At 71.0% G+C, this 227903-nt stretch carries 208 protein-coding genes and 6 pseudogenes (1 of these 214 only partly in view); 138 read left to right on the top strand and 76 right to left on the bottom strand.

Annotation, left to right across the window (positions count from 1 at the left end; translation table 11 throughout):
* From PV734_RS07945 to PV734_RS07910, 8 genes are all read left to right on the top strand, one after another.
* Positions 1-618 carry the 3' portion of a permease gene (locus PV734_RS07945; protein WP_415924169.1) on the top strand. Its footprint begins 420 nt before the window's first position, so 618 of the gene's 1038 nt are visible here — the last part of the coding sequence; its start codon lies off the left edge, out of view; it ends in the stop codon at positions 616-618.
* Positions 615-1367, top strand: coding sequence for a TIGR03943 family putative permease subunit (locus PV734_RS07940; RefSeq protein ID WP_319289077.1), 753 nt, complete (start codon positions 615-617; stop codon positions 1365-1367). The genes PV734_RS07945 and PV734_RS07940 overlap by 4 nt, the downstream gene beginning before the upstream one ends.
* A gap of 146 nt (positions 1368-1513) precedes the next feature.
* The gene (locus tag PV734_RS07935) at positions 1514-2158 is read left to right on the top strand and encodes a choice-of-anchor M domain-containing protein (RefSeq protein ID WP_319289076.1); all 645 of its coding nucleotides are present in this window, start codon (positions 1514-1516) and stop codon (positions 2156-2158) included.
* Complete coding sequence (locus tag PV734_RS07930) at positions 2158-3840, top strand: choice-of-anchor M domain-containing protein (protein ID WP_319289075.1); 1683 nt, start codon at positions 2158-2160, stop codon at positions 3838-3840. Before PV734_RS07935 ends, PV734_RS07930 begins: the two co-directional genes overlap by 1 nt.
* 106 nt (positions 3841-3946) lie before the next feature.
* Positions 3947-5482 carry an anchored repeat ABC transporter, substrate-binding protein gene (locus tag PV734_RS07925; protein WP_319289074.1) on the top strand — a complete coding sequence of 512 codons (1536 nt, stop codon included), beginning with the start codon at positions 3947-3949 and terminating at the stop codon, positions 5480-5482.
* Between the two features lie 8 nt (positions 5483-5490).
* On the top strand, positions 5491-7017 hold the full coding sequence (locus PV734_RS07920; RefSeq protein WP_319289073.1) for a TIGR03773 family transporter-associated surface protein: 1527 nt from the start codon (positions 5491-5493) through the stop codon (positions 7015-7017).
* Positions 7010-7765: an anchored repeat-type ABC transporter ATP-binding subunit gene (locus PV734_RS07915; protein WP_319289072.1), complete on the top strand. Its 756-nt coding sequence runs from the start codon at positions 7010-7012 to the stop codon at positions 7763-7765. Before PV734_RS07920 ends, PV734_RS07915 begins: the two co-directional genes overlap by 8 nt.
* Positions 7762-8634, top strand: coding sequence for an anchored repeat-type ABC transporter permease subunit (locus PV734_RS07910; RefSeq protein ID WP_319289071.1), 873 nt, complete (start codon positions 7762-7764; stop codon positions 8632-8634). The genes PV734_RS07915 and PV734_RS07910 overlap by 4 nt, the downstream gene beginning before the upstream one ends.
* A 63-nt stretch (positions 8635-8697) precedes the next feature.
* Here the strand turns inward: PV734_RS07910 and PV734_RS07905 are convergent, their stop codons facing one another.
* Complete coding sequence (locus PV734_RS07905) at positions 8698-9087, bottom strand: metalloregulator ArsR/SmtB family transcription factor (RefSeq protein ID WP_319289069.1); 390 nt, start codon at positions 9085-9087, stop codon at positions 8698-8700.
* Positions 9088-9181: 94 nt separating this feature from the next.
* Here PV734_RS07905 and PV734_RS07900 point away from each other — a divergent pair, with 94 nt between their 5' ends.
* The 3 genes from PV734_RS07900 to PV734_RS07890 all read left to right on the top strand — a co-directional run bounded on the left by PV734_RS07900 (position 9182) and on the right by PV734_RS07890 (position 12682).
* Positions 9182-11200 carry a heavy metal translocating P-type ATPase gene (locus tag PV734_RS07900; RefSeq protein WP_319289068.1) on the top strand — a complete coding sequence of 673 codons (2019 nt, stop codon included), beginning with the start codon at positions 9182-9184 and terminating at the stop codon, positions 11198-11200.
* Positions 11197-11604 carry a (2Fe-2S) ferredoxin domain-containing protein gene (locus PV734_RS07895; RefSeq protein WP_319289067.1) on the top strand — a complete coding sequence of 136 codons (408 nt, stop codon included), beginning with the start codon at positions 11197-11199 and terminating at the stop codon, positions 11602-11604. Before PV734_RS07900 ends, PV734_RS07895 begins: the two co-directional genes overlap by 4 nt.
* 901 nt (positions 11605-12505) lie before the next feature.
* A complete protein-coding gene (locus tag PV734_RS07890) occupies positions 12506-12682 on the top strand; it encodes a hypothetical protein (RefSeq protein ID WP_319289066.1) in 177 nt (58 codons plus the stop codon).
* Positions 12683-12719: 37 nt separating this feature from the next.
* On the opposite strand, the gene PV734_RS07885 is transcribed toward PV734_RS07890, so the two are convergent.
* Both PV734_RS07885 and PV734_RS07880 read right to left on the bottom strand, forming a co-directional pair.
* Positions 12720-15374 (bottom strand): glycosyl hydrolase, encoded by a 2655-nt coding sequence (locus PV734_RS07885; protein WP_319289065.1) that lies wholly within the window; start codon positions 15372-15374, stop codon positions 12720-12722.
* A 165-nt stretch (positions 15375-15539) separates the two neighbouring features.
* Positions 15540-15668: a hypothetical protein gene (locus tag PV734_RS07880; protein ID WP_319289064.1), complete on the bottom strand. Its 129-nt coding sequence runs from the start codon at positions 15666-15668 to the stop codon at positions 15540-15542.
* 354 nt (positions 15669-16022) lie between these two features.
* Here PV734_RS07880 and PV734_RS07875 point away from each other — a divergent pair, with 354 nt between their 5' ends.
* Positions 16023-16814, top strand: coding sequence for a hypothetical protein (locus PV734_RS07875; protein WP_319289063.1), 792 nt, complete (start codon positions 16023-16025; stop codon positions 16812-16814).
* A gap of 49 nt (positions 16815-16863) precedes the next feature.
* Here the strand turns inward: PV734_RS07875 and PV734_RS07870 are convergent, their stop codons facing one another.
* Genes PV734_RS07870 through PV734_RS07850 form a run of 5 tightly spaced genes read right to left on the bottom strand, consistent with a single transcriptional unit; the run spans position 16864 to position 20863 of the window.
* On the bottom strand, positions 16864-18243 hold the full coding sequence (locus PV734_RS07870; protein WP_319289062.1) for a HAMP domain-containing sensor histidine kinase: 1380 nt from the start codon (positions 18241-18243) through the stop codon (positions 16864-16866).
* The gene (locus tag PV734_RS07865) at positions 18240-18899 is read right to left on the bottom strand and encodes a response regulator transcription factor (RefSeq protein WP_319289061.1); all 660 of its coding nucleotides are present in this window, start codon (positions 18897-18899) and stop codon (positions 18240-18242) included. The genes PV734_RS07870 and PV734_RS07865 overlap by 4 nt, the downstream gene beginning before the upstream one ends.
* Positions 18853-19584, bottom strand: coding sequence for a phosphatase PAP2 family protein (locus PV734_RS07860; RefSeq protein ID WP_319289060.1), 732 nt, complete (start codon positions 19582-19584; stop codon positions 18853-18855). The genes PV734_RS07865 and PV734_RS07860 overlap by 47 nt, the downstream gene beginning before the upstream one ends.
* On the bottom strand, positions 19581-20186 hold the full coding sequence (locus tag PV734_RS07855; RefSeq protein ID WP_319289058.1) for a phosphatase PAP2 family protein: 606 nt from the start codon (positions 20184-20186) through the stop codon (positions 19581-19583). The genes PV734_RS07860 and PV734_RS07855 overlap by 4 nt, the downstream gene beginning before the upstream one ends.
* A complete protein-coding gene (locus PV734_RS07850; protein ID WP_319289180.1) occupies positions 20183-20863 on the bottom strand; it encodes a DedA family protein in 681 nt (226 codons plus the stop codon). The genes PV734_RS07855 and PV734_RS07850 overlap by 4 nt, the downstream gene beginning before the upstream one ends.
* Positions 20864-20989: 126 nt before the next feature.
* On the opposite strand from PV734_RS07850, the gene PV734_RS07845 reads away from it, so the two are divergent.
* Positions 20990-21358 (top strand): BlaI/MecI/CopY family transcriptional regulator, encoded by a 369-nt coding sequence (locus PV734_RS07845; protein ID WP_319289057.1) that lies wholly within the window; start codon positions 20990-20992, stop codon positions 21356-21358.
* On the top strand, positions 21358-22287 hold the full coding sequence (locus tag PV734_RS07840) for a M56 family metallopeptidase (RefSeq protein WP_319289056.1): 930 nt from the start codon (positions 21358-21360) through the stop codon (positions 22285-22287). Before PV734_RS07845 ends, PV734_RS07840 begins: the two co-directional genes overlap by 1 nt.
* 58 nt (positions 22288-22345) lie before the next feature.
* On the opposite strand, the gene PV734_RS07835 is transcribed toward PV734_RS07840, so the two are convergent.
* Positions 22346-23248 carry a M48 family metalloprotease gene (locus tag PV734_RS07835; RefSeq protein ID WP_319289055.1) on the bottom strand — a complete coding sequence of 301 codons (903 nt, stop codon included), beginning with the start codon at positions 23246-23248 and terminating at the stop codon, positions 22346-22348.
* Positions 23245-23628, bottom strand: a complete 384-nt coding sequence (locus PV734_RS07830; RefSeq protein ID WP_319289053.1) for a BlaI/MecI/CopY family transcriptional regulator — start codon at positions 23626-23628, stop codon at positions 23245-23247. The genes PV734_RS07835 and PV734_RS07830 overlap by 4 nt, the downstream gene beginning before the upstream one ends.
* Before the next feature lie 183 nt (positions 23629-23811).
* On the opposite strand from PV734_RS07830, the pseudogene PV734_RS07825 reads away from it, so the two are divergent.
* A pseudogene (locus tag PV734_RS07825) lies at positions 23812-24453 on the top strand (hypothetical protein); the annotation flags it as partial.
* Between the two features lie 65 nt (positions 24454-24518).
* The gene (locus tag PV734_RS07820) at positions 24519-25472 is read left to right on the top strand and encodes a lysylphosphatidylglycerol synthase domain-containing protein (RefSeq protein ID WP_415924168.1); all 954 of its coding nucleotides are present in this window, start codon (positions 24519-24521) and stop codon (positions 25470-25472) included.
* Between the two features lie 106 nt (positions 25473-25578).
* Here the strand turns inward: PV734_RS07820 and PV734_RS07815 are convergent, their stop codons facing one another.
* Both PV734_RS07815 and PV734_RS07810 read right to left on the bottom strand, forming a co-directional pair.
* The gene (locus tag PV734_RS07815; RefSeq protein ID WP_319289052.1) at positions 25579-26316 is read right to left on the bottom strand and encodes a polysaccharide deacetylase family protein; all 738 of its coding nucleotides are present in this window, start codon (positions 26314-26316) and stop codon (positions 25579-25581) included.
* Positions 26313-27710, bottom strand: coding sequence for a glycosyltransferase (locus tag PV734_RS07810; protein ID WP_319289051.1), 1398 nt, complete (start codon positions 27708-27710; stop codon positions 26313-26315). The genes PV734_RS07815 and PV734_RS07810 overlap by 4 nt, the downstream gene beginning before the upstream one ends.
* 166 nt (positions 27711-27876) lie before the next feature.
* Between PV734_RS07810 and PV734_RS07805 the strand changes: the two genes are divergently transcribed.
* The 6 genes from PV734_RS07805 to PV734_RS07780 all read left to right on the top strand — a co-directional run bounded on the left by PV734_RS07805 (position 27877) and on the right by PV734_RS07780 (position 33187).
* Positions 27877-28290: a BlaI/MecI/CopY family transcriptional regulator gene (locus PV734_RS07805; RefSeq protein ID WP_319289050.1), complete on the top strand. Its 414-nt coding sequence runs from the start codon at positions 27877-27879 to the stop codon at positions 28288-28290.
* Between the two features lie 4 nt (positions 28291-28294).
* Positions 28295-29302: a M56 family metallopeptidase gene (locus PV734_RS07800; protein ID WP_319289048.1), complete on the top strand. Its 1008-nt coding sequence runs from the start codon at positions 28295-28297 to the stop codon at positions 29300-29302.
* A gap of 137 nt (positions 29303-29439) precedes the next feature.
* Positions 29440-30378 (top strand): ATP-binding cassette domain-containing protein, encoded by a 939-nt coding sequence (locus PV734_RS07795; protein WP_319289047.1) that lies wholly within the window; start codon positions 29440-29442, stop codon positions 30376-30378.
* The gene (locus tag PV734_RS07790) at positions 30375-31214 is read left to right on the top strand and encodes an ABC transporter permease (protein WP_319289046.1); all 840 of its coding nucleotides are present in this window, start codon (positions 30375-30377) and stop codon (positions 31212-31214) included. Before PV734_RS07795 ends, PV734_RS07790 begins: the two co-directional genes overlap by 4 nt.
* 27 nt (positions 31215-31241) lie before the next feature.
* Complete coding sequence (locus PV734_RS07785) at positions 31242-32522, top strand: sensor histidine kinase (protein WP_319289045.1); 1281 nt, start codon at positions 31242-31244, stop codon at positions 32520-32522.
* Entirely contained in the window at positions 32519-33187 is a 669-nt protein-coding gene (locus tag PV734_RS07780) for a response regulator transcription factor (protein ID WP_319289044.1), read from the top strand. The genes PV734_RS07785 and PV734_RS07780 overlap by 4 nt, the downstream gene beginning before the upstream one ends.
* 92 nt (positions 33188-33279) lie before the next feature.
* On the opposite strand, the gene PV734_RS07775 is transcribed toward PV734_RS07780, so the two are convergent.
* The 3 genes from PV734_RS07775 to PV734_RS07765 all read right to left on the bottom strand — a co-directional run bounded on the left by PV734_RS07775 (position 33280) and on the right by PV734_RS07765 (position 36166).
* Entirely contained in the window at positions 33280-34368 is a 1089-nt protein-coding gene (locus PV734_RS07775; RefSeq protein ID WP_319289043.1) for an ABC transporter substrate-binding protein, read from the bottom strand.
* A gap of 62 nt (positions 34369-34430) precedes the next feature.
* Entirely contained in the window at positions 34431-35309 is an 879-nt protein-coding gene (locus PV734_RS07770; protein ID WP_319289042.1) for an ABC transporter permease, read from the bottom strand.
* Entirely contained in the window at positions 35306-36166 is an 861-nt protein-coding gene (locus PV734_RS07765) for an ABC transporter ATP-binding protein (protein WP_319289041.1), read from the bottom strand. The genes PV734_RS07770 and PV734_RS07765 overlap by 4 nt, the downstream gene beginning before the upstream one ends.
* Positions 36167-36403: 237 nt before the next feature.
* Between PV734_RS07765 and PV734_RS07760 the strand changes: the two genes are divergently transcribed.
* Positions 36404-38068, top strand: coding sequence for a sensor histidine kinase (locus PV734_RS07760; protein ID WP_319289040.1), 1665 nt, complete (start codon positions 36404-36406; stop codon positions 38066-38068).
* The gene (locus PV734_RS07755; RefSeq protein WP_319289039.1) at positions 38065-38754 is read left to right on the top strand and encodes a response regulator; all 690 of its coding nucleotides are present in this window, start codon (positions 38065-38067) and stop codon (positions 38752-38754) included. The genes PV734_RS07760 and PV734_RS07755 overlap by 4 nt, the downstream gene beginning before the upstream one ends.
* 298 nt (positions 38755-39052) lie before the next feature.
* On the opposite strand, the gene PV734_RS07750 is transcribed toward PV734_RS07755, so the two are convergent.
* Genes PV734_RS07750 through PV734_RS07730 form a run of 5 tightly spaced genes read right to left on the bottom strand, consistent with a single transcriptional unit; the run spans position 39053 to position 44569 of the window.
* On the bottom strand, positions 39053-39781 hold the full coding sequence (locus PV734_RS07750) for a response regulator transcription factor (RefSeq protein WP_319289038.1): 729 nt from the start codon (positions 39779-39781) through the stop codon (positions 39053-39055).
* Positions 39782-39833: 52 nt separating this feature from the next.
* Positions 39834-42476, bottom strand: coding sequence for an ABC transporter permease (locus PV734_RS07745; protein ID WP_319289037.1), 2643 nt, complete (start codon positions 42474-42476; stop codon positions 39834-39836).
* Complete coding sequence (locus PV734_RS07740) at positions 42473-43168, bottom strand: ABC transporter ATP-binding protein (protein WP_319289036.1); 696 nt, start codon at positions 43166-43168, stop codon at positions 42473-42475. Before PV734_RS07740 ends, PV734_RS07745 begins: the two co-directional genes overlap by 4 nt.
* Complete coding sequence (locus tag PV734_RS07735; RefSeq protein ID WP_319289035.1) at positions 43155-43886, bottom strand: ABC transporter ATP-binding protein; 732 nt, start codon at positions 43884-43886, stop codon at positions 43155-43157. Before PV734_RS07735 ends, PV734_RS07740 begins: the two co-directional genes overlap by 14 nt.
* A gap of 17 nt (positions 43887-43903) precedes the next feature.
* Positions 43904-44569 carry a hypothetical protein gene (locus tag PV734_RS07730; protein ID WP_319289034.1) on the bottom strand — a complete coding sequence of 222 codons (666 nt, stop codon included), beginning with the start codon at positions 44567-44569 and terminating at the stop codon, positions 43904-43906.
* Between the two features lie 113 nt (positions 44570-44682).
* On the opposite strand from PV734_RS07730, the gene PV734_RS07725 reads away from it, so the two are divergent.
* Both PV734_RS07725 and PV734_RS07720 read left to right on the top strand, forming a co-directional pair.
* Positions 44683-46005, top strand: coding sequence for a HAMP domain-containing sensor histidine kinase (locus tag PV734_RS07725; RefSeq protein WP_319289033.1), 1323 nt, complete (start codon positions 44683-44685; stop codon positions 46003-46005).
* 353 nt (positions 46006-46358) lie between these two features.
* Complete coding sequence (locus PV734_RS07720) at positions 46359-46793, top strand: GtrA family protein (protein WP_319289032.1); 435 nt, start codon at positions 46359-46361, stop codon at positions 46791-46793.
* Between the two features lie 638 nt (positions 46794-47431).
* Here PV734_RS07720 and PV734_RS07715 read toward each other — a convergent pair.
* On the bottom strand, positions 47432-48925 hold the full coding sequence (locus tag PV734_RS07715) for a hypothetical protein (protein ID WP_415924174.1): 1494 nt from the start codon (positions 48923-48925) through the stop codon (positions 47432-47434).
* 100 nt (positions 48926-49025) lie between these two features.
* On the opposite strand from PV734_RS07715, the gene PV734_RS07710 reads away from it, so the two are divergent.
* Entirely contained in the window at positions 49026-49445 is a 420-nt protein-coding gene (locus tag PV734_RS07710; protein WP_319289031.1) for a hypothetical protein, read from the top strand.
* A gap of 435 nt (positions 49446-49880) precedes the next feature.
* Positions 49881-51713 (top strand): phosphatidylglycerol lysyltransferase domain-containing protein, encoded by a 1833-nt coding sequence (locus PV734_RS07705; RefSeq protein ID WP_415924167.1) that lies wholly within the window; start codon positions 49881-49883, stop codon positions 51711-51713.
* 155 nt (positions 51714-51868) lie between these two features.
* On the opposite strand, the gene PV734_RS07700 is transcribed toward PV734_RS07705, so the two are convergent.
* Positions 51869-52936, bottom strand: a complete 1068-nt coding sequence (locus PV734_RS07700) for a sodium-dependent transporter (RefSeq protein WP_319289030.1) — start codon at positions 52934-52936, stop codon at positions 51869-51871.
* Positions 52937-53104: 168 nt separating this feature from the next.
* Here PV734_RS07700 and PV734_RS07695 point away from each other — a divergent pair, with 168 nt between their 5' ends.
* The 3 genes and pseudogenes from PV734_RS07695 to PV734_RS07685 form a co-directional block, all read left to right on the top strand.
* Entirely contained in the window at positions 53105-53944 is an 840-nt protein-coding gene (locus tag PV734_RS07695) for a hypothetical protein (RefSeq protein ID WP_319289029.1), read from the top strand.
* Between the two features lie 494 nt (positions 53945-54438).
* A complete protein-coding gene (locus PV734_RS07690) occupies positions 54439-56088 on the top strand; it encodes an alkaline phosphatase family protein (protein ID WP_319289028.1) in 1650 nt (549 codons plus the stop codon).
* A 182-nt stretch (positions 56089-56270) separates the two neighbouring features.
* Positions 56271-56516: pseudogene (locus tag PV734_RS07685) on the top strand (flavoprotein); the annotation flags it as partial.
* Here PV734_RS07685 and PV734_RS07680 read toward each other — a convergent pair.
* From PV734_RS07680 to PV734_RS07660, 5 genes are read right to left on the bottom strand one after another with little or no spacing between them, the layout of a single operon-like run.
* Complete coding sequence (locus PV734_RS07680; RefSeq protein WP_319289027.1) at positions 56506-57903, bottom strand: MATE family efflux transporter; 1398 nt, start codon at positions 57901-57903, stop codon at positions 56506-56508. The pseudogene PV734_RS07685 and the gene PV734_RS07680 sit on opposite strands and share 11 nt — an antisense overlap.
* Positions 57903-58964 (bottom strand): cysteine synthase family protein, encoded by a 1062-nt coding sequence (locus PV734_RS07675; protein WP_319289025.1) that lies wholly within the window; start codon positions 58962-58964, stop codon positions 57903-57905. Before PV734_RS07675 ends, PV734_RS07680 begins: the two co-directional genes overlap by 1 nt.
* 45 nt (positions 58965-59009) lie before the next feature.
* On the bottom strand, positions 59010-60350 hold the full coding sequence (locus tag PV734_RS07670; protein WP_319289176.1) for a Y4yA family PLP-dependent enzyme: 1341 nt from the start codon (positions 60348-60350) through the stop codon (positions 59010-59012).
* Complete coding sequence (locus PV734_RS07665; protein WP_415924166.1) at positions 60347-61387, bottom strand: ornithine cyclodeaminase family protein; 1041 nt, start codon at positions 61385-61387, stop codon at positions 60347-60349. The genes PV734_RS07670 and PV734_RS07665 overlap by 4 nt, the downstream gene beginning before the upstream one ends.
* Positions 61384-62328: a TauD/TfdA family dioxygenase gene (locus PV734_RS07660; protein ID WP_415924165.1), complete on the bottom strand. Its 945-nt coding sequence runs from the start codon at positions 62326-62328 to the stop codon at positions 61384-61386. The genes PV734_RS07665 and PV734_RS07660 overlap by 4 nt, the downstream gene beginning before the upstream one ends.
* A 261-nt stretch (positions 62329-62589) precedes the next feature.
* On the opposite strand from PV734_RS07660, the gene PV734_RS07655 reads away from it, so the two are divergent.
* The 18 genes from PV734_RS07655 (at position 62590) to PV734_RS07570 (ending at position 82169) form a co-directional block, all read left to right on the top strand.
* The gene (locus PV734_RS07655) at positions 62590-64143 is read left to right on the top strand and encodes an ABC transporter substrate-binding protein (RefSeq protein WP_319289023.1); all 1554 of its coding nucleotides are present in this window, start codon (positions 62590-62592) and stop codon (positions 64141-64143) included.
* The gene (locus tag PV734_RS07650) at positions 64128-65147 is read left to right on the top strand and encodes an ABC transporter permease (protein ID WP_319289022.1); all 1020 of its coding nucleotides are present in this window, start codon (positions 64128-64130) and stop codon (positions 65145-65147) included. The genes PV734_RS07655 and PV734_RS07650 overlap by 16 nt, the downstream gene beginning before the upstream one ends.
* Positions 65148-65149: 2 nt before the next feature.
* Positions 65150-66028 (top strand): ABC transporter permease, encoded by an 879-nt coding sequence (locus PV734_RS07645; RefSeq protein ID WP_415924173.1) that lies wholly within the window; start codon positions 65150-65152, stop codon positions 66026-66028.
* The gene (locus PV734_RS07640) at positions 66025-67563 is read left to right on the top strand and encodes an ABC transporter ATP-binding protein (protein WP_319289020.1); all 1539 of its coding nucleotides are present in this window, start codon (positions 66025-66027) and stop codon (positions 67561-67563) included. The genes PV734_RS07645 and PV734_RS07640 overlap by 4 nt, the downstream gene beginning before the upstream one ends.
* 1119 nt (positions 67564-68682) lie before the next feature.
* The gene (locus tag PV734_RS07635) at positions 68683-69255 is read left to right on the top strand and encodes a hypothetical protein (RefSeq protein WP_319289019.1); all 573 of its coding nucleotides are present in this window, start codon (positions 68683-68685) and stop codon (positions 69253-69255) included.
* 40 nt (positions 69256-69295) lie between these two features.
* The gene (locus PV734_RS07630; protein ID WP_319289018.1) at positions 69296-70042 is read left to right on the top strand and encodes a YcnI family protein; all 747 of its coding nucleotides are present in this window, start codon (positions 69296-69298) and stop codon (positions 70040-70042) included.
* A 135-nt stretch (positions 70043-70177) separates the two neighbouring features.
* Complete coding sequence (locus PV734_RS07625; protein ID WP_319289017.1) at positions 70178-70531, top strand: hypothetical protein; 354 nt, start codon at positions 70178-70180, stop codon at positions 70529-70531.
* Positions 70531-72846, top strand: coding sequence for a heavy metal translocating P-type ATPase (locus tag PV734_RS07620; RefSeq protein ID WP_319289016.1), 2316 nt, complete (start codon positions 70531-70533; stop codon positions 72844-72846). The genes PV734_RS07625 and PV734_RS07620 overlap by 1 nt, the downstream gene beginning before the upstream one ends.
* Positions 72843-73382, top strand: coding sequence for a copper chaperone PCu(A)C (locus PV734_RS07615; protein ID WP_319289015.1), 540 nt, complete (start codon positions 72843-72845; stop codon positions 73380-73382). The genes PV734_RS07620 and PV734_RS07615 overlap by 4 nt, the downstream gene beginning before the upstream one ends.
* A 134-nt stretch (positions 73383-73516) precedes the next feature.
* On the top strand, positions 73517-74212 hold the full coding sequence (locus PV734_RS07610) for a hypothetical protein (RefSeq protein ID WP_319289014.1): 696 nt from the start codon (positions 73517-73519) through the stop codon (positions 74210-74212).
* Between the two features lie 216 nt (positions 74213-74428).
* On the top strand, positions 74429-75037 hold the full coding sequence (locus tag PV734_RS07605) for a sigma-70 family RNA polymerase sigma factor (protein WP_319289013.1): 609 nt from the start codon (positions 74429-74431) through the stop codon (positions 75035-75037).
* 273 nt (positions 75038-75310) lie between these two features.
* Positions 75311-76063 (top strand): aspartyl/asparaginyl beta-hydroxylase domain-containing protein, encoded by a 753-nt coding sequence (locus PV734_RS07600; RefSeq protein WP_319289012.1) that lies wholly within the window; start codon positions 75311-75313, stop codon positions 76061-76063.
* Between the two features lie 207 nt (positions 76064-76270).
* Complete coding sequence (locus tag PV734_RS07595; RefSeq protein ID WP_319289011.1) at positions 76271-77641, top strand: MFS transporter; 1371 nt, start codon at positions 76271-76273, stop codon at positions 77639-77641.
* 75 nt (positions 77642-77716) lie between these two features.
* Positions 77717-78835, top strand: coding sequence for a beta-ketoacyl-ACP synthase III (locus tag PV734_RS07590; RefSeq protein ID WP_319289010.1), 1119 nt, complete (start codon positions 77717-77719; stop codon positions 78833-78835).
* Entirely contained in the window at positions 78832-79071 is a 240-nt protein-coding gene (locus PV734_RS07585; RefSeq protein ID WP_319289009.1) for an acyl carrier protein, read from the top strand. The genes PV734_RS07590 and PV734_RS07585 overlap by 4 nt, the downstream gene beginning before the upstream one ends.
* A gap of 61 nt (positions 79072-79132) precedes the next feature.
* Positions 79133-80023 carry a TauD/TfdA dioxygenase family protein gene (locus PV734_RS07580; protein ID WP_319289008.1) on the top strand — a complete coding sequence of 297 codons (891 nt, stop codon included), beginning with the start codon at positions 79133-79135 and terminating at the stop codon, positions 80021-80023.
* Complete coding sequence (locus tag PV734_RS07575) at positions 80020-80568, top strand: FcoT family thioesterase (RefSeq protein ID WP_319289007.1); 549 nt, start codon at positions 80020-80022, stop codon at positions 80566-80568. Before PV734_RS07580 ends, PV734_RS07575 begins: the two co-directional genes overlap by 4 nt.
* Positions 80569-80585: 17 nt before the next feature.
* Positions 80586-82169 carry a long-chain-fatty-acid--CoA ligase gene (locus tag PV734_RS07570; protein ID WP_319289006.1) on the top strand — a complete coding sequence of 528 codons (1584 nt, stop codon included), beginning with the start codon at positions 80586-80588 and terminating at the stop codon, positions 82167-82169.
* Positions 82170-82273: 104 nt separating this feature from the next.
* Here the strand turns inward: PV734_RS07570 and PV734_RS07565 are convergent, their stop codons facing one another.
* Positions 82274-83491 carry an IS110 family transposase gene (locus tag PV734_RS07565; RefSeq protein WP_415924164.1) on the bottom strand — a complete coding sequence of 406 codons (1218 nt, stop codon included), beginning with the start codon at positions 83489-83491 and terminating at the stop codon, positions 82274-82276.
* Between the two features lie 209 nt (positions 83492-83700).
* Between PV734_RS07565 and PV734_RS07560 the strand changes: the two genes are divergently transcribed.
* From PV734_RS07560 to PV734_RS07540, 5 genes are all read left to right on the top strand, one after another.
* A complete protein-coding gene (locus PV734_RS07560) occupies positions 83701-83958 on the top strand; it encodes a phosphopantetheine-binding protein (protein WP_319289005.1) in 258 nt (85 codons plus the stop codon).
* Positions 83945-88276 carry an amino acid adenylation domain-containing protein gene (locus PV734_RS07555; RefSeq protein ID WP_319289004.1) on the top strand — a complete coding sequence of 1444 codons (4332 nt, stop codon included), beginning with the start codon at positions 83945-83947 and terminating at the stop codon, positions 88274-88276. Before PV734_RS07560 ends, PV734_RS07555 begins: the two co-directional genes overlap by 14 nt.
* 104 nt (positions 88277-88380) lie before the next feature.
* The gene (locus PV734_RS07550; RefSeq protein ID WP_319289003.1) at positions 88381-89421 is read left to right on the top strand and encodes an ABC transporter substrate-binding protein; all 1041 of its coding nucleotides are present in this window, start codon (positions 88381-88383) and stop codon (positions 89419-89421) included.
* Positions 89422-89486: 65 nt separating this feature from the next.
* Positions 89487-90452: an iron ABC transporter permease gene (locus tag PV734_RS07545; RefSeq protein ID WP_319289002.1), complete on the top strand. Its 966-nt coding sequence runs from the start codon at positions 89487-89489 to the stop codon at positions 90450-90452.
* Positions 90453-90456: 4 nt separating this feature from the next.
* Complete coding sequence (locus PV734_RS07540; protein WP_319289001.1) at positions 90457-91305, top strand: ABC transporter ATP-binding protein; 849 nt, start codon at positions 90457-90459, stop codon at positions 91303-91305.
* Positions 91306-91312: 7 nt separating this feature from the next.
* On the opposite strand, the gene PV734_RS07535 is transcribed toward PV734_RS07540, so the two are convergent.
* Complete coding sequence (locus tag PV734_RS07535) at positions 91313-91924, bottom strand: DJ-1/PfpI family protein (protein WP_319289000.1); 612 nt, start codon at positions 91922-91924, stop codon at positions 91313-91315.
* A gap of 483 nt (positions 91925-92407) precedes the next feature.
* The gene (locus PV734_RS07530; RefSeq protein ID WP_319288999.1) at positions 92408-92623 is read right to left on the bottom strand and encodes a heavy-metal-associated domain-containing protein; all 216 of its coding nucleotides are present in this window, start codon (positions 92621-92623) and stop codon (positions 92408-92410) included.
* A 350-nt stretch (positions 92624-92973) separates the two neighbouring features.
* Here PV734_RS07530 and PV734_RS07525 point away from each other — a divergent pair, with 350 nt between their 5' ends.
* From PV734_RS07525 to PV734_RS07500, 6 genes are all read left to right on the top strand, one after another.
* Complete coding sequence (locus PV734_RS07525; protein WP_319288997.1) at positions 92974-93189, top strand: hypothetical protein; 216 nt, start codon at positions 92974-92976, stop codon at positions 93187-93189.
* A 3-nt stretch (positions 93190-93192) separates the two neighbouring features.
* Positions 93193-93486 (top strand): hypothetical protein, encoded by a 294-nt coding sequence (locus PV734_RS07520; protein ID WP_319288996.1) that lies wholly within the window; start codon positions 93193-93195, stop codon positions 93484-93486.
* A 104-nt stretch (positions 93487-93590) separates the two neighbouring features.
* Complete coding sequence (locus PV734_RS07515; RefSeq protein WP_319288994.1) at positions 93591-93713, top strand: hypothetical protein; 123 nt, start codon at positions 93591-93593, stop codon at positions 93711-93713.
* 61 nt (positions 93714-93774) lie between these two features.
* Positions 93775-94599: a hypothetical protein gene (locus tag PV734_RS07510; protein WP_319288993.1), complete on the top strand. Its 825-nt coding sequence runs from the start codon at positions 93775-93777 to the stop codon at positions 94597-94599.
* A gap of 359 nt (positions 94600-94958) precedes the next feature.
* On the top strand, positions 94959-95423 hold the full coding sequence (locus tag PV734_RS07505; RefSeq protein WP_319288992.1) for a superoxide dismutase family protein: 465 nt from the start codon (positions 94959-94961) through the stop codon (positions 95421-95423).
* A gap of 5 nt (positions 95424-95428) precedes the next feature.
* Complete coding sequence (locus tag PV734_RS07500) at positions 95429-95989, top strand: copper resistance protein CopC (RefSeq protein ID WP_319288991.1); 561 nt, start codon at positions 95429-95431, stop codon at positions 95987-95989.
* A 246-nt stretch (positions 95990-96235) separates the two neighbouring features.
* On the opposite strand, the gene PV734_RS07495 is transcribed toward PV734_RS07500, so the two are convergent.
* The gene (locus PV734_RS07495; RefSeq protein WP_319288990.1) at positions 96236-96649 is read right to left on the bottom strand and encodes a PIN domain-containing protein; all 414 of its coding nucleotides are present in this window, start codon (positions 96647-96649) and stop codon (positions 96236-96238) included.
* A complete protein-coding gene (locus PV734_RS07490) occupies positions 96646-96909 on the bottom strand; it encodes a CopG family transcriptional regulator (protein ID WP_319288989.1) in 264 nt (87 codons plus the stop codon). Before PV734_RS07490 ends, PV734_RS07495 begins: the two co-directional genes overlap by 4 nt.
* Positions 96910-97122: 213 nt before the next feature.
* Here PV734_RS07490 and PV734_RS07485 point away from each other — a divergent pair, with 213 nt between their 5' ends.
* Positions 97123-99093: an ATP-binding protein gene (locus PV734_RS07485; RefSeq protein ID WP_319288988.1), complete on the top strand. Its 1971-nt coding sequence runs from the start codon at positions 97123-97125 to the stop codon at positions 99091-99093.
* 253 nt (positions 99094-99346) lie between these two features.
* Here the strand turns inward: PV734_RS07485 and PV734_RS07480 are convergent, their stop codons facing one another.
* Positions 99347-99919 carry a GNAT family N-acetyltransferase gene (locus tag PV734_RS07480; RefSeq protein WP_319288987.1) on the bottom strand — a complete coding sequence of 191 codons (573 nt, stop codon included), beginning with the start codon at positions 99917-99919 and terminating at the stop codon, positions 99347-99349.
* Positions 99919-100968 (bottom strand): tRNA (adenosine(37)-N6)-threonylcarbamoyltransferase complex transferase subunit TsaD, encoded by a 1050-nt coding sequence (gene tsaD, locus PV734_RS07475; protein WP_319288986.1) that lies wholly within the window; start codon positions 100966-100968, stop codon positions 99919-99921. Before tsaD ends, PV734_RS07480 begins: the two co-directional genes overlap by 1 nt.
* Positions 100969-101275: 307 nt before the next feature.
* Between tsaD and PV734_RS07470 the strand changes: the two genes are divergently transcribed.
* Positions 101276-101758, top strand: a complete 483-nt coding sequence (locus tag PV734_RS07470; RefSeq protein ID WP_319288985.1) for a GNAT family N-acetyltransferase — start codon at positions 101276-101278, stop codon at positions 101756-101758.
* A 287-nt stretch (positions 101759-102045) separates the two neighbouring features.
* On the opposite strand, the gene PV734_RS07465 is transcribed toward PV734_RS07470, so the two are convergent.
* The 6 genes and pseudogenes from PV734_RS07465 to PV734_RS07440 form a co-directional block, all read right to left on the bottom strand.
* On the bottom strand, positions 102046-102717 hold the full coding sequence (locus PV734_RS07465; protein WP_319288984.1) for an ABC transporter ATP-binding protein: 672 nt from the start codon (positions 102715-102717) through the stop codon (positions 102046-102048).
* The gene (locus PV734_RS07460; RefSeq protein ID WP_415924172.1) at positions 102710-103621 is read right to left on the bottom strand and encodes an ABC transporter ATP-binding protein; all 912 of its coding nucleotides are present in this window, start codon (positions 103619-103621) and stop codon (positions 102710-102712) included. The genes PV734_RS07465 and PV734_RS07460 overlap by 8 nt, the downstream gene beginning before the upstream one ends.
* A gap of 50 nt (positions 103622-103671) precedes the next feature.
* Positions 103672-104574: an ABC transporter permease gene (locus PV734_RS07455; protein WP_319288982.1), complete on the bottom strand. Its 903-nt coding sequence runs from the start codon at positions 104572-104574 to the stop codon at positions 103672-103674.
* Positions 104564-105532, bottom strand: coding sequence for an ABC transporter permease (locus PV734_RS07450; protein WP_319289173.1), 969 nt, complete (start codon positions 105530-105532; stop codon positions 104564-104566). The genes PV734_RS07455 and PV734_RS07450 overlap by 11 nt, the downstream gene beginning before the upstream one ends.
* A 32-nt stretch (positions 105533-105564) precedes the next feature.
* The gene (locus PV734_RS07445; RefSeq protein WP_319288981.1) at positions 105565-107154 is read right to left on the bottom strand and encodes an ABC transporter substrate-binding protein; all 1590 of its coding nucleotides are present in this window, start codon (positions 107152-107154) and stop codon (positions 105565-105567) included.
* A 128-nt stretch (positions 107155-107282) separates the two neighbouring features.
* A pseudogene (locus PV734_RS07440) lies at positions 107283-107534 on the bottom strand (cobalt-precorrin-5B (C(1))-methyltransferase); the annotation flags it as partial.
* 305 nt (positions 107535-107839) lie between these two features.
* Here PV734_RS07440 and PV734_RS07435 point away from each other — a divergent pair.
* Complete coding sequence (locus tag PV734_RS07435) at positions 107840-108958, top strand: substrate-binding domain-containing protein (RefSeq protein ID WP_319288980.1); 1119 nt, start codon at positions 107840-107842, stop codon at positions 108956-108958.
* On the opposite strand, the gene PV734_RS07430 is transcribed toward PV734_RS07435, so the two are convergent.
* Positions 108915-109397, bottom strand: a complete 483-nt coding sequence (locus tag PV734_RS07430; RefSeq protein WP_319288979.1) for a MarR family winged helix-turn-helix transcriptional regulator — start codon at positions 109395-109397, stop codon at positions 108915-108917. The genes PV734_RS07435 and PV734_RS07430 overlap by 44 nt on opposite strands.
* Before the next feature lie 392 nt (positions 109398-109789).
* Here PV734_RS07430 and urtA point away from each other — a divergent pair, with 392 nt between their 5' ends.
* From urtA to urtE, 5 genes are all read left to right on the top strand, one after another.
* On the top strand, positions 109790-111046 hold the full coding sequence (gene urtA, locus PV734_RS07425; RefSeq protein ID WP_319288978.1) for an urea ABC transporter substrate-binding protein: 1257 nt from the start codon (positions 109790-109792) through the stop codon (positions 111044-111046).
* A gap of 92 nt (positions 111047-111138) precedes the next feature.
* Entirely contained in the window at positions 111139-112026 is an 888-nt protein-coding gene (gene urtB / locus PV734_RS07420; protein ID WP_319288977.1) for an urea ABC transporter permease subunit UrtB, read from the top strand.
* Complete coding sequence (gene urtC, locus PV734_RS07415) at positions 112023-113144, top strand: urea ABC transporter permease subunit UrtC (protein WP_319288976.1); 1122 nt, start codon at positions 112023-112025, stop codon at positions 113142-113144. The genes urtB and urtC overlap by 4 nt, the downstream gene beginning before the upstream one ends.
* A complete protein-coding gene (urtD, locus tag PV734_RS07410; RefSeq protein WP_319288975.1) occupies positions 113141-113938 on the top strand; it encodes an urea ABC transporter ATP-binding protein UrtD in 798 nt (265 codons plus the stop codon). The genes urtC and urtD overlap by 4 nt, the downstream gene beginning before the upstream one ends.
* Positions 113939-113943: 5 nt before the next feature.
* The gene (gene urtE / locus PV734_RS07405; RefSeq protein WP_319288974.1) at positions 113944-114636 is read left to right on the top strand and encodes an urea ABC transporter ATP-binding subunit UrtE; all 693 of its coding nucleotides are present in this window, start codon (positions 113944-113946) and stop codon (positions 114634-114636) included.
* Positions 114637-114667: 31 nt separating this feature from the next.
* Here the strand turns inward: urtE and PV734_RS07400 are convergent, their stop codons facing one another.
* Entirely contained in the window at positions 114668-115093 is a 426-nt protein-coding gene (locus tag PV734_RS07400; RefSeq protein ID WP_319288973.1) for a Fur family transcriptional regulator, read from the bottom strand.
* A 144-nt stretch (positions 115094-115237) separates the two neighbouring features.
* Between PV734_RS07400 and PV734_RS07395 the strand changes: the two genes are divergently transcribed.
* On the top strand, positions 115238-115879 hold the full coding sequence (locus PV734_RS07395) for a superoxide dismutase (RefSeq protein WP_319288972.1): 642 nt from the start codon (positions 115238-115240) through the stop codon (positions 115877-115879).
* A gap of 179 nt (positions 115880-116058) precedes the next feature.
* Here PV734_RS07395 and PV734_RS07390 read toward each other — a convergent pair whose 3' ends face one another.
* Together PV734_RS07390 and PV734_RS07385 are read right to left on the bottom strand one after the other, a co-directional pair.
* Positions 116059-116280: a hypothetical protein gene (locus PV734_RS07390; protein WP_319288970.1), complete on the bottom strand. Its 222-nt coding sequence runs from the start codon at positions 116278-116280 to the stop codon at positions 116059-116061.
* 432 nt (positions 116281-116712) lie between these two features.
* Positions 116713-116916: a cold-shock protein gene (locus tag PV734_RS07385; protein ID WP_164319327.1), complete on the bottom strand. Its 204-nt coding sequence runs from the start codon at positions 116914-116916 to the stop codon at positions 116713-116715.
* 822 nt (positions 116917-117738) lie between these two features.
* Here PV734_RS07385 and PV734_RS07380 point away from each other — a divergent pair.
* The 5 genes from PV734_RS07380 (at position 117739) to PV734_RS07360 (ending at position 122167) form a co-directional block, all read left to right on the top strand.
* On the top strand, positions 117739-118836 hold the full coding sequence (locus tag PV734_RS07380; protein ID WP_319288969.1) for an IS110 family transposase: 1098 nt from the start codon (positions 117739-117741) through the stop codon (positions 118834-118836).
* Positions 118837-119119: 283 nt separating this feature from the next.
* Positions 119120-119266, top strand: coding sequence for a hypothetical protein (locus tag PV734_RS07375; RefSeq protein WP_319288968.1), 147 nt, complete (start codon positions 119120-119122; stop codon positions 119264-119266).
* A 60-nt stretch (positions 119267-119326) separates the two neighbouring features.
* Complete coding sequence (pcaC, locus tag PV734_RS07370) at positions 119327-120622, top strand: 4-carboxymuconolactone decarboxylase (RefSeq protein ID WP_319288967.1); 1296 nt, start codon at positions 119327-119329, stop codon at positions 120620-120622.
* Between the two features lie 96 nt (positions 120623-120718).
* Positions 120719-121351, top strand: coding sequence for an MBL fold metallo-hydrolase (locus PV734_RS07365; protein ID WP_319094609.1), 633 nt, complete (start codon positions 120719-120721; stop codon positions 121349-121351).
* Between the two features lie 36 nt (positions 121352-121387).
* On the top strand, positions 121388-122167 hold the full coding sequence (locus PV734_RS07360; protein ID WP_319094610.1) for an exodeoxyribonuclease III: 780 nt from the start codon (positions 121388-121390) through the stop codon (positions 122165-122167).
* Between the two features lie 28 nt (positions 122168-122195).
* Here the strand turns inward: PV734_RS07360 and PV734_RS07355 are convergent, their stop codons facing one another.
* Positions 122196-124067 carry an SGNH/GDSL hydrolase family protein gene (locus PV734_RS07355; RefSeq protein WP_319288966.1) on the bottom strand — a complete coding sequence of 624 codons (1872 nt, stop codon included), beginning with the start codon at positions 124065-124067 and terminating at the stop codon, positions 122196-122198.
* Positions 124068-124268: 201 nt separating this feature from the next.
* On the opposite strand from PV734_RS07355, the gene PV734_RS07350 reads away from it, so the two are divergent.
* The 3 genes from PV734_RS07350 (at position 124269) to PV734_RS07340 (ending at position 125797) form a co-directional block, all read left to right on the top strand.
* Positions 124269-124709, top strand: a complete 441-nt coding sequence (locus PV734_RS07350) for a DUF6278 family protein (RefSeq protein WP_319094612.1) — start codon at positions 124269-124271, stop codon at positions 124707-124709.
* Between the two features lie 123 nt (positions 124710-124832).
* A complete protein-coding gene (locus PV734_RS07345; RefSeq protein WP_319094613.1) occupies positions 124833-125576 on the top strand; it encodes an amino acid ABC transporter ATP-binding protein in 744 nt (247 codons plus the stop codon).
* Positions 125577-125641: 65 nt separating this feature from the next.
* The gene (locus PV734_RS07340; protein ID WP_319094614.1) at positions 125642-125797 is read left to right on the top strand and encodes a hypothetical protein; all 156 of its coding nucleotides are present in this window, start codon (positions 125642-125644) and stop codon (positions 125795-125797) included.
* Positions 125798-126059: 262 nt separating this feature from the next.
* On the opposite strand, the gene PV734_RS07335 is transcribed toward PV734_RS07340, so the two are convergent.
* Positions 126060-126815, bottom strand: coding sequence for a hypothetical protein (locus tag PV734_RS07335; RefSeq protein ID WP_319094615.1), 756 nt, complete (start codon positions 126813-126815; stop codon positions 126060-126062).
* A gap of 103 nt (positions 126816-126918) precedes the next feature.
* Here PV734_RS07335 and ggt point away from each other — a divergent pair, with 103 nt between their 5' ends.
* Positions 126919-128736: a gamma-glutamyltransferase gene (ggt, locus tag PV734_RS07330; RefSeq protein WP_319094616.1), complete on the top strand. Its 1818-nt coding sequence runs from the start codon at positions 126919-126921 to the stop codon at positions 128734-128736.
* Positions 128737-129232: 496 nt separating this feature from the next.
* Here the strand turns inward: ggt and map are convergent, their stop codons facing one another.
* Positions 129233-130024: a type I methionyl aminopeptidase gene (gene map / locus PV734_RS07325; RefSeq protein WP_319288965.1), complete on the bottom strand. Its 792-nt coding sequence runs from the start codon at positions 130022-130024 to the stop codon at positions 129233-129235.
* A 32-nt stretch (positions 130025-130056) separates the two neighbouring features.
* On the opposite strand from map, the gene PV734_RS07320 reads away from it, so the two are divergent.
* From PV734_RS07320 to PV734_RS07280, 9 genes are all read left to right on the top strand, one after another.
* Positions 130057-130317 carry a helix-turn-helix transcriptional regulator gene (locus PV734_RS07320; protein ID WP_319094618.1) on the top strand — a complete coding sequence of 87 codons (261 nt, stop codon included), beginning with the start codon at positions 130057-130059 and terminating at the stop codon, positions 130315-130317.
* Positions 130318-130479: 162 nt separating this feature from the next.
* Positions 130480-132738 carry a hypothetical protein gene (locus PV734_RS07315; protein ID WP_319288964.1) on the top strand — a complete coding sequence of 753 codons (2259 nt, stop codon included), beginning with the start codon at positions 130480-130482 and terminating at the stop codon, positions 132736-132738.
* 171 nt (positions 132739-132909) lie between these two features.
* On the top strand, positions 132910-133752 hold the full coding sequence (locus PV734_RS07310) for a nitrilase-related carbon-nitrogen hydrolase (RefSeq protein ID WP_319094620.1): 843 nt from the start codon (positions 132910-132912) through the stop codon (positions 133750-133752).
* Complete coding sequence (locus PV734_RS07305; protein ID WP_319288963.1) at positions 133749-135038, top strand: aspartate aminotransferase family protein; 1290 nt, start codon at positions 133749-133751, stop codon at positions 135036-135038. Before PV734_RS07310 ends, PV734_RS07305 begins: the two co-directional genes overlap by 4 nt.
* A gap of 35 nt (positions 135039-135073) precedes the next feature.
* On the top strand, positions 135074-136642 hold the full coding sequence (locus PV734_RS07300) for a PucR family transcriptional regulator (protein ID WP_319094622.1): 1569 nt from the start codon (positions 135074-135076) through the stop codon (positions 136640-136642).
* Positions 136643-136831: 189 nt separating this feature from the next.
* Positions 136832-137674: a nitrilase-related carbon-nitrogen hydrolase gene (locus PV734_RS07295; protein ID WP_319094623.1), complete on the top strand. Its 843-nt coding sequence runs from the start codon at positions 136832-136834 to the stop codon at positions 137672-137674.
* A gap of 127 nt (positions 137675-137801) precedes the next feature.
* Complete coding sequence (hydA, locus tag PV734_RS07290; protein ID WP_319288962.1) at positions 137802-139205, top strand: dihydropyrimidinase; 1404 nt, start codon at positions 137802-137804, stop codon at positions 139203-139205.
* A 16-nt stretch (positions 139206-139221) separates the two neighbouring features.
* Positions 139222-140241 (top strand): TIGR03842 family LLM class F420-dependent oxidoreductase, encoded by a 1020-nt coding sequence (locus PV734_RS07285; protein ID WP_319094625.1) that lies wholly within the window; start codon positions 139222-139224, stop codon positions 140239-140241.
* 172 nt (positions 140242-140413) lie between these two features.
* Positions 140414-141970 carry an NCS1 family nucleobase:cation symporter-1 gene (locus tag PV734_RS07280; RefSeq protein WP_319094626.1) on the top strand — a complete coding sequence of 519 codons (1557 nt, stop codon included), beginning with the start codon at positions 140414-140416 and terminating at the stop codon, positions 141968-141970.
* Positions 141971-142021: 51 nt separating this feature from the next.
* On the opposite strand, the gene PV734_RS07275 is transcribed toward PV734_RS07280, so the two are convergent.
* The gene (locus PV734_RS07275; protein WP_319094627.1) at positions 142022-142684 is read right to left on the bottom strand and encodes a hypothetical protein; all 663 of its coding nucleotides are present in this window, start codon (positions 142682-142684) and stop codon (positions 142022-142024) included.
* A 299-nt stretch (positions 142685-142983) separates the two neighbouring features.
* Here PV734_RS07275 and PV734_RS07270 point away from each other — a divergent pair, with 299 nt between their 5' ends.
* The 3 genes from PV734_RS07270 (at position 142984) to PV734_RS07260 (ending at position 146708) form a co-directional block, all read left to right on the top strand.
* A complete protein-coding gene (locus PV734_RS07270) occupies positions 142984-143820 on the top strand; it encodes a class I SAM-dependent methyltransferase (RefSeq protein ID WP_319094628.1) in 837 nt (278 codons plus the stop codon).
* Between the two features lie 88 nt (positions 143821-143908).
* Positions 143909-145753, top strand: a complete 1845-nt coding sequence (locus tag PV734_RS07265; protein WP_319288961.1) for a gamma-glutamyltransferase family protein — start codon at positions 143909-143911, stop codon at positions 145751-145753.
* A gap of 109 nt (positions 145754-145862) precedes the next feature.
* Positions 145863-146708 carry an inositol monophosphatase family protein gene (locus PV734_RS07260; protein ID WP_319288959.1) on the top strand — a complete coding sequence of 282 codons (846 nt, stop codon included), beginning with the start codon at positions 145863-145865 and terminating at the stop codon, positions 146706-146708.
* Here PV734_RS07260 and PV734_RS07255 read toward each other — a convergent pair.
* Complete coding sequence (locus tag PV734_RS07255; protein ID WP_319094631.1) at positions 146644-147306, bottom strand: hypothetical protein; 663 nt, start codon at positions 147304-147306, stop codon at positions 146644-146646. The genes PV734_RS07260 and PV734_RS07255 overlap by 65 nt on opposite strands.
* Before the next feature lie 96 nt (positions 147307-147402).
* On the opposite strand from PV734_RS07255, the gene PV734_RS07250 reads away from it, so the two are divergent.
* The gene (locus tag PV734_RS07250; protein WP_319288958.1) at positions 147403-148812 is read left to right on the top strand and encodes an NAD(P)/FAD-dependent oxidoreductase; all 1410 of its coding nucleotides are present in this window, start codon (positions 147403-147405) and stop codon (positions 148810-148812) included.
* The gene (locus PV734_RS07245) at positions 148809-149354 is read left to right on the top strand and encodes an O-acetyl-ADP-ribose deacetylase (RefSeq protein ID WP_319288957.1); all 546 of its coding nucleotides are present in this window, start codon (positions 148809-148811) and stop codon (positions 149352-149354) included. The genes PV734_RS07250 and PV734_RS07245 overlap by 4 nt, the downstream gene beginning before the upstream one ends.
* 126 nt (positions 149355-149480) lie before the next feature.
* On the opposite strand, the gene PV734_RS07240 is transcribed toward PV734_RS07245, so the two are convergent.
* Both PV734_RS07240 and PV734_RS07235 read right to left on the bottom strand, forming a co-directional pair.
* Positions 149481-149843, bottom strand: a complete 363-nt coding sequence (locus PV734_RS07240; protein ID WP_319094634.1) for a metalloregulator ArsR/SmtB family transcription factor — start codon at positions 149841-149843, stop codon at positions 149481-149483.
* A gap of 174 nt (positions 149844-150017) precedes the next feature.
* A complete protein-coding gene (locus PV734_RS07235; protein WP_319289172.1) occupies positions 150018-151742 on the bottom strand; it encodes a SulP family inorganic anion transporter in 1725 nt (574 codons plus the stop codon).
* Positions 151743-152132: 390 nt separating this feature from the next.
* Between PV734_RS07235 and PV734_RS07230 the strand changes: the two genes are divergently transcribed.
* From PV734_RS07230 to PV734_RS07210, 5 genes are all read left to right on the top strand, one after another.
* Positions 152133-153662, top strand: coding sequence for an AlkA N-terminal domain-containing protein (locus PV734_RS07230; protein WP_319094635.1), 1530 nt, complete (start codon positions 152133-152135; stop codon positions 153660-153662).
* 27 nt (positions 153663-153689) lie between these two features.
* Positions 153690-154172 carry a methylated-DNA--[protein]-cysteine S-methyltransferase gene (locus PV734_RS07225; protein ID WP_319094636.1) on the top strand — a complete coding sequence of 161 codons (483 nt, stop codon included), beginning with the start codon at positions 153690-153692 and terminating at the stop codon, positions 154170-154172.
* Between the two features lie 240 nt (positions 154173-154412).
* Positions 154413-157004, top strand: a complete 2592-nt coding sequence (locus PV734_RS07220) for a sugar-binding domain-containing protein (RefSeq protein ID WP_319094637.1) — start codon at positions 154413-154415, stop codon at positions 157002-157004.
* Between the two features lie 229 nt (positions 157005-157233).
* Positions 157234-158124, top strand: a complete 891-nt coding sequence (locus PV734_RS07215; RefSeq protein ID WP_319094638.1) for an alkaline phosphatase family protein — start codon at positions 157234-157236, stop codon at positions 158122-158124.
* Positions 158125-158269: 145 nt separating this feature from the next.
* Entirely contained in the window at positions 158270-159292 is a 1023-nt protein-coding gene (locus PV734_RS07210) for a TolB-like translocation protein (RefSeq protein WP_319288956.1), read from the top strand.
* 7 nt (positions 159293-159299) lie between these two features.
* Here PV734_RS07210 and PV734_RS07205 read toward each other — a convergent pair whose 3' ends face one another.
* Positions 159300-160037, bottom strand: coding sequence for an SIR2 family NAD-dependent protein deacylase (locus PV734_RS07205; protein WP_319094640.1), 738 nt, complete (start codon positions 160035-160037; stop codon positions 159300-159302).
* 118 nt (positions 160038-160155) lie between these two features.
* Here PV734_RS07205 and PV734_RS07200 point away from each other — a divergent pair, with 118 nt between their 5' ends.
* Positions 160156-160362: a DUF2191 domain-containing protein gene (locus tag PV734_RS07200; RefSeq protein WP_319094641.1), complete on the top strand. Its 207-nt coding sequence runs from the start codon at positions 160156-160158 to the stop codon at positions 160360-160362.
* Between the two features lie 19 nt (positions 160363-160381).
* Here the strand turns inward: PV734_RS07200 and PV734_RS07195 are convergent, their stop codons facing one another.
* Positions 160382-160873 carry an NUDIX hydrolase gene (locus tag PV734_RS07195; RefSeq protein WP_319094643.1) on the bottom strand — a complete coding sequence of 164 codons (492 nt, stop codon included), beginning with the start codon at positions 160871-160873 and terminating at the stop codon, positions 160382-160384.
* A 314-nt stretch (positions 160874-161187) separates the two neighbouring features.
* On the opposite strand from PV734_RS07195, the gene PV734_RS07190 reads away from it, so the two are divergent.
* On the top strand, positions 161188-162306 hold the full coding sequence (locus tag PV734_RS07190; RefSeq protein ID WP_319289171.1) for a glycerate kinase: 1119 nt from the start codon (positions 161188-161190) through the stop codon (positions 162304-162306).
* 31 nt (positions 162307-162337) lie between these two features.
* On the opposite strand, the gene PV734_RS07185 is transcribed toward PV734_RS07190, so the two are convergent.
* The gene (locus PV734_RS07185) at positions 162338-163579 is read right to left on the bottom strand and encodes a helix-turn-helix domain-containing protein (RefSeq protein WP_319094644.1); all 1242 of its coding nucleotides are present in this window, start codon (positions 163577-163579) and stop codon (positions 162338-162340) included.
* Positions 163580-163777: 198 nt separating this feature from the next.
* Here PV734_RS07185 and PV734_RS07180 point away from each other — a divergent pair, with 198 nt between their 5' ends.
* The 5 genes from PV734_RS07180 to PV734_RS07160 are packed head-to-tail and all read left to right on the top strand — an operon-like array spanning position 163778 to position 168747.
* On the top strand, positions 163778-164668 hold the full coding sequence (locus PV734_RS07180) for an ABC transporter ATP-binding protein (RefSeq protein ID WP_319288955.1): 891 nt from the start codon (positions 163778-163780) through the stop codon (positions 164666-164668).
* Positions 164669-164674: 6 nt separating this feature from the next.
* Positions 164675-165490, top strand: coding sequence for an ABC transporter ATP-binding protein (locus PV734_RS07175; RefSeq protein WP_319094646.1), 816 nt, complete (start codon positions 164675-164677; stop codon positions 165488-165490).
* The gene (locus PV734_RS07170; RefSeq protein WP_319288954.1) at positions 165487-166377 is read left to right on the top strand and encodes a branched-chain amino acid ABC transporter permease; all 891 of its coding nucleotides are present in this window, start codon (positions 165487-165489) and stop codon (positions 166375-166377) included. The genes PV734_RS07175 and PV734_RS07170 overlap by 4 nt, the downstream gene beginning before the upstream one ends.
* Positions 166370-167479 (top strand): branched-chain amino acid ABC transporter permease, encoded by a 1110-nt coding sequence (locus PV734_RS07165; RefSeq protein WP_319288953.1) that lies wholly within the window; start codon positions 166370-166372, stop codon positions 167477-167479. The genes PV734_RS07170 and PV734_RS07165 overlap by 8 nt, the downstream gene beginning before the upstream one ends.
* Positions 167476-168747, top strand: coding sequence for an ABC transporter substrate-binding protein (locus tag PV734_RS07160; RefSeq protein ID WP_319288952.1), 1272 nt, complete (start codon positions 167476-167478; stop codon positions 168745-168747). Before PV734_RS07165 ends, PV734_RS07160 begins: the two co-directional genes overlap by 4 nt.
* Before the next feature lie 99 nt (positions 168748-168846).
* Here the strand turns inward: PV734_RS07160 and pssA are convergent, their stop codons facing one another.
* The 9 genes from pssA to PV734_RS07115 form a co-directional block, all read right to left on the bottom strand.
* Positions 168847-169668, bottom strand: coding sequence for a CDP-diacylglycerol--serine O-phosphatidyltransferase (gene pssA, locus PV734_RS07155; RefSeq protein WP_044472421.1), 822 nt, complete (start codon positions 169666-169668; stop codon positions 168847-168849).
* Between the two features lie 16 nt (positions 169669-169684).
* The gene (locus tag PV734_RS07150; RefSeq protein WP_006377315.1) at positions 169685-170341 is read right to left on the bottom strand and encodes a phosphatidylserine decarboxylase; all 657 of its coding nucleotides are present in this window, start codon (positions 170339-170341) and stop codon (positions 169685-169687) included.
* A 169-nt stretch (positions 170342-170510) separates the two neighbouring features.
* A complete protein-coding gene (locus PV734_RS07145; protein WP_319094650.1) occupies positions 170511-171716 on the bottom strand; it encodes an acyl-CoA dehydrogenase family protein in 1206 nt (401 codons plus the stop codon).
* Positions 171717-171718: 2 nt separating this feature from the next.
* Positions 171719-172231, bottom strand: a complete 513-nt coding sequence (locus PV734_RS07140; RefSeq protein WP_319288951.1) for a MaoC family dehydratase — start codon at positions 172229-172231, stop codon at positions 171719-171721.
* A 15-nt stretch (positions 172232-172246) separates the two neighbouring features.
* Positions 172247-173206 (bottom strand): CoA ester lyase, encoded by a 960-nt coding sequence (locus tag PV734_RS07135; RefSeq protein WP_319094652.1) that lies wholly within the window; start codon positions 173204-173206, stop codon positions 172247-172249.
* Positions 173203-175251, bottom strand: a complete 2049-nt coding sequence (locus PV734_RS07130; protein ID WP_319094653.1) for a protein meaA — start codon at positions 175249-175251, stop codon at positions 173203-173205. Before PV734_RS07130 ends, PV734_RS07135 begins: the two co-directional genes overlap by 4 nt.
* A gap of 15 nt (positions 175252-175266) precedes the next feature.
* Positions 175267-176610, bottom strand: coding sequence for a crotonyl-CoA carboxylase/reductase (ccrA, locus tag PV734_RS07125; RefSeq protein ID WP_319094654.1), 1344 nt, complete (start codon positions 176608-176610; stop codon positions 175267-175269).
* A 414-nt stretch (positions 176611-177024) separates the two neighbouring features.
* A complete protein-coding gene (locus PV734_RS07120) occupies positions 177025-177837 on the bottom strand; it encodes a TetR/AcrR family transcriptional regulator (protein ID WP_319094655.1) in 813 nt (270 codons plus the stop codon).
* A gap of 160 nt (positions 177838-177997) precedes the next feature.
* Entirely contained in the window at positions 177998-179803 is a 1806-nt protein-coding gene (locus PV734_RS07115) for a 3-hydroxybutyryl-CoA dehydrogenase (RefSeq protein ID WP_319094656.1), read from the bottom strand.
* Positions 179804-180165: 362 nt separating this feature from the next.
* On the opposite strand from PV734_RS07115, the gene PV734_RS07110 reads away from it, so the two are divergent.
* Positions 180166-180747 carry an adenylosuccinate lyase gene (locus PV734_RS07110; protein WP_319094657.1) on the top strand — a complete coding sequence of 194 codons (582 nt, stop codon included), beginning with the start codon at positions 180166-180168 and terminating at the stop codon, positions 180745-180747.
* 22 nt (positions 180748-180769) lie between these two features.
* Here the strand turns inward: PV734_RS07110 and PV734_RS07105 are convergent, their stop codons facing one another.
* Positions 180770-181297: a GNAT family N-acetyltransferase gene (locus PV734_RS07105; RefSeq protein ID WP_319094658.1), complete on the bottom strand. Its 528-nt coding sequence runs from the start codon at positions 181295-181297 to the stop codon at positions 180770-180772.
* A gap of 84 nt (positions 181298-181381) precedes the next feature.
* Positions 181382-182422, bottom strand: coding sequence for an Rv2578c family radical SAM protein (locus tag PV734_RS07100; RefSeq protein ID WP_319094659.1), 1041 nt, complete (start codon positions 182420-182422; stop codon positions 181382-181384).
* A 171-nt stretch (positions 182423-182593) separates the two neighbouring features.
* On the opposite strand from PV734_RS07100, the gene PV734_RS07095 reads away from it, so the two are divergent.
* The 12 genes from PV734_RS07095 to PV734_RS07040 all read left to right on the top strand — a co-directional run bounded on the left by PV734_RS07095 (position 182594) and on the right by PV734_RS07040 (position 197049).
* Positions 182594-183037 carry an SRPBCC family protein gene (locus PV734_RS07095; RefSeq protein ID WP_319094660.1) on the top strand — a complete coding sequence of 148 codons (444 nt, stop codon included), beginning with the start codon at positions 182594-182596 and terminating at the stop codon, positions 183035-183037.
* 172 nt (positions 183038-183209) lie between these two features.
* A complete protein-coding gene (locus tag PV734_RS07090) occupies positions 183210-185594 on the top strand; it encodes an MFS transporter (RefSeq protein WP_319288950.1) in 2385 nt (794 codons plus the stop codon).
* Positions 185595-185791: 197 nt separating this feature from the next.
* Complete coding sequence (locus PV734_RS07085; protein WP_319288949.1) at positions 185792-188263, top strand: SpoIIE family protein phosphatase; 2472 nt, start codon at positions 185792-185794, stop codon at positions 188261-188263.
* A 198-nt stretch (positions 188264-188461) separates the two neighbouring features.
* Positions 188462-189187: a class I SAM-dependent methyltransferase gene (locus tag PV734_RS07080; RefSeq protein ID WP_319094663.1), complete on the top strand. Its 726-nt coding sequence runs from the start codon at positions 188462-188464 to the stop codon at positions 189185-189187.
* Between the two features lie 237 nt (positions 189188-189424).
* The gene (locus PV734_RS07075) at positions 189425-190342 is read left to right on the top strand and encodes a hypothetical protein (protein ID WP_319094664.1); all 918 of its coding nucleotides are present in this window, start codon (positions 189425-189427) and stop codon (positions 190340-190342) included.
* A 224-nt stretch (positions 190343-190566) separates the two neighbouring features.
* Positions 190567-191400 (top strand): M55 family metallopeptidase, encoded by an 834-nt coding sequence (locus tag PV734_RS07070; RefSeq protein ID WP_319094665.1) that lies wholly within the window; start codon positions 190567-190569, stop codon positions 191398-191400.
* Positions 191393-192697, top strand: coding sequence for a M20/M25/M40 family metallo-hydrolase (locus PV734_RS07065; RefSeq protein WP_319288948.1), 1305 nt, complete (start codon positions 191393-191395; stop codon positions 192695-192697). The genes PV734_RS07070 and PV734_RS07065 overlap by 8 nt, the downstream gene beginning before the upstream one ends.
* 15 nt (positions 192698-192712) lie before the next feature.
* Positions 192713-194671, top strand: coding sequence for a prolyl oligopeptidase family serine peptidase (locus tag PV734_RS07060; RefSeq protein ID WP_319288947.1), 1959 nt, complete (start codon positions 192713-192715; stop codon positions 194669-194671).
* The gene (locus PV734_RS07055) at positions 194668-195597 is read left to right on the top strand and encodes an LD-carboxypeptidase (RefSeq protein WP_319288946.1); all 930 of its coding nucleotides are present in this window, start codon (positions 194668-194670) and stop codon (positions 195595-195597) included. The genes PV734_RS07060 and PV734_RS07055 overlap by 4 nt, the downstream gene beginning before the upstream one ends.
* A gap of 74 nt (positions 195598-195671) precedes the next feature.
* Positions 195672-195926: a LapA family protein gene (locus PV734_RS07050; RefSeq protein WP_319094669.1), complete on the top strand. Its 255-nt coding sequence runs from the start codon at positions 195672-195674 to the stop codon at positions 195924-195926.
* Positions 195927-195952: 26 nt separating this feature from the next.
* Complete coding sequence (locus PV734_RS07045; RefSeq protein WP_319094670.1) at positions 195953-196546, top strand: GNAT family protein; 594 nt, start codon at positions 195953-195955, stop codon at positions 196544-196546.
* Positions 196547-196575: 29 nt separating this feature from the next.
* Positions 196576-197049 (top strand): phage holin family protein, encoded by a 474-nt coding sequence (locus PV734_RS07040; protein WP_319288945.1) that lies wholly within the window; start codon positions 196576-196578, stop codon positions 197047-197049.
* A gap of 80 nt (positions 197050-197129) precedes the next feature.
* Here the strand turns inward: PV734_RS07040 and PV734_RS07035 are convergent, their stop codons facing one another.
* Positions 197130-198089 (bottom strand): LLM class F420-dependent oxidoreductase, encoded by a 960-nt coding sequence (locus PV734_RS07035; protein WP_319094672.1) that lies wholly within the window; start codon positions 198087-198089, stop codon positions 197130-197132.
* Between the two features lie 226 nt (positions 198090-198315).
* Here PV734_RS07035 and PV734_RS07030 point away from each other — a divergent pair, with 226 nt between their 5' ends.
* From PV734_RS07030 to gvpK, 4 genes and pseudogenes are all read left to right on the top strand, one after another.
* Complete coding sequence (locus PV734_RS07030) at positions 198316-199710, top strand: NAD(P)/FAD-dependent oxidoreductase (protein ID WP_319288944.1); 1395 nt, start codon at positions 198316-198318, stop codon at positions 199708-199710.
* Positions 199707-201578, top strand: a complete 1872-nt coding sequence (locus PV734_RS07025) for a transketolase (protein WP_319288943.1) — start codon at positions 199707-199709, stop codon at positions 201576-201578. The genes PV734_RS07030 and PV734_RS07025 overlap by 4 nt, the downstream gene beginning before the upstream one ends.
* Before the next feature lie 97 nt (positions 201579-201675).
* Positions 201676-201792: pseudogene (gene gvpO, locus PV734_RS07020) on the top strand (gas vesicle protein GvpO); the annotation flags it as partial.
* A pseudogene (gene gvpK, locus PV734_RS07015) lies at positions 201780-201869 on the top strand (gas vesicle protein GvpK); the annotation flags it as partial. The pseudogenes gvpO and gvpK, both read left to right, overlap by 13 nt.
* A gap of 63 nt (positions 201870-201932) precedes the next feature.
* Here gvpK and PV734_RS07010 read toward each other — a convergent pair.
* The 3 genes from PV734_RS07010 to PV734_RS07000 form a co-directional block, all read right to left on the bottom strand.
* Complete coding sequence (locus tag PV734_RS07010) at positions 201933-202103, bottom strand: hydrophobic protein (protein ID WP_319094675.1); 171 nt, start codon at positions 202101-202103, stop codon at positions 201933-201935.
* A gap of 78 nt (positions 202104-202181) precedes the next feature.
* On the bottom strand, positions 202182-203015 hold the full coding sequence (locus PV734_RS07005) for a class I SAM-dependent methyltransferase (RefSeq protein WP_319288942.1): 834 nt from the start codon (positions 203013-203015) through the stop codon (positions 202182-202184).
* Positions 203016-203148: 133 nt separating this feature from the next.
* Positions 203149-204642 carry a bifunctional phosphatase PAP2/diacylglycerol kinase family protein gene (locus PV734_RS07000; RefSeq protein WP_319288941.1) on the bottom strand — a complete coding sequence of 498 codons (1494 nt, stop codon included), beginning with the start codon at positions 204640-204642 and terminating at the stop codon, positions 203149-203151.
* Between the two features lie 90 nt (positions 204643-204732).
* Here PV734_RS07000 and PV734_RS06995 point away from each other — a divergent pair, with 90 nt between their 5' ends.
* The 3 genes from PV734_RS06995 (at position 204733) to PV734_RS06985 (ending at position 207380) form a co-directional block, all read left to right on the top strand.
* Positions 204733-205389 carry a histidine phosphatase family protein gene (locus tag PV734_RS06995; RefSeq protein WP_319094678.1) on the top strand — a complete coding sequence of 219 codons (657 nt, stop codon included), beginning with the start codon at positions 204733-204735 and terminating at the stop codon, positions 205387-205389.
* A gap of 63 nt (positions 205390-205452) precedes the next feature.
* On the top strand, positions 205453-207072 hold the full coding sequence (locus PV734_RS06990) for an ABC-F family ATP-binding cassette domain-containing protein (RefSeq protein WP_319288940.1): 1620 nt from the start codon (positions 205453-205455) through the stop codon (positions 207070-207072).
* A 74-nt stretch (positions 207073-207146) separates the two neighbouring features.
* Positions 207147-207380 (top strand): DUF6158 family protein, encoded by a 234-nt coding sequence (locus tag PV734_RS06985; protein WP_319094680.1) that lies wholly within the window; start codon positions 207147-207149, stop codon positions 207378-207380.
* A 264-nt stretch (positions 207381-207644) separates the two neighbouring features.
* On the opposite strand, the gene PV734_RS06980 is transcribed toward PV734_RS06985, so the two are convergent.
* Positions 207645-208043 carry a DUF2795 domain-containing protein gene (locus PV734_RS06980; protein WP_319094681.1) on the bottom strand — a complete coding sequence of 133 codons (399 nt, stop codon included), beginning with the start codon at positions 208041-208043 and terminating at the stop codon, positions 207645-207647.
* A 319-nt stretch (positions 208044-208362) separates the two neighbouring features.
* Between PV734_RS06980 and PV734_RS06975 the strand changes: the two genes are divergently transcribed.
* The 4 genes from PV734_RS06975 to PV734_RS06960 all read left to right on the top strand — a co-directional run bounded on the left by PV734_RS06975 (position 208363) and on the right by PV734_RS06960 (position 212500).
* Positions 208363-209157 carry an RNA polymerase sigma factor SigF gene (locus PV734_RS06975; protein WP_319094682.1) on the top strand — a complete coding sequence of 265 codons (795 nt, stop codon included), beginning with the start codon at positions 208363-208365 and terminating at the stop codon, positions 209155-209157.
* 240 nt (positions 209158-209397) lie between these two features.
* Positions 209398-210075: a hypothetical protein gene (locus PV734_RS06970; protein ID WP_319094683.1), complete on the top strand. Its 678-nt coding sequence runs from the start codon at positions 209398-209400 to the stop codon at positions 210073-210075.
* Between the two features lie 134 nt (positions 210076-210209).
* Positions 210210-211457, top strand: coding sequence for an aminotransferase class I/II-fold pyridoxal phosphate-dependent enzyme (locus tag PV734_RS06965; RefSeq protein WP_319288939.1), 1248 nt, complete (start codon positions 210210-210212; stop codon positions 211455-211457).
* The gene (locus PV734_RS06960) at positions 211454-212500 is read left to right on the top strand and encodes an MBL fold metallo-hydrolase (protein WP_319288938.1); all 1047 of its coding nucleotides are present in this window, start codon (positions 211454-211456) and stop codon (positions 212498-212500) included. Before PV734_RS06965 ends, PV734_RS06960 begins: the two co-directional genes overlap by 4 nt.
* A 268-nt stretch (positions 212501-212768) precedes the next feature.
* Here PV734_RS06960 and PV734_RS06955 read toward each other — a convergent pair whose 3' ends face one another.
* Both PV734_RS06955 and PV734_RS06950 read right to left on the bottom strand, forming a co-directional pair.
* Positions 212769-213389: a DedA family protein gene (locus tag PV734_RS06955; RefSeq protein WP_415924163.1), complete on the bottom strand. Its 621-nt coding sequence runs from the start codon at positions 213387-213389 to the stop codon at positions 212769-212771.
* The gene (locus PV734_RS06950) at positions 213386-214162 is read right to left on the bottom strand and encodes an MBL fold metallo-hydrolase (RefSeq protein ID WP_319094687.1); all 777 of its coding nucleotides are present in this window, start codon (positions 214160-214162) and stop codon (positions 213386-213388) included. Before PV734_RS06950 ends, PV734_RS06955 begins: the two co-directional genes overlap by 4 nt.
* 121 nt (positions 214163-214283) lie before the next feature.
* On the opposite strand from PV734_RS06950, the gene PV734_RS06945 reads away from it, so the two are divergent.
* From PV734_RS06945 to dnaK, 5 genes and pseudogenes are all read left to right on the top strand, one after another.
* Positions 214284-214718: a hypothetical protein gene (locus tag PV734_RS06945; protein ID WP_319094688.1), complete on the top strand. Its 435-nt coding sequence runs from the start codon at positions 214284-214286 to the stop codon at positions 214716-214718.
* Positions 214719-214809: 91 nt separating this feature from the next.
* Positions 214810-216900, top strand: coding sequence for a phage holin family protein (locus PV734_RS06940; protein ID WP_319094689.1), 2091 nt, complete (start codon positions 214810-214812; stop codon positions 216898-216900).
* 111 nt (positions 216901-217011) lie between these two features.
* Positions 217012-217270: pseudogene (locus PV734_RS06935) on the top strand (hypothetical protein); the annotation flags it as partial.
* Between the two features lie 77 nt (positions 217271-217347).
* Entirely contained in the window at positions 217348-217776 is a 429-nt protein-coding gene (locus PV734_RS06930) for an OsmC family protein (protein ID WP_319094690.1), read from the top strand.
* 99 nt (positions 217777-217875) lie between these two features.
* Positions 217876-219759 carry a molecular chaperone DnaK gene (dnaK, locus tag PV734_RS06925; RefSeq protein WP_319094691.1) on the top strand — a complete coding sequence of 628 codons (1884 nt, stop codon included), beginning with the start codon at positions 217876-217878 and terminating at the stop codon, positions 219757-219759.
* 84 nt (positions 219760-219843) lie between these two features.
* Here the strand turns inward: dnaK and PV734_RS06920 are convergent, their stop codons facing one another.
* Together PV734_RS06920 and PV734_RS06915 are read right to left on the bottom strand one after the other, a co-directional pair.
* On the bottom strand, positions 219844-220659 hold the full coding sequence (locus PV734_RS06920; RefSeq protein WP_319094692.1) for an SAM-dependent methyltransferase: 816 nt from the start codon (positions 220657-220659) through the stop codon (positions 219844-219846).
* Positions 220660-220750: 91 nt separating this feature from the next.
* Positions 220751-221614, bottom strand: a complete 864-nt coding sequence (locus PV734_RS06915) for a helix-turn-helix transcriptional regulator (protein WP_319094693.1) — start codon at positions 221612-221614, stop codon at positions 220751-220753.
* A 259-nt stretch (positions 221615-221873) separates the two neighbouring features.
* On the opposite strand from PV734_RS06915, the gene PV734_RS06910 reads away from it, so the two are divergent.
* The gene (locus PV734_RS06910) at positions 221874-222290 is read left to right on the top strand and encodes a hypothetical protein (protein WP_319288937.1); all 417 of its coding nucleotides are present in this window, start codon (positions 221874-221876) and stop codon (positions 222288-222290) included.
* Positions 222291-222312: 22 nt separating this feature from the next.
* Here the strand turns inward: PV734_RS06910 and PV734_RS06905 are convergent, their stop codons facing one another.
* Entirely contained in the window at positions 222313-223209 is an 897-nt protein-coding gene (locus tag PV734_RS06905) for a helix-turn-helix transcriptional regulator (RefSeq protein WP_319094695.1), read from the bottom strand.
* Between the two features lie 158 nt (positions 223210-223367).
* Between PV734_RS06905 and PV734_RS06900 the strand changes: the two genes are divergently transcribed.
* Positions 223368-223673 carry a 4a-hydroxytetrahydrobiopterin dehydratase gene (locus PV734_RS06900; RefSeq protein WP_319094696.1) on the top strand — a complete coding sequence of 102 codons (306 nt, stop codon included), beginning with the start codon at positions 223368-223370 and terminating at the stop codon, positions 223671-223673.
* A 21-nt stretch (positions 223674-223694) separates the two neighbouring features.
* On the top strand, positions 223695-224444 hold the full coding sequence (locus tag PV734_RS06895; RefSeq protein ID WP_319094697.1) for a class I SAM-dependent methyltransferase: 750 nt from the start codon (positions 223695-223697) through the stop codon (positions 224442-224444).
* Positions 224445-224533: 89 nt separating this feature from the next.
* On the opposite strand, the gene PV734_RS06890 is transcribed toward PV734_RS06895, so the two are convergent.
* Positions 224534-224968: a hypothetical protein gene (locus tag PV734_RS06890; protein WP_319094698.1), complete on the bottom strand. Its 435-nt coding sequence runs from the start codon at positions 224966-224968 to the stop codon at positions 224534-224536.
* A 52-nt stretch (positions 224969-225020) separates the two neighbouring features.
* Between PV734_RS06890 and PV734_RS06885 the strand changes: the two genes are divergently transcribed.
* Together PV734_RS06885 and PV734_RS06880 are read left to right on the top strand one after the other, a co-directional pair.
* Complete coding sequence (locus PV734_RS06885) at positions 225021-225941, top strand: YafY family protein (protein WP_319288936.1); 921 nt, start codon at positions 225021-225023, stop codon at positions 225939-225941.
* A gap of 37 nt (positions 225942-225978) precedes the next feature.
* Complete coding sequence (locus PV734_RS06880) at positions 225979-227871, top strand: rhamnogalacturonan lyase (protein ID WP_415924162.1); 1893 nt, start codon at positions 225979-225981, stop codon at positions 227869-227871.
* Positions 227872-227903: the final 32 nt, after the last annotated feature.

Genomic DNA, 227903 nt, shown 5'->3' with positions numbered 1-227903 from the left:
GCCGCGGCCTTCACGTTCCTGCTGTCGGCTCCTGCCATCAACCCGGTCGTGCTGACCGCCACGGCCGTCGCCTTTCCCGGCAGTCCGGCCATGGTGCTGGCCCGGTTGCTGGCCTCGCTCGCCACCGCCGCAGTGATGGGCTGGCTCTGGCTCTGGCTCGGTCGTGAGGAGTGGCTTCGGCCGGTCGTGCACTTCACCGGGCACCAGACGGGGCAGAGCCGCTGGACGGAGTTCCGACACGGCTTCCAGCACGACTTCCTGCACGCGGGCGGGTTCCTGGTCCTCGGGGCCATGGCGGCGGCCACCTTCAACGTGGCGGTCCCGCAGTCCGTGCTCGACACCTTCTCCGGCTCGCCCTGGCTGTCGGTGCTGTTCCTGGCCGCGCTGGCCATCCTGCTCGCGGTGTGTTCCGAGGCCGATGCGTTCCTCGCGGCCTCGCTCACCGGCTTCTCGCCCCTCGCGCGGCTGACGTTCATGGTGGTCGGCCCGATGGTCGACCTGAAGCTGATAGCCCTTCAGGCGGGCACCTTCGGCCGGGCCTTCGCGGTCCGTTTCTCCGCCGCGACCACGGTCGTCGCCATCCTGTGCAGTGCGCTGATCGGAGGAGTACTGCTGTGAAAAGGCCATTTCAGGTGCTCCTGCTCATCCTCAGTGGCCTCGGCCTGCTGTACGCCACGCTCTTCACCGACCTGTCTCTCAGGTACGTCAAGGAGGGCATGCGCCCGATACTGATCGCATCGGGGGCGCTGCTGCTTCTGCTGGGAGCGGCAGAGGCGTGGTCGTCCTGGTGGCGAGGTGGGGGCGACGAGCACGAGGAGCCTCATGGGCGCGTGGGCCACGACAGCCACGACCACTCCGGTGTGCCCCGTGTCGCCTGGCTGCTGTTCCTGCCGGCACTGAGTCTGCTCTTCTATGCCCCGCCGGCCCTTGGCGCGTACAGCGCGTCCCGCGCGGCTCCCAGGGCCGTCACGGAACAGGAGCACTTCGATGCCCTGCCCGAGACGTCGCCGGTCCCGATGACTCTCACCGACTTCACCCGCCGCGTACGGCAGGACCGCACGCGGGTCATCAAGGGGCGGAGTGTCCGGATGGTTGGTTTCGTCACGCCCGACCAGCAGGGCGACGGCTGGTCCCTGACCCGGCTCGTCCTCAATTGCTGCGCGGCGGACGCCCAGTCCGTGATCGTACGGATCCACGGGACCCCGGCCCTGCCCGCCAACACCTGGGTGTCCGTCACGGGGACCTGGCACCCCGGCGGGAGGCTGGGTACGGAGTCGGCCCCCGTCGCGCTCGACGGCCGTACGGTCAAGAAGGTGGCCCGGCCTGTGAACGGGTACAAGGATGCCCTTCCGCTCACCCCCTCCTGACGGCTCTCGGTCATCCGGTCGGGCCGAACTGTTCCCGAGCGCGGCCGGCCAAGGCGCCACAGCAAACTCATTGCCTCATCTTTTGAAAATGATTATCATCTTGACTGTGTCCAAGGGGGCATGAACATGACCCATGGGGGTTTCTTTTGCGTACCCGCAGACGCCTGCTGACCGTTTCAGGCATCGCCGCCGCCGCGCTCGCCACGGCCGGTCTCAACACTTCCGCCTTCGCCGCCACCACCCTGAGCAGCGGCCACGTCGACGCCCTCGACGCCGAGTGGGACGGCGCCGACCTGCACCTCCACGTCCACGACGAGGAGACCGACACCGAGTACGAGCCGGCCGACGTCACCCTGTCGGTGCAGGCGGCGGCGAAGGTCGCCAACCCGGGCTACGGCTTCCTCGGTGCGGGCAGCCAGATCTGGCTGCTCCCCGACACCGAGGCGGAGGCCGCCGCGGCCGGGGTGCTCTTCCCGGGCATCTCCACTGAGCACCTCACCACTGGGGTGTTCGCCAACGACACCGTCACCTACACCCTCGTCAGCGCCACCCGCGACGGCGCCGCCACCGAGGACTTCAGCATCTACGCGGGCAGCGGCAGCCGCTGGTTCGACAGCAACACCGCGATCACGACCTTCAAGTCCCGGACGTTCGGCGTCGCCACCCACAACCACGCCAACTGGGCCTTCGAGGAGGCCGGTACCTACCAGCTGACGTTCCGTGTCCAGGGCGCGGTCGGCGGTGTCACGGAGTCCGCCACCGAGACGTACACCGTCGTCGTCACCTCGTGATGCGGGCCCTGACGCGCGGCAGACGCGCCTTCACCAGTGCGGCGCTCCTCGCGGCGACCGCGGTGCTCCTGGGCGCGGCAGGGCTTGCCGCCGCCGGCGGCAGCGGGCCTGCCCGCGCCGCCGGCAGTGCCGTCGTCCTCGACGAGGGCGAGTTCGATCTCACGCCCCGAGTGGTCGACGGAAAGCTGGAGTTGCAGATCGATGACCGCGGCAGCGGCACCACGGTCGTGCGTGAGCCCTCCGACGTGGTGTTGCACGCGGTGCAGTCGTCCCTGCAGTCCACTCTGGATCCGGTGGCCGTCGCGCTCGGTACGACCAACATGGACACCTGGCAGCTCAATGGCTGGGAGGCGGAGAACATCTTCGCCCCCGAACCGGGCTGGAACGGCACCCGGGCGGGAGGTGACACCGAGGTCTCGCTGTCCGGATACGAAGGGCCCGGGGACTTCGGCATGGCCTCCTACACCCGGGAGATGGACAGCATGGACGCTCCGGCGATCCCGTACCTCGGCAGCGTCTCCTCCGTCCAGCGCACCTTCACCCTGCCGAGCGACGAGCAACGGCTGCTTCCCGTCTGGCAGTTCACCAATGAGGGCGTCTACCGGCTCACCTTCACGGTGACCGGCGGCTCTTCCACCGACACCGAGACGCTGGCCGTGGTGGTCGGTGACGACGTCGACCCGAACGACGTACTGCCCGGCGACGGCTCCATGCCGACGCCCTCTACGCCATCGACGTTCCCACCGTCCTCCAGCACCGCACCCTCGACCAGCGCGACACCCACCGCACCGGCCGCACACGTCATCGACAACGGTCACCTCGATCTGGCCGCGCGCCCGGTGGACGGCTCGCTGCGGTTCCAGATCAAGGAGGGCACGGCGCAGGACTACGAGTGGTTCGATCCCGAGAAGGTCGTCCTGCACGTGAAGCCCGCGGCCCGGCGGAAGATCCCCGAAGGGTACGGGTTTCTGGGCCCGGTCGGCGGGCCCGTGTGGTGGCTGCCCATCCAACAGGTCGACGGTCTCGTCTGGCCGGGCTGGAGCACCGACCAGTTCAGGAGCTCCGAGATCGACGGCCGTGTCGCCTTCCGGCTCGACGCCGTCCAGGGCCCGGGAGCGGTGAGCATCTTCACGGAGGGCTCGGTCGGCTCGGTGATCATGCACGCCCACAGCGGGGACGGACTGCCGGACAGCTTCGACCTGTCGGTACCGGTCCACCGCCACACCGTGTGGACGTTCGCGCAGGAGGGCGTCTACCGCACCACGTTCACCGTCAGCGCCATCCTCGCTGACGGCAGGAAGGTCAGCGACGCGGAGACGATCGCCTGGGCGGTCGGGGACGACGTGGACCCGTCGACCGTGCAGCCGGGCGAGGGGAGCGAGCCGACCGCGGCCCCGACGGCCACCCCCTCGCCGTCGGCCTCCGCGACGCCGACCGCGAGCCCGTCCTCGGCCCCGTCGCCCTCCGTTTCCGACTCGGTGAGCCCCTCGGCGACGGACTCGGGCTCCGCGTCCACCGGAACGAGCGGAGGCTCGTCGACCGGCATCAGCGGAACCCCGACGACCGGCGGGCTCGCCTCCACCGGTGCGCACGTCGGTGCGATCGCGGGCATTGCCATGGGCGCCCTGCTGGTGGGTGGCGGCGCGGTGTTCCTCGTACGCCGTCGCCGTACCGCCACCTGAAAGCTCCGCGTACGGCGGACCGGCGCCTGGCAGCGACCCGGTCTGCCGTATGCGGCATTCGTCGGCTCCCACAGTTTCCGATCGTGTCGAGAGAAGGAGGAGCCCCATGCGGGGCCACCCCACACGTACTACCATCATCGCCGCGCTGGTCGCGGCGGGCGCCGCTCTGCTCTCCGGGTGCGGTGGGACTCAAGCCGGTTCGTCCGACGCCGAGTTGACGGTGTCGACGACCACCGCGATCATCGCTGATCTCGTTGAGCAGGTCGGCGGCGACCGCGTCGACGTCACCTCGATCGTGCCGCACCACGGCGACCCGCACTCCTATGAGCCCAGCCCCGGTGACGCGGTCAAGGTCGCCAGGGCCGACGTCGTGTTCAGCAACGGCCTGCTGCTCGAAGAGCCCGGGATCATGAAGATGGTCCACACCAACGCCCGCAAGTCCGCACCGAAGATCGAGATCGCCGAGAAGCTGGAGCAGTACGGCGGCACGGTCATCAAGCTGGAGGAGGACCTCGGGCTCGACGTGCTGTGGCTCGGCTGGGCCGTCGAGGGCGCGGTCGAGGGAGACGGCTCCCAGGTGCGTACGACCGCCACGAAGCTGGAAGGGCCCGGCGAGCTGCGCGTGTATCTCACCGACACGCTCGGCAGGCCCAAGGTGTACGTCGACTCTGCCGACGGCCTCGACGACGCCGACTCCTTCGCCCTGCCGCCCGAGGCGCACACCCACGTCAACTGGGCGTTCAGCGAGCCCGGAACGTACCGGCTGACTGTCGCGGGGCAGGCCGAGACCCTGGACGGGCAGACCGAGAAGATCGGCAGCGGCACCTTCACCTTCGCCGTCGGCGACGACGCCGAGGTGCCCAAGGGGATGAGATTGCTCGACGGCGGGCACGCCGACGTGGCGCTCAACGCCGAGACCGGGAAGGTCTACGTCCGCGCCGACGACGCCAAGAGCGGCGAGGCGGCCCGCCTCGCCGCCGACGAGGTGGTGCTGAACGTTCCCGACCGGGCCAGGGAGACCGTGCCGAAGGAGGAGCCGTACGCCTTCCTCGGCGCGGTGGGCGACGAGCTGTGGGTACTGCCGCAGGCCGTGATCGGCAAGCACGTCCACGGCGACCTGGACCCGCACGCCTGGGAGGACGTCGCCAACGCCGAGGCGTACGTCCGGCGGATCGAGGCCGAACTGATCAAGGCCGATCCGGACGGCAGAGCGGCGTACGAGAAGAACGCCGCAGCGTATCTGAGGACGCTCGGGGCCCTCGACGAGGAGGTCGCCGGGAAGCTCGCCGCCGTGCCGGAGCGGAACCGCAAGCTGATCACCACCCACGACGCCTTCGGATATCTCGCCGAGGCGTACGGCATGGAGGTCGCGGGCTTCGTCGTGCCCGTGCCGAACCAGGAGCCGAGCGCGGCCGAGGTCGAGAAACTCGGCAACACCATCCGGGATAAGCAGGTCCCCTCCGTGTTTCTGGAACCGAACCTCGCAGCGCGGGCCGACGTGCTGCGCCGGGTCGCCGAGGACGAGGGGGTCGGCATCTGCACGATCTACGGCGACTCGTTCGACGACCAGGTCGACGACTACGTATCGATGATGCGGCACAACGCGACAGAGCTCGCCAAGTGCCTGGGGGAGAACGCCTGATGAGGGGCATGCGGAGAGTTCAGCGGGGCGCCGTGGCGGTGGTCCTCGCGGCCACCCTGACAGGGGGCGGGGCCGCCGTCGCGGACGGCGGTACGGCAGCGGGCCCCGGCCCGGGCCTCGGCCGGATCGCCTACGCAGACGGCATTCTGACCCTGGATCCGGCGGACCGGGCCCATGTGATCGAGGTCGGTGACGCGCGCGTCGTCGATACCTCGGCACCCGGGTGGGACACCACCGGCGTACCCGAGGGCGCGGTGGACGGGGACACCCTGCGGTGGTCGCTGATCGGGCTCGACGGCCCCGGTGACCTGAAGGTGTACTCGGCCGGGAAGGAAGAGGCCGACGCCGGAGCCCAGGAGGCGCCGCTGTTCGACAGCGCCGACGACCTGCCCGACGAACACGAACTGCCGGCGGGCCACCAGGGCGACACACGCTGGGAGTTCAGCGAGAACGGCACGTACCAGGTCATCTTCACCGCCGAGGCCACGGCCGCGGACGGGCGTGAACTGTCCGTCGGGACCGTGTACACGGTGGTGGTCGGGGACACGGAGGGCGGGCAGAACCCGGCCGGCAACGAGCCGGCTGCCGAGGAGACTCCCGTCGCGGGAACATCCGAGGAGGCGCCGACCCCGGCGGTGGACGGCAAGGCCGTGACGGAGTCGGCCCGGACCGGGCCACGCACCGCTCTGGCCGCCACCACGGCCTCCCTCGACGCCGTGTCCGACAGGAAGGTCCTCGACGAGGGACACATCGACTTCGCCGCCCGCGTCGTCGACGACAAGCTGCGGATCCACCTCAAGGACGGCACGGTCTCCGGGAAGACCACCTGGCGCGAGCCCTCCTCCGTGGTCCTGCACGTCAAGCCCGCGGCCAGGAACACCCTTCCGGACAGCGACGAGTTCTCGTTCCTCGGCAAGGGCGGTGACCCGGTGTGGCTTCTCGACCAGGTGCAGCAGGAGGGGCTGCTGTGGCCCGGCTGGTCGACGGACAACATCGAGGCCGGGGCGGCCGAGGGGGGCGTGGAGTTCTCCCTCACCGAGGTCGAAGGTCCGGGTGCCTACGCGCTCTACACCTATGACGCGATGTCGGGCGCGAACATCCTGTTCAACAGCAAGGACGGAGTGCCGGACTCCTTCGACGTGCCCGCCAACACGCACGCACACGGCGGGTGGGCGTTCACGAAGGAGGGCACGTACCGGCTGACCTTCAAGATGAGCGGCACGCTCGCGAACGGCACGAAGAGCTCCGACACGGAGACGGTGACGTTCGTGGTCGGCGACACAGACCCGGGCACGGTGGCTCCGGGTGACAACGACTCCGGTTCCTCGGCAACCCCCGATTCCTCGGCCACGGCAGGCTCCACGTCCGACTCCGGTTCCACGGGCAGCTCTTCGACGCAGGACTCCGCCGACGGCTCGATGGCCTCCACCGGCGCGGGTCAGGCCGTACTCCTGGGCGCTGCCGCCGCCGCGCTCACCGTGGTGGGTGCCGTGTCCTTCCTGGCCGCCCGGCGCAGGAGGACCGCACGTGGCTGACGGCTTGGCAGACAGGGCGGACCCGCTGCTGCGGGTCACGGGCGCGACCGTCGTCCTCGGCGGCAGAACCGCCCTGGAGCGGGCTGACCTGACCGTCGGCGCCGGGGAACTGGTCGGTCTCATAGGCCCCAACGGCGCAGGCAAGACGACCCTCCTGCGCGCTGTGCTGGGGCTCGTTCCGCTGGCCGGAGGCGAGGTGGCCGTCGAGGGCAGGACCGGTCGGCCGGCCGGGCGAAGCATCGGCTACGTGCCCCAACGCCACGAGTTCGCCTGGGACTTCCCCATCGACGTCGCGGGCGCGGTCCTCACCGGCCGCACCCGGCAGCTGGGCTGGCTACGCCGCCCGGGGGCGGTGGACCGCGCGACGGTGGACGAGACGCTGGAGCTGACCGGGCTCACCCAGCTCCGCCGACGCCCGATCGGTGAGCTGTCCGGCGGCCAGCGGCAGCGGGTCCTGGTGGCCCGAGCCTTGGCCGCCGGCCCGCGCATCCTGCTCCTCGACGAGCCGTTCACCGGAGTCGACGTACCCACCCAGGAGCTGCTGAACGAACTGTTCGGCCGGCTGGCGGCGGAAGGCAGGGCGCTCCTGATGACCACCCACGACCTCGCTGCCGTCGCCCGCACCTGCCACCGGGTGGCGCTGATCAACCGTACGGTCGTCGCCGAGGGCGGCCCCGAGCTCCTCGCCGACCCCGCCCAGATGCTGCGGGCCTTCGGCCTCGACCGCGCGATCGGAGCCGAAGCATGATCGAGTTCTTCACCGACCCCTGGCAACTGCCCTTCATGCAAAGGGCGTTCGCCGTCGCCGCGATCATCGGCCTGGTCTGTGGCGTCGTCGGCGTGTACGTCGTGCTGCGTGGCATGGCGTTCATCGGCGACGCGGTCGCCCACTCGGCCTTCCCGGGCGTCGCCCTCGCCTACGCCTTCGAGGGCAACCTCCTGCTCGGCGGAGCCACGGCCGGGATCATCACGGCCGTGCTGATCGCCTTCGTCTCCCAGAACCGGCGGCTGAAGGAGGACACCGTCATCGGCGTCTTCTTCGCCTTCGCCTTCGGTCTGGGCATCGTCCTGGTCTCCACCAGGGACAGCTGGACGACGGACCTGTCGTCCTTCCTGTTCGGCCAGGTGCTGGCGGTGAGCGCGTCGGACGTGTGGACCGTGGCCGCCATCGGCGCCGTGCTTGTCCTCGTCGTGCTGGCGATCGGCAAGGAACTGGTTGCCGTCAGCCTCGACCGCGAGACGGCGCGCGCGGCGGGTCTGCCGGTGTTCCGCCTCGATCTGACCCTGTACGTCGTCGTCACCACGACGATCGTGATGTCCCTGGAGGCGGTCGGCAACATCCTCGTCCTCGCCCTGCTCATCACCCCAGCCGCCACCGCCCGCATGCTCACCGAACGGCTGTGGGCCATGACCCTGCTGGCCTCGCTCATCGGCTGCGCGGGCAGCATCGCGGGTCTGTACGTCTCGTACGCCTACGACCTCGCCGCGGGAGGCTCGGTGGTCGTGGTCCTCACTGGCCTGTTCGTTCTCACCTGGTGCCTGGCTCCCCGCCACGGGCTCCTCGCGAAGGTGCTCCAGCGCCCGGACGGGGCCACCCCGGCTGGGAGCGTCGTCTAACGGGTCGCCACGAGCGTGCAACTGTTGCCGTCGCCACAACTCTGCCTACCACCACAACCCTGCCTAGTGCCGGACCGTGGCCGGTGCCGTTTCGGCCGCAGGGGCGTCGCGCAGGCCGAGCCGCAGGTGTTCGACGTGGAAGAGGGCCTGTTCCAGCAGCTCGGCGACGTGGTTGTCGTAGAGGGCGTAGACGATGGAGCGGCCTCGGCGTTCTCCGGTGACGAGCCCGAGATTGCGCAGCAGGCGGAGCTGGTGGGAGCAGGCGGAGGCTTCCATTCCCACGGCCTCGGCGAGGTCGCCGACCGCGCAGGGGCCTTCCTGGAGGCGGGCCAGGATGTACAGCCGCGAAGGGGTGGCCAGGGCCTGGAGGGTGGCGGCGACGTCGGTGGCTCCCGCCGCGTCAAGGCGCTCGCGGGGGCTGGCGTGGTGCTCGTTGTCGGCTCCGTGACCCATGCCGCCCATCCTACCGACCACACATGAAGACCTGTTCAGATATTCATGTACGGTGGAGGTGTCGCCGTCTTCCGCCCTGAAGGGTTGTTTCGTCGTGCCTTCCGACCTGATCCAGCGGCCCGAACAGGCAGCTCCGGCCGCCACCCGTGCAACGCCCAAGCGCCCTACCGCGCCGAAGCGCCGTACGCGGATGTTCGCCCTGGCCGAGGCTCGCTGGGCCACGGCGGCGCTGATGTTGTTCCTGATCGCGCTGCCGCTCCAGCTGGCCGGCGCACCCGCCTGGTGGTGGGGCCCGCTGTACGCCGCCGCCTATGTCACCGGCGGGTGGGAGCCGGCCTGGGCGGGGCTGACGGCGCTGCGGGAGAAGACGCTGGATGTGGACCTGCTGATGATCGTGGCCGCGATCGGCGCGGCCTCGATCGGGCAGGTGATGGACGGCGCTCTGCTGATCGTCATCTTCGCCACCTCCGGCGCCCTGGAAGCCCTGGCGACCGCCCGCACCCAGGATGCGGTCCGCGGCCTGCTCGACCTCGCCCCGGCCGGCGCTACCCGGCTGGCCGACGACGGCAGCGAGTCGACGGTTCCGACCGAGGACCTGGTGGTCGGCGACACCATCCTGGTCCGCCCCGGCGAGCGGGTCGGCGCGGACGGCCGCGTCCTGGAGGGGGCCGGCGAGGTGGACCAGGCCACCATCACCGGGGAGCCGCTGCCGGTCGCGAAGGAGCCCGGTGACGAGGTCTTCGCCGGCACTCTCAACGGCACCGGCGCGTTGCGCGTCAAGGTCGAACGGGACGCCTCGGACTCGGTGATCGCCCGGATCGTGGCCATGGTCGAGGAGGCTTCCGCGACCAAGGCACCCACCCAGCTGTTCATCGAGAAGGTCGAGCAGCGGTACAGCCTGGGCATGGTCTTCGCGACCCTGGCCGTTTTCCTGATCCCCTTCGCGTTCGGTGCGGACCTGACCTCCTCGCTGCTGCGGGCGATGACCTTCATGATCGTGGCCTCGCCGTGCGCCGTGGTCCTGGCGACGATGCCGCCGCTGCTGTCGGCGATCGCCAACGCCGGACGTCACGGCGTCCTGGTGAAGTCCGCCGTGGTCATGGAGCGTCTCGGGCAGGTCGACGCGGTCGCCCTGGACAAGACGGGCACCCTGACCGAGGGCACCCCTCGCGTCACCACCAGCCGCCCTCTGCCCGGCTCCGGGCTGACCGAGGACGCCCTGCTGGCGTTGGCAGCTGCCGCCGAGCACCCCAGCGAACACCCCCTGGCCCGCGCGATCATCGACGCCGCCCGTGCCCGCCACCTGGCCATCGCGGGCATGCGGGACTTCACCTCCGCCCCCGGTGTCGGAGTCACCGCCACCGTCGAAGGGCACACGGTCGCGGTCGGAGCCCCCGCTCGCCTCCTCAACGCCAACTCCGCCAACGACGATGCCTTCTCGGCCCGCGCCGCCGAGGCCGCGGCGGACTTGGAGAACGGCGGCCACACCGCCGTCCTGGTCCTGCGCGACAGCATCCCGGTCGGGGTGCTGGGCATCGTCGACCGCCTGCGCCCCGACGCCGCCACCACAGTCGCTTCCCTGTCCGCGCTGACCGCCAACACCCCGATCGTGCTCACCGGCGACAACCCCCGCGCCGCCGCCCGCCTGGCCGCCGAGGCCGGCATCACCGCGGACGATGTCCACGCCGGCCTCCTGCCCCAGGACAAAGTCGAGGCGGTACGGCGCCTGGAGGCCCGTGGCCGCAAGGTGCTGGTCATCGGCGATGGTGTCAACGACGCCCCCGCGCTGGCCGCCGCCCACATCGGCATCGCCATGGGCCGCGCCGGCTCCGACCTCGCCCTGGAAACCGCCGACGCCGTCATCGTCCGCGACGAACTCGCCACCGTCCCCCAGCTCATCGCCCTCTCACGGGCAGCCCGCCGCCTGGTCGTGCAGAACCTGGTCATCGCCGGAGTGTTCATCTCCGGCCTGGTCATCTGGGACCTGGTCGGCCATCTCCCGCTGCCCCTCGGCGTACTGGGCCACGAGGGATCGACCGTCATCGTCGGCCTCAACGGTCTGCGCCTGCTGAGCGACGCCGCCTGGAACCGCACCACCCAGGACCCGCGATGAGCCGCCACAGCAAGAAGGCCACCCCCGCAACAGGAGCGCCCCGGCCCGTCATCACCGTCTGCCGCGGCTGCTGCTGCGGCACACCGGCCAAGGTCCCACGGCAGGACCACGAAGCCCAGCTCACCGACCTGCGCACCCAACTGGCCGGAGTCGCGATGGTCCGGCGTACCGATTGCCTGGATGCGTGCGAGCGCGCCAACGTCATCGTCATCCAGCCCTCCGCCGAAGGCCGCAGAGCCGGCGGACGCCCGGTCTGGCTCGGTCAGGTCAACGACCCCGAAGCCGCTGCCGACATCACCACCTGGGTCAGAAATGGCGGCCCCGGTCTCGCCGAGGCGCCCGACATCCTCGACCTCTACACGTTCAGCCCGTCCCGACGCGTCCGCCACGAACTCGAAGACTGACCAGCCCCGGCCGGGGCGCAGCCGTGGCACCCCACGTCAGCCGATCGGGCCGACGCGCCAACCGCACCTCCGGTCGTCTGCGTCGCCTTCGTCGTGGACACCTTCTCCCGCGGCATCGTCGGCTGGTTCGCGGCAACCACCAAACACGCCGAACTCGTCCCGGCCGCCCTGGAGATGGCGCTCTGGCAACGCGACAGGACGGGCACTCCGCCGCGACAGGGGGAACTGGTCCATCACTCGGATGTGAGTCCGGGCAATACACCTCATTCACGCTCGCCGAACATTTGGACCGCGACGGCATCGCGGCATCTATCGGATCGGTCGGCGACGCGTATGACAAGCTCCTGCCCCTTCGGCTCGGGTCGGCCCGGGCATACGGTGAGGCCCTCCGCTTCTCCTCGGGCGACGGGAACCGAACTGCGGCCGAGGGCGTCTCAGTGACGTTCTGTGGCGTAAAGGGAGTGGCCAGATGATGGAGGACTGCAGACGGGGTCGAGGATCCTGGACCTCGCTCGCGGCTGCCCTGGTCACCCTCTCCTGTCTTCTGACCGCTTGCGGAGGCAGTGCCGACGATCCGGAAGCGGACTCGGCGCCACCGCGTCCTTCTGCCAGTCCACCCACCGCCACCCCCTCGGAAAGTGGCCCCGGCACGCCGGGAATCCCCAGCTCGCCCGCTGTGACAAGGTCGACGCCGTCGACACGAGCCCCGGCCCCTCATGGGACAGCCTCCAAGCCCCCAGGGTGCGTCGCGGGCTCCACCACTGTGGCCGTCAGCCCTGGGGACGTGATCGAGCAGCGACTCTGTGTGCGGCCTGGGACGGTGGTGTCTCTCGTCCTGAAGCCCCGTACGGACGACAGGCGGTGGACGGCGGTACAGAGCTCTGCTCCGATCTTCGCCCTTGTGTCCGAGTGGCAACTGAAGGCGGACGGCTCGGCCCGCGCCTCGCTGCGCTGTGCGGGCACCCGGGGCGGTACCGCGAGGATCACGGCGACGGCGAAGGCGCCGGACGTGGCGGGTGCGGCGCGCGTCGCCTTCACGCTCGACGTGAGTGTGGTGCCGTATACGACGCAGGGGTGACCCCGGAAACCGGGGTCACCCCTGCGACCTTGCTATGTCACTTACAGTCGCTCACCTTGATGGTGTAGATGCCTCGGCCGTGGGTGGCCGCGTACAGCGTCCTGCCGTCGGGGCTCAGCTTCAGCTGGAGCACGGCGACGGCCGGGAGGTTCCCGACGCGCTGCCAGGTGGTGCGGCCCGGCGCGCGGTAGACGACGCCGAGGTCGGTGGCGACGGCGAGGCCGCCGTTCGGTGTGACGACCGCGGAGTTGGTCGGCACGTCGGGGAGGTTCTTGGAGATGTCCTTCCAGGTGGTGCCGCCGTCGGTGGACTCGAAGACGTGGCCGACACCGGCGCCGGGGCCCTCGGTCCAGTGCCGGGAGAAGCCGTTGACCTCCAAATACACGTGGTTGGCGTTCTTCGGGTCGACGGCGAAGCCGCTGAGGTAGCGGTTGGGTACGGTGCCGTCCGCGCCGGTGGCCGGGAGGGTGATGTCGTGCCAGCCGGTGCCGTCCGCGTTGCCGACGGAGATGCCGCGGGCGAAGCCCTGGTTGTTGCAGGGGCCGCACCAGGCCGCGTAGACCTTGCCGCCCGAGGCTGCGACGGCGGTGGCGGTGCGGCCGACGCCGAGGTCGTACACGCTGGTCCACTCGTCGCCGCTGCGGATGGCGTAGCCGTGAGTCTGCACCCAGATGTGCCGGCCGCCCGCGATCCAGGTCGAGCTGTTCTTCATGTCGGCCGTGATCGGGGCGATGAAGCGGGCCTCACCGGTGGCGTTGTCGGCGGGGGCTACGTTGTACGAGGTGATCTTGCTCGGGTCGGTGACCCAACTGCCGTCGTTCACCGCGCAGTTCTGGGTCACCTGGATCGCGAGGTAGACGTACTCCTCTGCGATGTTGCAGCCGTTGGCCGGGTCAGTGAGAGTGTCGCCGCCGTCGCCGCCGAAGTTGGAGCCCATCACGCGGTCGTTGCTGCGCAGGATCGACTGGCCGTTGTCCTGCAGGCCGCCAGTGACGGAGACACCACCGTAGGTGAGGTCCTTGCCGGCGCCCACGGAGAAGTACTGGAGGGTGTCGATGGTGCCATCGTTGAGCGAGGCCCAGTCGGTGGCGTGCCCAGAGGCGTCCTGAGAGCCGTTCAGCGGGCGCTTGTAGACACCGCCGTCGTTGCCGACGTAGACGAAGCTCTTGCCGTGGTAGCTGCCGATCGCGACGCCGTGCTGGTCGGGGTGGGTGGTCTGGTTGCAGTCACCCGTCTGCTTGGTTGGGTCGATGCTCCAGCAGGGGAAGCCGAAGTTCCAGTACGGGCCGACGGCCGACCAGGTGGCGCCGCCGTCCTTGGACTCGTGGACCTCCTCCAGGCCCGCGTACACGTGCTGCGGGTCGTTCGGGTCGACGGTCAGGAACTGGTTGTACCAGGACTGCACGCCGGGCATGTAGCCGCTGGAGGTAAGCGCCGAGCCGTCGGCGGCCAGCTGCGTGTAGTCGGCGACCTTCGTCCAGGGACCGAACGGCGAACCGGCGCTGTAGATGCCCTGAAGGCCGCTGTCGGGGTTGGCGGCCATCTGCGCGGGCGACTCGTCGATGGCGTAGTAGCGCGAGCCGTCGGTGGAACGGGCGAAGGTGACCGTGCCGACATTGGCGGCGTCGGTCGGCAGATCACCGAAGCCGCTGGTGATCCGCGTCCAGGTGCCGTTCGTCTTGGTGTAGAAGCCGTTGTAGTCGTCACCGCTGCGCCAGCCGACCGCGAGGACCACCTTGGAGGGGTCCTTGGGGTCGATCGCGATGTCGTTGGTGATGTTCTTGTATGCGGCCGAGGGGTCGTTCGCGAGTGAACCGCCGGGCAGATAGGCGGGGTTGGGCGCGAACTCCAGCTTCCAGGCGCCCTTCAACGTCTTCGTGGAGTGGCTCCACACGCCCTCACTGGTCGCCGCCCACACCTTGCCGGCGCCGAAACGCAACTGGCGGATGGTGGTGGATTCCAGCTCGTCGCCGCCGACCCGGCTGCGCGTGGAGAAGGTGCCGTGGTGCGGATTGGACAGGACGTAGACGCCGCTGCCGAGGTAGGCGTCGGCATTGGTGTTCGCCTCACCGGTACCCAGCCACAGGCGCCCGCCGCCGTCGAGCGCGAGCGCGCCGGTGGACTGCGCGGGCAGCTTGTCGCTGATGGGCTGCCAGTGACCGCCTCCGGACCTGGACCGCCACACCCCGCCGCCAGCGCTGCCCGCATAGACGTATCCGTCGTTGTCGGCGGCCATGGCGGCTATTCGGCCGGTCACATTGCCCGAACCGCCGCTGGAGTTGGAGTCGTAGTCGCGGTAGCGCGGGTCGTCGGAGTTGTACGGCAGGTTCGTGATGTTGCGCCAACTGCCGCCCGTGCTCGGCAGGTTGGTCAGGCTCGTCCAGGCGGCGCCGTACGCGCCCGGTGTGACGATGCCGGGTGAGGTGCGGGCCTCGGCGTACTGGTCCGCGCCCTCGGCTATCTCGTCGGCCTCGTTGCCGTCATCACCGCCGCCATCGTCCTCCGCCTTGGCCTTGGGGGTGATGGCGTCCACCGACTGGGCGCGTTCGGCGGCGAGTTGGGCGAGTGCGCGGGCGCCGAAGGGGCTACTGTTCCCGCCGGGCGCGGCGCCGGCGGGTATCACGACGAGTGCGGCGGATGCGGTGATGGCGCAGATCGTGAGCCATCGTCTCTTACGGGTGAGTGCTGACACCAGGTCCTCCGAAGAACGGGTAACGGGTGGTCATACAGCCGTCGCACAGAACCCGACCACCGGCGGCAGGAGGCGTCCGCCACTTGGATAGCCTTTGACCAGAACCTGCCACTGCCCATGGCCGGAAGCCGACCGGTTCATCGCGCCTTCATCGGGGATGCCGGTTCAGAGGGCTGCGGTCCGCGAGCGGGCAGCGGTTGGCAGCACACCGGCGAGGGCCAACGCGATACCGCCGGAGATCAGCAGCGGGAGGTGGCCGTCGACGCCCCGGGCGAGCCCGGCCCAGACGCTCATGCCGATGCGATGTTCGGTGAATCCCTGGTGGAGTGGTGTGGGTTGGCGAAGGACGTGGAGGACGTGAACCGGTAGGCGACGCCGATGTACATGGCCACGGCCCCGCACTGAAAGATCACCCAACCCGCTGAGCATTCGGGTGGTCGGCTGCTTGCCTCCTGCTTCTCGGCCGTTGTGGCAGCGTCGGGAGATCGCCGGTATCACCCGCCGCGCGCCGCTGACCAGCCCATCTGCCGCCACGTTCAGGTTGTGTTCAGGCTCGGGCTGGCCTTGGGCAACTCGGGCACCAGAAGCGCCAAAGCTCTGGCAAAGGGGTCTGGGGCAACCGCTGGGCAGCGTGCCATCGTGCCTGTCATGACGACAGATCACCTCACTCACGATCGGCCTTCGCGCCGCGCACGACATGCGGCGAGCAAGGTGCCGGAGGTGACCGTCTACTTCTGGATCATCAAGGTGCTGACGACCGGCATGGGCGAGACGGCCTCCGACTGGCTGGCCCACCTGTTCGGCCCGATCCCCGCGGTCGGCCTCGGCGGCGTGGCCCTGGTCGTCGCTCTGGCGGTGCAGTTCGCCGCCCGCCGGTACGTCGCCTGGATCTACTGGACGGCGATCGTCATGGTCAGCGTGTTCGGCACGATGGCCGCCGACGTCCTGCATGTCGGCCTCGGTGTGCCGTACATGCTCTCGACGCCGTTCTTCATGGTCGCGCTGGCTGCCGTCTTCGCCCTCTGGTACCGCACCGAGGGCACCCTGTCCATCCACAGCATCCACACTCGGCGCCGCGAGATCTTCTACTGGGCCGCCGTGCTGGCCACTTTCGCGCTGGGCACCGCCGCTGGGGATCTCACCGCCACGATCGGCTTCGGTTACCTGGGTTCCGCCGTCCTGTACGCCGCCGCGATCGCCGTTCCGGCCGCCGCGCACCGCTGGGGTGGCCTGAACGCGGTGACCGCGTTCTGGGCGGCGTACGTCATCACCCGCCCGCTCGGTGCGTCCGTCGCCGACTGGATGGCCGTCGGTCACGGCAGGGGCGGGCTCGACCTGGGCTTGGGGCCGGTCACGCTGTCCTGGACGGTGGCGATCCTTGGCTTCGTCGGCTATCTGGCCGCCTCTCGCAGGGACATCCGGCACGAAGTCGCGCCGTGATTGGCCCTGACGGGTCGTGATATGCCGGTGCCGGCGTGTGGGGCTGCCGTCAGCCGGCGGGCAGGCTGACGACGAATCGTGCCCCGGGTTCGTGCCCGGGGTCGTGCGTCACGTCGCCGCCGGCGGATCGGGCGAGGCGTCGTGCCAGGGGCAGTCCGAGGCCCGCTCCGTGGTGTCCGTCGCCGGGATCGGCACGTTGACCGGGTTCGAAGAGTTGTCCGGTGAACGAGGGCGGTACGCCGGGGCCGTCGTCGGTGACGTCGATGCGTACGCCGTCGGGTGTGCGGCAGGCGCGGACGGTGATGCTGGAGTGGGCGTAGCGGCAGGCGTTGGCGAGGAGTGGGCTGGCGATGCGTTCGAGGAGGGCGGGCGGGACGCCGACGGTCAGGTGTGGGCCGTCGGCGGTGAGCGTCAAGTGGCCTGGTACGTCCAGGGCTTCGGTGAGGTGGTGCAGCGTGGGCAGGACCTCGGCGGTGCCCGGAGCTGTGAGCGTGTTGCCCCTGGCGTCGTCCAGGAGGGTGTCGCAGATGGTGCGCATGGATTCGGCGGCGTCCGCGATGACCTGGTGGGTGGCGCGGGTCTGGTCGGTGGTGCGGGGGCGGGTCTGCCACCAGTCGAGTTCGGCGATGATCCGGCTCAGGGGTGTCCGCAGTTCGTGCGAGAGTTCCCCGGTGAGCTGCCGTTCGTGGCGCAGCAGGGTGCGGATGCGGTCCAGCAGGGCGTCCAACGACGTGCCGAGGCGGGCGAGTTCGGCCGGGTGCCGCATGCTGGCGAAGCGTTCTTCGGAGGCGACGGCGCTCCACTGGGTGGCCTGGTCGGTCATCGTGCGGACGGGACGCAGCGCGCGGCCGACCGCCAGCCGGGTCAGTGCGTAGGTGCAGGCGAGCATCACGGTGTCCAGGGCGAGTGATCCCAGCAGCAGGGTGTCGGCCGAGCTGCGGTAAGGGGAGAGGTCGAGCGCGGTGACCACCGTGGCCTCGCTCCTGTCGCCAGGCAGTGGCTGGGAGCACAGCCGCAGGGGGCCGTTGACGTCGACGGTGACGCACCGCCGTCCGCCGCGGCCGGCGAGTGCGTCGGCGAGGCGGGTCAGGGGGCCGGCGTTCGGTGGTTCTTCCAGCAGGTGTCGGTCGGCGTAGATCCACACGTTGGTGTCGAGGAGGTCGTCGTGGGAGGTCTCCAGGACGCGTACGGTCGTGCCGCTGGTGTCGATGGTCGTCGCGACGGCGGCGGCGCGGGTGCGCAGCTCGTCGTCCGCCTGGTGCTGGAGGCGGCGTTGGGCCACGGCGTTGAAGGCGATGGTGAGGACCAGCATCAGCAGTGCGGCCGTGGTGAGGGCCACGAGGGAGAGCCGGCCGCGCAGGGTGCGGGGTGCGAGACGGTGGAGGATGGCGGCCACCGCGGTTCGTGGCCGTTGGCGGCTGCCGCTCATGTCAGGCGGTGGCCGATGCCGCGGACCGTGGCGATCGTCCGGTCGCTGTCGCCCTCGCGCAGCTTGCGGCGCAGCCGGGTCAGGTACTGGTCGAGGGTGTTGTCGCTGACGTGCGCGCCCTCGTGCCAGCCCGCCCGGACCAGTTCACGGCGCCGCACGACCCCGCCGGACGCGGCCATCAGTTCCGCCAGGAGGCGGAACTCCGTTGGTGTCAGGGCGACTTGAACGCCGCGTACGGTGAAGCTGTGCCGGACGGCGTCGAGGACCAGGTCTCCCGCTGTGGCGGTCGGCGGGGCGGTCCGTTTGAGGGCTGCCCGCAGGCGGGCGGCGAGTTCGGCGAGGTGGAAGGGCTTGGGGAGGTAGTCGTCGCCTCCGGCGGAGAACCCGGACAGGCGGTCGGTCAGGCGGTGGTGTGCGGTCAGGAAGATGACGGGGGAGAGGAATCCGTTCGCGCGCATCGCCTGGCACACGTCCCGTCCGTCGGCGTCGGGCAGCCCGATGTCGAGTACGGCGGCGGAGATGCCGGCGGTGGCCAGCCGCAGGGCGGTGGCGCCGTCCGGCGCGGGCACGGTGTCGAAGTCCTCGTCGCGCAGCCCGCGCATCAGCACATCACGCAGGGCGTGATCGTCCTCGACGACCAGGATCGTGTGGCGCATGGTCCTCCCCCTTCACTGTGTCGAGTCCGTCGCTCCGGACGATCAACCGCTCGGGCATCCAGCAGGATGCGGCCCCCACCCACAGTCCCAGCCAGCCCAGGGCGAACAGCCAGCCCCCGACAACGTCGGTGAACCAGTGGACCCCCAGATAGACGCGGGTGAGCCCCACCAGGACACCCCAGCCGCCAATCACCAAGGCGAGAGGGGTTCCGCCACGCGGACCGCGCACGAGAACGGCGATGACGAGCAGGCCGGCGCTGAGGGCCGACGTGGTGGTGTGACCGGACGGGAACGCCCACCCCGAGGCATGCGTCTCCCAGTCGATGCGGGGCGGACGGACCCTGCCGACGACCTCCAGCAGCACCTGCCGCAGCGCCTGGCCCGTCCCGAGGCAGGCCAGACAGAACGCGACGGCCGGCACGCGTTGCCGCCAGGTGCGCCCGGCGATGATTCCGGCCAGCAAGGCCAGCGCGTACGGGACGAAACCCGTCCCGGTCGCGGTCACAGCTCTGGCGAACGCCACAGCCACATCCGGCCGGTGCCCGACGGACCAGTTCAGAAGGGTGTCGTCCACGGACAGCGGCGCGCCGTCGTACCCCACGACGAACACGGTCAGTACGCCGAACGCCGTCCACGCACCCAGGCCGCACGTGCCGGCCAGCTCGGTGACGTCGCCGCGCCTCATGACGCCACCAGCAGCGGACGCAGACGGGTGGCCGTGATGCGCAGAGCCACGGCCTGCGGATACCGGCGCAATACGGTCATCGCGAGAAGCGATACCACAGCGCCCACCACAACTCCTGCCACCACGTCGTGGGGGTAGTGCACGCCGACCCAGACCCGCGAGAGGGCCATCGCGCACGCGGCCACCACGGCGACCCTGCCGAGCCGGCGGGAGACGAACAGCAGGGCGACCGCAGCGGCGGCGGCGATCGCCGCATGGTTGCTGGGGAAGGACCAGTCGCCGGGCGCCGGACAAGCCTCCAGCGTGCTCACGTGCAGGCTGCGGCAGGGGCGGTCCTCGCGCACCAGCAGCTTCAGCCCCGCGTCCACCCCGAAGGCCACGACCACGACCAACGGCACGGCGAGTGCCATCACCGAGGCTACGGCGCCCTCCCGCCGGGCACGCCACCAGCCGAAGAGCATGAGCACCCCGAACAGCGCGAGCCCGTAGGTGGACCAGGCCGACACCGCATCGTCGAGCCAGGAAGGAGAGCGGAGGGCGAGGTTCACCACATCGGTGTAGGCCCAGCCGTCGATCGACGAGCCGTCGAGAGCGAGGATCATCCGCGTGCCTCCTTCGCTTTTGCCCTGGCCTTCGCGGCCCGGCGCGAGCGCAGCACCTCGCCGGCCACCGGGATCAGCGACAGGGCCACGATCACCGCGACGATCGGCAGCAGATACCGGTCCACGTTCGGTACGGAGGAACCCAGCGCGTATCCCGCCAGCGTGACACCCAGGCTCCACACCAGCCCGCCGGTCACCTGCCAGACGGTGAACGTCCGCACCGGCACCCCCAGCGCGCCCGCCATCGGGTTCAGGACCGTACGCACCACCGGAACGAAGCGGGCCAGCACGATCGCCTTCGCGTACCCATAACGCTCCAGCAACTCCTCCGCACGTTTCGCGCCCTCGTGCAGACGGGCCGAACGGCTGCGGGCAAGCAGGGCGCCACCCGCTCTTCGGCCCAGGAGATATCCGCACTGTGCGCCGGCCAGCGCCCCGATCGCCGCGGCGACCAGGAGCGGGGCGAGCGACAGCTTCAGGCCGCGGTCGGCGGCGCCGGTGCACAGCAGACCGGCCGTGAACAGCAACGAGTCGCCCGGGAGGAAGAAGCCGATCAGCAGCCCGGTCTCGGCGAACAGCACCACACCCACGCCCAGCACGCCGAACGCGGACAGCAGGGACCGGGCATCCAGCACGTTGACGGCGAGCTGCGACGATAGGTGCACGGCTGTGGTCATCATCGAGAGCCCTTCATGCTGCTTCCGGACGGTCGGGTGCGGCGGAGCGACAGCACCCGACAGGCGACTACAATTCTGTAGACGGTCTACTGAACTGTAGACGACAATGGAGTGAGGACCGTTCCCATGACCGACGTGAGGGACGAGCGGCGGCCGGCCGGTGAGCTCGAAGCCGCCGTCATGGCCGTGCTGTGGACCGCCGGGGCCGCGCTCACGCCCGGACGAGTGCGGACCGGGCTCGGCTCCGGCCTGGCCCGTACGACGGTGACGACGATACTGACCCGTCTGCACGAGAAAGGTGTCGTCAGCCGCGAGCGACACGGCCGGGGCTACGCCTACTTGCCCGTGCAGGACGCTCCTGGCCTGACCGCCCGGCGCATGCACACCGAACTCGACCGGGACACCGACCGCGAGACGGTCCTGGCCCGCTTCGTCGCCCAGCTCAACCCCGGCGAAGAGCAGCTCCTGCGCCGCCTCCTGGAGGGCGACGAGTGATGACCGCACTCCTGCTCGTACCGCTGCTCCTGCCCTTCCTCGCGCCGACGCTCGCCCGCCGAACCCTCGACCGCGTGGCCCCCGCCACCGCGCTGTGGATCCTCACCGCATCGGCTCTGGCACTGGCCGGAGCCTGCGTCGCCGCACTCGGCGCCCTGGTCCTGACCGGACTCCTCAAACTCCCCGCCCTCGCCACCCTCGGCGAACTCATCCACCCCCTGCATACCCCCTCGGACCAACTCGTCCTCCCCACCGCCGCCGCGGCCACCGGCGTACTCACCCTCAGCGCACTGACCCTCGCCCGCTCGGCCTTCCGGCAGACCCGCGCCTTCCGAACCGCCCGCACACAGGCCGACCGCCGTCCCGCCGCGGGCGACCTGTGCGTCGTCGACTCGCCCCACCCGGACGCGTACGCCCTGCCCGGACGGCCCCACCGCATCGTCGTCACCACCGCGATGCTGCGCAGCCTCGGCCCCGCCGAGCGAGAGGCCCTCTTCGCCCACGAACGTGCCCACAACTGGGCCGGCCACCACTACTTCCTGGCCGCCGCCGAACTCGCCGCCCACTGCCACCCCGCCCTGCGCGCCGTCCGTGACACCATCCGGCTCGCCGCCGAACGGGCCGCCGACGAGACCGCCGCCACCGCCGTCGGCGACCGACGCCTGATCGCCACGGCCATCGCACGCGCCGCCCTCGCCGGCCACGCCTCCCCCTCCACCCGCCCGGACTTCGCACCCGCGGCGACGACCGGCCCGGTTCCGCAACGCGTCGCCGCCCTTCTCGCACCGTCCCCGGCAGGTTCGCGCACCAGGCGCCTTACCGCATCGCTTCTCGTCGCCTGCACGGTCCTGTCCGTCGCCGCCGGAACAGCCGGCGTCGTCGACTTCCACCGCCAGGTCGAGATCGCCCAGGGCAAGGAAAGTCCCTGACCGGTCCAGCCCCGGCGGACCACCGCCTGGGGTTCGACCTGCCCCCGCGTGATCAGCCTCAGGCGAGAACCGGCTCCAGCAGCCGGAGCAGGTCGCCGGTGGCGTCGGCGGCGCCCAACGCGGTGAGGGCGCCGAGAGCCAGCACGGTCGCCGCCAGCGGCCACAGTCGCGGCGGCGGGTCGGCCTGGAGGGCGGCGATGCGGCGGGTGACCGCGCGGTCGGTGAAGCCGAGTGCGTCCGACGGCTCCCGGCATCCGACCGTGAGTGCTGCCCGGGCGAGAGCGCGGGCAGTGGAAGCGCGGTCCCCGACCACCGCGGCAGCCCGCTCGTCGGCCCAGCGTTCCACGAGGAAGGCGACCGTGTCCCGGACCGGGGCGAGGAGCGGGTTGGCCGCGCAGGCGAGTGTCACGGCGGTGCACAACCGTGCGTGGCGGTGGGTGAGGTGCGCACGTTCGTGGGCGAGCAGGACCCGGCGCTCCTCGGTCGAGAGGGAGCCGAGCATGGTGCTGGTGACCAGGATCCGGCCGGGTGAACCCGCGCTTCCGGGGATGGCGAAGGCCATGGGGGCGGAGGAGGCGGCCACGATCAGTTCGGTGTCCGACGGCTGCCCCTCGCACAGCAGCCGCAGGGCCCGGCGGGTGAGGTACTCGGCGCGGGCGGCTCTGAAGAACCGGTGGGCCAGGACGAGGAGCAGTGCGCACGCGGCGAAACCGACGACCTCGGGTACCGGCTCGGGAAGCCGGAGGCCGTCCTCGCGGGCGTCGGCGACGACCGGGGGAGCGGCGTCGAGGAGGGTGACGGCCAGCAGGAGCAGGGACCATGTGGTCGCCACCGCGCTCACGACGGCGGTGCCGGCCAGCACACGGGCGGCGAGCGCGGGTGCGACCCGGCCGCCGATCAGCGGACCGATCCCGGCCAGCAGGAGCGACAGCAGGAAGGGGGTGTAGACGTCGACTCTCACCGTTCCTCTCCCCCCAGCAACTTGCGCAGCGCCCGCTCCTCCTCGGTACTCAACCCGGTGACGAACTGCTGGAGCGCCGCGATGGGGTCCGGGCCCCGGTCGAGAGCCTCGTGCATGGCCTGTGCGGTCAGCTCGGCGGCGTCCTTGGCCGGCCGGTAGGCGCCGCGCCGCCCGTCCGCGTCGCGCAGGACGAGCTCCTTGTCGTACAGGCGCTTGAGGATGGTGTGCACGGTGTTGTAGGCGAGGTCGCCGCCGAGTTCGGCCTGGACCTCCGCCGGAGTCAGCGCCCGGTCCGCCGCCCACAGCGCGGCGAGCACCTCGCTCTCCAGCTCACCGGCGTTACGCCGTTCGGCTCTGCCCCGCGGGCCCGTGCCAGCCATGACTGAAACCTTACAGCGTGTAGGGGCTTCTCGGTCCGAGGGATTCACCGGAACCCTACAGTCTGTAGGGTGGACTGGGACCCTACAGGCTGTAGGGGTTGGGAGAGAGTGATGAGCGACGGGCCGCAGGCCACGGACAGTGCGCGCGTCTCGTCGGCCGGTCCGCGTCGCTTCGGTCCGCCGATGGCCGTCCGTTCCGCCCGGCGGTCCCGGGGCGAGGTGGCGCTCGCGGTCGTGGCCGGCGCCTTCGCTCTGGCCCAACTCCTTCTCGTACGGCCGGGGATGGGCCTCGGCTGGGACGAGTTGGTCTACGTCAGCCAGGTCGCCTCCCACTCGCCGGCCTCGTTCTTCAGCGCCCCGCGTGCCCGTGGCGTCCCACTGCTGGTGGCGCCCGTCGCCGCTGGGTCGTCGTCCACCGCGCTGCTGCGGATCTACCTGGCCGTCCTGTCCGGCCTCGCCCTCTTCCTTGCGCTCCGTGCCTGGCGGGGCCTCTTCCCCGCCCGGGTGCTCGCGACCGCGGGCGCTCTGTTCGCCAGCTTGTGGGTGACGCTGTTCTACGGCCCGCAGGCCATGCCCAACTACTGGGTCGCCGTCGGCGCCCTGGCCGGCACGGGCTGCTTCCTGCGCGCTCAGGCGAACCGTTTCGACCGCACGGCTCTGTGGGGCGTGGGTCTGAGCACGGCCCTGATGGCTTGGATGCGCCCCACGGACGCGGTCTGGGCGACCCTTCCCCCGCTCGTCCTGCTGGTGTGTGTACGGGGGTGGCGGCGTCCCGCGCTGCTGATGGCACCGGGCGGCGGCCCGTCCGGCTACGCCCGTTCCTGGACCCCGCACCGGGTGGCCGGCCTGCGCGTGTACGTCGCACCCGCCCCGGTGGCGGGAGGGCGGCAGTGAGCGTCATTGGTGTTCCGCCGGCCCGCGGCCTCGGCCGGCCCTGGCAGCTCGCCGTCACCGCGGCCGTGGTGGTGGCGGCCGTCTGGGTGCTGGCCGCACACCGGCACACGGTGGACGCCGGTGCCGACCGGCTCGCCGTCGCCGATCGCGCCTGGCTGCTGGCGGCCTGCGCGGCAGCTCTGGCGACCTGGGTGTGCGCGGCCGTCGCCCAGCAGGGAGCGGTGGTCGAACGGCTGCCCGCGGGGCGGCTGGTGGCGGCTCAGTTCGCGGCGTGCGCGGCCAACCACGTGCTGCCCGCCGGGGTCGGCGCGAGCGCGGTCAACCTGCGGTTCCTCACCCGCTGCGGGCTGTCCACCGCCCGGTCGGCGACCGCACTGGCGGTCAAGGCCGCTGCCGGCGGGCTGGTCCGCTTCGTGCTGGCCGTCGTGCTGCTCCTGGCCTCGCCCCGGACCCTGCGGCTCGCGCCGACGCTCCCGCGCGCCTCCGTGGTGGTTCCGGTCGTCGGCTGCGTCGTGGTCGCCGCCCTGGCCGTGCTGTCGAGCCGGCCGGTGCGTCACCGTGCGGGGCGCGTGGCCAGGCGCGCTCTGGCCGACGTGCGGGCGGTGCACCGCAGGCGGTCCAGGGCCTGCGCGCTGTGGGGCGGGTCCCTCGGCTTCGCCCTGCTGCACGCCGCCGTGCTGGTCGCCGTGGTGCGGGCACTGGACGTGACCGTGCCCGCAGGTCACGTCGTGCTGGCGTACCTCCTCGCCAGCGGCGCCGCCGTACTGCTGCCCACTCCGGGCGGCCTGGGCTCGCTCGACGCCGCGCTCGTGCTGACGCTCACCGCGGCCGGGGCACCCGCGTCCGCGGCCATGTCGGCGGTCTTCGGCTACCGGCTGCTGACGGGCTGGCTGCCGCTGCTCCCCGGCCTGCTGGTGCTGGCGCTGCTTACCCGCCGCTCCGTTCTGTGATCCGGACCGGGGTGCTGACGGGATCCGTGACCGGAACGTCCCGATCGGCAGCGCGACCTGGCGACAGGGGCGATCGGCAGGGAATCGCAGCTTCGGCCTCGATACGTCAGGCCGGCTCGGGCCATCCGTGGTCGCGCAACCGGCCCACCTCGTAGCCCCGTTGCTCACAGGTGTCGATGATGTGCGGGAGCGCGCCCAGGGCCGAGCGCCAGGCGCCCGGGGCGGACGTGCAGTCGGAGTCGTGGAGCAGGATGGTGCCGCCGCCGTCGAGGTCGGACGTGACGGTGTGGTGGACGGACGCCGGTGTGGCGCGTGCGGTCCAGTCCTCGCCCCAGCAGGTCCACAGCACGGGGGTGAGACGGAGGCGCCGGGCGGCCAGATGGGCGGCGGTCGACATGACGCCGTACGGCGGCCGGAACAGGGTGGGGCGGAGCCCTGTGATGTCGGCGACGGTGTCGCGGGCGCGGGCGAGGTCGTCGTACGTGGCGCGTGGGCCGCGCAGCAGCAGCGGGCGGTGCAGCCAGCCGTGGATGCCGATCTCGTGGCCCGCCGCGGCGATCTCGCGGACCAGGCCGGGTGAGTGTTGCGCCTCGCGGCCCAGCAGGAAGAAGGTCGCCCGGATCCGGCGCTCGGCGAGGAGGCGCAGGAAGTGCGGGGTGGACAGTGGGTCGGGTCCGTCGTCGAAGGTCAGGGCTATGTGATCCGGGCGGCCCCGGCCCGAGAGGCGGGGCATCGTGCGATTGCGCAGCGGCCCGAAGGTGGCGACGGTGGGTGCGGCATGGGCGGCTGCCAGGATGGGCAGGGCGGCGAGAGCGGCGGTGCGGAGCAGTCGTGGGGCGGTCACGAGTGGTGGCCCTCGGTGTGGGAGGTGTGACCCGGAAGCGGTTCGTCCGGGTCGAGGCTGTGCCCGATGGAGTGGATCATGCTCAGTCCGTCGTATGCGGTGGCGATCCCCGTGCCTACGGCGCAGGCCCACAGCCCGCAGGCCACGGCGGTGGTGGCGACGAGCCGGCGTACCGCCGTGCGGCGCCGTCGCGCTGCGGGCCGGGGAGGCGGCGTCGACAGCCCCGCGCGCTGGACGCGCGCTGTCTCCGTGGCGGGTCCGCCCTCGGGCTCGGCGGCGAAAAGGGCGAAGCCGACCGCACGTTGGCTCAGTCCGGGCGCGCCGTCGATCAGGTCGTACAGCACGGCCTTCAGGCGGGACGGGTCACGGATCCAGACCGCCGCACCGGCCTCCTCCAGAGCGGCGGCGTTGGTCAGACCGTGGCCCGGTATGCACCGGTAGCTCGCCACGGGCAGACCGGTGGCGAACGCCTCCAGGGAGCTGAGCCCACCGGCGTTCTGGACCAGCACGTCGGCGGCGTGCATCAGGGCGGGCATGTCATCGACCCAGCCATAGGCGTGTTCGATGCCGTCCGCGCGAAGCCGCGCGGCCAGCGCCTCGTTGCGGCCGCAGACGACCACGGGGACGGCGGCACCGCAGTCGCGCAGTTCCAGGGCGACCTGCCGGACCGGTCCGACCCCCCAGGATCCGGCCACGAGCAGCGCCAACGGGGCGTTCTGCGGCAGCCCGAAGCGTGCCCGGGCCGTGTCGCGCTCCAGGGCACTGCCGGGACGGAACCGCGGATCGACCACCGGGCCGCACACCCGGACGTCCCGCGCCCCGGCGGCCCGCGCCTGGGCGGCGGGTACGGCGTGCGCGGCGAGGTGGACGTCGACACCGTCGGCCACCCACAGCGGGTGCACGGAGAAGTCGGTGAGATACGTGAGGACGGGTGCGCCCAGCCGCCCCCGGAGCCGCAGGCCGCCCAGGACGCGGCTGGCCCCCGGGTAAGTGGAGACGACCGCCCCGGTGCCGGGGTGCAGAGCGCGCAGCATCCGCTCCTCGGCGGAACGCAGCAGGGCTCTGGCCAACGGCCCACCACCGCCGGCGCGTTCGGTACTGCGGTACACCCGCTGGTAGGCCCAGGGGGCCTGGACGAGCATGCGGTGGTAGCCGTCCCGGACGAGCCGTCCCAGGTGGGCCGGCAGCAGGTCCAGCAGGTCGAACCGGTCGACGACGAAGCCATGGGCCGTGAGCCGGCGGGCCAGCTCGGCGGCGGCGCCGTCGTGACCTGCGCCGATGCTCGCCGAGACGATCGCGATGCGCTCGGCCCGTGCCGTGGCCGGCATCGGCTCGGGGCGTTGGGTGGAGGCCGCCAGGGCGCGCAGGTGTGCCGAACTTCCGAGGTAGGGCATGGGGCTCGTTCCTCCGCAGGTGGAGTGGGCGGCCAGACTCTACAACATGTAGTAGGTAAACTCGTACAAGATGTAGTAGCTCGTGTGGCGGAGATCTCGCCGGCTTCCTACAAGCCGTAGTAGTGACGCCGTAGGCTGTCGTGCCGAACGGGAAGGCAGGTGAACCATGGGCGACCGGACGAGCGGCGAAAGCGGCGGGGCGACCGGCAGAAGGGCACGCGGGGAACTGGAGAGCGGCGTCCTTGCCGCCCTCTGGGCCGCGCACGAGCCGCTGACCGCACGGCAGGTCCTGGAACGGCTGCCGGGGGACCTCGCCTACACAACGGTGCTGACGATCCTGTCGCGCCTGCACGACAAGGGCATGCTCGTACGGCACCCCGCGGGCCGCGGATACGCCTACGCGCCCGTCCGGGACGAGGCGTCCGACACCGCCGTACGGATGCACGGCCTGCTGCAGCGCGGCACGGACCGGGAGGCGGTGCTCGCCCGCTTTGTCAACGAACTCTCCCTGGAGGACGAGCAGTTGCTGCACCGCCTGCTGGGCGAGCAGGACGCCGGGCGCAGCGACGACGGGCAGTGAGCCGGTGACGATCAGCGTCTACATCCCCCTCCTGGTCACTCTGGTCCTCGCGGTGCTCGCGCCCCGGGCGGCCCGGCGGCCGGCGCCGCGGCCCGCGGCCTGGTTCCTGGCGTGTGCGGCGCTCGTGACGGCGACCGGCTGGCTCGGCTCACTGACCCTGCTGGCGTTCACCGGGTTCGCGCGGATCCCCGAGGTCGCGGAGGAGGGGCACTGGTCGGTGACCGCGCTGCGCACGCAGGACCCGGTCTCCCTGGCTGTCGCGGCCGTCAGCGCCCTGACCCTGGCGGCGGGGCTCGTATCGGTCGGGGTGGCGTCCGTACGGCAGGGCCGACACGTCCTGTGGGCCCGGCGCGAATGCGACCGGGTGCCGGGGGACACGGAACTCGTCGTGCTCGACGACGAGGCCCCGCAGGCGTTCGCGCTCCCCGGCGCCCCCGGACGGATCGTGGTGTCCCGGGGGATGCTGCGCTGTCTCGGTGACGCGGAGCGGGAGGCTCTCCTGGCGCACGAGCGGGCCCATCTCCGAGGCCGCCACCACCTATTCCAGACCGTGTGGCGACTCACCGCGGCCGTCAACCCCCTGCTGCGCCCGCTGGCCGAGGCGGGCCGGTTCGTGCTGGAGCGATGGGCCGATGAGGAGGCCGCGGCCAATGTCGGCAGCCGTACGGTTGTCGCCCGCGCCGTCGGACGGGCGGCGCTCGCCTCCGTCGGCGCGTCGCGCCCCGCCGCCCTGGCCGCGACCGGCGGGGCGGTGCCTCAGCGCGTGCAGGCCCTGCTGGCACCGCCTCCCGCGCGCCGCGCCCTGCCCTTCGTGGCGGGCGCCCTTCTGCTGACCCTGTGCTGTGCCAGCCTCGCCAATGCCGCGTCGGACAGCGAGAACCTGGTCGACAGCGCGGAGCGGGCCCAGTGCGCCGCGGACGCCAAGGCGTCGGGCGCGGGGCATTTGATGCGGCGGCCGGACGCCTGCTGCGACCACGGCGGAGTCGGCGAACACGGACGGCACCGCAGGTAGTCGCGTAGTACCGCGGTACTACGTCTGCGGCGCGGTTCAGCCTCCCGGTACCACGGGATCGCGGTGATTCGGCTCTTAGCGTGGCCGATGTGGCGTTCGGAAGCGACGGACGCCGGAGCCCGACAGGGAGAACGCGAATGATCGACGCACGGCAGTTGACCAAGAAGTACGGCGAGAAGACGGCCGTCGACGGGCTGGACTTCGTCGTGAAGCCGGGAACGGTGACCGGCTTCCTAGGACCCAACGGCGCGGGTAAGTCGACGACCATGCGCATGATCGTGGGCCTGGACGCGCCGACGAGCGGCTCCGTCACTGTGAACGGCCGGCCCTATGCCTCGCACCAGGCGCCGCTCCAGGAGGTCGGCGCCCTGCTGGAGGCGAAGTCGATCCACCCGGGCCGTACGGCGTACAACCACCTCAGGGCCCTCGCGCTGACCCACGGGATACCGGGCCGCCGGGTCGACGAGGTCATCGGCCTCGCCGGCCTGGGCAGCGTGGCGAAGAAGCGGGCCGGCGCCTTCTCCCTCGGGATGGGCCAGCGGCTGGGCATCGCGGCGGCGCTGCTGGGCGACCCGCAGACGGTGATGCTGGACGAGCCGGTCAACGGGCTGGACCCGGAGGGTGTGCTCTGGATCCGCAACCTGCTGAAGGGGCTCGCCGAGGAGGGCCGGACGGTGTTCGTGTCCTCGCACCTGATGAGCGAGATGGCCCTGGTGGCGGACCACCTGATCGTCGTGGGACGCGGGCGGCTGCTGGCCGACACGACCGTCGCGGATCTGATCCGCGAGGCGGGCGGCGACACGGTGAAGGTGACGACACAGGACCCGGCGCGGCTGCGGGACGTGCTGAGCGGGCCGGGTGTCGACGTCACCGGGCAGATCGGCTCCGAGGAGCTGCAGGTGACCGGGCTGAGCGCCCGTGAGATCGGGCTGAAGGCCGCCGAGCACGGGATCGCGCTGTTCGAGCTGAGCGCGCGGACCGTGTCACTGGAGGAGGCGTTCATGGACCTGACCAGGGATGCCGTGGAGTACCACGGCTCCACGACCGGCATCGAGACCCTCGGGAGGCCCGCGTGAGTACCCTCACCGCAACCGTGGAGGAACCCCGGACCGCACCCGTCCGCCCCGTCTACCGGGTGACCGGACGGCGCGTGCTCTCCTCCGAGTGGGCCAAGCTGTGGTCCCTGCGCTCGACCTGGATCACCCTGGGCCTGGGCCTGCTGTTCGTGGTGGCCTTCGGGCTGATCGCCGCGAGCCGCTACAAGTCGGGGATCGACTCCGGCAACCTCGACTCGGACTTCGCCGATTCGACGACCGTGAGCCTGTCCCTGTTCGGCACGAACTTCGCCCAGCTGGCCCTGGGTGTGCTCGGCGTGCTGGTCACGGCGGGGGAGTACTCGACCGGCATGATCCGCTCGACGCTGGCGGCGGTGCCCCGCCGGCTGCCTGTCCTGTGGTCCAAGGCGGCCGTGTTCGGGCTGGTCGCGCTGGTGGTGGGGACGCTGGGCGCGTTCGTCACCTTCCTGATCGGGAGCGGAATCGTCTCGGGCACGCCCGCGGCCATGAGCCTCTCGCACGCGGGCGTCCTGCGCAGCCTGCTGGGCGCGGGGCTCTACCTCGGCCTGGTCGGGGTGATCGGCACCGCCCTGGGCGCGCTGCTGCGGTCGGTGGCCGGCGGGATCTCGGTGCTGGTGGCCGCCCTGATGCTGATCCCGGGACTCATCTCCCTGCTGCCGAGCTCCTGGCAGAACGACATCAGCCCCTACCTGCCGTCCAACGCGGGCGAGTCGATGTTCGCCCTGACCCACGACTCCACGACCCTGTCGCCGGGCGCCGGACTGCTGGTCTTCCTCTGCTGGACGGCGCTGGTGCTGGGCGGCGCGGCCTACCGGCTCGCGCGCACCGACGCCTGACACCCGCACCATGGACAGGTGACGCCCGTGACCACCGATGACCTCAGCGGGATGGGACCGCTGGTCGCCCGATTCTCCCGGGGCGGCCAGCGGCTGCGGCATGCCGACCGGACACGCCCCTGGGTGCTGGACACCGCGGTCGTCGGCCTGGTCTTCCTGATGTTCTGCCTGCCCGACCTGATCCACGGCGGTGTGGACGACGGCGACAGCCCGCGCCGGTTCAAGCTCGCCTTCACCCACCTGCCCGTAGCGGGAATGCTGGCCTTCCAGACCGGCCTGGTACTGCCCCTGCTGTGGCGGCGACGCAAACCCCTCGTGGCGTTCGCCGCCATCACGGCGATGTTCGTCCTTCAGTGGTCGCTGGGCGCGGCACTGCGCGCGGACGTCGCCCTGTTCGTCGCCCTGTACAGCCTGGCCCTGCACGGACGGCTGCGACAACTGACATGGGCCTGTGCGGCCATGGCGGGCGCCATGGTGCTGGTCGCGGTCCGCGTGTCCTCGGTCGTGTCCGTCGGGGACGCGCTGTTCTTCCTGCTGAGCACGGCGACCGCGGCCCTCGCGCTCGGCCTGATGGTACGGATCCGCCGGGCCCAGCTCGCCGGACTGCGCGAGAGGGCCACCCGGCTGGAGATCGAGCGCGACCAGCGCAGCAGGCTGGCCACGGCCACCGAACGCACCCGGGTCGCCCGCGAGATGCACGACATCGTCGGCCACAACCTGTCCGTCATCATCACGCTCGCCGACGCCGGTGCCTACGCCATGGACATCGCCCCCGAACGGGGCAAGGAGACCCTGCAGCTCATCGGCGACACCGGCCGCCAGGCCCTCGGCGAGCTGCGGCGCGTGCTCGGCGTACTGCGCGAGGCCGGGGGCGGTCCACCTGGCGGGCCCGAACTCAGTCCGCAGCCCGGCATCGCGGACATCGAAGCGTTGTGCACCAAGGTACGGACCGCGGGACTGGAGGTCGTCTACCGGACCTCCGGCGACATGGACTCCCTGGACAGCGGAGTGCAGCTGACGGCGTACCGCATCGTCCAGGAAGCCCTCACCAACACTCTCAAGCACTCCGACCCCGACACCCGGGTATACCTGGCGATCTTCGTCGAGGACAGTCGGCTGACCATCCAGGTCCAGGACACCGGCCCGGCCACACCGGCCGGGCCGCCGAACGAGGAAGGACATGGCCTGGTGGGCATGCGGGAGAGAGCGGCTCTGTACGGCGGGACCGTCAGCGCGGGGCCGACGGGCGGCGGAGGGTGGAGCGTCGAGGCTGTCCTCGACCTCACGCCCCAGGGCGGTGCCCGGTGACCACCGTGCTCATCGTGGACGACCAGCCGCTGCAACGCTACGGCTTCCACCTGCTCCTGGACTCCGTCCCCGATACCGACGTCGTCGGTGAGGCCGCCCACGGCGCCGAGGCCGTCCGCAAGACCGCCGAACTGCGCCCCGACGTCGTCCTGATGGACGTCCGCATGCCCGGCATGGACGGCATCGAGGCCACCCGCCGCATCGTCGCAGCCGGCGAGCGTTCCCGCGTCCTCGTGCTCACCACCTTCGACGTCGACGAGTACGTCCACGCCGCCCTCCGCGCCGGCGCCAGCGGCTTCCTCCTCAAGGACGCGCGCCCCGAGGAACTCCTCGCCGGCATCCGCGCCGTCGCGGTGGGCGACGCCGTCATCGCGCCCGCCCTCACCCGCCGACTCCTGGACGAGTACGCCCGCTACGTCCCCGCCCATCGCACGGATCCCGCGGAGGACCCGAGGCTCACCTCCCTGACCGAACGCGAACGCGAGATCCTCGTCGCCGTCGGCAAGGGCTGGACCAACGGCGAGATCGCCACCCGGCTCGTCCTGTCCGAGTCCACGGTCAAGACCCATGTCGGCCGTGTCCTGGCCAAGATCGGCGCCCGCGACCGCATCCAGGCTGTGATCTTCGCCTACGACCGGGGCCTCGCCCGGCCCAGCGTGGACTGAACCGACGAACGGCGGCCGGGAAGGACGCGCTCATGGCCGGGGCCGCCCGGGTGACAGTCCCCCGGGCCGCCCCGGCCATGAGCGGTGCTGGCTCAGCCGTTCGAGCCCGCCGGGGTCGTGGTGGTCTTGAAGCCCTCGGTCTTGTTGGCCTTCAGGGCGAACTCATTGGTGAAGGTCGTGCCGAGGTTCACCTTCGAGGTCGCGTGGCCGACGAGTTCCTCGGTCGCCAGAACGGTCTTCGGGCCGCCGGCCGGCATGATGCCGTCCGGGAGGAACTGTCCCTTGTCCTGGGCCAGGGCCTTGATGTAGTCGGCCTTGGTCACCAGTTGGTTCGACACGTACGACTGCGGCAGCTTGTTCGCGATGTCGGCTGCGCTGTGCGTGTTGATCCAGTGCATGGTGGCGACGAGCGCGTCGACGACCTTCTGCGCCGTGTCCTTGTGCGAGTTGACCCAACTGGTCTGGGCGAGGACGGTCGCGGCAGGCCAGGTGCCGCCGAGCGCCTGCTTGGCGCCCGCGGTGCTGGCCAGGTCGATCGCGGAGGTGCCGACGCCCTTCTTCTCGATCGCGGCCACCGTCGGCTGAGTCGTCATGACGCAGGCGGTCTTGCCGTTCTGCAGCGCGGCGATGGCCGTGGAGCCCTGGCTGACGCCGATCCGGCTGAACTGGCTGGCCTTGACGCCCTTCTGTGCGCCCATGAACTGGGTGAGCGTGTCGGTGCCCGACCCGATGTCGGTGACGCCGAGCGTCTTCCCCTTGAAGTCCGCGCCGGAGTGGACACCGCTCTTCGGGACACACATCTCCCGCTCGCCCGGCGCGCCGGACAACTGGACGAGGCCCTCGACCGCCTTGCCCTTCACCTGGAAGTCGATGGTGTGGACGTACCAGGCACCGGCCATGTCCACCTGCCCGGAGGCCATGGCGTCTTCGGCGCCGACACCGCCGTCCTGCTCGGTGCTGAGCTGGACGTCGACGCCGTACTTCTTGTAGAAGCCGAGCTGCTGGGCGAGCCGGTACGGCAGGTAGATCTGCTTGTCGAGGCCGCCGGCCATCAGCTTGACGGTCGGTGTGCCGCCCGAACCACCGGTCGAGGCGGACGAGTTGCCGGAACAGGCGCTGACCGCGCCGAGGGCGAGAACGGTGAGCAGAGACGCGGCGACGGCGACGGGTCGTCTGGACATGGCTGACCACATTCCTTTGCTGAGCAGGGTTCTGAGATGAAGGAGGGGGAAGTGCCGGGGCGTCAGAGGGAGTTCGCCTCGGTCGGCGCCGGCGGACGCCAGGACAGCAGCCGGTGCTCAAGCTTTCCGATCAGCCACTCGGCGCCGAGCACGATGACCGAGATGACGAGCATCGTCGCGAACACGCCGTCGGGGTCGAAGTTGTTCTGCGCGGTCTTGATGACCAGGCCGAGGCCGCTCTGCGCGCCGAGCACCTCGCCGACCAGGGCGCCGACGATGGCGAATCCGAAGGCGCTGTGCAGGCTGGCGATGATCCAGGTGAGCGCGGACGGCACGATGACGTGCCGGGTGATCTGCATCTGCGAGGCGCCCAGGACCTTGGCGTTGGCGAGGATGTTGCGGTCGACCTCACGCACGCCCTGGAAGGCGTTGAAGAAGACGATGAAGAACACCAGCACCGCGGCGAGCAGGATCTTCGGCAGCACGCCGATGCCGAACGCGACGATGAAGATCGAGCCGAGGACGATACGCGGGATCGCGTTGACCATCTTGATGTAGGGGCCGAGCACGTCGGCGAGGAACCGGCTCTGGCCGAGCGTGACGCCGAAGACCACCCCGGTGACGGCGCCGAGGGCGAAGCCGGCGAGCGCCTCCTGGATCGTGGTCCAGATGTTGGAGTAGAACGATCCGAACTCGGTGCCGTGCTGGAAGAGGTCGACCAGCCGCTTGGCGATGCCGGACGGCTGCCCGAAGAAGAACGGGTCGACGATCCCCCAGGTGGTGAACGCCTGCCAGCCGCCGATGACGAAGGCCGCGAGGCCGACGCGGCCCGCCCACACCAGCGCGATGCGCCGCCTGGCGGCGCGCTTGGCGGTGTCCGCGGCCGTGGACGGTGCGCCGTCCTTGACCAGGCCGGCGGAAACTGCGGACGTCGTACTCATGCCGTACCTCCTGCGGTGCGTGCGTAGGCGCGCTCCACCTCCTCGCGCAGGCAGTCCCAGATCTGGTGCTGAAGTTCGATGAAGCGGGGCTGGAAGCGGATCTCCTGGACCGCTCCGCGCGGGCGCGGCAGGTCGATGTCGAAGACCGCCTTGACCGATCCCGGGCTGGACGTCATGACGACGACCCGGTCGGCGAGCGCCACGGCCTCGTCGAGGTCGTGGGTGATGAAGACGACCGACGGACGGATCTGCTCCCACAGGCCGAGCAGTTCGGTCGACATGATCGCCTTGGTCTGCACGTCCAGGGCGCCGAACGGCTCGTCCATGATCAGGATCTTCGGTTCGTTGATCAGCGCCGCGGCCATCGCCACGCGCTTGCGCATGCCGCCCGAGAGCTGGTGCGGGTAGCGGTCCTCGAACCCCGTCAGGCCCACCCGGCGCAGCCAGTCGCGCGCCGAGGCTTGCGCCTGCTGCTTGGGGACGCCGCGGAAGACCGGGCCCATCAGCACGTTGCCGAGGACGGTCTTCCAGGGCAGCAGCGCGTCGGTCTGGAACATGAAGCTGACGCCGTCCGTGACGCCGTCCACTTCCCGGCCGCCGACCTTGACCGAGCCCTCGCTGGGCCGGTCGAGCCCGGACACCATGCCCAGGGTCGTCGACTTGCCGCAGCCGGTCGGGCCTACCACCGCGCAGAACTGGCCCGGTTCCACGGTGAAGGAGACGTCCTTCAGCGCCGTGAACACCTCGCCCGCAGGAGTCAGAAACCGTTTGGTGAGTCCTGAAATCTCGACTCGCGCGCTGTCCCGGCCGATTTTCTCGGCGCCCGGGATCACCGCGACATCGTTTCGCGAAGCCATCTGAGGCCGTCTCCTTTCCTCACCTCGGAGGTTGAGGAAGGCAGACGCTAGAGGCCGCACAGTATTACGTCGCTGTTTCAGACGTATCTCGCGTTAGTCGTGTTAAGAGGGGTTCTGCGCGTTCTGCTCAGCAGACCGGGGGGTGGGCAGAATGTCCTCGGTGGGACACAATCACGCCACCACGGGTACGGCGAAGGGGTCGGGCCCGGCAGCACGACAAGGGCGAAGACACCTGTGATGCCCATCCGTATCCGGATCGGCCGCGGCGGGAAGGGGAGGCTCTCCGCGCGGATCCTGGCCAGCCAGCTGGTCATCCTGGCCCTCACCGGAGCCATCGGCTTCGTACTGTTCGCGTTCGCCCAGCGGGCCGAGATCGACCGTGCCTATGAGCAGCGGGCACTGGACATCGCGCAGACCACGGCCGCCGATCCGCAGATCCGGCAGGCCATGGCGCGTGGGGGAGGCCACGGCATCGTGCAGACCGTCGCCGAACGGATCCGGAAGGCGTCGGGCGCGTCGTACGTGGTCGTGATCGACCTGCACGGCATCCGCCACTCGCACCCCGACCCGGCGCTGATCGGCGAGGGGGTGGGCGATCCGATCGTGGTACTAGATGGCCGCACCCACGTGGGCACCGACCAGGGCGCGACCGGGCGGTCCGCCAACGGCAAGGCTCCGCTGAAGGGGCCCACGGGCACGCTGGTCGGCGAGGTGTCGGCCGGCATCCCGGAACGCGATGTGCTCGGCGAGCTGTGGCGGGAACTGCCCACCTTCGGCCTGTACGCCGCGATCGCCGTCGCGCTCGGCTCGACGGCGGCGTTTCTGCTGGCCGGCCGGTTGAAGCGGTCGACGTTCGGACTGGAACTGGAGGAGATCGCCGGACTGCTCCAGGACCGCGAGGCCATGCTCCACGGCATCCGCGAGGGCGTGATCGCCTTCGATCCCCACGGCCGGATCAGCGTGGTCAACGACGAGGCGCGCGACCTGCTCGGCCTCGGCACGGCGCTCGGCAGCCGGCTCGACGAGGTGCTGCCCGACGGGCGGCTGCGCCGCGCCCTGGACGGCACCCTGACCGGCACCGACCTCAGCGTGCTGACCGACGACCACTGCCTGGTGGTCAACCGGATGCCGGTGACACTGCAGGGCCGTGAACTGGGCGCGGTGGTCACCGTACGCGACCGCACCGAGCTGATCGGACTGCTCCGCGAACTGGACTCGGTGCGCGGGCTGACCGACGCCCTGCGCGCCCAGCAGCACGAGTTCACCAACCGTATGCACACCGTGGCCGGCCTGCTGGACATCGGCGACTCCGACGCCGCCTTCGAGTACGCCGTCGAGTCGGCCGGCGCCGACCAGGCGCTGACCGAGTCCGTACGGGAACGGATCGGCAACACGCTGCTCGTGGGGCTGATCGTCGCCAAGACCACGGTGGCCGCGGAACGCGGGGTACGCGTCGTGCTCAGCGACGACTCCGCGCTCGGCGAGGACCCGCCGCATCTGCGCCGACTGCTGACCATCGTCGGCAACCTGCTGGACAACGCGATCGACGCGGCGGCCGGCGGACCGCCCCCGGCGGGCAGCCGCGCGGTTGAACTCGCGCTGCTCGAGGCCGTCGACCAGGTGTTCGTGCGGGTCGCGGACAGCGGCCCGGGGATTCCGCCGGGCGCCGCCGAGTCGATCTTCGAGGACGGCTGGTCGACCCGGCCCGACCGGGGCACCGCCCGGCGCGGGCTGGGGCTGGCCCTCGTCCACCGGCTGGCCCAGCAGCACGGCGGCACGATCACGGTCAGCGAGGGGCCACGAGCGGTCTTCACCGTCGCACTGCCGCTGCCGGACATCACCCCCGTACCCCGAGACGCACAGCTCACGACGGCCTCGCCGACGGGAGGCGACCGCGGATGATCCGGATCCTGGTGGTGGACGACGACTTCCACATCAGCCACATCCACTGTGACTACGCGTCCCGTGTCGAGGGCTTCGAGGTGGTTGGCCGGGCGGCGACCGTGGCCGAGACGCTGGACGCCGTGCGCACCCTCCACCCCGACCTGCTGCTGCTCGACGTCTTCCTGCCGGACGGCAGCGGACTCGAAGTGCTGCGACAGCTCAGCGGAGCCGAGGGCGGCGCCCGCCCCGACGCGATCATGATCACCGCCGACCGGGACATCACCTCGGTACGGACCGCCATGAAGCTCGGCGCGGTGGGCTACCTGGTCAAGCCGTTCGGCGCCGGCGATCTGGCCGAGCGGCTCACCGCCTACCGCGAACTCCAGCATCGCGTGGACGCCCTCGGCGTGGCCCCCCGGGCCGAGCAGGCCGACGTGGACGCCCTCTTCAGTGCAGCCCGGCCGCCGGCCGTCCCCCGCGTCCCGGCCAAGGGCCACTCCGCGCCGACCCTCGCCCTCCTGCACCAGGTCCTCCGCACCGCCCAGGACGCCCTGTCCGCCGCCCAGGCCGCCGAGCTCACCGGCGTCTCCCGTGCCACGGCCCAGCGGTACCTCTCGTACCTCGTGCGGGAGGGCATGGTCCGGCTCGAACTCCGCTACGGAACCACTGGCCGTCCCGAACACCGCTACCGGATCGTGCGCTGAGGATCCGTCCGAGGTGAGCACGACAGGGACGCGGCCTGGTGGGCATGCGGGAACGAGCGTCCCTCGCCGACCGAACCGTCGGCGAGGGGCCGGTGGCCGGCAGCGGATGGAGAGTCGAGGCCGTCCGCAAGGCCGCCCAACTGCGCCCGGCCGTCGTACTGACGGACGCCCGCATGCCCGGCATCGAGCCCAACTCGGAACGAGCCGATGAAGGGGGGCGGAAGGCCGGGGCAGCCTGTTTGCCCTGGACTTGCACCGGAGCAGCGGCCGCGGCAGTGCGCCGTGCAGGAGGCGCCCGTCAGAGTTCCAGGCGGTAGCCGTGCCCCCGCAGGGTGGTGATGCGAGGCAGGCTGCCGGAGTGGGCTGAGGTGTCGGCGGCCTCGGTGAGGCGCCGGCGCAGGCCGGCCATGGTGACGTCCAGGGTCTTGGTGGAGCCGAACCAGTTCTCGTCCCAGACCTCGGCCATCAGGGTCTCCCGGGAGATGGCCTCCCCCGCGTGCCGGGCCAGGACGGCGAGCAGGTCGAACTCCTTGGGACGCAGCTCGATGTCCGCGTCGTGGAGCGTGCAGCGGCGGGCTGCGACGTCGAGGACGAGGTCGGCCAGCCGGAAGGGTTCCTGCGGCGGTGTGGCGACGACCCGGCGGCGCAGATGGGCGCGGAGCCGGGCGAGCAGCACGGTCAGGCTGAACGGCTTGACGAGGTAGTCGTCGGCCCCCGCGTCCAGTCCGGCGATGACGTCGATGTCGTCCGTGCGCGCCGTCAGGATGATGATCAGCAGGTCGGGATGGCGGGCACGCAGCGTGCGGGCGATGTCCAGACCGTCCATGTCGGGCAGCCCCAGGTCGAGCAGCAGCACGTCGTACGGGGTGCGTGCGGCCTCGGCCAGAGCGGCGGAACCCGTCCGGCTCCAGGTCGGTGCGTAGCCGTTGCCGCGCAGGCCGGTCGCCAGATGACGGCCGATGGTGTCGTCGTCCTCGACGACGAGGACACTGCGGTGGCTGTGGTCGGCGGTCACGTGCGTACGCATGCTGGACAGCGTAGGAGCGGGCGAGGTGCTCGGCCCGCCCGCTCCCGGCCGCTCACAGGTCACGCAACTCCTCCACGGCGGGCCTGCCGGCGCTGCGGATGCCGTTCAGCGCGGCGGCCAGCACGGCGGCGACGGCCGCGCCGGCGGTCAGGGCGAGGTAGCCGCCCGGCACCGAGAGGCTCGCGGGCGGTGGGTCGAAGACGCCGGTCAGGACCTTCACGAGCATCTCGGACAGGGCCCAGCCGATGAGGGCGCCTCCTGCCAGGCCGCCTGTGGCCAGCAGCAGGGCCTCGGTGAGGACCATGCCGCGCAGTTGGCCGCTGCGGGCGCCCAAAACGGTGGCGATGGCGAAGGTCCGGCGGCGTTCGGCGAGTCCGAGGGCGAGGACCAGGCCGCCGGCGCCGGCTGCCAGCAGGACGGCGAAGCCGAGTTCGATGCGGGTGAGTCCGGCCAGGTCCACGGAGGTGAGGCTGGTGCCGACGATGCCGCGGGTCTGGGTGAGGTCGGTGACGGTAGCGCCGGTGCCCAACCGGTGGCGCAGCTTGTCGGCGATCTGCTTCTGGTGGGTGCCGCCGGTGTCGGCCAGGAAGGCTCCGACCGCGTCACTGCCGGTCGCCTTCGCCACGTAGGCGGCGTTGGCGACGAAGAAGCTGTCCTTCGGAGCGGTCGGGAACTCCTTGACGATCCCGGCGTAGTGGAAGGGCACCGTGCGCAGTGCCCTTGTACGGGCGTCCTGGATGCGCAGGTTGACCGTGTCGCCGGGGGAGAGCTTGAAGTCGTGCACGGTCTCCGCGCTGACCAGCAGGTTGTCGGGGCGCTGGGTGAGCCGGCGCATCAGCTGGCCGGCTGTGCCGCCGGAGAAGTAGGCGTCCTGGAGCGAGGTCGCCTTCGCGACGGTGGCGGGCCGGACGCCGTAGAGGTCCTGGAGGTCGGAGCCGACGTAGGCGTAGCGGTGCTGGAGGGGCTCGACGTGCCGGACGCCGGAGACCTTCAGCTTGCCGGCCGCGCTCGGCGGAACCTGGGCGCCGGGCGGTTGGGTGACGGTGATGTCCGCGCCGTTGGTGAGTCGGGCGTCGACCTCGGACTGCTGGCGGTAGGTGGAGTTGAAGACGGCCGTGGAGATCGCGAACGACACGGCGAGGGCGAGCAGCACCACCGAGCGGGCCAGCGGACGCCGACGGCGGGACAGTACGGCCGCCGTGGTCCCGGCGAGGGTCCCGGTCAGCGGACGGCCGAGACGGGCCAGCACCGGGCGGCCGTGGGCGAGAGCCAGCAGGGTCAGCCGCCACAGCAGGAGGGCCGCGCCGAGCCACAGCAGCGCCGGGCCGAGGAACGCCCAGTAGGAGACGGAGACACTGGGCACGCCCTCGGGGGCGAGGACCAGGGCGTACTGGTTGCCGGAGGAGGCGCGGAAGACCAGCCACGAGCCGATCAGCAGCGCGAAGTCCAGGCCGCACCGCAGCCACCATGGCGAACGCGACACGCGCCGCTCCCGCCGGGTGTCGGCGACGGTCACCGTGCGCAGGTCGCGCAGGGCGGGCACGAGCACGGCAGCGGCGGCCACGGCCACGCCGAGGACGAAGGCGACGGCGTACCAGAGTGCCCAGGTGCCCGCGCTCGCCCCGAAGGAGGTGGCGCCGAAGGCGAGGCGGCCGGTCAGCGCGGCCAGCCCGAGACCAGCGAGGCTGCCGACGACGCCGACCAGCGCGGCCTCCAGGCCCGCGAGCGCGGTGATCTGACGAGGCCGCAGACCGCGCAGCCGCAGCAGGCCCTGCTCCCGGCGGCGCCGTTCGCCGCCGGCCGAGGCGACCGCCACGGTCAGCGCGGCGGCCAGGACGGCGCCGGGGACGCCGAGGAAGAGGAAGAGGATCTGGGCGTAGAGGGCGTCCTGGCGGGCGGAGTCGAGGGCGGCGCCGAGGTTGTTCCCGACGAGCACGGTGCCGGCCGACCTGGCCTCCAGGTTGTGGGCGGCGCCGGTGACCGAGGTGAAGGCGGCGGCCGGGTCGGGCGGCAGGTTCGCGTCGCGGGCCACGTGGATCTGGCTGGTGACGTCGGTGGCTCCCCGGGTGAGGGAGGCGAACCGGGGGGCGGGCAACAGGACGACGTTGTCCGGGGGAGCGGTCGGCTGGGACTGCGGGGGCGCGCCGACCTTCTGGAACAGTGAGTCGGCCTGGGGCAGGTCGACCACGCCGTCCACCCGCACCTGGCGCAGTCCGGCGCCGGGCAGCCGTACGCCGATGGTGTCGCCGGGGGCCGCGTGCAGGTTGGAGGCGGTCTGCTGGGCGAGCAGGACGCCGGTGCCGGAGCCGGAGAGTGTGCGCAGTTCGTCGGGGAATTGGCTGCGGTAGTCGGCCGGCAGGCCGAGCGCGACACCCGGTCCGGTGGTCTGGGTGCTGCCTCCCACGGTGGCGGTGAAGCCGGTGGTGCGGGCGAGGCCGACGGGCAGCGCGGTCCGGGTGCCGGGAGTGGATCGCACCAGTGACCCGGCGGCGTTCGGGTCGGCGCCCGGCTGTACTTCGACCTGCCAGTCCACGGCGACCGAGCGGACCGCCCGCTGGGTCATGGTCGCCTTGGACGCGGTGAGGAAGGAGCCGAGCGCGGCGACCAGCGCGACGGCGAGGGCGATCCCGGCGACGGCGGCGAGGAGCCGTCCGATGCGGTGGCGGGTCAGTCCGCCCGCCCAGGCGGTGATCATGACGGGCTCCCTCGTGGGGTCGGCGCTTCCGCCGTTTCGGGTGCGGGGGCGAGTAGTCGGCCGTCGCGCATGCTCCGCCGTACGGTGAGCCGGGCGGCGACGGAAGGGTCGTGGGTGGTGACGACGAGGGCCGCGCCCGTCCGGTCGGCCGCCGCCAGCAGGGCGTCCAGGACGCGGGCGCCGGTGGCATGGTCGAGGCGGCCGGTGGGCTCGTCGGCGAGGATCAGGCGCGGCGCCTGCGCCAGTACGCGGGCCACGGCCACCCGCTGGGCCTGTCCGCCGGAGATCTCGTCGGGCAGCCGGTCGGCCAGCCCGGTCGCGCCGACCACGTCGAGCGCCTCGGCGACCGGACGGCGGGTCTCCTCCTGCGGGCGTCCCGCGAGGACGAGCGGCAGCGCGGTGTTCTCCGTGACGTCGAGAGCGGGGATGAGGCTGTCGGCCTGGAAGACCAGGCCGATGTTCCGCGGCCCATCGAGTCCGGGCCGGGCGATCGTGCCGCCGGTGGGGCGTTCGAGCCCCGCCAGCAGATGCAGCAGGGACGACTTCCCCGAACCGGACGGGCCCACGACCGCCAGCCGGTCGCCGGAGCGGACGTCCAGGTCGGCGCCGTGCACGGCCACCACGGCGGTGGGGCCCCGGCCGAAGGTGAGTGCGACGCCCCGGCAGGAGAGGAGCAGGTCAGCGGAGGCCATGGCCGTGCTCCTTCGCGTTCGCCGTGCCCTTGTGTCCCTCGTGGGCCCGCCCGTCGTCCAGCGTGATCACTCGGTCGGAGCCGCGCACCGCCTCCGGGCTGTGGGTCACGATCAGCACCGCGCAGCCGTCCGCCGCCCGGTCCCGCAGCATCTGCAGCACCAACTGCTCTGTCCCGCCGTCGAGTTCACCGGTCGGCTCGTCGGCCAGCAGCACAGCCGGGGTGTTGGCCAGTGCCACGGCCAGCCCCGCGCGGGCCAGCTCCCCGCCGGACAGTTGCCGCGGCAGCGCGCCGGTCCTTCGCCCCAGCCCCACCTGTTCCAGCAGCGCCTCGGCCCTTACGGCGGGACGGCCGCGGACCGCATGCTGGGCGATCCGGATGTTGTCGCGCACGGTCAGATGCGGGAGCAGGTTGCGTGACTGAAGGAGCACCCCCACGTGCCGGGCGCGCAGCCGGGCGCGTTCGGTCTCGGGCCGGTGGCTGATGCGCACGCCCGCCACCCGGACCTCGCCGCCCGACGGCTCGTCCAGACCTGCCAGGCACGCCAGAAGGGTCGACTTGCCCGCCCCCGAGGGCCCGACGACGGCGACCGTCTCCCCCCGCCGCACCCGCAGTGACACCCCGCGCAACGCGAGCGTCTCCTCGTCGCCGGCCCGGTAGAAGCGGTACAGCTCGCGGGCGGCCAGCACCACGTCGTCGTCCGAGGGCCCGGCGGGCATCGCACTCACCATCGCACTCACCGCCACGCGAACGAGTCGCTGACGGTTCGCCACGGGTCGACGTTGTCGGCGTTGACGGGGCCGGACAGGGTCAGGTCCACCTCATGGCCCTGCCGGTAGAAGGCGTACCGCTCGAACGCGTCCCGCACCACCTTGCCGGTGACCGGGTCCCTGGCCGAGTCGCCCTGGTAGGTGAGAAGGATGACGGGGCCCGCCGTCCGGGTCACCTGTGACACCTTCGGGGACGCGAACTTCGTTACCTGGCCGCTCAACTGCGGGACGACGGTGTTGTTGACCGAGGCGACGGTCGGGGTGGCGGAGGCGGTGGCCGTCGTGATGGTGACGCTGTTCAGCTTGTCCGTGAACACGGTCGCACCGCCCTTGTCGGTGCGGGCCCAGCCCTCCGGCACCTTCACCGTGAACCCGGTGAAGGTGCCGGAGGGCTGGTAGGGCACGAACACCTGGTTGTCGGGGATGTCCCCGGGCGGGTTCGACTCGGTGGGGGCCGGGTTCGCCCGCACCGGGGTCGTCGAACCCGAGCCCGTGTGTGCCCCGGACGACGATCCGGAACATCCTGCGATCACCGCCGCGACCACCATCATTGCGACGACGCCGGCGGAAGTACGTGCGTACGACATGCCACTGCCCTCCCGAGGAACTGCCGGGAACTGCTTCCTGGTCATGCCACCGACGCTAGAGAGCCGTCGGTTAACGCCCCGACCGCCGACGGTTAGACGATGGCAAAAGCGCGTGGCGGACCGTCCCCGGGCCGGTCGGGAGCCCGCAGGATGGGGGCATGAGACAGCGCGTGGTGCGAGTCGCCCTCACCGCCGCCCTGGCCGCCGTCGTCCTCCTCGCCGTCCCCCTGGCCCTGGCCATCAGGTCGACCCTGTACGCCGACCAGCGCGACACCCTGGAACGGGCGGCGCTGTCCGGCGCCGTCCGCGTCAGCCCGGACTACGTGACCGGAGACCCCGTGGAACTGCCCCGGCCACCGGCCGGCGGACGCCTCGGCCTGTACGACCCCGCGCTGCGGCTGCGGGCCGGTACGGGCCCCCGCACCGGCGACACGGTCGTGCGAAGGGCGCTGGCGGCGGAGGTGGTGCGCGGCAGGGCGGGCGGTGACCTGGTCGCCGCCGTGCCCGTGTCGCACGACGAGCAGGTGATCGGCGTCGTACGGGCCTCCTCACCGGCATCCGCCGTACGCGACCGGGTCCTGCTCGCCTGGGCAGTCCTCGCCGGGGTCTGCGTCCTCGCGCTGACGGTGGCCGTCCTCGTCGCCCGCCGCCAGGCGCGGGTGCTGGCCGCGCCGCTGGAGGACCTCTCCCGGCACAGCCGGGCGGTCACCGCCGGCGACCTGAGCGCCCGGGCCGCACCCAGCAGTGTTGCCGAGATCGACCAGGTCGCACGCACCCACAACGAGATGCTGCACAGCCTGACCGAACTCCTGCGCCACGAAAGGGACTTCACCGCCAACGCCTCCCACCAGCTGCGCACCCCGCTCACCGGGCTCCAGCTCACCCTGGAAGCAGGGCTCGTTCAGGACGACGACACCCGGCTGCGGCCCGCCCTGGAGGAGGCCCTGGCCACCACGCGCCGCCTGCACGACACGGTGGAGGAGGTGCTACGACTGTCCCGTTCCTCTCGCCTGCCCGGCAATCCGGCCCCGTCCGTGCCGGTCGCACGGCTGCTGGAGGAGATCGAGGACCACTGGCACGGGTTGTTCGCCCGGGACGGCAGGCGGCTGCTGTGCACGGGGGGCGACCCGCCGGGCGACGCCCGCGTCCCCGGTGCCCCGGTCACCGAGATCCTCGGCATCCTGCTGGACAATGCGCGCGTGCACGGCCGCGGCACCGTCCACCTCACGGTCCGGGACCTCGGCGACGCTCTCGCCTTCGACGTCGCCGACGAGGGAGCCATCGAGACGACCCGGCCCTTCGAGCGCGGACACACCGGAGACGGAGAGGGCGAGGGCATCGGCCTCGCGCTGGCCCGGGACCTCACCGTCACCCTCGGCGGCAGACTCTCCCTGACCAGCCGCCGCCCCACCACCTTCACCGTGCTGGTACAGGTCCGTCAGGACGGGACCGGAGGCAGGGCAGGGGACGGCGACGGCTGAGGACGCCGGGTTGCTGCTCCGGACCGGACGGCTCTCCCGTCACAGGCCCGATGGGAGACAGCTAATTGCAGCCCTCGCTTCGAAGACGGCGATGCCACTCCGACTACATCCGTCGGGCACCCGGTCGCGACATCACCGCCTCACGCGGGCGGCCGGGTTACGGTGCTCTGAAAGATCGCACTGAGACACGTCGGAACGGGTTGTGATGCCCAACGGGCCGGGCGGCTCGGTCGCGGCTGGACAACGGTCCGACGGTCAATGACCCGCGTACGTACCCGCGGTCCGGCCGACGACCTCGGAGCGCGACAGTGCGAAATCCGAACGTCTGGAGGTCTGCGCGTCCGGTGAAATCCGTGGATGAACCAGACAAGAGGCGCACGGATTTTTCCGCGCTGCTTCGGGAGGTCGCCAGGTTCGGTGCCGTCGGTGGGCTGGGCGTGGGGGTGAATCTCGCAGTGTTCAACCTCGGCCGAGCGGTGACCTCTCTGCCCGTGGTGCGATGCAGCGTCATTGCGACCAGCGTGGCAATAGTCTTCAACTACCTGGGTTTCCGGTACTTCGCCTATCGACACCGCGATCCGCAGGGTCGTGCCGCAGAGTTCGCTCTCTTCTGTTTTTTCAGCGTCGTCGGCCTGATCATCGAGAACGGGGTGTTGTATGTCGCAACGTACGACTTCGGCTGGGACTCGACCCTTCAGAGCAACCTCTTCAAGGTCATGGGGATCGTGTGCGGGACTCTCATCCGCTTCTGGTCCTACCGCACCTGGGTGTTCCGGGTACGGCGCTGAGGACGGCTCCGTACGCCGAACCGGTGTCACGCGCTGACACTCAACGGACTTCGCGGACCTGCCGTCACCGCCGGTCCGGACGGCGGGTGTGCTTCACCTGACCCGCCGTCAGCAGGAAGCGGCGCCTGGCACCGCCGGCCCTGATTGCCGGAGTTCAGAGCCCATGCCTGTTCATCAATATGCTCATCGCCCGCGACTCCGACCGGTTCAACGCACCCCGACCGCGCCGGCCACACCACGGTCACAGAACCGTCCGACACCTCGGCGCCGGCGCACACAACAAGGGTGCGCACTGCGGCAAGGCGAACGAGCGGCCGGCAGCTCCGCTGTCCGCGCCGGAAGATCGTGCGCCGACCGGACCCGGGTGGGCGCGGGCCGCAGCCGCGGGAAACACATCGGTACAGCCGAGGCGCACGTCGCGGCGACCAGCAGCAACAGGGGCCAGTCCTACAGGCGTAAACCCCATGTCGGGCCGGCCGCCACTGCCACCAGCAGTCGGCCGTGCCGGTTACTCGGAGCCGGCGTCGACGACAGCCCATTGCCGGGGCGCGAGCACGGCCGCAGCGGACAGCAGGATGAGTGCGGTGGTGTACCAGTGGGCGCGTCGCCCAGTGAGGCGCGGGGCGTGGGTGGAGCGGTCACGCGGTGGGGGCGATGTAGGCGTACACGGCACCGTCCAGGCGGGTCCGTCTCCAGCCGCGGGCGTAGGACGGCGGACGGGTCGCGCCGGTGGTGAGGACGGCGACCGGCATCCGTTGGGCCGCCCGGGCGATGGCCGGGGCGGCGGTGTTGGCGTTGGGGCCGTCGGTACTGCCGGAGCCGCACCCGGCGTAGAAGGCGATCGGGATGGTCGACGGCCCACTGAGCAGACAGGGCGGGCGTACGCCCAGTCGGCGCAGCGCAGCGGCGGTGCGCTCCCAGCTCTCGTGGTCGGCGGTGGTGCGCCGGACGGTGTGTGCCAGCACCGCGTACTGCACCGCCAGATGCCCGGCGAGGCCCACCGCCACCAGCGTCACGGCGACCGGTCGCCAGGCCCGGCCCTGCGCGGTGACCAGCCAGGCGAGCGCGTCGGCGACCGGGATGGCCAGCAGCGCGTAGGCGGGCAGCAGGAAGCGGGGCGCGGCATATCCGATCAGGAACAGATACGGGATCGCCGCCGTCACCGCGCAGGCCAACGGCAGTGCGGTGGGCGGCGTGCGCCGGCCCCGCACGGCCACTGCCAGCCCGATGGCCGCCAGCACCGGCAGTGCGAACCACCAGGCAGTCACCACGGGGTTCGGCATCGCGCCGGTGCACGGGCGGCACAGCGAACGCCCGCTCAGGCTGCGCAGTTGGTCACCGATGGCGATGTGCCAGCCCAGACCGCCCTGGATGTCGGATCCCTCGGACAGCCGCTGCCCCAGGCCACCGAAGCGGACGTACGCCTCGATCACCCATTCGGCCGCCCCGGCCACCAGACCACCCGCCAGAGCGATGAGCAGCCGCCCGTGCCGCCACCGGCGAAGAACCACCAGGACGAAGAACAGCGGCAAGGCCACCCACACCGCGTCCGTGGGCCGCATCCACGCCATCAGCAGGGCACTTGCCGCCAGCCCCCACACCGGACCACGTCGGGTGCGGTCGGTCTGGGCCTGCAGGAAGCAGCCGACACCCGCCAGGGCGCCGACCGCCACCCAGTAGTTGGGCATGGCCTGGGGACCGTAGAAGACGGCCACCCACAGGCTCGCGAACAGTGCTCCGCCCAGCGCGAGCACCCGGACCGGGAACAGGCCGCGCCAGACGCGCAGCGCCACGAACAGCCCGAGACCCGCCAGCAGGGCCAGGTAGACCCGCAGGAGCGGGGTGGACGACGACCAGCCGGCGACCGGTGCCACCAACAGCGAGATGCCACGGGCGCGCGGGGCGCTGAAGAACGACGCCGGGGCATGGGAGCTGACCTGGCTGACGTACACCGACTCGTCCCAGCCCAGCCCCATCCCCGGTCGTACGACGGTCAACTGGGCCAGGACGAAGGCGCCCGCCACCGCAGCCAGCCACCACTGGCCCTTCCGGCCCCGACCGGCGGCCGGCGCGAGTGCCGGCTCGTGGCCGTCGATGGGGTGGAACCCCACGGTGTGCAAGGGCCTGGTCATCATCCGTCCCTCGTGCTCGACTGCATGCAGGGCGCTCGATACCCTACAGACTGTAGGGTCGATGGCAGGGGTCGGGCTGAACGTGGTCAAACTAACGCGCATGCACCCGGAGCGCACCGCGGAGGTCGACAGGGTCCGGCCGCGCCGGGGACGGACCGTGCTGCGGCTGTCCCTGGTCGGAATCGTCGCTGACCAGGCCACCCTCATACTTCAGGCCCGCGACGGAGGCCAAGCCGAGATGCGGCTGCCCGCCGACAGTTGTGGCGGCCGGTTCCAGGTACGGAATCCGCTGGACGCCCTCGCCACCGCGTGCACCGCACGGGACTGGATCCGGGATCTCTACCTGGACGCGGGGACGGAGGGAGAACTGCTGCGGGTGGGCAGGCATCCGGACGTCATCAGCGGCGACAAGGGCATCTTCCTCTGCCCGGCGCAGCATGCGGCCGGGGTGCGGGTGCAGCTGTACTGCACGGTCTCGGACAACGTGTCGATCGCCTGCGCGCGGGAGGAGAAGCGGTGAGATCAGCCGCCATGCCGGCGCCGGCGTCCCCGACTTCGCCCGGCGCGACGCCCCTTCGGCGAACGGGACTCGGCGACACAGTCGTGACCACACGCCCGCAGAACCAGGAGAAGCGACAACGCGACGTGAGCTGGAGAGCGAGTTCCTCGGCGCGCAATGGGCCGCCGGCAGTGCCCTGGCACCGGTCGAAATCTACGAGGACGTCGGCGGCCGTGTCCCTGCCGACCTGGTGCAGGCCGTCCTCCGGCGACTTCACGAGCGGGGCCCGGTCCGGCCCGCCGTCGACAACCTCAACGCCTGAGAATCCGTACGATGCGCCGCCGAACGAACCACCCAGGTCATGCATCAGATCCTCGTACCCGAACCCGCCCGCTCGCTCTCTCCCGTCCCCGTCCCCGCCGGTGACCCCGGCCTTCCTCCGAGGTGAACCCCACGGTGCCCGCACACCTCTCGCCCTTGAACCTCCGACAGCACACGCCCACGGACCGCGGTCCCTCCCCGACCGGGCCACCGCTCTCACGTACATCGCTGCGCGGGGGCGCGGCCTGGGCCACGGTCTGGTACCTGCGGCTGCTCGCCGTGCTCAACCTGGCCGCGGTGGTCTCGCTGTCGTTCCGCGACGAGGTCCAAGAGCACAACGTCGGTGAGTACTTCACCCCGTATCTGGCCACCGCCGGGCTCATCTCGGCGGCGCTGGCACTCTTCCTCGCGGTGGTGATGCGGCGCCGCAAACGGGCCGCGTGGATCTTCAACCTGATGCTGGCCGGCGGGCTGTTCGCGCTCTACACGCTGGCCATGACCCAGGAGGCGTACCGCGAGCACGTCACCAACTGGGGCTCCCTGCTGCTCACCGGTCTGTTCGTGGCCGCGTTGCTCGTCGGGCGCGGGGAGTTCAAAGCCGTCGGGGACCGCTCCAACCCGAAGCTGGCCCTCGCCGCGGGAGCGGGCGGTCTCCTCGTCAGCGGCACGATCGGCTCGCTGCTGGTCGCCGCCACCAACAAGCTGCCGGGCGCCACGCTGACCGACGAGATGGCCTACACCCTGCTGCGCGGCGTCAGCGTCGGCCCGCTCGCCGACCGCTTCGACGCCGTGCACGCGCCGCGCTGGGTCGACGTCCTCATCAACATCCTTGTCGCAGCGACTTTCCTGCTCGTCCTGTACGCCTGCTTCCGTGCCCCGCGCGGTAGCGCCCTGCTCGGCGAGGACGACGAACAGCGGCTGCGCGACCTGCTGGGCCGCCACGGTGAACGAGACTCCCTCGGCTACTTCGCCCTGCGCCGCGACAAGGCCGCCGTCTTCTCGCCCAGCGGCAAGGCGGCTGTCACCTATCGGGTGGTCGGCGGCGTCAGCCTCGCCTCCGGCGACCCCGTCGGCGACCCCGAGGCATGGCCCGGCGCCATCGACGCGTGGCTGGAGGAGGCCCGCCGACACGCCTGGACCCCGGCGGTGATGGGCGCGAGCGAGGAGGCCGGCACCATCTACGCCCGGCATGGGCTGGACGCCCTGGAACTGGGCGACGAGGCCATCGTGGAGATCGCCGACTTCACCCTCGAAGGACGCGCCATGCGGGCCGTACGACAGGCCCACAACCGGGTGCGCCGGGCCGGATACACGGTGAGCGTCCGACGCCACGAGGACATCACGGACGACGAGATGGCGCTGCTGATCGACAAGGCCGACCACTGGCGCGACGGACCGACCGAACGCGGCTTCTCCATGGCACTGGGACGGCTCGGCGACCCCGGCGACGGCCGCTGTGTGATGCTGGAATGCCGCGACGCCGACGGCGAACCGCGCGCCCTGCTCAGCTTCGTCCCCTGGGGCGAGCACGACCTCTCCCTGGACCTGATGCGCCGGGAACGCGCCTGCGAGAACGGCCTGATGGAGTTCATGGTCGTTGAACTGCTTCTGCGTGCCCAGGAGTTGGGCGTACGGCGGGTGTCGCTGAACTTCGCCATGTTCCGCTCGGTGTTCGAACGCGGCGCGCGCCTCGGCGCGGGCCCGGTACTGCGGCTGTGGCGCTCCATGCTCACCTTCTTCTCCCGCTGGTGGCAGATCGAGTCGCTCTACCGCGCCAACGCCAAGTACCGGCCCGTGTGGGAGCCCCGCTTCCTGCTGTTCGCCAAGAGCAGCGACATCCCCCGCATCGGCCTGGCCAGCGCCCGCGCCGAGGGCTTCCTCACCCCGCCACCCCTGCCCGCCCTCCGGCGCCGCAGGCGTTCCTCCGCCTCCGAGGGAGAACCGGCGCCGGCAACTCACAGTTTGTAAGGCGGCTCCATCCCGGGCACGTTTCCCGGCGAGGCCGAATTGCACGTCCCCTGCGGCCCGGTCGACCGGTTCGGTCCAGCGCCGGTTCCGGGACGGGCTTCAGGTGGTGATCTCCGCGTACGGGCACCAGCTGCGGACTCACGGAGGGTGACCCGCTAGGACACCGCGGGGGACGCGGGCCGCGGTCTGGCGACGACCCGGTTGGCGGCCATCTTCTGCAACAGCCCGTAGGCGAGCACCGGCAGCAGCAGGTGGGGCTTATCGGGCAGAGAGGTCGTGATCAGTACCGCGCTCGCGCTGCTGTTGTTCATGCCGCAGGCCAGGGTCAGCGACGAGGCCACCGGGGCGTCCAGTCGCAGGATGCGGGCGGCCAGTCGGCCCAGCACGAAGGACAGCGCGCACACCAGGGCGGCCACGGCGAGGGCAGCGGTGAACAGCAGCGGACGCGGGTTGGCCAGGAAGGAGCCGAGGGCGCCGCTCGCGTTGACGTAGGTCAGAACCAGTGAGCCGGCCAGGGACGAGGGCACCACGGCCCGCAGGAGGCGGCCATGCCACGACGGCGGCAGTACGAGCGCGCACAGGAGACCTGCGGCGCAGGGCAGGACAACGGTGGCGAGGGTGAATCCGCTGTGGGCGGCGCCGCTCGTGCTGGTGAGCGTCTGTGCGTAGCCGCCGCTGAGCAGCGGTGCCAGGGCCGCCAGCAGGAGCGGTGTGGTGAGGGGGCTGAGGAGGGTGGAGGCGAGGACGAGTCCGACCATGGTCGGCTGGTCCCCCTCGCCCTTGGTGGTCCACACGGTGGCGCCGGCGGCCACGGGCATGGCCACGATCAGGATCATCGCGGTGAGCAGTCCGCTACCACCGTCGGAGTCGGGGGTGCGGCGCAGCAGGAAGGCGACGAACGGCACGACGAGGAGGGGAATCGCCAGATGCAGTGCGAGTCCGGCCAGCATGGCCTTGGGGCGCCGCAGCACGCGGCCGAGCGCGCGGACCGGTACCTGGAGCCCGGCCGAGAACAGCATCAGGGACAGCAGGAGCGAGGTGGTGTGCAGTGTCAGGTGGGCCGGTCCGCCCAGCAGCACGGCGTGCGGGCGGCGCAACCACAGGCCGGGCCCCGGCAGGAGCAGAGCGGCGGCGTAGGAGACGAGGACGGCGCGGCCGAGCCGACGGCGCAGCCAGTTCGTCGCACAGTCAACAGGTGAGTGGGAAACAGGGGGAGGGTTCACGGCGGCCTTCTTCCGTCACGAGGGCAGGAGCGGGACGGGACGCCGATATACGCGGGCGGGACAGGCGGATGTACATGAGGGCATCCTTCTCGGACGGTACGGGTGGGGCAGGTGATCAGCACGCGCAGTCAGGATGCGTTCAGGTATCCACTGGCACGGTCGTGACTCATGACCTACGAACTGTCCGAAACTCCGGAAGCCGCACGGGACACCAACGGTCCCACCCGGTACCCTCACCGCCTCCGCCTCAACAAGGTTCCCGAGATCACTCTGTACTTCTGGGTGATCAAGGTGCTGTGCACGACGGTCGGCGAGACCGCGGCCGACCTGCTCAACGAGAAGGCCGGGCTCGGCCTGACCGGCGTCTCGGTGCTGATGAGCGCCCTGCTCGCGGTCGTCCTGGTCGTCCAGTTCCGTACGACCGCCTACCGCGCGGGCGTGTACTGGCTCGCCGTCGCCCTGATCAGCGTGGTCGGCACCCTGATCAGCGACAACCTGACCGACAACATGGGCGTCCCGCTGGAGACCACCACCACGGTGTTCGCGATCGCCCTCGCGGTCGTCTTCGTCGTCTGGTACCGGCGGGAGCGGACCCTGTCGATCCACAGCATCGACACCACCAGCCGTGAGTCCTTCTACTGGCTGGCCGTGCTGTTCACCTTCGCCCTCGGCACGGCGGCCGGCGACCTGGTCTCCGAGCGCATGGACCTCGGCTACTGGCTGTCCGCGATCCTGTTCGCCCTCGCCATCGCCGCCGTGGGCCTCGCCCACTTCACCCTCGGCCTGGACGCCGTGTGGAGCTTCTGGATCGCCTACATCCTCACCCGTCCTCTGGGCGCCTCGATCGGCGACTACCTCTCCCAGCCGACCGGCGACGGGGGCCTCGGCCTCGGCACCGTCGTCACGAGCGTCCTCTTCCTGGCGGTCATCCTCGGCATGGTGGTGTATCTGACGGTCACCCGCAAGGACGTCATCGACCGTGAGCCCGTCACGGGACAGGTGGCCTGAACAGCGTGGGAGGCGTTCAGGCAGCGTTCGGGAGTTGATCGACAGAGTCGGACACTACGGCCGTCTTCCGCGGCCGGCCCATGCGTTGACAGGGCGCCTGTTTCCTTCACGAGAGCGGGCGCCCTTCCACATCCGCACAGAAGGACAGCCAGGGCAGCACGGTCAGCGCCGCTCACAACGGAGCTGCCCGGGGTCTCTCGACGTGGTCGGCGCGCGATGGCGATCAGGAGCGTCGGCCCGCTCACGGACTTGGTCTCCGGGGTGCTCGTTGCGTCGCGGCCCCTGCTCGCACGTCCGGGTGCCTCCGCCGACTCTCCTCGCTCCAACACCGCAGCCCTCCGAGCGCCTCCGTCTTGGAGAAAGCCGGGCCCGCTTGGTGAAGACCCGACCGCTCATTCCGGGTGTGTTCACACATGCGCCGTTTCCGGTACACAAGGCGCGACTCTGATGGGCCCGGCACCCGCAGCCCGCCCCGAACACCCGGGAGAGACCAGATGTCCAGACGCTACGTCAGGCCCGCAGCCTTCCTCGCCGCCACCGGAGTCCTGACCGGGGTGACTGCCGCCCAGCCCTCCGCGTTCGCCGCCTCCCCGCACCGGGCCGCAGCCAGGCACGTCCTGCTGATCTCCGTCGACGGACTGCACCAGTCGGACCTGGCCTGGTACATCGCCAGGCACCCGAAGTCCGCGCTGGCCCAACTGGTCGGCGGCGGCGTCGAGTACACCCACGCCAGGACCACCACGCCGTCCGACTCCTTCCCCGGCATGGTCGCCCAGGCGACCGGCGGCAGCCCCGGCACCACGGGCATCTACTACGACGACACCTACAACGCCGCGCTCCTCCCGGCGGGAACCATCAACTGCAAGGGCGTCAAGCCCGGGGTCGAGGTGGACCTCACCGAGGACCTGGACAAGAACCAGGCATCCATCGACGCCGGCCAGGGCCTGGCGGGCCTGCCGGACAGCATCCTGTCGATGACCGGCCACCCGGCGAGCCTGCTCAACGCGTCGAAGCTGCCGGTCGACCCGAAGACCTGCAAGCCGGTGTACCCGCACTCGTACCTCAAGGTGAACACGGTCTTCGAGGTGGCCCGCCAGGCAGGTCTGCGTACCGCGTGGTCGGACAAGCACGCCGCCTACGAGATCCTCAACGGCCCCTCGGGAACCGGCGTCCAGGACCTCTTCACCCCGGAGATCAACAGCGACGCCCTCGGCTACGCGGCCGGCGACGACTGGACCAAGGACAACAAGGCCACCGAGCAGTACGACGGCTACAAGGTGAAGGCCGTCCTCAACGAGATCGACGGCTACGACCACAGCCGCGCCCACAAGGTCGGCACCCCCGCGATCTTCGGCCTCAACTTCCAGTCGGTCTCCACCGCGCAGAAACTGCCCACCTCGAACGGCCTCACCGGCGGCTACACCGCCAAGAACGTCCCAGGCCCCCTGCTGGCGAAGAACCTGGACTTCGTCAACACCGAGATCGGCGCCCTGACCGCCGAGATCGGCAAGCGGCACCTTTCCGGCAGCACCACCGTCATCCTCTCCGCCAAGCACGGCCAGTCGCCCACCGACCCCGCCGCGCTCACCCGCGTCGACGACGGCCCGCTGCTGGACAGCCTCAACGCCGCCTGGAAGAAGCTCCACCCCGGCGCCGCCGACCTGGTGACGCACGCCGTGGACGACGACGCCATGCTGCTCTGGCTCTCCGACCGCTCCGCGACCGCCACAGCCTTCGCCAAGAAGTACCTGCTCGCGCAGAACGGCACCGGCACCGACATCAACGCCGCGCCCAAGACCTACACCCACAGCGGGCTCGCGAAGGTCTACGACGGCCGGGCCGCCGCCGACTACTTCCACGTCAAGGCCGGCGACGCCAGGGTCCCGGACCTCTTCGGAGTCGCGCAGTACGGCGTCGTCTACACCGGCGGCACCAAGAAGATCGCCGAGCACGGCGGCGGCCACTCCGACGACCTGGACGTCCCCCTCGTCGTGTCCGGCGCCTCCGTTCCTGACGGTGTGCGCGATTCCGTGAGCGTGCAGACCAAGCAGATCGCACCGACGATCCTGCGCCTGCTCGGTCTCGACCCCCGCTCCCTGCAGGCCGTACGCGAGGAACACACCACCGTGCTGCCGGTCCGCTGAAGTGTTCGGTGCGCCCCGGCCGCGTCAGGCCCGGGGCGCGACCGACAACTCCACCACCAAGGTCGTCTCGGAGAAGGTCGCCCCCGGCAGCAGCACGCTGGCCCGGCCGAAGTACGTCATCGCCCCCATCTCGGCGGTCACGGCCTCGACCGACCACGCCGTCCACGGCCGGCTGCCGTCTCCTGTTCTCCCCCTGGGCAGACGTCACCGACCCCGCCGCCGAGAAGGTGCTCGCCCTGACCGGCTGGGTCCGCCCCGATGGCGCCGCCTACCCCACCGGCGGCGACTGGGCGGAGCAGTACCTCCAGCCGCTCGCCGACGTCCTCGGCGGCAAGGTCCGCTACGGCGCGACCGTGACCGGCGTGGCCCGCGCGGGACGGGACCGTATCGGCGACTCCGGCCGTGACGAGCAGCCCTTCACCGTGCACCGTGCAGGCGCTCGACACCCTGGTTGAAGCGACGCAACAGGAGCAGCGCGGTCGTGGCGAGGCCGGTGAGCAGGCCCAGCCAGATGCCGACGGCGTCCCAGCCGGTGGCGAAGCCGAGGAGCGCGGCGGCGGGCAGGCCGACGAGCCAGTAGCCGACGAGGGTGACGCGGAAGCCGCCCTTGGTGTCGTCGAGGCCGCGCAGCAGGCCGACGCCGATGTTCTGGGCGCAGTCGAAGAACTGCATCACCGCGGCGATCAGCAGGAGGTTCGTGGCGAGGTCGGTGGCCGTGCGGCTCTCGCCCTCGAAGAACGGCGCCAGTACCAGGCCCGGGAGAGCGACGTAGACGACCGCCACGACCGCCATGACCGCGGCGGCGCAGGCCAGGGCCGTCGACTTCAGCCGCTGGGCGGCCCCGGTGTTGCCGAGGGCGAGTTCACGGCTGACGCCGAGGGATGCGGCGTGGGAGAGGCCGACGGCGATCTGGAAGACGATGTAGACGAGTTGGTTGACGGCGGTGTGCGCGGCCAGTGCGGCCGTGCCGAAACTGCCCACCAGCAGGGCGACGACGGAGAAGAAGCCCGCCTCGGAACCGTAGGTGGCGGCGATCGGCGTTCCGAGTGCCGTCAGCCGGCGCAGGGTGGCCGGGCGGGTCTTCCAGATGCTCAGTGACAGCACCGGCGCCAGCCGTTCATCGCGGCGGGCGGAGAGGTACAGGGCGAGGAAGGACAGGGTGTACACCGAGCTCGTCGCGAGCCCGATGCCCGGCAGGCCCAGCTTGGGAAGGCCCCAAGTTCCATGTATGAGGACCCAGTTGAGCCCCGCGTTGACGGCGATCGAGGCGATGGTGATGCGCAGTAGGGCCTGGGGGCGGCGCATGCCGACCGTGAACTGGCGTATCGCCTGGAACCACAGGCAGGGCACCAGGCCGGGCGCCATCGTGTACAGCACCGGCTTCGCCGCGGCGACCACGTCCGCGTCCTGGCCGAGGAACACCACGGCGTGCCCGATGAGCACCATCAGCAGCGCGCCCGCGAGACCCGCGAGTGTGGACAGCAGCAGGCTCGCCCGGACGAGGTCGCGGACCTCCTCGCGAGCGGCCTCCGCCTCGGCGCCCTCCGCCTGCGTGCCCCGCGTCTCGGCGCGGGCGTCCGCTGCGGCGACCTGGTTGCCGACGGCCGTGACGAGGCCGACGCCCATGGTGCGCAACTGGTTGAAGATCACCATGGCGAGGCCGCCGGCCGCCAGGGCCTCGGTGCCGATCAGGCCCATCATGATCGTGTCGGTGGTGGTGAGCGCGACCTGGGCGAGCTGGGTGAGCGCGAGCGGCACGGCGAGCGTGGCAAGGCCACGGCCGTCGGTGAGGAGGCGGGCGAGGGCGGGCTGCATCAGTCCTGTTCCTGCGAAGGGTCCGGTGAGGTGGGGGGTCGGCGGAGCTTGGTCAGCAACTCGTCGACTTCGCGCTCCACCTGGGGGGAGAGGAGAGCACGGGCTGCCATCCAGTCGTCGTCGAAGACGGTGTCCATGTACTTCTCTCCGCCGTCGTTGATCAACGCGACCATAGTCGTGCCGGGCGGCAGGGCGGACAGCCGGGCCAGGGCCTCGTACACGACTCCGCCCGCCGAGCCGCCGAGGAGCAGTCCGGTGCGCCGGGCGATGGCCCGGGCGGTGGCGAACGCCTCGACGTCGCCGACCTTCACGCCCTCGTCCAGCAGCGAGTAGTCGACCATCGCCCCGATCGTCGCGCCCTCGGGTGTGCCGGTTCCCGACTGGTGGTAGTCGTGCGCGGGCGGTCCGAACGCGATCGAGCCCTTCGGCTCCACGCCGACGATCCGCACCCCGGGCACCGTCTCCCGCAGCGGGCCCCCGGTCCCGAACAGTCCGCCGCCGGTGCCGACCGCGCCGATGAGGATGTCGATACGGCCGTCCAGCGCGGCGTGGAGTTCCCGGGCCACCGGGTGGTAGCCCACGCCGTTGGCCATGTTGTTGTGCTGCTCGGTGAAGTAGGCGTTGTCCAACTCGGCGGCCATCTTCTCCGCGAACTCCTCGCGGGCGGCGGTGGCCAGTTCCTCGTCCCCGTCGTCGGCGACGTACACGAGTTCCGCGCCGAGCGCCTTCATCGCGCGCAGCTTGTCGACCGCCGCATGGTGGTCGACGACGGCGGTGAAGGTGTAGCCGCGCTCGGCCGCCACGACGGCCAGACCGAGCCCGGTGTTGCCGGACGTCGACTCGATGATCCGGCCGCCGGGGCGCAGCAGACCGCGCTCCTCGGCGTCGACGACCATCTGCCGGGCCATCCGTATCTTGGCGGTTCCGGTCGGGTTGAACTGCTCCAGCTTCAGCAGCAGCCGGGCGTCGCTCTCGGTGCGGGCCAGCTCGAACAGCGGGGTGGCGCCGATGAGTTCGGAGACCTGCCGCACGATGGGCGGCCGGAACAGGGGGTCGTCCATGGGGGCTCCTGTGGTCTTCACGTGTCCTCAGTGTCCTCAGTGTCTTCAGTGGGGAGGGCGGTCGAGGCGCCAGCGGAAACGGGCTGCCGAGGGCTCGACGACAACCTTCGGCGGCAGCGGAAGCTCGTGGAACGGCGACTCGTTGGAGTCCATCTGGTAGCCCGCCGTGTTGAGGTACACGAGCAGGTCACCGACGGCCGGCCGCACCGGGAAGGGGATCTTGCGCCAGGTCAGCATGTCCGACTCCAGGCAGGTCGCCGCCCCCACGCACGCCGGGTACGGCCCCGCGTCGGCGACCGGACGGGAATCGGCCGGCACGAGTACCGGGTCCGGCAGGAACTCGCTGTCGAACCACTGTTCCGACAGGCTGAGGCTGCTGCCGTCCACGGTCAGGATCGTGTACCCGTCGCGCTCCTTCACGCCCTGCACGCGGAACACCGTGAACCCGGCCTGGTCCAGCAGCGCCCGGCCCGGTTCGACGAGGAGGGTGACCCCGGCCGCACGCAACAGCTCGGCCAGCGTGGTGACTTGGCCCGTCGGGGTGGCCGCCAGGATCGTACGCAGGGCGTCGGCGCCCGCGACGGGGGAGTGGTACGGGTAGAAGCTCCCGAAGGACTTGCCCGCGTGGAAGTGCTCGGAGCGTCGGCTCTCCTCGAAGCGCCGCCAGTCGTCCGCCGCCACGTAGTCCACGGCGAAGCCGCCGCCGATGCTGATCCGGTCGGCGCGCAGTCCGAGAGCCCGGGCGCGCGTGCACAGGCTGACCAACTCGGCGGCGAGGTCGGTGCGTTGGCGGATGTCGTAGCCGGAGAGATGGAAGCTGAACCCCTCCATGTCGACGGGCCCGTCGACGCATCGCCGCAGGGCTGTCTCCAGTTCGCCGTCGTCCAGACCGAAGCGGCTGTGCGGCTGCTCCGGAGGCAGCCGGCGCAGCAACACTCTTGCCGTGCGCCGGAGTTCATCGGCCAGGACGATCAGCCGGTCCAGTTCGTCCAGCGCGTCCACCGCGATCAGCGCGCCCTGGAGCACGGCGACCCGAAGCAGCCTGTCCGCCTTGGCCGGACCGGTCACCACCAGGTCCTCGCCGCGCACCCCGGCCGACAGGGCCTCGCGCAGTTCCCCGTGGCTCGCCACGTCCACGCCCAAGCCGGTCACCGCCGCTCGTTCGGTGTAGACGGCGGCCTTGTTGGCCTTCTTCGCGTAGTACACGCGGCCGTCCACACCCGTTTTGGCGAACACCTTCCGGAACGCCGCCGCGTTCGCGTCGAAGCGTTCGGGAAACAGCACGTGGTACGGCCCGCCGAGGCCGTGGCTCAGCTCGTCCAACAAGGGGTCGGCGAGCAGGGTCCGTACCTCGGGTGTCGTGTGCGAGGGGAGCGCCGCCGTCACCTCCACAGCGGCACCGCCGTGCCCAGCCCCTGGGCCAGGGCCAGTTGGGCGAACCGGTGGCCCAGCGCGATGTCGGTGACGACCAGCCCACTGTTGTACGCGAAGATCCGCTGCCCCGCGTCGGTACGGCCCTCGGCGCGGCCCGCCAGCACCTCCGGGAACTCGGCGTCCACATCGCGCAGTTGACCGTCCGCGTCGACCATGTCGACGCCCGTGACGCGCATCTGTGCCGCGCTGGTGGCGATCACCCGGTCGGCCCGGTGCAGCGTAGAGGGCCCGATGCCGTAGCCGATGAGCACGGACAGGGCGGCGGGCCTGAGCCACTCCGCGTCCACGGACGCCGGGGTGTTGGGGCCCGCCGTGGCGAGCACGATGTCCGCGTCGCCGGCCGCCGCGCGCAGATCGGTCACGACCTCCAACTCCCGGTCGGGGAAGTGCGCGTGCAACTGCTCGCGCACCGCCCGGATGCCGTCCGGGTGTGTGCCGAAGACCATCAGGCGTTCCAGGTCCGGCAGTGTGGTCAGCAGGAACGGCAGCGCGAGGCGTCCCTGGGTGCCGGTGCCGATGACCAGGGCGTTGCGGGCGCCTGGCGCGGCCAGTTCGCGGGCCAGCAGCGCGGAGACCGCCGGGGTGCGCAGTGCGCCGACCCGGCCGCAGTCGAGCATCGCGACCGGCAGTCCGGTCTCGTCGTCGTACAGGGTCAGCGTCGTGTAGTAGTGCTGCTTGTCGCGGTCCTCGTGCAGGCCGTACTTGTACGACGTCTTCACCGCGACCACACCCCGCTCGCCGTCGCGGCCGAGCATCGCGTACGCCACCGAGTGGCCGTCCTCCGGCTTGACCGTGAGTTTGCGCGGGTTGTCGGACCTGCCATCGGCCAATGTGCGGTACGCCTGCTCGACGACGGAGACGACGTCGGCCAGGGTGATGTCGATGCCGGCCACGTCGCTGGTGCTGAGGATCCGCAGGGTCGTGTCCTCGGACGCCATGGTGCTCCCCGTCTGCGCGAAGTCGGTGTCGGTGTCGTCGATGTCGGTCATGCGAACGCCTCGACGGCCGCCTGGCCGTAGCCGTGCTCGAACCGCTCGGCCTGCGGACGGGTACGACGACCCGGCACACGCACGGAGGAACGTTTCAGCCATCGATCCGAGCCGTCGTAGCGCGCCTTGAAGGGGACCCGTCCGTGCACGACGAGGTCGTTGTCGACGACCAGGACGTCGCCCGGCGTCAGGGCCACCGCCACGGAGACACGGGAGAGCTCGGCCGCCAGCCGGCCGTAGGCCGCGCGGTGTTCCTCGGACGCCTCGTCCAGAGGTGTGTAGGCGGGGTCGAAACGCAGGGTCGGCCCGTCCGGCGACTGCCACACCGTCGGCACGGGCGGCGGGGTGCCGTCGTAGCCCTGTGCCTCGGTGTAGGCGTCGTCGGGCAGGATCGGCAGTACCGGCAGAGCGAGCAACTCCTGGTCCTGTGAGTCCAGTTCGACCTGGCGGATGCTGGCCGCCGTGGTGGCGACGGCGTCCGGGTTGCGCAGGCAGCCGAGGACCAGCAGATGGGCGCGGCCGGGGTGGAAGGCGTCCTCGGTGTGCGGGCTGAGCAGCACGCTGCTGCTGGCGCCGGTCTGTTCGGCCTCGTGTCCCGGCGAGGGGACGATGTTGTGCACGAACCGGCCGTCCTGCTGGCCCTCCCAGGCCAGCGGCGTGCCCATCACCGTGGAGAGCAGGAGCAGGACCACGTCGTGCAGCGCGCCGGCGTTCCCGGCGGTAGACCAGTGGCCCGGGGTGAGGCCGATCGCCTCGTCGTCGACCGGGAGGCCGCGCAGTACGAACAGTCCGTCCGCGGTGTCGACCGGGCGGCAGGCATGCCGGATGTCGTCGCTCAACCTGGCGGCAGCACCGGGGACTTGGGCGAGCAGCCCGGGGTGGGTGGAGACGCCGCCGAAGGCGTCGAGCAGGGCATGGGCCGTGGTGAGCAGTTCGGTCACGGCGTGGGGGTGAAGCTGACGTACAGGCGTGGCTGCCGTCGGCATGGTGAACCGTCCGTTCCGGTGCGGGTGAGGGGCGGGCGGTGAGCCTCTGTCGATGAAGAGGCCGTGTTGACCGAACGGAAACATAGCCAAACCACAACAAGCAGGCAAGGCTTACCTAAGTTGATCAGGATCACAGTGGGCTCCCCCTTGTGTGATCGCTGCAAATCAGGATAGGCAAACCTAAGCATTCGAGCCACGCGTGAAATCGAGGACAAAGTGGACCTGAGTAGACGTCAACTCCTGTGGGCCGGTGGCGCCGTCGGCGCGACCGCTCTGCTGGCCGCCTGCGGCGGCGGCGATGACGCCGAACCGACCGGGTCCGCCACCGGCTCCGCCAAGCCCCGCAAGGGCGGCACCCTCCGCGTGGGCGCCCTGGGCCGGGCCGCTGCCATCACCCGCGACCCGCACGGCTCCCAGGCCAACGAGAGCGACTACCTGATCATCAGCCTCGTATACGACACACTCACCGTGCCGGGTACGAAGCCGAACACCGAGCCCCGGCTGGCCGCGAGCTGGACGCCGTCCGCGGACCTCAAGACCTGGAAGTTCAAGATCGCCCAAGGGGCGAAGTTCCACGACGGGTCCCCGGTGACCGCCAAGGACGTCGTCTACTCCCTCAAGCGACTGCGCGCCACCCCCGCCGGCGCCTCCCGGCTGCCCGGCATCCAGGCGAAGAACATCACGGCCGAGGGCACCGACACCGTCGTCCTGGTCTCCGACTACGCCAACGCCGAACTGCCGCTGCTCACCCGCCTGACCACCTTCGTCATCCCCGACGGCACCACCGACAAGGACATCGCGAAGGCGCCCGGCACCGGCCCCTTCAAACTCGACTGGTTCCGAACCGGCAACGCCCGCCTGGTCCGCAACGACGACTGGTACGGCGGCGACGTGTACCTCGACGCCATCGAGGTGAAGATCTTCGAGAGTCCGCAGGCCATGTCCAATGCCCTGCTGGCCGGGCAGATCGACCTCGCCTCCAACGTCGGCGCCGTCGCCGCCCGGACCGCCGAGTCCCGCAAGGACATCCAGGCCGTGCGCCGCCCCAACGACATGGCGATGCCGATCGTCATGCGGACCGCCGACGGTCCCTTCGCCGACCCCAAGGTGCGCGAGGCACTGCGCCTCGCAGTCGACCGCGAGGCCATGGTCAAGCAGGTCCTGTCCGGCTACGGCACCGTCGCCAACGACATTCTCGGCACCGGCGACCCCGCCTACGACAAGAGCATCCCGCAGCGCGCCCGCGACCTCGCCAAGGCCAGGGAACTGCTCAAGGAGGCCAAGTTCGACACCTCCAGGACCTACGAACTGCTCACCACCGAGGACATATCCGGCCTCGCCGAGTCGGCCACCCTCTTCGCCACCCAGGTCCGCGAGGCCGGCGTCAAGGTGAAGGTCGTCAAGCAGGAGTCGGCCGTCTTCTGGGACAAGACCTGGCTCAAGGGCGACCTCTACACCACCTACTGGGGCACCAACGACTCCGTGGTCTTCTTCGCCAGCAAGACCATGGTCTCCGACAGCGGCCAGAACGAGGCAGGCTGGAAGTCCACCGAGTTCGACACGGCCTACGAAAAGGCCATCGGCACCTCCGACGCCGCCCGGCGCAGCCAACTCCTGCGCCAGCTCCAGCAGATCGAGTACGACAGCTCCGGCTACCTCCTGTGGGGCATGGCCGACGGCATCGACCTCGCCGGGGCCAAGGTGCACGGCCTGCCGAAACTGCCCGGATACGGAAGGGTGCAGCTCGAAGGCGCATGGCTGGCCAGTTGACCTCCGACCCCGTCGCACCGGCCGCTTCTCCGCCCGTCCCGGAGAAGCGGCCGGCCCGCGCCCTCACCCTGTTCCTGGCGCGGGCCGGCGGCGCGCTGCTGAAGCGGACCGCTCTGCTGGCGCTCCTGCTCGCGCTGGTCTTCGTCGCCGTCGAACTGCTCCCGGGCGACGCCGCCAACGCGACCTCCGAACGCGGTGAGAGCGCGGCCGACCTCGCGGCACGCCGTGAGCTGCTGGGCCTCAACCGCACTGTCCTGGAACGCTTCTGGGACTGGATGACCGGCCTGCCCACCGGCGACCTCGGCATCTCCGCGCGCGGCGAGAAGGTCACCGACCTGGTCTCCACGGCCTTCCCCAACACCCTGCTCCTCGGCGGCGTCGCCCTGCTGCTCACCGCGGTCCTGTCCCTCACCCTGGGCTGCTGGGCCGCCCTGAAGCCCGGCCGGCGCCTGGACCGGGCCGTGTCGGGCTCGGCGACCGCGGTCCTCGCCCTGCCGGAGTTCGTCGTGGCCGTCGCCCTGGTCCTCGTGCTCTCGCTGTGGACCGGCTGGCTGCCCGCGGTCACCCTCACCGGCGCCGACGGAACCCCCGCCTCCTGGGACATGCTCGTGCTGCCCGCCCTCGCCCTGACGATCCCCCAGGTCGGCTGGAACACCATGATCGTGCGCGCCGCGCTCGCCGACGAGGCCCGCGCCCCGCACGTGGAGACCGCCGTGCTCGACGGACTGCCACCCCACCGCGTCCTCACCCACCACGTACTGCCCGGCGCCCTGCCCGCCATCGCCGCGGGCCTCGCCACCTCCACCGGCATGCTGCTCGGCGGCGCGGTCGTCGTCGAAACCATCTTCAACTACCCCGGCATCGGATCGGTGCTCGCCTCAGCGGTCACCGACCGGGACAGCCCCGTCATCGCCGGCGTCACGGCACTGTCCGGCGCCGTCATCACCGGCGTACTGCTCCTGGCCGACCTGGTGCGCACCGCGGTGACAGGAGGACGACGATGACGATGTCCGGCCGTGACACCGAGCCGACGGTGAAGCCGTCCCGCAGCGAGGGGAGGCCGACGACGAAGACATCCCGGACGAGGATCGCCCTGCGCGTCCTGCCGGCGATCCTCTTGACCGGCCTCGCCCTGATCGGCCCCTGGATCGCCCCGCACGCCGTGGACATCCCGGTGACCGTGCCCTACGCGGAACCCGGCGCGGACGGCACCCTGCTCGGCGGCGACCAACTGGGCCGCGACGTGCTGAGCCGGCTGCTGGCCGGCGGACGCGACCTCGTCCTGTCCTCCCTGCTCGTCGCGGCCCTGGTCACGGGCACAGCCGCGCTCCTCGGAGCGATCGGCGCCGTACGCCCGCTCGTCGGACGGCTCGTGGAACGGACCGCCGACCTGATGATGCTGCTCCCGGCCGTCCTCGGCATCCTCCTCGTCACCCTGTCCTGGCCCGACGGCGGCCGGCTCGCCGTCATCGCCGCGGCCGTCGTCCTCGGTGTGCCCTACGCGGTCCGGCTCGCGGCGAGTGCGGCGGCCCCCATCGCCGAGACCGGGTACGTCGAGGCGGCGGCAGCGGGCGGCGAACGCCTCTGGTACCTCGTCGTCCGAGAGATCCTGCCCAACCTGCGCGCCACCCTGCTCGCCCTGTTCGGGCTGCGCTTCGTCGCCGCCGTGTACCTCGTCGCCACGGCCGGCTTCCTCCAGGTCGGCCCTCAACCCCCGGCCGCCGACTGGGCGTTGATGATCCGCGAGAACTCCCCCGGCATCCTCCTCAACCCGTGGTCCGTGGTCGCCCCCAGCATCGCCGTCGCCCTCCTCGCCCTCAGCGTCAACCTCGCGACCGCCGCCCTCGCCCCCCAGACCGGCCGGAAGGCGGTGACCGTCCTGTGAGCCACACGCCCGACCGGTACGCGAAGCCCGAGAACCCGCCGAGCGACACACCCGCCGTCCGGGTCACCGACCTGACGGTGACCGCGCCGGACGGCCGCCTCCTGCTGAGCGACGCGTCCCTGACCGCACGCCCCGGCCGACTGGTCGCCCTGACCGGCCCCTCGGGCGTCGGCAAGACGACCCTGCTGCGCGCGCTGACCGGCCTCCTGCCCCCCGGAACGACACGCACCGCCGGCCACGTCGACGTCCTCGGCCACGACGTCTTCGCCCTCTCCGACCCGGAACTGCGGGCCCTGCGCGGCACCCGGCTCGCCTACGTCGGCCAGGACCCCGGCTCCGGCCTCAACCCCCGCATGCGCGTCCGCAGCCTCGTCCGCGAACTCGCCGCAGACCGCAGCGCGGAGGCAGTCGCTGCACTCCTCGCCGAGGTCCGACTCCCCGACGACGAGGGCCGCCTGGCCGCCCGCCGCCCCGGCGCCCTCTCCGGCGGACAGCAGCGCCGCGTCGCCCTCGCCCGAGCCCTGGCCCGCCGCCCCGACATCCTCCTCCTGGACGAGCCGACCGCCGGCCTCCATCCCGAACTGCGCGACGAGATCGGCCAGTTGCTGCAGCACCTCGCCCGAGAACACCACCTCGCCGTCGTGTTCGCCTGCCACGACCCCGCTGTGGTCGAGCGGTTCGCCGACGACGTCGTGCAACTCGGCGTCCGTCTGCCCCCGCCGATGCGTACGCCCGCCGTACGGGCCTCAGTCGCCCTGACGGCTGAGGGGAGCAGTGCACCCGCCCTCGAAGTACGGGACCTGCACGTGAGTTTCCGTGGAACACCCGCCCTCACCGGCGTCGGCCTCACCGTCACCGCCGGCTCCGCGGCCGGCATCGTCGGCGTCTCCGGCTCCGGCAAGACCACGCTCGTCCGCACCGTCGTAGGACTCCAGCGCAGCACCTCCGGCACGATCCACCTGTCCGGCACGCCTCTGAGCACCGGCCTGCGCGGACGCACCCGTGCACAGCGCCGCCGACTGCAGCTCGTCACCCAGAACCCGCTCGGCGCGCTGAACCCGAGCCACACCGTCGGCGCCGCCGTGGGCCGCCCACTGCGGCTGCACCGCCGCTGCGCATCCAGGGACGTCGGCGAACGAGTAGCCGACCTCCTGGAACAGGTCGGTCTGCCGCCCGCCTTCACCGCCCGCTACCCACACGAGTTGTCCGGCGGGCAGCGCCAGCGCGTCGCCATCGCGCGAGCACTCGCCGCCGAACCGGAGGTACTGATCTGCGACGAAATCACCTCCGCACTCGACCCCGACACAGGCCACGCGATCATGGACCTCCTCACCGACCTGCGCGAGCGGCGCGGCACGACCCTCGTCCTCATCAGCCACGACCTGCCCCTCATCGCCGACCGCACGGACACCGTCACCGTCCTGGAGGCGGGCCGCGTCGTCGAGGCCGGCCACACGGCCGACCTCTTCACCGACCCGCAGCACGCGGTGACACAGGCACTGCTGGGCATGTCCGCGCCTGCCGCGAGGCACTGACTGTGAGTCGCGTGCACTGCCAGCGGCGACCGCAGATGATGAAGCCCTGGCTGGCAGACTTCTGCGGACTCGCTGAGTAAGGTCGAACTCGCAGGGCCGCCACTGGCAGAGACGGCGCTAGTCGGTAGGACGCCCTCTGCGGGCCGATCAGGTACTCGTACTGAATGGCGACCTGGTCGAAGATGGTCACCAGCATTCGCATCTCTGGACAGGGCGGGGCGGGGTGTGAGAAACCCAGCCTGGCGCGAAGCATCGCGACGGTCGACGCGAGGGTCAGGGTGGGCCAAGTCAGTGGCTGGAAGGTGAGGTTGAACCGGGCTGGGTCGTAGCCGAGGTTGCCCAGCAGCAGGACGACGGACAGTACTTCCAGTACTTCGCTGCCGACCACGGCCCATTCGAGCAGGCGCAAGGAGGCGGGCCGCTCGGTGTGAAACCGTCGTCGCCCCACTCTGGCAGCCCGTCGGCCGCCAGCCGCTCGCGCGGTGCGACCCCGTCGGTCATTGAAGGCATCGGCGACCTGACACGAGGACTACGCAATAGAGCAGGCGCTTAGAAGGCGCCTGGCGAGGACATGGCTACTGTGTCTGTGACCTGCGCTTACGTGTTGCCCTGGTTGGCCGTCAGTGAATCTTCCGGCGTTTTCGGGAAGGAGCCCGTCGGCTCCGACCGCTCCTGGGCGCTTGGCTGTCCTGTGAGCGGCTCGTCTCGGTGACCGGTCCGGCGACCAGACGAACAGCGGTCACTCCGGGCCCGGGCGGTTGATCCCGGGGTGGAACACTTCGGCGAGGGTGGACGCTGAGCCGATTACACAGATCGGCGGCGCGGGTCAGGGCGGCCCGACCGGTGGCGGCGGCGGTCGCGCAGACGGCCTTTGCCGGTGCCTTGCTGTCCAGAGCGAGAGTGCCGCCGGGGGCGGCGCTGATCGCTGTGCTGTCGGAGTCGCAGGAGGCGCCTCCCGGCGCGGACCCGCCCGGAGGGGTGCATGGGCCGCCGGAACTGAACAGTGTCATTGTTCGGCTCGTATGGGTTCAGGCAGGTTCGGCCGAGTGTCGCGGGACGGAGGCGCGCATGCGGGGGTGGGGGCGGTCACCGTCCTGCCGCGTGGCAGTATCCGGTCCCATGACCGGGTCCGGGGCGGTGCGGAGTCTGCGCGCGGCGGTGTTCGCCGTGCTGTGTGTGCTGCTCGCCGCCGGTGGACATCTCCTGGCCGCGGGCGTGGCGCCGCCGGTGTGGGCCCAGGCCGCCGGGGCCGTTCCGGTCTTTCTGGTGGGGTGTCTGCTGGGTGGCAGGGAGCGTTCCCTGGGCGGCATCGTCGCCGGGACGCTCGCCTCACAGGGTGGACTTCACTTCCTCTTCCACGCCATCCGGCCGACGCATGCCGCGATGGTCATGCACGGCATGCGGATGGCTCCCACGCACGCGCTGACGCCGCACGCCACGGTTGTCCACGTGGGTGCCGCGGTCGTGCTGGCTTGGTGGTTGCGCCGCGGTGAGGCTGCCGTGTGGTCGCTGCTGCGGTGCGCGGCCACCCTGGTGCCGGGGCTCGTCGGCTGGTGGCGGGGCGGGGCCGTCCTGCCCGCCGTCCCAGAGGTCGGCCTGCCGACGGCACGTGCGGTTCCTCCACGGGTGCCGCTGCTGCGCTTCGTGGTGTGCCGTCGCGGACCGCCCGACGTGATCCCGTACGAGACGTGACCCCTTCAAAACTTCTTCCTGTACGGAGATCCACTCACTCATGTCCACGACACGCACCACCACCCTGCGCCGGGCCGGCGCCGTCACCGCTCTGACCGCCGCCGGGCTGCTGGCCGCGGCCGGCGTCGCCTCCGCGCACGTCACCGTCCACCCCGACAGCTACGCGAAGGGCGCCACCGACGGCGTCCTGACCTTCCGGGTTCCCAACGAGGAGGACACCGCGAGCACCACCAAGGTGCAGGTCTTCCTGCCCACCGACCACCCCGTCCTCGGTGTCCTTGTCTCTCCGCAGGACGGCTGGACCGCCAAGGTCACCAGCACGAAGCTGAAGACGCCGATCAAGACCGACGACGGCACCATCACCGACGCCGTCTCCGAGATCACCTGGACCGGCGGCAAGATCGGGGCAGGTCACTACGAGGACTTCAACGTCGCCTTCGGCCAGCTGCCCGACGACACCGACCAGCTCACCCTCAAGACCCTGCAGACCTACTCCGACGGCAAGACCGTCCGCTGGATCGAGGAGGCGTCGGGCGGTGAGGAGCCCGAGAACCCGGCGCCGGTCCTGAAACTGACCGCGAAGGCAGCCGACGACAGCGCCCCGGCTGCCTCGCCATCGCCGGTGAAGAGTTCTGAGAGCGTCGGGAGCACCAGGGCGAGCGCGTCGAGCAGCGACTCGACGGCCCGGGGCCTGGGTGTCGCCGGGCTCGTCGTGGGCGTGCTGGGGCTGGCCGCAGCGGCGTTTGCCGTCGTGCGTGGGCGCTCGGTGCAGGGCCGGGGCGAGTGAGGCGTTCGTCTCTGGTGTGACGTACGTCATGACTGGGTGTCGGAACTCGGCGCTGTGCCCGGCCGACTTCTGGAACGGTACGGCTTCAACTGCCGTGTTCCGTAGGACGGTTCGATGCGACCAGGAAGGTCGAGCATGGCCGAGTTCCCACAGTCTTCCCGTCTCGCAGGCGTGCTGCCCCGCAGGCTGCTGCCACCTCCCGCGCTCTGCGGCTTCCTGCTGCTGCTCGTGCTGGTGTTCTCGGTGTCGTACGCCGCCGGATCGGCTGCCGGACCGGTGGCGCCCGGTATGCACGGCACCGGGAGCACCGGGAGCACCGGGAGCACCGGGAGCACCGGGAGCACCGGGAGCACCGGGAGCACCGGGAGCACCGGGACGGGGAGCGGCGGAGGCGGCGACAGCGGGAGCGGCGGTGGCATGGAGGACATGACCGGGGCGGACGACGGGAGCACGCAGGACATGCCGGGGATGCACGGGAGTGGTGAGTGATGGCGGGCGAACCGGTGGCGAGCCTGGTCGTCACGGACATCACGGTCGGCGGGATGACCTGCGCCGCCTGCGTCCGGAGGGTGGAGAAGAAGCTTGCGAAGTTGGAGGGAGTCACGGCGACCGTCAACCTGGCGACCGGGCTCGCGCGGGTCAGCCATCCGACGAGTGTCGCGCCGGAGGACCTGGTCACGGCGGTCGAACAGGCCGGATATCAGGCCGCCCTGCCCGCGCCGCCCGCCCGCGACGACGAGCCGACGGCGGCGGGCGGCACGGACGGCGCCGAGGCCGCCGCCCGGCAGGAGCGGGAACGGCTCCTCGTCACCGCGCTGCTCTCGGTGCCGGTCCTGGTGCTGTCGATGGTGCCGGACCTGCAGTTCCGCAACTGGCAGTGGCTGTGCTTCGCCCTGGCCGCCCCGGTGGCGGTGTGGAGCGCCTGGCCGTTCCACGAACGTGCGGTACGGGGGCTGCGCCACTCCACCGCCACCATGGACACGCTCGTCTCGCTGGGCGTGGTTGCGTCCTTCTTCTGGTCGGCATACGCGCTGTTCCTCGGGGGAGCGGGCGATCCCGGGATGCGGATGCCGTTCAGTCTGCTCCCGTCCGCGTCAGACGGGACGGCGCATGTCTATCTCGAAGCTGCGGTGAGCGTGCCGCTGTTCGTGCTGACCGGGCGATTCCTGGAGGCGCGCGCACGGCGCGGCACCGGAGCGGCGCTGCGGTCGCTGGCGGAGCTGGCGGCCAAGGAGGTGTCAGTCAGGGATGAGAAGGGTGAGCGTGCCATCCCCATCGAGCAGTTGCGGGTGGGGCAGGTGTTTGTGGTGCGGCCCGGTGAGCGGGTCGCCACCGACGGGCGGGTGACGGAGGGCATTTCCGCCGTGGACCTGTCCCTGGTCACCGGGGAGAGCGATCCGGTGGAGGTGGGGCCCGGTTCGGCGCTGGTCGGCGGGGCGATCAACGCCGGCGGGCTGCTCCTCGTCCAGGCCACCGCGGTGGGTGCCGACACCCAGTTGGCGCGGATCACCCGGTTGGTGACGGATGCGCAGGCGGGCAAAGCGCGGGCGCAGCGGCTGGCCGACGCGGTGGCCGGAGTGTTCGTGCCTGTCGTCCTGAGTATCGCGGTGACGGTTCTCGGGTTCTGGCTCGGTGCCGGGGCCGATCCGCAGGCGGCGCTCACCGCCTGCGTGGCCGTACTCGTCGTGGCCTGCCCGTGCGCGCTGGGACTGGCCACGCCGACGGCGCTGATGGCCGCGACCGGGCGCGGGGCCCAGCTGGGCGTGCTGGTGAGCGGTCCGCAGACGCTGGAGGCACTCCAGCACGTGGACACGGTCGTGCTGGACAAGACCGGCACCCTGACCTCCGGCCACATGAGCGTGGCCCAGGTGACCGCGCTGCCCGGCGCGCTCGGGCAGGAGGCCGTGCTGCGGCTGGCCGGGGCGGTGGAGCAGGGGTCCGAGCATCCGATCGGCCGGGCGATCACCGCGTACGTGCGTCGCACAACTGGAGAGGAACCGCTGCCCGACGTCCGGGACTTCGTGGCCACCCCGGGGCACGGCGTCAAGGGCCGGGTGGACGGCCGGACGGTGGAGGTGGCCGTGCCGGGCGGCAAGCTGCCGCACATGCTGGCCGAGGCCCTGGCCGCCGCCGAGGCCGCCGCGCACACGCCCGTCCTGGTCCGCGTGGACGGCAGCGCCAAGGCGCTGATCGCTGTCGGCGACCTCGTACGGCCTGGCAGCTACCGGGCCGTGGAGCAGCTGAGGCGGCTCGGTGTCCGCCCGGTGCTCGCCACCGGCGACCGCGGGGCGCCCGCGCAGGCGGTGGCGGACGCCCTCGGCATCGACGAGGTGCACGCCCGCTGTTCCCCCGAGGACAAAGCCGCTCTGGTACGGCGGTTGCAGGAGGAGGGCTGCCGGGTCGCGGTGGTCGGTGACGGCGTGAACGACGCCGCCGCTCTCGCGGGCGCGGACCTGGGCATCGCCATGGGTACCGGCGCGGACGTGGCCATCGGGGCCGCCGACCTGACCCTGGTGCGCGGCGACATCGAGGCGCTCGCCGACGCGGTCCGGCTGGCCCGGCGCACCCTCGGCACGATCCGCGCCAACCTGGTGTGGGCCTTCGGCTACAACGTCGTCACCGTGCCGCTCGCCATGGTCGGGCTGCTCAACCCCATGGTCGCCGCCGCCGCGATGTCCGCCAGTTCCGTACTGGTGGTGTGCAACAGCCTGCGGCTGCGCGCCTGGCAGCCCTCGCCCGTACGAGGACACGGGCATGGCGGACAAGGTCGCGGAATGCGGTCCGGGAAGGTGAGTGTCCGATGAGGCGGACCCTGGCCCGGATATCGTCCCGGTTCGGCGACCGGCGGCGGCTGAGGGACACCGCGCTGGCCGCTCTCGCGCCCGTCGCCGCGTGCAGTGTGGCCTTGGCGGGCCTGACCGCGTGGACAGGCACGGGCAAGGCCGGCACCCCGGCGCGCGTACGTGTCACCGACGGACGCGTCCTGCTGCCGTCCGCCGGCGTGCCGGAGACCGCGGCCTTCTTCCGGATCGCCAACGAGGGCGGCTCGGCCGACCAGCTGATACGGGTCACGTCGCCCGACGCCCCCGGTGGCGTCACGCTCTCCCGGCACCGTATGAACGAGGGGAACGGGGCCTACGGGACCACGGTCGACTCCGTCACGATTCCGGCGGGCGGCAGCCTCGCCATGTCACCGACCGGGGTGGACCTCACGGTCTCCACCGGCTCGGGGAAGTGGAGTTCGGGCGACCTCGTCTCCTTCACCCTGGAGTTCCGGCGCAGCGGCCGGGTCAAGGTGCTCGCCGTCGTGGCGCGTCCCGGGACTGTCTCGTTCCAGTAGTCGTTCCGGCCGCTTATCGAGTTCCCGGACCTGCCCTGTGACGTGAGTCACTGTCTCTTCGGTGAGTCGGTGACCCGGTGTGTTTCCGTACCCCCTGACGACGATCGGACGCCGGGTGCGAGGATGAGCGCGCTATGACTGTCGGAGGGTGGTGCCGCACGCTGCGGGCCGGTGTGTTCGCCGCCGCCTGCGTGCTGTTGGCCGCCCTCGGCCACGTCACCATGTCCGGTACTCCCGTGCCCTGGTGGGCCATGGGCGCCGGTGCCGTGGCAACCGGCGCGGCGGGCTGGTTCCTGGCCGGCCGTGAGCGTGGGCCCGCGCTGATCGTCACGGTCGTGGTCGCCGCCCAGACGGTGCTCCACGAGACATTCTCCCTGGGCCAGACCCTGATACCCGGGACGACGCCCGGTCCCGGCGCCACACCGGCCGGCATGGGCACCGTGGGCGGCATGCACATGGGTTCCTCGGATGCCATGTCCATGGACGCCATGACGCACATGGCACACGGCTCGGGCGGCACGGAACACACCCACGGCATGGCCGGTACGGGTGGCAGCGCCTCGTTCGGCATGCTCGCAGCCCACCTCCTTGCCGCGGTCCTGTGCGGGCTGTGGCTCGCCTACGGCGAACGCGCCGTCTTCCGCGTCCTGCGGGCCGCGGCGGCCCGGCTGGTCGCGCCGCTGCGCATGCTGCTGGCGCTGCCTGTCGCTGCCCGACGCCCGCCCATGCGCAGGCGCCGCACCGACGCGCACCGCTCGTCACTGGCCCGCTTCCTTCTCTGTTACTCCGTCACCTCGCGGGGACCGCCCACGGGTACCGCTGTCATCTGAGACAGCCGGATCCCCCAGGGGCTCACCCGCTCCTCGCCACCATGCCGCGTTCCCGTGCGGGCCTTCTCAGGGCCGCACGTCTCCCGGCGCGGGCCGACGAGCGCGCGACGAGCCCCGGGCATCGCCGTACCCATCGCGTACGGCCGCACCCCATGTGCCGGAGAGCCGCGCCCCGTTACGGAACGTCGGCTCCGGACGACCCGCGAAGGACACCACGTGATCACTTCTGTCCTGCCCGCTCCCCGCCGGGCGGATCGCGCCGCGGCGGACGCCTCCGCCACCGCCTGGGCCCTGGCCGCCCGGAACGGCGACCCCCACGCGGCCGAGCACTTCGTCCGCGCGCTCCACGGCGACGTACTGCGTTACGTCGCCCATCTCAGCGGCGACCCCCAGGCCGCCCACGACCTGACCCAGGACACGTTCATACGCGCCCTCGACAGCCTGCCGGGATTCGAGGGACGTGCCTCGGCCCGCACCTGGCTGCTGTCCATCGCCCGCCGCGCGGTGGCCGACAGCTTCCGCCGTGCCGCGGTCCGCCCCCGGCCGGCCGACACACATGACTGGCAGTTGGCCGTGGAACGCACCCAGCCCTGCGACCTGCCCGGCTTCGACGAGGGCATCGCGCTCCTGGACCTGCTGGAGACGCTGCCCGACGAACGCCGTGAGGCGTTCGTGCTGACCCAGGTGGTGGGACTGCCCTACGACGAGGCGGCCCGTTTCATCGGCTGCCCCATCGGCACGGTCCGTTCCAGGGTGGCCCGAGCGCGGGCCACCCTGGAACGCCTGCTGCTGGAAGCAGAGACGCCCGCTGTCCAGGCGGCGTGATGTGAAGGCCGGCGGAACATGTGCGGCGCTGCTTCGAGCGGTGGCCGGGGGCGATCACGGTGGGCGGCCGGGCTAACCGGACGGACATCGCCGCGCCGCCGACGCGGGGCGCCACTGTGCCCGTCCTGTCCGCCGAACCGAGCGGAACAACCAACTCCCCTTCGCACCATGAAAGTTGACGGAAAGTCGCGGGAACTCATCCCGCCCCGCATCCGACTACTAGTGCGATGGCGCGGCCCACACGCCAGCCGCGGCACCAGTCAGGAGGCCCGTATGACGCCAGAGATAGAGGACGGCTTCGCGGCGATCAGAAGCGAGCACGGCGCGGACTCGATCAGCCGTGTGGAACGGATGCTGGAGCCCGGCGGTGGTGGGCCGCGTCACCCGCTCCAGAAGGGTGCCAAGTGGATCCTGCCGGGACTGTCGCCGACGCCGTGGCACGATCCCTACGCGTATCCCGAACTGGCGCCGGTCGTCGAGGCGCTGGAATCAGCCCATCCGGCCGTCAAGGATGAACTGGAATCGGCCTGGGCGGCCCGGCGGGAGGCGTTCTCCGACTACGAGCACTACCTGACCCGGCAGGAAGACTGGCAGGCCCTCTACCTCTACCGGGGTGGAACCCTGGTGGAGGAATCGGCCGCCACTGCATCGACCGCGTACAAGGTGCTCAAAGAGTTCGCCGTGGACACCGAGAAAATCTGCCCACTACTGGAATCCCATTTCTCCACACTGCTGCCCGGAGCTTCGATCGCCCCGCATTGCGATCTGTGGAACTTCAGCATCAACCTGCATCTCGCCGTCGACATTCCGGACGGGTGCAGCATCACTGTGGCAGACCAGACCCGCTCCTGGCAGGAAGGGCGCTGCCTGCTGTTCGACTATTCCTTCGAGCATGAGGCTCGCAATGACGGAAACCGGCCGCGGACCTGTCTGCTCGTCGACCTCTGGCATCCGGAAACAACCCTTCCGGAACGCCAGGCACTGGTTTCCCTCATCACGCAAATAAGGCATCTGATGGGGGAGTAGCGGACGCCTGAAACAGCTCAGGAAAATAGCCGGCGGTTTCGCGCTGCCGGTTCAAAGTGCTGGCCAAAATGTGAATTTATGGGCTCGGTAAGATTTTCGATTCCGGTCTTCCTCGGGGGTTCTTGTGAATGTTATCGTGACCGAAATTGATCGGCGCATTCGATATTCGCTGGCGTTTTCCGTTCAAATATGGGGAGGGATCGACTGATGCACGCCCGGCTGTCCCTGCTCGTCCTGGCCCTGGCGCAGCTCGTCATCGCGCTGGACTACAACATCGTCTACGTGGCCCTGCCCGAGATAGGCGCCGGCCTCGGTTTCTCCTCCCACGACCTGCAGTGGGTGGTGAGCGCCTACGTCGTGACGACAGGGGGCTTCCTGCTGCTGGGCGGACGGGCGGCGGACCTGCTCGGCCGTCGCCGGACGTTCGTCACGGCGGCGCTGATCTACGCGGGATCCTCACTGGTCGGGGGGGTCGCGGAGTCACCTGGAGCGTTGGTCGCCGTCCGGGCTGTTCAGGGCATCGGCGGATCGCTGCTGTTCCCGGCCACCCTCTCCCTGATCAACACGATCTACGAGGAGGGGCCCGCCCGGAACCGTGCTCTGGCGGTGTGGGGCGCGGCGGGGGCTGGCGGTCTGTGTTTCGGATCCCTGCTGGGCGGCGTGCTGGTGGAGGGGTTCGGCTGGGAGTCGGTGTTCTTCGTCAACGTCCCCGTCGCGGTGGGCATCGCCTGGGCGGGACGGGCACTGTTCCCCGCGGACGGCCCGCGGACCGCGACCCGGCGGTTCGACGTGACGGGTGCCCTGGCCGCGACCGGTGGCATCACCCTCCTGGTGTTCGTGCTGGTGCATGCCCCCGCTGCGGGCTGGACCAGTACGCCCACCCTGGTGAGCGCCGGTCTCGCGGTCACCCTGCTGGCCTGCTTCGCCGTCGTCGAGACGCGCTCGCGCGACCCGCTGGTACCGGCGAGGCTGTTCGCCCACCGCGGCCTGGTCGCCGCGATGGCCGTCACCGCGCTCTACAGCGCCACCTTCAGCGCGCTGCCGTACTTCCTGACCCTCTACTTCCAGACCGTGCGCGGCTACAGCGCGTTCGCGACCGGTCTCGCCTTCCTCGTCCCGGCGGTGGTGACCGCGATCGGGACCCAGGTCGGTGAACGGGCGGTGGCGCTGTTCGGTGTGCGCCGCATGCTGGTCGGCGGCATGGCGCTGGGCGCGGCCGGAGCCGTGGCGCTCGGGCTCGCCCTTTCCGAGGGGGGCTCGTACCCGTTGCTGCTGCCCGGGATCGTGCTGTTGGGCCTCGGACAGGGGGCCGCGTGGACCGGTATGTGGATCGTCGCCGCGTCCGGGGTGGCGCCGGAGGACCAGGGGGTGGCGTCCGGGCTGGCCTCCACCAGCCTCCAGGTGGGCGGAGCGGTGGGCCTCGCCCTGCTGGTGGCGCTCGCGGGCGGGGTGGGACAGGGACCGCCGGGTGACGCGCTGCTGAGCGGGATCCGGGTCGCGGTGTTCGCGATAGCGGCCGGTATCGGCTGCGGCGTGCTGCTGACCTCCGCCCTGCGCAGAACGGCCGTGGCCGCATAGGCCGAGGGCGACCCTTCGACAGCTCCGGGCCGTACGGCCCGACGTCCGCGTACCGCACACTTGAGGAGAGCCGCCGTGCCCGTACACACATCCAGATCGCCCGTCCCGGCCGCCGTTCTGTGCGGAGTGGCCGGATGGGTGCCGCCCCGCGTGGTCACCAACGACGAACTCGCCGAGCGGCTGGACACCGACGACGCCTGGATCCGCACCCGTACGGGCATCCGCCGCCGCCATGTCGCCGAGCCCGGCCAGGCCACCTCCGACCTGGCTGTCGAGGCAGGGCGTCTGGCCCTGCGCAACGCCGGACTCGAACTGGCCGGCACGGATTCCGCGGGGACGGATCCGGTCGACGCGGTGATCGTCACCACGACCACCCCCGACCGCCCCTGCCCGGCCACCGCGCCCGCGGTCGCCGCGCGGCTCGGCCTGAACCGGGTGGCGGCCTTCGATGTCGGCGCGGTGTGCACCGGATTCGTGTACGGACTCGCCACGGCGGCCGGGCTGATCGCCTCCGGTGTCGCGGCGAGGGTCCTGCTGATCGGCGCCGACACCTACTCCACGATCGTGGACCCCCTCGACCGGGCCAACGCGATCATCTTCGGCGACGGCGCCGGAGCCGTCGTCCTTCGAGCCGGGCATTCCGACGAACCCGGCGCCGTCGGCCACTTCGACCTCGGCAGTGACGGCACACACGAGGACCTGATCACGGTCGCCGCCGGGGGCTCCCGGCAGCGCTCCACCGACGGTGAACCCAGCCACGGCGAACGGCACTTCGCGATGCGCGGCAACGAGGTCTACCGGCACGCGGTGACCCGTATGGCCGAGTCCGCCCGCGCCACCCTGTCCGGTGCCGGCTGGAAGACCGACGACGTCGACCACTTCGTGCCCCACCAGGCCAACCTGCGCATCCTGCACTCCGTCGCCGACGACCTCGGCCTGCCCCGGGAGCGCTGCTTCGCCAACGTCGACGCCGTGGGCAACACCGGCGCCGCCTCCATCCCGCTCGCCCTGGCCGACGCCGCCGCCCGGCGCGTGGTCCGCCCCGGCGACCGGCTCCTGCTCACCGCCTTCGGCGGCGGACTCACCTGGGGCTCCTGCGTGCTGACCTGGCCCGAACTGCCGCCGCCCACCCGGCCCTACGACCCCTACGACCCCCTCGTCCCGCATGGCACAGGAGAGGACACCCCGTCATGAGCGCCACCACCTACGACCACCTGGTCGAGATCGTCACGAGACTCCACGGCACCCCGGCCGACAGTTTCACCCCCGAGGCGACCTTCGCCGACCTGGACGTCGACTCGCTGACGATGGTCGAGATCAGCATCCGCATCGAGCGGGACCTCGGCGTCACCGTCCACGACAGCGAGCTGAGCCCCACCCTCACCCTCGCGAGCGCCGCGGAACTGATCGACGCCAAACAGCCCGCCTAACCCCCTCAACTCCCCTACCCCCCCAACTCCCCACGACCACCCACCCGGAGGGCAACCCCACATGAAGATCACCGAACAGCCCGGCTCGTTCCTCGGCGCGAGCGTCGAGGACTTCGACCACACCACGGCCTCCGCCGCCGACATCGAGACGCTTCTGCAGACCGTCTACACGAAGAAGATCGCGGTCCTGAAGGGTCAGGATCTGACCCCCGAGCAGTTCCTCGCCCTCGGCAAGCGGCTCGGCCGCCCCGAGGTGTACTACGAGCCGATGTACAAGCACCCGGAGGTCCCGGAGATATTCGTCTCCTCCAACGTCCCGGAGAACGGCAAGCAGATAGGCGTGCCGAAGACCGGCAAGTTCTGGCACGCGGACTACCAGTTCATGCCGGACCCCTTCGGCATCACCCTCATCTACCCGCAGGTCATTCCGGAGAAGAACCGCGGCACGTACTTCATCGACATGGGCCGGGCTTACGAGAGGCTGCCCGCCGAGCTGAAGAAGGAGATCAACGACACCTTCTGCCGGCACTCCGTCCGCAAGTACTTCAAGATCCGCCCGCACGACGTCTACCGCCCGATCTCCGAGATCATCGAGGAGGTCGAGACGAAGACCCCGGCCGTCGTGCAGCCGACCACCTTCACCCACCCCTTCACCGGCGAGACGGTCCTCTACATCAGTGAGGGCTTCACCGTCGGCATCGAGGACGCGGACGGCAACCCGCTCGACGACGAGCTGTTGAAGCGGCTGTTCGACGCCACTGGCCAGCTCGACGAGAGCTTCGAGCACGAGAACATCCACCTGCAGAGCTTCGAGAAGGGCGACCTGCTGGTCTGGGACAACCGCAGCCTCATCCACCGCGCCCGGCACACCACCACCCCGGAGCCGACCGTCTCGTACCGCGTCACCGTGCACGACGAGCGCAAGCTGCACGACGGGATACCGGCCGCGTGACCGCGCCCGCCGCCGACCGTGCCGAGGCCCCGCCGCAGCGCTCGTACCCCACGGACGAGGAACTGCTGGCCCGGGTGCTCGTGCCCTACAAGGCGCACTGCAAGTACCTGAAGACCGCCCTTGTCACCGCCGAAGCCGGACTCTCCTCGGCGCGCTGCGAGTTCGCGATCCCGGAGTCCTGCTACATCGACGACACCGGCCACCTGAACTCGGTCGAGGTCAACATCGCCTACAACCAGATGATGTACTACCTGGTCGCGAAGTCGGTGAAGGAAGGACTCCTGACGGGGTTCGAGAGCTGGACCCTGGACGACTTCTGGCGCCACCAGCTCCCGGACATCCTCATCGCCCGCTTCGCCGGTAACTTCCGCCGCCCGGTCAACCCCCGTGACTTCTCCGGGGAGATGGCCTTCCGTTCCGTCAGCCGGCGCGCCCCTGGTGGCGGCAGCCCGTTCCTGCACGCCGAGACGTCGTACCGCTACTGGGATGCCGACGGCGGCCGGTGCGACGGCGAGGCTGTCCTCGCGTTCGTCAACATCCCCTGATCACCGAAGGACTGCCCATGGAGACGTCCACGGCGACACCGCCGGCGAACGGCACGGTCCACCCTCCCGGACCGCGCACTCTCGCCCAGACCACCGCGTTCCACGCCGAGCACCGGCCGGACACCCTCGCGGTGATCTGCGAGGGCCGCACCCTCACCTACGCGGACCTGCACCGCGAGAGCGACCGCGTCGCCCACGCCCTGCGTGCCGCCGGACTCGCGCCGGGCGACCGGGTGGCCTACCTCGGCAAGGAGTCCGAGCACTACTACGAGATCCTCTTCGGCTGCGCCAAGAGCGGCACGGTCCTGGTGCCGGTCAACTGGCGGCTGACCGCGCCCGAGGTGAGCCACATCCTCCAGGACTCCGGCACCCGGCTGCTGTTCCTGGAGGACGAGTTCACGCCGATCGTCGAGGGCATGGCCACCGCACCGCCCGAGACGGTCGTACGCCTCAGCGACATCGAGGCACGGAAAGCCGAACACACGTCGGTGCAGACGGAGTTCGAGGCCACCCCCGACACTCCGTTCGCCCAGCTCTACACCAGCGGCACCACCGGCCTGCCCAAGGGTGTCGTCCTCGCCCACCGCAGTTTCTTCGCGATCCGTGACGCGCTGGCGAGCGAGGGCCTCGACTGGATCGACTGGCGGCCCGGGGACATCGCCCTCGTCGGCATCCCCGGGTTCCACATCGGCGGCCTGTGGTGGGCCACCCAGAACTTCAACGCCGGTACGACCGTCGTGGCGATGCGCGCCTTCGCCGCCCGCCGGGCCGTGGACCTCATCCGCGACCTCGGCATCACCACCGCGTGTGTCGTCCCGGCCATGCTCCGCATGATGCTGACCGAACCCGGAGTCAGCGCCAAGGACTTCGCCACGCTCCGTAAGACGGTCTACGGCGGCTCTCCGATCTCCGAGGCCCTGCTGGAGGAGAGTCTCGCGGTCCTGGACTGCGAGTTCGCCCAGATCTACGGCCTGACCGAGACCGGCAACACCGCCGTCTGCCTCCCCCCGGCCGCCCACGTCCCCGGCGGCTCCCTCATGCAGGCCGCCGGACATCCCTACCCGGGTGTCCGTGCCAAGGTGATCGACGGCAAAGGCCGCGAGCTGCCCCCGGGCGCGGTCGGAGAGGTCTGCCTGCACACCCCGGCCCGGATGATCGAGTACTGGGGGCTGCCCGAAAAGACCGCCGAGACCCTCGTCGACGGCTGGATCCACACCGGAGACGCCGGATACGTCGACGAGGACGGCTACGTCTTCATCCGCGACCGCATCAAGGACGCGATCCTCGTCGCAGGCGAGAACGTCTACCCGGCCGAGATCGAGAACGTCCTCGAAGGCCACCCCGGAGTCGCCGAGGCCGTCGTCGTCGGCGCCCCCGACGAACGCTGGGGCGAGTACGTACACGCCTTCATCGTCCCGGACCCCGAACAACAGCCCACCCCCAGGGACCTGCACACCTACCTCGTCCCGCAGTTGGCGAGCTTCAAGCTGCCTGCCCGCTACGAGTTCATCGACAGCGTCCCGCGCAACCCCAGCGGCAAGATCCTGCGCCGCGAACTGCGTGACCGCTTCTGGAACGACTCCGCCCGCAAGGTCAACTGACCTCTTCGGCGGTGCCGTTCCCGCGCAGAAGGCGTGTCACCGGGCCGCCCTCGAACCGCACACCACCGGACGAGCCATCGAGAGAGAACTTCCCAATGACGTTGTCAAGCCGTTGCCGTGACTGGTGGTGTGGCTTGGTAGCACGCTCCGTCGCGGATCATGGCCCACAGGACGTTGACCCGGCGGCGGGCGAGCGCCAGCAGCGCCTGTTTGTGCCCCTTTCCCTCGGTCCGCTTGCGCTCGTAGAACTGTTTCGAGGCGGGACAGTTCCGCAGGCTGGCGAAGGCCGAGAGGTAGAAGGCGCGGAGCAGGCCGCGGTGGTAGCGGCGTGGGCGGCGGAGGTTGCCGCTGACGCGTCCGGAGTCGCGGGGGACGGGTGCGAGGCCGGCGTAGCCGGCCAGGCGGTCGGCGGTGCCGAAGGTATCCATGTCGCCGCCGGTCGCAGCGAGGAACTCCGCGCTCAGCATGGTGCCCATGCCAGGCAGGCTCTGAATCACCTCGGCACTCGGGTGCTCGCGAAACCGAGCCTCGATAGGGGCTTCGAGCTCGGCGATCTCCTCATCGAGGGCCATCACCCCCTTCGCCAGACGGGCCACCATGGTGGCCGCGAGTTTCTCGCCGGGCAGTGCGGTGAACTGGGCCGCGGCGGCCTCCACAACGGTCCGGGCCAGGGCCGCGCTGTTGCGGACCTTGCGGTTCTTCAGCCACGTCGCGATCCGGGAGACACCGGCGCGACGGAGCGCGGCCGGGGCCTGGTAGCCGGTCAACAACAGGACCGGCCCCTTCTTCGTCAGGTCCAACGCGCGTTCCAACGCGGGGAAGATTTCCAGGAGTTGGGCGCGCAGCCGGTTGATCTGCCGGGTCCGGTCGCAGACCAGATCGGTGCGGCGGGTGACCAGAGTGCGCAGGTCGACCGATATCTCGTCGCCGGGCCGCAGGACACCGAGGTCGGTGCGCATGCGGGCCTGGTCAGCAATGACAAAGGCGTCCTTCGCGTCGGTCTTGGCCTGGCCCCGGTAGCCGGCCGATGCGCGGTGGATGGCCAGGCCGGTGATGTAGGTGACGTGCTGGTCGTGGCTGACCAGCAGACCGAGCAGGAGCGCGGCCCCGCCGTGGTTGATGTCCACCGCCCACAGCACACCCCGCGACAGCTCCAGCACGTCAGCGATGAGCTGGAGCAGTTCAGCCTCGTCGTTCAGAATCCGACGCGACAGCAGCCGCTTGCCCTGGGCGTCGATCACCACGCAGTGGTGATGTTCCTTGCCGATGTCCACTCCGGCCCAGATCTCGGGCACGGCCACCTCCGTCAGCTCGTCGTACATGAACCCAGCAGACGACCTCGCCGACGTTGTCCTACAAAGCGATCGCGTCGCGTCTCCCAATTAGCGGTCGAGTCGTCGCGGGGTTCCGGGTGGCCAAGTTCTCTGAGCCATCCAGCGGCGACTCCATGACAGCCATACCCGGAACCCCTGGGCCCCGCCGATCGTACGAATGACCAGCTCAGGCCCACATCAAGAAAGGTAGGACCCCCATGCCAGAACCCCTCACCCTGGATGCCTTCCGCGCGGACCTGGCCGAGTGCCTGTTCCTGCGGCCCGACGAAGTCGATCTGGAGGAGAGCCCGCTGGACGCGGGGCTTGACTCCCTGCGCATCGTCACCCTGGTGGAGCGCTGGCAGGCCGCCGGCGCGGACGTGAGCTTCGTCGACCTCGCCGAGCGCACCTCCTTCGCCCAGTGGTGGCAGCTGCTGCAGGAACGCGGGAAGGGAGCAGCCCGTGCCGACGTCTGACAGCGTGTCGGCGGCCGGGCGTCATCCGCTGCTGGCCGCCCAGGAGGGTATCTGGACCGGCCAGCAGCTCGACGCGGACAGCCCCGCCTACAACACCGCCGAATACGTGCGTATCGACGGCCCGGTGGACACGGCCGTCCTCGACACCGCCCTGCACCACGTGGTTGCCGGGACCGAGGCCCTCAACGTCACCTTCGTCACCGACGACACCGGCCGCCCCTGGCAGGTCGACACCCCGGCCGGTGACTGGTGCACCCACATCGCCGACCTCACCGCCGAGCCCGACCCGCAGGCCGCCGCCCTGGCTTGGATGGACCAGGACATGGCCCGTCCCGTCGACCTCACCCGCGGCCCGGTCTTCGGCCACGCCCTGCTCAGGACCGGGCGGGAGCAGTACCTGTGGTACCACAGGGTCCACCACATCGCCCTCGACGGCTTCGGCCTCTCCCTCGTCGCCCGGCGCGTGGCTCAGGTCTACACGGCCCTCACGGCCGGTGAGCCCGTCCCCGACAGCGGCTTCGGCACGCTGGAGTCCGTCCGTGCCGAAGAACTGGCCTACCGAGAGTCCGCCCGGCACACCAAGGACCGCGCCTACTGGACCGACCGGTACGCCGACCGCCCGCCGGTGGCCAGCCCGGCCGGCCGCTCCGCCCTGCCCGCCCGTACCTTCCACCGCCACGTCACCGACCTCGACGCGGCCCGGGCGGCCATCCTGCGTACGGTCGCCCGCGAGCTGTCGGTGACCTGGTCCGAGGTGGTGCTCGCGGTGACCGCCGCCCATCTCCAATGGGCCACCGGTGCCCCGGAGATCGTGCTGAGTCTGCCGGCTATGGGCCGCCTGGGCTCGGTGTCCCTGCGGGTCCCCTGCATGGTGCGCAACATCCTGCCCCTGCGCGTGCCCGTCACCCCCGACGACACCCTGCGCGACCTCGCCACCCGCGTCTTCCGTGAACTGCGCGCCGGGCTGCCCCACCAGCGCTACCGCTACGAGCAGTTGCGCCGCGACCTGAAGCTGGTGGGCGGTCAGCGGCGGTTGTCCGGGCCCGGTGTGAACATCATGCCGTTCGCGTACGACCTGCGGTTTGCCGGTCACCGCAGCACCGTCCACAACGTGTCCGCGGGACCGGTCGACGACCTGGCCGTCAACGTCTACGACCGCGGCGACGGCACCGGCCTGCGCGTCGCCCTGGACGCCAACCCCGACCTGTACACCGCGAGCGAGGCGGCCGGCCTTCAGGAGGACCTGCTGGCTCTCCTCGACAGCGCGGTCACTGCCCCGGACCGGCCGCTGCGGGAGCTGGCAGGCGCCCCCGCCGCCACGTCCATCCCGATTCTGGACGGGGGCCCGCTGCCCGCCCCCGCCCGCCCGGTGCTGAGCCTGATCGCCGACCACGCCGCCCGTCGGGGCACCGCCGTCGCCGTGGAGCACGCCGGGGACAGCATCACGTACGCACAGCTCTTCGGCGCCGCACGCGACACCGCCCGCCGCCTGGCCGCTCACGGAGTCGGCGCAGGTGACGTGGTGGCGGTGGCCCTGCCCCGGGGCATCGACGCCGTCACCGCCATCCTCGGCGTCCTGCTGTCGGGCGCCGCCTACTGCCCCCTCGACCCGAAAGCCCCCGCCGACCGCACGGCACACCTCCTGACGGACGCCGCTCCGGCGCTCGTGGTGACGACCGGCGACCACGCGGACGACTTCGCGGACCACGCCCTACTCCTGCTGGACCGGCCGGACCCCGGTCCCGACATCACTGTCACCCCCTCGGCGCCACAGCTCACGGACCTCGCGTACGTGCTGCACACCTCGGGCTCCACCGGCCGCCCCAAGGGTGTCGAGATCGGCCACGACGCGCTGGCCCACTTCGTCGCGGCGGCCACACACCGCTACGGCATCCAACAGGGCGACCGCGTCCTGCAGTTCGCCCCGCTGCACTTCGACGCCAGTGTGGAGGAGCTCTTCCTCACCCTGTGCGCCGGCGGCACGCTGGTGATCCGCGCCGACGACATGACCGAATCGGTACCGCACTTCCTGGACGAGTGCGCCCGTCTGCGCGCGAGCGTGCTGGACCTGCCCACCGCCTACTGGCACGAGGTGGCCTACGCGGTCTCCACCGGCGCCGCCGTGCTGCCCGAGGGCGTGCGGACCGTCGTCATCGGCGGTGAGGCCGCTCTGCCCGAACGGGTCGACCGCTGGCGCAAGGCCGTCGGCACCTCGGTCGTGCTGCTGAACACCTACGGGCCCACCGAGGCCACCGTGGTCGCCACCGTCGCCGACCTGCACGACCCCGCGCTCGCCCCCGGTGACGTCCCTATCGGCCTGCCGCTGCCCGGCACCAGGGCCGCCATCGTCGACGGCGAGCTGTACCTGCTGGGCGACGCCCTGGCTCGTGGCTACCGGGGAGACGTGCCGGACAGCTCCCGTTTCGCTCCGCTCACCGCCCTTCCCGGCGCACCCCGCGCCTACCGCACCGGTGACCTGGTGGGCGTCGGCGAGGACGGGCAACTGCGCTTCCTGGGGCGGGCGGACGACGAGTTCAAGATCAGCGGCCACCGTGTCCAGCCCGCCGAGGTCGAGAGCGCCCTGCTCACCCACCCCGGCATCCGGGAGGCCGCCGTCGTGGGACAGACCCTCGCCGACGGCACCCGGCGCCTGGTCGCCCACCTCGTCGCAGAGACTGCGGCGCCGGCTCCGGCGCTGTCGTCGGCCCACGTCAGGGAACATCTGCGGGCCAGGCTGCCCGCCGCGATGATCCCCTCCGGAGTCGAACTCCTCGACCGGCTGCCCCGCACCAGCTCCGGCAAGATCGACCGGGCCACCCTGAGCGAGTCGTCGGCGCACGAGGCCCCGACCACCGGGAGCGTCCTGGAGCGGACGATCACGGGCATCTGGCGGAAGCTCCTAGGCGCCGACACCGTCACCGTGTACGACGACGTGTTCGACCTGGGTGCCCAGTCCCTTCAGGCCATCCAGGCCGCCAACCGGCTCGGCGTCGAACTCGGCCGCGAAGTGAAGGTCGCCTGGCTGTTCCAGCACCCCACGGCCGCGGCGCTGGCGCACTTCCTCGGGGAGGGGGCCGGGCTGCCGTCCGCACCTGCCGGACTCCCGCCGACGCTCCTCGCCGACGCCGTCCTCGCCCCGGGTGTCCGGCCCGGCACCAGCCGCACTCCAGACGACACGCCCTGCCGCATCCTCCTCACCGGCGCGACCGGCTTCGTAGGCACTCACCTGCTGGCGCAACTCCTGACGAGCACGGCGGCCGAGATCGTCTGCACGGTACGGGCTCGCGACCGGGCCGAGGCCACCGCCCGCGTCCACCGTGCCCTCGACCAGCACGGCATCACCCTCGACGAGCGGACGCGCCACCGCGTCACCGCCCTTCCCGCAGACCTCGCCCGCCCCGACCTCGGCCTGACCCGTGACGCGCTCGCCGATCTCGCCGCGACCTGTGACGCGATCTTCCACAACGCCGCGACCGTCAGCATCATGCGCGACTACGCCACCCTGCGCGCCGTCAACACCGAGTCCACCCGCCACCTGCTGCGCCTGGCCGCCGTCCGCACGACACCCCTCCACTACGTCTCCACCCTGTCCGTGGCCCCGCCCGCGAGCCACAGCCCCGAGGTGCCGGAGGCGTTCCTGCCGCCGCACGACGGCCTGCGCTACGGCTACCAGCAGTCGAAATGGGCCTCCGAACGCCTGCTGGAGCAGGCGGCCGAGCGGGGCCTGCCGGTCACCGTGCACCGGCTGGGCCGGGTGGTCGGGTCGTCGGGCACGGGGTACGTCAACGAGCGTGACTTCCTGTGGAGCGTGCTGCGGGCAGGCATCCCGGCCGGGATCGTCCCGGACCTCTTCGAGGACGAGGTGTGGACCCCGGTGGACTTCGTGGCTCGCTGCCTCGTCCACCTCTGCCTCACCGGTGCCCACACCACCGGTCCGGTCTTCCACCACGCGACCCTGCCCCGGGTGCGGCTCGGGGACGTCTACGACTGGGTGGAGGAGTACGGCTATCCCGTACGGAGGCTGCCGCTGGCGCGGTGGCGGGAGGAACTGCCCCGCTCGGCCGACGTTGCCACCACGACGCTGGCCTTCTTCGAGTCCACCGAGTCCGACGAGCTCTCGGAGGGGGTCGCTCCGGCCGACCTGCGCCTCGGTCACGTCCACGCCGGGAACGTCCGTGCCGGCCTGGAGGGCAGCGGCATCACCTGCCCGCCCGTCGACCGCGACCTGCTCTTCGGCTATCTGGACCACTGCGTCACGGCGGGTGTGCTGCCCACCCCGGCCGGACGGCAGCCCCACCCGGCAACCTCCGGAAAATAAAAGCGACTTGCCGGGAACTCAACTCCGCTTCGCCCCGACTACTACGACAGAACCCATCAGTACATCCGGCTCTCCCGGGCCGCCCAACACCTTACGGAGCCCGCATGTCGATCAACCGGCCGGTCGCCACCGCCCTGGCCGCAGCCCTCTGTCTGCTCACAGCGGCATGCGGCGACTCCTCGGACAGCGACAAGGCGAGCGCGAAGACCACCGAGGCCGCGGCTTCGAAGACCGGCTACCCGGTGACCCTGGAGAACTGCGGGCAGAAGGAGACGTTCACGAAGGCACCCAGCCGGCTCGTCGTCATGAACGGCGCCTCCGTCGCCGAGGTCTCCACACTCCTCGCCCTCGGCCTGGGGGACAGGATCGTCGCCAACCAGCAGACCTACGGCATGTCCGAGGTCGCGGGCCGCGCAGCCGCCATCAAGGCGCTGCCGACCGGCGATGTGAAACTCAACGACGCCTACGACGTCCCCCGCGAGGCCATGCTCGGCCTGCGCCCCGACCTCGTCCTCTCCACCACCTCGTACGGCTTCGACGAGAAGAACGGCTTCGCCACCAGGGACCAGCTGAAAGACGTCGGCGCGAACAGCTACGTCTCCCCGCAGGGCTGCGACCAGGACACCGCGAAGATGACCATCGCCGACAGCTACACGCTGCTGCGTGACATGGGCAAGGTCTTCAACGTGAGCGACAAGGCCGAGAAGCTGATCGCCGCCTCCGAGAAGAGCATCGCGGACGTCTCGGACAAGGTGAAGGGCGAGAAGACGCCGAAGGTCATGGTGCTGTTCTCCAACATGTCCATGGGCGGCAACGACTTCAGCTCGGTCGTCGCCAAGGGCATCTACAACGACATCCTCGCCAAGGCCGGCGGCTCCAACGCCTTCGAGAACGCCTCCAAGACCTCCTTCGCCGACCTGAGCAAGGAGAAGGTGGCCGCCACCGACGTCGACGCCCTCGTTGTCATCGCCTACAACGACCCGAACCCGGCGGCCTACGCCAAGAAACTGCTGAAGGAGTTCCCCCAGTGGCCGGCCGCCAAGACGAACACGTACGTGACGCTGTCGGACTCGATGTACCTCGGCCCCAGCAACGACCTCGCGGTTCAGAAGATCGCCGGGGCGCTGCACCCGGACGCACTCTGAGCGGCGCGGGCCGGCTGAGGGTCACCCTCGCGTTCGCCCTGCTGCCCGTCGCGCTGATCGTCACGATGATTGTGGCGGTCAGTATCGGCGCGGTCACCATCCCGCTCGGTGACGTGTGGGCGATCGTCCTGCACCACGTCACCGGCGTCGGGTCGGCACCCTCCGACCCGGCGCTCGACCAGATCGTCTGGAACTTCCGCACGCCCCGGGTGGTGCTGGCCGCACTTGTCGGCGCGGCCTTGGCCGTGTCGGGTGCGGTGCTGCAGACGGTGGTGTCCAACCCGCTGGCCGACCCCATCGTGCTGGGCTTCTCCTACGGTGCCACGCTCGGCGCGGTCATCGTCATCACCCTGGGCGGTGGCGCGGCACTGGCCGGGTTGGGGGTGTCGGCGGCGGCCTTCATCGGCGCGTTGGCGGCGGGCGCGCTGGTGTTCGCCCTCGGGCAGCGCCGCGGTCGGCTGGCGCCGACCCGGCTGATCCTGGCGGGGGTCGCCGTCGGCTACGTCTTCCTCTCGGCGACCAGCTATGTCCAACTCCAGGCGACGCCCACCGAGTTGCGCACGGTCATGTTCTGGATGCTGGGCAGTGTGGCAGGCGCCCAGTGGGACCAGCTCCCCACGGTCACCGTGGTCGTGCTCGTCACCACCGTGCTCCTGGCGCTCTTCGGACGGCGGCTCAACGTCCTGCTGGCCGGCGACGAGTCCGCCACCGCTCTCGGCGTCGACGTCAACCGGCTGCGCGCCGTCCTCCTGGTGCTCAGCGCGCTGCTGACCGGAACCGTCATCGCCGTCGCCGGCAGCATCGGCTTCGTCGGCCTGATGATCCCCCACCTCGTCCGCCTCACCACCGGCGCCGACCACCGACGGCTCCTGCCCCTGACCGCCCTGCTGGGCGCGGTCTACCTGGTCCTCGTGGACCTCCTCTCCCGCACCCTCAACCGCCCCAACGAACTGCCGCTGGGCATCCTCACCGCCCTGCTCGGCGCCCCCTTCTTCCTGTGGCTGCTGCGCCACAACAAGGGCCTGGACTGAACGCATGAAACTCACCGTCGACCAGCTCCACATCACCCTGGACCGCACCCCGATCCTCCGCGACGTGAGCCTTGAGGCCGGCAAGGGCGACATCGTCGGCCTCGTCGGCCCCAACGGCAGCGGCAAGTCCACCCTGCTGCGCGCCGTCTACCGCTCGCTGCGCCCGGCGGACGGCGTCGTCAGGGTCGGCGACGACGACGTGTGGACCCTGTCCGCCCGTGCCGCGGCCCGCCGTACCGCCGCCGTCCTCCAGGACGCCACCGGCAACACCACCGGCCTGACCGTCACCGAGATCGTCGCCCTGGGCCGCGCCCCGCACCACGGCCTGCTGGGACGCGACGGAGCCGAGGACCACCGCGCCGTGCAGGAGGCCATCGACCGCTGCGGCGTACGCCCGTACACGGACCGCGACTACGCCTCCCTGTCCGGCGGGGAACGCCAACGCGTGCTGCTGGCAAGGGCGTTGGCGCAGAGCGCCCAACTCCTCGTCCTGGACGAGCTCACCAACCACCTGGACATCCGCGCCCGGTTCGAGCTGCTGGACCTCATCCGGGCCACCGGGATCACCACGCTGGCGGTCCTGCACGACCTCGATCTGGCTGCCCGGCTCTGCGACCACCTGGTCGTTCTGCACGAGGGAGCCGTGGTGGCCGCGGGACCGGTTCTGGAGACGCTGACCCCGCAGATCCTCAGGGATGTCTTCGGCGTACGGGCGAGCACCGAGCGGCATGCCGACGGCGTCATCCGCATCACCTACGGGGCCCAGCCCCTCGCCCACGACCGGACGGCCGAGGCCGAGGACGACCGAGCCGGAGACGAGGACGGCAGGGCCGTGGAGCCCGCCGTCCGCTGACCCCCGGTCAGGCCCCGGAGTCCGCCACGGGCTCCGGAGCCTCGTACTGGATCCCGGCCCGGGTCAGCTCGCCCTCCTCGCTTCCGCCGAGGCGGTTCACCAGGTGCAGCGCCATGTCGATGCCGGCCGACACCCCGGCGCTGGTGATGATGTCCCCGTCGTCCACGTACCGTTCCCGCGCCCGCACGTCGACCGAAGGGTCGATCTCGGCGAGCTTGTCGAGATAGTTCCGGTGGGTGGTCGCCGGGCGGCCGGCCAGCAGCCCCGCGTGTGCGAGCACCAGGGAGCCGGTGCACACGCTCGCCAGGACGGTGCCCTGCCCATGAAGGCGGCGCAGCCACTCCAGGTGCGCCGTGTCCTCGGCCAGGGCACGCGTGCCGTTGCCGCCGGGGTGGACGAGAACGTCGAGCGGCGGCACGCCGGTCACGGAGTGGTCGGCGACAAGGCCCAGCCCCTGGGAACCGCGCACCACTCCGGCCTCCGGCCCGACGGCCAGGACCCGCACAGGTGACGACGCGATGTGGGCGGCCCAGAAACCGAGCACTTCCCACGGGCCGACCATGTCGAGTTCCTCGACGTCCTCGAACAACAGCACACCGATGGTCAGGGGATCGCTCACGATCACACCCTAGCCCGCACCGCGGCGGCCGATCGGCGGGTTACTGGGCGTGTGCATAGCCGGGATGGCGTGTCCCGATCACCGTGGGCGTGTGCACGGTGGCGGCGGCGGGCCGGCGGCCGTTCTTGCTTCGTGCTTCCGGGAGCCGCGTGTGCGAGGGGCGGCGCACGTCGGGCGGTGCGCCAGAACCACCCGTACGAGGGAGCGCAAGGCTTCCGGCACACGGTGGTCTGCGGGGGGATGGCGTGCGTGGTCATGGCGAAGACGGTGTCCGGACGGGCGATGGCCTGTGCTGTCCTGACGCGGTACTTCGCCCTGTCCATGGCCGTCACCCTGCGGCGGCAGGTGGCCCCGGTCCATCCCTGGGGGCGAGGAAGCGGTTCCGGCGGGCCATATCGCCATGGCGGGCATCGCCGCCGTGATGATGCTCCTGCCAAACGGCGTGGACAGCCCTGTGACGGCGGTGAAGCCGGTGACGGGGCCTCAGGCGGCCTGCGGCTCGGCGACGGTGTAACCGGCCTCGACGATCGCGTGACGGATGGATCCGTCGTCCAGGGCGCTGCCCCGCACCGTGACGGTGTCCGTGGCGAGATCGACGAGGACCTCGTCGACGCCCGACACCTCGGAGACTTCCTCGGTGATGCTCGCGGCGCAGTGCTCACAGCTCATCCCGGTGACGGCGTAGTGACGTTCGGCCATGACGGCAGCTCCTCGTGTGGTGCGGTGTGGTGGCACGGATGCCCGACGTGAAGACGTACGGGTCCAGGGACGCGTGTGTTCAGCCGTACGTGTATCCGCACCGCGCCTTGTCCATGGGGCGACTGACACCTCCTCATGTAGTCGTCGGAGTACCGGGTCTGGTTCCCATGAGGTGTGGTGAAACGGAAGCAGTTGGGGTGGAACGGCGCACGGCATCACAGGACCGCGCCCCGGCCGCTGTACACACGGGCGCGTCGCGCCGTAAGCCCGGGGGTATGCCCAGAGCAGTACCGGGCCCCAGGCGGTCGACGCGCCTTCGGCCGCCCGATCTTCCCGAAAGGCAGTGCGCGATGAGCGACATCACTGGTCTGGAGCCGCTGGCGACCTTCTGTGGAGACTGCGACTGCGGTTGCCCGCAACTCTTCGTCGACCCGGGCGCCCCCGCGGAGCGCCGCGTCCTGCTCACCGACGACTTCGGGCAGCGAGTCCAGATGAGCGTCGACCAGTTCGCCTCTCTGGTGGAGGAGGCGAAGGCCGGCAAGCTGGACGGGATAGCCACCGCCTGACCGATGGCACGCACCCGGTGGAACGGGTCGCACGCGGTGTGGCCCTGGGACGAGCGGCCCGCCCGCCAGGCCGGGTACGGCAGGAGGGAGTGCGGCCTGGCCTGGCTACTGCCGGTCGCCACGGTGGCGGTGCTGGCCGGAGGCTACGGCTGGCTGGGCGAGGTGGTCGCGGGCACGATCGGCGCCGTCATCGGCTGCCTGGCCGGCCTCGTGGCTTGCGGACTGCTGTACCTGATGGTGAACCGGGCGGTGTCCGGCCGCCCACCGACCGGACCGTCACCGCCCTCGCGGACCTGACCCCGTGGGCCTCAGGAACGTACGGCTTCGAGCACGTCCCGACAGGCGTCGGCTGCCTGGCCGGTGGTCTCGGCGCAAATACGGCAGTGTTCGTGGTGATCGGCGTGCCCGCTGCACAGGTCGTGGCTGTGCCGGCAGGCGATGAGACAGACTTCGACCTGCGCCGTGAGCAGCGCCGGGTCGTGGCCGCTGTGGCGGGGTCGGCCGACACGGTGCTCGCCGTATGAACGCGGAGACACTCTCGCCCGTAAAGAACCGAAGAAGCCCATCGGTTCGAGGAGTTGCGCGATGCCCCGGAGGCCCGGCGGCGGAACATGCCGGGGAACCCGCACGGCGTCGGCCAAGGAGAGGGCGGAGAGCGTCGGCGCTCCGCGTCTGTTGCGGGCGGCCGTCTTCTCAGCTGTCTGCGTGGTGACGACGGCACTGGGTCACGCCCTGATGTCCGGTGATCTCCTGCCCTGGTGGACGCTGGTCCTCGCGTTCACGGGGGCGGCATCGGGCGCCTGGTGGCTGACCGGCAGGGAACGCGGTGCCGTGACCGTCGTCGGAGCGACGGCCGTCGCGCAGGGGCTGCTGCACCTGCTGTTCGACGTGACGCACACGCTCGTCCGTCCGGCGGGCGGCGTGCCCGGGGCGGAATCGACCACCGGCATGGACCATGGGATGGCGTTCTCCCATTCCGGCATGGCCGTGCACATGGACCACTCGGTTTCGGGCATGGCCATGCAGCATGCCGGGACGACAGGCGCTCCCGTCCCCCTGCCGTTGGAGTCCGCCCTGGCAGGGCAGGGCTCCGCCGGGATGTTCCTGGTCCATCTGCTGGCCGCAGTCGTCTGCGGACTGTGGCTGTGGCGGGGCGAGACGGCGGCCTACCGGCTGGGCCGAGCCTTTGCCGTCGCGCTGTTCGCGCCCCTTCGGCGCGTCCGCCGCATGCTCGCACGCACCATGCGTGACGGGTGGACCCTCGCGGGCGGGCCGGCAGAGGACGCGGCGGAGACTTCGCCGAGCGTTCCCACTGTCCTCAGGCACGCCGTCGTCCGCAGAGGGCCACCCGGGGCCGGTTCGGCACTCATTCGTCTGTCGCCCGGCCCTCTGCTCGCCCTCCGCCCCTGAACTCCCTTGTGGGCCACGGGCGTCAGCCAGGGCCGGTGCACGCCCGGAACCGGCGTGCGCGCTCGCGTGCGTCGGTTCGTCCACGCGGCCCGGAGCACGCCCGCTTGCCTTCCTGAGCGCAGGCTATGGCGCATGCTCTCCGCTCACCGATCGGGAGTTCCATGTACCCCCACCCGTCCGTCTGCGCACCCGCGTCCGGCGATCCGTCGGCGCCCCGAACCGTCCGCCGTAGGACCTGCCTTGCCGCCTGTGCCGCCCTGGTGACCGCGATGACGACCCTTGTTGCTGGCTGCGGAGGCGACTCGGCCGACCACGCCTCAGCAGGGACCGGATCGTCCGCCTCGTCCTCCGCTCACGGGATGGACGGCATGGACGGCATGTCCGGCACCGCTATGGGAGACCCCTCGGCCACGCCCGCCGACAAGGTCCCCGGGGCCACCGTGGCCAAGGGCGCCTTCAAGATGCTGGACACCCGTCCGCCGGGCATGGACGACGTCAAGGGCACGGCCTGGCTGGCCCAGGGACCCAAGGGCACCACGGTCACCGTCTCCCTGACCGGCCTCAAGCCCGGCGGCGTCTACATGGCGCACCTGCACGCCCAGCACTGCTCAGCCGACAACGGAGGAGCGCACTTCCAGTTCGACAAGGGCGGGCCGACCACACCCCCCAACGAGATCCACCTGATGTTCACCGCCGACAAGTCCGGTATGGGCATGACGACGGTGAACAACTCCCGCAAGACCGGCGAGGACGCGGTCGCGATCGTCGTCCACCCCAACGAGGCACAGGACAACCGGATCGCATGCGCCGACTTCGACTTCTGACAGCGATGGCCGCATCGCTCGGCTCGGCGGGTGCGCTGCTGCTCCTCGGCGGCACACCCGCGTACGCCCACACCGCGCTGAAGAGCGCGACACCGGCACCTGGGGCCACGGTCGGCGCAGGGACGAGCGTGGTCGCGCTGACCTTCGACAACCTGACATCAGGCATCGCGCCGAAGATCGGCATGATCGGGCCGGACGGCACGACGATCCCGGTCGGGCAGCCTGTCGTCACCGACACCACCACCGCCTGCGCCGCGGTCGCCCCGCTGCCCGCGGGCGTCATCACCCTCACCTACTCGATCACCGCCGGCGACGGCGACGCCCAGAGCAACGCCTTTCAGTTCGAGGCCGCCGACGGCACCCGGCCCGCCGGCACCCCGTCGGCCTGTGCGGATCTGAGCCTGCCGGCCCCGGACACCGGCTCGCCCGACACCATCCTCGGCTTCGGACGTGCCTCAGCGGTGGCCGTCCTGGCGGGCGGCGTCACCGCGGTCGCGGGCGGCGGGTTCCTCACCGCCCGCGTTCTGCGCCGCCGGAGAGTCCCCGAAGGGAGCGGCGCCGAGTGACCTGAGACCGCGGCACGCCAACGACCCTGTCCACCTGGCTGTGCACGGGCGCAGACCCCGCCGAGGCCGCCCAGCGTGCGGGCAACAGCGTCGAGGCCCTGCTGTCCCGGTACGCGGAGTACCTGTACGACCCGCAGTTCATACAACCAGCGCATCGAAGGGATCCTGAGCCCCTACGAGCGACCCTCCTGCCTGGAGCGGCGGCGACTTGGCCGACAGGCGCGGGCCCACCGGCGATGGGCCGGCTCAGACTTTGATCACGGTGGCTCGTCCGCCGCACAGTGCGGTCAGGTCCTCGGGGTCAGAGGTGAGGATCGTGACGGGGCCGGCGGCGGCGAGGGCGGTGGCGCTGAGCATGGCGTCGATGCCGTACTTGTGGCCGTGCAGGCCGGCGTCGGCGAGGAGAGCGGCAGCGTGACGGGCGATCGGCTCGGTGACCGGCTCGACGACGAGGCGGGACAGCGTCCACTCCAGGGCCGGGCGGTTGATCCGAGGGTGGACCACCTCTACCAGAGTGGCCGCAGACGTGATCACGCGCAGGTCGTCGGCGCGAGCCAGGGCAAGCCATCCCGTGACGGACCGGTCGCGCAGCACGGCCTTGGCCAGCCCCTCACTGTCCAGGACCAGGGTGCCGCCAGGAAGGGCGGAGGAGCGGGTCACGCTGCGTTGACCCCGCTCTGCGTCTGCTGCTGCCGTGCCTGGTGGAGCTGGTCGCGCAGCGCCTGGATCTCGTCGTCGGTCACGGGACCGTGCTCGGCTTCGGCGACCTGGATGAGTTCGTTGAGGTTGTCGCGTTCGATCTGCCGGGACACGGCCGCGGCGACGTAGGCAGACAGGCCGGAGGGGCCGCTGCGAGCCTTGGCGGCCTCGGCGATGTCGCGCGGCATGGTGATCGAGTACTTTCCGGTGGGCTCACTCATGCTACTCATCCTACCTGTGATCCTCTATGGAGGTCGGTGCAGCCCAGAGTGCCTGGCGGCTCATGTCTGCCGTCGTCCGTGCGGCGGAGGTGATGGCTGCTCGTCAGGAACGCTGACTGGAGGTCGACTCGTTGAAGTTGTGATTGCGTGGAAGACGGTGGGCGTCTGGATGAAGTCGGACACAAGTGGCCCACCTCGTGCTTTCATGCACGCATGCATTCCCTGACCGTGCAGGTGGACGGAGATCACCTGGCCCGCCTTGTCCGTAGTCCCCGCGCCGGGCTGACGGAGCTCATCTGGAACGCCCTTGATGCGGACGCCGACGTCGTCGATGGTGGGCTTGAGTTCAGCACGCTGAATGCTGTGGAACGCGTCCTCGTCGTGGACCGCGGTCACGGCATGTCGCCGGACGATGTACAGCAGGGATTCGGCGCGCTGGGGGGCTCGTGGAAGAGGGCCACCAGGACCACACGGCAGCAGGGACGACGCCTTCACGGCGAACAGGGCAAGGGCCGGTTCGCGGCATTCGGCATCGGTGATGTCGTCGAATGGTGCACCGTGCATGAGGGAGACCCCGCGACCGAGACGAGAATCCGCGCCGAGCGACACAACCTGCGCCGCTTCGAAATCACCAGGGCTCCAGCCGAGAGAGAGGCCGGCACCACGGTCTCCGTTGTCTCGGTCAATGAAGCGGCCGGTAAACAGCTTGAGCAGGACTCGCTGATTGACACCCTCTCGGCGGAATTTGCGATCTATCTCGAATCCTATCGGCAGGTTGAGATCTCGTGGCGCGGCCAGAAGCTCAATCCGGCGGCGCTGCAGGTGGAGCGCGAGGAATACGACCTGGAGGTCGACGGACTGGAGGAGCGGCCACAACTTGTTGTCATCGAGTGGCGTCGTCAGGTCGACCGGGCCTTGTATCTGTGCGATGAAGCCGGAATGGTTCTCCACGATATCAAGCCAGGAATTCAGGCTCCCGGATTCGACTTCACCGCATACCTCAAGTGGGATGGATTCAGAGGGCATGACGTGCTGCTCGCTGAATCCGGTCTGGAACCCATGAGTTCCGTTGTCACGGTGGCAAAAGAGAAGTTGCGAGAGCACTTCAAACGCCGTAGCGCGGACAAGAGCAGGTCGATCATCAGGGAATGGGTTTCGGAGGGAAGCTATCCGTACAGCGACGGGTCGCCCTCTGCTGCGGAGAACGCGGAGCGGCAGGTTTTCGACCTCGTTGCGTTCAGTGCGTCGAAAGTGATCAACGACGGAGACTTCCGCTCGCGAAAGTTCACCCTGAGGCTCCTCCGTGAAGCCCTGGCGTCCAACCCGGGGAACCTTCACAACGTCTTGAGGAGCGTTCTCGAACTGTCGGCGGAACGCCTGGCCGAACTCGGGGAGCTGCTCAACAGAACCACCCTATCGTCGATCATCGCGACATCGAAGAAGGTCGGGGACCGGCTCAGCTTCCTGTCCGGACTCGACACGATGCTGTTCGACAGTGAGCCCCGCCGCCAGACACTGGAGCGGCGGCAGCTTCACCGGATCCTGGCAAACGAGACATGGGTATTCGGCGAAGAATACGCCCTGACCGGTGACGATGAGTCCCTGACCAAGGTACTCGCGAAATATCTTCACTTCCTCGGCGACGACGTCGAGCTCGCCGGTCATGCGCAGCCCGTACTGCGTCATGACGGGACGAATCCCATTCCCGATCTTGTACTCACCCGCACGTGCGAGATCGCGCAGGACCGAGTTGAGAACATCGTGGTCGAGCTGAAGCGGCCGAGTGAGGTAATCGGTGCGGACGAGCTCACGCAGATCGAAAAGTACGCGCTGGCGGTCATGCGCGACGAGCGGTTCAACAAGCCGAACGTCTCGTGGGACTTCTGGGTCATCGGCAACACTCTGGACGAGTTCGCTGAGTCCCGCCGTAAGCAGACCGGACTGCCGTTCGGCTACATTCAACGCACCGATCGTCACCGCGTACAAGTGCGTACCTGGTCCGAAGTGATCAATGACGCCCGGCACCGTCTCAAGTTCGTGGAACGCAGCCTGGACTACCGGGCCAACCATGATGACGGAGTGGAATACCTGCGTTCGAAGCATGCACAATTCCTGCCCGCCAGCCTCAGTGATGGACCTGACCCAGCTGACCCGTCACGAATCTCGGAGGGTGGCCAGGACTGATTTGGTCGATCCGTGGTCCACGACGAGGCGGGAGTGGTGGGTTCCAGGTAGGCGAGCCAGTTGCCGCGTCTTCCCGTCGGCCGGCCGACCGACGGGACCGAGGCGTACGGCAGCGGCACCGGGCCCCGGCGGCGAGGTTCGCGGACACGGCGCCACCCCGCCGGGACCCGGCCCTGGGGGCGCGGACCGCGTCCGGCCGCGAGGACCGGCAGGAGTCCGGGACTGACGGTGCGCAGGCCATGACTCCGGACGGTCACAACGGCTGGGCCGCTAGAGCCCGGGCCGGGTGCCGGGGACCGAGGAAGACGACGATGCCCTTGCCGTCGGGGGAGGGATGGGTGGCCTGGGTCCAGCCTTGGCGGTGGTAGAAGGCCACGGCCCGGGGTGACTTGACCGACGTGAGCAGCCAGGAGCGGCCCTCGAGGGCGTCCTCGGTGACCGCTTCCAGCAGCCGGCCCGCGAGGCCGGTGCCGCGTGCGTCGGGGCGGACGGCGAGTTCGTCGATCTCGCGGGAGCCGCACAGCCAGTCGACGGCGAGGTCGGGGCCGATGCCGGCGGCGGCCTGGGGATAGCAGCGGTCGGTGGGGAAGGGGGCCTTCGTGGTCCAGGCGGTGGCGAAGCCGATGACCTCCGGTCCCGCGAAGGCGAGCGCGGCCGTGAAGTCCGGGCGTTGCACGTTCACCGGGAGGCGGCCCACGAACTCGACCGCCTTCTCCGCGTCCTCGTTCCAGGGCGGGGCGCAGAACGCGTCGACGTACACGGAGTGCAGGGCGGCGCGGTGGGCGAGCAGGTCGGCGCCCTTGAGGACGAGAACACGGGTGCTCATCAGGCGGCCACCCGTCCGGCGCCGAGCGGGTGCAGGGAGGCGTACTCCAGGGGTGCCGACGGGTCGATCGACACGTCCAGCGGTGCGGGTTCGGTTCCCGCGCGTACGAGGAGGTCGCCGACGGCGGCGATCATCGCGCCGTTGTCCGTGCACAACCTGAGCGGCGGCACCCGCAGTTCGATGCCCGCCTTCCGGCACCGCTCCTCTGCGAGCGACCGCACCCGCGAGTTCGCGGCGACCCCACCGACCACGACCAGCGTCCGTACGCCGTGCTCGGCGCAGGCCGCGACGGCCTTCCTTGTCAGTACGTCGGCCACGGCCTCCTGGAGCGAGGCGGCCCCGTCGGCCACCGGCAGCTCGCGTCCCGCGTGGCCCTCGGCCCAGCGTGCGGCGGCTGTCTTCAGCCCCGAGAAGGAGAAGTCGTACGAGCCCGGCAGTGGGCGCGGGAACGGAACAGCGAGTGGGTCGCCCTCGCGCGCCGCCCGGTCGATGGCCGGACCGCCCGGATAGGGCAGCCCGAAGACCCGGGCGACCTTGTCGAAGCACTCCCCGGCCGCGTCGTCGAGGGTGTCGCCGAGGTGGACGATCGGATCGCGGGCCAGGTCGCGGACGAGGAGGAGCGAGGTGTGCCCGCCGGAGACGATCAGCACCACGCAGGGGTCGGGCAGCGGTCCGTGCTCCAGGGTGTCGGCGGCGACGTGACCGGCGAGATGGTGCACGCCGTGCAGCGGCACCCCCAGCGCGTACGCGATCCCCTTCGCCCCGGCCAGGCCCACCTGCAGTGCCCCCGACAGGCCCGGCCCGGTGGTGACGGCGACGGCGCCGATGTCGGACAGCCGCAGACCCGCCTCGTCCAGCGCCCGCTGGATCACCGGGCGTACGGAGTGCACATGGGCGCGGGCGGCGATCTCGGGCACGACACCGCCGTAGCGGGCGTGCTCGTCCATGCTCGACGCCACCGCATGGCCCAGCAGCCGCCCGTCCCGGACCAGCCCCGCGCCGGTCTCGTCGCAGGACGACTCGATGCCCAGCACGACCGGAGAGCTCATGCCCACCCCTTCCTGCACCATTAAAGTTATTGCAAGTAGTGTGCAGTAAGGAGTCGGTGATGTGTACCCGTACGCGGGTGTGCGGCCATCACCCAGTAGATCCGGCTGCACTCGGGCGCCCCGTCCGCGTTCAGTGCGGTCGCCGAGCGGGACCACAGCGCCGACCAGCCGGCGTCCGTGGTCGCCTGTACGAAGGTGAAGGAGGTCGGGGTGGGTGCTGCGGACCGCCGTGATCATGGTTGGGTGCGGACGCCGCCCGCGGAGCAGCTCGGCGACAGCCACCTGCACTCGCCGGAGCGTGAGCGCCATGTCTGCTGAGCGGTTGGTGCCGGTGGCGGTGCCCGTGCCTGTGGAGATCAGGCGGGCCGTCGCGCAGGATGCGGAGCGACTCACGGCCATGGTCCACGCGTCCGGCGCCTACCAGGGCGAGTACGCCCCGATCCTCGTCGGCTACCGGGTCGGTGCCGACTACATCGCACGGCACCCGGTGTTCCTGGCCGAGGACCCGGCCGGACGCCTGCTGGGCTTCTACTCCCTGATCCTGGAACCGCCGGAGCTGGACCTGGCGTTTGTGGCGGACGACGCGCAGGGCATGGGCATCGGTCGGTTGCTCGTCGACCACATGATCGTGCAGGCCCGGAGGGCGGGGCTGAGTGGTGTGCGTGTGGTGTCGAATCCGTCGGCCGAGGGCTTCTACCGGCGCATGGGCGCTGAGCGGGTGGGGTCGGTTGATCCGGTGCCGCCGAAGGTCACCTGGGAACGCCCGGACATGTGGTTCACCGTCGGCTGAGGAAGCGTCGGCGGAGGAGCCGAGTTCGGGCCACCGCCCCGCCTGCCGTACGAGGATGACGCCGGCCGCGACTGGTGCCCCGCACAGCTCGGCGGGGGCCGTAGCTCGAGCCCGGCCTCCCACCCGGACCGGTTCCGCATGGCCCGCCCGATGCCCATTGCCGGGCGGGCGCAGTGGTTCCGGGACAGCCCCCCTGCCCACCGCAGCGCGCGTACCGCTTGCTTCCTGGGGCAGCGGCCGGGGCCCTACGCCGCTCCCGTCGCCCATTGCCGGGCCGCGAGGCGCGATCAGGGAACCCGTGCGGGCTCGCGCAACGCATCCCAGTGAAGCGTGCGGTCGCACCAGCGGTCCAGGAGTGTGTGGTCGTGGCCGACGGCGAGCAGGCCCGCTCCGGTGGTGCGGCGGTAGTCCTCGACGACGGTGACGAGCGCGGCGGTGGTGGAGGCGTCGAGCATCGCGGTCATCTCGTCGCAGATCAGCCAGCGCGGGCGCAGGACGAGGGCGCGGGCCAGGCAGGCGCGTTGGAGCTGGCCGTCGCTGACCTCGTGGGGGCGTCTGGGCAGCAGGTCGGGGGTCAGGCCGACGGTCGCGGCGAGTTCGGGGACCCGTTCGGTTGCCTCCGCGCCGCGGCCGGTTGCCCGCAGGGGTTCGGCGATGAGGTTGGTGAGGCTGAGGCGGGGGTCGGCGGAGATCCGGGGCTGCTGGAAGACGACGCCGAAGGCGGTGCGCAGGTCGCGTGGGGCGCGGTGCCGCCATTTCCGTACCGGTTCGCCGTCGAGGAGCAGGGTGCCGGAGTCCGGGCGGTGCAGCAGGGCGGCGACGCGGGCGAGGGTGGACTTGCCGCAGCCGCTGGGGCCGAGCAGACCGACCGCCTCGCCGGGCGCGACGGTCAGGGAGGCGTCCCGGACCACGGGTGCGTGTCGGTCGTATCCGGCGGTGATGGCCCGTAGTTCAAGCACGGATGCCCTCCGGGACGTACGGGTGGTGGCAGGCGACCGTGTCGGTCAGCGGCGGCAGCGCGGCGCAGGTGTCCGTGGCGTGGGTGCAGCGGGCGGCGAAGGCGCAGCCGTCGGGGAGGTCGCCGAGTTCCGGGGGCAGGCCGGGGATGGGGGTGAAGTCGCGTTCGGGGAGGGCCTGGAGGAGGCCGCGGCTGTAGGGGTGGCGGGGGCCGGGGGAGCCGAAGAAGGCGGTGGCGTCGGTCAGTTCGACGATGCGGCCGGCGTACATGACGGCGATCCGGTCGGCGATACGGGAGGCTGCGGCGAGATCGTGGGTGATCATCAGCAGGGCGCGTCCGGCGGTGTCCACGTGGCGCCGTAGTTCGTCGACGGTGTGGTCGACCAGGTGGCGGTCGAGTCCGGTGGTCGGTTCGTCGGCGAGCAGCAGGGGTGCGTCGCCGACGAGGGCGAGGGCGGTGGCGGCGCGTTGGGCGAGGCCGCCGGAGAGCTGGTGCGGGTGGCGGTCGAGGTGGTCGGCGGGGAACGCGGCGCGTTCGGCGGCCGTCTCGGCGGCGGAGCGCAGGGCGGCGCGGCCCTTGACCCCGGTCAACTCCGCGACGGCCTCCTCCAGTTGGGAGCGGATCGTGCGGACCGGGGTCAGGTGCGCGGCCGGGCTCTGCGGGATGAGGCCGATACGGCGGCCCCGTACCGTGCGGGCGAGCGTGCGTTCGTCGGCCGCGACCAGGTCGAGGTCGCCGAGGCGGGCCCGGCCGGCGGTCTGCGCGTTGGCGGGTAGCAGCCCGAGGAGGGCGGAGGCGAGCACCGACTTGCCGCAGCCGCTCTCGCCGATCAGGGCCAGGCACTCACCCGCCGCCACGTCGAAGCGCACGTCGGTGACGGCGGCCACCCGACGCCCGCCCGGCATCAGGAAGCGCACCGACAGTCCGCGTACGGACAGCAGTACTGGGCGCTCGGTCACAGCATCAGCTCCGATCGGCGGCGCGGATTGATCCGCTCGCGCCAGGTTCCGGCGAGCCCGGCGATGGCGAGGGTCGGCACGATGATGAAGAGGCCGGGGAAGAGGGTCGGCCACCACTGTCCGGCGAGCAGCGAGCCGCGCGCGCTCTGGATGAGGGTGCCGAGGCTCGCCGTGTGGGTGGGCAGCCCGAGCCCGAGGAAGGAGAGCGCGGACTCGTGCCACATGGCGTGCGGCACCATCAGTACGGCGGCCAGCGCGGCCTGCGGCAACACCCCCGGCAGCAGATGCCGTACCGTCACCCGCCACCGCGACGCCCCGCCGGAGACGGCGGCGTCGATGTAGGGGCGGGAGCGCAGAGACAGGACCTCGGCGCGGACGATCCGGGCGGTCGACAGCCAGTGGGTGAGGGCGACCGAGACCACTACTGGCCAGACGCCCGGCCGGAACATGGTGACGATGAAGATGCCGAGGAGGAGGTGGGGCACGGACGCGACCGTGTCGACGATCCGCATGACGGCGCGGTCGACCCAGCCGCCCAGGGCTCCGGCGGTGGCCCCGACGGCCGTGCCCACGACGGTTGCCGTGAGCGCTGCCGCCACCCCGACCAGCAGCGACACCCGCAGGCCGTAGACGCAGCGCAGCAGCAGGTCGCGGCCCACGTCGTCGGTGCCGAACGGGTGGGCCCAGGACGGCGGGAGCAGCTTGGCGGACAGGTCGACGGCCTGCTGGTCGAGCTGGACCAGCGGCGGCACGAGCAGCACGGCGAGGACGGTCACGGTCACCAGCGCGGCGGCAGTGCGTACGCGCAGGGTGCGGGTGGAAAGGCGGTTCGTGCCGTAGGACCGCCAGGCCGTTTCCTCTTTCTCGGCAGCGGGGGATGCGGGGGCGTCACATGTCACTGAACTTCACCCTCGGGTCGAAGAGTCCGTAGAGCAGGTCGGCGAGGAGGTTCCCGGCCAGGACGGCGGCCGTGGCCAGCACGGTGAGCGCGGCGAGCAGCGGGAAGTCGACGGCGGTGGCCGCCTCCACGGTGGCCGCCGCGATGCCCGGCCAGCTGAAGACGCTCTCCACCAGCAGGGCGCCGGTGATGAGTTCGGGGACGCGGGAGCCGATCAGGGTGAGGACCGGCAGCAGTCCGGAGCGCAGGGCATGGCCGAGAAGTACGGTGTGCTCGCTCAGGCCGTGGGCCCGTGCGCCGCGCACCGGGTCTTCCGCGAGCGCGTCGCCGACGCCCTGGCGGACGTACAGGGTGAACCAGGGGAGTTGGGAGACGGCGAGCACGCCGGCGGGCAGCACCAGATGCTCCGCGACCTGTCCGGCGGTGACCTGTTCGCTGGCGGTGTCCGTCAGCCCGCCCGCCGGCAGCACGCCCAGTTGGAGGGCGAACAGCCACACGGCGAGCAGCGCGATCCAGAAGATCGGTGCCGCTTCCAGGGAGTAGGCGAGCGAGGTGACACTCCGGTCGAGCCATGACCCGGGCCGCCGGGCGGCGAGCACCCCGAGCAGTGTGCCGACCAGTACCGCGACCACGAAGGCGACGGCGCACAACAGCGAGGACCACACCAGGCGTTCGCCGATCACCTGCGCCACCGGCTGCCGCAGCACGCTGGACTGGCCGAGGTCGCCGCTGAGCGCGGACGTGAGCCACTCCCACCAGCGGGCGGTGAGGGGCCGGTCCACGCCGAGGTTGTCGCGCAGCCGGTCGAGGGTCTCCTGGTCGGCGCCGAGCGCGGCCGAACCGGCGTACGCGCGCACGGGATCGAACGGGGAGGCGGCGGCGATCGCGAACACACCGAAGGTGACGACGAGCAGGACGGGCACGGCGAACAGGGCCCGCCGCCCCGCCAGCCGCGCCATCGCACCCCAGGGCAGCCGGGTAGGTGCTGCGGTCACTTCTTCGGCTGCCAGTCCTCGATGTTCCACCACGGGCCGCTGGCGAAGCCGTGCTCGTGCGGCTCCAGCTGCGTGGTCAGGCCGGCCCAGCGGTCGGCGAGGACGTAGAGGTGGTCGATGTGGGTGAGGAAGGTGTAGCCGGGATTCTGTACGAGGGCCCGCTGGAGAGTGTCGTAGGCGGCCTCGCGGGTGGCCGGGTCCTGGCTGCGGCGGCCGGTGTCGAGGGCCCGGTCCACGGCCGGGTTGTCGTAGCGGGCCATGTTGTTGAAGCCGTCTCCGGCGAGGGAGGAGTGCAGCAGGGTGTAGAGGCCGAAGTCGGGGTCGCCGGTGCTGCCGAAGCCCGCCAGCACGGCGTCGTTCTTCATCCGCGGCTCGATGACCTCCCAGGTGGCGCTCTCCACCGTCACCTTGATGCCGGCCTTCTTGGCGTCGGAGGCGTAGGCGAGGGCGTGGTCCTGGCGGACTTTGTCACCGGACGGGTAGAGCAGCGTGAAGGCGGCCCGCAGATCTCCCTTGGCCCGTATGCCGCCGTCGCCCGCCTTCCAGCCGGCCGCGTCCAGGATCTCCTCGGCCTTGCTGAGGTTCTGGGGGCGTTCGATGCTCTTGTCGAACCAGGGGTCGTCGGTCGGCAGCGGCCCGTACGCCGGCCTGCCCGCCCCGTCGAGGATCTTGTCGACCATTGTCTGCCGGTCCACGGCGGCGTCGAGCGCCTGCCGGATCGCACGGTCGCCGGTGACCTTGTTCTCGGTGGGCAGGGTGACGGTGCGGAAGTCGTAGGACTTCGCGTCGTACGTCTTGCGGCCGTCGTCGTTCTTGAAGGTGGCGGCCAGATTGGGCGGGAGGACCGCGCCGTCGAGGTCACCCGAACGCAGCCGGGTGGCGCGCACGTTGTCGTCCCCGATGACCGCCATGGTGAACGTCTTCACCTTCGGCGCACCGCCCCAGTAGTCCGGGTTGGCCTTGAAGGTGAGCTTCTCGCCCTTGCTCCAGCCCGCGAGGACATAGGGGCCGGTGCCGACCGGCTTCGTGTTGAAGGAGCCGGTGTTGGGGTCCTGCGCGCCGGCTATGTGCTCGGGGACGATCGGCAGCACCGTACGCCCGGCGAAGGGCGCGTACGGGTACTTGAGCGTGAAGACGACCTGGTCGTCACCGCTCGCCCGGACCTCCTTGATGGCGTCCAGCTCGCTGCGGGCGGTGTTGTTGGTCTTCGCGTCGAGCACGGTCCGGTACGTGAAGACCACGTCGGCCGGCGTCAGCGGCTCGCCGTCGCTGAACTCCACGCCGTCGCGCAGGGTGTAGGTGTAGGTGAGGCCGTCGCCCCCGACCTCGGGGAGCGCCTTCGCCAGCGCGGGCTGGAGCTTGAGGTCGGCGTCGCGGGCGAGCAGCCCGTCGAAGATCTTGGAGTTCCCGTCCTTGCCGTAGCCCAGCAACGGGCTGAGGGTGTCGGGCTCGGAGGCCACGCCGATCACGACCGAGTCCGCGGCCTTGCCGCCGTCCGCGCTACCACCGGGTGCCGAGCAGGCGGCGGCCCCGGTCATGATGGCCGCCACCGTGATGGCGGCACGTCTTGTCCGACGGGTCGTCATGAGCCCTCACACCCTTATTGCAGATTGAACGTTGTTGCGACTGATGTGCGATAGGAGGGTAACCCAGGGCATCCGCCCATCAGTCCGGGATCGATGCTGCGGCGACGCGCGGCTCCGATCGCCCCGCGTCAGGCGACTCCGCTGCGTCCCACGACGTTTCCCGCCCGGTCGATGCGGAGGACGTCGACCACGACGGGTGCCCCGTGCGGCGCAGCCAAGGCCTCGTCACGGGCCGTCACCGCCACCAGGTCGCCGAGCGGGACCCCGGCCGCCGTGCACAACCGGAGTGCTGCGAGGCCCGGGTTGGCCTCGGCGGCCAGCGCCTCGGAGGCGCCACCCTTCCGGGCCGGTTCGGCAAGGACGCCCTTGTCGACAGAAGCCGGACTCGGCGGTGCTGGAGGAACCGTGGCGGGTGTACCTGGAGACGGAGGGTGACCTGGAAGGCGGCGAGTGAGGCCCCTGTTCTTTATTGCATGTAACTCGCAATAGCGAAAGCATTGCAGGGAGGAGGGCATTGCGCGAGACTGGGACGCGGGCGCGGGGCCTGTCTTGCCTGACACGTCCGATCCGCGGATGCCGCCCCGCGCCCCCTGCCGAGCAGTGGGCCCGCCCCCTCATCCCTACAAATCGGTCTCGATCCCTGCCGGTGCTTGGGTGCGGCTCACAGTCGGGCAATCATGTGGCCATGCGCCGGCCGCTCAGCCTCCACACCCCCGAGTGGTTCACGGGCGACGATTCGACCCTGAACGTCGCGCTCGTGTACCCGATGCAGGGGCCTGCCGGGATCTTCGGTCCCGCCTGTCAGGCGTGCGCGCGGCTGGCCGCCGAGGAGATCAACAAGGCGGGCGGTGTGCTCGGCAAGGAGCTGAGGCTGCTGGAGGTCGACGGCGGGGCGGAGCCGCAGAGGGTCGCCGCCGAGGTCGAGGCCCTGGTGGCGACGGGCGTGGTGCACGGTGTCACCGGCTGGCACATCTCCTCGGTCCGGCAGGCGGTGGCGCCGCGCGTTGCGCACCGGGTGCCGTACGTCTACACCGCTCTCTATGAGGGCGGGGAGCGGACCGACGGCGTCTTCATGACCAGTGAGACGCCCGACTGGCAGCTGCTGCCCGCCATGCGGCTGCTCGCCGAGACACGGCGCGTGCGGCGCTGGTTCGTCGTCGGCAACAACTACGTCTGGCCCCGGCGCACCGCCCGGGCCGCCCGCCGATACGCCCGCGCGTGCTGCGGCGGACGGGTCTGCGGCGAGGCGTACCTTCCGCTGGGCGCCGACGACTTCCACGACGTGCTGCGACGCGTCGAGCGTTCGGACGCGGACGGTGTGCTGATGCTGCTGGTCGGCAGTGACGCGGTCCGCTTCAACCGCGCCTTCGCCGACTCCGGCCTCGACCAGAGGTGCCTGAGGCTGAGCACGCTGATGGACGAGAACATGCTGATGGCCAGCGGCCCGGAGGCGACCGGCGACCTCTACAGCACGTCCGGCTTCTTCGCCTCGCTGGCCAACCAGGACACCCTGGACTTCCACGGCCAGTACGCCGACCGCTTCGGCTTCGAGGCTCCGGCCCCCGGCAGCCTCGGCGAGTCCTGCTACGAGGGCGTGCTGCTGCTCGCCTCGCTCATCGAGAGGGCCCGAACCCTGGACGTCTCGGCGATCTCGGCCACCGCCGAGACCGTCTCCTACGAAGGGCCGCGCGGCCTGCTCCACCTCCAGGACCGGCATGTCCGCCAGCGCATCTACCTCGCGGAGGCGGACGGGCTCGACTTCAACGTGCTCGCCCAACTGCGCGCTCCGCACGACCTGTTGTGACCTTGGCAGGGCTGGTGGCGTCCCGGCCCTCCAATGCGTCGGCCAGCCGTGCGAGCAGGCCCTTCAGTTCCTCGTCCGGGAGCAGTTGCTCCAAGTCCCCCCAGTCGGCCCGCACTTCACGGACCAGCACCTGCCAACGCTGCACGCCCCGTGGGGTGAGGTGGGCCAGGACCCGGCGCCGGTCGGCGGGGTCGACCCGGCGGTAGACCAGGTTCTGGTCGACGAGTTGGTCGACCAGTTTGGTGAGGCTCGGCGCCGGCAGGAAGGCGTGGTCGGCGAGGGACGTCATGTGGTGGCCCTGCCCGTCGGAGAGCAGGTCGAGTACCCGCCATGCCTCGACGGAGCAGTCGAACTCGTCCAGTACGGACTGCACTCGGCGCACGGCGAGACGTTCGGCCCGTGTCAGCAGGCTGAGCAGTTCCTGGGGCCGTCTCGCCATCGTGCTCCTCCACTCGTACGCGTCGGCTGTGCCCGAGCCTACCGTCGATCGCCAGGCGCTTGACAAGGGAAACCAGGAAAACTGATCCTTTCCGCTGGAAGTATTAATTGCCGTTGCCGTGACGTCGCCAACCGGGCGTCTCCCGCAGCGGCTTCTTTTGTTTTGCCCGCCGTTTTACTTCCGCTGGAAACCATCATTCATTGCTTCGAAACGCATTTGAAACAGTTTCCTCGCAGGCTGTGGTCGCACTTCAGCGACCAGCCCGGACGTCACCCCGGAACGGCTGGGGGATCCGTGCGCCACCGCAGCCGTTCCTGAAGCGCGTCCCATCTGCTCCCTCCCCAGCGTCTTCCGCTCTTATCGCATCGCCCTTCGGGGCATGGAGGTTTCGTATGTCCGGGCTCAGCATCAGCAGACGCGGTCTATTGGCCGGCATGTCGGCGGTCGGCGCGTCCGCCGCCCTCAGCGCCTGTGGCGCCAAGACCGGGGACAGCTCCTCGACCGACGCGGCCGGCGCCAAGGCCGACACGTCCGGCAGCACGGTCAAGGTGGGTCTGCTCAACTCGCTGTCGGGCACGATGGCCATCAGCGAGGTCACTGTCCACAACGCGCTGTTGCTCGCCGTGAAGGAGATCAACGCGGCCGGTGGTGTGCTGGGCAAGAAGCTGAACCCGATCAGCCAGGACGGCGCCTCGGACTGGCCGACCTTCGCGGAGAAGGCGGAGGCCCTGATCAAGGACGACAAGGTCGTCGCCACCTTCGGCTGCTGGACCTCCTCCAGCCGCAAGGCGGTCAAGCCGGTCTTCGAGCGGTACAAGTCGCTGCTCTTCTACCCCGTGCAGTACGAGGGGCTGGAGCAGTCGCCGTACATCTTCTACACCGGCGCGACCACCAACCAGCAGATCATCCCGGCGCTGGACTACCTGAAGAAGCAGGGCCTGACCAAGCTCTACCTCGTCGGCAGCGATTACGTCTTCCCGCGCACCGCCAACAAGGAGATCCAGGCGTACGCGAAGGCCAAGGGCATGACGGTGGTCGGCGAGGACTACGCGCCGCTCGGCTCCACCGAGTTCTCCACGATCGTCAACAAGGTCAAGGACTCCGGCGCGGACGCCGTGTTCAACACCCTCAACGGTGACAGCAACGTGGCCTTCTTCAAGGAGTACAAGTCCTCCGGGATGACCGCGAAGAGCATGCCGGTGCTGTCCGTCTCCATCGCCGAGGAGGAGGTGAAGAGCATCGGAACGCAGTACCTGGAAGGCCAGTTGACGGCCTGGAACTACTACCAGACCACTCCCGGCGCCGCGAACACCAAGTTCGTCGCCGCCTACCAGGCCGCGTACGGCAAGGACAAGCCGACCAGCGACCCGATGGAGGCCGCGTACGTCTCCGTCTACCTCTGGAAGGCGATGGTCGAGAAGGCCGGATCCTTCGACGTCGCCAAGGTGAAGGCGGCTTCGGACGGGATCACCTTCGCCGCCCCCGAGGGCGAGGTCACCGTCGACGGAGCGACCCAGCACGTCTACAAGACCGCCCGGATAGGCAAGGTCGGCGCGGACGGGCTCATCACCGAGGTGTGGAACTCGGGCAAGCCGATCAAGCCGGACCCCTTCCTCAAGGGCTACGACTGGGCCTCCGGCCTCTCCTGACCCCGGCCCGACCCATCCCGTACGGACCCGGCCTTCTCAAGGCCGGGTCCCGTCCCGCGCCCGCACCCCCGTCCCCGACCCGGAGCCGCTTCATGACGGTCATCCTCAACCAGTCCTTCACCGGCATCAGCATCGGTGCCGTCCTTCTGCTCATCGCGCTCGGCCTGACCCTGACCTTCGGTCAGATGGGCGTGATCAACATGGCGCACGGCGAGTTCATCATGACCGGCGCCTACACCACGTACGTCCTGCAGAAGTCGATCAGCAGCGCCGGGATCTCCCTGCTGGTGGCGCTGCCCGTGGCGTTCGTCGTCGCGGGTCTGATGGGCGCGCTGCTGGAATGGCTGCTCATCCGGCGCCTGTACACCCGGCCGCTGGACACGCTGCTGGTCACCTGGGGCGTCTCGCTGATGCTCCAGCAGCTCGCGCGCGACATCTTCGGCGCCCCCAACGTCCAGACCCACGCCCCGGACCTGCTCACCGGCAACATCTCGGTGGGTGGCGGGATCACCCTCGCCAACAGCCGCCTGTTCATCCTCGGCCTCGCCCTGCTGAGCGTCCTCGCCCTCACCCTTATCCTCCGTACGACCCCGCTGGGCCGCCGGATCCGGGCGGTCGTGCAGAACCGGGACCTCGCCGAGGTGTCGGGCATCGCCACCGGACAGGTCGACCGGATCACCTTCTTCATCGGCTCGGGTCTCGCCGGCGTGGCCGGAGTCGCACTCACGCTGGTCGGCCCGATCGGCCCGACGATGGGCACCAACTACATCGTCGACGCCTTCCTGGTAGTCGTCGTGGGCGGCATCGGCCAGCTCAAGGGCAGTGTGATCACCGCCTTCGTGCTCGGCGTCCTCCAGTCGGTCCTCGAATACTCGACGACGGTCAGTGTCGCGAAGGTCATGGTGCTCGTGGCGATCGTCGCCTTCCTCCAGTGGCGACCCCAGGGTCTGTACACACTGCGCACCCGGAGCCTGGCATGACGACAACCACCGCAGCCGCCGCGCCCCCGCAGCCCGTATCTCTGCTGGAACGCTTCCGCGTACCCGGCGGCTTCGCCCTCGGCGCCGTGCTCCTCCTCGGTATCGCACCGCTCGCCCTCTCCGACTTCCGCCTCTCCCTCCTCGCCAAGTACCTCTGCTACGCGATCGTGGCCGTCGGTGTCAGCCTCGCCTGGGGCCGCGGCGGACTGCTCGTCCTCGGCCAGGGCGTCTTCTTCGGCCTCGGCGGCTACGCCATGGCCATGCATCTCAAGCTCGCCGACGCCGCCGCGGCCCCGGGCGCCGGCCCCGGCGCACTGCCCGACTTCATGCAGCTGTACGGGACCGGCGGCGCCCTGCCCTGGTGGTGGAAGCCCTTCGCCAACCCCGGATTCGCGCTCGCGGCGACCGTCCTGCTGCCGATGGCCGTCGCCGCGGTGCTCGGCTTCTTCATCTTCCGCCGCCGGGTCAAGGGCGCCTACTTCGCCATCCTCAGCCAGGCCATGGCCGCCGCCCTGTCCATCTGGCTGGTCGGCCAGCAGGCCACCACCGGCGGCACCAACGGACTCACCGACATGCAGGGCTTCTTCGGCTACTCGCTGGACGACCCGGTCAACCAGAAGATGGTGTACTTCATCATCGCCGTGGTCCTGCTGCTCCTGATGGCCCTCGCCCGCCAGCTGTTCGTCAGCCGCTACGGCGAACTCCTCATCGCCGTACGGGATTCCGAGGAACGGGTCCGCTTCCTCGGCTACGACCCGGCCAATGTCAAGCTCGTCGCGTACGTCGTCGCGGCCGGCATGGCGGGCCTGGCAGGCGCCCTGTTCGTGCCGGCCGTCGGGATCATCTCCCCGGCTCTGATCGGCATCGTGCCGTCCATCGGCTTCGTCATCGGCGCGGCGGTCGGCGGCCGGGCCTCCCTCGTGGGCGCGGTGCTCGGCGCGGTCGCCGTCGCCTGGGCGCAGAGCACCCTCTCCGACGCCTTCCCGGCCGCCTGGACCTACTTCCAGGGCCTGCTGTTCATCGTGGCGGTCGGCTTCCTCCCCGGTGGCCTGGCCTCCCTGGTGACCGTCATCCGCAACCGCCGTACACCTACCACCCGTTCAGGAGAGACAGCATGAGCGGCGAGGGACTGACCATCCGCGACCTGCGGGTCACCTTCGACGGCTTCACGGCCGTAGACGGCGTGAACCTGCACGTGCCGGCCGGAGACCTGCGGTTCCTCATCGGACCGAACGGCGCCGGCAAGACCACCCTGGTCGACGCGGTCACCGGACTGGCGAAGGCCACCGGCTCGGTCCGTTTCGGCGACCAGGAACTCATCGGCAAGCCCGTGCACCGCATCGCCCGCCTCGGCATCGGGCGCACGTTCCAGACGGCCACCGTCTTCGAGCAGCTGACGGTGCTGCAGAACCTCGACATCGCCGCGGGCGCCGGACGGGGAATGATGACGATGCTCCGCCGCCGAAAGGGCATACCGGAGCCGGTGGCCAAGGCGCTGGAGACCACCGGCCTGACCGACCTGCGAGACCGCCCCGCCGGCGTCCTCGCCCACGGCCAGAAGCAGTGGCTGGAGATCGGCATGCTGCTCGTCCAGGACGTACAACTGCTGCTGCTCGACGAGCCGGTCGCCGGAATGAGCCACGAGGAACGCGAGGCCACCGGCGAACTGCTCCAGCGGGTGAGCGCAGACCACACCGTCGTCGTCATCGAACACGACATGGACTTCATGCGCTCCTTCGCCCGCAGCGTCAGCGTGCTGCACGCCGGCAAGGTCCTCAGCGAAGGCACGGTCGCCGAGGTCCAGGCCGACCCCAAGGTCCAGGAGGTCTACCTGGGCCGCGCCTCCGAGCCGGAACCCGCGTCCGTATCCGAACCGTCCGCCACTCCCGTATCCGTCGCCGAGGAGGCGTGACACCCATGCTGGAGATCAACACCGTCCAGGCCGGCTACGACCGCACCACCGTGCTGCACGGCGTGACCGTCAAGGTCCCGGAGGACGGCGTCGCGGCCGTCCTCGGCCACAACGGCGCCGGCAAGAGCACCCTCCTGCGCGCCGTCATGGGACTGATCAAGCCGAAGAACGGGACCATCCTGCTGGACGGCGAGGACATCACCCGCCTCGCTCCGCACCAGCGGGTGGCCCGCGGCATGGCGTACGTACCGCAGGGCCAGCAGTCCTTCCCGCACCTCACCACCGCGGAAAACCTCCAACTCGTCGCCGACGGCCGCCCCGACGGCAAGGAGGCCATCGCCGAAGCTCTCGACCTCTTCCCCGTCCTGCGCGAACTCTCCGCCCGCCGCGCCGGTCTGCTCTCCGGCGGCCAGCGCCAGCAACTCGCCATCGCCCGCGCCCTGGTGACCCGCCCGCGCCTGCTCCTGCTCGACGAGCCGACCGAGGGCATCCAGCCGTCCGTCGTCGCCGAGATCGAGCAGACCATCCTGTCCCTGGCCGGCCGCGGCGGACTGTCCGTCCTCCTCGTCGAGCAGCACGTGGGCTTCGCCATGCGGGCCGCCCAGCACTACTACGTACTGGAAGCGGGCCGCGTGACCTCCTCCGGCGAGGGAGGCACCGGAGCCGAGCAGACCGTACGGGCGGCGCTCAGCGTGTGAGCACGCTCAGGCAGACGCCCGTGGCCCGGCCTCAGGCAGTGCTGCAGCCGCTGCACCGGCCGTAGACCAGCAGGGAGCCCGAGGAGTCCGGCCGTAGCCCGGTCAACTCCTCGATCCTGCCCACCGCTTCCGTCAGATGCTCGTTGGCGATGGCCGCGACCATGCCGCACCGCTGACAGACGGTGTGATGGTGCGGTCTTCCGGTGATGCCGTAGCGCGTCGGGCCGGGACCGTGCACGGCGTGGGTGACACCGACTGCCGTCAGCAACACCAGCGTGCGATACACCGTGGTGAGATGTACGGCTGATCCGGCCCGGGCCAACTGCGACCAGGCTTCCGTGAGGGTGAGATGACGCCCCGAGCCGCAGAGCATCGTCAGCACTCGCAGCTGGCCCGGCGTGCAGCGCAGGCCGTGCCGTCTCAGCAGATCGCGGGGTTCGACAGGACCGTTCGTCATGACCGGGACCGAACCTCACATGGCGGTTGTCTCCTCGCGACACGGCCCGGTCCTAGGACCAATGTCTGATCGGCGGGGGCCCTGTCTTGCTGTTAGCGTGCAGTTGCATACTAGTGGCAATAACAAGGCCGAAGGATGTTGGACATGGCGGTTTACACGCTCCCGGAGCTTCCGTACGACTACGCGGCGCTCGAACCGGTCATCAACCCCCAGATCGTCGAGCTGCACCACGACAAGCACCACGCGGCATACGTGAAGGGCGCGAACGACACCCTGGAGCAGCTCGCGGAGGCGCGCGACAAGGAGTCGTGGGGTGCGATCAACGGCCTGGAGAAGAACCTCGCCTTTCATCTCTCCGGCCACATCCTGCACTCCATTTACTGGCACAACATGACCGGCGACGGCGGCGGCGAGCCGCTGGAGAAGGACGGCGTGGGCGAGCTGGCGGACGCCATCGCCGAGTCCTTCGGCTCCTTCGCGGGCTTCAAGGCTCAGCTGACCAAGGCGTCGGCGACCACGCAGGGTTCGGGCTGGGGCGTCCTCGCCTACGAGCCGCTCAGCGGCCGGCTGATCGTCGAGCAGGTCTACGACCACCAGGGCAACGTCGGCCAGGGCTCGGTGCCGATCCTGGTCTTCGACGCCTGGGAGCACGCCTTCTACCTGCAGTACAAGAACCAGAAGGTCGACTTCATCGACGCGATGTGGGCCGTCGTCAACTGGCAGGACGTGGCCAGGCGCTACGCCGCAGCCAAGGAGCGCGGCGACAGCCTGCTGCTCGCCCCGTGATGCCGTAGTCGCGTCCGCCTCCGCACAGATGTCCTGCTCGTGATCGTCTTCTCAACCTTCACTTGCAGGCGGCACAAGGAAGGGCTCCCCCAAGGACGTGACTTGGGGGAGCCCTTCTGTTGTCGAAATCGGCGCACGGCGTGCGGCACGTGCGTCTCGTGCCTGCCATTGTCGCGCAGTCACTGGATCAAGCCGGTGACGGGCTGTCCTGTCAGGGACTGGGCGATCTGCCAGAGCTGTCCACCGCGGGACGCCTTCACGAGAACCACGTCGCCGGGGCGGAGGATGGAGGCCAGGTAGGCGGCGGCGGTGCCGTTGCCGCCGACCATCGCGATGCCCGGTACGCCTGCCGCGCCCGCCGCGAGGGCGAGTTGCTTGGCGAGTGTGTCGCCGACCGCCACGAAGAGAACCACACATGGGCCCGATGCCTGGTACAGCGGCCCTGGAATGGGGCGGGCCCTGCCGGTACGGCGCCTCATCGTGGGCCCTGATTGGGGTGTCCCGGTCCGTGTGCCCCTCGGCCCGCGGTGTGAGGGTGGTCGTGGTGCCGGCCCCCTTGGTGCCAACGACGCCGGAGGCGGAGCGGTCAGGCATGCGTGGCCTCCGCGGCACGGCTTTACCCACGGCCCATGCCCCCATCCAGGGGACGAAAGTCATACCGGACAGGGAGGTCAACTGTCCGCCCGCAGGGACCTGAAATGACCGCTACCTGGACAGCCCGCCGTCCGTGGAGATACGCGCCATAGAAGAGCCCGGCCGGTAGTAACGGCCCGGCCGGGCTTTTCACAGGGCGTGCGCCAGTGACCTGGCGGCGCCTGCTGAACAGACGAGCGTCAGGCGGGGGTGATGTTCTCCGCCTGGGGGCCCTTCTGACCCTGGGTGACGTCGAAGTTCACCTTCTGGCCTTCCTGAAGCTCGCGGAAGCCGGAGCTGGCGATGTTCGAGTAGTGGGCGAAGACGTCCGGGCCGCCGCCGTCCTGCTCGATGAAGCCGAAACCCTTTTCGGCGTTGAACCACTTAACGATGCCGCTGGCCATGTGTCCTCCAAGGGGACTCGAAATCGGTCCCGCACCGTGCGGGAACCGGAGGTGATCGCCCTGGTCCTCAGAGACGGTGAACAACAAAATCGCCCGTGAAGGTGTGCTCACGGGCGACCGGTACTTCGGAACCATGACAGCTACCGCAGACGGTACACGCACTGTTCTGCTCGCACCACGAGAACATCGATGCTTCCGTGGAGCTCGATCACGGTGATGCCGCGGACAAGGTAACTGCGCGTGTGCCGACATGGGGGCGGCAGCCTCCCCGGTATCGGGTGATTCCGGCGCTGCTCCGAGGCTGTATTTGTCTCCTGGATGCCCATGACGGTTCCTGACATGAGACCCCCGCTGGACGGGAGTTCGTGGTCGTCGGACCGTCGCCGGGGACTGGGCCAACGCCCAACTACCGTACGGGCGCGTGCCGGTCGTATCCGGCTGGTGCGGCGGGTGACTTGGGTGTCTGTCAATGCCGGTCACGAGCAGACGAAGGGTGAGGCCATCCTCTCGTCTTGCGGCAGTAGTTGGTCTCCGGTCCGGACGAAGTCTTCCGAGAGTGGTCGGATCATGCCGTTGTGCCGGTCCTGGTGGGATTGTTGCGTGGTGCTGTCCCGGGCGGGGTCTGACTCATGAGATCTATGACCGAAGTGTCCAGTCACAGGCTTGTCGACTGTCGTTGCGGGATGGTGTCTGCTGTCACCGAGCCACAGGGCGTGTCCCAATAGGGGCCTTGCCGAAGTTTAGGCGCCATCACGGTTCAGACCGCCCGTTCAGGCCGGTGCCGGCCACCCAGTACGTCACCACGCGGGAGGCGAACCAATCATGACGACCAGGCAGCGCAGCACCTCCTCCAGCACGGATCCTCCCGTTCCGGGCGAGGTCGTCCTGGGCGTAGACACGCACGGTGAGGTTCATGTCGCCGCCGTGATCTCCCCGCTCGGGAAGATCCTGGGCACTGAGTCCTTTCCGGCCACGGCGACCGGCTATGTTCGGCTGCTCGTCTGGGCCCGCAAGCGGGGGACGGTGCGCCGGGCCGGCGTGGAGGGCACCGGTACCTTCGGAGCGGGCCTGTCCCGCTACCTGCTGGCTCAGGACGTCCAGGTGTATGAAGTGAACCGGCCCGACCGCTCGGCCCGCCGTCTGCTCGGGAAGTCGGACCCGCTCGATGCGCAGGCTGCTGCGCGGGCTGTGCTCAGCGGTCGTGCCCGGGCCCGGGCCAAGTCCGGTGATGGTCCGGTGCACAGCGCCCGGATGTTCAAACTCGCCAAGGTCTCCGCGGTCAAGGCACGGACCCAGGCGATCAACCAGCTCAAGGCCGTCCTGGTCATCGCTGACCCTGCCTTGCGGGAGCGGTTGTCGAGCCTGGGCAATGCCGAGTTGTTCCGCACGTGCGCGCGCCTCGGCCTGCGTGACGGTGGGGGTGACGAGGACGCGGTGGCCCAGGCCACCCACATGACCCTGAGAATGCTCGCGGAGCGCATCGAGCAGCTCACCGGGCAGATCGATGAGCTGAACCGGCGCCTGACCCGGCTCGTCGAGCGCCACGCCCCGCAGCTGCTCGTCCCGGTGGGCATCGGCCCGGACAGTGCCGTCACTCTCCTGATCACCATGGGAGACAACCCCGAGCGGCTGAACACCGAGGCATCCTTTGCCGCCCTTTGCGGAGTCAGCCCCGTCGAGTACTCCTCGGGCCGGCGGAGCACGCGCCGACTCAACCACGGCGGCGACCGACAGGCGAACGCCGCCCTGCACCGCATCGTGTTCACCCGGCTGCGCCACGACCCGCGCACCCAGGCGTACTACGAACGCCGCACCCAGGAGGGCAAGACCCGCCGTGAGATCATCCGATGTCTCAAGCGATATGCCGCCCGAGAGGTCTTCAACCTGGTCAGACCGGTTTCCCGCACCCCCGCGTTATAGGGGCGTCTGTGATAGCGCCGGTGAGAGAGGCGTTCGGCGGCAAGGCCCTGCAGACGCGGCCGGAGGGGGCTTCCGGGCGGGTGTGCTGCAACTCCGGCGGTGGCACCGCACCCCCCGGGTCCTCCCCCAACGAGCACTTGACGCGTGGGCGTAGTGATGACACACGCCTGCAGTGGATGCGGCCCAAAGCCCTTGGCAGCCAACATGCCAAAGCCTTCGCTTCTGCAAAATTGAACGCCTCTGGAGGTGTCTGAAGCGATGCCTGCTCCGCTTGATGTTCCGCATGACAGGAACGCTGGACCAGATCTTCAAGAGCGTCCTGCGTCGTAACAAGGCCGGCGGGGTGGACCGGATCGCCCGTACCGCCGACTTCACCACCAAGATCCGCCAAGCCGTCGCGTCCCAGAGCCGCTATCACATCGAGGGCTGAGCGCTCCGGCGATCCTCCTCCGTTATAGGGGCGTCCGTGAGACGTGAGAGGGTCTGACGCGTGAGTGAGACACCGTCGAACACCCTGCAATACCGCTTTGACGGGCCAGAAGAGGCTCCCGTCCTGATCTTGGGACCCTCGCTGGGTACCACATGGCACATGTGGGACCGGCAGGTGCCGGAGCTGGTGAAGCAGTGGCGGGTCTTTCGTTTCGACCTGCCGGGGCACGGTGGTGCCCCCGCCCATCCCGCCGGGTCGGTCGCCGACCTGGCGACCCGGCTGCTCGCCACGCTCGACAGGGTCGGCGTGCAGCGCTTCGGCTACGCGGGTTGCGCGCTCGGCGGCGCGATCGGCGCCGAACTGGCGCTGCGCCACCCGGAGCGGCTGGCCTCGCTCGCGCTGATCGCCGCCTCGCCCCGCTTCGGAACGGCCGACGAGTTCCGCCAGCGCGGTGTGATCGTCCGGACCAACGGGCTCGACCCCATCGCCCGTACCTCCCCCGAGCGTTGGTTCACCAGCGGCTTCGCCGCCGCGCAGCCCGCGATCACCGAGTGGGCCGTACAGATGGTCCGCACCACCGACCCCGGCTGCTACATCGCCGCCTGCGAATCGCTCGCCTCCTTCGACGTACGGGGCGAACTGGCCCGCGTCGGGGTGCCGACCCTCGTCCTCGTCGGCTCCGACGACCAGGTCACCGGGCCCGCCGAGGCCCGCACCCTGGTCGCGGGCATCCCGGACGCCCGCCTCGCGGTGGTGCCGGGCGCCTCCCACCTGGTCCCGGTCGAGCAGCCCGCCGCCGTCACCGACCTTCTCGTACGCCACTTCTCGACGGCCTGGCAGCCCGCGTACGGCACCGGAACCGGCCAGATGGCCATCTCGGCGGCCCCGGCCAAGCCGGTCCTGGCCGCGCTCCAACCGGCCACCCCCATCGCGGAGATCGCGCCGCCCGCCCCGCAACCCGAGGCACAGGGGCGCCCGGACCAGTACGACGCCGGGATGAAGGTCCGCCGTGAGGTGCTCGGCGACGCGCACGTCGACCTGGCGCTCGCCCAGGCGGACGAGTTCTCCGGGGACTTCCAGGACTTCGTCACCAGATACGCGTGGGGCGAGATCTGGAGCCGGCCCGGCCTCGACCGGCGTTCCCGCAGCTGCGTCACCCTCGCCGCCCTCGTCGCCGGCGGCCACCTCGACGAACTCGCCTTCCACACCCGCGCGGCCCTCCGCAACGGCCTCACCCCGGTCGAGATCAAGGAAGTACTGCTCCAAGCGGCCGTCTACTGCGGGGTGCCCGCCGCCAACAGCGCGTTCAAGGTGGCCCAGCAGGTCATCCGCGAGGAGACGACGCCCGAGGGCTGACCCCGGAGCACGAGGCCTGAGCAGGACCCCTGAGCCGGGTGGTGAAAGCACCACCCCCAGCCGCGACGCGGTCCGGGCGCGCGGCAGGATGGACCCATGAAGCTCACGAAGAAGTCGCACGCCTGCGTCCGCCTTGAGAAGAACGGGCAGACGCTCGTCCTCGACCCCGGAGGATTCAGCGAGGAGGACGCGGCGGCCGGCGCCGACGCGATCCTGGTCACGCACGAGCACGCCGACCACTTCGACGAGGGCAGGCTGCGTGCCGCCCTGGACGCCAACCCGGCCGCCGAGCTCTGGACCCTCGCCGCCGTGGCGGACAAGCTCTCCGCGGCCTTCCCGGGCCGCGTCCACACCGTCGGCCACGGCGACACGTTCACCGCCGCGGGCTTCGACATACAGGTCCACGGCGAACTGCACGCCGTGATCCACCCGGACATCCCCCGTATCACCAACGTCGGCTTCCTCGTCGACGGCGCCGTCTTCCACCCCGGCGACGCCCTCACCGTCCCCGACCACCCGGTCGACACCCTGCTGCTTCCGATCATGGCCCCGTGGAGCAAGCTCTCCGAGGTCGTCGACTACGTCCGTGAGATCAAGCCGCAGCGCGCGTACGACATCCACGACGCCCTCCTCACGGACCTCGCCCTTCCGATCTACGGCGGGCTGGTCGGCGGCCTCGGCGGCGCCGAGCACCTGCGGCTGACGCCGGGGACCTCGACCGAGGTCTGAGAGGCGTTGTCAGACCCGGCGGGTAGGTTGTGGGGCATGCGTATCGCGACCTGGAACGTGAACTCGATCACCGCCCGCCTGCCGAGGCTGCTGGCCTGGCTGGAGAGCAGCGGCACGGACGTGCTGTGCCTCCAGGAGGCCAAGGTCGCCGCCGAGCAGTTCCCGTCCGACCAACTGCGAGAGCTGGGCTACGAGTCGGCGGTCAACGCGACCGGCAGGTGGAACGGCGTCGCGGTGATCTCCCGCGTAGGCCTGGAGGACGTGGTGCGGGGCCTGCCCGGCGACCCCGGTTACGAGGGCGTCGAGGAGCCCCGCGCCGTCTCCGCGACCTGCGGCCCGGTCCGCGTCTGGTCGGTGTACGTGCCGAACGGCCGCGAGGTGGCGCACCCCCACTACGCCTACAAGCTCGGCTGGTTCGAGGCACTGAGGGCGGCGGTCGCCGACGACGCGGCAGGCAGCCGCCCGTTCGCGGTCCTGGGCGACTTCAACGTGGCCCCGACGGACGAGGACGTCTACGACCTGGCCGCCTTCGAGGGCCTCACCCACGTCACCCCGGCCGAGCGCGAGGCCCTGGCCGCCCTGCGCGAGGCGGGGCTCACGGACGTGGTCCCGCGCCCCCTGAAGTACGACCGCCCGTACACGTACTGGGACTACCGCCAGCTCTGCTTCCCCAAGAACCGGGGCATGCGCATCGACCTGGTCTACGGCAACGAGCCGTTCGCGAAGGCGGCGAAGGACGCGTATGTCGACCGGGAGGAGCGGAAGGGCAAGGGCGCGTCGGACCACGCCCCGGTGGTGGTGGACCTGGAGGTCTAGGGGGGCCTGGCTACCGGGCCCGGGGCGCTCACGGCACCAGCGCCCCCAACTCCACCGCCCCCGCCATCGCGGCCAGCCCCGCATCACCCGGATGCAGATGGTCCCCGCTGTCGTACGCGGGCAGCAGCCGCGCCGGCTGCGCCGGATCCCGCAACGCCGCGTCGAAGTCGACGACCCCGTCAAATTCGGACGTGGACGTGGACCCGGACCGGGATGCGGACTCGGAGTCGGCGACCCGCGCAGCCTCCTCCCTGATCCACGTGTTCACGGCCGTCCGCTGACCGTCGACCGCCGACGTGCACCGCGCCTCACCCGCGCACGGCCCGATCGTGGCGACCAGCACCCGTATCCTCCGTGCGCGCACCCGCTCCGCCAGCTCCCTCAGACCGGCGATGACATCCTCCGCCGCCGCGCCCGTCCGCAGGTCGTTGACGCCCTGGAAGACGATCGCCGTGCGCGCCGACGTCTGGGCGAGGACGTCCCGGTCCAGGCGGTGCAGGGCGCTCACCCCGCCCGAGTCGGTCGAGACCCCGTCGCCCGGGTAGCGGTCGGACAGGACGCGGTTCGCGGCGATGCCCTGGTTGAGGACCCCGTAGCGCGGCACCGTGTTCTGGGCGAGGAGCCGGTCGGCGAGCACATCGGGCCAGCGCCGGTTCGCGTCCGCCGTCGATCGCTCCCCGTCGGTGATCGAGTCGCCGAGCACCACCACGGATCCGGGACCGTCACCCACATCGACCCCCGTCAGCAGCGGCCAGGTCGTCAGCGTCGAGGTGTACGGCGTCGGCGAGCCGTCGGCCGTGTGGTCGCCCGGTTCGCTGACGTACGAGCGTTGCTGCGCGAGCCGGTGCAGAGGTGCCGCCGTCACCGTGCCCGGCAGATCGAAGCTGACCAGCAGGTTACTGTCCGAGGGCACCGCGAAATCGAGCGGATCGCTGAACGCCTGTGCCCCGGCCGGGAGTTGGGCCCCACGCGCGCCCCGGAACGTCAACGGAACAGGGGTGGCGCTCGCGGTGGCGCCCGCCGCCTGGACGGCCACCGTGGCGCTGCCGATCCGTACCGGGGCCGACGCGAAGGTGTTGTCGAAGCGGACCCGAACCCTTGGTCCGCCGGCCGATGTGTGCACCACCAGCCGCAGCGTCCGGTCGGTCCAGGGGCCCACGGTCGCGTACGTCGAGGTCGACGCCGCCCAACTGCCTGTCCAGCGGGCCGTGTCGGGCCGTACCGAGAGTGCGAAGACGTGCAGGTCGGCCGCGTACGGCAGCCGGACGGAGGCGACCTGGTGCCCTCGCACGATCGGCACGGTGACGACGTACAGCCGCGCCTTCTCGGCGAGTTGGCCGGTGGGCGTGTTCACGTGCGGCAGCGCGACCGCCTTGGCGGCGAGGGAGCCGGTGCGCCAGTCGGGGGCGGTCAGCCGGTACGAGGACCGGGTGCCGTCCGTGTACGAGACGGTGCCCGTGCCGCTCACCTCGGCGCCGCCGGTGCCGGCGGCGAGGAACGCGAGCGCGTCCCCCTCCCCGTGGACGCGCACGGCCTGGCCGGCGGCACGGACGTTGTCCGGCTCGCCCGGTGCCCGGCAGGGCCAGACCAGCCGGGCGCCCTGGACGGTGAGGCCGGAGCCCCTGGTCCAGCCGGCGGCCGTCAGGTCCTGGGCCGACACGGAGACGCCCGAGCCGTCGAAGTCGGCGGCCTCGGGGCGGGCGTCGTCGCTGACGGCGGTGTTGTCGAAGTACCGGGTGAGGGGAAGGGGTTGGGGATCGGGTTCGGCGGCCCGGGCCGCGGAGGACAGGGGCGTCAACGCCGCGCACAGGGTGAGGGCGCAGGTGAGGGCGAGGGTGATGCCCGGTCCCCAGCGCCCACGGACACCCGGGCCCCACGTGCCTCGGTCGCCTCGGCGCATGTCCGTCCCCCGCTCCCTCGGGCCCGTCGCTCAACGCGGTGTGGAGCCGCGGTGCGAGGCCGCAGTGCGAAGCTAGGGAGCCGCCGGGGGTCCGTCAATGAGGCCGGTGCGCCGGGTGGGGGCGGACGGGGAACTTGGCCGGAACCCGTGGCCCCGCGCGCCCAGTGGTGCGGTCGGCGGTGTGAATGACAGGCTGGACGTATGAACATCCCTTTCCTGGGCAACTGGCGCAAGAAGCATGGGCTCGCCCGAGGGGTGGCGGTGTACTCCGCGGGGGAGCACGACCCCGAGGCGGCCGCGGGGCTCCTTTCCGAGTGCGAGCTGCTCCGTTCCCAGGCGCACCGGGTGGGCGTCGAACTCGACGACTCCGCCGCCTCGTTGGAGGCGCTGGACCAGCTGCTGCCGGGCTGGCGGGACGACGAGGAGTCGCTGCCCTGGCTCGGCAACGACGCGGGCCTCTATCTCGGCACGGTCATCGTGCGGACGGTCCCCGGTGCCGCCTGGGACTTCTGGCCGAACGGCCAGCCCGTCGTACGGCTGTCGTCGGGCCGTGAGTTCGACGTCGTCGCCTCCGGGCACGCGTGGGCGTCCAGCGGTGTCCCCGAGCTGTCGCAGCTGTACGGGGAGGTCGCGGAGACGTAGACACGAGGGGGTATCTGGCGTAAATACGGCTAATGCCGGAAAAGTGCGTGTCGTGTATTAACTCCGCTCCTGTCTGGATAGTTTGCGGCAACCACGACACAGCTGAAGTGAGTAGGGCTGGGCATGGCCGTCGATCCGTTGATCGAGCTGATGGAAGTCAACAAACACTTCGGTGAACTGCATGTCCTCCAGGACATCAACCTCACCGTCGGCAGGGGGGAGGTGGTCGTGGTCATCGGCCCGTCCGGGTCGGGCAAGTCCACTCTGTGCAGGGCGATCAACCGACTGGAGCCGATCGAGTCCGGAACGATCAGGCTCGACGGACAGCTGCTGCCCGACGAGGGCAAGCCGCTCGCGCGGCTCCGGGCCGAGGTCGGGATGGTCTTCCAGTCGTTCAACCTCTTCGCCCACAAGACCGTCCTCCAGAACGTCTCGCTGGGCCAGATCAAGGTACGCGGGCGCGGGAAGGGCGAGGCCGACAAACGCTCCCACGAGCTCCTCGACCGGGTCGGTCTCGCCTCGCAGGCCTCGAAGTACCCCGCCCAGCTCTCCGGCGGCCAGCAGCAGCGCGTGGCGATCGCCCGCGCCCTGGCCATGGACCCCAAGGCGATGCTCTTCGACGAGCCGACGTCGGCGCTCGACCCGGAGATGATCAACGAGGTTCTGGAGGTCATGCAGCAACTGGCCCGCGAGGGAATGACGATGGTCGTCGTCACCCATGAGATGGGCTTCGCCCGCTCGGCCGCCAACCGGGTCGTCTTCATGGCGGACGGCCGCATCGTCGAGGACCGTACCCCCGAGGAGTTCTTCACCGATCCGCGCAGCGACCGCGCCAAGGACTTCCTCTCCAAGATCCTGAAGCACTGAGGTGCTGCCGAGATGCTGGAGCTCTGAGGTCAACATCGTTGACTGTCAGGGGAGTTGAGGACGCCGTGCAGGTATCGACGGACCGGCTCCCGGTGGCGGCCGAGGCCGGGAATCCGTCCGAGCCGAACCTCGACTACGATTTGCCGTTCATCCCCATCGGGATGTGGACCGAGGCCGTCGCACCGGCCGATTCAGGGACGCTGCTGCCAGGCGGGCAGTAGTAGAAGGGCACTCGCTCGCCCGGCGGCAGCCGGAGATCACTGCTCGCGCAGGGGTATCGACACGTATGTGGGTCGTGCTTCCGGTGGGGGAGGAGGTCAGCTGCGCGCCGGTCGACGTGTGTTCGATGTGCGGAGCGGGTCGACCGGGCCGGCCGACCCGCCGAGGCCGAGCGGGCCCACGTCGCGCAGGTACGCGACGAGGGTGCCGCTCCGCCTGGTTCCGGCACCTCCCGCGCGTAGACGGATGTTCCGCGCACGCACTCTAGGAGGCGCGGTGGGAGCTGCGTGGGACGACGGCCGGCAGGGGCGTCTGCGCGGCCCGGGTGATGTCCGTGACGACCTCGACGACATCGGGGCCGTACGCCTGCGAGTTGACGACCTTCAGGAGCAGGGCGAAGGAGTTGTTGCCGTGTTTGCGGGCCAGCCGTTCGTGATTGCGGGCGAGATAACGGGTCGCCGCCTGGTTGGTGATCGCACGCTGGCCGCAGAACAGGAACACCGGCCGGGCCTCGCCTCGCTGGCCGGCGGTGAGGCGCGCGAGTATCACGTACTCGCCCTTGCCCGCCTCCAGGCGATAACGCTCCGTGCCGATCTGGAAGGCGCCTCGGTCCGGTCCGGGTTCGGCGTCGACGTTGACCCGGACACCCGGGAGCAGGGAGTGCAGATGTGCCAGCATGCGGCGGTTGGAGGCCGGGCCGCCCACGCAGAACTCGGTCCGCTCGCCGATCCCCTGCTGGGTGGCGTCATGGGCGACGACCTGGGCGTGGGCGTTGCAGTCCTTGATGAGCGCGGCGAGTTCCAGCAGCGCGAACACGTCGTGGCGCATCACCGTCAACTCGGGGCCACCGGCCTCGCGGTTCACCACGAGCAGCGACTCGGAGTTGTCCGGCAGCCCGAAGAAGGCCTGCTTGCGGCGGAGTCTGCGCTTCCACAGATAGGTGCGGGCCAGCCAGCCGAGGGCTGCGCTGATACCGGCCGCGACCACACCGAGGACGATATTGCGCATGTCGTCAGTCATGGGCGCGCATGCTAGCGGTCGACCGCAACGCTGTTCGAGGGGCTCTTACGGGACCGCTGCGATGAAGTTACGCTGCGCGGACGGTCATTGACTGGAGGTATTCATGCGTCGCCCTGTCGCGCGAAGTCTGGCGGTCCTGGCGGTTTCGGCTGTCGTGATGTCGGTGGGGGCGGCGGCCCCGCCCGCCGCCCCGTCCACGGACACCGGCGCGGGTACGTCGGTGAGGAAGGTCCCCGTCGCCGTCGGCTACGGCGGCGCCGTGGCGAGCGTGGACGCGGATGCCTCGGCCGCCGGGATCGAGATCCTGCGCAAGGGTGGCAACGCGGTGGACGCGGCCGTCGCCACGGCCGCCGCGCTCGGCGTCACGGAGCCCTACTCCAACGGTGTCGGCGGTGGCGGCTACTTCGTGTACTACGACGCCAAGTCCCGTACGGTACGCACGATCGACGGCCGCGAGACGGCACCCCTCACGGCGGACTCGGGTCTGTTCCTGGAGAACGGGCAGCCGATCGCCTTCGCCGACGCCGTCACCAGCGGGCTGGGTGTCGGTACGCCGGGCACGCCCGCGACCTGGCAGGCGGCGCTGGACAGTTGGGGCAGCCAGCGGCTCGGGGCGCTGCTGAAGCCGGCGGAGCGGCTCGCTCGCGACGGCTTCACGGTGGACGACACCTTCCGGTCTCAGACCGCGTCCAACGAGGCGCGGTTCAGGAACTTCCCCGACACGGCGAAGCTGTTCCTGCCGGGCGGTGTGCTGCCGGTGGTCGGGTCGACCTTCAAGAACCCCGATCTGGCGCGTACGTACGAGGAGTTGGGCCGCAAGGGTGTCGGCTCCCTGTACCGGGGGAAGCTGGCCCGGGAGATCGTCGCCACGGTCAACAAGCCACCGGTGGACCCCGGTTCGGGGTACAACGCGCGTCCCGGTGAACTGTCGCTGAAGGACCTGGCGGCCTACGGGGTGAAGCGCCAGGCGCCCACCAGGACGTCGTACCGAGGCCTGGGCGTCTACTCGATGGCACCTTCCTCGTCGGGCGGGACGACGGTCGGTGAGGCCCTCAACATCCTTGAGAAGACGGACCTTTCGAAGGCGAGCGACGTCCAGTTCCTGCACCGTTACATCGAGGCGAGCCGGATCGCCTTCGCGGACCGGGGGCGCTGGGTGGGCGACCCGGCCTTCGAGGACGTACCGACGAAGGAGCTGCTGTCGCAGTCGTACGCCGACTCGCGGGAGTGCCTGATCAAGGACGACGCGGTGCTGACGAGCCCGGTCGCGCCCGGGGACCCGCGTCACCCGACGGCCTGCACGAGCACCGGTGTCGCGGCGCCGACGACGTACGAGGGCGAGAACACCACGCATCTGACGGTGGCCGACAAGTGGGGCAACGTCGTGTCCTACACGCTGACCATCGAGCAGACCGGCGGCAGCGGCATCACCGTTCCGGGTCGCGGTTTCCTCCTCAACAACGAGCTGACAGACTTCTCCTTCGCCCCGGCCAGCCCCGCCGTCCATGACCCGAACCTGCCGGGCCCGGGCAAACGACCGCGCTCGTCGATGTCCCCGACGATCGTCCTGGACGCCCACGGCAAGCCGGTGGTGGCTCTCGGGTCGCCGGGTGGGGCGACCATCATCACGACCGTCCTGCAGACCCTGACGGGCTTCCTCGACCGAGGGCTCCCGCTGGTCGACGCGATCGCGGCACCCCGCGCGAGCCAGCGCAACCAGACGACCACCGAGCTCGAACCGGGGCTGTGGAACAGTGAGTTGAGGACGAAGCTGGAGGCGATCGGCCACGGCTTCCGGCTCAACCCCGAGATCGGCGCGGCGACCGGCGTGCAGCGGCTGCCGAACGGGAAGTGGCTGGCCGCCGCCGAGACGGTACGACGCGGTGGCGGCTCGGCGATGGTGGTGCGGCCGGCGTCCTGAGCAGGCCGGGTACTGGCGGCGGCGGTCCTTCGCCCGGGGCCGCCGCCGCCCGGCCGTGTAGGGGCTGACAGCCGCTGCGGGCCAGGCGTGCTCGAACTCCTCCAGGGTGAAGCCCGAGGCCGTCCGCAGGGGGCGCTCGCCGCTGCGCAGGCCGCCCGGGCGAAGCCCTGGTGCGGCAGGGTGCGGCCGACACCGGTGCCCGCACGGCCCGGCTGGGCGTGCGGGCTGTGCACGCGGCCCCGGCCGTTCGCTGCCGGGTCCGGACGGATGCGGCCGTGCGGCTCGCCGTCCTGCTCGGCGAGCGGCGGGTCCAGGCCGGCCGGACAGCGCCTCCTGCTGCCTCGCCGCCACCTGCGGTGTTCCGCCGTCGGCGGGTTGTCCGGAAGTGCGGCGGGTGCGAGCGCGGCCCACGAGTCGCGTCAACCGGCCGTGTACAGGCCCGCGATGCTGTCCGCGCCGGCACGGGTGCCGCCCCCGGTGAGCGTGGGGCCGTAGGTCAGGCCCGGCTCGTGTGCGCGTCCTGCCGGGCCGTGAGCACCCGTGGTCCCGACGCCGTGATCGCCACCGTGTGTTCCGCGTGGGCCGCGCGGGAGCCGTCGTTGGTGCGGAGGGTCCAGCCGTCCGGGGCCTCGTAGTAGCCGTCCTTGCCACTGCCGATCAGCATGGGCTCGATCGCCAGGACCAGTCCGGGGCGCAGCGGCATGCCCCGGCCGGGGCGGCCCTCGTTGGGGACCGGGGGGTCCTCGTGCATACGGCGGCCGATTCCGTGGCCGCCGAACCCGTCGGGGATGCCGTAGCCCGCCGTACGGCACACCTCGCCGATCGCGTGCGCGATGTCGCCGATGCGGTTTCCGACGACCGCCGCCGCGATGCCCGCGGCGAGGGCCCGCTCCGCGGTCTCGACGAGCCGTACGTCGGCCGGGCGCGGCTCGCCCACGATGAAGCTGATCGCCGAGTCGCCGGCCCAGCCGCCCAGTTCGGCGCCGAAGTCGGCGGAGACGAGGTCGCCGTCACGCAGCCGGTAGTCGTCCGGGACGCCGTGCACGATCGCGTCGTTCACCGAGGCGCAGAGCACCGCCGGGAACGGGGTGGGTGCGAAGGAGGGGTGGTAGCCGAGGAAGGGTGAGGTGGCCCCGGCGGCGCGCAGCACCTCGTGTGCCACCTCGTCCAGCTCCAGCAGGGAGACGCCCACGTCAGCGGCTTCCCGGACGGCGGTCAGGGCTCTGCCGACCACCTGGCCGGTCTCGTACATGGCATCGATCGCTGTGTCTGTCTTGAGTTCCACCATGCCAATTACTATACCGGTATTAGAATGGTGGCATGGTACGCACTCCTCTCACCCCCGAAGAGCATGAACGCGGCGAGCGGCTGGGCCGGTTGCTGCGCGAGGCGCGTGGCGGTCGCAGCATGGCGCAGATCGCGGCGCACGCCGGTATCTCCGCCGAGACCCTCCGCAAGATCGAGACCGGCCGCGCGCCGACTCCGGCCTTCTTCACGGTCGCGGCGCTGGCGCGGGTCCTCGGGCTGTCCATGGACGATCTCGTCGGGCGGTGCGAGCCGTTGGCTCCGGTCGCGGCGTGAGCCTCGTGGGGCGGTTCCGGCCAATGTGTCAGTGGCTCACGTCACGTTCCGCTGGGCGCGCGGTACTCTGCGTCCGGTCCGAAAACCCTTCGTAGCCCATCCGTAACACGGTTGGTGTTTTCTACGGGGCGGAGAACTCCGGTCGGGCATGGGGTGGACGTCATGGCGGTGGAACAACTCCCGGGGCAGGTGCGGGAGTTCGCGCGGTATCTGAATGGCCTGCTGGCCCGTCTCGATCAGGACGCGGGCTGGTGCGGCGTGTTCTGGCAGCGTGACCCCGACGGCATGCGGGCCTGCCTGGAAGGGGCGGAGGTGCCGCCCTGGGACGTGGTGGACGCGTTGCTCCAGGATCTCGCCGCGGGGTACGGAACGGCCGTCGTCGCCTCGGAGGCCGAGCCGGCGCGTGCCCTGCACCAGTCCGCGCTCGCCGCGTTCGACACCCGCCCAGACGCTCGCGACACCCTCGGGGACCGGCTCGACGTGATGCTCCGGGAACAGAAGTACGCCGCCGAACGGCTCGCCGAGCTGGGGCGGTCGCTCGCCTCCGCCGCCACCCACGAGGAAGCCGAAGGTCTCCGCCTCGACCTGGCCTGGGCCCACGACGACCATGAGCGCGCCTCCGCCCGCTGCGTCGAACTCCGTTACCGGCTCGACCAGTTGGCCCGCAGGGTGGTGAGCCGGGCGCCCTCCCCGCACCGTGACCGCGACGACGAGGCCGACCTGTTCACCGGCCGCGTCCAGCACACCCCGCACCCCGCCGACGCGCCCGCGGGTGACTCCATGCCCCTGCCGAGACAACGCACCCACCTCGACGGACAACGCCCGGCCGGCACCGAGGCCGCCTGGTACGACGAGGCACCGGCATGGCGCGACGGCACCCGCGGCCCCGGCCACCCGACCGACGAGGCCGGCGCCCACCCGACCGCCTACGGCACCGACCGAGCCCCTGGCGGCCCGGGTTCCGGCGACGAGGCTCGCACATGGCGTACCGGCTCCGGCCACGCGCCCGACGAGGCCGCCGCCCGCCCGGCCGCTCACGGCGACGATCCCGGCCCCGGTCGCCAGGGTCCCGGCGGGGAGGCTCGCGCCTGGCGGGACGGCGCCCGCGAGAGCGACGATCTCGGCCAAGGCCGCCGAAACCCGGGCGAGAGCACATCCGCGTGGCGCGACGGCACCGGCCGAGACGGGGCCCGCCCGGCCGCCTACGGCGACGACCGCGGCCCAGACGGTCAGGGTTCCGGCGATGAGTCCTTCGCCTGGCGTGAGGGGCCCCGCTACGGCGGCGACCGTGGTTCCGGCCAGCGGGACGCCGACGGCACCGCACCCGCGTGGCGCGACGGCACCGACCGAGACGGGGCCCGCCCGGCCGCCTACGGCGACGACCGCGGCCCAGGCCGCCAGGGGCCCGGCGACGGCGCTTCCGCCTGGCGCGACGGCGCCCGCCGGGGTGAGGACCGAGGCTCTGGAGGACAGGACTCCGGCGACGGCGTCTTCGTCGGGCGTGACGGTGGTCCGCGCTCCGGGCAGGGGGATGCCCCTGACGACGCCCGGCAGGCCGACGCTCCAGGTGGCACCGGGGCCTCGGCCGAGCGCACCACACCCCCTCAGCTTCCCGCCGACTGGTACGAGCCCTCGGCCCCTGCCCCCGAGCCCGTGGATCCCCGCCCCGCCTCCAAGCAGCGCGCCAAGCGCCGTGCCCGCGGCAGTGCCCGGTTCGCCGGAATGATCGACGACGCGGACACCGGCGCCACACCCACCGTCGACCCCACCCGGGCGCCGGTCATGCCCGCGCCTGCCGCCACCCCGGGCCGACGCACCCCGCGCGGGGCGCGGTTCGCCGGAGCCGCCGCTGCCGCCAAACCGGCGGCACCCGTGCGGGAGGCGCTGGACGACGACGCCCGGCACGACACCATCGACACCGTCCGCACCCTCGTACGACTGCGCGGTGAGGGACGCACCGGCGAGGCGCACGCGCTGCTCGTGGAGTCGTCCCAGTGGCCCGCCGCCCGTTTTCCGCTGCTCGCCGCCGAACTGCACCGCGCCGGGCTCGGCGCCGACTGGGCGACCCTGCTCTGGGAGGCCGCCTCGCTGCCGGTCGACCGGCTGGTCGACGCCGCCGACGCGCTCGTCGCGGCGGGGCGGGCGACCGACGGTGAGCAGATACTGCGCCAGGGCATGGCGCGGCCGGCCCAGGAGGTGGGCGAGGCCGTGCTCCGGCTGGCCCAGGACGGCAGGCGGCGCGAGGTGCGCGCACTGCTCGACGCGTACGTCCGGGTCCGCACCCCCGCGGAGGCCGCCCGCAGCGTCGCGGTAGACCCCCAGCGCCTCGTACCCCTGCTCCTGGAGGCGGCCCGGGGCGCCTCCGAGGACTGCTACTGGGACCTGGTGCACGCGCTGCGCGTCGCAGGGCACAGCGCGTAACCCGGCCGGCCCCGACTCGCCCACAGGAGTGTGAAACGTGATCGACTCCGCGGGTTAACGACGATGGTCTTGGCAAGGCTTCTCCGGAGGCTTACTTTCAAGCCCCTACGACCTTTGTGACCTTGTCTACGGGCGTAGAGGCTCTCTGACGTCCAGCCGAAGGAGCAGGTCATGGCCAACGTCGTACGTGCCGCTCTGGTCCAGGCCACCTGGACCGGCGACACCGAGTCCATGGTCGCCAAACATGTGGAGCACGCCCGTGAGGCCGCCCGGCAGGGCGCCAAGGTCATCGGATTCCAGGAAGTCTTCAACGCGCCCTACTTCTGCCAGGTCCAGGAGCCGGAGCACTACCGCTGGGCCGAACCCGTCCCCGACGGGCCGACCGTCACCCGGATGCGGGAGCTGGCGCGCGAGACCGGCATGGTCATCGTCGTGCCCGTGTTCGAGGTCGAGCAGTCCGGGTTCTACTACAACACCGCGGCCGTGATCGACGCCGACGGGACCTACCTCGGCAAGTACCGCAAGCACCACATCCCGCAGGTCAAGGGCTTCTGGGAGAAGTACTACTTCAAACCCGGCAACCTCGGCTGGCCCGTCTTCGAGACGGCCGTGGGGAAGGTCGGCGTGTACATCTGCTACGACCGGCACTTCCCGGAGGGCTGGCGTCAGCTCGGTCTGAACGGCGCTCAGCTCGTCTACAACCCGTCCGCGACCCACCGGGGTCTCTCCTCCCACCTGTGGCAGCTGGAGCAGCCCGCGGCGGCCGTCGCCAACGAGTACTTCGTCGCCGCGATCAACCGGGTCGGCCAGGAGGAGTACGGGGACAACGACTTCTACGGGACCTCGTACTTCGTGAACCCGCGCGGCCAGTTCGTCGGCGAGGTCGCGAGCGACAAGGACGAGGAACTCGTCGTGCGGGATCTTGATTTCGATCTCATCGAGGAAGTCCGGCAGCAGTGGGCCTTCTACCGGGACCGGCGGCCGGACGCGTACGAAGGGCTGGTGCAGCCGTGAGCGGTGATCTGTACGGGCGTCACAAGGCGGTTCTGCCGGACTGGCTCGCCCTCTACTACGCGGATCCGATCGAGATCACGCACGGCGAGGGCCGGTACGTGTGGGACGCGGACGGGAAGCGGTACCTCGACTTCTTCGGCGGCATCCTCACCACGATGACCGCCCACGCTCTCCCCGAGATCACCAAGGCGGTCAGTGAACAGGCCGGGCGGATCATCCACTCGTCCACCCTGTATCTCAACCGGCCGATGGTCGAACTCGCCGAGCGCGTCGCCGAACTGTCCGGCATCCCGGACGCCCGCGTCTTCTTCACCACCTCCGGTACGGAGGCCAACGACACGGCGCTGCTCCTCGCCACCTCCTACCGGCGCAGCAACCAGATCCTGGCGATGCGCAACAGCTACCACGGCCGTTCCTTCAGCACGGTCGGCATCACCGGCAACAAGGGCTGGTCCCCGACCTCCCTGTCCCCGCTCCAGACCCTGTACGTCCACGGCGGCGTCCGCACCCGTGGTCCGTACGCCGAGCTGAGCGACGCCGACTTCATCGCCGCCTGCGTCGCCGACCTGGAGGACCTGCTCGGGCACGTCCGCCCACCCGCTGCCCTGATCGCAGAGCCCATCCAGGGCGTCGGCGGCTTCACCTCGCCGCCCGACGGGCTGTACGCGGCCTTCCGCGAGGTGCTGGCGGAACGCGGCATCCTCTGGATCGCCGACGAGGTGCAGACCGGCTGGGGCCGCACCGGCGAGCACTTCTGGGGCTGGCAGGCACACGCGGAGAACGGCCCGCCGGACATCCTCACCTTCGCCAAGGGCATCGGCAACGGCATGTCCATCGGCGGGGTCGTGGCCCGCGCCGAGATCATGAACTGCCTCGACTCCAACTCCATCTCCACCTTCGGCGGCACCCAGATCACCATGGCGGCCGGCCTCGCCAACCTCACGTACCTCTTGGAACACGACCTCCAGGGCAACGCCCGTCGCGTCGGCGGACTCCTCGTCGAACGGCTGCGGGCCGTCGCCGCACAGCTTCCGGGCGTACGGGAGGTCCGTGGACGCGGGCTGATGATCGGCGTCGAGCTGGTGAAGCCGGGTACCGACACTGCCGACCCGGAGACCGCCGCCGCCGTGCTCGAAGCGGCCCGGGAGGAGGGGCTGCTCCTCGGTAAGGGGGGTGGCCACAACACCAGCGCGCTGCGTGTCGCACCGCCGCTGTCCCTCACCGTCGCGGAGGCCGAGGAGGGCGCCGCGATCCTCGAACGTGCTCTGAGGAGCTGCGTCCAGTAACACCGCAGCAGGACCACCGCAAGAAAGTCGGCCCCATGCTTACGACCACCACCTTGGAACCCGCCCTGTCGGTCCGTCAGGTCCTCGGCCTGGAACGGGTGCTCGCCGGGGAGCCCGAGGTGGTGGCCGGCGCCGGCCAGCTCGACCGGGCCGTGCGCTGGGTGCATGTCGCCGAGGCCGCCGACGTCGGCGTCATGCTGAGCGGCGGCGAGATGATCCTCACGACCGGGGTGCTGCTCGCCGGGGACGAGGAGGCCCAGGCCGAGTACATCCGGTCGCTGCACCGGGCGGAGGCCGCCGCCGTCGTCCTCGGGCTCGGGCGGGCCTTTCCGGCACCGCCGGACGTCATGCGGCGCGCGGCCGAGCGCTGCGGACTGCCGATGGTGGTCCTCCACCGTCCCTTCCCCTTCGCGGAGTTGACGGAGGAGGTCCAGTCCCGGCTCGTGCGGCGGAAGTTCGCCGCCGTGAGCCTGTCCGAGACGGTGCGGACCGCTCTCACGGGGCTCATCACCTCAGGCGCCCCGCTGCAGCCGCTGCTGGACGAGGTCGCTTCGCACAGCGCCTGTCCCGTCGTCGTCACCAACCTCGCCCATCGGGTCCTCGCCACGGCGGGGGAGCGGTCGGCCGTGGACGACGTGCTGCGCGACTGGGAGCGCATCTCCCGGCAGGCCGGCGGCAGCGAGGGCGACGGCTGGATCCGGGCCGAACTGGGCGGGCGCGGGGAACGCTGGGGGCGGATCGTGCTCTGCGGCTACCGGGGTGACGCCGCCACCGGACGGCTCCTCGCCGACCGGGCCGCCGAGGCTCTCGTCCTGCACCGCATGCTCGGGGGCTCCGTCCACACCTGGGAGGAGCAGTCCGCCCAGAGCCTGCTGACGGACCTGGTGAGCGGCGTCGTACCGGCTCGGCAGCTGCTGCCGCGCGCGCGGGCCGCCGGACTGCCCGTCAACCGGCGGACCTTCGTGCCGCTCGTCGTACGGGACGGTGACCCCGCCGAACTCGACCGCGTACTGCGGCTGTTGGGGCTGCCGGGGCTGGTTGCCGAGCTGGCCGACGACGCCACCGCCGTCCTGCTGAGCCTCGCCCGGGACCAGGACGCCAAGGCGCTGGCCGCACACTTCGCGCTCCGGCTGCGCACCGAGACCGGCGGGGGCAGGACCGTCGTGGCCGCCGCCGACGCGCTCGCCGGCTGGGACGACGTGCCCACCGGACTGCGCGAGGCGCTGCATGTCGCCGCGGCCGTCGCGGACACCCCGGCGGGGCAGGACCTGCCGGTGCTGGTGTACCTGAGGGACGTACGGTTGCGCGGGCTGGTCCGGCTGCTGCGGGACGATCCGCACGTACAGGCGTTCGCGGAGCGGGAGCTCGACGGACTGCTGTGCGGGGCCGAGGGCGAGTCCGAGCTGCTGCCCGTGCTCCGGACCTATCTCGCGACCGGGCGCAACAAGTCACGTACCGCGCAACTCCATCATGTCTCGCGGCCCGCGCTCTACCGACGCCTTGAGGCGATAGAGACGCGGCTCGGGCTCGATCTCGACGACTTCGAGCAGGCCGCCTCCGTGCATATAGCGCTCCTCGCGCACGACGCTCAGCAAGGCCGATGACCGCGCTCTCCGATGCGCCGTCTTACCGCTCCGAAACATCACAGGACCCGGGAAAACAGTGGTGAAACATGGGCCGAAATCAGGGTGACACCGTGGAACGCCGAACGCCCGCAGGCGTGACACCGTGCAACTCAAACCCGATCTCCGGGCTTCCTAGGCTCGCCGTACACCGAGTGACCGGAGGTCCCGATGAGCAGGGTGATTCGCGCCGCCATTTTCCAGACTGCCTGGACGGGCGACAAGGAGTCGATGATCCAGGTCCACGAGCAGGCGGTCCGCGACGCCGCGGCGCAGGGTGCTCAAGTCATGTGCTTCCAGGAGCTGTTCTACGGCCCCTACTTCTGCCAGGTGCAGGACAAGGCGTTCTACGAGTACGCCGAGCAGATTCCGAACGGCCCGATCGTCAAGCGCTTCCAGGCGCTCGCCAAGGAACTGGGCATCGTCCTCGTCCTGCCGATGTACGAGGAGGAGCAGCCCGGCGTCCTCTACAACACGGCCGCGGTGATCGACGCGGACGGCTCGTACCTGGGCAAGTACCGCAAGCACCACATCCCGCAGGTCAACGGCTTCTGGGAGAAGTTCTACTTCCGCCCGGGCAACGCCGGCTGGCCCGTCTTCGAGACGGCCGTGGGCAGGATCGGCGTCTACATCTGCTACGACCGGCACTTCCCGGAGGGCTGGCGTGCGCTGGGCCTCGAAGGCGCCGAGATCGTCTTCAACCCGTCGGCCACCTCACGCGGACTGTCCTCCTACCTGTGGCAGCTGGAGCAGCCGGCGGCGGCCGTCGCCAACGAGTACTTCGTCGGCGCGATCAACCGGGTCGGCGTCGAGGAACTGGGCGACAACGACTTCTACGGGACCTCGTACTTCGTGGACCCGGAGGCCCAGTTCGTCGGCGAGGTGGCGAGCGACAAGGAGACCGAACTCGTCGTCCGCGACCTGGACCTGGCCAAGATGCGCGAGGTCCGCGACCGCTGGCAGTTCTTCCGCGACCGCCGCCCGGACGCGTACGGCCCGCTCACGGCCCCGTAACAAGCAGACGCTCACACCCGCGCCCCGCTTTTAGGGGCGCGGGGCAGCGTCCATTTGCGGCTCCGCCGCGGGGCGCGACCAGCCACACACAACCGGTACTTCGAAGACAACCGAGGAGCGTGAACCCATGTCCGGCCGTACCGTAATCCGAGGCGGACTAGTCATCACCGCGTCCGACGAACTCCACGCGGACGTCCTCATCGAGGACGGCCGCATCGCCGCCCTCGCCACCAGCGGAAGCGCAACCGCCGAGTCGTGGACGGCCGAGCGGACCATAGACGCCACCGGAAAGTACGTCATCCCCGGCGGTGTCGACGCGCACACCCACATGGAACTGCCGTTCGGCGGTACGGCCGCCTCGGACACCTTCGAGACCGGCACGCGGGCCGCCGCCTGGGGCGGTACGACCACGATCATCGACTTCGCCGTGCAGAGCGTCGGCCAGTCGCTGCGCGACGGACTCGACACCTGGAACGCCAAGGCCGACGGCAACTGCGCCATCGACTACGGCTTCCACATGATCGTCTCCGACGTGAACCAGGACACGCTCAAGGAGATGGACCTGCTGGTCGAGGAGGGCGTCACCTCCTTCAAGCAGTTCATGGCCTACCCGGGCGTCTTCTACAGCGACGACGGCCAGATCCTGCGCGCCATGCAGCGCTCCGCCGAGAACGGCGGCCTGATCATGATGCACGCCGAGAACGGCATCGCGATCGACGTCCTCGTCGAACAGGCGCTCGCCCGGGGCGAGACCGACCCCCGCTACCACGGGGAGGTCCGCAAGGCCCTCCTCGAAGCCGAGGCCACGCACCGCGCCATCAAGCTCGCCCAGGTCGCCGGCGCACCCCTCTACGTCGTCCACGTCTCGGCGCAGGAGGCAGTCGCCGAGCTGTCACGGGCGCGCGACGAGGGGCTCAACGTCTTCGGCGAGACCTGCCCGCAGTACCTGTTCCTGTCGACCGACAACCTCGCCGAGCCCGACTTCGAGGGCGCGAAATACGTGTGCAGCACGCCGCTGCGGCCCAAGGACCACCAGGCCGCCCTGTGGCGGGGCCTCAGGACAAACGACCTCCAAGTCGTTTCCACGGACCACTGTCCGTTCTGCTTCGAGGGTCAGAAGGAACTGGGCCGCGGCGACTTCTCGAAGATCCCCAACGGGCTCCCGGGCGTCGAGAACCGCATGGACCTCCTCCACCAGGGCGTCGTCGACGGGCACATCAGCCGCCGCCGCTGGATCGAGATCGCCTGCGCCACCCCGGCCCGGATGTTCGGCCTCTACCCGAAGAAGGGCACCATCGCCCCGGGCGCCGACGCCGACGTCGTCATCTACGACCCGCACGCCGAGCAGATCGTCTCCGCCGAGACGCACCACATGAACGTCGACTACTCGGCGTACGAGGGCAAGCGGCTCACCGGCCGCGTCGAGACCGTCCTCTCGCGCGGCGAACTCGTCATCACCGAGCGGGAGTTCACCGGACGCGCGGGTCACGGCGTCTACACCCCCCGCTCCACCTGTCAGTACCTGATCTGAACTAGGAGCAGCGCTAATGGACTTCGGCCTCGTCCTGCAGACCGACCCGCCGGCCTCGCGTGTCATCGAGCTGATGCAGCGCGCCGAGGGCAACGGCTTCACGTACGGCTGGACCTTCGACTCCGCCGTGCTGTGGCAGGAACCGTTCGTGATCTACAGTCAGATCCTCTCCAGCACCGAGAAGTTGACGGTCGGCCCGATGGTCACCAACCCGGGCACCCGCACCTGGGAGGTCACCGCCTCCACCTTCGCCACCCTCAACGACATGTTCGGCAACCGCACGGTCTGTGGGATCGGTCGAGGCGACTCCGCGATGCGCGTCGCCGGCCGGACCCCCAACACGCTGGCCCGGATCAGCGGCGCGATGAAGGTCATCCGCTCGCTGGGCCGGGGCGAGGAGGCCGACCTCGGTGGTGCGGTGGTCAGGTTCCCGTGGGTGAAGCCGGGCGCCGAACTCCCCGTCTGGATGGCCGCGTACGGCCCCAAGGCGCTCAAGATGACCGGCGAGGAGGCCGACGGGTTCATCCTGCAGCTCGCCGACCTCTATCTGACCGAATACATGGTCAAGGCCGTCAAGGACGCGGCCGTCGCCGCCGGACGTGATCCGTCCGAGGTGAAGATCTGCGTCGCCGCCCCCGCGTACATCACCGAGGACGACTCGCCCGAGGCGCTCGCCCACGCCCGCGACCAGTGCCGCTGGTTCGGCGGGATGGTCGGCAACCACGTCGCCGACCTGGTGTCGAAGTACGGCGAACACTCCGCCGCCGTACCCGAGGAACTCACCGACTACATCAAGGCCCGCGAGGGCTACGACTACTCCCACCACGGACGGGCCGACAACCCCGACACCCAGTTCGTGCCGGACGAGATCGTCGACCGGTTCTGCCTCATCGGCACCCCCGAGGCGCACATCGAGAAGCTCAACAAGCTGCGTGAGCTCGGTGTCGACCAGTTCGCCGTCTACGACATGCACGACGCCCAGGAAGCCGTCATCGACGCCTACGGCTCGACGGTGATCCCGGCCGTCAACGCCTGACGACCGGCACCGGCCGCCGTGTTACCTCCCGCACGTCCCCACCAACTCCCTCTCCCCGGCGTTCAGGTAGCCGGGGAGGGGGTCAGGACACCCCCGGGTGTCCTGTGCGCGTCCCCCAACGCGCCGCCACCCGCACGGCCTTTCCCGACCCACCTCTTTGATTGGCCTGCCCATGACCGACACCGCTCCCACGGCCATACCGCCGTCCTCCCAACTCACCCTCCCCGACGGCCGGGTGGAGATCTCCCCCGACGCGCCCGTTCCCACCGGGCCGTACGCCAACGAGGACCTGCTGCCGGTTCCGATCGAGAAGCGCACCTGGACCACGTACAACTTCTCGGCTCTCTGGGTGGGCATGGCCCACAACACGGCCTCCTGGACCCTCGCTTCGGGTCTGATCGCCGTGGGCATGGACTGGAAGCAGGCCGTGCTCACGATCGCGCTGGCGAACGTGATCGTGCTGGTTCCGATGCTGCTCACCGGGCACGCCGGGCCGAAGTACGGCATCCCCTTCCCGGTCTTCGCCCGCGCCTCCTTCGGGGTGCGCGGCGCCAACCTGCCCGCTGTCGTACGGGCGTTGGTGGCGTGCGGCTGGTTCGGCATCCAGACGTGGATCGGCGGCGAGGCGATCTACTTCCTCGCCGGGAAGCTCATCGGTGACAGCTGGGCGAACGCCTCGCACATCGGTGGGTACGCCTGGACGATGTGGCTGTCCTTCGCCATCTTCTGGGCGATCCAGGTCGCCATCATCTACCGGGGCATGGAGACCATCCGCCGGTTCGAGAACTGGGCCGCGCCCTTCGTGCTCCTCGGCGCCGGTGTGATGCTGTGGTGGATGGCGAGCAAGGCCGGCGGCTTCGGCCCGCTGCTCGACCAGCCCTCCAAGCTGGGCTACGGCGCGGACTTCTGGAAGATCTTCGCGCCCGCACTGATGGGCATGATCGGCTTCTGGTCCACGCTGTCCCTGAACATCCCGGACTTCACCCGGTACGGGAAGAGCCAGAAGGCCCAGACGTGGGGGCAGGCGCTCGGTCTGCCGACCACGATGACGCTGTTCGCGTTCCTGTCCGTCATGGTCACCTCGGGCTCGCAGGCCGTCTACGGCAAGGCCATCTGGGACCCGGTCCAGCTCGCCGCGAAGACCGACAACGTCTTCGGGCTGCTGTTCGCCCTGGTCACCGTGCTGGTGGCGACCCTCTCCGTGAACGTCGCGGCCAACCTGGTCTCCCCGGCCTTCGACTTCTCCAACATCGCGCCCCGGAAGATCAGCTTCCGGGCCGGTGCGCTCGCCACCTGCGTACTCGGCGTACTGATCTTCCCGTGGAAGCTGTACTCCGACCCGCAGGGCTACATCTTCACCTGGCTCGGCCTGGTCGGCGGTCTCCTGGGCACGGTTGCCGGCATCCTCATCGCCGACTACTGGATCCTGCGCCGCGGCAAGCTCGACCTCGCCGACCTGTACCGCGCGGGCGGACGGTACTGGTACGACAACGGCTGGAACTGGCGAGCGGTCGTCGCGTTCCTGGTCGGCGGTGTGCTGGCCGTGGGCGGCGCCAACTTCGCGCCGCTGATCGACGGACGGCCCATCCCCGCCCTGTCCTCACTCGCCGACTACGGCTGGGCCGTGGGCCTGGGCACCTCGATGGTGCTCTACCTGGTGCTGATGCTGGCGACCGGCCAGGGCAGGACCGGGGCGGAGCCCGGGGTGCGGGAGGAGGCGAAGGCCTGACCCCGTGACGTGACGACGTGACGACCTGACGTGCGACGGAGGGCAGCCGGTCTACCGGGTGCCCTCCAGCGCTGCCACCGCGTCGCGGGCGGCCTTGATGGCGCCCTTGTTGATCACATCCGTGCTGGGTGCCTTCTTCGACTCGAAGTCACTGCCGTTGTACGTGATCACCACCAGCGCGTTCGACGCGCGGACCAGGACCACACCCTCGCGGGTCTGCTGCTTGTCCTCGGTGGTCAGGTTCACGACGGAATAGGCGGCGTCACCGAGCCCCGGCACGACTCCGCCGCCGCTCTTCTCCGTCAGGCGCTCCTTGTACGTCTTCTCCGCCGCCGCGTCCGTGTCGGACAGCTCGAACGACACGTCGAGCCAGCGGTAGTCGTACTCCTTGAGCGCGTTCCAGGAACAGGTGCGGCGCGCCGCGGCGTCCGTCGACGGGATCTCCTTGCCGGCCGCCTTGGCGCCCGGGACAAGGGACTTGACCGTGCCAGGTTTCACGGCCGAGCAGGGTGCGGGCGCGGCGGTGAACGTCTTCGTCGCCGCCGAGGTCGAGGGCGCGGTGGGCGACGCGGAGGCGCCCTTGGTGGCCGAGTCATGGGTGTCGGCGGCCGGCGCCGGGGCGAGCGGGCCCGAGGACAGCGCCCAGCCGGCCGTGGCGAGCACGGCGACCGGTGCCAGGCGGGTGGTGAGTGCGAGCGGCAGGGGAAGGCTCAAGGCGCACTTCTCGTGGGGGTCGGTGCGGAGGGGGGTCCGCACTCCGGACGGGACGCCAGTGTCACATGACTGTCTGTGGGGCGGAAGTACGAACTCGCTCCGTGGCTGTGCGATGACCGTCTTGCACGGTCGGCCGCCCGTACTGTCCGTCGGAATGCGCAAATCGTCGCTGATAGCGCGCAGTTCACATCCAACAGGATCAATTCCGGCAAAAGTATCATCGAAGCGGATATGGCCCAACTGGTCCTGGGTGCAGTTAAGCGCTTGCGTCGCTCCGGCCCCGTACGCAGCCTTGCCGTATGTCCTCCTCATCGGCCGTCACTGAGAACGCGTCCCCCGAACTCCCAGCCGTGCGCGAGGAGATCCTCGACTACTACGCACGCGGCAAGGAAGACGTCCGTATCCGGCAGGGGTCCGGCCGGCTGGAGTTCTGGCGGACCCAGGACGTGCTCCGGCGGCTGCTGCCCGCGGCGCCCGGGCGTCTGCTGGACGTCGGCGGAGGCAGCGGAGTACACGCGGAATGGCTGGCGCGGGACGGGTACGAGGTGGAGCTCGTCGATCCCGTGCCGCTGCATGTGGATCAGGCGGGGCGGTTGCCCGGTGTCTCGGCCAGGCTCGGGGACGCCCGTGCGCTGCCCGCGGACGACGCCTCGTACGACGTCGTGCTGCTGCTGGGTCCGCTCTACCACCTGCCCGAACGGTCTGACCGGGTAACGGCGTTGGGGGAGGCGCTGCGGGTCGTCCGGCCCGGGGGACTGGTCGTCGCGGCCACCATCAACCGCCATACCGCGCTGCACGGCCTGCTGAGGCAGGAGCTCTACTTCGATCCGGCGCACCGGGCCCGCACCGACGAGGTCAGCACGCACGGCCGGCACGGCACGGATCACGGCACGTTCACCACCGCCTACCTCGCCGAACCGACCGAGGTACCGGCCGAGTTCGAGGAGGCGGGACTCGTACCGGAAGGCCAGTTCGGGCTGGAGGGCCTCGCCTGGCTCATGGGCGGCGTCGAGGAGTGGCTGGACGATCCGGAGCGCCGCGAGGCCGTCATGTCCGCGACCCGCCGCATCGAGTCCGAACCGACGCTGCTCGGCGCGAGTGGCCATCTGCTGACTGCGGGACGGCGTCGGCCGTAGGCGGTGCATGCGCTGCGGAGCGTGGAGGTGGAGGTGGAAGTGGAGTACGTACGATCATCGGATCGTGTGCCGTAGTGAAGGAGCCGCCGTGTTCACCACCCGACCCACGCTCCAGGGCACCTTCGGCATGGTGTCCTCCACACACTGGCTGGCCTCCCAGTCGGCGATGGCCGTCCTGGAGAACGGCGGCAACGCCTACGACGCCGCCGTGGCCGCCGGCTTCGTCCTGCACGTCGTCGAACCGCACCTGAACGGGCCCGGTGGTGAGGTGCCGATCATCGTCGCGCCGGCCGGCGGCGAGGTGCGGGTGCTGTGCGGGCAGGGCGTGGCGCCGGCCGGGGCCACCGTCACGCACTACCGGGGACTGGGGCTCGACCTCGTGCCCGGCACCGGCCCCCTCGCCGCCGCCGTGCCCGGCGCCTTCGACGCCTGGATGCTGCTGCTCCGCGACCACGGCACCAAGCCGCTCGCCGACGTCCTCGCGTACGCCATCGGCTACGCCGAGGACGGGCACGCGCCCGTGGAGGCCGTCGGCGCGACCGTCGAGACCGTACGAGAACTCTTCGAGACGGAGTGGACCTCGTCGGCGGACGTCTACCTGCCCGGCGGCCGGTCGCCCCGGCCGGGCGAGCTGTTCCGCAATCCCGCCTTGGCCGCCACCTGGAAGCGACTGCTCGCCGAGGTCGCAGGGGCGGGGGACCGCGTCGCCCAGATCGAGGCGGCACGAGAGGTGTGGCGCAGCGGCTTCATCGCCGAGGCGCTCGTACGTCAGTCCGCGCGGCCCACCCTCGACACCAGCGGCAGGCACCACACCGGCACCCTGACAGCCGCCGACCTCGCCTCCTGGTCCGCCTCCTACGAGGCACCGGTGACCTACGACTGGCACGGCTGGACCCTGTGCAAGGCCGGCCCCTGGAGCCAGGGCCCGGTCCTTCTCCAGCAGCTCGCGCTGCTCCCGCCCGAGCCGGCCGAGATCCCCCGGTACGGTTCCGCCGACTACGTCCATCTGCTGATCGAGGGCTGCAAGCTCGCCATGGCGGACCGGGAGGCCTGGTACGGGGACGCGTCCGGTGGAGCCGACGTACCGCTCGACGACCTGCTGTCCGACGCGTACAACGCCGACCGGCGGACCCTCGTCGGTCGTGCGGCCTCGTACGAGCTCAGGCCCGGGAGCCCCGGAGGGCGTACTCCGCGACTGTGCGCACGCGCGCGTGTGCCGGTCACGGACGAGCCCGGGACCGGAGCTCCGGGGGCCGGGGAGCCGACCGTCGCCAAGTTCCCCACCTCACCCGTGCCCGGTGAGCCCGAGATCGCCGCCGACGGTTCCACCCGGGGCGACACCTGCCACCTCGACGTCGTCGACCGCTGGGGCAACATGGTCGCGGCCACACCCAGCGGCGGCTGGCTCCAGTCCAACCCCGTCGTACCCGAACTGGGCTTCCCGCTCGGCACCCGGCTCCAGATGACCTGGCTGGAGGAGGGCCTGCCCAATTCCCTCACCGCGGGCCGCCGCCCCCGGACCACCCTCACGCCCTCCGTCGCCCTGCGCGACGGGGTGCCGGTACTGGCGTTCGGTACGCCGGGCGGGGACCAGCAGGACCAGTGGCAGCTGCACTTCTTCCTCGCGGTCGCCCTGGGCGGCAGGGTGCGGGGCGGCCTGGACCTCCAGGGTGCGATCGACGCCCCGAACTGGCACAACGACAGCTTCCCGGGCTCCTTTCACCCGCGTGGCACCCGCCCGGGCAGTGTCACCGTGGAGGCCCGCATGCCGGACGACGTGATCGAGGAGCTGCGTCGCCGGGGGCACGACGTGACGATCGGCGACGACTGGTCGGAGGGCCGGCTGTGCGCGGTCGCCCGGGACCCCGGGACGGGCGTCCTGTCGGCGGCGGCGAATCCGCGGGGGATGCAGGGCTACGCGGTCGGGCGCTGAGACGTCCGCGACATCCGGGCCGATGTCCGAATCCTGGTCTTCAGGCGGATTCCATCCCATGTTCACCGGCCCGGCGGGGATTGTCAGTGGCGCGTGCTCTCATGGAGACATGATCGAAGACAACGAAACCATCGAAGAGTTTCTCGCCCGGCACGCGTCCGACGTCGAAGAAGCGGTCCGCGAGGCGGCGGCCGCGGAGATCATGCCGCGCTTCCGTCAGCTCGCCGCCCACGAGGTCGACCAGAAGAGCGGCCCGCACGACCTGGTGACGGACGCCGACCGCAAGGCCGAACTGTATCTGACCGAGGTGCTGCCCAAGCTGCTGCCCGGCTCCGTCGTCGTCGGCGAGGAGGCGGTGCACGCGAACCCCGCCTCGTACGAGGCGATACAGGGCGACGCGCCGGTCTGGATCGTCGACCCGGTGGACGGCACCCGGCAGTTCGTCCACGGCGACCCCGGCTTCTGCACGCTCGTCGCGCTCGCCCACCACGGGGTCGTCCGCGCGTCGTGGACCTTCGCCGCGGCCCGCGACCAGCTCGCCACGGCGATCCGAGGCCGGGGCGCCTTCCTCGACGGCGTCCCCCTGCACTCGGGGTCGCCCGAGCCCGACCGCGACCTCCGGGTCGCCACCTCCCACCCGGACTACACGACGGACGAGCAGAAGCGTGCGCTGCTCGGCCTGTGGGCGGACGGCGTCCAGCCGCGCGCCTGCGGGGCGGCGGGCCTGGAGTACCTGGCCATCGCCCGCGGTGAACTGGATGCCACGGCGTTCTCCTGGGAGGCCGCCTGGGACCACGCCGCAGGCATCCTCCTCGTCGAGGAGGCCGGCGGCGTCCACCTGACGCGCGCGGGGGAGCCGTTCCGGATAACCGGCGGCAACGCGCTGCCGTTCACCGCGTCGCGTGACGCGGCCACGGCTCGCCGGGTGGTGGAACTGCTGTCGGGCGCAGCCTGATCTGCGGGCGGGCCGAGCTGAAGCGCAGGGTGGCGACCTCGAACTCGGCCACCGTGCCCACCGCCGGCCAGTCCGCGGGGTCGAAGGGCAGCCAGGCGGCGTCCACGAAGGCGTCGACCGGCAGGTTGATGTCGACGAAGAGGCCCGTCCGGCCCGGACCCCACGGCAGCGCGCACACCATGCCGGTGAGCAGGGAGCCCTCCGGCAGCGGGCCGGTGACGTAGTGGCTCAGGTGCCGATGCCGCAGGGCGGTGGACCAGGCCCGCTCGAACTCCGAGTCGGTCACGTCCACCGCCTCCGGCGGCACCTCCACGGCCCCTTCGGTGAACGCCCCGTACACGGTCTGGTAGAGCTGGACGCCCAGGTGTCCGAACCGTTCGCGCACGAGGGCCAGTTGGCCCTGCGAGGCGGCCATCGAGGCGCCGCCGGAGGCGGTGCCGTCGGCGTTCTGGAGGGGCTCGCAGGAACGCGGGACCTCCAGTGCTGCCTCGAACACCGCCTGCCGAAGCACCCAGCCGTCGTCCTCGACCTCGAACCAGAACCAGGCGGTGTCGTCGGCGTCCTCGCCGGGCGATTGGATGCGGAAACGGCGCGTCATCCGGCCGAGGTTACCCGCGCCGGGCACTGTCGGTGTCCCGGCATATCCTGATCTGAAGTGGCCGTCGGCTGACAAAGGAGTCCGAAGGTGCCGTCGATGCTCGATGCGGTGGTGGTGGGGGCGGGGCCCAACGGGCTGACTGCTGCCGTGGAGCTGGCCCGGCGAGGCTTCTCCGTCGCGGTCTTCGAGGCCCGCGACACCGTGGGCGGTGGTGCCCGGACGGAGGAGCTGACGCTGCCGGGCTTCCGGCACGACCCGTGCTCCGCGGCGCATCCCCTCGGCGTCAACTCCCCGGCGTTCAGGGCGATGCCGCTGGCGAGGTACGGGCTGGAGTGGCTGCACGCCGACCTGCCCATGGCGCACCCCTTCGCGGACGGCACGGCCGCGGTGCTGGCCCGTTCGGTGGCCGAGACGGCCGCCTCCTTCGGGCCGCGTGACGCGGGCGCGTACCGCAGGCTGGTCGAGCCGTTCCTCAGCCGGTGGGACACGCTGGCCCACGACTTCATGTCCCTGCCCCTGACCTCACTGCCCCGCGACCCGGTCACGCTCGCCCGCTTCGGTCTGGTCGGCCTGCCGCCCTCGACCTGGCTGATGCGCCGATTCCGCGACGAGCGGGCGAAAGCCCTGTTCGCAGGCCTCGTCGGACACGTCATGGCTCCGCTGGGCGGGGTCGCCACCGGCGCCGTGGGCCTGGTCTTCGCCCTGGCGGCACACGCCCGCGGCTGGCCGGTCGCCAGAGGTGGTTCCCAGGCGATCTCCGACGCGCTCACCGCGTATCTGGTGGACCTCGGCGGCACCGTCCACACCGACTACGAGGTCAAGCGGCTGGACGATCTGCCACCCGCGCGTGCGTACGTCTTCGACACCTCACCCACCGCGCTGGCCCGTATCGCGGGCTTCGGCGGGTACTACGACCGCTTCCGCTACGGCGCGGGCGTCTTCAAGATCGACTACGCGCTGGACGGTCCCGTGCCCTGGACGGCGCCGGAGGCCCGCAGAGCGACCACCGTGCAGGTCGCCTCCGGCAGGGCCGAGATCGACACCGCTCTGCGCGCCGCCTCCCGCGAGAACCGGGCCCCCGACACCCCGTTCCTGATCACCGTCCAGCCGAGCGTCGTCGACCCCTCCAGGGCCCCCGAGGGCAAGCAGGTCTTCTGGGCCTACGGACACGTCCCGAACGGCTGGACGGGCGACCTCACCGACGCCATGGAGCGCCAACTGGAGCGGTTCGCCCCCGGGTTCCGCGACCGGATCCTCGCCCGTGCCACCGCAGGCCCGCCCCAACTCGCGGCCCGCAACGCCAACTACGTCGGCGGCGACATCGGGTCCGGCGCGGCCAGCGGCCTCCAGCTCATGCTGAGGCCCAAGCTCTCCCTGTTCCCGTACGCCACCCCGCACCCGGCCGTCTTCATCTGCTCCTCGGCCACCCCGCCGGGCCCCGGCGTCCACGGTATGTCGGGACACAACGCGGCGAAGGCCGTCTGGAGAAGGCTGAGACAGTCATGACCGCCATCACGCTTGTCAAGGGCGACATCACCCGACAGAGTGCCGACGCGATCGTCAACGCGGCGAACTCGTCCCTCCTGGGTGGGGGAGGCGTCGACGGAGCGATCCACCGCAGAGGCGGCCCCGAGATCCTCGCCGCCTGCCGAGCCCTGCGCGCCGCCCTCCCCCACTCTCGGCTTCGCTCGAGCGGGGGGACCCCCATCGGCAAGGGCCTGTCCGTCGGCCGAGCGGTCGCCACGACCGCGGGAGAGCTGGACGCACGCTGGGTGATCCACACGGTGGGGCCCCGATTCCTCCCCGAGGAGGACCGGTCGGCGCTGCTGGCCTCGTGCTACCGGGAGTCGCTGGGCGTTGCCGACGAACTCGGCGCTCGCACAGTGGCGTTCCCGGCGGTTTCCGCCGGCATCTTCGGCGGGCCGATGGACGACGCCGCGCGTATCGCGGTGGAGACCGTACGGGCCACGGAGACCGCGGTCGAGGAGGTGCGGTTCGTCCTCTTCGACGATCAGGCGTACGAGGCCTTCGCCGGGCAACTCCGTTGACGACAAACGGGGTTCGGTTTCCTTGGTCGGTGCGAGGCCCGGGGCCCCGAGCCCTGGTCCCGTTCCGGCGCCGGGCAGGCCGATGGCGGGCCGATGCGGCGGGGCCGGGCGGAGGCTGTCGGGCCGTCAGGACGGCGGTTTCGCCGTTCCCCTGGCCTCCTCCTGGGCTGCCCGCAGGTCCGCCAGCAGTTCCGCCTGTCCGGTCAGTACGCCGGACAGGATGATCCGCGCGACCCGGAGCAGTTCGGCCACATACGGGCTGGTCAGCGAGTAGTACACGGTCGACCCCTCCTTGCGGGTGACGACCAGGTTGGCCCGTCGTAACACCGCCAACTGCTGTGAGAGATGCGCGGGCTCGATGCCCACCTCGGGCAGCATCTCCGCGACCGCGTGCTCACGTTCGCTCAGCAGCTCCAGGACGCGGATACGGGCCGGATGCCCGAGGGTCTTGAAGAACTCGGCCTTGAGTTGGTAGAGCGGCGTACTCATCGTGCCGTCGCCTCCTCGGGACAGCGGTACGACCGCACCGGCACCGGCCGATCCTCGGCGCATCGCACCCACGCATTCAAGAACACCATGGTGCTCATCCTCGCCCGCGACGCCCGCAGGACAGAATCCGGCCGCGGACGCCGAGCCGCACCGGTCCCGGCCGTGCCGCCGTCCTCATCGGGCCGCCTCCCCGTCGTTCTCCCTGGTGTTCTCCGTGCGCTTGTCGGTGGACCCGGCCGCGGGCGTGCTCCTGGCCTCGACCGTGGTGCGCGGTCTGGTCCTCGGCGCGGGTACGGCGGACAGGACTCCGGTGGACTCCAGATGAGCGCGCGCCCCCTGGATCGCCTCGGGGGTGGTGCCGTACTCGCGGTCCGTCTGCCGTAGCAGGTCCAACAGTCCTACGGAGTCGAGGACTTGGCGCTGGCCGGGGCGGATGCCGGAGAACATGACGACGATGCCACGCCGGTTCAGCCTCTGGACGGCGTCCTTCAGCATCAGCGCACCGGTCGCGTCCATGGTCGACACCCGGGACATCCGCAGGATCACCACTCGCACGTCCGCCACATCGGTCAGCTCCAGCAGGAAACGGTGGGCGGCGGCGAAGAACAGCGGTCCGTCGATCCGGTAGGCGACGATGTGCTCCGCCAGCAGGGCGTGCTCCTCGGCGCTGTGGTCGCCCCGGTCGAGTGGAACCTCGTCGAGACGGGCCTGCTGGGCCACGGCCCGGAGCGCGAGCGCGCCCGCGACGATCAGACCGATGATCACCGCGTACACCAGGTCGAGGACGAGGGTGGCGAGGGCGGTCAGGACCAGGATCAGCGCGTCGGAACGGGTCGCTCTGGCCATCGCCCGCAGTGAGCCGATCTCGACCATGCGGATCGCGGTGGCCAGCAGGACGCCTGCCAGCGCGGCCAGCGGGATCTTCGAGACCAGCGGCGCCGCCGCGAAGACGATCACCGCGAGGACCAGGGCATGGGTGAGCGCGGCGAGCCGGGAACCGGCGCCCGTACGGACGTTCACGGCGGTCCGTGCGATCGCGGCCGTGGCAGGGACGCCCCCGAACAGCGGGGCGGCGAGGTTGGCGATGCCCTGCCCGAACAACTCCCGGTCCGGATCGTGCTGCTGGCCGACCGTCATACCGTCCGCGACCGTCGCCGACAGCAGCGACTCCAGCGCGGCCAGCGCGGCCACCGCCACAGCCGGGGCGAGCAGCGAGGGCAGCGCCGACAGGTCGAGGAACGCCAGCGAGGGCGCGGGCAGTCCTGCGGGCAGATCCCCGATCGGCCTGGCCGCGTCCAGGCCGAAAACCTGTGCAAGCACGGTGGCGACGATCACCGCGACGATCGAGAACGGAACGGTCGGCCGCCAACGCGCACCGAGCAGCATGACCAGCGCGACCCCCGAGGCCAGCGCGAACGCCGTCCAGTTGGGATGGCGGACGAACGCCTCGACGGCGTGCCCGGCGACCACGAGGACCTTGTCGCCCTCGGGCCGGGCCACCCCCAGCGCGTTCGGCAACTGCTGCAGCCCGATGACGCAGGCGATGCCGAGGGTGAAGCCCTCGACGACGGGGGCCGGCACGTACCGCATGTACTTGCCCGCCCGGGCCAGGGCGAGCCCGATCAGCAGCAGCCCGGCCAGGAGTCCGACGGTCAGCACCCCGCCGGGCCCGTACCGGGCGACTATCGGGACGAGGACGACGGTCATCGCCCCGGTCGGCCCCGACACCTGCAGGTTCGATCCGCCGAACACCGCCGCCAGCGCGCCCGCGACCACCGCGGTCGCCAGCCCCGCCGACGCACCGAGACCGGATGAGACTCCGAAGCCGAGCGCGAGGGGGAGTGCCACGATCGCGACGGTCAACCCGGCGAGGAGATCACGACGCGGATCACGGGCCATCGTCTCGAAGTCGGCACGGACGGGCAGCAGAGACCGCACCTGACGCCATGCGTGTCCGGCTCGACGCCCGCCGGAGTCGCTCACTCCGCGCCTGCCTGGTTCAGCGAAACGGACACGTCCGGTCCCTCGTTTCAGCGTGACTGTCTGTGGATGGGCGTAGCTGTCTGCTGTCTGCCGTCTGGGTGTACGGCCGATAAAGCATCTAAGCAATTGCGAAATTTAGCAATTCGGCATCTGGTCGTAGTCTCGGCGGGATTTCCCGTGCGGCGACCGAAGCTGACTGCGGTACCCGTCTCGCGGAGGGAAAGTGATCCGGAGCGTCCCTGGACACGCCACCTTGATGTCGGATTCTCGCCAGCCCCGGTCGCGCTGATCGACCATGCTGGACGTATGCGGAACGCGATGCACACCGATACCGAGCACTGCGTACGAGCCGTTCAGTCCAAGGACGCGCGCTTCGACGGATGGTTCTTCACGGCGGTCCTGACCACCCGGATCTACTGCAGGCCCAGCTGCCCGGTGGTGCCGCCCAAGCCCGAGAACATGACCTTCTACCCGAGCGCGGCGGCCTGCCAGCAGGCGGGCTTCCGGGCCTGCAAGAGGTGCCGCCCCGACACCAGCCCCGGTTCGCCGGAGTGGAACCAGCGCGCCGACCTCGTGGCTCGTGCGATGCGGCTGATCGGCGACGGGATCGTGGACCGTGAGGGCGTCCCCGGCCTCGCCGCCCGCCTCGGTTACAGCACCCGTCAGGTCGAACGGCAACTCCTCGCCGAGCTGGGCGCGGGACCACTCGCCCTCGCCCGAGCCCAGCGCGCCCAGACCGCGCGGCTCCTCGTCGAGACGACAGCGCTGTCCATGGCGGAGATCGCCTTCGCTGCGGGTTTCTCCTCGATCCGTACCTTCAACGACACCGTCCGCGAGGTCTTCGCCCTCTCCCCGAGCGATCTGCGCAACCGCCTCCCGAGGTCGCGCGCCCCAGCGCATCCGAGTTCGAGTCCGAGTCCGAGTGGCACGACCACGGTCGTCAGTGCCCCCGCCGCGCTGAACCTCCGTCTCCCCTTCCGCGCCCCGCTGAACCCCGACAACCTCTTCGGCCACCTCGCCGCGACCGCCGTACCCGGCGTGGAGGAATGGCGGGACGGCGCCTACCGCCGGACCCTGCGACTCCCGTACGGCCACGGCATCGCCGCCCTCACCCCCAAGCCGGATCACATCGCGTGCCGGCTCACCCTGAGCGATCTGCGTGATCTGCCCGTCGCGATCAGCCGCTGCCGTCGGATGCTCGACCTGGACGCCGATCCGGTCGCGGTCGACGAGCAGTTGTGCACGGATCCCGTGCTGGCGCCGCTTGTCGCGAAGGGCCCGGGCCGACGTGTCCCCCGGACGGTCGACGAGGCGGAGTTCGCCGTACGGGCGGTGCTCGGTCAGCAGGTCTCCACGGCCGCCGCCCGCACCCACGCGGCCCGTCTCGTCACGGCGCACGGCGACCCGGTCGACGATCCGGAGGGTGGTCTCACGCATCTCTTCCCGACACCGGGGGCGCTGGCCGCCCTCGACCCGGAGTCCCTGGCCATGCCGCGTACCCGGCGGGCCACCTTCACCACACTCGTCGAGCAACTCGCGGACGGCAAGCTTCACTTGGGCGTCGAGAGTGACTGGCCGGAGGCCCGTGCCAGGCTCCTCGCCCTTCCCGGGTTCGGTCCCTGGACGGTCGACGTCATCGCGATGCGTGCCCTCGGCGACCCCGACGCGTTTCTCCCCACGGACCTCGGAATCCGGCGCGCGGCGCAGGAGTTGGGCCTGCCGTCGACGCCGGCCGCGCTGACCGCCCGGGCGGCGGCGTGGCGGCCGTGGCGGGCGTACGCGGTCCAGTATCTGTGGGCGACGGACAGTCACCCCATCAACTTCCTCCCGGTGTGAGCCGGTTCAAGGACGTCAGGAGCAGAAATGAAGCAGCACACGGTCGTCGACAGTCCGTACGGCCTCCTCACCCTCGTGGCCGACGACGGAGTGCTCTGCGGCCTCTACATGGTCGACCAGCGTCACCGCCCGGCCGAGGAGAACTTCGGCGCACGCGACGACACCCCCTTCGGGGAAGCGGTCGAGCAGCTCAAGGCCTATTTCCAGGGCGAGTTGAAGGAGTTCACCGTCGAACTCCGGCTGGCCGGAAGCGACTTCCAGCGCAGTGTCTGGGAGCAGCTGTGCCGCATCCCGTACGGCGAGACCCGCTCGTACGGTGAACTCGCCGACGCCCTCGGCAACCCGAAGGCCTCCCGCGCCGTGGGCCTCGCCAACGGCAAAAACCCGGTGGGCATCATCGTGCCGTGTCACCGCGTGGTCGGCGCCGACGGAAGCCTCACCGGATACGGGGGCGGCCTGGAGCGCAAGCAGCGGCTGCTGGACTTCGAACGCGGGCCGGCGCTCTTCTAGCCCGCCCCACGAGATCCCCCACGTCCCCATGGCGTCTCCTGCAGCACTTCTCCGCTCGTGTTCCGGCTGCTTCTTCAGGCCCGCCCGCGCCCTCGGCAACACCATCCACCCGAACGACCTTCGTCCCGCACCTTGTCGCCCGCCACACCCCGGCGCATGATGTGAAGCGCTTTCTGTCGCATCCATGACAATGGTCTGGGAGGGGTGCCCGTGAGGGCGCGTCTCGAAGGGCGGTAGACGATGGAGTTCACCAGCCGTTCCACAGCTTCCACGGCTCCGACGGCTCCCGCGCCCTTCGAACCCGACGGGGTGAGCAGGCGGCGGGTGCTGCAGGGGGCCGCCGCAGGCGCGGGTGCGGTGGCCCTGCCGATGGGCGGAGCGGCCTCGGAGACGCAGGTCGAGGCTGCTGAGCGGCAGGCTTTCAGCCTGAATCTCGACTGGCGGTTCATCAGGTCGAATGTGGCCGGCGCCGAACGGGTCACGTTCGACGACTCCGGGTGGGCCGTGGTGAGCGTGCCGCACACCTACAACGACGTGGACTCCTTCGACAACTGGATCGGCAGCTCGGGCGAGTCCTCGGTGGCGATGCAGCCGACGTGGTACCGCAAGCGCTTTCAGTTACCGCCCGAGCAGACGGGCCACAAGGTGATCCTGGAACTGGAAGGCATCCGCCAAGCGGCGACCGTGTACCTGAACGGCGTCCTCATCGGCAGCTACGAAGCCGGAGTCACCCCCTTCGGCTTCGACCTCACCGAAGAGGTCCTGTTCGGCGCCGACAACGTGCTCGCCATCTGCGCGGACAACACCAAGTGGCGGCCCGAGGTCGCGACCGGGATGCCCTTCCAGTGGGACACCCGGGACTTCAACCCCACCTTCGGCGGTCTCACCAGGAACGTCATCCTGCACGTCGTGCCCATGACCCACTTCACGCTCCCGCTCTACAGCAACCTCGGCACCACGGGCACGTATGTCTATCCGACGGCCGTCAACGTCTCCGGTCACACCGCGACGATCAACGCGGAAGCGCAGATCATCAACGACGAGAACCGTTCCCGGACGCTGTCCGTGTCGGCCGAAGTCCTGAACGGACAAGGCACGCTGGTGGGCACGCTGCCCGCCTCGACGGTCACGCTGGCCGCCGGGACGAGTCACGTCGTCAAGGTCGGCAGCCGGATCAGCGGGCTCACCTTCTGGTCACCGTCGTACCCCGCCCTCTACAGCGTGCGACTGACGCTCGCGGAGGGGGCGACGGTCGTCGACACGTACACGGTCCGCACCGGCTTCAGGAAGGCCGAGTTCCGTGGCGGGGCGAGCACCGGCGGCGTCTACATCAACGACAGGCAGATCTTCCTCACCGGGTACGCGCAACGCGCCACCAACGAATGGGCGGTGCTCGGCGACGCCGTACCCGAATGGCTGCGCGACCACGACGGCCGGCTCATCCGGGAGAGCAACGCCAACCTGATCCGCTGGATGCACCTCGCCGCGCAGCCCGCGAACATCCGGATGACCGACCGGTACGGACTGGTGTCGGTCCAGCCCGCCGGGGACAAGGAGGCCGACGCCACCGGTGTGCAGTGGGACCAGCGCCTCGCGGCCATGCGGGACGTGATGATCTACTTCCGCAACAGTCCCAGCATCCTGTTCTGGGAGTCGGGCAACAACTGGCTGACCGCCGACCACCAGCAGCAGATGCGCGCGCTGAAGCAGACATGGGATCCCAGTGGCATGCGTGCGATCGGCTCCCGGGCCACCTCCGACAACTCCGCCTACGGGGGCCCGGCGGCCGTGGACCAGTGCGAGTACATCGGCACCATGCTCAACCGCCACTACAGCGACTACGCCCGCGACCGTATGCCGCTCATCGAGTCCGAGTTCACCCGCGACGAGGCTCCCCGCCGCGTCTGGGACAACGCCTCCCCACCGGACTTCGGCTACGTCACCGGCCCGGACGTCACCTACCACTGGACCTCGGAGGACTTCGCTGCCACCGTCGCCGCGAGCACCCGCCACGAGTTCTGGAGCCAGCGCATCCAAGGCCCCGGAAACAGCCGCTACTCCGGGGCGGCGGCTCTGACCTGGGCGGACTCCAACCAGCACGGCCGCCAGTACAACTGGGAGACCTGCCGCCTCTCCGGCCGCGTCGACTCGGTCCGCATCCCCAAGGAGACCTACTACACCCACCGCGTCATGCAGAGCCCGACCCCCGACCTGCACATCGTCGGCCACTGGACCTACCCGTCCGGCACGGTCAAGACGGTGTACGTCATGGCCGCGGGTGTCGCCCGGGTGGACCTGCTGGTCAACGGCAGATCGGTCGGTTCCTCGGCCTCTGCGCAGTACGACTTCCTGCACACCTTCACCGACGTCGCCTGGCAGTCCGGCACGATCACCGCCGTCGGCTTCGACTCGGCCGGCACCGAACTGACCCGCGCCCAGAAACAGACGACGGGCCCCGCGGTCGCCCTCCGCCTCACGGCACACGTCTCACCCGACGGTCTGAAGGCCGACGGCACCGACGTGGCGATGATCGACGTCGAGGCGGTGGACTCGGCGGGCCGCCGCGTACCGACCGACCAGGCCCGGGTGGACTTCACGGTCACCGGCCCGGCCAAACTGCTCGGTGGCCACAACGCGGGCATCCCGTACAGCGTGTTCCAGTCCTACGTGAGCACGGAAGCGGGCATCAACAGGGTCTTCGTACGCGCGACCCGCACCGCGGGCTCCATCACCGTCCGGGCCACCCGCGACGGCCTGGCCACCGCGACGGTGACGGTCTCGTCCACACCTGTCACGACGACAGGGGGACTGACGGAGCCCTTGTCGCCGTGAACGGGCCGACGGAGGCAGGAAGTTGAGCGTGACATGTCCAGGTCGAGCAGGACATGTCCAGTTGGTAACCGGGTTCCACCGTCGGATTTTACTGTGCGTTACCTGTGCCGGGTGTGACCTTTACCTGGTGGGGTCCACTGTTTGTCTGACCTTCATTCAGGCCCGGTTCGGGGCCCCTATGGTTGCGGCGCTCTCCCCGTAGGTCCGTCTCCCTGTCCGGAGGACAGTCATGGCAGCCGTCAAGGATTCCCAGCGCAAACGACGTTCCCTCGCCGCGCTCGCCGGGGCAGTCGCCCTCACGGCCACGTCTGTCGGGGTGTGGGCCGCCACGGCCTCCACCGCTCAGGCCGCCGGCCTCCCGACCCCCGACCACGTGGTGGTCGTTGTACTGGAGAACCACGCCTACTCCCAGGTGATCGGCAGTTCCAGCGCCCCGTACCTCAACAACACCCTCAAGGCGGGTGGCGCGAGCCTCACCCAGTCCTTCGGTCTCACCCATCCCAGCGAGCCGAACTACTACATGCTGTTCTCGGGCTCCAACCAGGGCCGCACCGACGACAGTTGCGTATCGGTCGGGTCCATCTCCGCGCCCAACCTGGCCTCGGAGCTGATCGCGGCGGGCAAGACCTGGGCCAGCTACAACGAGACGCTGCCCAGCCAGGGTTCGACGACCTGCAGCAGTGGCAACTACGCCCAGAAGCACAATCCCTGGTTCGGCTTCTCCAACGTGCCCACGAACACCGCGAAGACGATGACGCAGTTCCCGACCGACTACACGACCCTGCCGAAGGTCTCCTTCGTCGTACCGAACCTGTGCAGTGACATGCACGACTGCTCGGTCTCCACCGGCGACACCTGGATCAAGAACAACCTGGGCGCGTACGCCACTTGGGCCACGACGCACAACAGCATCCTCGCCGTCACCTTCGACGAGGACAACAAGCTGTCCGGCAACCGCATCCCCACGGTCTTCTACGGGCAGCACGTCACTCCCGGCAGCTCCAGCTCCACCACCTACAACCACTACAACGTCCTGCGCACCGTGGAGGACCTGGCCGGTCTGAGCGCGCACGCGGGCAACGCGTCCTCGGCCTCCGACATCGCCGGCATCTGGAACTGACGCCGGTGCGTCTCGCGGACTCCCACAGCACCAGGGCCGCCGGGCCCGGGCAGGCGCCGGCCGGCAGCGGCCGGGCGCCGGCCCGGTTCGCCCGCCCGCTCGCCGTCGGGGCGGCCTTCCTCCGTCCCACCGATGAGGTGCCCGCATGACCCGGACAACCCGCCTGATGATCCTGCTCGTCGCGGTGGTGCTGCTGGGTGGGGTCGGCACCGGGTCGGTGCTGTACGCCGCCCACCGCTCGGGCATGCGTGACGAGCAGCAGGCGAACGGTCCGACCGTGCGGGCCGGCACCGTCTCGCTCCGCCCGGCGGCCGGCCGACGGCTGCTGGTGCGCAATCTGGCCTGGGGCCCGCACCGCGACGAGCTCGCCACCGTACCGGCCGACGATCCGCAGGGGCCGCGCACCGTGTCGGGCGTCAAGTGCCTGCGCTTCCACGCGGCAGCCGGCACCGGCGTCTGCCTGCAGGCCGTGCACGGCACCCTGCGGGACACCTACCGGGCGGTCGTCCTCGACTCGCGGCTGCACGAGCTGCACCACTTCCCGGCAGCGGGCATCCCCACCCGGGCCCGGGTCTCACCCTCCGGCCACCTCGTCGCCTGGACGGTCTTCGTCAGCGGTGACTCCTACGCGGGCACGAACTTCTCCACCCGCACCACCATCGTCGACACCCGCACCTGGGCCGTCGAGAGCAACCTTGAGACCTTCCGCATCATCAAGGACGGCCGGACCCACCACGCGGCCGACGTCAACGTCTGGGGTGTCACCTTCGCCGACGACACCCGTTTCTACGCCACGCTGGCTACCGGCGGCCGGACCTACCTGGTGCGCGGCGACGTCACCGCACGTACCCTCACCACCCTGCACGGCAACGTCGAATGCCCCTCGCTCTCGCCCGACGGAACGCGCGTCGCCTACAAGAAACGCGTCAAGGGAGCCTCCCCCGACGCCCCTTGGCGGCTGTACGTCCTCGACCTGCGCACCATGAAGGAGAGCGCGACCGCCGAGCGGCGCGATGTCGACGACCAGGCACTGTGGGCCGACGACTCCACCCTCGTCTACGCCCTCCCCGGCGACTACGGCTCGGACCTGTGGACCGTCCCCGCCGACGGCAGCGGCACGGCCCGCACCCTCATGACCTCAGCGGTCGCCCCCGCCTACCTGGGGTGACGCCCCGTCACACCGCCGTCCGTGCCAACTCCCGCAGCAGCTTCGGCAGTGCCGTGCCGATCGGCTCCCGTACGACCTCGTCTGCCCGGTCGTCGTACGGGGTCGGCTCGGCGTTGACGATGACGAGCCGGGCGCCGTGGTCGGCGGCGACACCGGCGAGCCCGGCGGCGGGCTGGACCTGGAGGCTGGTCCCGACGGCGATGAACACCTGGCAGGCCTTGGTGATGGCCAGGGCGTCGCCGAGGACGACCGGGTCGAGCCGCTGACCGAACATGACGGTCGCCGACTTGAGGATCCCGCCGCACACCAGGCAGGCGGGGTCGTCCTCCCCTGCGTCGACGCGGGCGAGGGCGTCCTCCATGGGTCCGCGCGCATGGCACTCGGTGCACACGAACTCCCGTGCCGTGCCGTGCAGTTCGAGTACCTTGCGGGCCGACAGCCCGGCGAGCTGGTGCAGTCCGTCCACGTTCTGTGTGATCACCCGCACGGGCACCCCGGCCCGCTCCAGCTCGGCCACGGCCAGGTGCGCGGAGTTGGGCTGTGCCCTCAGGGTCCGGTTCTCGCGCCGCATCTGCCAGGAACGGCGCCGGATCTCGGGGTCGCCCATGTAGTAGTCGTAGGTGACGAGCTTCTCGGCCTCGGGGTCACGCCGCCACAGGCCGTTCGGCCCGCGATAGTCAGGGATTCCGGAATCGGTCGAGACACCGGCGCCGCTGAGAACGGCGACGAGGGGCTTGGTGGTCATGGAGCCGAGGGTAGGTTCCGGGGTCCCGGGCGGCGACCGGATATCCGCCCGGGATCGCTGTCGTGACCGTCGTCGCCGTACCCCTGTACGAACGATCGTCCGGTGTTAATGTCCCCGCATGGCAGCCAAGGTCTCAGTCTCGCTCGACGCCGAACTCGTTGTCGAAGTCATGGTGCTCGCCGGCGTCGGGAACCCGCAGGACGCCGTCGAGCTCGTCGTCCGGGACTACATCGCGCGCGGTCACCGTACGGAGGCCCGGGTCGCCGAGCGCGACGACGCGCGGCGGGCCGCGGACGACGTCAAGCCGCCGGACGTCCAGGGCTGAACCCGAACCGGGGCGACCGTCAGGCCACCCGGCTGCCGTTCTCCAGCTCGGCCGTCCCCCCACCCTCCGCCAGGACGTCGAGGGCGTGCAGCACCCGGCGGCCCAGGGAGCCCTGGAGGTACTCCGCGAGCTCCTCGCGCGGTACCAGCCGCCACGACAGCAGCTCCTCCTCCTGCAAGGTGATCGACTTGAGCTCGTCCTCGCCGAGGACGCCACCGTCGTACAGGTACGCCACCAGCGGCGGATGGCCCGCGATGTGGACCCAGTCGACGGCCAGCAGACGGCCCAGCTCCCGGTCGAGGCCGATCTCCTCAAGGGTCTCCCGGCGTGCGCCCTGGCGTGGGGTCTCCCCGTCGTCCGACTCGATCGTGCCGCCCGGAAGTGCCCAGCCCTCACGGTAGTTGGGCTCGACGAGCAGGATCCGTCCGTCGGCGTCACGGAAGAGCGCGGCGGCGCCGGCCAGGACGCGGGGCAGGCCGGCGATGTACGTGGCGAAGTCTTGAATGGTCACCCCGGAAGCGTAACCAGGGGAAAGACGGCAAACGGGGCTGTCGGGGTTCCGTCACACCTCCGGGTGTCCCAACCGCAGGGTCCGTTCCGCCGGTTCACCGACCCGAACCCCGTCGAAGCCGAACCCCGCGCTGCGTACGGTGTCCCTCGTACCCCGGCTGTGAGCGGCCGGGAAGGCATGACGGGGTGGGGCTCCTGCGGTTAAGGTCGCAGCGGCGCGACTGCCCTGATCTGTGCGGGGCCGGAAAGCAAGGGGAGTGCAGGGTGGCGGACGCTGCGGGTACGGCGCGGGTGACAGGTGTGCGGACGGTACGGGTGCTGATCGCCGCCGACAAGTTCAAGGGATCCCTGACGGCCGTGGAGGTCGCCGAGCGCGTGACCGCCGGACTGCGCAGGGCGGCACCCGGAGTCGAGATCGAGTCGCTGCCCGTGGCCGACGGTGGTGACGGGACCGTGGCCGCCGCGGTCGCCGCCGGATTCGAACGGCGTGAGACACGGGTCGCGGGGCCGCTCGGGCACGAGGTGACGGCCGCGTTCGCGCTGCGCGGCGACACCGCCGTGGTGGAGATGGCGGAGGCGAGCGGGCTGCAGCGGCTGCCCGCGGGCGTCTTCGCACCGCTCGCGGCATCGACGTACGGCTCCGGTGAACTCCTGCGGGCCGCGCTGGACGCGGGCGCGCGCACGATCGTCTTCGGGGTCGGCGGCAGCGCCACCACCGACGGGGGCGCGGGCATGCTGTCCGCGCTCGGCGCGCGCTTCCTGGACGCCGACGGCGAGCCCGTGCCGCCCGGGGGCGGCGGCCTGGAGGGGCTTGTCAGGGCCGACCTCTCGGGCCTCGACACCCGCTTCGCGGACGTCGATCTCGTGCTGGCCAGCGACGTGGACAACCCGCTGACCGGGCCGACGGGCGCGCCGGCGGTGTACGGCCCGCAGAAGGGCGCCTCCCCGGACGACGTGGCCGCCCTGGACGAGGCCCTCGCGCACTACACGAAGGTCCTGGAGACCGCGATCGGAGGGAGGTCCGCCGCGTTCGCGGTCGCGCCGGGTGCCGGTGCAGCCGGTGGCATCGGCTACGGCGCCCTGGTCCTCGGCGCCCGGTTCCGGCCCGGGATCGAGGTCATGCTCGACGTCCTCGGCTTCGCGCCCGCCCTGGAGCGGGCCACGCTGGTGATCACCGGCGAGGGCTCCCTCGACGAGCAGACCCTGCACGGCAAGGCCCCGGCCGGTGTCGCCGCGGCGGCGCGGGCGCGGGGCCGTGACGTCGTCGCGGTGTGCGGACGCCTCTCCCTGCGCCCGGAGGCGCTGGGCCGCGCCGGTATCAGGCGGGCCTACCCCCTGACGGAGCTCGAGCCGGACCTCGCGAAGTGCGTCGCCGACGCCGGGCCGATCCTGGAGCGGGTCGCGGAGAACATCGGACGCGACTTCCTGGTCTGACAGCGGCGCCGTGGGTGGCCCTCTCTAGGGGTCACCCGCTGCCGGCGAGCCGCGACGCCTCCTCCTGCGCGCCCGTCGGCCCCGACAGCCGGTACGCGTCCAGTGCCAGCGTCATCTCGATCAGGTCGCGCGGCCTCGCCAGCGACCTGGAGGTCAGCTGTTCGAGCCGCCGCAGCCGGTTGAACACCGTGTTGCGGTGGCAGTACAGCCGCCCGGCCGCCCGGCCCGCCGATCCCTCGCAGGCCAGCCACACGTCCAGCGTCTCCAGCAGCACCTCCCGGTCGGCCGGTTCCAGCCCGACCAGGGCGCCGAAGACGGCCGAGACGAGCCGGTTCGCGAGCTCCGGCTGGCTCACCACCAGCGCCGTCGGCATCCGCTGATCCAGCCGTACGACCTCGCCGGCGTCCGGCGGGCAGGTCCGTAACGCCAGTTCGGCCAGCCGCCGGGCTCGCCCCAGCTCGGTCAGCCCCGATACGACGGGACTGATCCCGCCCGCCCCCGAGCACCGCCCGCTCAGGGCCTGCGCCACCGCGTCCAGCCCCTGGTCGGGCCCCAGCAGCACCACGCCCACCTCGCGGTCGGCCCGCATCCGCCACACGAACCGGTAACCGGCCCCCCGTAACGGCCGGTGGAAGGCCTCCCTCGGGTCCCGTCGCTCCGCCCGCAGCACCACCACCGCGTACGTGCCCCGCTCCGGCAGATCGAGCCCGGCCGCGGCCCTGGCGGCCAGCCCCGGTGACTCCTGGCCGTCGAGCAGCGCGTCCAACAAGGCCTGCAACCGCTCGTCCGTACGCCGCCGTAACTCCATCTCGGTGGCCCGGTACGCCTCCGACGCCACCGCCGCCTGCGCGTCGATCGCCGCCCACACCAGGGTCGCCGAACGCATCAGCACGCCGAGCCGCTCCGGGTCCTGGCCGCCCGTGCCCTCCAGCAGCGCGTCCCACACGAGATAGCCCGCACTCCGGTACGCGTGCACCAGTAACTCCAGCGGCAGGCCCTGCTGGGCGCGGCGCCGGCCCGCGTCCTCGGCGTACTCCAGGTCGCGGCGCGGTGAGCCCCGGGGCGCGGAGATCGTCCCGATGCCGATGCGCATCGCCTCCTCCGCCTCCCGCCACTGCTGGTCGTCCGGGAGGACCTGGCCGTAGACGGGGGAGTGCTCCGAGAGTTGCCGCACATGTTCGTCGACCAGCTCGGGCACCCGTTCCAGCAGTGCCGCGCAGGACTCGGCGAGCACCTGCCAGTCATGACCCGTACGCCTTCTGCGCGGTCCCATGCCCGGAGGATGCCACCCTCCGGGCCCCTTCGGCAGGCCCCTGACACGCAGCGTTGTGCACGCGCACAACGGGCGGCTGAATCAGCTGGTCACCGGCCACGTTTCGGCGGAGTTTCGGCCGCGACCCGTGGACGGACGCCCGCCCCGGTGCTGGGCTGAGCGCCACATCGGACGTGTGTGCGGAAGGGAGTGGACGCCATGGGCGGTGGAACAAGGGGATCTCCGGCCGGCTCCCCGGGCGGTTCGGCGGGCAGATCTCCGCGCAGGCCCGCCCGCAGCTCCCCGGGCGGCGGCGCTCTCGTCGTACGGGATCTGTCGGTCGGGTACGGGCCCGTGCGCGCCCTTCGTCAGGTGTCCCTTGAGGTTCCCGAGGCGGCCGTCGTGACGGTGCTGGGCTCCAACGGCGCGGGCAAGTCGACGCTGTTACGGGCCATCAGCCGCACCCTCTCCTTCCAGGGCGGAGCCACGACCGGAGGCACCGTCAGCCTCGGCGGACGTCGGATCGACGGGCTGGCCCCCGACCGGGTGGTGGCCGCCGGGGTGTCCCAAGTCCCCGAAGGACGGCGAGTGTTCGCCCGGATGACCGTCGCCGACAATCTGCGCGCCGGAGCCCTCGGCGCGCGCGGCGGACGCGCGGATCGGGCCGCCGCCCTGCGCCGGGTCCACGAGCTGTTCCCCGTCCTCGCCGACCGAGCCCAGCAGCGGGCCGGGCTGCTGTCGGGCGGCGAGCAGCAGATGCTGGCCGTCGCACGTGCCCTGATGGCCGCCCCCGGGGTCCTGCTCCTCGACGAGCCGTCGTTGGGCCTGGCCCCGCTGATGGCCGCCCGCATCGCCGACACCGTCCGGGAGATCAACGCCCAGGGCACCTCCGTCCTGCTCGTCGAACAGAACGCCGCCCTGGCCCTTCGGCTCGCCACCCACGCGTACGTCCTGGAGGTCGGCGAGGTCACCCTGTCCGGCCCCTGCGCCGAACTGGCCGCCTCCGACGAGGTCCGGCGCCGCTATCTGGGCGTGGTGGACGAGGACGCGGCGGCGGACGCGGCAGGGGCGACCCGCTCCAGGCCGACGCTGACCAGATGGGAGGGCTGATCCACCGTGACCGGACCTGACGGACCCGCGTCCACCACGGACGCCCCTGCCGTCCCCTCCCTCGACGTCGATCACCTCACCGTCCGCTTCGCCGGGCTCCTCGCCCTGGACGACGTCACCTTCACCGTCCGCCCCGGCACCGTGCACGCCCTGATCGGGCCCAACGGCGCGGGCAAGTCCACCTGCTTCAACGTCCTGTCCGGTGTGTACCGGGCCACCTCCGGCAGCGTCCGCTTCGGTGAGCACGAGCTGACCGGCATGTCCCCGCACCGCATCGCCGGCCTCGGCGTCGCCCGCATCTTCCAGAACCTCGCCCTGCCGCCCCACGCCACCGTGGAGGACAGCCTGCTGCTCGGCCGCCACCGGCTGACCAGGACCGGCTTCGTCGCCGCCGGACTCCGGCTGCCGTCGGCGGCCCGTGAGGAACGCGCGCACCGGGCGCGGGTACGGGAGATCGCCGAGTTCGTCGGCCTCGCGGAGCACCTGACGCGCCCCGCCGGCTCCCTGTCCTACGGACAGCAGAAGCTCGCGGAACTCGCCCGGGCCCTGTGCATGGAGCCACGGCTGCTGCTCCTCGACGAACCGGTGGCCGGGATGACCGCCGACGAACGGCGCCGGGTCGCTGCCGTCATCGCCGGGGTCCGCGACAGCCTCGGCATCTCGATCGTCCTGGTCGAGCACGACATGGGGGTGGTCATGAGACTCGCCGACACCGTCACGGTCCTGGACTTCGGCCGACTGATCGCGGACGGGGCCCCGGTGGACGTACAGAACGACCCGGAGGTCGTCCGGGCCTATCTCGGTGCGGAGGCCACACCATGAGCACTTTCGCCGAACTGCTCCTCAACGGCATCTCCATGGGCAGCGTCTACGCCCTCATCGCCCTCGGCTTCGTCGTCATCTTCCGGGCCACGGAGGTCGTCAACTTCGCGCACGCCTCCCTGCTGCTCGCCGGGGGCTACGTCACGGCCTCCCTCCACGACGACATCGGCTTCTGGGCCGCGCTGGGGGCGGGAATCGTCGGTGCGGCGCTCGTCGGCGCGGCCGTGGAGTTCCTGGTGATGCGCCGCGCCCGGGGCGGCGACCACAGTGTGCTGGCCATCGTCACCATCGGCGTCGACATCCTGCTGACCACCGAACTCACCCGCCGCCTCGGTACGGACGTCCTCGCGCTCGGCGACCCCTGGGGCGACGCCGTCCTCACCCTCGGCCCGATCTCGCTCGCGCACACCCGGATCGCCGCCTTCGTCGCCGCGGCCCTGCTCATCACGGCCTTCCTGCTCGCCTTCCGGTACACCGGCTGGGGTGTGGCGATGCGCGCGGCGGCCGAGAGCAAGGAGACTGCCGCCCTGATGGGGGTCAGGCTGGGCCGGGTCTCGCTCGGCGCCTGGGCCGTCGCGGGCGGCCTCGCGGCCGTCGCCGCCCTCTTCCTCACCGTCTTCCCGACGCCGGGCCTGGAACGGGCCACCTCCCTCGCCGCGTTCAAGGCATTCCCGGCCGCCATCCTCGGCGGCCTCGACTCGACGACCGGCGCCCTCGTCGGCGGCCTGGTGGTCGGCGTCACCGAGTCCCTCGCCACCGGCTACCAGAGCGACCTGGCCTTCATGGGCCGGGGCCTCGGCGACCTCGCGCCCTATCTGGTCATGGTGGCGATCCTGCTCGTCCGGCCCGCCGGGCTCTTCGGCACGAAGGAGCCCGCACGTGTCTGACGTCCGAGCCGCCACGTCCGAGCCCCGACGCGCCCTTCCCCGGCCACCCGGGCGTACGTACGCGGCCACCGCGGGCGCCCTGCTACTGCTCGCCCTCCCGTTCTACCTGGACCGCTTCTGGCTCCAGGCCGGCCTGTTCGCCATGGCCGCCGCGATCGGCGCCATCGGCATCAACCTCCTCACCGGCGCCACCGGCCAGCTCTCCATGGGCCACGCCTTCTTCCTCGCCGTCGGGGCCTACGGCTACTGCGTGTTCGCCGGGGACGGAAGCGGGGGAGCCGCCGGGCTGACCGGGTTCGGGCTGCCCACCTGGCTCGCGGTCGTGCTGGCCACCCTCGTCGCGGGCGCCGCGGGCGGTCTGTTCAGCCCGATCGCCGGGCGCCTTCGCGGCCCCTACCTCGGTATCGCCACCATCGCCCTGATCTTCATCGGCCAGCACGTCCTGTTCAACGCCCGCGACCTCACCGGCGGCTTCAACGGCCGTGACGTACCGCCGCTGAGCCTCTTCGGTCTCACCTTCGACGACCGTGAACTCCTCGTCGCGAACGTGCCGTTCGGCTCCGCGGAGAAGCTCTGGTACGCCGGACTCGTCCTCCTGCTCGGGGGCGCGCTGTTCGCCCGCGGTGTCCTGCGCGGGCGGCCCGGGCGGGCCATGAACGCCATCCGCGACCACCGCGTCGCCGCCGGGGTGATCGGCGTGCCGGTGGCCCGCTACCGCGCCGGCGTCTTCGTCCTGTCCTCGATGTACGCGGGGCTGGCCGGTGTCCTGCTCGCCCTCGTCTTCCAGCGGACCGTGCCCGACTACTTCGGCATCACGCTCTCGCTGGAGTACCTCGCCATGATCGTCATCGGCGGGCTCGGGTCGGTCTCCGGGGCGGTGGTCGGCGCGGTCTTCGTCTCGCTGCTGCCGCAGCTGCTGACCCGCTACAGCGACGCCCTGCCCCTGGTCTCCGCCCCGGGCACGGGCGGGATCGCACCGGGTGAGGCGTCCCGGTACCTGTACGGCGCCGCCGTCGTGGCGGTGGTGCTCTTCCTGCCGGGCGGGCTGGTCAGGGTGGCCGCCCGGCGCCGCTTCGGACGCAATCCAGGGGAGGAACGATGACCAGGAGATACACGGCCCGAGCCGCCGCCGGCGCGCTCGCCGTGCTGCTCGCAGTTGCCGGGTGCAGCTCCAAGGCCAAGGACGACGACGGGGGCGGCGACGGTTCGGCCTCGGCGGACGGCGTCAAGACCGACGTGGGCGTGTCCGCGAGGACGATCACGGTCGGCGCGCTCACGGACATGACCGGGGTCTACGCGACCCTCGGCAAGAGCGTCACCCAGGCCCAGCAGCTGTATGTGAAGCAGCTCAACGCCGCCGGGGGCGTCTGCGGTCGGCAGGTGACCCTCACCGTCCGCGACCACGGCTACGACCCGCAGAAGGCGATCTCCGGCTACACGGAGCTGGCACCCAAGGTGCTGGGCTTCGCCCAGTTCATCGGCTCGCCGTTCGTCGCGGCGGTGAAACAGCGCGTCGACGGCCAGGACAAGGTCCTGGTGCTGCCGCAGGCCTGGGCCGCCTCCCTGCTCGGCAGTCCGTACATACGCGTGATCGGGTCGACGTACGACATCGAGACGATCAACGCGGTCGACTTCCTGATCAACGAGAAGGGGATCAAGAAGGGCGACAAGATCGGTCATGTCTACTTCGAGGGGGACTACGGGGAGAGCGCTCTGGCCGGGGCCAAGTACATGGCGGAGAAGTCCGGGCTCACGATCGTCGAGCAGAAGATCAAGCCCACCGACAACGACATGACCGCCCAGGTCGCCGCGCTGAAACAGGCCGGTGTCAAGGCGATCGTGCTCAGCGCGGGCCCGCGCCAGGCCGCCTCGCTGGTCGGAGTGGCCGCGGCCGGCGGCTTCGGCGTCCCGGTCATCGGCAACAACTCGGCCTTCGCCCCGCAGCTCCTGGCCACCCAGGCGGGCCCGGCCCTGTCCAAGAACTACTGGGTCGCCTCGCCGTCCCTGCCCATCGGGGCGGACACCGAGCAGGCGAAGAAGCTCGTGGCCGACTACCAGGCCGCCTACCCGAGCGACTCGCTGGACAACGGTGTGGTGGCCGGCTGGACAGCGGCCTCCGTCTTCGGCGAGGCACTGAAGAAGGCCTGCGCGAGCAAGGACCTCACCCGTGCGGGAGTGGACAAGGCACTGTTGACGATCAACGCGTTCGACGTCGGCTTCGGCAGCCCGCAGGACTTCACCGACCCGAAGGCCCCCTCTTCCAAGGAGAGCGTGATCCTCCAGCCCGACAAGAGCGCGACCGGCGGTATGAAGGTCGTACGGGAGTCCGAGGCATCGTCCGCCGTGGAGGGCTACGCGCCGGACGCGTGAGCACACGAGCACGGACGCGCGAGCACCGCGCGCACAACGCGGAGGGCCCCGAACCGTTCCCACGGTTCGGGGCCCTCCGTACGACTGTGTCGCCGACCGCTACGGCAGCTGTGCCGCGCGTGCCTCGCGGCGGTTGCCGCGGAAGTTGTTCACCCGGCGTGCCGTCGCGAAGAGCGGGATCACCGCGCCCAGGACCAGCTGCAGGGCGCAACCGGTCTGGAGGAGCAGCTGGCCGCCGGGGGCGTCGAAGGCCCAGGCCGCCAGGAGAGCCATGCCGGACACGATCCAGGAGACCATCGCGATCGCGAGCGGACCGCGCGGCTTGGGGTACTCGACGCGGCTCACCATCAGCCAGGCGGTGCCGACGATGGCCATGAGCGTGGCCACGAACGGCAGCTCCAGGAGCACGATCGAGACGACCGTCAGGGCGCCGAAAGGACTCGGCATGCCCTGGAAGGTGCCGTCCTTCACCGTCACGCACGAGAATCTCGCGAGCCTCAGCACCACGGCGAGCAGGACGACGATCGCGCCGACCGCGGCCACCTTCTGGTACGCGTCGTCCGCGACCATGCCATACACCAGCACGAAGTACGCGGGCGCGAGACCGAAGCTGATCAGGTCGGAGAGGTTGTCCAGCTCGGCGCCCATGGGGGAGGAGCGCAGCTTGCGGGCGACCAGACCGTCGAAGAGGTCGAAGACCGCCGCGCAGAGCATGAGGATCACCGCGGTCGCCGCCGAGTGACGGGCCATGCCCGACTCGTCACTGCCGGTGAGGTGCGGGATGAGGATGCCCGTGGTGGTGAAGTACACGGCCATGAAGCCGCAGGTCGCGTTGCCGAGTGTGAGGGTGTCCGCTATCGAGAGGCGGAGAGAAAGAGGCATCTCCTCCTCGTCGTCACCCACCTCGTCGGCCTCCGGCACCCACTGGGTCTCGGGATCAATCACGGTCAATGCGAGTCACCCCTGCCACTGTCTTCTGGCCGACCTCGACCGCGACCTCGACACCCTCGGGGAGATAGATGTCGACGCGCGAGCCGAAACGGATCAGGCCGATCCGCTCACCCTGCTCGACCTTCGTGCCCTGCGGGACGTACGGGACGATGCGGCGAGCGACAGCACCGGCGATCTGGATCATCTCGATGTCACCGAGCTCGGTGTCGAAGTGCCAGACAACTCTCTCGTTGTTCTCGCTCTCCTTGTTGAACGCCGGAACGAACCCGCCGGGGATGTGCTCGACGGACGTCACCGTGCCCGAGAGGGGCGCGCGGTTGACGTGTACGTTGAGCGGGCTCATGAAGATCGCGACGCGGGTCCGGCCGTCCTTCCAGGGCATGATGCTCTGGACCACGCCGTCGGCGGGAGAGATGACCCGGCCCTGGGTGATCTCGCGCTCGGGATCGCGGAAGAACCACAGCATGCCCGCCGCCAGCGCGGTGACGGGTACGGCCACGGCCTTGGCGGCGCCGGACTTGCGCGCGCGTACCAGGCTGAGGGCTGCGGTGGCGACGGTCGGGAGGAGCCACGGCGATGCTCCGCGCGCCAGGCGTACGCCTGCCAGGCTGTCGCGAGGTGCAGAGGTTTGGCTGTGGGGCATGGATGACCTTCGTAGCGGATGATGCCGCGCGGTATCAGGGGACGGCGGCTTTCCGGCGATCGTAGCGGCTCACGACCACAACTGGGTAAGCCAGGAAGCTGAGTCGGCGGCTGAAGGGCGCTGACGGGGTGTGACCTTCAACTCGAAGAAAACACCCCGAAGCGGACAATCAGCCCTGGAATTTGTACTCTTCGAGCAACCTGCGCCCGATGATCATTTTCTGGATCTCGGCGGTACCTTCGCCGATCAGCAGCATCGGAGCCTCGCGGTAGAGGCGCTCGATCTCGTACTCCTTGGAGAAGCCGTAGCCGCCGTGGATCCGGAAGGCGTCCTCCACGACCTCCTTGCAGTACTCGGAGGCGAGGTACTTCGCCATCCCTGCCTCAAGGTCGTTTCGCTCCCCGGAGTCCTTTTTGCGTGCCGCGTTCACCATCATCGCATGGGCGGCCTCGACCTTGGTAGCCATCTCGGCCAGCTTGAACTGGATCGCCTGGTGCTGAGCGATCGCCTTGCCGAAAGTGTGGCGTTGCTGGGCGTACTGGACGCCCAGCTCGAAGGCACGCTGAGCGACACCGCAGCCACGTGCCGCCACATTGACCCGTCCCACCTCCACGCCGTCCATCATTTGGTAAAAACCTCGGCCGGTGCTGCCCCCGAGAACGCGATTGGCCGGAATCCGCAGTCCGTCCATGATGAGTTCGGTGGTATCGACACCCTTGTAACCCATCTTGTCGATCTTGCCCGGGATGGTGAGTCCCGGCCGGACCTCCCCGAAGCCCGCCTCCTTCTCGACCAGGAAGGTGGTCATCGACTTGTGGGGCGCGGTCCCCTCCGGGTGTCCTTCGTCACTTCGGACGAGTACGGCGACCAGATTGGACGTCCCGCCGTTCGTCAGCCACATCTTCTGGCCGTTGAGGACGTACTCGTCGCCGTCCCGCACCGCCTTCGAGGTGATGGCCGACACGTCCGAGCCGAGACCCGGCTCCGACATCGAGAAGGCGCCCCGGACGTCGCCGGCCGCCATCCTCGGCAGGAAGTGGTCCTTCTGCTCCTGCGTGCCGTGCTGCTTGAGCATGTACGCCACGATGAAGTGCGTGTTGATGATCCCGGAGACCGACATCCAGCCGCGCGCGATCTCCTCGACGCAGAGCGCGTACGTCAGGAGAGACTCGCCCAGACCGCCGTACTCCTCGGGGATCATCAGGCCGAACAGGCCCAACTCCTTGAGGCCGTCGACGATCGCCTGCGGATACTCGTCGCGGTGCTCCAGCTCGGTCGCGACCGGGATGATCTCCTTGTCCACGAAGTCCCGCACCGTGGACAGGATTTCGCGCTGGATGTCGGTCAGACCGGCGGTCTGGGCGAGTCGCGCCATGGTTACTTCTCCTGCTCCTTGAGCCGGGGCCGGCCGGGCTGTTCGCCGCCGCGCTCCTTGATGTACGTCTCGGTCGGCACCATCACCGTGCGGCGGAACGCACAGACCAGCGTGCCGTCCTGCTTGTAGCCCTTGGTCTCGACGTACACGATCCCGCGGTCGTTCTTCGACCGGGAGGGCGTCTTGTCGAGGACCGTCGTCTCGCCGTAGATCGTGTCGCCGTGGAAGGTCGGCGCGACGTGCTTCAGCGACTCGACCTCCAGGTTGGCGATCGCCTTGCCCGACACGTCCGGCACGGACATCCCGAGCAGCAGCGAGTAGATGTAGTTCCCCACGACGACGTTCTTGCCGAAGTCGGTCGTGTTCTCCGCGTAGTTGGCGTCCATGTGGAGCGGGTGGTGGTTCATCGTCAGGAGACAGAAGAGGTGGTCGTCGTACTCCGTGACCGTCTTCCCGGGCCAGTGCTTGTAGACCGCCCCGACCTCGAACTCCTCGTAGGTGCGTCCGAACTGCATGGTGCTCAGGGCTCCTTAACCGGCGGGGGCTTCGAACTTGGACGTGCGCTGCAGACCGGCCGCCCGGCCCTTGCCCGAGATGACCAGGGCCATCTTGCGGCTGGCCTCGTCGATCATCTCGTCGCCGATCATCGCGGAGCCCTTCCTGCCGCCCGCCTCGGACGTGTAGTACTCGTACGCGTCCAGGATCAGCTCGGCGTGGTCGAAGTCCTCCTGCGAGGGGGAGAAGATCTCGTTGGACGCCTCGACCTGGCCCGGGTGCAGCACCCACTTGCCGTCGAAACCGAGGGCGGCGGCCCGCTGGGCGACCTCGCGGTAGCCGTCCACGTTGCGGATCTGCAGGTAGGGGCCGTCGATCGCCTGGAGGTTGTTGGCCCGGGCCGCCATCAGGATCTTCATCAGGATGTAGTGGTAGGCGTCCGCCGGGTAGCCGGGCGGCTGCTCGCCCACGACCAGCGACTTCATGTTGATCGACGCCATGAAGTCGGCCGGGCCGAAGATGATCGTCTCTACGCGCTGGGAGGCCGTCGCGATCTCGTTGACGTTGTTCAGGCCCTGGGCGTTCTCGATCTGCGCCTCGATGCCGATCTTGCCGACCTCGAAGCCCATCGTCTTCTCGATCTGGGTCAGCAGAAGGTCCAGGGCGACGACCTGCTGGGCGGTCTGCACCTTCGGCAGCATGATGCAGTCGAGGTTCTGGCCCGCGCCCTCGACCACCGTCACGACATCGCGGTACGTCCACTCGGTCGTCCAGTCGTTGACCCGCACGACCCTCGTCTTGCCCGTCCAGTCGCCCTCGTTGAGGAACTTGACGATGGTGTGCCGCGCCTCGGGCTTGGCGAGCGGGGCGCACGCGTCCTCCAGGTCCAGGAAGACCTGGTCGGCCGGCAGGCCCTGGGCCTTCTCCAGGAAGCGGGGGTTGCTTCCCGGGACCGCGAGACACGAGCGGCGGGGACGCAGACGGTTGACGGTCATGCGGGGACCTCCAGGGGGTCGAGCTTGTTCGCTTTCCGGATCTCGTCCACGATGCGGCCGATGATGCCGGTGATGTCGAAGTCCTTCGGGGTGAAGACCGCGGCCACGCCGGCGGCCCTGAGCTGCTCGGCGTCTCCATTGGGGATGATCCCACCGGCGATGACAGGTATGTCTGTGGCACCGGCCACACGGAGCCGTTCCACCACGTCCGGCACCAGCTGGGCGTGCGAGCCGGACAGGATGGACAGGCCGACCGCGTGCACGTCCTCCGCGACGGCCGCGTCCACGATCTGCTCCGGGGTGAGCCGGATGCCCTGGTAGACCACCTCGAACCCGGCGTCCCTGGCCCGGACGGCGATCTGCTCGGCCCCGTTGGAGTGCCCGTCCAGACCCGGCTTGCCCACCAGGAAACGGAGCTTGCCGACGCCCATCTCCCGCGCGGTGACCTCGACCTTGCGCCGCACCAGCGCCATCGCGGTGCCCTCCTCGGCGGTCACCGCGACCGGCGCGGACGAGACACCCGTCGGCGCCCGGAACTCCCCGAACACCTCGCGCAGGGCCCCGGCCCACTCGCCGGTCGTGACCCCGGCGCGGGCGCACTCCAGGGTGGCCTCCATGAGGTTGTCGGTGCCCTTCGCGGCCTCCTTCAGCCGCTCCAGCGCCTTGCAGGGGCGCGGGTGGTTGAACGGCGGCTGGTACCGCGTGTCGCGCCAGCCCCGGAGCGCCGAGGTCACCCGCGCCTCGACGGCCGGGTCGACCGTCTGGATCGCCGCGTCGACGTCGGCCGTGAGCGGGTTCGGCTCGGTCGACTCGAAGATGTTGACGCCGACGATCTTCTCCTGGCCGGACTCGATACGGGCCCGCCGCTCGGCGTGCGAGGCGACCAGGTTCGACTTCAGATAGCCCGACTCGACGGCGGCCATCGCGCCGCCCATCTCCTCGATCCGGGCGATCTCGGTGAGCGACTCCTCGACCAGCTCGGCCACCTTCGCCTCGACCACGTGCGACCCGGCGAAGATGTCCTCGTACTCCAGCAGATCGCTCTCGTACGCGAGCACCTGCTGCATCCGCAGCGACCACTGCTGGTCCCAGGGCCGGGGCAGGCCCAGCGCCTCGTTCCACGCCGGGAGCTGGACGGCACGCGCGCGTGCGTCCTTCGACAGCGTCACCGCCAGCATCTCCAGCACGATCCGCTGGACGTTGTTCTCCGGCTGCGCCTCGGTCAGCCCCAGGGAGTTGACCTGCACGCCGTACCGGAAGCGCCGCTGCTTGGGGTTCTCGATGCCGTACCGCTCACGCGTGACCTGGTCCCAGATCCGGCCGAACGCCCGCATCTTGCACATCTCCTCGATGAACCGGACGCCCGCGTTCACGAAGAAGGAGATACGGGCGACGACGTCACCGAACTTCTCGGCGGGCACCTGCCCCGAGTCCCGTACGGCGTCCAGCACCGCGATGGCCGTCGACATGGCGTACGCGATCTCCTGGACCGGGGTCGCCCCCGCCTCCTGGAGGTGGTAGCTGCAGATGTTGATCGGGTTCCACTTGGGGATGTGGTTGACCGTGTAGCAGATCATGTCCGTCGTCAGCCGGAGCGAGGGTACCGGGGGGAACACGTGCGTGCCCCGGGACAGGTACTCCTTGACGATGTCGTTCTGGGTCGTCCCCTGGAGCGTGGTGATGTCCACACCCTGCTCCTCGGCGACGACCTGGTAGAGCGCCAGCAGCCACATGGCGGTGGCGTTGATCGTCATCGAGGTGTTCATCTGGTCCAGGGGGATGTCCTGGAACAGCCGGCGCATGTCACCGAGGTGCGAGACCGGCACGCCGACCCGGCCGACCTCGCCGCGGGCGAGGATGTGGTCGGGGTCGTACCCGGTCTGGGTAGGCAGGTCGAAGGCCACCGACAGACCTGTCTGGCCCTTGGCGAGGTTGCGCCGGTACAGCTCGTTGGACGCCTCGGCCGTGGAGTGACCGGCGTACGTGCGCATGAGCCACGGCCGGTCCTTCTCCCGCTTGCCTGTGGTGGGCTGACGCTCAGTCATCGATGACCTCCGGTCTCAGATGTTCCGGAAGCGGTTGATGGCGTCGATGTGCTGGGCGCGCTTCTCGTGGTCGCGCACACCGAGGCCCTCCTCGGGGGCCAGGCACAGGACGCCGACCTTGCCCTGGTGGAGGTTGCGGTGGACGTCGTAGGCGGCCTGCCCGGTCTCCTCCAGGGAGTACACCTTGGAGAGCGTCGGGTGGATCTTGCCCTTGGCGACCAGCCGGTTGGCCTCCCAGGCCTCGCGGTAGTTGGCGAAGTGCGAGCCGATGATCCGCTTGAGTGACATCCACAGGTAGCGGTTGTCGTACTCGTGGTTGAAGCCGGAGGTGGAGGCACAGGTGACGATCGTGCCGCCCTTGCGGGTGACGTAGACGGACGCGCCGAAGGTCTCGCGGCCGGGATGCTCGAAGACGATGTCGACGTCCTCGCCGCCGGTCAGCTCACGGATGCGCTTGCCGAACCGCTTCCACTCGCGCGGGTCCTGGTTGTGCTCGTCGGCCCAGAACTTGTAGCCCTCGGCGTTGCGGTCGATGATCGCCTCGGCGCCCATCGCCCGGCAGATGTCCGCCTTCTGTTCGCTGGAGACGACGCAGATGGGGTTGGCGCCGCCGGCCAGCGCGAACTGCGTGGCGTACGAGCCCAGTCCGCCGCTCGCGCCCCAGATGAGGACGTTGTCGCCCTGCTTCATGCCGGCGCCGTTGCGGGAGACCAACTGGCGGTACGCGGTGGAGTTGACGAGGCCCGGGGCCGCCGCCTCCTCCCAGCTGAGGTGGTCCGGCTTCGGCATCAGCTGGTTGGACTTGACCAGCGCGATCTCCGCCAGCCCGCCGAAGTTGGTCTCGAAGCCCCAGATGCGCTGCTCGGGGTCGAGCATCGTGTCGTTGTGTCCGTCGCTGGACTCCAGCTCGACGGACAGGCAGTGCGCGACGACCTCGTCGCCGGGCTTCCAGGAGTTGACACCGGGGCCGGTGCGCAGGACGACGCCCGCGAGGTCGGAGCCGATGACGTGGTACGGCAGGTCGTGGCGCTTGGTGAGCTCGCTGAGCCTGCCGTAGCGCTCCAGGAAGCCGAACGTCGACATCGGCTCGAAGATCGACGTCCAGACCGAGTTGTAGTTGACACTCGATGCCATGACGGCCACCAGGGCCTCACCGGGGCCGAGTTCCGGCACCGGGACGTCGTCCAGGTGGATCGACTTGCGGGGGTCCTTGTCGCGGGTTTCGAGGCCGGCGAACATGTCGGTCTCGTCCTTGTGCACGGTGATCGCCCGGTACGACTCGGGGAGCGGCAGAGCGGCGATGTCGGCCGGAGTCGACTCCGGCGACTGGATCGCGTCCAGGATGTCCTTAACGGTCACGGTATTGCCTCCGGCGAATGGCGTCCTGAGGGAAGACGCTGAGGGTTACGTCGGTGCTGCTGAGGGTTGGGTGAGACGTGCCGTCGGTTCGGCGGGTGGTGCTTCCGGCAGCGCGGGGTGGCGCGGGAGGTTGCCTGTGACGCAGGCGTCCGGGCGCGCAAGCACGTGGTTTGCGGGGACAGCCGACGTACGAATGGTCTCTGCACGCCGGCCGCCCGGACACCTTCAAGGTATGGCACCCCGTGTCAGGTGACAAGGCACTGGGTGCCAGAAACTGACCTCAAATGAAATCTTTACGTAACAAATGAGCGATGATCGATCAAAAGCTACTGAGGAGTAGGTCCGGGGTGGGTCCGGAGGGGCACAGAAAAGGCGGGCCGCAGCAACTGCGACCCGCCTCTTTCCGGGGTTTCTCTACGACCGTTCCTTCAGCGCCTGCTCGATGGTGCGCATCACCTCGTCGAGCGGCGCGTCCGTCCGGGCGACCGCCACCAGTACCTCCCCCTGCGAGGTCACCGAGGCCGGCACTGTCCGGGGCGCGGTGTCACGTCCGACGCCGATGCCCGTGCCGAAGGTCTTCTGCACGATCCCGAAGGCGTGGTCGAGCTGTGCCTCGACATCGCCCTGGCCGCCCGCCCGCAGCCAGCGCCGCAGGACGTGGTTGTGGGCGGTGACCACGGCGGACGCGGCCACCTCCGCCAGCAGCGGGTCGTCGTTGGCGTCGTCGTCGTGGGCGTGCTCGTCGAAGTGGCCCAGGAGATAGCGGGTGAAGAGGCGTTCGTAGCGGGCGACCGAGGCGATCTCCGCCTCCCGCAGGGTGGGCACCTCGCGCGTCAGCTTGTAGCGGGCGACCGAGATCTCCGGCCGCGCCGCGTACATCTTCATGACTTCCTTGATGCCGCGGCACACGGTGTCGAGCGGATGCTCGTGCGCCGGCGCCGCGTTGAGCACCGCCTCCGCCCGGATCAACGTGTCGTCGTGGTCCGGGAAGATCGCCTCTTCCTTGGAACGGAAGTGCCGGAAGAAGGTGCGGCGGGCCACGCCGGCCCGGGCCGCGATCTCGTCGACGGTGGTGCCCTCGTAGCCCTTGGTCGAGAACAGCTCCATCGCCGCGGCCGCCAGTTCGCGGCGCATCTTGAGCCGCTGCGCGGCGGCGCGGCCACCGGCGGCGCTCTCCGGCGCGTCGGGCGTGGCTGGGGTACGGGAGGACCTGGCGGGCTGGGACATGACCCGAACGTACTGCATGTGCGCAGGGTGCCGCGCCCGCCCGGGATCACCCCCGCCCCGGGCGGGCGGGGGTGTCGAGGCCGGGCCGAGCAGCCCGCCCCAGTCGTTCTCCTGTCCGAGGGCGGGTCCAAGGCCGTGACCGGACCGGTCGCCGGCCCCGTCAGCGGCGGGCATATTCGCGGAAGCCGCGGCCCGTCTTGCGGCCGAGGCAGCCCGCGGCCACCAGGTGCTCCAGGAGCGGCGCGGGGGCCAGACCCGGGTCACGGAACTCGCGGTGCAGGACCTTCTCGATCGCCAGGGAGACGTCCAGCCCGACCACGTCCAGCAGTTCGAACGGACCCATCGGGTAGCCGCCGCCCAGCTTCATCGCCGCGTCGATGTCGTCGAGAGACGCGTAGTGCTCCTGGACCATCTTGATCGCGTTGTTGAGATACGGGAAAAGCAACGCGTTGACGATGAATCCGGCTCGGTCGCCGCAGTCCACCGCATGCTTCTTGATCCTGACGCAGACCTCGCGGACCGTCGAGTGGACGTCGTCGGTGGTCAGCACCGTACGGACGACCTCGACCAGTTTCATCGCCGGCGCCGGGTTGAAGAAGTGCATGCCGATCACGTCCTCGGGACGCGAGGTGGCGCGGGCGCACGCGATGACGGGCAGCGAGGAGGTGGTCGTGGCCAGCACCGCGCCCGGCTTGCAGACCTTGTCCAGTGCCGCGAACAGCTGCTGCTTGACCGCCAGGTCCTCGGCGACGGCCTCGACGGCCAGATCGACGTCCGCGAAGGCGTCGTACGAGCCCGCCGCCGTGATCCGGTCGAGGGTCTGCGCGGCGGCCTCGGCGGTCAGACGGCCCTTGTCGACGGAGCGGGCCAGCGACTTGCCGATCCTGGCCTTGGCCGTCTGCGCCTTCTCCTCGCTGCGGGCGGCGAGGACCACCTCGTACCCGGCCTTGGCGAAGACCTCGGCGATACCGGAGGCCATCGTGCCGGAGCCGGCGACACCGACGGAGCGGACGGCGCGGCCGGGGGTCTCGGGGGGACCGGCCAGCGGGGTCAGCGTGTCGGCCACGACCGTCGCACCGCCGGGCGCCTCGTACGAGTAGAAGCCGCGCCCCGCCTTCCTGCCGGTCAGACCCGCCTCGCTGAGCTGCTTGAGGACGGGCGCCGGGGCGTGCAGCCGGTCGTGGGACTCCGCGTACATGGCCTCCAGGACCGTACGGGCCGTGTCGATGCCGATCAGGTCGAGCAGGGCGAGCGGGCCCATGGGCAGACCGCAGCCGAGCCGCATCGCCGCGTCGATGTCCTCCCGGGAGGCGTACTTCGCCTCGTACATCGCGGCTGCCTGGTTGAGGTAGCCGAACAGCAGTCCGTCGGCGACGAATCCGGGGCGGTCACCGACCGCGACGGGCTCCTTGCCGAGCTCGATCGCCAGATCGGTGACCGCGGCGACGGCCTTCGGCGCGGTCAGCACCGACGAGACGACCTCGACCAGCTTCATCGCGGGGGCCGGGTTGAAGAAGTGCAGGCCCAACACCCGCTCGGGACGCGCCGAGTCGGCCGCGAGGCGGGTGACGGAGAGGGCGTTGGTGCCGGTCGCGAGGATCGTCTCCGGGCGCACGATGTCGTCGAGGGCGCGGAAGATCTGGTGCTTGATCTCGTACGACTCCGGCGCCACCTCGATGACCAGGTCGGCGTCGGCCGCCTCGCGCAGGTCGGTGGAGGTACGGAAGCGGCCGAGGACGTCCTCGCGCTCCTGCTCGGTGAGCCGGCCGCGCACCACGGCACGGGCGGTGGAGGCCTCCAGGGCGGCGACCGACTTCGCGGCAGTGGCCTCGCTGATGTCGATGCCGACGACCTCGCGGCCGGCGCGGGTGAGGACCTCGGAGATGCCGGTGCCCATCGTGCCGAGGCCGACCACGGCGACGGTCCTGAGCGGCGACGGAGAGGTGTGGGACAGGGGAGTGGCCATCGCGGGACTCCAGAAATGAGGTGGTGACGACTGGGAGCACCCACGGGTACGCCGAGAGGGGCGCACCGGGTGCGGGAAGGAGTGCGGGTGTTGCCGGACCGCGAGCGCACACGCCCGGGGAACGGTGGATCCGACCGGCCCTGTCCCGAGCCGGGGTCGTACTGCGGTACACGAGGTACCGAACCGACCAGCACTCACGACGGCTGCGTCACCAGGCCGTCGTCAGCAAGTAGTACAGGCGAGTGGGTAACTCGCTCGTCTGAGCTTAACCGGTGGGTAACGAGCGCGCCAGCCCCCGGTTTTGTGATGTACGTCCCGGGATCCTGCCCACGCGCTCCCGCTCTCGCACCTAATCTCGGCTCATGGACGAAGAGTTGCGATCGCTCACGGAGCGCTTACGGGCCGAGGTCGGGGCGGGCACCTCGGAGACGTACGAACGTCTGGTGGCGACCGGAGACCCCGACGAACTGGCCGATGTCCTCACCGCCCCCGGACAGCCTTTGTGGGCCCGGGAGTTGGCCGCGTTCAGGCTGGGGCTCATGGGGGACCGGCGAGCCTTCGAGGCCCTCGTCCTCCTCCTCAACCACCGTGACCCGCAGCGCTGCGCCTCCGCCGCGTACGCGCTGGCCCGCCTCGGTGATCCGCGCACGGCCCGTGCGGCGGCCGCCCTCGCGACCAACGAACTGCGCGTCGCCTACGCCCTGCACCCGGTCCGTCTGCTGGGGGAACTGCGCGCCCCCGAGTCGGTTCCGGCGCTGATCACCACGCTGGGCCGCCGCCTGACACCGCACGACCCCTACCGGCGGGTGGCGCTCGCCTGTGTGGAGGCGCTGGGCACGCTGGGGGACCGGCGGGCGGCACCGGTCCTGAACAAGGCCCTCGCGCACCCCGCCCTCGCCGAGGCGGCGGTGCACGCCCTGGCGCGCATCCCGAAGCAGAGATGAAGCAGACATGAAGCGGAGCCCGTCACCCGGCGAGTTCCCGCACGTACCGCACCTCCGGTACGGCGACCCCGTCCACCTCGAAGGGCTCCTCGGCGCCGTCGGTCGTGAACCCCGCCCGCTCGTAGAACCGCCGCGCGGGGTCGTTGCCCTCGACGACCCACAGGAACACGCGCCGGTGCCCGGCACCGGCGCACCGGCGTATCACCTCGCCCAGCAGCGCCTGGCCGACCCCGGCGCCGAGCCGCTCGACGGCCACGTAGATCGCGTACAACTCGGCGTCCTCCGTGCGGATCTCACCGTCCCGGTAGGGCCCGTGACAGGCCCAGCCGATCACCGTGCCCGACTGCTCCGCGACGAGATCGACGACCTCGGAACCGGCCCGCACGAAGAACATGCGCCGGCGCTCGGCGTCCTCCGGCACGCTCAGGGCGTCGAGATACGTCTGCGGCATCAGGCCCTTGTAGGCGTGCTGCCAGCCCCGGATACGGATTTCGGAGACGCGGTCGCAGTCGTCGAGGGTCATCTCGCGGACGAGGATCGGGGCGTTCATGGCGGCACCCTAGGCGGAGCGGACGTACGGAGGCCTCCCGATTTCCCCCTCTGCCCTCTGGCTGCTGTCCTCAGGCCGCTGTCCTCAGAGGAGGGTCAGTTGGACCGGTTCGGGCAGCGCGGCGGGGTCGTCCGCGACGGGCTCGGTGATCCGGCGCGGCATCCCCGTGCCCGTGGGCCCGATTCCGTACTCCTGGGCGAGTTCGTGGACCTGGCGGGTGATCCGGCGCTGGTACCACTTGGGCGCGTAGGCGCCCTCCGCGTACAGCCGCTCGTACCGGCGCACCAGATGGGGGTGGTGGTGGCCCAGCCAGGCCATGTACCACTCGCGGGCACCGGGGCGCAGATGCAGCACCAGCGGGGTCACGGAGGTCGCCCCGGAGGCGGCGATCGCCCGCACGGTGGCCCGCAGCCGGTCCGGGTGGTCGCTGAGGAAGGGGAGCACCGGCGCCATCAGCACCCCGCAGCCGATGCCGTGCTCGGCCAGGGTCCGTACGACGTCCAGGCGCCGTTCCGGAGCGGGGGTGCCCGGTTCCACCGTGCGCCACAGGTCGGGGTCGGTGAAGCCGACGGAGACGGAGACACCGACGTCCGTGACCTGGGAGGCCTGCACCAGGAGGTCGAGGTCGCGCAGGATCAGCGTGCCCTTCGTCAGGATCGAGAAGGGGTTCGCGTGGTCGCGCAGGGCGGTGAGGATGCCCGGCATCAGCCGGTAGCGGCCCTCCGCGCGCTGGTAGCAGTCGACGTTGGTGCCCATGGCGATGTGCTCGCCGAGCCAGCGGCGTGAGCCGAGCTGGCGGCGCAGCAGTTCCGGCGCGTTCACCTTGACGACGATCTGGGAGTCGAAGCCGAGACCGGTGTCGAGGTTCAGATAACTGTGCGTCCTGCGGGCGAAACAGTAGACGCACGCGTGCGTGCAGCCCCGATAGGGGTTCACCGTCCATTCGAACGGCATGCGTGAGGCTCCCGGCACCCGGTTGATGATCGAACGGGCCCGGATCTCGTGGAAGGTGATCCCGCGGAACTCGGGGGAGTCGAAGGTACGGGTGGTCACCGCGTCCGCGCCGAACAGCGCGGCGTCGGCCGGGCCGGAGCCGGACTCCACTGTGAGGTTTTCCCAGCGCATGACACCTCCTCGGTAGCACTGACCCCAGAATAGAACACATGTTCCCTTGATCGTGCGATCGTATGTTCGAGTGTCGTGAAGGTCCGTGAGGGCACCCCGATTTGGGTGGCCGGGCGGCAGGGTGGTTGGGTGAGCGCGAACCCCCGAAGAACCAGCTGCTGGAGGAACGCAATGGCGCAGGTCGAGGCCACCACGGAGCGCATCGTCGCGGCGGACGCGGAGACGGTGTTCGACGCCCTCGCCGACTACAGCGGCACGCGCTCGAAGGTGATGCCGGAGCAGTTCAGCGAGTACGAGGTGCGCGAGGGCGGCGACGGCGAGGGCACCCTCGTCCACTGGAAGCTCCAGGCCACCAGCAAGCGCGTCCGGGACTGCCTCCTGGAGGTCAGCGAGCCCACCGACGGTGAACTCGTCGAGAAGGACCGCAACTCCTCGATGGTCACCACCTGGCGCGTCACCCCCGCCGGTGAGGGCACGTCGAGGGTCGTCGTCACCAGCGTCTGGACCGGCGCCACCGGCATCGGCGGCTTCTTCGAGCGGACCTTCGCCCCCAAGGGCCTCGCCCGCATCTACGACGGCCTCCTCGACAGGCTCGCCACCGAGGTGGAGAAGTAGGGAACAGCCCAAGAGGCGACCTCCCCAGGGGCGTTGACCGCCGCCCCGTACCTCTCACCGGTTCGAGTGGATCTCCGCCCCCGTGCACCGGAACGCCGTAACTCGTCGTGCTTGCTCACAGTTGTCGCCCAAAGCGGGAATTGTGCGGTAGGTGCGACGAGGGGAGCGGTACGTGGGCGGGATCACTCTGGTGCAGGACGAACCGGCCACCGCGTACGCCGCACCCCCGCCGGAACCTCCACAACTCGGCCCGCGCCAGATCCGGTTGGTGTTCTTCGGGCTCATGCTCGCGCTGCTGCTCGCCGCCCTGGAGCAGATGATCGTCGCCACCGCGCTCCCGAAGATCGTCGGCGAGCTGCACGGTCTGGACAAGATGTCCTGGGCGATCACCGCGTATCTGCTCACCGCCACCGTCGGACTGCCCCTCTACGGCAAACTCGGTGATCTGCTCGGCCGCAAGGGCGTCTTCCAGTTCGCGATCGTCGTCTTCGTCGTCGGCTCGGCGCTGGCCGGCCGGTCGCGGACCATGGACCAGCTCATCGCCTTCCGCGCCCTGCAGGGCGCCGGTGCGGGCGGGTTGATGATCGGAGTGCAGGCGATCATCGCGGACATCGTGCCGCCGCGCGCACGCGGGCGCTTCATGGGCCTGATCGGCGCCGCGTTCGGCCTCGCCTCGGTCGCCGGGCCCCTCCTGGGCGGCTACTTCACCGACCACCTCTCCTGGCGCTGGTGCTTCTGGTTCAACGTGCCGTTCGGGCTGCTGACGCTGGCCGTCGTCACCGTCGTACTGAAACTGCCGAAGCCCGCCGTCAGGGCCCGGCTCGACCTCCTCGGGGCGTTGCTGCTCGCCGCCGCCTCCACCTGCCTGGTGCTGCTGACCAGTTGGGGCGGCACCGAGTACGCGTGGGACTCGCGCGAGATCCTCGGGCTCGGCGCCGGAGCGGTCGTGGCCGGCGCGCTCTTCGTCGTCGCCGAACACTTCGCACCCGAACCCCTCATCCCGCTGCGGCTGTTCAGGGACTCCGTCTTCAACGTCACCGGTCTCGTGGGCCTGGTGATCGGGGTGGCGCTCTTCGGGGCCGCCAGCTATCTGCCGACCTTCCTCCAGATGGTCGACGGCGTCAGTGCCACCGAGTCCGGGCTCCTGATGGTGCCCATGATGGCCGGCATCGTCGGCGCGTCGGTCATCTCCGGACAGCTCATCAGCCACACCGGCCGCTACCGGATCTGGCCGGTCCTCGGCAGCGCCCTGGCGGCCCTCGGCATGTGGCTGCTGTCCCGCCTCGAAGTGGACACGCCCCGGCTGCACTACAGCCTGTGGATGGCCGTCCTCGGCGCAGGCATCGGCATGGTGATGCCGGTCCTGGTCCTCGCCGTGCAGAACTCCGTGCGCCCGGCCGACCTCGGCACCGCGACCAGCGCCAACAACTACTTCCGGCAGATCGGCGGCAGTGTCGGCGCCGCGGTCTTCGGCACCCTCTTCGCGAACCGGCTCGCCGAGTCCCTGCGCGAGAGCCTCCCGGCGCGCGCGGGTGCCCGCCTCCCCGACCCCGACTCGCTCACCCCGCAGCTCGTCCACACGCTGCCCCCGGCGCTGCGCGACAGCTACATCAGGGCGTACGCCGACGCCATGCCGCGCATCTTCCTCTACCTCGTGCCGGTACTGGTCCTCGGTCTGCTCGTCGCCTGCTTCCTGAAGGAGAAACCGCTGGTGTCCCACCACACCGCCCCCGCCGACCTCGACCCCGCGGGAACCTCGGCCACCCTGGCGATGCCGCAGAACCGGGCGCCGTACACCGCCGGAATCCCGGTGTCCGGCACGGTGCAGCACCCGGACGGGACCGTCGTTCCGCGCGCGGCGCTCACGCTCATCGACGTCACGGGAGCGCAGATCGGGCGGGGCGCGAGCGCCGAGGACGGACGGTACGCGCTGTCCACACCCGGCTCGGGCACGTACGTCATGATCGCCGCGGCCGGCGGTCACCAGCCCCAGGCGGTCTCCGTGACGGTCGGGGGACGACCCGTCGAACTGGACCTCGTCCTGGGCGGCGCCGGGCGTCTGGCGGGGCGGGTACGGAGCGCGGACGGCAATCCGGTCCCGGACGCCACCGTCACGCTCACCGACACGCACGGCGAGGTCGTCGCGACCACCCGCAGCGGACACCAGGGCGGGTACCTCATCACCGAACTGGTTGCCGGTGAGTACACCCTCGCCGTTGGCTCGCCCGCGTTCCGCCCGGCCGCGCTCCCCGTCATCGTGAAGGCGTCCCGGGAGACCTGCCAGGACGTCGAACTCGCCGGCGGCGCGGTCCTGAAGGGGACCGTGCGGGCGGGCGGCGGACGGCCCGTCGAGGACGCGCGCGTGACCCTGCTCGACATGACCGGCACCGTCGTGGACACACTCACCACCTCGGCCGACGGAACGTTCCGGTTCGTGGACCTGGCCGCCGGTGAGTACACGGTCCTCGCCTCCGGTTACCCGCCGGTCGCCACCGTCCTCCAGGTGTCCGGCGGCGGTCGTGCGGAACGCGACCTCCGGCTCGGACACGACGACTGACCAGCAGGTCCGGGCCTCCGCACCGGCCGGGCGGCCGGTCGTTTCGGCCCTACCGGCGCGCGGGGCGTGCGTCCGCGCGCCGGAGCGGACCGGCCAAGACCAATTAGCGGATTGCCACACATCGCGACGGACCGGCGCCGTACGGTGGTGACGACGGCACAGATCTTGCGGAGCCGTGGGAAGAAGGGGCCTGCGCCATGGACCGTGGCACCGAGACGGGCGTACCTCCCAGCCGCGGGGCTGGGGAGAGCGCGTCGGCGGAGCACGCCCCGGCGGGCCGGATCCCGCTGGCCGTCGTCGTGGTCGACCGCGAAGGCCTGGTCTCGCACTGGAGCCGCGGCGCGCGACGCCTGTTCGGCGCCTCCAAGGAGGAAGCCCTCGGCCGGCCCGCCGTCGACCTGCTGCCCGTCTCCGGAGCCCTCCCCGACACCGAGGACGAGAACACGACGCCCTACGGGTCGTACACGGCCTACGACGGCCTCGGACCCGACCTGGAGTCCTCCCTCGACGGCAGGCTCGCCTACCGCACGGCCGGCCGCGCCCGTCTCGCGGCGCCCGACCGGGACGGCGACCGCGTCGACGTGCTGTGGTGGGCCTACCCCCTGGTGGGCCCCGGAAGCGAGCGGCTCCTCGTGCTGGCCGCCGACACCGACGGGCTGCGCCACGAGGACGACGAGGGCGCCGTCGAGCGCATCGCGCCCGGGTTCGCCCTGCACACCGACTTCCCCGGCGCCGACGAACTCGCCCGCAGGCTTCCCGAGATCCTGCCCAGCATGAGCGTCGGGGAGAGCGCCCGCATCGTCTCCCAGATTCTCGAACTGGGCTATCCCGTCCTGGAGTTCAGCCAGAACGACCTGATTCCCGTCACCCCCGACTGGGGTGTGCCCCGGCGTGCCGAGCGCAAGGCCCGCCGGGAACGCGCGGCCCGGGCGGTGCTGGCCGGCGAGGCCCTGCCCGAGGACCTGCAGGACGAAGTCGAGGACCTCGAATACGCGGCCGTGCGCGAACGGTTGGAGTTCCTCAACGAGGTCAGCGGACGCATCGGCACCTCCCTCGACCTGTCCCGCACGATCGTCGAGGTCAGCAGAGCCGTCGTACCCCGCTTCACGGATGTGGCGGGCACCTACCTGCGTGAACAGGTCGTCGCGGGTGAGGGGTTCCCCGACGGCGTGCCCGACACGACGACGATGTGGCACCGCGTCGCCCTCGAACACACCGATGAACCGGGTCGTTGGGACGACGTCGTTCCGGTCGGTGAGGCCATGCCGTTCCCGGCGCACACGCCGTTCTTCCAGTGCATGACCAGCGGTCAGCCCGTGCTCGTGCCGCGCATCAGCGAGCAGATGGGGCACATGATCGCCTCGCAGTTCGAGAAGCGTGACATCCGGCCGCTGATCACCGGCCGCTCCATGCTGGTCGTCCCGCTGAAGGCCCGTAACGTCGTCCTCGGCTTCATGATCCTGCTGCGCCACCCGGAGCGCGTCGAGTTCAACGACATGGACCGCGTCACCGGCGCCGAACTCGCCGCCCGCGCGGGGCTCGTGCTGGACAACGCGCGCATGTACACCTACCAGGAGAGCGTCGCCGAGACCCTCCAGGACAGCATGCTGCCGAACATCCCGCCGCGCATGGCGGGCTGCGACATCGCCACCCGCTATCTGCCCGGCACACTGCTCGGCCGGGTCGGCGGCGACTGGTTCGACGCGGTGAAACTGCCCGGAGCCCGCACCGCTCTCGTCGTCGGCGACGTCATGGGACACGGCCTCAACTCGGCCGCGATGATGGGCCAGTTGCGGACGGCCGTGCAGACCATGGCCGCCCTGGACCTGCCGCCCGCCCAGCTTCTGCGCAACCTCGACGACCTCGCCCAGCGCCTGGGCGACACCTACCTCGCGACCTGCCTCTACGCCGTCTACGACCCGATCGCGGGCGAACTGCACATCGCCAACGCGGGCCATATCCCACCCGTGCTGGTCCGGGCGGAGGACGGCCGGAGCGAACTGCTCGACCTGCCCACCGGCGCGCCCATCGGCGTCGGCGGAGTGCCCTTCGAGGCGGTACGCGTGCGCGTGGCGCCCGGTGACCGGCTCGTGATGTGCACCGACGGCCTGGTCGAGGTACGCGGTGAGGACATCGGCGTGGGCCTGGCGACGCTCTGCGAGTCCGCCGCCCACCCGGCCGCCTCCATGGACGACGCGTGCGACACGATCATCCGCGCCCTCAACACGCGCGGGGGCCGCAAGGACGACGTGGCGCTGCTGATGGCCCGGCTGAGCGGCATCGAACCGGACGACGTCGCCGAATGGCGGCTCGCCCCGACCCCGCCCGAGGTGGGCCGGGCCCGAGCCGTGGTCCGTGAACAGCTCCACGAATGGGGCCTGGCGCGGCTGGTGGACAACGCGGAACTGCTGGTCGACGAACTGGTCACCAACGCCGTACGGCACTCGCACGGTCGGCCCCTTGAACTGCGGCTGGTGCGCGGCGAGACGCTGCTGTGCGAGGTGGACGACGACGATCACACCCTGCCCACGCTGCTCAGTGCCGAGCCCACAGCCGAGTTCGGCCGCGGGCTGAGTGTGGTGAGCACACTGGCCAGGGAGTGGGGCGCCAGCCGTACGGGCACGGGCAAGACCGTGTGGTTCGAGCTCACGCTGCCACGTCGGCGCTGACGCTCCGTCGGCGATGTCACCGCCCTGTGCTTGGATTGATGTTGCCGCGGGGCCGGGCGTGCCAGGCGCACTCCGGCGTACACCTCTCGAACGAGCCGTGAAGGTATACGCGGTGCGCTTGTGAGCGCGACCGGGGCACGGTAGACCGAACTGCCCGCCGCCTGGGACGGGCAGCCGTCGCACCCTGGGGAGTTGGGCATGAGCGTGACGAGTCGGTACAGGGAGTCCTGGGAGGGCTTCTGGCGGGAGGCCCCCCATGGTCAGGGGGCCGTCTTCTGGGACTCGGAGCCGATGCTGACCGCCGGTCTCCACCTCGCCGTCTTCGAACCGCATCTCGCGGACTTCGAGTTGCCCTTCCTGGACCTCGGCTGCGGCAACGGCACCCAGACCCGGTTCCTCAGCGACCGGTTCACCAGGGTCGTCGGCGCCGACCTCTCGCCCGCCGCGATCGAGCGCGCCCGGCAGGCCGACCCGGAGGGCACGGCCGAGTACGAACTGCTCGACTGCGCCGAGAGGACCGAGGTCGAGGAACTGCACGGAAAGCTCGGCGACACCAACCTGTACATGCGCGGGGTGCTCCACCAGTGCGACGCCGACGACCGGCAGACACTCGTCGACGGCATCGCCACCCTCATCGGACAGCGTGGCCGGGCCTTCCTGGTCGAACTGTCGCAGGACGCGCGCCCCCTGCTGATGGACCTCGCCCAGCGCCCCGAGGGCCCGCCGCCCAAGCTGCGCCCGGTTCTCCAGCACGGCATCGCACCGGGCGAGGTGGCGGACTCGGCGGTGCCGGTGTACCTGAGCGCGGCGGGACTCGAGGTCCTCGCGAGCGGCGAACTCCCCCTCACCACGACGGAGTACACGGCAGAGGGAACCCGCGTCGTGCTGCCCTCGAAATGGGTCGTGGTGGCGCGGCAGCGCTGAGGATCGTGGCGGCCGGACCGCGAGGCCGACGGCCGTCGTGATCAATCCGGTATGTGGTGAACCCGTGAAGGATTGACGGGAGTCGTGAAAGGTGACCAGAATTCGCATCACTTCGTTGTGACTGAAGCGAGCGAAGTGATGCGAGTGACCTGGCCGCGTGAGCCTTCGTGGCATCCGCCGCGCCGGTCGCTGGCGCTTGAAACACCTCCCACACGCCACGATCCACAGAGGCCCATTTTGTCGAGTTCGCGTCACCCCAGAACTCTTTCCGTCCTCGCCGCAACCGCTTTCGCCGCCGCTGCCGTACCCGTCCTCGCGGCGGGCACGGCGAGCGCGACCACGGGCGGGACGTGCCAGTCCGCCACCGTCCAGTACCGCATCGCCGGCGGCGACTGGACCTCGCAGGGCGGGTTCCACGCCTGGAGCAGCGTTCCCGGCGCCGTCGAGGTGCGGCTGGCCCCGGGCCAGAGTGTCGGGGAGGGCTGCAAGTACCCCGTGTCCCTGGCGGAGTACACGACGGAGGGTCCGAACTGGAACACCTCCGGCCACCAGACGATGGTCGACAAGGACACCGTCTACCTCACTTCCGCCGATGTCGCCGACGAGGGTGGCGCCGAACACGCCTGGCAGAAGCTGAGCGTGAAGACCCCGGACTGCTACGGGCAGATCGACCTGTACGGCGACGACATCGCCTACGACGGCCAGACGGGGGAGGGCCACGGGCCCGCTCCCTACCAGCCCGACAACGTGGTCACCCCGTACCACCTCATAGCCGCCTGGAACGGAGGGGAGAAGCCGTGTGACACCGGCGCCTCCGAGCCGCCCGCCCCCACGCCGTCGGAGCCCGCGCCGAGCACCCCGGCCACGCCGACCACCCCCGCGCCGCCCACGACCCCCGCGGGCAGCGAGCCGCCGGTCGAGACGACCCCGCCGACCACGCCGGACACCTCCACCACGCCGCCCACCACGCCGGACGTGCCCCCGGCCGAGTCGACGCCGCCCACCAGCCCGGAGCCCTCGCCCAGTGAGAGCACCCCGCCGCTGGCGGAGACGGGCGCCGGCGCGCCGGTCGGCCCGATCGCCGGTGTGGCGGCCGTCGTGGTCGCCCTCGGCGCCGGCGCGCTCTTCCTGGCCCGCCGCTCCCGCCGCGCCTGACCGGGCGTCGACGGACCACCGTCGTCCCGTAGGGCACAGCTCCGTTCGACAGCCCCGTCTCCGCAGGGAGGCGGGGCTGTCGTGTCCGCCCGGCAACCGAACGGTCGGGTCCGGAGATCCGTGATCTCACCCGGGCGGCCGGAGCGGGGCTTCCTGGCCGGGACGGAGCCCGGCGCGTAACGTTCGGACAGCGAGCCGCTGACCTGCGACGGGACTGTCTCACCATGAAGATTCTCATCAGCGCCGACATGGAGGGCGCCACCGGCGTCACCTGGCCGGCCGACGTACTGCCGGGCACCCCGCAGTGGGAGCGGTGCCGTTCGATGTTCACCTCGGACGTCAACGCCGCCGTGCTCGGCTTCTTCGACGGCGGCGCCGACGAGGTGCTGGTCAACGAGGCCCACTGGACCATGCGCAACCTGCTCCTCGAACGGCTCGACGAGCGGGTGGAGATGCTCACCGGGCGCCACAAGTCGCTGTCCATGGTCGAGGGCGTGCAGCACGGCGACGTGGACGGCATCGCCTTCGTCGGCTATCACGCGGGCGCCGGCATGGAGGGCGTCCTGGCCCACACCTACCTCGCCAACTCCATCACCGGCGTGTGGGTGAACGACGTGCGGGCCAGCGAAGGGCTCCTCAACTCCCATGTGGTCGCCGAGTACGGGGTTCCCGTCGTCCTCGTCACCGGTGACGACCACGCCTGCGAGGACGCCCTCGGTTACGCGCCCGAGGCGCTGAAGGTCGCCGTCAAGGACCATGTCTCGCGGTACGCCGCCGTCTGCCGGACACCCGCCAGGACCGCGGCCGACATCCGGGCGGCCGCCAAGGAGGCCGCCGCACTCGCCGTGCGGCACGAGCCCGTCGTCGGCGGCCCGTTCACCGTCGCCCTGGAGTTCGACGCCGAGCATCTCGCCATGGCCGCCACCGTCGTGCCCGGCGTCGCGCGGATCGGTGAGCGCAAAGTGGCCTACACCAGCGGCACAATGTACGAGGGCATTCGTACCTTCAAAGCGGTCACGACGATCGCATCGGCCGCGGTGGAGGAGCAGTATGGCTGACCAGCAGGCGCTCGACGAGGTGGTGTCGTTCACCTCGGACCTGATCCGGATCGACACGACCAACCACGGCGGCGGCGACTGCGTCGAGCGGCCGGCCGCCGAGTACGCCGCCGCGCTGCTCGCGGAGACCGGCCTCGAACCCGAGCTCCTGGAGCGGCGGAAGGGGCGCACCAACGTGGTCGCCCGGATCGAGGGCACCGATCCCTCCGCCGACGCACTGCTTCTGCACGGCCACCTCGACGTCGTACCCGCACAGGCCGGCGACTGGAGCGTCCACCCGTTCTCCGGGGAGATCCGCGACGGCGTCGTCTGGGGGCGGGGCGCCGTCGACATGAAGAACATGGACGCGATGATCCTCGCCGTCGTCCGGCAGTGGGCCCGCCACGGCGTCCGGCCCCGGCGCGACATCGTGATCGCGTTCACCGCCGACGAGGAGGACAGCGCGGCGGACGGCTCCGAGTTCCTGGCCGCCGAGCACCCGGAGTTGTTCGACGGGTGCACCGAAGGGGTCGGCGAGTCCGGGGCGTTCACCTTCCACGACGGCGACGGACGCCACCTGTATCCCATCGCCGCCGGTGAACGCGGCACCGCCTGGCTCAAGTTGACCGCCAAGGGCCGGGCCGGGCACGGCTCGAAGGTCAACCACAGCAACGCCGTCACCCGCCTCGCCGCCGCCGTCGCCCGCATCGGCGCCCACGAGTGGCCACCACGCCTCACCCCGACCGTCGAAGCCGCCCTCGTGCGCCTCGCCGCCGTCTACGGCGTCGATCCCGGCCTGGACGACGTCGACGGACTCCTCACCAAGCTCGGACCCGCCGCCCGGCTCGTCGAGGCGACCGTCCGAAACAGCGCCAACCCGACCATGCTGAACGCCGGTTACAAGGTCAACGTCATCCCCGGGGAAGCCGTGGCGTACGTCGACGGACGCTTCCTGCACGGCTGCGAGGACGAGTTCCGTGACACCCTCGACGAACTCACCGGCCCCGACGTCACCTGGGAGTTCCACCACCGCTCGGTGGCCCTGCAGGCGCCCGTGGACTCACCCACGTACGCCCGGATGCGCGCTGCCGTCGAGGAGTTCGCACCCGAGGGGCTCGTGGTGCCGTACTGCATGTCGGGTGGCACCGACGCCAAGCAGTTCTCGCGGCTCGGCATCACCGGATACGGGTTCGCGCCGCTGAAGCTGCCCGAGGGCCTCGACTACCAGGCACTCTTCCACGGTGTCGACGAGCGCGTCCCGGTCGAGGCGCTGCACTTCGGTGTCCGGGTACTCGACCGGTTCCTGCGCACGGCCTAGGGAGTGGGGAAGACAGTGCAGACACTGCCGTACGGATCATGGCTCTCGCCCATCGACGCGGAACTCGCCGCCGCGCACGACGGGTCGCCCGACTGCGTGGGCTTCGTCGGGGACGAGGCATGGTGGACGGAACCCCGGCCCACCGAGGGCGGCCGGCGCACCCTGGTGCGGCGGCGCGCGGACGGCTCCCAGGAGTCGGTCCTGGACGCCCCGTGGAACGTGCGCAGCCGGGTCATGGAGTACGGCGGTCATCCATGGGCCGGCGTCATGCGCGACGACGGCCCGCTGGTCGTCTTCGTCAACTTCGCCGATCAGCGGCTGTACCGCCTTCAGGAGGGTCAGGAACCGCGCCCGCTCACGCCGTTGTCCCCGGTCGGCGGCGGACTGCGCTGGGTGGAGCCGCAGTTGCGGCTCGACCTCGGTGAAGTCTGGTGCGTACTGGAGGAGTTCACCGGCGACGGACCCACCGACGTACGGCGTGTCCTCGCCGCCGTGCCGCTGGACGGGTCGGCCGCCGAGGCGCGGGACGCCGTCCGTGAACTCACCGACGACGCCCACCGGTTCGTCACCGGAGCCCGCGTCTCGCCCGACGGACTGCGTGCGGCCTGGCTCGCCTGGGACCACCCTCGGATGCCCTGGGACGGCACGGAGCTGGTCCTCGCGGAGGTGGGCGCCGACGGCACGCTGAGCGGGGCCCGGACGGTCGCCGGCGGGACCGACGAGTCGATCGCGCAGGTCGACTGGGCGAGCGACGGAGCCCTGCTGTACGTCAGCGACCGCTCAGGCTGGTGGAACCTGTACCGGGACGACGTGGCCGTGTGTCCCCGACCGGAGGAGTTCGGCGGGGCGCTGTGGAAGGTCGGGCAGCGCTGGTTCGCCCCGCTGGACGGCGGCCTCGTCGCGGTCGTGCACGGGCGCGGGGCGACCACGCTCGGCATCCTGGACCCCGAGACCGGCGACGTCGTCGACGCGGCCGGCCCCTGGACCGAGTTCGCGGCCACCCTCGCCGTGCACGGGGAGAGGGTCGTCGCCGTCGGGGCCAGTCCCCGCAGCGCCTACGAGGTGGTCGAGCTGGACACCCGTACGGGACGGGCCCGGGTCGTCGGCGCCGCCCACCAGGACCCGGTCGACCCCGTGTACTACCCCGAGCCGCAGATCCGCACCTTCACCGGCCCGGAGGGCCGGGACATCCACGCGCACATCTATCCGCCGCACCACCCCGGTCACACGGCGCCCGACGACGAGCTGCCCCCGTACGTCGTGTGGGCGCACGGTGGGCCGACCGGGCGGGCGCCGCTCGTGCTCGACCTGGAGATCGCCTACTTCACCTCCCGGGGCATCGGCGTCGCCGAGGTCAACTACGGCGGCTCCACCGGGTACGGGCGCGAATACCGCAACCGGCTGCGCGAACAGTGGGGCGTCGTCGACGTCGAGGACTGCGCGGCCGTCGCGCTCGCCCTCGCCGAAGAGGGCACCGCCGACAGTGCCCGGCTCGCCGTCCGGGGCGGCAGCGCGGGTGGCTGGACCGCGGCGGCCTCCCTCACCGGCACCGACGTCTACGCCTGCGGCACGATCCTCTACCCGATCCTCGACCTGGCCGGCTGGGGCTCGGGGGAGACCCACGACTTCGAGTCGCAGTACCTGGAGTCCCTGGTCGGACCGCTCGCCGAGGTCCCGGGCCGCTATCTGGAGCGCTCGCCCGCCGAGCACGCCGCCGACATCACCGCACCCTTCCTGCTGCTGCAGGGGCTGGACGACGTCATCTGCCCGCCCGTGCAGTGCGAGCGCTTCCTCGCCCGTCTCGCCGCGGAGGGGCGACGAGTGCCGCACCGCTACCTCGCGTTCGAGGGGGAGGGGCACGGATTCCGGCGCGCGGACACGACCGTACGCGTCCTGGAGGCCGAACTCTCCCTGTACGCACAGGTCTTCGGGCTCACCCCGCCCGGCATTCCCACCCTGGAGCTCGTCAAGTGAAGCCACTGGTAAGGCCGTCGAGGCTCGCGCCGGGTGCCCGCGTGGCCGTCGTCGCGCCCAGCGGACCCGTGCGCGAGGAGCGGCTGCAGTCCGGGCTCGACCTGCTGCGCGGCTGGGGCCTCGATCCCGTGGTCGCGCCCCATGTCCTGGACCGGCACGGGGAGTTCGACTACCTCGCGGGCACCGACGCCGACCGCGCCGCCGACTTCCAGGCCGCCTGGTGCGATCCCGCGGTCGACGCGGTGCTGTGCGCCCGGGGCGGCTACGGCGCGCAGCGCATGGTCGACCTGCTCGACTGGGACGCGCTGCGGGCGGCCGGTCCCAAGGTGTTCGTCGGCTACAGCGACATCACCGCCCTGCACGAGGCGTTCGCGGTCCGTCTGGGACTCGCCACCCTGCACGGTCCGATGATCTCCGCCGTCGACTTCCTCAAGAACGCGCGGACCCAGGAGCAGTTGCGGGCGACGCTGTTCGATCCGGAGTCGGTACGGGTCGTCACCGCCCTGGAAGGCGCCGGGGCCCTGGTGCCCGGGCGGGCCCGGGGTGTCACCCTCGGCGGCTGCCTGATCATGCTCGCCACCGAACGGGGCACCCCGCACGCCCGGCCCGGCGCGCGCGGCGGACTGGTCATGATCGAGGACGTGGGGGAGAGCGCGTACCAGATCGACCGGACCCTCACCCAACTGCTGCGGACCGGCTGGCTCGACGGCGTCGCCGGGATCGCGCTCGGCTCGTGGGAGCGGTGCGGTCCGTACGAGGACCTGCGCGCCGTGTTCGCCGACCGGCTCGGCCGGCTCGGGGTGCCGGTGGTGGAGGGGTTCGGGTTCGGACACTGCGACGGGGCGCTGACGATCCCCTTCGGGGTGGCCGCCGAACTGGACGCGGACGCGGGGACACTGACGCTGGAGGAGCCGGCGTTGCGCTGAGCGGCGCGGTGCCGTCACCCGTCCGGCGTACCTCCGGGCGCGCGGGAAGCCCTGGCTCGGCCCATGCTGGCCTCATGAGCCCGAAGACCTTCGAGAGCGGTGGCAGCGCCGGTGGCAGGGCCTCCGGCGCGCGGGGGCTGCTCACGCCCGCCAGGGTCGCCGTCGGGGCGCTCGCCCTGCTCGCCCTGATCTTCATCTTCGAGAACACCCGCGCCACCAGGATCCGGCTGCTGATCCCCGAGGTGACCATGCCTCTGTGGATGGCGCTGCTGGGCACCGCGGTCATCGGCGCCCTCTGCGGGGCCTACTTCATGCGGCGCCGGAGATGAACAGGCGCCGTGCGTAAGGTGGCTGAGTGTCCGAGCGCAGTGAGTACCTCGCCGAAGGGCCCCGTGTGGGCATACGTCCGTTCACCTACGAGGACGGCCCCGAGTTCATCGCCCGGGTGCGGGAGAGCCGGGAACTGCACCACCCCTGGCTGGCTCCGCCGGCCGGCCCGGACGCCTACGCCGCGTACGCCGGGCGGCTGATCGAGGATCCGACGAAGGCCGGGTTCCTCGTGTGCGAGAAGGGCGACGGGACCGGTGGAGAGGGTGGGGCCGTCGCCGGGTTCGTGAACATCAACAACATCGTCCAGGGCGGCTTTCTGTGCGGCGCCCTCGGTTACGGGGCCTTCGCACACGCGGCCGGGCGGGGGCTGATGGGCGAGGGTCTCGGTCTCGTCGTGCGGTACGCCTTCGGGCCGCGCCTGCGGCTGCACCGGCTGGAGATCAACGTGCAGCCGGGCAACGCCGCCTCGATCGCCCTCGCCCGGCGCTGCGGCTTCCGGCTGGAGGGCTTCTCGCCGAACTTCCTCTACATCGACGGCGCTTGGCGGGACCACGAACGGTGGGCGATCACCTCGGACATGCTGAGGAAGCAGCCGGGCGCCCGCGGCCGTCGGCGTTAGGCGGGCGAGGGCCGGGGTATCCGGCGGTCATGGACCGCATCGATCACCTGGAACATCTCGACAAGCATCTGGTCGACGAGCTTGCGCGGGTGGCGCGCGAGGCCGTGCGTGACGAACTGCGTGAGCAGACCCGCAAACAGCGCCGCACCGCAGCGCTGTACGCCACGTCGGGCGCCGTTGCCCTGTACGCGGGCGCGGCTCTCGCGCTCGCCCTCGGGCTGGGCCTGGCGACGGGGCTGCCGGACTGGGCCGCCGCCCTCATCACGGCGGTGGTCCTCGGTGCCCTGGCCTACTCCCTGCGCAACATGGCCCGACCGGGCCCGTCCCGTACGCACCCCCCGGCCGGCAGCGTCGGCGCGGCCGCGGACCCGCCGGTCTCGGCGCCTGCCAAGGGGTTCGGCGTGCCCGTGCCGCCCGTGCCCCCGGCCGCGCCGAACGCCACCGCGCCCGGAACGCCCGCCCGGGACGGCATCGACCCCGAGGGGCCGCACCACCGGCCATGAGCCTTCCAGGAGAAACGGGCCGCCGACCCAGCTGGGTCGGCGGCCCGTTTCGTATGTTCCCCTGTTTCCCCTGTTCCTGTTCAGCCGCCCTGCAGTTGGGGCAGCACCTTCGTGCGGTAGAAGTCGAAGAAGCCGCGCTGGTCGGGGCCGATCTGGCTGACGTAGACCCGGTCGAAGCCCGCGTCGGCGAAGGCGGACAGCTCCGAGACATGTGCGTCGACGTCGGCGCCGCAGACGGTGTTCTCGCTCACCATGGACTCGGTGACCAGCGGCTCCAACTGCTCGAAGTGGCGCGGGGTGGGCAGGATCTGGGCCATCTCGCCGGGCAGCAGCTGGTTGGACCACAGCCGGCGCACCGTACGGACGGCCTCGTCGCGGTCGGTGCCGTAGCAGACCTTCGTGCCGCCGCTGACGAGACCCGCGCCCCCGCCGCCCTTGCGGAACTGGGTCGTGAGGTCCTCGTCGGGGCCCATGGTGATGTAGCCGTCGCCCACGCGGGCGGCGAGCGCGGTGGCCTGGGGGCCGAAGCCGGAGACGTCGATCGGGACGGGCTCGTCGGGGACGGTGTACAGACGGGCGTTCTCGACGGTGTAGTGAGGGCCGCGGTGGTTGACCTCCTCGCCGGTGAAGAGGCGGCGCATCACCTGGATGGCCTCCTCCAGCATCTCCAGGCGGGTGTGCGCGGGCGGCCACCGATCGCCCAGGACGTGCTCGTTCAGCGCCTCGCCCGAGCCGACGCCGAGCCGGAAACGGCCCTCGGTCAGCACCGCGCTGGTCGCCGCCGCCTGCGCCACCACCGCCGGGTGCATGCGTACGGTCGGGCAGGTCACGGCTGTTTCGATGGGCAGCGACACGGCCTGGGACAGCGCGCCGATCACGGACCACACGAAGGGGCTCTGGCCCTGCGCGCCGTTCCACGGGTGGTAGTGGTCCGAGATCCACAGCGCCTGGAATCCGGCCTGTTCGGCCTGCCTCGCCTGCTCGACGAGGTCCGCCGGACCGAATTCCTCGCACGCGAGGAAATAGCCGTATTCGGGCATGGAGAAGCACCTCCGGAAGAGAGCGGGTCGGGGTCCGTTCCGGGTACCCAGCGGACGGCGGGGAAACCGGCGCACCGAGGTCGATGCGCGGTCGGCCGAACCGGGCGGCGGCAGACGTTTGGGTGCCCTGACCAGGGGGACGCGGAAAGTTCCGTACGACGTCCACGCAGGCGTTCGTACGACTGACCGAAGGCTCAGCACACGCGACACCGCCGGAGGCGAAAACGTGAGTCGACCCCGCATCCTGATCGTCGGCGCGGGCTTCGCCGGGTACCAGACGGCCCGCACCCTGGCCCGGCTGACCCGGCAGAAGGCCGACATCACCCTGCTGAACCCGACCGACCACTTCCTGTACCTGCCCCTGCTGCCCCAGGTCGCCGCCGGTGTCCTGGAACCCCGCCGCGTCACCGTCTCCCTCCCCGGCACCCTGCGCGGGGTGCGCCTGGTGCTCGGCGAGGCGGACGCCGACGGCATCGACCTCGACGCGCGCACCGTGCGCTACACGGACCCCGAGGGCGAGAGCGGAACCCTCGGCTACGACCGGCTCGTCCTCGCCGTCGGCAGCGTCAACAAACTGCAGCCCGTACCCGGCGTCGCCGAGAACGCCCACGGCTTCCGCGGGTTGCCCGAGGCGCTGTATCTGCGCGACCACGTGACCCGGCAGGTCGAACTCGCGGCCACCGCCGACGACCCCGGGAGCCGCGCGGCCCGCTGTACGTTCGTCGTGGCCGGCGCCGGATACACCGGCACCGAAGTCGCCGCGCACGGGCAGCTGTTCACCGACGCGCTGATGCGCGGGCAACCCCGGCGCGACGGCGTTCGGCCACGCTGGCTGCTCCTGGACACCGCGCCGCGCGTCCTGCCCCAGCTCGACGGGAAACTGTCGCGCACCGCCGACCGGGTGCTGCGGCAGCGGGGCATCGATGTCCGCACGGGAACCTCCGTGAAGGAGGCGACGCCCGGTGGAGTCCTGCTGTCCGACGGGGAGTTCGTCGAGTCGCGCACCCTCGTGTGGTGCGTCGGGGTCCGCCCCGACCCGCTGGTCGAGAGCATCGGGCAGCCCCTGGAACGTGGCCGGCTGATCGTCGACCCCTTCCTCCAGGTGCCGGGCCACCCCGAGGTGTTCGCCTGCGGCGACGCCGCCGCCGTGCCCGACCTGAACAAGCCCGGCGAGTTCACCGGCATGACCGCGCAGCACGCCTGGCGGCAGGGCAAGGCCGCCGCCCGCAATGTCGCCGCCTCGCTCGGCCTCGGGTCCCGCACCGCCTACCGCCACCGTGGCCTGGGGTTCGTCGTCGATCTGGGCGGGGTCAAGGCCGCCGCCAACCCGCTCGGCGTCTCACTGTCCGGACCCGTCGCCGGCGCGGTCACCCGGGGTTACCACCTCGCGGCGATGCCAGGAAACCGGGTGCGCGTCGCGGCGGACTGGCTGCTGGACGCCGTACTCCCGCGCCAGGGCGTGCAGTTGGGGCTCGTACGGTCCTGGTCGGTGCCGCTGGACACGGCGTCGCCGGAGCCGGCCCGGGTGCCGGACGGCGCGCGCAGGTCCCCGGAACGGGTGCCGGAACAGTCGTCGGGACGGGCCGCACAGTGGTCCGCTCCATCGGAAGGAGAGTCGTGAAAACCGCCGAAACCCTGCACAACACCGCCGAACTCGCCGAGCTGGGACAGCAGTGGCGTGTCGACAGCATCCGGGCCTCGGCCGCCGCGGGCTCCGGGCATCCGACCTCGTCCATGTCCGCCGCCGATCTGATGGCCGTACTCCTGGCCCGCCACTTCCGCTACGACTTCGACCGGCCGACCCACCCCGGCAACGACCGCTTCGTCCTCTCCAAGGGACATGCCTCGCCGCTGCTCTACGCCGCCTACAAGGCGGTCGGCGTCATCGACGACGCCGAACTGCTCACCTACCGCACGCTCGGCAGCCGGCTCGAAGGGCACCCGACACCCCGGCGGCTGCCCTGGGTCGAGACGGCCACCGGATCGCTCGGCCAGGGGCTGCCCGTGGCCGTCGGTATCGCGCTGGCCGGCAAGCGGCTCGACGGCACCGGATACCGGGTGTGGGTGATGTGCGGGGACAGCGAGCTGGCCGAGGGGTCGGTGTGGGAGGCCGCCGAGCACGCCTCGTACGAGCAGCTCGACAATCTGGTCCTCGTCGTCGACGTCAACCGGCTCGGACAGCGCGGGCCGACCCGGCACGGGCACGATCTGGACGCCTATGCCCGCCGGTTCAAGGCCTTCGGCTGGCACACTGTCGAGGTCGACGGGCACGATGTCGAGGCCGTCGACCGGGCCTACGGCGAGGCCGAGTCCACGACCCGGCAGCCTGTCGTCATCCTCGCCCGCACCCTCAAGGGCAAGGGCGTCGCGGCCGTCGAGGACCGTGAGGGCCTGCACGGCAAGCCGCTCAAGGACGCCGACGACGCGATCACCGAACTCGGCGGGCCCCGCGACCTGCGCGTCCGCCCGCCCGAGCCGCGCGCCGCCCGCGCGCTGCACGCCGTACGCGCCGGACACCTCGAACCGCCCCGCTGGGACGAGGGGGAGAAGGTCGCCACCCGGGACGCCTACGGGCAGGCGCTCCTCGCGCTCGGCAACGCCCGGGGCGACATCGTGGCGCTCGACGGCGAGGTCAGCGACTCGACGCGAGCCGAGGCCTTCGCCAAGGAATACCCCGACCGGTTCTTCGAGTGCTACATCGCCGAACAGCAACTCGTCGCCGCCGCCGTGGGGTTGGCGTCGCGCGGCTGGGTGCCGTACGCGTCGACGTTCGCCGCCTTCCTGACCCGCGCCCATGACTTCCTGCGCATGGCGGCGGTCAGCGGGGCCGGCATCAACCTGGTCGGCTCGCACGCGGGCGTGGCGATCGGGCAGGACGGGCCCTCCCAGATGGGCCTGGAGGACCTGGCGATGTTCCGCGCGCTGCACGGCTCGACGGTCCTTTATCCGTGCGACGCCCACCAGACCGCGCGGCTCGTCACCACCATGGCGGGCCTCGACGGCATCCGCTATCTGCGCACCTCGCGCGGCGGGACACCGCAGCTGTACGGGCCCGACGAGGAGTTCCCCGTCGGCGGCAGCAAGGTGCTGCGGTCCGCCGGGCGCGAGGACCGGCTGACCGTGGTCGCGGCGGGCGTGACCGTCCATGAGGCGCTGGCCGCCGCCGACGCCCTCGACGCCCAGGGCATCCCGGTGCGGGTCGTCGACCTGTACTCCGTCAAGCCCGTCGACCGGCTCACCCTGCGCCGGGCCGCCGAGGAGACCGGCTGTCTGCTCACCGTCGAGGACCACCGGGAGGAGGGCGGTATCGGGGACGCGGTCCTCGACGCCTTCCTCGACGGACGGCCGGTGCCCCGTCTCGCCCGCCTCGCCGTTCGTACGATGCCCGGCTCGGCGAGCCCCGACGAGCAGCTGCACGCCGCGGGCATCGACGCCGAGGCGATCATGGCGGCGGGCCGGCTGCTCGTGGAGGAGGGGATCGCGCCGTGACCGACGCCGCGGTACGGCGGGTACGCGCGGACCGACGGTCGCGGACGCGGTCGAGCGGGCCGCGCGCAGCCGTCCGCGGGACGAAGTGATGCGGCGGGGGCGGACGTTGGAGAACGGGGTCCTGGAACTCACCAGGGTCCCCGACACCATGAGCCTGCTCGCGAGCTACCGCGTGGACCTCGACAAGCGGGGCGAACTCCGGTGGCCGAGCTGAGGGAGCGGTACGGGCTGCGGCCCGAGGACCTGAATCCGGACCTCGGGCCGCTGGGCCCCCTGCTGCCGAGGGACTGAACACCTGGGACGGGTCATTCGCTGTTACCGGGTTACCCGGCAAGGGGTTCGCCGGGTTGCCGACTACCAGCGGTACCAGCGACCCCTTGATCCACTCGCGCTCGTGCCCCGCACCAGGAATCCCAGCAGCCAGACGACGAGCACGATCAGTGCGATCCACCAGAGTATTTTCACCGCGAATCCGACACCGAAGAGAATCAGGGCCAGAAGCAGTACGAGCAGAATGGGAACCATTGTGAACCTCCTGGGCCCCGAGTTTCCCGAAATCGGAGTCTCAGACATCGCCCAGGGGAATCGGCCGGTATTTCGGTGTCAGCCGGCCTTTCGGCAGAGGATCTCGCCGTGCGGGACGGTGAACCAGGCGTCCTCCTGCCGTCCCCACTGCCGCCAGGCCTCCGAGACCGCCCGCAGCCGCTCCGGGGTCGCCAGACCGCCCTCCGTCGCCCGGTCCGCGTAGGCCGACGCGAGTGTCCGGTCCGCCCACAGGCCGCTCCACCAGGCCAGCTCGGCGGTGTCCGCGAACGTCCACGTGCTGGAGGTGGCCCTGATGTCCGTGAGCCCGGCCCGCAGCGCCCAGGACTTCAGCCGGCGTCCCGCGTCCGGCTCGCCCCCGTTGGCCCGGGCCACCCGCCGGTAGAGGTCCAGCCAGTCGTCCATGCCGTCCGACGCCGGATACCAGGCCATGGCCAGGTAGTCCGACTCGCGGACCGCGACGTACCCGCCCGGTCTGGTGACCCGGTGCATCTCGCGCAGCGCCCGCACCGGGTCACCCACGTGCTGGAGCACCTGATGGGCGTGGACCACGCAGAAGGTGTCGTCCGGGAAGTCCAGCGCGTGGATGTCCGCGACCGCGAAGTCGACGTTGGTGAGTCCCCGCTCGGCGGCGGTCGCCCTGGCCCGGTCCAGGACGCCCGGCGCCCGGTCGACGCCGGTGACCTGTCCGTCGGGGACCAGTTCGGCCAGGTCCGCGGTGATCGTCCCCGGGCCGCAGCCGATGTCCAGGATCCTCATGTGCGGCTTCAGCGAGCCGAGGAGGTAGGCCGCCGAGTTGGCGGCGGTGCGCCAGGTGTGCGAGCGGAGCACGGACTCGTGGTGCCCGTGCGTGTAGACGGCGGTCTCCCGCGGCTGTGACTGCGGCTTGGACATGACCGTGCCCCTTCTCGTCTTCTCGAACGACCCGCTTCGAACGACTCGCTCACCACCGTACGCAGTCGTGCCGAATAATGAGACACACGTCTTGGGATATGGACAGAGTCCGTCAACTGGCGCCGACCGGAGGTCAGTTCCGGCCGAGCGGACGGTAGACCGTGAGCGCCTCGGGGAGTTTCTCGAGCGTCACGCTGCCCTCCACCTCCGTGACCTCGCCGTCGTACGCGAGGAGGGTGCCCGGCGCCACGTCGTCCACGTGGAGACGGCTGACCAGGACGCCCGCATGGGCGGGGGAGCGGGTCAACGGGCCGGCCACGGCCGCCGCCAGGAGGCGCAGCGAGGGCCCCCGGCCGCCGTGCACCACCCGTACGTCGAGCCGCCCGTCCGCCAGGTCGACCCGGCGGGCCGGTACGAGGCCGAGCCGGTGGTAGGTGCCGTTGCCCGCGAAGAGCAGCCACAACGGGCGCCGCTCACCCTGGAGTCGAGCCTCCAGAGGATGGCGGTCGCCGCGCAGGACACGGGCCGCGGCGACCACCCCGGCCGGCCAGGCGCCGATCCGGTCGGACCAGCGCTCCCGTTCGCGCACCAGCTCCGGATAGACGCCCAGGCTGCACGTGTTGAGGAAGACGCCCTCCTGGTCGCCGGACCGGAACCGGCCCACGTCCACGCGCACCGCCTCGCCCCGGCGGACCGCCCGCCCGACGTCCCGGGCGTCCTCGACGCCCAGGTCGAGCGTGAAGTGGTTGAGCGTGCCGCCGGGCAGTACCGCGAGCGGCCGTCCGTAACGCAGGGCGACCGCGGCGGCCGTGTTCAGCGTGCCGTCGCCGCCGCACACGCCGAGCACCTGACAGCGGGCCGCCGCCTTCTCCAGCTCGCCCGGCAGGTCCTGGGGCGCGCACTCCACGATCTCCGCGAGCGGCAGCGCGTCCTCCAGCGCGCGGACCCGGTCGGCGGTGCCCGCCGCGGTGTTCGCCACCAGGACCAGACCCTCGCCGTCGGGCAGCGCCGGAGCCGTGGCGTGCGGCCGGGCCGGGGGCGCCGACCGGTCGCGGGTCGGCATGAGCTCCCGTACGGCGAACGCGGCGCCCGCGCCGAGGGCCGCGCCGGCGAGGACGTCACTGGGGAAGTGGACACCCGTGTAGACGCGGGACATCGCCACCGAGAAGGCCAGCGGTGCCACCACCGCACCCAGCCCCCGGGACTCCAGGGCCACACCCGTCGCGAACGCGGCCGCCGACGCCGCGTGGCCGGACGGGAACGACGTGGTGATCGGCTGCCGCTTCAGCTGCCTGACCATCGGTACGGCGTCCAGCACGGGGCGTGGACGGCGTACCGAGCGCTTGCCGACCGTGTTGATCGTCGCGGAGGCCACGGCGAGCGAGGCCAGGCCCCGGACGGCGGCCCGACGGGCCCGGGGGCTCCCGGTGGCCGCCAGGGCGGCGGCCGTCGCGAACCACAGGACGCCGTGGTTCGCGCTGCGGCTCAGCCTCGGCAGGACGCGCTCGGCGCCGGGCCAGTTCCTGGTGGCTGCCGTCTCGAACAGCCGGAAGTCGAGCTTCAGCAGTTTCTCGCGCAGGGCGTGGCTGCCGAGCTGCGGGACGGTGAGGTCGATGTCTGCGGTCATGAGGCTCTGGGTACCCTGAAGTGAGCCTTTTTGTCTTGTCGAACAGGTCACGGGGCTCGTCGGGAAGTCGTGGGGCGAAAGGAAACCTGTATGCGTCTGCTGCTCATCCGGCACGGTCAGACCCCGTCGAACGTGAAGTTCCTGCTGGACACCGCGGTTCCGGGGGCAAGGCTGACCGAGCTGGGAGCGAGGCAGGCCGCCGCACTGCCGGAGGCCCTCGCGGATGAGGCCGTCGACGCGATCTACGCCTCCACACTGACCCGTACGCAGCTGACCGCCGCGCCCCTGGCCGAGGCGCGCGGCCTCGACGTGCGGGTGCGGGACGGGATCCGCGAGGTGACCGCCGGAGACCTGGAGATGCGGGGCGACGCCGAGTCCGCGCACACCTACATGACCACCCTGTTCGCGTGGGCGGCCGGCGACACGGAGCTGCGCATGCCGGGCGGGGAGAACGGTGTGGAGGCGCTCGGGCGGTTCGACGCGGTCGTCGCGGAGGCCGCGGACAGCGGGGCCGGCACGGTCGTCATGGTCAGTCACGGCGCCGTGATCCGGATGTGGGCTGCGGCCCGCGCGGACAACGTCGACGTGCCCTTCGCCGCCGAGCACCGGCTCGACAACACCGGCGTGGTCGTCCTGGAGGGTTCGCCGGCGGACGGCTGGAAGGCGGTGTCCTGGGCGGGCGCGGTGGTCGCGGCGGCCGGGCCGGACACGGGCAGCGGACCGGCGGGAGAGGCACTGCACGGCTAGGACCTGTCCGGCCGTGGATATGGGTTTGCCCGGGGTCGTGGTGGGACCGCAGAATGCGTCCTCATGGGACACCTCGAAGCAGCGCACCTTGAGTACTACCTTCCCGACGGGAGGGCGCTGCTCGGCGATGTGTCGTTCCGGGTGGGCGAAGGGGCCGTCGTGGCCCTCGTGGGGCCCAACGGCGCCGGGAAGACGACCCTGCTGCGGCTGATCTCCGGCGAGCTGAAGCCGCACGGCGGGACCGTCAACGTGAGCGGTGGGCTCGGCGTGATGCGCCAGTTCGTGGGCTCCGTACGGGACGAGACGACCGTACGCGACCTGCTCGTGTCGGTCGCCACCCCGCGGATCCAGGAGGCCGCCAAGGCGGTCGACCGGGCCGAGCACGGCATGCTGACCGTCGACGACGAGGCGGCCCAGCTCCAGTACGCGCAGGCCCTCTCCGACTGGGCCGAGGCGCACGGGTACGAGGCCGAGACCCTGTGGGACATGTGCACCACGGCCGCGCTCGGCATGCCGTACGAGAAGGCGCAGTGGCGGTTGGTGCGCACCCTGTCCGGTGGTGAGCAGAAGCGGCTGGTGCTGGAGGCGCTGCTGCGCGGCACGGACGAGGTGCTGCTCCTCGACGAGCCGGACAACTACCTCGACGTACCCGGCAAACGGTGGCTGGAGGAGCGGCTCGCGGAGACCCGCAAGACCGTGCTGTTCGTGTCCCACGACCGGGAGCTGCTCTCCCGGTCCGCGCAGAAGATCGTGTCCGTCGAACCCGGGCCCGCCGGTGCGGACGCGTGGGTGCACGGCGCGGGTTTCGCGACCTATCACGAGGCGCGGCGTGAACGGTTCGCGCGTTTCGAGGAGTTGCGCCGGCGCTGGGACGAGAAGCACGCCCAGCTGAAGAAGCTGGTCCTGAACCTCCGTCAGGCGGCCTCCATCAGCCATGAGTTGGCGTCCCGCTACGCCGCCGCGCAGACCAGGCTCCGGAAGTTCGAGGAGGCCGGCCCGCCGCCGGAGCCGCCGCGCGAGCAGGACATCACCATGCGGCTCAAGGGCGGCCGGACCGGCGTAAGGTCCGTCACCTGCAAGGGACTTGAGCTCACCGGGCTGATGAAGCCCTTCGACCTGGAGGTCTTCTACGGCGAGCGGGTGGCCGTCCTCGGCTCCAACGGCTCCGGCAAGTCGCACTTCCTGCGGCTGCTCGCCGGGGACACCGTGGCGCACACCGGCGAGTGGAAGCTCGGTGCGCGGGTCGTGCCCGGGCACTTCGCCCAGACGCACGCCCATCCCGAGCTGGAGGGCCGTACGCTCCTCGACATCCTGTGGGCCGAGCACGCGCAGGACCGGGGCGCGGCCTCGTCCCGGCTGCGCCGCTACGAACTGACCGCCCAGGCCGAGCAGCGCTTCGAACGGCTCTCCGGCGGCCAGCAGGCCCGCTTCCAGATCCTGCTCCTCGAACTGCAGGGCGTCACGGCACTGCTGCTGGACGAGCCGACGGACAACCTCGACCTGGAGTCCGCAGAGGCGCTCCAGGAAGGGCTGGAGGCGTTCGAGGGCACGGTTCTCGCTGTCACACACGACCGCTGGTTCGCTCGTTCGTTCGATCGATATCTGGTGTTCGGCAGTGACGGGAAGATCCGTGAGACCCCGGAGCCCGTATGGGACGAGCGGCGGGTGGAGCGGGCGCGGTAGGGGCTTCGCCCGGGCGGCGAGGGGTACTCGGGTCGCGTAGCGAAGGACTCGGACGCGACGAGTGGGGTGCCACCATGACCGGAGTCGACCCGGGCCGACTGGACGACCAGCAGCTGATGAGGGAGCTGGAGACGATCCACCGGACCCGTCACGACACGCTGCTGCACGCGTCGAGCGACGCGTTGCGCGCCCACAACGACCGGATGGCGCAGCTGGAGGGCGAGTACCTGCGCCGCCACCCGCGCCGCCCGATCGCCGCGGGCCGCACCCGCGAGGGCGCCCGGGACCGGGACTGCACCCAGAAGTGAGAACGGTGCCGCTGCCAGGCTCTGGTGGCAGCGGCACCGGCGGCGGTGGATCTCAGCGGCGCACCGGGGGAGATCCCAGCGCCGATGGGCCGCGACCGCCGCGACGAAGGCGGGACCGCTACCGGTAGGAAGCGCCGTCAGGCGGCCTCCTTGCCGAACTCGGACACGAGTGCCTCGCAGAATGCCTTCAGATCGTCGGGCTGCCACCTCGCCGACGACCTCCTGAACGGGGAACGTGTCCCCGATCCGTTCCCTGGGGACCGGCTACGCGTCCTCCCCGGGCTCCCCGGGGCCGCCCACGACCGCCACGGCCAGTTCCTGGACGGAGGCGTAACGCGCCTTCGGGGGAAGACGCTCCAGGGGCTCGACCAGCGTGTCGGGGGCATGGCCGGCGCGCAGTAGGCCACGCAGTTCGCGTGGCCCGGCCGGGAAGGACGTACGGCCCAGATAGCGGGCCAGTTCGAAGCGCACCGTCGCGATCCCGGCCGGTGCGCGGCCGGGATCCACCGGGCCGCCCGCGATCGGCGGGTCGTCCTCGGCGGCGGGTTCCGGGTCGTTCCACTCCTCGGTGCGGGTCGGACGGCCGGACCTGAGCAGGCCCTGGACCTGGTGCTTCATCTCGTCGTCGCGATGGGCGCTGACGCGGCCGCTGCCTTGTTGCATGCGTGCCTCCAGACTTCGGGGGTTCCGGCCGCGTACCCGAGGATCCGCGGCCGACACGCCTCGACGGCTCTTCCTGCCCGGGGGCCTCCTCCCTGGTGGAGGAGGCGTACGGGTGGTACCGGCCGAGTCACCGGACAGTGCTGGGCGAAACCTGTTTGGCACGCATACGGCGGGGCAGGCGCAGCATCAGTGCTTCGGACAGGAGGCACGTCCGTGGGAGCGGTGGATCACCGACCCGGGTGTGTCTCTGTCCCGGTGGTGCGCACCCTCCCGCGGGAACCCGTCCACCCCGAGCACTCCTAGGGAGTTGCGACGCACCATGCGAACCCACACGAGTCCGAAGCGGCATCCGCACGACGACGCCCCCGACACCGCCGAGGCCTTCCGCAAGCTCGCCGCGCTCCCTCCGGGTCAGCAGCGCGACACCCTCCGGGCGAAGATCGTCGAGGCCTGGCTGCCCATGGCCAACCGGCTCGCGGGCCGTTTCCGGAGCCGCGGCGAAAGCCTCGACGACCTGCGTCAGGTGGCCGCGCTGGGCCTGGTCAAGGCCGTCGACCGCTACGACCCCGAACTCGGCAACGCCTTCGAGAGCTACGCCGTCCCCACAGTCACCGGGGAGATCAAGCGCCACTTCCGCGACCACATGTGGACCCTGCACGTCCCGCGCCGGGTCCAGGACCTGCGCAACCGGGTCCGGTTCGCCTCCCAGGACCTCTCGCAGACCATCTCGGGGCGCAGGCCCACCGTCGCGGAGATCGCCGAGCACGCCAACCTGACCGAGGAGGACGTCAAGGCCGGCCTGGAGGCGCTGGAGAGCTTCACCGCGCTGTCCCTCGACGCCGAACTGCCCGGCAGCGAGGACGGATACTCCCTCAGCGACGCCCTCGGCGCCGCCGATCCGGCCCTCGACACCGTCATCGACCGCGAGGCCGTCAAACCGCGTCTGCGGGCACTGCCCGAGCGTGAACGCGCCATCCTCTACATGCGGTTCTTCGGGGACATGACCCAGAGCCGCATCGCCGAACAGCTCGGTATCTCCCAGATGCACGTCTCCCGCCTGATCAGCCGCTCCTGCAACCGGCTGCGGGACCAGGTCATGAAGGACGCGGCCTAGAACGGACCCACCCGGGCAGGTTGCCGGGATTCCGGTCCGCGAACCGTTCCCGCCGTGTCGCGCTCACCGAGCTGAAGCAGCTCGGTGAGCGCGACACGCGTCGGCCCGCCGTCACCCGCTCGGGCGTGCCCGTCCCGCGAATGGTGCCCGGCCGCGCGCGCGGCGCCGCCGGGCGGGCTGTGATGGGGTGCGGGGCATCACCCGACGCTCCCCGCAGCCGCCGCTCGAAGGAGCCCAGCCATGCGCCGCACCGCCCGTGTCCTGTCCGTCGCCGCCCTGGCCGGTGCCGCCCTCGGTGCCGCCGCCTCGGCCGCGTCCGCGGACGCCGCCGGGGAGGTCAACCCGCGCACCGTCGGACCCGGCGGCACCGTCACCGTCTCCGTGGCCTGCGAGGCGACCGGTGGCACCCCGCCCGCGTCCATCGACGCGCACTCCCAGGGCTTCGAGCAGGGCACCGTCCAGCTCCAGCAGGTGCCCGGCAACGACGACCAGGTGACCGGCCCCGCCTACAGCGGCACCGCGAAGATCGCGCCCGCCTGGAGTTTCGAGGGCGACCAGAACGCGACAGCGCCCGCCGCCGAATGGTCCGCCGACGGTACGTGTCCCGGGCAGGCCGGAAGCCAGGGCAAGGCGTGGAAGGCCACGTTCACAGTCACCCGCGACGGCACCGGCACCGGCACCTGCGGCACCGACCCCCACGGCGACTTCCAGAACGGCGACTTCCAGGACGTGTCCTCCTGCCCCCCGCGCACCGCCGAACGCACCCCCGCACCGGTGCAGCGCGGGGTGGAGGCGGGCCAGGGCGGCGCGTTCACCGACTCGGTGCCCGCGCTGGTCGCCGGCGGGGTGCTGATCGCGGGCGCCGCCGGGGCCGCCGTACACCGGCTGCGCCGCAGGGAGAAGCCGACGCGCGGCTGACCCGGACCGCCGCCCGCACCGCCCGCCGGGCCGGCCGAAGCAACCCCAGCGGGCTCCCACGGGTCCCTGTGACCGTGGGTACTCGTAGGCACGGGCGGGCACACGCACCGCACAGGCAACGCGCGGAGGAACGCATGCGGCGGACGGACTCCCAGGGGCACGGCCCCGTCCGCTACGGCCCGCCGCTCCCCGCCGACGGACTCCTCGTACTGCCCGAACTCGCCGCCGTGCTCGCCGCCGCGGCCACCCGCCCCGATGCCCAGCCGGCCGGCGGAGGCCCCGCGCTCCTCGACGCCGCCCGCGGCTACTGGACCCGGCGCGGACTGCCCGCCGAGCCCGACCAGGTGGCCGCCGCGCCCGGCGCCCCGGCCCTGCTGCACGCGCTGACCGCCGCGATCGGCGGTGACGTCCTGGTGCCCCGGCCCTGCCCGGCCTGGTGGGCGCCGCAGGTACGGGCGTTGGGCAGATCCGTGTTCCACGTGGGCACCCCGGCCGACTGCGGAGGCGTGCCGGACCCGTACGCCCTGCTGGAGACCGTACGGAGGGTGCGGGCCGAGGGCGGTGATCCGCGGCTGCTCGTGCTGTCCGTGGCTGACGACCCGACGGCCACCGTGGCGCCGCCCGAACTCCTGCACGAGACCGTCGAGGCCGCCGTGGGGGAGGGGCTGCACCTGGTCAGTGACGAGACCTGGCGCGACACCCTGCACCGGCCGCAGGACACCGTGCTGCTCAGCCCGGCCGAGATGCTGCCCGACCGGGTCACCGTCGTCACCGACCTGCGCGGCGCGTGGCTGCCGCCCGGCTGGCCCGCCGCCCTCGCCCGCTTCCCCGCGAACGCCTCCGGAGACGCCCTCCGCGCGCGCGTGCTCGACGTACTCACCGCGCTCGGCGCCCGGATCGCCGAACCCGTCGCCGCCGCTGCCCGCTATGCGCTCGGCGAGCCCGAGCCCGTCACCGAACGGCTCACCGCCGCCGTACGCCTGCACGCGCGCGTGGCGACCGCCGTGCACCGCGCGGTCGTCGCCGCGGGCTGTCTGGCCCTGCCGCCGAGGGCCGGACGCCATCTGTACGTCGATCTCGGCCCCCTGCGGACCGCACTCGGCGCACACGGCGTCGGCGACGCCCAGGAACTGGAGGACCACCTCACCGACCGGCTCGGCATGCCCGCACCGGGCGGTCACCGCTTCGGGGACGACCTGGCGTCGCTGCGCGTCCGGCTGGCCACGGGCGCGCTGCTCGGGGACACGCCGGCGGAACGGACACAGTCGCTCACGTCACCCGAACCACTGGAACTGCCACACGTGCGACGCGCGTTGACCCTGGTGGAATCAACCTTCGACGATCTTTGTGACGACGCTCAGCGACGGGAGCCTCCTCGATGACGCAGCAGTCCGAGTCGACCACGAGCACCAGCACGAACCCGAGCATCGGCATCGGAAACAGCGCGGTCGGGACCTCGCCGCCCGAGACGCTTCAGCCGCCGCACGGGACCCGGGTGTGGCCCCGTTCCTTCGCCGACCGGCTGACCACCCCTCTGCCAGGCCTGAGGGGCATGGCCAGATTCGCCAGAGAGGGCGCGGTACGGCCGACACCGGAAGGCCTCGCCGACATCCCGCGGCTGCCCTTCGAACCCGGCCCGCTGCCCCGCGTCGACGCGCGCACGATCGCCGTCTCCTGGGCGGGGCACGCCAGTTGGGTGGTCAGGATCGGCGGCCTCACCGTCCTCACCGACCCGGTCTGGTCCCGCCGCATCCTCGGCACACCGGCCCGGATCACCCCCGTGGGCGTCGCCTGGAGCGCGCTGCCGCGCGTCGACGCCGTCGTCATCAGCCACAACCACTACGACCACCTGGACGCCCCGACCCTGCGCCGACTCCCGCGCGACACCCCGGTGTTCGTGCCCGCCGGGCTCGGCCGCTGGTTCAGGCGCCGCCGGTTCACGCACGTCACCGAGCTCGACTGGTGGGAGACGGCCGAACTGGACGGTGTCCGCTTCGACTTCGTGCCGGCCCACCACTGGTCCAAGCGCGGCCTCACCGACACCTGCCGCACCCTCTGGGGCGGCTGGGTGCTCACCGACCTGGACGGGCAGCGCGTCTACTTCGCGGGCGACACCGGGTACGGCCACTGGTTCGCCCGTATCGGACAGCGCTACCCGGGCATCGACCTCGCGCTGCTGCCGATCGGCGCGTACGACCCGCGCTGGTGGCTCAGCGACGTCCACTGCGACCCGGAGGAAGCGGTACGGGCCGCCATGGACCTCGGCGCGCGCCGGATGGCGCCCATGCACTGGGCGACCTTCGTGCTCTCCGCCGAGCCGGTCCTCGAACCGCTCACCCGGGTGCGGGCCGCCTGGCAGAAGGCCGGCCTGGCCCGTGAGGACCTGTGGGACCTGCCGGTCGGGGGTTCACGGGTACTGGGCTGAGTTGTTCTCGCCCCCGCCGCCCCTACCCGTCCCATCCTGTACCTGGGGGCTGCGCCCCCAGACCCCCGCTCCGGCCCTGGACGGGCCTTGTCCTCAAGCGCCGGACGGGCTGAAGGTGCGGGCCGGGGTGGGAGGGGAGCCGGTCCTGAACGGGCCTTGTCCTCAAGCTCCCCCAGAGGGGGGACCCCCGGACGGGCTGAAATGGCTGGGTTCGCCTCTTGGTGTCCGAGGAATGCCGCAACCCCGCGGGCCCCGGCCCGGCCCCCGCTCAGGCCGTCCCGCGTATCCGCCGCCACGCACTGGGTGCCGCGCTGATCGCCAGCGTCAGGGCGACCGCCGCCACCACGCCCTCCCAGGGCTCGTCGAAGAGCGAACCGCCGAGGACGCCGATCAGCTGGTACGTCGCGGCCCACGCCAGGCAGGCGGGGATGTCACCGCGGGCGAAGCGGCGTACCGGCCACTTCGCCATCAGACAGGCCAGCATCACCGGAATGCGCCCGGCCGGCACCAGCCGGGACAGCACCAGGACCGTCACGCCGTTCTCGCTCAGCTTCCGCTGGGCCTGCGCGAGGCGGTCCTCGGGCGCCCGCGACCGGATCGCGGCCAGCCAACGCGACCCGTTCTTCGAGTCCATCCCGCGCCGGCCCAGCCAGTACAGCGCCACGTCGCCGAGGAACGCGGCCACCGAGGCCACCGCGAACACCAGGACCATGGCGAGTGGCGCGGTCTCGTGGAAGGCCACCACGGCAGCCGAACTCACCAGCGCCCCCGTCGGCACCACCGGCACCAACGCACCCACCAGCACCAGCAGGAACAGCGTCGGATAGCCGATCGCCTGCCCCGCCGACCCCTGCCCCGAGGTCGAGGCGGCGGCCAGGACCACGTTCACCGCGCGACCCCCAGGCGTACGCTCTCGCCGTGCTCCAGCCGGTACACGTCGACCGCGGGCGCGCGCGCCGCCGCGAGCCGGACGAACTCCTCACCCGGCGCGTGGAACTCATGGGGGCGCACAGCGTCCATCCCGATCGGCCAGTACGTGCCGTAGTGCACCGGCACCGCGCTGCGCGGCGCCAACCGGGCCAGCGCCTCGGCCGCCCGTTCCGCGTTCAGATGCCCCTCCCCGAGATACGGCCCCCAGCCGCCCACCGGCAGCAGCGCGGCGTCGACCGGCCCGACCTCCTCGGCCATCGACGCGAACAGGCCCGTGTCCCCGGCGAAGTACGTCCGCGCCTCGCCCTCGACCACATAGCCGAGCGCGGGCGCCCGCTGCGGTCCGACATTCAGCCGCCGCCCGTCGTGCCGCGCGGACACGGCCCGTACGACCAGGTCACCGACTTCCACCCGGTCCCCGGCGGACACCTCCGTCACCCGGAGATGCGCCAGCCGGCGCGACAGGCCGGGCACCGCCTTCGGCGCGCCCCGGGGCAGGATCAGGCGCGCGCCCGGCGCGAGGCGCGCGAGGGAGGGCACATGGAGGTGATCGGAGTGCAGATGGGAGACGAGCGCCAGGTCCGCGCGCCATGCGCCGGGCGGCGGCAACTCGCCCCGGCGACGGCGCAGATGGGCGAGCCGGCGCACGAACAGGGGATCGGTGAGCACGCGTACGCCCGAGTCCTCGACCGTACAGGTGGCGTGACCCCACCACGTGATCTCCACCGGCACCCCTTTGCCTCCTTCGCGCGACTCCCCGAAGCCTACGGGCAGGAGTAGGGTCGGCGGGAAACCCGGGGCGAGTGGGGAAACCCTGAGGTGAGCGGGGAAGCCCGGAGCTGAGGGGGACGCCATGGGACACGCGCACGCCGCCGTCGGTCTGCGCGGCGCGGTACCGCGGGTGACCGCGATCGCCAGCCTGACACCGCTGGAGGAACTGGACGAGGAGCCCTTCCTCGTCGACTCCCGCAGCCAGCACGCGATGTGCGCCCGCTGGGCCGCCGAGCACGGCTACGTCGTCACCCGGGAGCTGCTCGTACGGAGTCTGCGGCCCGACCACTCCGCCCTCTGGGACGGCGTCGAGCCGGGCCTCGACCTCTTCGTGGCGCCCAGTCAGCGAGTCCTGGAGCACGCGCTGACCTCGGTCGACGAGTTCACCGCCGAGTGCGCGCGACGCGGGGTGCGGGTGGAGACGGTGGGCCGCGCGGAACCCTCGTACGACGCCCAGATGAAGGCCCGGGTGCACCGGCGCCTGTCCATGCCCACCGCCGGGTACGACGGCCGCTGAACCCGCGCCCGGCCCGCACGCCGGGCTCCGCTCCCTCGTTGTGACAGGGTGTGCACAGGCCCCGCCGTGGGGACGGGCCGGGACGTGAGGTGTGCGGGACGTGGGTGCGGGGCGTTGGCGGCGGATCGCCAGCCAGATCGGGCGGAGCGTCGCGGTGTGGGCCGTGTCTACGCTCACGATGCTGGTGCTCGCCGGCCTCCTGCCGGACTTCCAGATCCGCACCGGTGACGGCGACAGCGCCACCCGGATCGCGGTCACCGCGGCCATCGGCGCCGGCGCCTTCGGTCTGCTGTCGGCCCTGGCCTGGCCGGTCCTGGTACGGCTCCTGCTGCTCGTGCCCGCCCTCGTACTGGGCCTGCTGGTCTTCTTCCTCAACGGCGGTCTGCTGCTCGTCGCCCTGCGGCTGACCCCGGCCGACCGCCCAGAGGCGGCCCCGGAGACGGCGGTGGTGGTCGCCGCCGTGATGTCCGCCGTGGCCTCGGCGACGGGCGCGGCACTGGCCGTACGGGACGACGACGCCTACCGGAGACGCCTCTACCGCCTCGCCGACCGACGCGGCCTCGCGCGGCCGTTCGAGGGCCCCACGACGCCCGGCGTGGTGTTCCTGCAACTCGACGGCGTCGGCCACGACGTCCTCGTCCGGGCCGCGGAGAAGGGGCTGATGCCGACCGTCGCGGGCTGGCTGGACGCCACCCACCGGCTCACCCCCTGGCGTACCGACTGGTCCAGCCAGACCGGCGCCAGCCAACTCGGCATCCTGCACGGCACCAACCACGACATCCCGGCCTTCCGCTGGTACGAGAAGGACACCGGGGAGGTCATGGTCTGCAACCGGCCCACCAGCGCCGCCGAACTCCAGCGCCGGGCCGTCGAACGCACCGGTGACGGCGGACTGCTCACCGTCGACGGGGCCAGCCGCGGCAACCTCTTCGGCGGCGGCGCCGCCGAGCAGGCACTCGTATTGTCCGTCGCCGGCCGACGCGGCCGGGAGAACCGTTCCCGCGCGGGCTACTTCGCCTACTTCTCCGACCCCGCCAACGCCGTCCGCACCGCCCTGTCCTTCTTCGCCGAGGTCGGCCGCGAGATCGGCCAGTCGACCATGGCCCGGATCCGGAAACGGCGCCCGAGGATCGCACGCGGCGGCCTCTACCCCTTCATCCGCGCCTTCGCGACGGTCATCGAACGGGACGTGGTCGTCGCCGCCGTGATGGGCGACATGCTCGCCGGGCGCACCGCCGTCTACGCCGACCTGGTCGCCTACGACGAGGTCGCCCACCACTCCGGGCCGCACAGCCGCGATGCGGAGAAGGTCCTCCAACGCCTCGACCGCGCCACCGCGCTGATCGCGGAAGTCGCCCAGCACGCGCCCCGCCCGTACCGGATCGTCCTCCTCTCCGACCACGGCCAGAGCCCCGGCGAGACCTTCCGGGGCCGGTACGGGCTCGGCCTCGGTGACCTGGTCCGGGCCGGCTGCGGACTGCCCGTGCCACGCAGGGCACGTCGTACCCACAGCGGGGCCGAGGCGCGGGCCGCCGTGCGCGCCGCGCTGCGCCGACCCGTCGAGGAGAACGGCGGACACCACGTGCCCACCGGCCACCACTCCGAACCGCTGGTGCTCGCCTCCGGCAACCTCGGGCTCATCTCCTTCCCGGACGTGCATCACCGCATGACCAGGGAGGAGATCGACGCCCGTCACCCCGCGCTGCTCACCACCCTCGCCAACCATCCCGGCGTCGGCTTCGTCCTCGTCGCGAGCGAGGCGCACGGCGGGGTGGTGCTGGGCGCGCACGGCGTGGAGATCCCGGTGGACGCGCTCGACGAACCGAGCGAACCGGGCGACGAACACGGCACTCCGCTGGCCGACTTCGGTTCCGGCGCGGCGAGCGCGGTGCGCCGTACACACTCCTTCCCGCACACCGCCGACATCATGGTCAACTCCTCGTACGACCCGGCCGAGGGCGAGGTGCTCGCCTTCGAGGAGCAGATCGGCTCGCACGGCGGGCTCGGCGGGGCGCAGGGCAAGCCGTTCCTGCTGGCGCCCTTCGCGCTGTCGGAGGCGGTCGAGGAGGGGACGGAACTGGTCGGCGCCGAGCAACTCCACCGCGTACTGCGGCGCTGGCTGCGCGAGTGCAACGGGCCGCAGGTGCCCCTGGAGGTCTCCGGGGACCACCAGGTCGCCTGAGCGCGGGCCGCCGGAAAATCGGCTGCGCTCCCGCTTCCGCGTACCCACACTTTTCGTACCGGACCTCGCGCCTTCGCGCGCTCCGGTCCTCTACGACCCCGGAGTTGCCGCGCCGCACACGACGCGGGCTGTCCGCCGGTCGCGGAGATCGCCGGAACGGGTCCGGGTGCACGGGCGCGGCGGGACCGTGCCGCGGCCGGGCGGCGAACTGCCGCACAGGGCCGACGACTTGCCGCCGGGGGCACCCGTGCCGGTCAGCACGGACGGCTGGTGCCACGTCCCGCGGGTGCGGCGCGAGCACGCCCATCCGATTCCGCGGGGCGCTCGTCTGCCGTTCACCGCCCATGGGCCCGTCTTTCGCGTGCAGTGAGCCGGAAGTGAGCCGGAGTGTGATCGGATGGGGGACACGGAACCCCGGCACCGGGACCACACGCGAAAGGAAGAACCGTGGCTACCACGCGCTCTGCACACACCGTCTGGGAAGGCAACCTGCTGGAGGGCAGCGGAGTTGTCACTTTCGACTCCTCCGGCGCCATCGCCGAGCAGCCCGTGACGTGGGCCTCGCGCGCCCAGGACGCGAACGGCAAGACCAGCCCCGAGGAGCTGATCGCCGCCGCCCACTCCAGCTGCTTCTCCATGGCGTTCTCGCACGCCCTGGCCGGCGCCGGAACCCCGGCCACCAAGCTCCTCACCTCGGCGGACGTCGTCTTCCAGCCGGGTGAGGGCATCACCGGCATCCACCTCACCGTGGAGGGCACCGTGCCCGGCCTCGACGAGGACGCCTTCGTCGCCGCCGCCGAGGACGCCAAGGAGAACTGCCCGGTCAGCAAGGCCCTGACCGGCACGACGATCACCCTGTCGGCGAAGCTCGCCTGACGTTCGCTCACCCACCCTGCCGCGCGCCTCGGTCCGAGGTGCGCGGCAGGGCCGTTTCCGGGGTACGTCATAGGAGGGACCCGGCGGAAGGGGACAGCTATGGCACGTGCGGTCGGGATCGATCTCGGGACCACGAATTCGGTGGTGGCCGTGTTGGAGGGCGGTGAGCCCACCGTCGTCGCGAACGCCGAGGGGGCGCGGACCACACCGTCGGTCGTGGCCTTCGCGAAGAACGGCGAGGTGCTCGTCGGCGAGGTCGCCAAGCGGCAGGCCGTGACGAACGTGGATCGCACGGCCCGCTCCGTCAAGCGCCATATGGGCGACGGGCACTGGCGGTTCCCCGAGCAGGGATCCGTGGACGGCACCAGATACCGCGCCCAGGAACTCTCCGCGCGCGTACTGCAGAAACTGAAGCGGGACGCGGAGGCGTATCTCGGCGAGGACGTCTCGGACGCGGTGATCACCGTCCCGGCGTACTTCGACGACTCCCAGCGGCAGGCCACCAAGGAGGCCGGCGAGATCGCCGGTCTGAAGGTCCTGCGGATCATCAACGAGCCGACGGCCGCCGCCCTCGCGTACGGCCTCGACCGGGGCGAGGAACAGACCGTGCTCGTCTTCGACCTGGGCGGCGGCACCTTTGACGTGTCGCTCCTGGAGATCGGCGACGGAGTCATCGAGGTCAAGGCGACCAACGGCGACACCGGACTCGGCGGCGACGACTGGGACCAGCGGATCGTCGACCACCTCGTCAAACGCTTCAAGGGGCAGTACGGCATCGACCTCGGTGCCGACAAGATGGCGCTGCAACGGCTGCGCGAGGGCGCCGAGAAGGCGAAGATCGAGTTGTCGAGCTCCTCCGAGACGACCGTCAACCTGCCCTATGTCACCGCCTCCGCCGACGGACCGCTGCACCTTGAGGAGAAACTGACGCGCGCCCGGTTCCAGGAACTCACCGCGGATCTGCTCGACCGCTGCAAGAAGCCCTTCAGTCAGGCGATCAAGGACGCGGGAGTGGAGCTCTCCGCGATCGACCACGTGATCCTGGTCGGCGGCTCCACCCGGATGCCCGCGGTCACCCAACTGGTCAGGGAACTCACGGGCAAGGACCCGAACAAGGGCGTCAACCCGGACGAGGTGGTCGCCCTGGGTGCCGCGCTCCAGGCGGGTGTCATCCGCGGTGACGTGAAGGACGTCCTGCTGCTCGACGTCACCCCGCTGTCCCTTGGCATCGAGACCAAGGGCGGCATCATGACCAAGCTGATCGAGCGCAACACCACGATCCCGACCCGGCGTTCGGAGATCTTCACCACGGCCGCCGACAATCAGCCCTCGGTCGGCATCCAGGTCTACCAGGGTGAACGCGAAATCGCCGCGTACAACAAGAAGTTGGGGGTCTTCGACCTCACCGGGCTGCCGCCGGCCCCGCGCGGCGTGCCGCAGATCGAGGTCGCTTTCGACATCGACGCCAACGGGATCATGCATGTCTCGGCGAAGGACCTGGCCACCGGCCGCGAACAGAAGATGACCGTCACGGGCGGTTCGGCGCTTCCCAAGGACGACATCGACCGTCTGATGCGGGAGGCCGAGCAGTACGCCGACGAGGACCGCGGGCGCCGGGAGGCGGCCGAGACGCGCAACCAGGCCGAGCAACTCGTCTACCAGACCGAGAAGTTCGTACGGGACAACGAGGAACGGGTGCCGGCGGAGGCGAAGTCCGAGGTCGCGGAGGCCGTCGCCGAGGTGAAGGCACTCCTGTCCGGGGAGACCGACATCGCCGTGCTGCGGGCGGGGGTCGAGAAACTCGCCACCGTCAGCCAGCGGATGGGGCAGGCGATGTACGCGCAGGCCCAGCGGGGGTCTCCGACGGAGAGCGGAGGTACGGGGGACGCCGGGTCTGCGGCGGAGGACGAGGGGGTGGTGGATGCGGAGATCGTTGATGACGAGCGGGGAGAGGGGGGTGGCGGGAAGGGGGCGGGGGTTTAGGTGGTTTGCGGGGTGCGGGCTCGTTGTGGTTGCTCGCGCAGTTCCTCGCGCCCCTGAAGCCCGCGCCCCTTCCGTCGGCACTCTTCAGGGTTTGCGGGCCACTCCCGCGTACACCGGCACTATGCCCTCCGCCTGGGCTGCCACGTCCTCCGGTTCCGGGCGCCAGCCGTAGACGGGGATGACGCCGGGGCCCAGCAGTTCGAGGCCGTCGAAGAAACGGTGGAACTCGGCGAGCGGGCGCGGGAAGAAGGGGGTGCCGCTGCGCCGGAAGTGCTCGGCCGCCTTCGCGATGGCCTCGGGACTGAGGTCCGGTGTGACCTGCGAGAGGACCAGATAGCTGCCCGGGGCGAGCGCGTCGACGTACGTCTTCAGCAGGCCGTGCACATCGTCGCCGTCGGTGTCGTCGCCCAGGTAGTGGGTCAGCGCGACCAGGGACAGCGCGACGGGCCGGGTGAAGTCGAGGGACTCGCCGGCCATGCGCAGGATCGTCTCCGGATCGCGGGCGTCGGCGTGGACGTACTCGGTCGTGCCCTCGGCCGTACCGTGCAGCAGGGCCTGGGCGTGGCGCAGGACGATCGGGTCGTTGTCCGCGTACACCACCTTGGCGTCGGGCGCGACGCTCTGGGCGATCTGGTGCAGGTTCGGCTCGGTGGGGATGCCCGTACCGATGTCCAGGAACTGGCGGATCCCCGCTTCGGCGGCGGTCCGTGTCGCCCGCTGCATGAACCGGCGGTTGGCACGCGCGCCGCGCAGCACCGTGCCGTCCACGGCGAGGATCCGGCGGGCCAGCTCCTCGTCCACCGGGTAGTTGTCCTTGCCGCCGAGCCACCAGTCGTAGACCCGGGCGGGGTGGGGTCTGCTGGTGTCCACGCGGGTGGGCGCGCCCTCGGGTGCGGTCATGCGGTGTCGCTCCTCAAGTTCCGTGATCCGTACATCCGTTGATCCCTGATCCGTGCTGCGGCTGATCAAGTCCCGTGGCAGGCGCCGTTGTTCAGTAGCCGTCGCGGTACTCGGCGATGATCTCCTTGGTGCGCTGGGCCGACGCGGCACCCGCCGTCATGTGGTCCAGGACCTCCAGGTGCGCGGCGACCTCGTGGCGGGAGTCCAGATACAGCGCACCGGTCAGGTACTCGGTGTAGACCATGTCGGGCAGTTCCGGCTCGGCGAAGCGGAACAGTTCGAAGGGCGCGGACGTGCCCGGATGCGGGCCGTCCATGAACTCGGCGACCTGGATGGTGACATGACCGCTCTCCGACACGTCGAGGAGCCGGTCCAGCTGGTCGCGCATCACCTGTCCGTCGATGCTCACGGGCCGGCGCAGCACGGTCTCGTCGATGATCACCCAGAGGTGGGGCGGGTGTTCGCGGGTCAGCAGCTTCTGCCGGGCCATGCGCAGCGACACATGCCGCTCGACCGCCTCGGGGCCTGTGTGGCCGATCGTCCCGGCCTCCATGACGGCACGCGCGTACTCCGGGGTCTGCAACAGGCCGGGCACGAAGTGCGGTTCGTAACTCCGGATCAGCCGGGCGGAGCCCTCCAGGCTCACATGCATGCTGAACCAGTCGGGCAGGACGTCGGAGAACCGCTGCCACCAGCCGGGCGCGTTCGCCTCCTCGGCCAGGTCCACGAACACGGCCACTTCGTCCTCGGGGACGCCGTACGCCGTCAACAGCACATGTACGTAAGGGATTTTGAGGGAGACCTCGGCCATCTCCATCCGCCGTACGGTCGCCGGAGCCACCCGCAGGACCCGCGCTGCCTCTTCCCGTTTCAGCCCGGCGGCCTCGCGCAGCTCCTGGAGCCGACGCCCGAGCACCACTTGGCCCACGGTGGGCGCAGCCCGCCGCTCACTCACGCCACGCCTCCCCTACGCGCCGAAGTATCGCGCACAGTGTGTCACGTTCCGCTGTCGGCCCGACAGATTCGAAACCCGGAGATTACCCCGGAGGTAATCGACCCCGGTGAGCGTGCGCGGAACAGTGGTGGCAACGGGTTCCGGGGCGGCGCACTCCGGTCCGGAACCCGGGTTCCGGTTCTGCATCGACTTCCGCACATCGACTTCTGCCTCGATTCTGCTTCGACTTCCGTCTCGACCTCGATGAAGGGGATCCGCCATGTCCGCAACCCAGTTCGCCGCGCTCGCCGCCCGGTCCGCCGAACCGCCCGTGATGCTGCGCCGCTTCCTGGCGCTGGACGCGCTGGTGACCGGAGCGAACGCGATCGCCTACCTGGTGGCGGCCGGCCCGCTCGCCCGTCTCCTCGGCGTCGGCTCGGGGCTGCTGCTCGAACTCGGCCTGGTCCTGGCCCTGTACGCCGGGGCCGTCGGGTGGCTGGCCTCGCGCGGGCAGCCGGGCGTGCTGCCGGTGCGGGTGGTGATCGAGGTCAACCTGGCTTGGGCGGTGGTCAGTTGTGTCGCGCTTGCTCTGTGGCTCACCCCGAGCACGGTCGGGACGGTCTGGGCGCTGCTGCAGGCGGCTGTCGTGGCAGGGTTCGCCGCGCTGCAGTACGTGTCGCTGCGAGCAAATCGCTGAGGAGCGCCAACGCGCCGACGCATCAACTCGTCATCGAGTGCAGGTACTTGACCGTCGCCGGGTCGGCCGGGAGGAGCGTCTCGATGGCCAGCTCGGCGACGGTGATGTCCATCGGGGTGTTGAAGGTGGAGATCGACGAGACGAAGGAGAGCACTCGGCCCTCGTGCTCGATCCGCATCGGCAGGGCGAACGCGAACGCGGACTCCGACGCGGATGTGGACGCCGAGTTGGCCGTCCGGTCCGCCGGGCCCTCCTGTCTCTCCCGTCCTTCCCTTCCCTCCGGTACCGGGTACGCGGCGACCTCCTCGTACAGCGCGCGCAGCGGGTCCGAGCGGTGCAGGGCTATCTGGCGTTCCATCTGGCCGAGCAGGTGCCCGCGCCACTCGGGAAGGTTGAGGATGCGCGAGGCAAGGCCGTCCGGGTGCAGGGTCAGGCGCATCGCGTTCAGCGGCGGCGCCAGCACGGACTCGGGGAGACCATCGAGGAGCATCAGGATGCCCCGGTTGGCGGCCAGGACGTCGTACGTGGCGTCGACCACGAACGCCGGGTAGGGCTCGTAGCCCTGGATCAGCCGCTCGATACCCTCGCGCAGGGACTCCAGCGCCGGGTCGTCGAGCGGGGTCTCGCGGTAGCGCGGGGCGTAACCGGCCGCCAGAAGAAGGGCGTTGCGGTCCCGGACCGGGACGTCCAGGTGTTCCGCGAGCCGAAGCAGCAGTTCCTCGCTCGGGCGGGAGCGGCCCGTTTCGACGAAGCTGATGTGGCGGGCGGAGGAGTCGGCCCGCAGCGCCAGTTCGAGCTGGCTGACGCGCCGCCGCTCGCGCCAGACCCGCAGCAGCGGGCCGGCTCCCGAGCGCGTGTTGTGCGCCTTGTCCGTGGGGGCGATGAGGCGGGCCGCGCCGCCGGTCGGGACCGTGGTCATACGACGACCGTAGCCGAGGCGTGCCGGAGAGGGGCGAACGCACGAGCGGCCGGTCCCCGACGTACGTAACAGTCGTCGGACACCCTCCTGACCTGGGCCGGAACGCCCGGCTTGTGGCACGCTGGGAGAGCACCCCACATCAGGGAAGGAGCGCGGCCATGTCCGTCGAACCGCTGTCGCAGAAGGAGACCGAGGACCGGCTGGAGCAGCTGCCGGGCTGGTCGCTCGACGGGGACCGCATCGCCCGTTCCTACCGCCTCGGCTCGCACTTCGCCGCGACGGCGCTGGTCATCCACATCGCCCAGGTCCAGGAGGAACTGGACCACCACTCCGATCTCACCCTCGGCTACAACACGGTCTCACTCACCGTGAACACCCACAGCGCGGGCGGTGCCGTCACGGACCTCGACTTCCAGCTCGCCCGCAGAGTCGAGGCCCTCGCACCGGGCCACGGGGCGAGCTGACCGGGCCGAGGGAACGCGATCGTGCTGGACTACAACCAGGAGGCGGGGCGGTACGACGCCTCGCGCGGCGGCGAGCCCAGGGCGGCGGCTGCCGCGGAAGCCGTGTTGAGCCTCGTACCCGAAGAGGCGCGCAGCCTGCTCGACGTGGGGTGCGGTACGGGCATCGTGACCCGGCGGCTCGCGGCGGCGCGGGCCGGGATGCGGGTGACGGGCGTCGACCTGACCGACGCGATGGCGAGGCGGGCCGCCGCTCGGCTGCCGGGGTCCGTCGTACTCGCCGATAGCCGTCAACTCCCCTTTTCGGACGGCAGGTTGGAGGCGGTGACCAGTGTGTGGCTGCTGCATCTCGCGGGGCGGGCCGAGGACGTCCGGGCCATCGTCGGGGAGTGCGCGCGGGTGCTGCGGCCGGGCGGGGTGTACGTCACCACCGTCGACAAGGGTGCCTCGCACAACGTGGGCAGTGACATCGACGCCGTCCTCGCCTCGCGCCCGTGGCGCGCGGCACCGGACGCGGCGGCCGTCGTCGAGGCGTACGCCGTCGAGCACGGGCTGGTTCCGGCCGGTGAGGCGCGCTTCCGGGGGCGAGGGCAGGGGCGCAGTCCCCGGCGGGCCGCCGCGGACCTGCGACGCGGATGGTTCATGACGTTACCGCCGGGCGACCCGCTCGCCGACGGCTTCGCCGCCAGACTGGAGGCACTGCCCGACCAGGACCGGCCCCGCCCGGACCCGGTGTTCACGCTGCGGGCGTTCCGGAAGCCTTGGTCGTCCTGAGGAACCATTCTTCCGGGGGCGTGGGTCGGTGCGGCGGCGGTTGCGGACCGTCCACTCGCCGTGCAGGTAGTCGAAGTCGTGCGAGCTGCTCAGGAGCGGTCTCCAGTGGTTCCCTCGGGCAGGCTGTCTGCCAAGTAGGCGCCCAGGTCCGGGACTTGGGGCGCCAGCAAGTGCCGTACCCAGGCGTCGCGTTCGTGCAGGATCGGCGGCAGCTCCCAGACGCAGCCGATCCAGGGGGCGTCAGGCGCGATGAAGTGCGTGGGGTCACGGTCCGGGCAGCCCAGCACCGGCTGGCCCGCCGCGGCGCCCCGGAAGTGCAGGACGTTGTCCCACACCCAGCTGTACGCGTTGAGGTAGGCGCCGTCGTCGCCGCCCCGGTGCAGGACGACGAAGGTGGCGGGCGGGGTGCCGTCCGGCTCGGGGAGCAGCTTCGGCAGCATCGCGTACGCGGCCTCCTCGACGTCGGGCGCGATACCTCCCGGGTCGGCCGTGACGTGGTAGCGCTTGATGTGCCGGCCGGCCACCTCGAGGGGTGGGAGAACGGTCAGCAGTTTCTCGCTGAACGGGGTGAAGGCGGTGACGGGGGCGTTGGAGGTGTCGGTGCGTACGGTCTACCGGGACGTCGAGGCGCTCAGCGCGGCGGGCGTGCCGCTGTACGGTGACGCGGGTCACGCGGGCGGCTACCGGCTGCTCGACGGCTACCGCACCCGGCTGACGGGCCTGAACGCCGACGAGGCCGAGGCACTGTTCCTCGCCGGGGTACCGGGACCGGCCGCCGAGCTCGGCCTGGGTGCGGTCCTCGCCGCCGCCCAGCTCAAGGTCCGTGCGGCCCTGCCACCTGAGCTGGGCGCCCATGCCGACCGGATCAGCGGCCGCTTCCACCTCGACGCACCCGGCTGGTACGCGGCCGGCGAAGAGACGCCGTACCTTCCAGCGGTCGCCGACGCGGTGTGGAACAGCCGTGTCCTGCATGTCGTGTACCGGCGCTGGCGCGAGCCCACCGATGTGGAGCGCCGACTGGAGCCGTACGGACTGGTGCTGAAGGCGGGGCGCTGGTACGTCGTCGCGGGGCCCGGGCCCCGCACCTTCCGCGTCGACCAGATTCTCGAACTCGCGGCGTCCGACGAGGAGTTCACCCGACCCGATGGCTTCGATCTGGCCGCACACTGGACGGCGTACCAGCGTGACTTCCATGACCGGCTGTACCGCGCCGAGGCGTTGGTGCGGCTGGCGCCCGGTGTGCGGCTGCCGCGGCCCGCCGCCGGTGCCGTCAAGGCCAACGGCGTTACCGATGAGGAGGGTTGGATCGTGGCGACGGTACCGATCGAGTCCGTCGACCGTGCCCACGAAGAGTTCCTGAGACTGGGCACGGGAATCGAGGTGCTGGCGCCGGCCGAGCTGCGGGAGCGGATCACGCGGACGGTGACGGAACTGGCGGCGCGATACAGCGACTTCACGCACCCGAGCGGCAACTCCCCTGCGGACGGCGGCGACTGAGGAGTGGAACCCGTCCGCCCCGCAGGAGGTAGGTACCGTGCAGCACCCGCAGCCGCATGCCCAGCCCCATCCCCCCACCCGCACCAGACGCCGGACCCTGCTGTCCGCCGTGACCGCCGGAGCGCTCGCCGCCGCAGGGCTGGTGACGCTCTCCGCGACGCCGGCCGAGGCTGCCACCGCCCGGCAGGTCGAGGCGCTCGACCGGGGTGTCGTCAGTGTGCACACCGACAGCGGCAACCTGGTCAGCTGGCGCTGGCTCGGCACCGACCCGAACGATGTGTCCTTCAACGTCTACCGGGCAGGTACGAAGGTCAACTCGACGCCGGTCACCGGTTCCACGAACTACTTCCACTCAGGTGCGGCCGCCCAGGCCGACTACACGGTGCGGGCGATCGTCGGTGGCGTGGAACAGGCCGACTCCGTCCACGCGATCCAGTTCCGCACCGGATACAAGGACGTTCCCATCACCCCGCCCGCCGGTGGCACGACCCCCGACGGTGTCGCCTACACCTACGAGGCGAACGACGCCTCGGTCGGCGACCTGGACGGGGACGGCGCCCTCGACTTCGTACTGAAGTGGCAGCCCACCAACGCCAAGGACAACTCCCAGTCGGGATACACCGGCAACACGATCGTCGACGGGATCAAGCTCGACGGCACGCGGCTGTGGCGGATCGACCTGGGCCGCAACATCCGCTCGGGCGCGCACTACACCCAGTTCCAGGTGTACGACTACGACGGCGACCGCAAGGCCGAGGTCGCCATGAAGACGGCGGACGCGACGGTCGACGGGACCGGTGCCGTCATCGGCAACTCGGCCGCGGACTACCGTAATTCGAGCGGATACGTGCTCTCCGGGCCCGAATACCTGACCATGTTCAACGGGCAGACCGGCAAGGCGATGGGCACCGTCGACTACGTCCCGGCGCGCGGCACCGTGTCGGCATGGGGCGACTCCTACGGCAACCGGGTCGACCGGTTCCTCGCCGGCACCGCCTACCTGGACGGAGCCCGACCCTCCCTGATCATGGCACGCGGCTACTACACACGTACGGTCCTCGCGGCCTGGGACTGGCGGAACGGGACGTTCACGCGTCGCTGGACCTTCGATTCCAGCTCCTCCACCAACAGTGGCAAGGGATTCGACGGTCAGGGCTCGCACAGCCTGTCCGTGGGGGACGTCGACGGCGACGGCAAGGACGAGATCGTCTACGGCGCGATGGCCGTCGACGACAACGGCAACGGGCTGTGGACGACGAAGACGGGGCACGGCGACGCCCAGCACCTGGGCGATCTGGACCCGGCGCACGCGGGCCTGGAGTACTTCAAGGTGTCCGAGGGCACCTCCCAGCCAGCCGAGTTGTACATCAACCCGGCCAATGGCACGGTCGACTGGAAGCTCGCCGCCTGCTGCGACAACGGCCGGGGAGTCGCCGGGGACATCTGGGCGGGCAACGACGGAGCGGAGGTGTGGTCGGCGTCGGACACCTCGATCCGTGACGAGGGCGGCGCCACCAAGGGCCGCGAGCCGTCCTCCGTCAACTTCCTGTCCTGGTGGGACGGCGACCCCGTCCGTGAACTCCTCGACGGCACGCACATCGACAAGTACGGCACGTCCTCGGACACCCGTCTGCTGACCGGCGCGTCCGTGCACTCCAACAACAGCACGAAGGCCACCCCGGCACTCTCCGGGGACCTCTTCGGCGACTGGCGCGAGGAGGTCGTCTGGGCGACGAGCGACAACACGGCCCTGCGCGTCTACTCCACGCCGATCGAGACGACGACGAGGATCACGACCCTGCTCCACGACACGATGTACCGCACGGGCATCGCCTGGCAGAACACCGCCTACAACCAGCCCCCGCACCCCAGCTTCTTCATCGGCAACAACATGCCGACGGCACCGAGGCCGACGGTGTACACGCCGTGAACGAGGGTGGGTGCGTGCCCCTCCCGGGAGGC

The sequence above is a fragment of the Streptomyces sp. AK08-02 genome (genome assembly GCF_033795085.1).
Lineage (GTDB): Bacteria > Actinomycetota > Actinomycetes > Streptomycetales > Streptomycetaceae > Streptomyces > Streptomyces echiniscabiei.
This window is presented reverse-complemented; position numbering and strand designations above follow the sequence as displayed.

Bases quoted from the DNA above. Each gene is read 5' to 3' on its own strand.
- PV734_RS07565 (WP_415924164.1), bottom strand. From the start codon at position 83,491: ATGTACGACGAGCTGACGGAGGTGGCCGTGCCCGAGATCTGGGCCGGA.
- PV734_RS07400 (WP_319288973.1), bottom strand. From the start codon at position 115,093: ATGACGAACGGTCCTGTCGAACCCCGCGATCTGCTGAGACGGCACGGC.
- PV734_RS07270 (WP_319094628.1), top strand. From the start codon at position 142,984: ATGTCCTCCTCATCGGCCGTCACTGAGAACGCGTCCCCCGAACTCCCA.
- PV734_RS07360 (WP_319094610.1), top strand. From the start codon at position 121,388: ATGCGTATCGCGACCTGGAACGTGAACTCGATCACCGCCCGCCTGCCG.
- PV734_RS07225 (WP_319094636.1), top strand. From the start codon at position 153,690: ATGAAGCAGCACACGGTCGTCGACAGTCCGTACGGCCTCCTCACCCTC.
- PV734_RS07585 (WP_319289009.1), top strand. From the start codon at position 78,832: ATGAGCGCCACCACCTACGACCACCTGGTCGAGATCGTCACGAGACTC.
- PV734_RS07005 (WP_319288942.1), bottom strand. From the start codon at position 203,015: ATGTCCAAGCCGCAGTCACAGCCGCGGGAGACCGCCGTCTACACGCAC.
- PV734_RS07930 (WP_319289075.1), top strand. From the start codon at position 2,158: ATGCGGGCCCTGACGCGCGGCAGACGCGCCTTCACCAGTGCGGCGCTC.
- PV734_RS07525 (WP_319288997.1), top strand. From the start codon at position 92,974: ATGAGCGACATCACTGGTCTGGAGCCGCTGGCGACCTTCTGTGGAGAC.
- PV734_RS07295 (WP_319094623.1), top strand. From the start codon at position 136,832: ATGAGCAGGGTGATTCGCGCCGCCATTTTCCAGACTGCCTGGACGGGC.
- PV734_RS07095 (WP_319094660.1), top strand. From the start codon at position 182,594: ATGGCGCAGGTCGAGGCCACCACGGAGCGCATCGTCGCGGCGGACGCG.
- PV734_RS07615 (WP_319289015.1), top strand. From the start codon at position 72,843: ATGAGGCGGACCCTGGCCCGGATATCGTCCCGGTTCGGCGACCGGCGG.
- urtE (WP_319288974.1), top strand. From the start codon at position 113,944: ATGCTGGAGATCAACACCGTCCAGGCCGGCTACGACCGCACCACCGTG.
- PV734_RS07675 (WP_319289025.1), bottom strand. From the start codon at position 58,964: ATGGACGACCCCCTGTTCCGGCCGCCCATCGTGCGGCAGGTCTCCGAA.
- PV734_RS07130 (WP_319094653.1), bottom strand. From the start codon at position 175,251: ATGACTGAGCGTCAGCCCACCACAGGCAAGCGGGAGAAGGACCGGCCG.
- PV734_RS07040 (WP_319288945.1), top strand. From the start codon at position 196,576: ATGGACCGCATCGATCACCTGGAACATCTCGACAAGCATCTGGTCGAC.
- PV734_RS07920 (WP_319289073.1), top strand. From the start codon at position 5,491: ATGCGGAGAGTTCAGCGGGGCGCCGTGGCGGTGGTCCTCGCGGCCACC.
- PV734_RS07845 (WP_319289057.1), top strand. From the start codon at position 20,990: ATGACCGACGTGAGGGACGAGCGGCGGCCGGCCGGTGAGCTCGAAGCC.
- PV734_RS07850 (WP_319289180.1), bottom strand. From the start codon at position 20,863: ATGACCACAGCCGTGCACCTATCGTCGCAGCTCGCCGTCAACGTGCTG.
- PV734_RS07830 (WP_319289053.1), bottom strand. From the start codon at position 23,628: ATGGCTGGCACGGGCCCGCGGGGCAGAGCCGAACGGCGTAACGCCGGT.
- PV734_RS07345 (WP_319094613.1), top strand. From the start codon at position 124,833: ATGGCCGTCGATCCGTTGATCGAGCTGATGGAAGTCAACAAACACTTC.
- PV734_RS07150 (WP_006377315.1), bottom strand. From the start codon at position 170,341: ATGCCCCACAGCCAAACCTCTGCACCTCGCGACAGCCTGGCAGGCGTA.
- PV734_RS07480 (WP_319288987.1), bottom strand. From the start codon at position 99,919: ATGAGCACCCGTGTTCTCGTCCTCAAGGGCGCCGACCTGCTCGCCCAC.
- PV734_RS07925 (WP_319289074.1), top strand. From the start codon at position 3,947: ATGCGGGGCCACCCCACACGTACTACCATCATCGCCGCGCTGGTCGCG.
- PV734_RS07120 (WP_319094655.1), bottom strand. From the start codon at position 177,837: ATGTCCCAGCCCGCCAGGTCCTCCCGTACCCCAGCCACGCCCGACGCG.
- PV734_RS07840 (WP_319289056.1), top strand. From the start codon at position 21,358: ATGACCGCACTCCTGCTCGTACCGCTGCTCCTGCCCTTCCTCGCGCCG.
- PV734_RS07445 (WP_319288981.1), bottom strand. From the start codon at position 107,154: ATGACGACCCGTCGGACAAGACGTGCCGCCATCACGGTGGCGGCCATC.
- PV734_RS07750 (WP_319289038.1), bottom strand. From the start codon at position 39,781: ATGCGTACGCACGTGACCGCCGACCACAGCCACCGCAGTGTCCTCGTC.
- dnaK (WP_319094691.1), top strand. From the start codon at position 217,876: ATGGCACGTGCGGTCGGGATCGATCTCGGGACCACGAATTCGGTGGTG.
- PV734_RS07375 (WP_319288968.1), top strand. From the start codon at position 119,120: ATGACAGGAACGCTGGACCAGATCTTCAAGAGCGTCCTGCGTCGTAAC.
- PV734_RS07530 (WP_319288999.1), bottom strand. From the start codon at position 92,623: ATGGCCGAACGTCACTACGCCGTCACCGGGATGAGCTGTGAGCACTGC.
- PV734_RS07320 (WP_319094618.1), top strand. From the start codon at position 130,057: ATGGTACGCACTCCTCTCACCCCCGAAGAGCATGAACGCGGCGAGCGG.
- PV734_RS07260 (WP_319288959.1), top strand. From the start codon at position 145,863: ATGATCGAAGACAACGAAACCATCGAAGAGTTTCTCGCCCGGCACGCG.
- PV734_RS07235 (WP_319289172.1), bottom strand. From the start codon at position 151,742: ATGGCCCGTGATCCGCGTCGTGATCTCCTCGCCGGGTTGACCGTCGCG.
- PV734_RS07070 (WP_319094665.1), top strand. From the start codon at position 190,567: ATGAAGATTCTCATCAGCGCCGACATGGAGGGCGCCACCGGCGTCACC.
- PV734_RS07180 (WP_319288955.1), top strand. From the start codon at position 163,778: ATGGGCGGTGGAACAAGGGGATCTCCGGCCGGCTCCCCGGGCGGTTCG.
- PV734_RS07870 (WP_319289062.1), bottom strand. From the start codon at position 18,243: ATGAGCGGCAGCCGCCAACGGCCACGAACCGCGGTGGCCGCCATCCTC.
- PV734_RS07185 (WP_319094644.1), bottom strand. From the start codon at position 163,579: ATGGGACCGCGCAGAAGGCGTACGGGTCATGACTGGCAGGTGCTCGCC.
- PV734_RS07755 (WP_319289039.1), top strand. From the start codon at position 38,065: ATGATCCGGATCCTGGTGGTGGACGACGACTTCCACATCAGCCACATC.
- PV734_RS07730 (WP_319289034.1), bottom strand. From the start codon at position 44,569: ATGACCAGGAAGCAGTTCCCGGCAGTTCCTCGGGAGGGCAGTGGCATG.
- PV734_RS07735 (WP_319289035.1), bottom strand. From the start codon at position 43,886: ATGCCCGCCGGGCCCTCGGACGACGACGTGGTGCTGGCCGCCCGCGAG.
- PV734_RS07810 (WP_319289051.1), bottom strand. From the start codon at position 27,710: ATGCCCTACCTCGGAAGTTCGGCACACCTGCGCGCCCTGGCGGCCTCC.
- PV734_RS07680 (WP_319289027.1), bottom strand. From the start codon at position 57,903: ATGCAGCCCGCCCTCGCCCGCCTCCTCACCGACGGCCGTGGCCTTGCC.
- PV734_RS07000 (WP_319288941.1), bottom strand. From the start codon at position 204,642: ATGACCGCAGACATCGACCTCACCGTCCCGCAGCTCGGCAGCCACGCC.
- PV734_RS07500 (WP_319288991.1), top strand. From the start codon at position 95,429: ATGGCCGCATCGCTCGGCTCGGCGGGTGCGCTGCTGCTCCTCGGCGGC.
- PV734_RS07485 (WP_319288988.1), top strand. From the start codon at position 97,123: ATGCATTCCCTGACCGTGCAGGTGGACGGAGATCACCTGGCCCGCCTT.
- PV734_RS07505 (WP_319288992.1), top strand. From the start codon at position 94,959: ATGGACGGCATGGACGGCATGTCCGGCACCGCTATGGGAGACCCCTCG.
- PV734_RS07115 (WP_319094656.1), bottom strand. From the start codon at position 179,803: ATGGCCACTCCCCTGTCCCACACCTCTCCGTCGCCGCTCAGGACCGTC.
- PV734_RS07880 (WP_319289064.1), bottom strand. From the start codon at position 15,668: ATGAGCGTCTGGGCCGGGCTCGCCCGGGGCGTCGACGGCCACCTCCCG.
- PV734_RS07690 (WP_319289028.1), top strand. From the start codon at position 54,439: ATGTCCAGACGCTACGTCAGGCCCGCAGCCTTCCTCGCCGCCACCGGA.
- PV734_RS07545 (WP_319289002.1), top strand. From the start codon at position 89,487: ATGATTGTGGCGGTCAGTATCGGCGCGGTCACCATCCCGCTCGGTGAC.
- PV734_RS07250 (WP_319288958.1), top strand. From the start codon at position 147,403: ATGCTCGATGCGGTGGTGGTGGGGGCGGGGCCCAACGGGCTGACTGCT.
- PV734_RS07255 (WP_319094631.1), bottom strand. From the start codon at position 147,306: ATGACGCGCCGTTTCCGCATCCAATCGCCCGGCGAGGACGCCGACGAC.
- PV734_RS07080 (WP_319094663.1), top strand. From the start codon at position 188,462: ATGAGCGTGACGAGTCGGTACAGGGAGTCCTGGGAGGGCTTCTGGCGG.
- PV734_RS07010 (WP_319094675.1), bottom strand. From the start codon at position 202,103: ATGGTTCCCATTCTGCTCGTACTGCTTCTGGCCCTGATTCTCTTCGGT.
- PV734_RS06900 (WP_319094696.1), top strand. From the start codon at position 223,368: ATGTCCGTCGAACCGCTGTCGCAGAAGGAGACCGAGGACCGGCTGGAG.
- PV734_RS07775 (WP_319289043.1), bottom strand. From the start codon at position 34,368: ATGTCCAGACGACCCGTCGCCGTCGCCGCGTCTCTGCTCACCGTTCTC.
- PV734_RS07200 (WP_319094641.1), top strand. From the start codon at position 160,156: ATGGCAGCCAAGGTCTCAGTCTCGCTCGACGCCGAACTCGTTGTCGAA.
- PV734_RS07035 (WP_319094672.1), bottom strand. From the start codon at position 198,089: ATGCCCGAATACGGCTATTTCCTCGCGTGCGAGGAATTCGGTCCGGCG.
- PV734_RS07740 (WP_319289036.1), bottom strand. From the start codon at position 43,168: ATGGCCTCCGCTGACCTGCTCCTCTCCTGCCGGGGCGTCGCACTCACC.
- PV734_RS07895 (WP_319289067.1), top strand. From the start codon at position 11,197: ATGAGCCGCCACAGCAAGAAGGCCACCCCCGCAACAGGAGCGCCCCGG.
- PV734_RS07310 (WP_319094620.1), top strand. From the start codon at position 132,910: ATGGCCAACGTCGTACGTGCCGCTCTGGTCCAGGCCACCTGGACCGGC.
- urtB (WP_319288977.1), top strand. From the start codon at position 111,139: ATGACGGTCATCCTCAACCAGTCCTTCACCGGCATCAGCATCGGTGCC.
- PV734_RS07540 (WP_319289001.1), top strand. From the start codon at position 90,457: ATGAAACTCACCGTCGACCAGCTCCACATCACCCTGGACCGCACCCCG.
- urtC (WP_319288976.1), top strand. From the start codon at position 112,023: ATGACGACAACCACCGCAGCCGCCGCGCCCCCGCAGCCCGTATCTCTG.
- PV734_RS07210 (WP_319288956.1), top strand. From the start codon at position 158,270: ATGACCCGGACAACCCGCCTGATGATCCTGCTCGTCGCGGTGGTGCTG.
- PV734_RS07135 (WP_319094652.1), bottom strand. From the start codon at position 173,206: ATGACCGTCAACCGTCTGCGTCCCCGCCGCTCGTGTCTCGCGGTCCCG.
- PV734_RS07635 (WP_319289019.1), top strand. From the start codon at position 68,683: ATGACCGGGTCCGGGGCGGTGCGGAGTCTGCGCGCGGCGGTGTTCGCC.
- PV734_RS07450 (WP_319289173.1), bottom strand. From the start codon at position 105,532: ATGGCGCGGCTGGCGGGGCGGCGGGCCCTGTTCGCCGTGCCCGTCCTG.
- PV734_RS07470 (WP_319288985.1), top strand. From the start codon at position 101,276: ATGTCTGCTGAGCGGTTGGTGCCGGTGGCGGTGCCCGTGCCTGTGGAG.
- PV734_RS07860 (WP_319289060.1), bottom strand. From the start codon at position 19,584: ATGAGGCGCGGCGACGTCACCGAGCTGGCCGGCACGTGCGGCCTGGGT.
- PV734_RS06920 (WP_319094692.1), bottom strand. From the start codon at position 220,659: ATGACCGCACCCGAGGGCGCGCCCACCCGCGTGGACACCAGCAGACCC.
- PV734_RS07715 (WP_415924174.1), bottom strand. From the start codon at position 48,925: ATGACCAGGCCCTTGCACACCGTGGGGTTCCACCCCATCGACGGCCAC.
- PV734_RS07695 (WP_319289029.1), top strand. From the start codon at position 53,105: ATGACCTACGAACTGTCCGAAACTCCGGAAGCCGCACGGGACACCAAC.
- PV734_RS07560 (WP_319289005.1), top strand. From the start codon at position 83,701: ATGCCAGAACCCCTCACCCTGGATGCCTTCCGCGCGGACCTGGCCGAG.
- PV734_RS06995 (WP_319094678.1), top strand. From the start codon at position 204,733: ATGCGTCTGCTGCTCATCCGGCACGGTCAGACCCCGTCGAACGTGAAG.
- PV734_RS07220 (WP_319094637.1), top strand. From the start codon at position 154,413: ATGGAGTTCACCAGCCGTTCCACAGCTTCCACGGCTCCGACGGCTCCC.
- PV734_RS07230 (WP_319094635.1), top strand. From the start codon at position 152,133: ATGCGGAACGCGATGCACACCGATACCGAGCACTGCGTACGAGCCGTT.
- PV734_RS07285 (WP_319094625.1), top strand. From the start codon at position 139,222: ATGGACTTCGGCCTCGTCCTGCAGACCGACCCGCCGGCCTCGCGTGTC.
- hydA (WP_319288962.1), top strand. From the start codon at position 137,802: ATGTCCGGCCGTACCGTAATCCGAGGCGGACTAGTCATCACCGCGTCC.
- urtA (WP_319288978.1), top strand. From the start codon at position 109,790: ATGTCCGGGCTCAGCATCAGCAGACGCGGTCTATTGGCCGGCATGTCG.
- PV734_RS07430 (WP_319288979.1), bottom strand. From the start codon at position 109,397: ATGGCGAGACGGCCCCAGGAACTGCTCAGCCTGCTGACACGGGCCGAA.
- PV734_RS07610 (WP_319289014.1), top strand. From the start codon at position 73,517: ATGACTGTCGGAGGGTGGTGCCGCACGCTGCGGGCCGGTGTGTTCGCC.
- PV734_RS07490 (WP_319288989.1), bottom strand. From the start codon at position 96,909: ATGAGTGAGCCCACCGGAAAGTACTCGATCACCATGCCGCGCGACATC.
- PV734_RS07520 (WP_319288996.1), top strand. From the start codon at position 93,193: ATGGCACGCACCCGGTGGAACGGGTCGCACGCGGTGTGGCCCTGGGAC.
- PV734_RS07665 (WP_415924166.1), bottom strand. From the start codon at position 61,387: ATGACCGACATCGACGACACCGACACCGACTTCGCGCAGACGGGGAGC.
- PV734_RS07460 (WP_415924172.1), bottom strand. From the start codon at position 103,621: ATGCCGGGCGGGCGTCGGGTGGCCGCCGTCACCGACGTGCGCTTCGAC.
- PV734_RS07350 (WP_319094612.1), top strand. From the start codon at position 124,269: ATGAACATCCCTTTCCTGGGCAACTGGCGCAAGAAGCATGGGCTCGCC.
- PV734_RS07395 (WP_319288972.1), top strand. From the start codon at position 115,238: ATGGCGGTTTACACGCTCCCGGAGCTTCCGTACGACTACGCGGCGCTC.
- PV734_RS07865 (WP_319289061.1), bottom strand. From the start codon at position 18,899: ATGCGCCACACGATCCTGGTCGTCGAGGACGATCACGCCCTGCGTGAT.
- PV734_RS07215 (WP_319094638.1), top strand. From the start codon at position 157,234: ATGGCAGCCGTCAAGGATTCCCAGCGCAAACGACGTTCCCTCGCCGCG.
- PV734_RS07510 (WP_319288993.1), top strand. From the start codon at position 93,775: ATGCCCCGGAGGCCCGGCGGCGGAACATGCCGGGGAACCCGCACGGCG.
- PV734_RS07765 (WP_319289041.1), bottom strand. From the start codon at position 36,166: ATGGCTTCGCGAAACGATGTCGCGGTGATCCCGGGCGCCGAGAAAATC.
- PV734_RS07205 (WP_319094640.1), bottom strand. From the start codon at position 160,037: ATGACCACCAAGCCCCTCGTCGCCGTTCTCAGCGGCGCCGGTGTCTCG.
- PV734_RS07085 (WP_319288949.1), top strand. From the start codon at position 185,792: ATGGACCGTGGCACCGAGACGGGCGTACCTCCCAGCCGCGGGGCTGGG.
- PV734_RS07725 (WP_319289033.1), top strand. From the start codon at position 44,683: ATGAGACAGCGCGTGGTGCGAGTCGCCCTCACCGCCGCCCTGGCCGCC.
- PV734_RS07100 (WP_319094659.1), bottom strand. From the start codon at position 182,422: ATGCGCTGGGAAAACCTCACAGTGGAGTCCGGCTCCGGCCCGGCCGAC.
- PV734_RS07385 (WP_164319327.1), bottom strand. From the start codon at position 116,916: ATGGCCAGCGGCATCGTTAAGTGGTTCAACGCCGAAAAGGGTTTCGGC.
- PV734_RS07855 (WP_319289058.1), bottom strand. From the start codon at position 20,186: ATGATCCTCGCTCTCGACGGCTCGTCGATCGACGGCTGGGCCTACACC.
- PV734_RS07245 (WP_319288957.1), top strand. From the start codon at position 148,809: ATGACCGCCATCACGCTTGTCAAGGGCGACATCACCCGACAGAGTGCC.
- PV734_RS06905 (WP_319094695.1), bottom strand. From the start codon at position 223,209: ATGACCACGGTCCCGACCGGCGGCGCGGCCCGCCTCATCGCCCCCACG.
- PV734_RS06945 (WP_319094688.1), top strand. From the start codon at position 214,284: ATGGGACACGCGCACGCCGCCGTCGGTCTGCGCGGCGCGGTACCGCGG.
- PV734_RS07380 (WP_319288969.1), top strand. From the start codon at position 117,739: ATGACGACCAGGCAGCGCAGCACCTCCTCCAGCACGGATCCTCCCGTT.
- PV734_RS07335 (WP_319094615.1), bottom strand. From the start codon at position 126,815: ATGACTGACGACATGCGCAATATCGTCCTCGGTGTGGTCGCGGCCGGT.
- PV734_RS07645 (WP_415924173.1), top strand. From the start codon at position 65,150: ATGTCCGGCCGTGACACCGAGCCGACGGTGAAGCCGTCCCGCAGCGAG.
- ggt (WP_319094616.1), top strand. From the start codon at position 126,919: ATGCGTCGCCCTGTCGCGCGAAGTCTGGCGGTCCTGGCGGTTTCGGCT.
- PV734_RS07760 (WP_319289040.1), top strand. From the start codon at position 36,404: ATGCCCATCCGTATCCGGATCGGCCGCGGCGGGAAGGGGAGGCTCTCC.
- PV734_RS07625 (WP_319289017.1), top strand. From the start codon at position 70,178: ATGGCCGAGTTCCCACAGTCTTCCCGTCTCGCAGGCGTGCTGCCCCGC.
- PV734_RS07795 (WP_319289047.1), top strand. From the start codon at position 29,440: ATGATCGACGCACGGCAGTTGACCAAGAAGTACGGCGAGAAGACGGCC.
- PV734_RS06980 (WP_319094681.1), bottom strand. From the start codon at position 208,043: ATGCAACAAGGCAGCGGCCGCGTCAGCGCCCATCGCGACGACGAGATG.
- map (WP_319288965.1), bottom strand. From the start codon at position 130,024: ATGGTGGAACTCAAGACAGACACAGCGATCGATGCCATGTACGAGACC.
- PV734_RS07240 (WP_319094634.1), bottom strand. From the start codon at position 149,843: ATGAGTACGCCGCTCTACCAACTCAAGGCCGAGTTCTTCAAGACCCTC.
- PV734_RS06960 (WP_319288938.1), top strand. From the start codon at position 211,454: ATGACGCAGCAGTCCGAGTCGACCACGAGCACCAGCACGAACCCGAGC.
- PV734_RS07875 (WP_319289063.1), top strand. From the start codon at position 16,023: ATGACGACAGATCACCTCACTCACGATCGGCCTTCGCGCCGCGCACGA.
- PV734_RS07365 (WP_319094609.1), top strand. From the start codon at position 120,719: ATGAAGCTCACGAAGAAGTCGCACGCCTGCGTCCGCCTTGAGAAGAAC.
- PV734_RS07170 (WP_319288954.1), top strand. From the start codon at position 165,487: ATGAGCACTTTCGCCGAACTGCTCCTCAACGGCATCTCCATGGGCAGC.
- PV734_RS07580 (WP_319289008.1), top strand. From the start codon at position 79,133: ATGAAGATCACCGAACAGCCCGGCTCGTTCCTCGGCGCGAGCGTCGAG.
- PV734_RS06910 (WP_319288937.1), top strand. From the start codon at position 221,874: ATGTCCGCAACCCAGTTCGCCGCGCTCGCCGCCCGGTCCGCCGAACCG.
- tsaD (WP_319288986.1), bottom strand. From the start codon at position 100,968: ATGAGCTCTCCGGTCGTGCTGGGCATCGAGTCGTCCTGCGACGAGACC.
- PV734_RS07570 (WP_319289006.1), top strand. From the start codon at position 80,586: ATGGAGACGTCCACGGCGACACCGCCGGCGAACGGCACGGTCCACCCT.
- PV734_RS06970 (WP_319094683.1), top strand. From the start codon at position 209,398: ATGCGCCGCACCGCCCGTGTCCTGTCCGTCGCCGCCCTGGCCGGTGCC.
- PV734_RS07300 (WP_319094622.1), top strand. From the start codon at position 135,074: ATGCTTACGACCACCACCTTGGAACCCGCCCTGTCGGTCCGTCAGGTC.
- PV734_RS06965 (WP_319288939.1), top strand. From the start codon at position 210,210: ATGCGGCGGACGGACTCCCAGGGGCACGGCCCCGTCCGCTACGGCCCG.
- PV734_RS07910 (WP_319289071.1), top strand. From the start codon at position 7,762: ATGATCGAGTTCTTCACCGACCCCTGGCAACTGCCCTTCATGCAAAGG.
- PV734_RS07805 (WP_319289050.1), top strand. From the start codon at position 27,877: ATGGGCGACCGGACGAGCGGCGAAAGCGGCGGGGCGACCGGCAGAAGG.
- PV734_RS07435 (WP_319288980.1), top strand. From the start codon at position 107,840: ATGCGCCGGCCGCTCAGCCTCCACACCCCCGAGTGGTTCACGGGCGAC.
- PV734_RS07745 (WP_319289037.1), bottom strand. From the start codon at position 42,476: ATGATCACCGCCTGGGCGGGCGGACTGACCCGCCACCGCATCGGACGG.
- urtD (WP_319288975.1), top strand. From the start codon at position 113,141: ATGAGCGGCGAGGGACTGACCATCCGCGACCTGCGGGTCACCTTCGAC.
- PV734_RS07050 (WP_319094669.1), top strand. From the start codon at position 195,672: ATGAGCCCGAAGACCTTCGAGAGCGGTGGCAGCGCCGGTGGCAGGGCC.
- PV734_RS06975 (WP_319094682.1), top strand. From the start codon at position 208,363: ATGCGAACCCACACGAGTCCGAAGCGGCATCCGCACGACGACGCCCCC.
- PV734_RS07145 (WP_319094650.1), bottom strand. From the start codon at position 171,716: ATGGCGCGACTCGCCCAGACCGCCGGTCTGACCGACATCCAGCGCGAA.
- PV734_RS07315 (WP_319288964.1), top strand. From the start codon at position 130,480: ATGGCGGTGGAACAACTCCCGGGGCAGGTGCGGGAGTTCGCGCGGTAT.
- PV734_RS07110 (WP_319094657.1), top strand. From the start codon at position 180,166: ATGGACGAAGAGTTGCGATCGCTCACGGAGCGCTTACGGGCCGAGGTC.
- PV734_RS07550 (WP_319289003.1), top strand. From the start codon at position 88,381: ATGTCGATCAACCGGCCGGTCGCCACCGCCCTGGCCGCAGCCCTCTGT.
- PV734_RS07710 (WP_319289031.1), top strand. From the start codon at position 49,026: ATGCACCCGGAGCGCACCGCGGAGGTCGACAGGGTCCGGCCGCGCCGG.
- PV734_RS07160 (WP_319288952.1), top strand. From the start codon at position 167,476: ATGACCAGGAGATACACGGCCCGAGCCGCCGCCGGCGCGCTCGCCGTG.
- PV734_RS06990 (WP_319288940.1), top strand. From the start codon at position 205,453: ATGGGACACCTCGAAGCAGCGCACCTTGAGTACTACCTTCCCGACGGG.
- PV734_RS07620 (WP_319289016.1), top strand. From the start codon at position 70,531: ATGGCGGGCGAACCGGTGGCGAGCCTGGTCGTCACGGACATCACGGTC.
- PV734_RS07905 (WP_319289069.1), bottom strand. From the start codon at position 9,087: ATGGGTCACGGAGCCGACAACGAGCACCACGCCAGCCCCCGCGAGCGC.
- PV734_RS07280 (WP_319094626.1), top strand. From the start codon at position 140,414: ATGACCGACACCGCTCCCACGGCCATACCGCCGTCCTCCCAACTCACC.
- PV734_RS07630 (WP_319289018.1), top strand. From the start codon at position 69,296: ATGTCCACGACACGCACCACCACCCTGCGCCGGGCCGGCGCCGTCACC.
- PV734_RS06985 (WP_319094680.1), top strand. From the start codon at position 207,147: ATGACCGGAGTCGACCCGGGCCGACTGGACGACCAGCAGCTGATGAGG.
- PV734_RS07650 (WP_319289022.1), top strand. From the start codon at position 64,128: ATGGCTGGCCAGTTGACCTCCGACCCCGTCGCACCGGCCGCTTCTCCG.
- PV734_RS07355 (WP_319288966.1), bottom strand. From the start codon at position 124,067: ATGCGCCGAGGCGACCGAGGCACGTGGGGCCCGGGTGTCCGTGGGCGC.
- PV734_RS07065 (WP_319288948.1), top strand. From the start codon at position 191,393: ATGGCTGACCAGCAGGCGCTCGACGAGGTGGTGTCGTTCACCTCGGAC.
- PV734_RS07600 (WP_319289012.1), top strand. From the start codon at position 75,311: ATGACGCCAGAGATAGAGGACGGCTTCGCGGCGATCAGAAGCGAGCAC.
- PV734_RS07105 (WP_319094658.1), bottom strand. From the start codon at position 181,297: ATGAACGCCCCGATCCTCGTCCGCGAGATGACCCTCGACGACTGCGAC.
- PV734_RS07140 (WP_319288951.1), bottom strand. From the start codon at position 172,231: ATGCAGTTCGGACGCACCTACGAGGAGTTCGAGGTCGGGGCGGTCTAC.
- PV734_RS07770 (WP_319289042.1), bottom strand. From the start codon at position 35,309: ATGAGTACGACGTCCGCAGTTTCCGCCGGCCTGGTCAAGGACGGCGCA.
- PV734_RS07595 (WP_319289011.1), top strand. From the start codon at position 76,271: ATGCACGCCCGGCTGTCCCTGCTCGTCCTGGCCCTGGCGCAGCTCGTC.